247 protein-coding genes, 9 tRNA genes and 1 pseudogene (2 of these 257 cut by a window edge) are annotated in these 224,052 nt (G+C 52.7%); 179 read left to right on the top strand and 78 right to left on the bottom strand.

Annotation, left to right across the window (positions count from 1 at the left end; all coding sequences use genetic code 11):
* The 16 genes from eutP to eutR all read left to right on the top strand — a co-directional run.
* Nucleotides 1-66, top strand: the end of a protein-coding gene (eutP, locus tag J4650_RS09175; protein WP_000820751.1) for an ethanolamine utilization acetate kinase EutP. 414 nt of this gene lie to the left of the window's left edge; only the last 66 of its 480 coding nucleotides appear in the window; the start codon falls outside the window, past its left edge; its stop codon occupies nt 64-66.
* Entirely contained in the window at nt 44-733 is a 690-nt protein-coding gene (eutQ, locus tag J4650_RS09180) for an ethanolamine utilization acetate kinase EutQ (RefSeq protein WP_000733862.1), read from the top strand. Before eutP ends, eutQ begins: the two co-directional genes overlap by 23 nt.
* Nucleotides 730-1,533: an ethanolamine utilization cob(I)yrinic acid a,c-diamide adenosyltransferase EutT gene (gene eutT, locus J4650_RS09185; RefSeq protein ID WP_000997654.1), complete on the top strand. Its 804-nt coding sequence runs from the start codon at nt 730-732 to the stop codon at nt 1,531-1,533. Before eutQ ends, eutT begins: the two co-directional genes overlap by 4 nt.
* Nucleotides 1,530-2,546: a phosphate acetyltransferase gene (gene pta, locus J4650_RS09190; RefSeq protein ID WP_000582939.1), complete on the top strand. Its 1,017-nt coding sequence runs from the start codon at nt 1,530-1,532 to the stop codon at nt 2,544-2,546. The genes eutT and pta (J4650_RS09190) overlap by 4 nt, the downstream gene beginning before the upstream one ends.
* Nucleotides 2,547-2,586: 40 nt before the next feature.
* A complete protein-coding gene (eutM, locus tag J4650_RS09195; protein ID WP_000387716.1) occupies nt 2,587-2,877 on the top strand; it encodes an ethanolamine utilization microcompartment protein EutM in 291 nt (96 codons plus the stop codon).
* Nucleotides 2,878-2,989: 112 nt separating this feature from the next.
* Entirely contained in the window at nt 2,990-3,277 is a 288-nt protein-coding gene (eutN, locus tag J4650_RS09200) for an ethanolamine utilization microcompartment protein EutN (RefSeq protein WP_001522340.1), read from the top strand.
* Nucleotides 3,278-3,288: 11 nt separating this feature from the next.
* Entirely contained in the window at nt 3,289-4,692 is a 1,404-nt protein-coding gene (locus J4650_RS09205) for an aldehyde dehydrogenase family protein (protein WP_001075640.1), read from the top strand.
* Between the two features lie 10 nt (nt 4,693-4,702).
* Entirely contained in the window at nt 4,703-5,542 is an 840-nt protein-coding gene (eutJ, locus tag J4650_RS09210) for an ethanolamine utilization protein EutJ (protein ID WP_023993736.1), read from the top strand.
* Nucleotides 5,532-6,719, top strand: a complete 1,188-nt coding sequence (gene eutG / locus J4650_RS09215; RefSeq protein WP_001147505.1) for an ethanolamine utilization ethanol dehydrogenase EutG — start codon at nt 5,532-5,534, stop codon at nt 6,717-6,719. The genes eutJ and eutG overlap by 11 nt, the downstream gene beginning before the upstream one ends.
* Before the next feature lie 119 nt (nt 6,720-6,838).
* A complete protein-coding gene (eutH, locus tag J4650_RS09220; RefSeq protein ID WP_000512359.1) occupies nt 6,839-8,065 on the top strand; it encodes an ethanolamine utilization protein EutH in 1,227 nt (408 codons plus the stop codon).
* Nucleotides 8,062-9,465, top strand: a complete 1,404-nt coding sequence (gene eutA / locus J4650_RS09225; protein WP_023993741.1) for an ethanolamine ammonia-lyase reactivating factor EutA — start codon at nt 8,062-8,064, stop codon at nt 9,463-9,465. The genes eutH and eutA overlap by 4 nt, the downstream gene beginning before the upstream one ends.
* 11 nt (nt 9,466-9,476) lie before the next feature.
* A complete protein-coding gene (gene eutB / locus J4650_RS09230; protein WP_000769990.1) occupies nt 9,477-10,838 on the top strand; it encodes an ethanolamine ammonia-lyase subunit alpha in 1,362 nt (453 codons plus the stop codon).
* Nucleotides 10,839-10,857: 19 nt separating this feature from the next.
* Nucleotides 10,858-11,754 (top strand): ethanolamine ammonia-lyase subunit EutC, encoded by an 897-nt coding sequence (gene eutC / locus J4650_RS09235; protein WP_000372344.1) that lies wholly within the window; start codon nt 10,858-10,860, stop codon nt 11,752-11,754.
* 9 nt (nt 11,755-11,763) lie between these two features.
* Entirely contained in the window at nt 11,764-12,423 is a 660-nt protein-coding gene (gene eutL, locus J4650_RS09240; RefSeq protein ID WP_001111056.1) for an ethanolamine utilization microcompartment protein EutL, read from the top strand.
* A 12-nt stretch (nt 12,424-12,435) separates the two neighbouring features.
* Nucleotides 12,436-12,930: an ethanolamine utilization microcompartment protein EutK gene (gene eutK, locus J4650_RS09245; protein WP_000606266.1), complete on the top strand. Its 495-nt coding sequence runs from the start codon at nt 12,436-12,438 to the stop codon at nt 12,928-12,930.
* 47 nt (nt 12,931-12,977) lie between these two features.
* Complete coding sequence (gene eutR / locus J4650_RS09250; RefSeq protein WP_000753666.1) at nt 12,978-14,030, top strand: HTH-type transcriptional regulator EutR; 1,053 nt, start codon at nt 12,978-12,980, stop codon at nt 14,028-14,030.
* Nucleotides 14,031-14,196: 166 nt separating this feature from the next.
* Here eutR and J4650_RS09255 read toward each other — a convergent pair.
* The 4 genes and pseudogenes from J4650_RS09255 to amiA all read right to left on the bottom strand — a co-directional run.
* Nucleotides 14,197-14,415, bottom strand: a pseudogene (locus tag J4650_RS09255) (DUF1963 domain-containing protein); the annotation flags it as partial.
* A 54-nt stretch (nt 14,416-14,469) separates the two neighbouring features.
* Nucleotides 14,470-14,799 (bottom strand): hypothetical protein, encoded by a 330-nt coding sequence (locus J4650_RS09260; RefSeq protein WP_001194342.1) that lies wholly within the window; start codon nt 14,797-14,799, stop codon nt 14,470-14,472.
* A gap of 20 nt (nt 14,800-14,819) precedes the next feature.
* A complete protein-coding gene (hemF, locus tag J4650_RS09265) occupies nt 14,820-15,719 on the bottom strand; it encodes an oxygen-dependent coproporphyrinogen oxidase (protein ID WP_001619258.1) in 900 nt (299 codons plus the stop codon).
* Nucleotides 15,720-15,721: 2 nt separating this feature from the next.
* On the bottom strand, nt 15,722-16,591 hold the full coding sequence (amiA, locus tag J4650_RS09270; protein WP_000102880.1) for an N-acetylmuramoyl-L-alanine amidase AmiA: 870 nt from the start codon (nt 16,589-16,591) through the stop codon (nt 15,722-15,724).
* Nucleotides 16,592-16,803: 212 nt separating this feature from the next.
* Between amiA and J4650_RS09275 the strand changes: the two genes are divergently transcribed.
* The 11 genes from J4650_RS09275 to J4650_RS09325 all read left to right on the top strand — a co-directional run bounded on the left by J4650_RS09275 (nt 16,804) and on the right by J4650_RS09325 (nt 26,182).
* Nucleotides 16,804-17,229, top strand: a complete 426-nt coding sequence (locus J4650_RS09275) for a GNAT family acetyltransferase (RefSeq protein ID WP_000406008.1) — start codon at nt 16,804-16,806, stop codon at nt 17,227-17,229.
* On the top strand, nt 17,216-17,665 hold the full coding sequence (locus J4650_RS09280) for a DUF2919 domain-containing protein (protein ID WP_000842940.1): 450 nt from the start codon (nt 17,216-17,218) through the stop codon (nt 17,663-17,665). Before J4650_RS09275 ends, J4650_RS09280 begins: the two co-directional genes overlap by 14 nt.
* Before the next feature lie 61 nt (nt 17,666-17,726).
* Entirely contained in the window at nt 17,727-18,302 is a 576-nt protein-coding gene (locus tag J4650_RS09285) for an RpoE-regulated lipoprotein (RefSeq protein WP_000838968.1), read from the top strand.
* A gap of 94 nt (nt 18,303-18,396) precedes the next feature.
* Nucleotides 18,397-19,296, top strand: a complete 900-nt coding sequence (gene yfeX, locus J4650_RS09290; RefSeq protein WP_000084583.1) for a porphyrinogen peroxidase — start codon at nt 18,397-18,399, stop codon at nt 19,294-19,296.
* A gap of 237 nt (nt 19,297-19,533) precedes the next feature.
* Entirely contained in the window at nt 19,534-20,325 is a 792-nt protein-coding gene (gene ucpA / locus J4650_RS09295; protein ID WP_000517460.1) for an SDR family oxidoreductase UcpA, read from the top strand.
* 157 nt (nt 20,326-20,482) lie between these two features.
* Complete coding sequence (cysP, locus tag J4650_RS09300; protein WP_000290273.1) at nt 20,483-21,499, top strand: thiosulfate/sulfate ABC transporter substrate-binding protein CysP; 1,017 nt, start codon at nt 20,483-20,485, stop codon at nt 21,497-21,499.
* Complete coding sequence (gene cysT / locus J4650_RS09305) at nt 21,499-22,332, top strand: sulfate/thiosulfate ABC transporter permease CysT (protein ID WP_023993742.1); 834 nt, start codon at nt 21,499-21,501, stop codon at nt 22,330-22,332. Before cysP ends, cysT begins: the two co-directional genes overlap by 1 nt.
* Nucleotides 22,332-23,207, top strand: coding sequence for a sulfate/thiosulfate ABC transporter permease CysW (gene cysW / locus J4650_RS09310; protein WP_000852705.1), 876 nt, complete (start codon nt 22,332-22,334; stop codon nt 23,205-23,207). Before cysT ends, cysW begins: the two co-directional genes overlap by 1 nt.
* Nucleotides 23,197-24,291 carry a sulfate/thiosulfate ABC transporter ATP-binding protein CysA gene (gene cysA / locus J4650_RS09315; RefSeq protein WP_023993743.1) on the top strand — a complete coding sequence of 365 codons (1,095 nt, stop codon included), beginning with the start codon at nt 23,197-23,199 and terminating at the stop codon, nt 24,289-24,291. Before cysW ends, cysA begins: the two co-directional genes overlap by 11 nt.
* Before the next feature lie 119 nt (nt 24,292-24,410).
* Nucleotides 24,411-25,322, top strand: a complete 912-nt coding sequence (gene cysM, locus J4650_RS09320) for a cysteine synthase CysM (RefSeq protein ID WP_023993744.1) — start codon at nt 24,411-24,413, stop codon at nt 25,320-25,322.
* A gap of 251 nt (nt 25,323-25,573) precedes the next feature.
* Nucleotides 25,574-26,182 carry a tetratricopeptide repeat protein gene (locus tag J4650_RS09325; RefSeq protein ID WP_000666525.1) on the top strand — a complete coding sequence of 203 codons (609 nt, stop codon included), beginning with the start codon at nt 25,574-25,576 and terminating at the stop codon, nt 26,180-26,182.
* Between the two features lie 99 nt (nt 26,183-26,281).
* Here the strand turns inward: J4650_RS09325 and J4650_RS09330 are convergent, their stop codons facing one another.
* From J4650_RS09330 to ptsJ, 3 genes are read right to left on the bottom strand one after another with little or no spacing between them, the layout of a single operon-like run.
* Nucleotides 26,282-26,665 (bottom strand): YfeK family protein, encoded by a 384-nt coding sequence (locus J4650_RS09330; protein WP_000710732.1) that lies wholly within the window; start codon nt 26,663-26,665, stop codon nt 26,282-26,284.
* A gap of 58 nt (nt 26,666-26,723) precedes the next feature.
* Nucleotides 26,724-27,443 (bottom strand): GMP synthase, encoded by a 720-nt coding sequence (locus J4650_RS09335; protein ID WP_001263753.1) that lies wholly within the window; start codon nt 27,441-27,443, stop codon nt 26,724-26,726.
* Nucleotides 27,444-27,457: 14 nt separating this feature from the next.
* A complete protein-coding gene (gene ptsJ / locus J4650_RS09340) occupies nt 27,458-28,750 on the bottom strand; it encodes a transcriptional regulator PtsJ (protein WP_000565115.1) in 1,293 nt (430 codons plus the stop codon).
* 82 nt (nt 28,751-28,832) lie between these two features.
* On the opposite strand from ptsJ, the gene pdxK reads away from it, so the two are divergent.
* A complete protein-coding gene (gene pdxK / locus J4650_RS09345; RefSeq protein ID WP_000529613.1) occupies nt 28,833-29,699 on the top strand; it encodes a pyridoxine/pyridoxal/pyridoxamine kinase in 867 nt (288 codons plus the stop codon).
* A complete protein-coding gene (locus tag J4650_RS09350; protein ID WP_000844541.1) occupies nt 29,696-29,935 on the top strand; it encodes a hypothetical protein in 240 nt (79 codons plus the stop codon). The genes pdxK and J4650_RS09350 overlap by 4 nt, the downstream gene beginning before the upstream one ends.
* A gap of 149 nt (nt 29,936-30,084) precedes the next feature.
* On the opposite strand, the gene crr is transcribed toward J4650_RS09350, so the two are convergent.
* The 5 genes from crr to cysZ form a co-directional block, all read right to left on the bottom strand.
* The gene (crr, locus tag J4650_RS09355) at nt 30,085-30,594 is read right to left on the bottom strand and encodes a PTS glucose transporter subunit IIA (RefSeq protein ID WP_000522253.1); all 510 of its coding nucleotides are present in this window, start codon (nt 30,592-30,594) and stop codon (nt 30,085-30,087) included.
* A gap of 40 nt (nt 30,595-30,634) precedes the next feature.
* Nucleotides 30,635-32,362: a phosphoenolpyruvate-protein phosphotransferase PtsI gene (gene ptsI, locus J4650_RS09360; protein ID WP_000623118.1), complete on the bottom strand. Its 1,728-nt coding sequence runs from the start codon at nt 32,360-32,362 to the stop codon at nt 30,635-30,637.
* A gap of 48 nt (nt 32,363-32,410) precedes the next feature.
* Nucleotides 32,411-32,668, bottom strand: a complete 258-nt coding sequence (ptsH, locus tag J4650_RS09365; protein WP_000487600.1) for a phosphocarrier protein Hpr — start codon at nt 32,666-32,668, stop codon at nt 32,411-32,413.
* Nucleotides 32,669-33,051: 383 nt separating this feature from the next.
* Nucleotides 33,052-34,023: a cysteine synthase A gene (gene cysK / locus J4650_RS09370; protein ID WP_000036904.1), complete on the bottom strand. Its 972-nt coding sequence runs from the start codon at nt 34,021-34,023 to the stop codon at nt 33,052-33,054.
* A 163-nt stretch (nt 34,024-34,186) separates the two neighbouring features.
* Complete coding sequence (cysZ, locus tag J4650_RS09375; RefSeq protein WP_000255006.1) at nt 34,187-34,948, bottom strand: sulfate transporter CysZ; 762 nt, start codon at nt 34,946-34,948, stop codon at nt 34,187-34,189.
* Between the two features lie 231 nt (nt 34,949-35,179).
* On the opposite strand from cysZ, the gene zipA reads away from it, so the two are divergent.
* From zipA to J4650_RS09390, 3 genes are all read left to right on the top strand, one after another.
* Nucleotides 35,180-36,166, top strand: a complete 987-nt coding sequence (gene zipA, locus J4650_RS09380) for a cell division protein ZipA (protein ID WP_000983131.1) — start codon at nt 35,180-35,182, stop codon at nt 36,164-36,166.
* A 71-nt stretch (nt 36,167-36,237) separates the two neighbouring features.
* The gene (ligA, locus tag J4650_RS09385) at nt 36,238-38,253 is read left to right on the top strand and encodes an NAD-dependent DNA ligase LigA (RefSeq protein ID WP_000433285.1); all 2,016 of its coding nucleotides are present in this window, start codon (nt 36,238-36,240) and stop codon (nt 38,251-38,253) included.
* 1 nt (nt 38,254) lies between these two features.
* Nucleotides 38,255-38,473, top strand: a complete 219-nt coding sequence (locus tag J4650_RS09390; protein WP_001519708.1) for a DUF3820 family protein — start codon at nt 38,255-38,257, stop codon at nt 38,471-38,473.
* Here J4650_RS09390 and J4650_RS09395 read toward each other — a convergent pair.
* Complete coding sequence (locus tag J4650_RS09395) at nt 38,470-39,468, bottom strand: bile acid:sodium symporter family protein (protein ID WP_000765580.1); 999 nt, start codon at nt 39,466-39,468, stop codon at nt 38,470-38,472. The genes J4650_RS09390 and J4650_RS09395 overlap by 4 nt on opposite strands.
* Nucleotides 39,469-39,557: 89 nt before the next feature.
* Between J4650_RS09395 and J4650_RS09400 the strand changes: the two genes are divergently transcribed.
* On the top strand, nt 39,558-40,484 hold the full coding sequence (locus J4650_RS09400; protein WP_001109831.1) for a LysR family transcriptional regulator: 927 nt from the start codon (nt 39,558-39,560) through the stop codon (nt 40,482-40,484).
* Nucleotides 40,485-40,545: 61 nt separating this feature from the next.
* Here the strand turns inward: J4650_RS09400 and J4650_RS09405 are convergent, their stop codons facing one another.
* Nucleotides 40,546-41,307, bottom strand: a complete 762-nt coding sequence (locus J4650_RS09405) for an outer membrane protein (protein ID WP_000722926.1) — start codon at nt 41,305-41,307, stop codon at nt 40,546-40,548.
* A 255-nt stretch (nt 41,308-41,562) separates the two neighbouring features.
* Between J4650_RS09405 and xapA the strand changes: the two genes are divergently transcribed.
* Genes xapA through J4650_RS09425 form a run of 4 tightly spaced genes read left to right on the top strand, consistent with a single transcriptional unit; the run spans nt 41,563 to nt 44,860 of the window.
* Entirely contained in the window at nt 41,563-42,396 is an 834-nt protein-coding gene (gene xapA, locus J4650_RS09410; protein ID WP_001119760.1) for a xanthosine phosphorylase, read from the top strand.
* 54 nt (nt 42,397-42,450) lie between these two features.
* Nucleotides 42,451-43,707: a nucleoside permease gene (locus J4650_RS09415; protein ID WP_000513241.1), complete on the top strand. Its 1,257-nt coding sequence runs from the start codon at nt 42,451-42,453 to the stop codon at nt 43,705-43,707.
* 58 nt (nt 43,708-43,765) lie between these two features.
* Nucleotides 43,766-43,924 carry a DUF1427 family protein gene (locus tag J4650_RS09420; RefSeq protein WP_000658727.1) on the top strand — a complete coding sequence of 53 codons (159 nt, stop codon included), beginning with the start codon at nt 43,766-43,768 and terminating at the stop codon, nt 43,922-43,924.
* 51 nt (nt 43,925-43,975) lie between these two features.
* Nucleotides 43,976-44,860: a LysR family transcriptional regulator gene (locus J4650_RS09425; protein ID WP_000438890.1), complete on the top strand. Its 885-nt coding sequence runs from the start codon at nt 43,976-43,978 to the stop codon at nt 44,858-44,860.
* 163 nt (nt 44,861-45,023) lie between these two features.
* Here J4650_RS09425 and J4650_RS09430 read toward each other — a convergent pair.
* The 4 genes from J4650_RS09430 to J4650_RS09445 all read right to left on the bottom strand — a co-directional run bounded on the left by J4650_RS09430 (nt 45,024) and on the right by J4650_RS09445 (nt 45,419).
* Nucleotides 45,024-45,099, bottom strand: a tRNA-Lys gene (locus J4650_RS09430).
* Nucleotides 45,100-45,103: 4 nt separating this feature from the next.
* Nucleotides 45,104-45,179: transfer RNA gene (locus J4650_RS09435), tRNA-Val, on the bottom strand.
* 43 nt (nt 45,180-45,222) lie between these two features.
* Nucleotides 45,223-45,298: transfer RNA gene (locus J4650_RS09440), tRNA-Val, on the bottom strand.
* A 45-nt stretch (nt 45,299-45,343) separates the two neighbouring features.
* A tRNA-Val gene (locus J4650_RS09445) sits at nt 45,344-45,419 on the bottom strand.
* A 258-nt stretch (nt 45,420-45,677) separates the two neighbouring features.
* Between J4650_RS09445 and gltX the strand changes: the two genes are divergently transcribed.
* On the top strand, nt 45,678-47,093 hold the full coding sequence (gene gltX, locus J4650_RS09450; RefSeq protein ID WP_000695623.1) for a glutamate--tRNA ligase: 1,416 nt from the start codon (nt 45,678-45,680) through the stop codon (nt 47,091-47,093).
* A gap of 53 nt (nt 47,094-47,146) precedes the next feature.
* Here gltX and J4650_RS09455 read toward each other — a convergent pair whose 3' ends face one another.
* Together J4650_RS09455 and J4650_RS09460 are read right to left on the bottom strand one after the other, a co-directional pair.
* A complete protein-coding gene (locus J4650_RS09455) occupies nt 47,147-47,539 on the bottom strand; it encodes a YfeC-like transcriptional regulator (protein ID WP_000826514.1) in 393 nt (130 codons plus the stop codon).
* Nucleotide 47,540: 1 nt separating this feature from the next.
* Nucleotides 47,541-47,903, bottom strand: coding sequence for a YfeC-like transcriptional regulator (locus J4650_RS09460; protein ID WP_000472034.1), 363 nt, complete (start codon nt 47,901-47,903; stop codon nt 47,541-47,543).
* A gap of 221 nt (nt 47,904-48,124) precedes the next feature.
* Here J4650_RS09460 and J4650_RS09465 point away from each other — a divergent pair.
* From J4650_RS09465 to J4650_RS09475, 3 genes are all read left to right on the top strand, one after another.
* Nucleotides 48,125-48,200, top strand: a tRNA-Ala gene (locus tag J4650_RS09465).
* Between the two features lie 42 nt (nt 48,201-48,242).
* Nucleotides 48,243-48,318: transfer RNA gene (locus J4650_RS09470), tRNA-Ala, on the top strand.
* Nucleotides 48,319-48,508: 190 nt separating this feature from the next.
* The gene (locus tag J4650_RS09475; RefSeq protein WP_001112941.1) at nt 48,509-50,698 is read left to right on the top strand and encodes a sensor domain-containing phosphodiesterase; all 2,190 of its coding nucleotides are present in this window, start codon (nt 48,509-48,511) and stop codon (nt 50,696-50,698) included.
* Between the two features lie 52 nt (nt 50,699-50,750).
* Here the strand turns inward: J4650_RS09475 and nupC are convergent, their stop codons facing one another.
* On the bottom strand, nt 50,751-51,953 hold the full coding sequence (gene nupC, locus J4650_RS09480) for a nucleoside permease NupC (RefSeq protein ID WP_000376347.1): 1,203 nt from the start codon (nt 51,951-51,953) through the stop codon (nt 50,751-50,753).
* A gap of 342 nt (nt 51,954-52,295) precedes the next feature.
* Between nupC and J4650_RS09485 the strand changes: the two genes are divergently transcribed.
* On the top strand, nt 52,296-53,537 hold the full coding sequence (locus J4650_RS09485; RefSeq protein WP_000131734.1) for an Nramp family divalent metal transporter: 1,242 nt from the start codon (nt 52,296-52,298) through the stop codon (nt 53,535-53,537).
* A gap of 60 nt (nt 53,538-53,597) precedes the next feature.
* On the opposite strand, the gene ypeC is transcribed toward J4650_RS09485, so the two are convergent.
* Nucleotides 53,598-53,924: a DUF2502 domain-containing protein YpeC gene (gene ypeC / locus J4650_RS09490; RefSeq protein ID WP_000490091.1), complete on the bottom strand. Its 327-nt coding sequence runs from the start codon at nt 53,922-53,924 to the stop codon at nt 53,598-53,600.
* A 113-nt stretch (nt 53,925-54,037) separates the two neighbouring features.
* Nucleotides 54,038-55,036 (bottom strand): L-glyceraldehyde 3-phosphate reductase, encoded by a 999-nt coding sequence (gene mgrA, locus J4650_RS09495; protein ID WP_000640293.1) that lies wholly within the window; start codon nt 55,034-55,036, stop codon nt 54,038-54,040.
* 179 nt (nt 55,037-55,215) lie between these two features.
* On the opposite strand from mgrA, the gene J4650_RS09500 reads away from it, so the two are divergent.
* A complete protein-coding gene (locus J4650_RS09500; protein ID WP_001180860.1) occupies nt 55,216-56,868 on the top strand; it encodes an alpha-keto acid decarboxylase family protein in 1,653 nt (550 codons plus the stop codon).
* A 19-nt stretch (nt 56,869-56,887) separates the two neighbouring features.
* Here J4650_RS09500 and J4650_RS09505 read toward each other — a convergent pair whose 3' ends face one another.
* On the bottom strand, nt 56,888-58,123 hold the full coding sequence (locus J4650_RS09505) for an ion channel protein (RefSeq protein WP_000468920.1): 1,236 nt from the start codon (nt 58,121-58,123) through the stop codon (nt 56,888-56,890).
* Nucleotides 58,124-58,326: 203 nt separating this feature from the next.
* Between J4650_RS09505 and glk the strand changes: the two genes are divergently transcribed.
* Complete coding sequence (gene glk / locus J4650_RS09510; protein ID WP_000170376.1) at nt 58,327-59,292, top strand: glucokinase; 966 nt, start codon at nt 58,327-58,329, stop codon at nt 59,290-59,292.
* 721 nt (nt 59,293-60,013) lie between these two features.
* A complete protein-coding gene (gene alaC / locus J4650_RS09515; protein ID WP_000763118.1) occupies nt 60,014-61,252 on the top strand; it encodes an alanine transaminase in 1,239 nt (412 codons plus the stop codon).
* A gap of 49 nt (nt 61,253-61,301) precedes the next feature.
* Here alaC and ypdK read toward each other — a convergent pair whose 3' ends face one another.
* Both ypdK and lpxP read right to left on the bottom strand, forming a co-directional pair.
* On the bottom strand, nt 61,302-61,373 hold the full coding sequence (gene ypdK, locus J4650_RS09520; protein WP_010723117.1) for a membrane protein YpdK: 72 nt from the start codon (nt 61,371-61,373) through the stop codon (nt 61,302-61,304).
* Nucleotides 61,374-61,775: 402 nt separating this feature from the next.
* The gene (gene lpxP, locus J4650_RS09525) at nt 61,776-62,696 is read right to left on the bottom strand and encodes a kdo(2)-lipid IV(A) palmitoleoyltransferase (protein ID WP_000484431.1); all 921 of its coding nucleotides are present in this window, start codon (nt 62,694-62,696) and stop codon (nt 61,776-61,778) included.
* 521 nt (nt 62,697-63,217) lie between these two features.
* Between lpxP and J4650_RS09530 the strand changes: the two genes are divergently transcribed.
* The gene (locus J4650_RS09530) at nt 63,218-63,460 is read left to right on the top strand and encodes a YfdY family protein (RefSeq protein WP_000639889.1); all 243 of its coding nucleotides are present in this window, start codon (nt 63,218-63,220) and stop codon (nt 63,458-63,460) included.
* 274 nt (nt 63,461-63,734) lie between these two features.
* On the opposite strand, the gene pgtP is transcribed toward J4650_RS09530, so the two are convergent.
* Nucleotides 63,735-65,126 carry a phosphoglycerate transporter PgtP gene (gene pgtP, locus J4650_RS09535; protein WP_000955735.1) on the bottom strand — a complete coding sequence of 464 codons (1,392 nt, stop codon included), beginning with the start codon at nt 65,124-65,126 and terminating at the stop codon, nt 63,735-63,737.
* Nucleotides 65,127-65,561: 435 nt separating this feature from the next.
* Here pgtP and pgtC point away from each other — a divergent pair, with 435 nt between their 5' ends.
* From pgtC to pgtE, 4 genes are all read left to right on the top strand, one after another.
* Nucleotides 65,562-66,755 (top strand): phosphoglycerate transport regulator PgtC, encoded by a 1,194-nt coding sequence (gene pgtC, locus J4650_RS09540; RefSeq protein ID WP_000467983.1) that lies wholly within the window; start codon nt 65,562-65,564, stop codon nt 66,753-66,755.
* Nucleotides 66,752-68,758 carry a two-component system sensor histidine kinase PgtB gene (gene pgtB, locus J4650_RS09545; protein ID WP_023993448.1) on the top strand — a complete coding sequence of 669 codons (2,007 nt, stop codon included), beginning with the start codon at nt 66,752-66,754 and terminating at the stop codon, nt 68,756-68,758. Before pgtC ends, pgtB begins: the two co-directional genes overlap by 4 nt.
* Nucleotides 68,748-69,995: a two-component system response regulator PgtA gene (gene pgtA, locus J4650_RS09550; protein ID WP_000930842.1), complete on the top strand. Its 1,248-nt coding sequence runs from the start codon at nt 68,748-68,750 to the stop codon at nt 69,993-69,995. Before pgtB ends, pgtA begins: the two co-directional genes overlap by 11 nt.
* 267 nt (nt 69,996-70,262) lie before the next feature.
* The gene (gene pgtE, locus J4650_RS09555) at nt 70,263-71,201 is read left to right on the top strand and encodes an omptin family outer membrane protease PgtE (RefSeq protein WP_000716009.1); all 939 of its coding nucleotides are present in this window, start codon (nt 70,263-70,265) and stop codon (nt 71,199-71,201) included.
* A 261-nt stretch (nt 71,202-71,462) separates the two neighbouring features.
* Here the strand turns inward: pgtE and J4650_RS09560 are convergent, their stop codons facing one another.
* The 16 genes from J4650_RS09560 to J4650_RS09635 all read right to left on the bottom strand — a co-directional run bounded on the left by J4650_RS09560 (nt 71,463) and on the right by J4650_RS09635 (nt 78,384).
* Entirely contained in the window at nt 71,463-71,666 is a 204-nt protein-coding gene (locus J4650_RS09560; RefSeq protein WP_023993447.1) for a transcriptional regulator, read from the bottom strand.
* A gap of 158 nt (nt 71,667-71,824) precedes the next feature.
* Nucleotides 71,825-72,097 (bottom strand): hypothetical protein, encoded by a 273-nt coding sequence (locus tag J4650_RS09565; RefSeq protein ID WP_023993446.1) that lies wholly within the window; start codon nt 72,095-72,097, stop codon nt 71,825-71,827.
* Nucleotides 72,097-72,786: a DUF551 domain-containing protein gene (locus J4650_RS09570; protein ID WP_243763167.1), complete on the bottom strand. Its 690-nt coding sequence runs from the start codon at nt 72,784-72,786 to the stop codon at nt 72,097-72,099. The genes J4650_RS09565 and J4650_RS09570 overlap by 1 nt, the downstream gene beginning before the upstream one ends.
* Before the next feature lie 10 nt (nt 72,787-72,796).
* Complete coding sequence (locus J4650_RS09575; protein ID WP_000582224.1) at nt 72,797-73,552, bottom strand: hypothetical protein; 756 nt, start codon at nt 73,550-73,552, stop codon at nt 72,797-72,799.
* Complete coding sequence (locus tag J4650_RS22815) at nt 73,552-73,869, bottom strand: hypothetical protein (RefSeq protein ID WP_023993444.1); 318 nt, start codon at nt 73,867-73,869, stop codon at nt 73,552-73,554. Before J4650_RS22815 ends, J4650_RS09575 begins: the two co-directional genes overlap by 1 nt.
* Nucleotides 73,866-74,267 (bottom strand): ParB/RepB/Spo0J family partition protein, encoded by a 402-nt coding sequence (locus tag J4650_RS09585; protein WP_023993443.1) that lies wholly within the window; start codon nt 74,265-74,267, stop codon nt 73,866-73,868. The genes J4650_RS22815 and J4650_RS09585 overlap by 4 nt, the downstream gene beginning before the upstream one ends.
* Nucleotides 74,264-74,956: an HNH endonuclease gene (locus J4650_RS09590; RefSeq protein ID WP_023993442.1), complete on the bottom strand. Its 693-nt coding sequence runs from the start codon at nt 74,954-74,956 to the stop codon at nt 74,264-74,266. Before J4650_RS09590 ends, J4650_RS09585 begins: the two co-directional genes overlap by 4 nt.
* Entirely contained in the window at nt 74,944-75,114 is a 171-nt protein-coding gene (locus tag J4650_RS09595) for a DUF2737 family protein (RefSeq protein WP_023993441.1), read from the bottom strand. Before J4650_RS09595 ends, J4650_RS09590 begins: the two co-directional genes overlap by 13 nt.
* Nucleotides 75,115-75,124: 10 nt before the next feature.
* Nucleotides 75,125-75,418 carry a phage anti-RecBCD protein gene (locus J4650_RS09600; protein WP_023993440.1) on the bottom strand — a complete coding sequence of 98 codons (294 nt, stop codon included), beginning with the start codon at nt 75,416-75,418 and terminating at the stop codon, nt 75,125-75,127.
* Between the two features lie 46 nt (nt 75,419-75,464).
* Nucleotides 75,465-75,749, bottom strand: coding sequence for a hypothetical protein (locus J4650_RS09605; RefSeq protein ID WP_023993439.1), 285 nt, complete (start codon nt 75,747-75,749; stop codon nt 75,465-75,467).
* Nucleotides 75,749-76,456: a Rad52/Rad22 family DNA repair protein gene (locus J4650_RS09610; protein ID WP_023993438.1), complete on the bottom strand. Its 708-nt coding sequence runs from the start codon at nt 76,454-76,456 to the stop codon at nt 75,749-75,751. Before J4650_RS09610 ends, J4650_RS09605 begins: the two co-directional genes overlap by 1 nt.
* Nucleotides 76,453-76,596 (bottom strand): hypothetical protein, encoded by a 144-nt coding sequence (locus J4650_RS09615; RefSeq protein WP_000902089.1) that lies wholly within the window; start codon nt 76,594-76,596, stop codon nt 76,453-76,455. The genes J4650_RS09610 and J4650_RS09615 overlap by 4 nt, the downstream gene beginning before the upstream one ends.
* A complete protein-coding gene (locus J4650_RS09620; RefSeq protein WP_000156731.1) occupies nt 76,586-76,774 on the bottom strand; it encodes a DUF5444 family protein in 189 nt (62 codons plus the stop codon). Before J4650_RS09620 ends, J4650_RS09615 begins: the two co-directional genes overlap by 11 nt.
* Nucleotides 76,755-76,913 carry a protease FtsH-inhibitory lysogeny factor CIII gene (locus J4650_RS09625; RefSeq protein WP_000141641.1) on the bottom strand — a complete coding sequence of 53 codons (159 nt, stop codon included), beginning with the start codon at nt 76,911-76,913 and terminating at the stop codon, nt 76,755-76,757. The genes J4650_RS09620 and J4650_RS09625 overlap by 20 nt, the downstream gene beginning before the upstream one ends.
* A gap of 208 nt (nt 76,914-77,121) precedes the next feature.
* Entirely contained in the window at nt 77,122-77,943 is an 822-nt protein-coding gene (locus tag J4650_RS09630) for a hypothetical protein (RefSeq protein WP_124234966.1), read from the bottom strand.
* A 78-nt stretch (nt 77,944-78,021) separates the two neighbouring features.
* Nucleotides 78,022-78,384: an antitermination protein gene (locus J4650_RS09635; RefSeq protein WP_079796462.1), complete on the bottom strand. Its 363-nt coding sequence runs from the start codon at nt 78,382-78,384 to the stop codon at nt 78,022-78,024.
* Between the two features lie 554 nt (nt 78,385-78,938).
* On the opposite strand from J4650_RS09635, the gene fumD reads away from it, so the two are divergent.
* On the top strand, nt 78,939-79,148 hold the full coding sequence (gene fumD / locus J4650_RS09640) for a fumarate hydratase FumD (protein WP_079776789.1): 210 nt from the start codon (nt 78,939-78,941) through the stop codon (nt 79,146-79,148).
* Nucleotides 79,149-79,186: 38 nt separating this feature from the next.
* On the opposite strand, the gene J4650_RS09645 is transcribed toward fumD, so the two are convergent.
* Together J4650_RS09645 and J4650_RS09650 are read right to left on the bottom strand one after the other, a co-directional pair.
* Nucleotides 79,187-80,230: a P63C domain-containing protein gene (locus J4650_RS09645; protein WP_001280609.1), complete on the bottom strand. Its 1,044-nt coding sequence runs from the start codon at nt 80,228-80,230 to the stop codon at nt 79,187-79,189.
* A 197-nt stretch (nt 80,231-80,427) separates the two neighbouring features.
* Nucleotides 80,428-81,138 (bottom strand): helix-turn-helix transcriptional regulator, encoded by a 711-nt coding sequence (locus tag J4650_RS09650; protein WP_000250475.1) that lies wholly within the window; start codon nt 81,136-81,138, stop codon nt 80,428-80,430.
* A 77-nt stretch (nt 81,139-81,215) separates the two neighbouring features.
* On the opposite strand from J4650_RS09650, the gene J4650_RS09655 reads away from it, so the two are divergent.
* The 39 genes from J4650_RS09655 (at nt 81,216) to J4650_RS09840 (ending at nt 101,926) form a co-directional block, all read left to right on the top strand.
* Nucleotides 81,216-81,443 (top strand): helix-turn-helix domain-containing protein, encoded by a 228-nt coding sequence (locus J4650_RS09655; protein ID WP_001180316.1) that lies wholly within the window; start codon nt 81,216-81,218, stop codon nt 81,441-81,443.
* Between the two features lie 135 nt (nt 81,444-81,578).
* Complete coding sequence (locus J4650_RS09660; protein ID WP_000424167.1) at nt 81,579-81,857, top strand: lambda phage CII family protein; 279 nt, start codon at nt 81,579-81,581, stop codon at nt 81,855-81,857.
* A 34-nt stretch (nt 81,858-81,891) separates the two neighbouring features.
* The gene (locus J4650_RS09665; protein ID WP_001125981.1) at nt 81,892-82,038 is read left to right on the top strand and encodes a DUF2740 family protein; all 147 of its coding nucleotides are present in this window, start codon (nt 81,892-81,894) and stop codon (nt 82,036-82,038) included.
* The gene (locus J4650_RS09670) at nt 82,031-82,864 is read left to right on the top strand and encodes a replication protein (RefSeq protein WP_080069435.1); all 834 of its coding nucleotides are present in this window, start codon (nt 82,031-82,033) and stop codon (nt 82,862-82,864) included. The genes J4650_RS09665 and J4650_RS09670 overlap by 8 nt, the downstream gene beginning before the upstream one ends.
* A complete protein-coding gene (locus tag J4650_RS09675; protein WP_124234967.1) occupies nt 82,861-84,237 on the top strand; it encodes a replicative DNA helicase in 1,377 nt (458 codons plus the stop codon). The genes J4650_RS09670 and J4650_RS09675 overlap by 4 nt, the downstream gene beginning before the upstream one ends.
* Entirely contained in the window at nt 84,234-84,503 is a 270-nt protein-coding gene (locus tag J4650_RS09680; RefSeq protein ID WP_080069437.1) for a hypothetical protein, read from the top strand. The genes J4650_RS09675 and J4650_RS09680 overlap by 4 nt, the downstream gene beginning before the upstream one ends.
* Nucleotides 84,504-84,575: 72 nt before the next feature.
* Entirely contained in the window at nt 84,576-84,782 is a 207-nt protein-coding gene (locus J4650_RS09685; protein ID WP_023228648.1) for a hypothetical protein, read from the top strand.
* A gap of 11 nt (nt 84,783-84,793) precedes the next feature.
* A complete protein-coding gene (locus J4650_RS09690; protein WP_176204250.1) occupies nt 84,794-84,949 on the top strand; it encodes a hypothetical protein in 156 nt (51 codons plus the stop codon).
* A gap of 11 nt (nt 84,950-84,960) precedes the next feature.
* Nucleotides 84,961-85,224: a hypothetical protein gene (locus J4650_RS09695; RefSeq protein WP_080069438.1), complete on the top strand. Its 264-nt coding sequence runs from the start codon at nt 84,961-84,963 to the stop codon at nt 85,222-85,224.
* Between the two features lie 2 nt (nt 85,225-85,226).
* Complete coding sequence (locus J4650_RS09700) at nt 85,227-85,478, top strand: hypothetical protein (RefSeq protein WP_080069439.1); 252 nt, start codon at nt 85,227-85,229, stop codon at nt 85,476-85,478.
* Between the two features lies 1 nt (nt 85,479).
* On the top strand, nt 85,480-85,926 hold the full coding sequence (locus J4650_RS09705; RefSeq protein WP_079918899.1) for a recombination protein NinB: 447 nt from the start codon (nt 85,480-85,482) through the stop codon (nt 85,924-85,926).
* Nucleotides 85,923-86,096, top strand: a complete 174-nt coding sequence (ninD, locus tag J4650_RS09710; RefSeq protein ID WP_000679702.1) for a protein NinD — start codon at nt 85,923-85,925, stop codon at nt 86,094-86,096. The genes J4650_RS09705 and ninD overlap by 4 nt, the downstream gene beginning before the upstream one ends.
* On the top strand, nt 86,063-86,245 hold the full coding sequence (locus J4650_RS09715) for a NinE family protein (protein ID WP_000113771.1): 183 nt from the start codon (nt 86,063-86,065) through the stop codon (nt 86,243-86,245). Before ninD ends, J4650_RS09715 begins: the two co-directional genes overlap by 34 nt.
* The gene (locus J4650_RS09720; RefSeq protein WP_000566851.1) at nt 86,242-86,412 is read left to right on the top strand and encodes a protein NinF; all 171 of its coding nucleotides are present in this window, start codon (nt 86,242-86,244) and stop codon (nt 86,410-86,412) included. Before J4650_RS09715 ends, J4650_RS09720 begins: the two co-directional genes overlap by 4 nt.
* Nucleotides 86,405-86,641 (top strand): hypothetical protein, encoded by a 237-nt coding sequence (locus J4650_RS09725; protein WP_001749499.1) that lies wholly within the window; start codon nt 86,405-86,407, stop codon nt 86,639-86,641. Before J4650_RS09720 ends, J4650_RS09725 begins: the two co-directional genes overlap by 8 nt.
* Before the next feature lie 438 nt (nt 86,642-87,079).
* On the top strand, nt 87,080-87,262 hold the full coding sequence (locus J4650_RS09730) for a hypothetical protein (protein ID WP_020898880.1): 183 nt from the start codon (nt 87,080-87,082) through the stop codon (nt 87,260-87,262).
* Complete coding sequence (locus tag J4650_RS09735) at nt 87,259-87,747, top strand: antiterminator Q family protein (RefSeq protein WP_000027539.1); 489 nt, start codon at nt 87,259-87,261, stop codon at nt 87,745-87,747. The genes J4650_RS09730 and J4650_RS09735 overlap by 4 nt, the downstream gene beginning before the upstream one ends.
* 91 nt (nt 87,748-87,838) lie before the next feature.
* A tRNA-Asn gene (locus tag J4650_RS09740) sits at nt 87,839-87,913 on the top strand.
* A 5-nt stretch (nt 87,914-87,918) separates the two neighbouring features.
* Nucleotides 87,919-87,994, top strand: a tRNA-Thr gene (locus tag J4650_RS09745).
* A gap of 245 nt (nt 87,995-88,239) precedes the next feature.
* Nucleotides 88,240-88,443 carry a phage holin family protein gene (locus tag J4650_RS09750; RefSeq protein WP_000286100.1) on the top strand — a complete coding sequence of 68 codons (204 nt, stop codon included), beginning with the start codon at nt 88,240-88,242 and terminating at the stop codon, nt 88,441-88,443.
* Complete coding sequence (locus J4650_RS09755; protein ID WP_033903588.1) at nt 88,421-88,921, top strand: lysozyme; 501 nt, start codon at nt 88,421-88,423, stop codon at nt 88,919-88,921. Before J4650_RS09750 ends, J4650_RS09755 begins: the two co-directional genes overlap by 23 nt.
* A gap of 88 nt (nt 88,922-89,009) precedes the next feature.
* Nucleotides 89,010-89,447 (top strand): lysis protein, encoded by a 438-nt coding sequence (locus J4650_RS09760; protein WP_124234968.1) that lies wholly within the window; start codon nt 89,010-89,012, stop codon nt 89,445-89,447.
* Nucleotides 89,448-89,645: 198 nt separating this feature from the next.
* Nucleotides 89,646-90,188: a Rha family transcriptional regulator gene (locus tag J4650_RS09765; protein WP_023138247.1), complete on the top strand. Its 543-nt coding sequence runs from the start codon at nt 89,646-89,648 to the stop codon at nt 90,186-90,188.
* A 325-nt stretch (nt 90,189-90,513) separates the two neighbouring features.
* On the top strand, nt 90,514-90,945 hold the full coding sequence (locus J4650_RS09770) for a terminase small subunit (RefSeq protein WP_000147264.1): 432 nt from the start codon (nt 90,514-90,516) through the stop codon (nt 90,943-90,945).
* Nucleotides 90,929-92,248 (top strand): phage terminase large subunit, encoded by a 1,320-nt coding sequence (locus J4650_RS09775; RefSeq protein ID WP_052928622.1) that lies wholly within the window; start codon nt 90,929-90,931, stop codon nt 92,246-92,248. Before J4650_RS09770 ends, J4650_RS09775 begins: the two co-directional genes overlap by 17 nt.
* 132 nt (nt 92,249-92,380) lie before the next feature.
* Nucleotides 92,381-93,730, top strand: a complete 1,350-nt coding sequence (locus J4650_RS09780; protein ID WP_047596097.1) for a phage portal protein — start codon at nt 92,381-92,383, stop codon at nt 93,728-93,730.
* Nucleotides 93,690-94,616: a phage minor head protein gene (locus tag J4650_RS09785; protein ID WP_047596096.1), complete on the top strand. Its 927-nt coding sequence runs from the start codon at nt 93,690-93,692 to the stop codon at nt 94,614-94,616. Before J4650_RS09780 ends, J4650_RS09785 begins: the two co-directional genes overlap by 41 nt.
* Nucleotides 94,617-94,618: 2 nt before the next feature.
* Nucleotides 94,619-95,884 carry a hypothetical protein gene (locus tag J4650_RS09790; protein WP_047596095.1) on the top strand — a complete coding sequence of 422 codons (1,266 nt, stop codon included), beginning with the start codon at nt 94,619-94,621 and terminating at the stop codon, nt 95,882-95,884.
* A gap of 12 nt (nt 95,885-95,896) precedes the next feature.
* Entirely contained in the window at nt 95,897-96,346 is a 450-nt protein-coding gene (locus J4650_RS09795; protein ID WP_000092740.1) for a hypothetical protein, read from the top strand.
* Nucleotides 96,347-96,363: 17 nt separating this feature from the next.
* Nucleotides 96,364-97,440 (top strand): major capsid protein, encoded by a 1,077-nt coding sequence (locus J4650_RS09800; protein ID WP_001747836.1) that lies wholly within the window; start codon nt 96,364-96,366, stop codon nt 97,438-97,440.
* Between the two features lie 9 nt (nt 97,441-97,449).
* Nucleotides 97,450-97,629: a hypothetical protein gene (locus J4650_RS09805; RefSeq protein WP_001151798.1), complete on the top strand. Its 180-nt coding sequence runs from the start codon at nt 97,450-97,452 to the stop codon at nt 97,627-97,629.
* Between the two features lie 51 nt (nt 97,630-97,680).
* Nucleotides 97,681-98,082, top strand: a complete 402-nt coding sequence (locus J4650_RS09810; RefSeq protein WP_124234969.1) for a hypothetical protein — start codon at nt 97,681-97,683, stop codon at nt 98,080-98,082.
* Complete coding sequence (locus J4650_RS22820) at nt 98,082-98,270, top strand: hypothetical protein (protein ID WP_063266533.1); 189 nt, start codon at nt 98,082-98,084, stop codon at nt 98,268-98,270. Before J4650_RS09810 ends, J4650_RS22820 begins: the two co-directional genes overlap by 1 nt.
* A complete protein-coding gene (locus tag J4650_RS09815) occupies nt 98,254-98,616 on the top strand; it encodes a hypothetical protein (RefSeq protein WP_001276816.1) in 363 nt (120 codons plus the stop codon). The genes J4650_RS22820 and J4650_RS09815 overlap by 17 nt, the downstream gene beginning before the upstream one ends.
* 87 nt (nt 98,617-98,703) lie before the next feature.
* Entirely contained in the window at nt 98,704-99,141 is a 438-nt protein-coding gene (locus J4650_RS09820) for a hypothetical protein (RefSeq protein WP_001144358.1), read from the top strand.
* Nucleotides 99,138-99,524, top strand: coding sequence for a hypothetical protein (locus J4650_RS09825; protein ID WP_000198519.1), 387 nt, complete (start codon nt 99,138-99,140; stop codon nt 99,522-99,524). Before J4650_RS09820 ends, J4650_RS09825 begins: the two co-directional genes overlap by 4 nt.
* 15 nt (nt 99,525-99,539) lie before the next feature.
* Nucleotides 99,540-100,277, top strand: a complete 738-nt coding sequence (locus tag J4650_RS09830; RefSeq protein WP_103106763.1) for a phage tail tube protein — start codon at nt 99,540-99,542, stop codon at nt 100,275-100,277.
* A 45-nt stretch (nt 100,278-100,322) separates the two neighbouring features.
* Nucleotides 100,323-100,976 (top strand): DUF6246 family protein, encoded by a 654-nt coding sequence (locus J4650_RS09835; RefSeq protein ID WP_053530301.1) that lies wholly within the window; start codon nt 100,323-100,325, stop codon nt 100,974-100,976.
* Nucleotides 100,977-101,197: 221 nt separating this feature from the next.
* Nucleotides 101,198-101,926 (top strand): KilA-N domain-containing protein, encoded by a 729-nt coding sequence (locus J4650_RS09840; protein WP_052938575.1) that lies wholly within the window; start codon nt 101,198-101,200, stop codon nt 101,924-101,926.
* A gap of 21 nt (nt 101,927-101,947) precedes the next feature.
* Here J4650_RS09840 and J4650_RS09845 read toward each other — a convergent pair whose 3' ends face one another.
* Entirely contained in the window at nt 101,948-102,403 is a 456-nt protein-coding gene (locus J4650_RS09845; RefSeq protein WP_052938576.1) for an Arc family DNA-binding protein, read from the bottom strand.
* Between the two features lie 125 nt (nt 102,404-102,528).
* Between J4650_RS09845 and J4650_RS09850 the strand changes: the two genes are divergently transcribed.
* From J4650_RS09850 to J4650_RS09875, 6 genes are all read left to right on the top strand, one after another.
* Nucleotides 102,529-102,696 (top strand): hypothetical protein, encoded by a 168-nt coding sequence (locus J4650_RS09850; protein WP_064505239.1) that lies wholly within the window; start codon nt 102,529-102,531, stop codon nt 102,694-102,696.
* The gene (locus J4650_RS09855; RefSeq protein ID WP_053530300.1) at nt 102,683-103,552 is read left to right on the top strand and encodes a BRO family protein; all 870 of its coding nucleotides are present in this window, start codon (nt 102,683-102,685) and stop codon (nt 103,550-103,552) included. Before J4650_RS09850 ends, J4650_RS09855 begins: the two co-directional genes overlap by 14 nt.
* A 74-nt stretch (nt 103,553-103,626) precedes the next feature.
* The gene (locus J4650_RS09860; RefSeq protein WP_052938578.1) at nt 103,627-104,355 is read left to right on the top strand and encodes a hypothetical protein; all 729 of its coding nucleotides are present in this window, start codon (nt 103,627-103,629) and stop codon (nt 104,353-104,355) included.
* A gap of 132 nt (nt 104,356-104,487) precedes the next feature.
* Nucleotides 104,488-104,841 carry a hypothetical protein gene (locus J4650_RS09865; RefSeq protein ID WP_017384095.1) on the top strand — a complete coding sequence of 118 codons (354 nt, stop codon included), beginning with the start codon at nt 104,488-104,490 and terminating at the stop codon, nt 104,839-104,841.
* A 101-nt stretch (nt 104,842-104,942) separates the two neighbouring features.
* A complete protein-coding gene (locus tag J4650_RS09870) occupies nt 104,943-105,230 on the top strand; it encodes a hypothetical protein (protein WP_052928623.1) in 288 nt (95 codons plus the stop codon).
* A gap of 61 nt (nt 105,231-105,291) precedes the next feature.
* On the top strand, nt 105,292-107,547 hold the full coding sequence (locus tag J4650_RS09875; RefSeq protein ID WP_124234970.1) for a tape measure protein: 2,256 nt from the start codon (nt 105,292-105,294) through the stop codon (nt 107,545-107,547).
* Here J4650_RS09875 and J4650_RS09880 read toward each other — a convergent pair whose 3' ends face one another.
* A complete protein-coding gene (locus tag J4650_RS09880) occupies nt 107,548-107,946 on the bottom strand; it encodes a hypothetical protein (RefSeq protein ID WP_047596079.1) in 399 nt (132 codons plus the stop codon).
* Nucleotides 107,947-108,038: 92 nt separating this feature from the next.
* Between J4650_RS09880 and J4650_RS09885 the strand changes: the two genes are divergently transcribed.
* Both J4650_RS09885 and J4650_RS09890 read left to right on the top strand, forming a co-directional pair.
* Nucleotides 108,039-108,386 (top strand): phage tail protein, encoded by a 348-nt coding sequence (locus J4650_RS09885; RefSeq protein ID WP_047596078.1) that lies wholly within the window; start codon nt 108,039-108,041, stop codon nt 108,384-108,386.
* A 44-nt stretch (nt 108,387-108,430) separates the two neighbouring features.
* On the top strand, nt 108,431-108,658 hold the full coding sequence (locus J4650_RS09890) for a DUF1327 domain-containing protein (RefSeq protein ID WP_223195200.1): 228 nt from the start codon (nt 108,431-108,433) through the stop codon (nt 108,656-108,658).
* Between the two features lie 4 nt (nt 108,659-108,662).
* Here the strand turns inward: J4650_RS09890 and J4650_RS09895 are convergent, their stop codons facing one another.
* Nucleotides 108,663-108,950 carry a hypothetical protein gene (locus J4650_RS09895; RefSeq protein ID WP_000439677.1) on the bottom strand — a complete coding sequence of 96 codons (288 nt, stop codon included), beginning with the start codon at nt 108,948-108,950 and terminating at the stop codon, nt 108,663-108,665.
* A 164-nt stretch (nt 108,951-109,114) separates the two neighbouring features.
* On the opposite strand from J4650_RS09895, the gene J4650_RS09900 reads away from it, so the two are divergent.
* The 6 genes from J4650_RS09900 to J4650_RS09925 are packed head-to-tail and all read left to right on the top strand — an operon-like array spanning nt 109,115 to nt 116,465.
* Nucleotides 109,115-109,819 carry a phage minor tail protein L gene (locus tag J4650_RS09900; RefSeq protein ID WP_001204735.1) on the top strand — a complete coding sequence of 235 codons (705 nt, stop codon included), beginning with the start codon at nt 109,115-109,117 and terminating at the stop codon, nt 109,817-109,819.
* Nucleotides 109,819-110,538: a C40 family peptidase gene (locus J4650_RS09905; RefSeq protein WP_047596077.1), complete on the top strand. Its 720-nt coding sequence runs from the start codon at nt 109,819-109,821 to the stop codon at nt 110,536-110,538. Before J4650_RS09900 ends, J4650_RS09905 begins: the two co-directional genes overlap by 1 nt.
* Complete coding sequence (locus J4650_RS09910; protein WP_031623763.1) at nt 110,481-111,008, top strand: tail assembly protein; 528 nt, start codon at nt 110,481-110,483, stop codon at nt 111,006-111,008. Before J4650_RS09905 ends, J4650_RS09910 begins: the two co-directional genes overlap by 58 nt.
* Before the next feature lie 9 nt (nt 111,009-111,017).
* Nucleotides 111,018-114,188 carry a phage tail protein gene (locus tag J4650_RS09915; protein WP_124234971.1) on the top strand — a complete coding sequence of 1,057 codons (3,171 nt, stop codon included), beginning with the start codon at nt 111,018-111,020 and terminating at the stop codon, nt 114,186-114,188.
* A gap of 8 nt (nt 114,189-114,196) precedes the next feature.
* Nucleotides 114,197-115,156: a DUF6453 family protein gene (locus J4650_RS09920; protein WP_124234972.1), complete on the top strand. Its 960-nt coding sequence runs from the start codon at nt 114,197-114,199 to the stop codon at nt 115,154-115,156.
* Nucleotides 115,157-115,166: 10 nt separating this feature from the next.
* On the top strand, nt 115,167-116,465 hold the full coding sequence (locus tag J4650_RS09925; RefSeq protein ID WP_052928625.1) for a hypothetical protein: 1,299 nt from the start codon (nt 115,167-115,169) through the stop codon (nt 116,463-116,465).
* A gap of 71 nt (nt 116,466-116,536) precedes the next feature.
* On the opposite strand, the gene J4650_RS09930 is transcribed toward J4650_RS09925, so the two are convergent.
* From J4650_RS09930 to J4650_RS09940, 3 genes are all read right to left on the bottom strand, one after another.
* Entirely contained in the window at nt 116,537-117,706 is a 1,170-nt protein-coding gene (locus tag J4650_RS09930; protein WP_023994403.1) for a tyrosine-type recombinase/integrase, read from the bottom strand.
* Nucleotides 117,707-117,869: 163 nt separating this feature from the next.
* Nucleotides 117,870-117,944 (bottom strand) — tRNA-Arg (locus J4650_RS09935).
* 75 nt (nt 117,945-118,019) lie between these two features.
* Complete coding sequence (locus J4650_RS09940) at nt 118,020-118,961, bottom strand: formate/nitrite transporter family protein (protein WP_023993419.1); 942 nt, start codon at nt 118,959-118,961, stop codon at nt 118,020-118,022.
* Nucleotides 118,962-119,249: 288 nt separating this feature from the next.
* Between J4650_RS09940 and mlaA the strand changes: the two genes are divergently transcribed.
* Entirely contained in the window at nt 119,250-120,005 is a 756-nt protein-coding gene (mlaA, locus tag J4650_RS09945; RefSeq protein WP_000776787.1) for a phospholipid-binding lipoprotein MlaA, read from the top strand.
* Nucleotides 120,006-120,065: 60 nt separating this feature from the next.
* On the opposite strand, the gene fadL is transcribed toward mlaA, so the two are convergent.
* The gene (fadL, locus tag J4650_RS09950; protein ID WP_001533060.1) at nt 120,066-121,373 is read right to left on the bottom strand and encodes a long-chain fatty acid transporter FadL; all 1,308 of its coding nucleotides are present in this window, start codon (nt 121,371-121,373) and stop codon (nt 120,066-120,068) included.
* A 370-nt stretch (nt 121,374-121,743) separates the two neighbouring features.
* On the opposite strand from fadL, the gene J4650_RS09955 reads away from it, so the two are divergent.
* From J4650_RS09955 to sixA, 4 genes are all read left to right on the top strand, one after another.
* Nucleotides 121,744-122,028, top strand: coding sequence for a YfcZ/YiiS family protein (locus J4650_RS09955; RefSeq protein WP_000030904.1), 285 nt, complete (start codon nt 121,744-121,746; stop codon nt 122,026-122,028).
* A gap of 177 nt (nt 122,029-122,205) precedes the next feature.
* Nucleotides 122,206-123,516, top strand: a complete 1,311-nt coding sequence (gene fadI, locus J4650_RS09960) for an acetyl-CoA C-acyltransferase FadI (RefSeq protein ID WP_023993418.1) — start codon at nt 122,206-122,208, stop codon at nt 123,514-123,516.
* Nucleotides 123,516-125,654: a fatty acid oxidation complex subunit alpha FadJ gene (fadJ, locus tag J4650_RS09965; RefSeq protein WP_023993417.1), complete on the top strand. Its 2,139-nt coding sequence runs from the start codon at nt 123,516-123,518 to the stop codon at nt 125,652-125,654. The genes fadI and fadJ overlap by 1 nt, the downstream gene beginning before the upstream one ends.
* A gap of 217 nt (nt 125,655-125,871) precedes the next feature.
* Nucleotides 125,872-126,357, top strand: a complete 486-nt coding sequence (gene sixA / locus J4650_RS09970) for a phosphohistidine phosphatase SixA (RefSeq protein ID WP_001195808.1) — start codon at nt 125,872-125,874, stop codon at nt 126,355-126,357.
* Nucleotides 126,358-126,456: 99 nt separating this feature from the next.
* On the opposite strand, the gene smrB is transcribed toward sixA, so the two are convergent.
* Nucleotides 126,457-127,008 (bottom strand): endonuclease SmrB, encoded by a 552-nt coding sequence (gene smrB, locus J4650_RS09975; RefSeq protein WP_000730794.1) that lies wholly within the window; start codon nt 127,006-127,008, stop codon nt 126,457-126,459.
* 165 nt (nt 127,009-127,173) lie between these two features.
* Between smrB and prmB the strand changes: the two genes are divergently transcribed.
* The 6 genes from prmB to J4650_RS10005 are packed head-to-tail and all read left to right on the top strand — an operon-like array spanning nt 127,174 to nt 131,720.
* Nucleotides 127,174-128,106, top strand: coding sequence for a 50S ribosomal protein L3 N(5)-glutamine methyltransferase (gene prmB / locus J4650_RS09980; protein ID WP_001650203.1), 933 nt, complete (start codon nt 127,174-127,176; stop codon nt 128,104-128,106).
* A gap of 35 nt (nt 128,107-128,141) precedes the next feature.
* Nucleotides 128,142-129,227, top strand: a complete 1,086-nt coding sequence (aroC, locus tag J4650_RS09985) for a chorismate synthase (protein WP_000918457.1) — start codon at nt 128,142-128,144, stop codon at nt 129,225-129,227.
* A 3-nt stretch (nt 129,228-129,230) separates the two neighbouring features.
* Nucleotides 129,231-130,055: a penicillin-insensitive murein endopeptidase gene (mepA, locus tag J4650_RS09990; protein WP_000750429.1), complete on the top strand. Its 825-nt coding sequence runs from the start codon at nt 129,231-129,233 to the stop codon at nt 130,053-130,055.
* Nucleotides 130,055-130,864, top strand: coding sequence for a sulfite exporter TauE/SafE family protein (locus J4650_RS09995; RefSeq protein ID WP_023993416.1), 810 nt, complete (start codon nt 130,055-130,057; stop codon nt 130,862-130,864). The genes mepA and J4650_RS09995 overlap by 1 nt, the downstream gene beginning before the upstream one ends.
* Nucleotides 130,864-131,412 (top strand): elongation factor P hydroxylase, encoded by a 549-nt coding sequence (locus J4650_RS10000; RefSeq protein WP_001066345.1) that lies wholly within the window; start codon nt 130,864-130,866, stop codon nt 131,410-131,412. The genes J4650_RS09995 and J4650_RS10000 overlap by 1 nt, the downstream gene beginning before the upstream one ends.
* Nucleotides 131,413-131,444: 32 nt before the next feature.
* Nucleotides 131,445-131,720 carry a YfcL family protein gene (locus tag J4650_RS10005; protein ID WP_000559749.1) on the top strand — a complete coding sequence of 92 codons (276 nt, stop codon included), beginning with the start codon at nt 131,445-131,447 and terminating at the stop codon, nt 131,718-131,720.
* Nucleotides 131,721-131,771: 51 nt separating this feature from the next.
* Here J4650_RS10005 and mnmC read toward each other — a convergent pair whose 3' ends face one another.
* On the bottom strand, nt 131,772-133,772 hold the full coding sequence (gene mnmC / locus J4650_RS10010; protein ID WP_023993415.1) for a bifunctional tRNA (5-methylaminomethyl-2-thiouridine)(34)-methyltransferase MnmD/FAD-dependent 5-carboxymethylaminomethyl-2-thiouridine(34) oxidoreductase MnmC: 2,001 nt from the start codon (nt 133,770-133,772) through the stop codon (nt 131,772-131,774).
* Nucleotides 133,773-133,931: 159 nt separating this feature from the next.
* Here mnmC and fabB point away from each other — a divergent pair, with 159 nt between their 5' ends.
* Both fabB and J4650_RS10020 read left to right on the top strand, forming a co-directional pair.
* Entirely contained in the window at nt 133,932-135,146 is a 1,215-nt protein-coding gene (gene fabB, locus J4650_RS10015) for a beta-ketoacyl-ACP synthase I (protein WP_000817161.1), read from the top strand.
* Between the two features lie 97 nt (nt 135,147-135,243).
* Complete coding sequence (locus J4650_RS10020; RefSeq protein ID WP_001142900.1) at nt 135,244-135,900, top strand: type II CAAX endopeptidase family protein; 657 nt, start codon at nt 135,244-135,246, stop codon at nt 135,898-135,900.
* A 66-nt stretch (nt 135,901-135,966) separates the two neighbouring features.
* Here J4650_RS10020 and J4650_RS10025 read toward each other — a convergent pair whose 3' ends face one another.
* The 3 genes from J4650_RS10025 to J4650_RS10035 form a co-directional block, all read right to left on the bottom strand.
* Nucleotides 135,967-136,485: a YbjP/YqhG family protein gene (locus J4650_RS10025; RefSeq protein ID WP_000847535.1), complete on the bottom strand. Its 519-nt coding sequence runs from the start codon at nt 136,483-136,485 to the stop codon at nt 135,967-135,969.
* Nucleotides 136,485-136,853: an NlpC/P60 family protein gene (locus J4650_RS10030; RefSeq protein ID WP_000118256.1), complete on the bottom strand. Its 369-nt coding sequence runs from the start codon at nt 136,851-136,853 to the stop codon at nt 136,485-136,487. Before J4650_RS10030 ends, J4650_RS10025 begins: the two co-directional genes overlap by 1 nt.
* A 168-nt stretch (nt 136,854-137,021) precedes the next feature.
* Nucleotides 137,022-137,270, bottom strand: coding sequence for a transcriptional regulator (locus tag J4650_RS10035; RefSeq protein WP_000433425.1), 249 nt, complete (start codon nt 137,268-137,270; stop codon nt 137,022-137,024).
* Nucleotides 137,271-137,442: 172 nt separating this feature from the next.
* On the opposite strand from J4650_RS10035, the gene J4650_RS10040 reads away from it, so the two are divergent.
* Both J4650_RS10040 and J4650_RS10045 read left to right on the top strand, forming a co-directional pair.
* Nucleotides 137,443-137,817, top strand: coding sequence for a hypothetical protein (locus tag J4650_RS10040; RefSeq protein ID WP_001051261.1), 375 nt, complete (start codon nt 137,443-137,445; stop codon nt 137,815-137,817).
* Nucleotides 137,818-137,996: 179 nt separating this feature from the next.
* The gene (locus J4650_RS10045) at nt 137,997-139,175 is read left to right on the top strand and encodes an MFS transporter (protein ID WP_000127721.1); all 1,179 of its coding nucleotides are present in this window, start codon (nt 137,997-137,999) and stop codon (nt 139,173-139,175) included.
* On the opposite strand, the gene flk is transcribed toward J4650_RS10045, so the two are convergent.
* Nucleotides 139,172-140,173 carry a flagella biosynthesis regulator Flk gene (gene flk / locus J4650_RS10050; protein WP_000553395.1) on the bottom strand — a complete coding sequence of 334 codons (1,002 nt, stop codon included), beginning with the start codon at nt 140,171-140,173 and terminating at the stop codon, nt 139,172-139,174. The two genes, J4650_RS10045 and flk, sit on opposite strands and share 4 nt — an antisense overlap.
* A 103-nt stretch (nt 140,174-140,276) precedes the next feature.
* On the opposite strand from flk, the gene pdxB reads away from it, so the two are divergent.
* The 9 genes from pdxB (at nt 140,277) to purF (ending at nt 149,433) form a co-directional block, all read left to right on the top strand.
* Nucleotides 140,277-141,413 carry a 4-phosphoerythronate dehydrogenase PdxB gene (pdxB, locus tag J4650_RS10055; protein ID WP_000699176.1) on the top strand — a complete coding sequence of 379 codons (1,137 nt, stop codon included), beginning with the start codon at nt 140,277-140,279 and terminating at the stop codon, nt 141,411-141,413.
* Between the two features lie 67 nt (nt 141,414-141,480).
* Complete coding sequence (locus J4650_RS10060) at nt 141,481-142,494, top strand: aspartate-semialdehyde dehydrogenase (RefSeq protein WP_001289141.1); 1,014 nt, start codon at nt 141,481-141,483, stop codon at nt 142,492-142,494.
* Entirely contained in the window at nt 142,494-143,306 is an 813-nt protein-coding gene (gene truA / locus J4650_RS10065) for a tRNA pseudouridine(38-40) synthase TruA (RefSeq protein WP_000016631.1), read from the top strand. Before J4650_RS10060 ends, truA begins: the two co-directional genes overlap by 1 nt.
* Before the next feature lie 48 nt (nt 143,307-143,354).
* Nucleotides 143,355-144,014 (top strand): DedA family protein, encoded by a 660-nt coding sequence (locus J4650_RS10070; RefSeq protein ID WP_000364318.1) that lies wholly within the window; start codon nt 143,355-143,357, stop codon nt 144,012-144,014.
* Nucleotides 144,015-144,163: 149 nt separating this feature from the next.
* Nucleotides 144,164-145,078 carry an acetyl-CoA carboxylase, carboxyltransferase subunit beta gene (gene accD / locus J4650_RS10075; protein WP_000118383.1) on the top strand — a complete coding sequence of 305 codons (915 nt, stop codon included), beginning with the start codon at nt 144,164-144,166 and terminating at the stop codon, nt 145,076-145,078.
* A gap of 67 nt (nt 145,079-145,145) precedes the next feature.
* Nucleotides 145,146-146,414: a bifunctional tetrahydrofolate synthase/dihydrofolate synthase gene (folC, locus tag J4650_RS10080; RefSeq protein ID WP_000792278.1), complete on the top strand. Its 1,269-nt coding sequence runs from the start codon at nt 145,146-145,148 to the stop codon at nt 146,412-146,414.
* Nucleotides 146,404-147,078: a cell division protein DedD gene (gene dedD / locus J4650_RS10085; RefSeq protein WP_000157037.1), complete on the top strand. Its 675-nt coding sequence runs from the start codon at nt 146,404-146,406 to the stop codon at nt 147,076-147,078. Before folC ends, dedD begins: the two co-directional genes overlap by 11 nt.
* Nucleotides 147,079-147,389: 311 nt before the next feature.
* Nucleotides 147,390-147,878: a colicin V production protein gene (cvpA, locus tag J4650_RS10090; RefSeq protein ID WP_000262102.1), complete on the top strand. Its 489-nt coding sequence runs from the start codon at nt 147,390-147,392 to the stop codon at nt 147,876-147,878.
* Nucleotides 147,879-147,915: 37 nt separating this feature from the next.
* Nucleotides 147,916-149,433 carry an amidophosphoribosyltransferase gene (gene purF / locus J4650_RS10095; RefSeq protein WP_000334205.1) on the top strand — a complete coding sequence of 506 codons (1,518 nt, stop codon included), beginning with the start codon at nt 147,916-147,918 and terminating at the stop codon, nt 149,431-149,433.
* 35 nt (nt 149,434-149,468) lie between these two features.
* Here purF and J4650_RS10100 read toward each other — a convergent pair whose 3' ends face one another.
* Complete coding sequence (locus J4650_RS10100; protein WP_000168928.1) at nt 149,469-150,896, bottom strand: sigma-54-dependent Fis family transcriptional regulator; 1,428 nt, start codon at nt 150,894-150,896, stop codon at nt 149,469-149,471.
* 210 nt (nt 150,897-151,106) lie between these two features.
* On the opposite strand from J4650_RS10100, the gene J4650_RS10105 reads away from it, so the two are divergent.
* From J4650_RS10105 to hisP, 10 genes are all read left to right on the top strand, one after another.
* A complete protein-coding gene (locus tag J4650_RS10105; RefSeq protein WP_023218364.1) occupies nt 151,107-152,504 on the top strand; it encodes an alanine racemase in 1,398 nt (465 codons plus the stop codon).
* Nucleotides 152,505-152,594: 90 nt separating this feature from the next.
* Nucleotides 152,595-154,016, top strand: coding sequence for an APC family permease (locus J4650_RS10110; RefSeq protein ID WP_000072512.1), 1,422 nt, complete (start codon nt 152,595-152,597; stop codon nt 154,014-154,016).
* A 1-nt stretch (nt 154,017) separates the two neighbouring features.
* Nucleotides 154,018-155,121 carry an alanine/ornithine racemase family PLP-dependent enzyme gene (locus J4650_RS10115; protein ID WP_021000559.1) on the top strand — a complete coding sequence of 368 codons (1,104 nt, stop codon included), beginning with the start codon at nt 154,018-154,020 and terminating at the stop codon, nt 155,119-155,121.
* 63 nt (nt 155,122-155,184) lie between these two features.
* Nucleotides 155,185-156,591, top strand: a complete 1,407-nt coding sequence (locus J4650_RS10120; protein WP_023993414.1) for an amino acid permease — start codon at nt 155,185-155,187, stop codon at nt 156,589-156,591.
* Nucleotides 156,592-156,617: 26 nt separating this feature from the next.
* On the top strand, nt 156,618-157,187 hold the full coding sequence (locus J4650_RS10125; RefSeq protein WP_000825682.1) for a UbiX family flavin prenyltransferase: 570 nt from the start codon (nt 156,618-156,620) through the stop codon (nt 157,185-157,187).
* 288 nt (nt 157,188-157,475) lie between these two features.
* Nucleotides 157,476-158,258: a lysine/arginine/ornithine ABC transporter substrate-binding protein ArgT gene (gene argT, locus J4650_RS10130; protein ID WP_000754422.1), complete on the top strand. Its 783-nt coding sequence runs from the start codon at nt 157,476-157,478 to the stop codon at nt 158,256-158,258.
* A gap of 237 nt (nt 158,259-158,495) precedes the next feature.
* On the top strand, nt 158,496-159,278 hold the full coding sequence (gene hisJ / locus J4650_RS10135; RefSeq protein WP_000731868.1) for a histidine ABC transporter substrate-binding protein HisJ: 783 nt from the start codon (nt 158,496-158,498) through the stop codon (nt 159,276-159,278).
* A gap of 180 nt (nt 159,279-159,458) precedes the next feature.
* Nucleotides 159,459-160,145 carry a histidine ABC transporter permease HisQ gene (locus J4650_RS10140; RefSeq protein ID WP_000965498.1) on the top strand — a complete coding sequence of 229 codons (687 nt, stop codon included), beginning with the start codon at nt 159,459-159,461 and terminating at the stop codon, nt 160,143-160,145.
* Nucleotides 160,142-160,849, top strand: coding sequence for a histidine ABC transporter permease HisM (gene hisM, locus J4650_RS10145; protein WP_000569771.1), 708 nt, complete (start codon nt 160,142-160,144; stop codon nt 160,847-160,849). The genes J4650_RS10140 and hisM overlap by 4 nt, the downstream gene beginning before the upstream one ends.
* 13 nt (nt 160,850-160,862) lie before the next feature.
* Nucleotides 160,863-161,636, top strand: coding sequence for a histidine ABC transporter ATP-binding protein HisP (gene hisP / locus J4650_RS10150; RefSeq protein ID WP_001293591.1), 774 nt, complete (start codon nt 160,863-160,865; stop codon nt 161,634-161,636).
* Nucleotides 161,637-161,687: 51 nt separating this feature from the next.
* Here the strand turns inward: hisP and J4650_RS10155 are convergent, their stop codons facing one another.
* Complete coding sequence (locus tag J4650_RS10155; protein ID WP_001166274.1) at nt 161,688-162,581, bottom strand: TIGR01777 family oxidoreductase; 894 nt, start codon at nt 162,579-162,581, stop codon at nt 161,688-161,690.
* A gap of 125 nt (nt 162,582-162,706) precedes the next feature.
* Nucleotides 162,707-163,354: a GSH-dependent disulfide bond oxidoreductase gene (gene yfcG / locus J4650_RS10160; RefSeq protein WP_000566561.1), complete on the bottom strand. Its 648-nt coding sequence runs from the start codon at nt 163,352-163,354 to the stop codon at nt 162,707-162,709.
* A gap of 142 nt (nt 163,355-163,496) precedes the next feature.
* On the opposite strand from yfcG, the gene yfcF reads away from it, so the two are divergent.
* Genes yfcF through yfcD form a run of 3 tightly spaced genes read left to right on the top strand, consistent with a single transcriptional unit; the run spans nt 163,497 to nt 165,359 of the window.
* Nucleotides 163,497-164,141 (top strand): glutathione transferase, encoded by a 645-nt coding sequence (gene yfcF / locus J4650_RS10165; protein WP_000043010.1) that lies wholly within the window; start codon nt 163,497-163,499, stop codon nt 164,139-164,141.
* A 55-nt stretch (nt 164,142-164,196) separates the two neighbouring features.
* Complete coding sequence (yfcE, locus tag J4650_RS10170; protein WP_000772458.1) at nt 164,197-164,748, top strand: phosphodiesterase; 552 nt, start codon at nt 164,197-164,199, stop codon at nt 164,746-164,748.
* A 56-nt stretch (nt 164,749-164,804) separates the two neighbouring features.
* Nucleotides 164,805-165,359: an NUDIX hydrolase YfcD gene (yfcD, locus tag J4650_RS10175; protein WP_023994401.1), complete on the top strand. Its 555-nt coding sequence runs from the start codon at nt 164,805-164,807 to the stop codon at nt 165,357-165,359.
* 5 nt (nt 165,360-165,364) lie between these two features.
* Here the strand turns inward: yfcD and J4650_RS10180 are convergent, their stop codons facing one another.
* Nucleotides 165,365-166,384, bottom strand: a complete 1,020-nt coding sequence (locus tag J4650_RS10180; RefSeq protein WP_000026949.1) for a LacI family DNA-binding transcriptional regulator — start codon at nt 166,382-166,384, stop codon at nt 165,365-165,367.
* A gap of 252 nt (nt 166,385-166,636) precedes the next feature.
* Here J4650_RS10180 and J4650_RS10185 point away from each other — a divergent pair, with 252 nt between their 5' ends.
* The 5 genes from J4650_RS10185 to J4650_RS10205 all read left to right on the top strand — a co-directional run bounded on the left by J4650_RS10185 (nt 166,637) and on the right by J4650_RS10205 (nt 170,618).
* A complete protein-coding gene (locus J4650_RS10185; protein ID WP_000901809.1) occupies nt 166,637-167,080 on the top strand; it encodes a PTS sugar transporter subunit IIA in 444 nt (147 codons plus the stop codon).
* Between the two features lie 80 nt (nt 167,081-167,160).
* Entirely contained in the window at nt 167,161-167,433 is a 273-nt protein-coding gene (locus tag J4650_RS10190; protein ID WP_000699818.1) for a PTS sugar transporter subunit IIB, read from the top strand.
* A 20-nt stretch (nt 167,434-167,453) separates the two neighbouring features.
* Complete coding sequence (locus J4650_RS10195) at nt 167,454-168,845, top strand: PTS ascorbate transporter subunit IIC (protein ID WP_001522266.1); 1,392 nt, start codon at nt 167,454-167,456, stop codon at nt 168,843-168,845.
* Nucleotides 168,842-169,672 (top strand): transketolase, encoded by an 831-nt coding sequence (locus J4650_RS10200; protein ID WP_001103265.1) that lies wholly within the window; start codon nt 168,842-168,844, stop codon nt 169,670-169,672. The genes J4650_RS10195 and J4650_RS10200 overlap by 4 nt, the downstream gene beginning before the upstream one ends.
* Entirely contained in the window at nt 169,665-170,618 is a 954-nt protein-coding gene (locus J4650_RS10205; RefSeq protein WP_000593024.1) for a transketolase family protein, read from the top strand. The genes J4650_RS10200 and J4650_RS10205 overlap by 8 nt, the downstream gene beginning before the upstream one ends.
* Before the next feature lie 48 nt (nt 170,619-170,666).
* On the opposite strand, the gene yfcC is transcribed toward J4650_RS10205, so the two are convergent.
* The 3 genes from yfcC to ackA all read right to left on the bottom strand — a co-directional run bounded on the left by yfcC (nt 170,667) and on the right by ackA (nt 175,828).
* Entirely contained in the window at nt 170,667-172,187 is a 1,521-nt protein-coding gene (gene yfcC, locus J4650_RS10210; protein ID WP_000117931.1) for a putative basic amino acid antiporter YfcC, read from the bottom strand.
* 217 nt (nt 172,188-172,404) lie between these two features.
* Entirely contained in the window at nt 172,405-174,549 is a 2,145-nt protein-coding gene (gene pta, locus J4650_RS10215; protein WP_000086692.1) for a phosphate acetyltransferase, read from the bottom strand.
* Between the two features lie 76 nt (nt 174,550-174,625).
* A complete protein-coding gene (gene ackA, locus J4650_RS10220) occupies nt 174,626-175,828 on the bottom strand; it encodes an acetate kinase (protein ID WP_000095689.1) in 1,203 nt (400 codons plus the stop codon).
* Nucleotides 175,829-176,167: 339 nt separating this feature from the next.
* On the opposite strand from ackA, the gene yfbV reads away from it, so the two are divergent.
* The 4 genes from yfbV to J4650_RS10240 all read left to right on the top strand — a co-directional run bounded on the left by yfbV (nt 176,168) and on the right by J4650_RS10240 (nt 179,773).
* Nucleotides 176,168-176,623 carry a terminus macrodomain insulation protein YfbV gene (gene yfbV / locus J4650_RS10225; protein ID WP_000106617.1) on the top strand — a complete coding sequence of 152 codons (456 nt, stop codon included), beginning with the start codon at nt 176,168-176,170 and terminating at the stop codon, nt 176,621-176,623.
* A gap of 82 nt (nt 176,624-176,705) precedes the next feature.
* Complete coding sequence (locus J4650_RS10230; protein WP_000426135.1) at nt 176,706-177,200, top strand: YfbU family protein; 495 nt, start codon at nt 176,706-176,708, stop codon at nt 177,198-177,200.
* A complete protein-coding gene (locus J4650_RS10235) occupies nt 177,193-177,870 on the top strand; it encodes a sugar phosphatase (RefSeq protein WP_014343872.1) in 678 nt (225 codons plus the stop codon). Before J4650_RS10230 ends, J4650_RS10235 begins: the two co-directional genes overlap by 8 nt.
* A gap of 76 nt (nt 177,871-177,946) precedes the next feature.
* On the top strand, nt 177,947-179,773 hold the full coding sequence (locus J4650_RS10240) for an SLC13 family permease (RefSeq protein ID WP_001012856.1): 1,827 nt from the start codon (nt 177,947-177,949) through the stop codon (nt 179,771-179,773).
* A gap of 90 nt (nt 179,774-179,863) precedes the next feature.
* Here the strand turns inward: J4650_RS10240 and yfbR are convergent, their stop codons facing one another.
* Both yfbR and alaA read right to left on the bottom strand, forming a co-directional pair.
* A complete protein-coding gene (yfbR, locus tag J4650_RS10245) occupies nt 179,864-180,463 on the bottom strand; it encodes a 5'-deoxynucleotidase (protein WP_000813882.1) in 600 nt (199 codons plus the stop codon).
* 93 nt (nt 180,464-180,556) lie between these two features.
* Entirely contained in the window at nt 180,557-181,771 is a 1,215-nt protein-coding gene (gene alaA / locus J4650_RS10250) for an alanine transaminase AlaA (RefSeq protein WP_000074540.1), read from the bottom strand.
* Nucleotides 181,772-182,702: 931 nt separating this feature from the next.
* Between alaA and lrhA the strand changes: the two genes are divergently transcribed.
* The 15 genes from lrhA (at nt 182,703) to nuoN (ending at nt 199,175) form a co-directional block, all read left to right on the top strand.
* A complete protein-coding gene (gene lrhA / locus J4650_RS10255; RefSeq protein WP_000606288.1) occupies nt 182,703-183,641 on the top strand; it encodes a transcriptional regulator LrhA in 939 nt (312 codons plus the stop codon).
* 79 nt (nt 183,642-183,720) lie between these two features.
* A complete protein-coding gene (locus J4650_RS10260) occupies nt 183,721-183,873 on the top strand; it encodes a hypothetical protein (RefSeq protein WP_001522276.1) in 153 nt (50 codons plus the stop codon).
* A gap of 394 nt (nt 183,874-184,267) precedes the next feature.
* The gene (gene nuoA, locus J4650_RS10265) at nt 184,268-184,711 is read left to right on the top strand and encodes an NADH-quinone oxidoreductase subunit NuoA (protein WP_000062993.1); all 444 of its coding nucleotides are present in this window, start codon (nt 184,268-184,270) and stop codon (nt 184,709-184,711) included.
* Between the two features lie 15 nt (nt 184,712-184,726).
* Nucleotides 184,727-185,389, top strand: a complete 663-nt coding sequence (gene nuoB / locus J4650_RS10270) for an NADH-quinone oxidoreductase subunit NuoB (RefSeq protein ID WP_000386728.1) — start codon at nt 184,727-184,729, stop codon at nt 185,387-185,389.
* 86 nt (nt 185,390-185,475) lie between these two features.
* Nucleotides 185,476-187,278, top strand: a complete 1,803-nt coding sequence (gene nuoC, locus J4650_RS10275; protein ID WP_000247855.1) for an NADH-quinone oxidoreductase subunit C/D — start codon at nt 185,476-185,478, stop codon at nt 187,276-187,278.
* A 2-nt stretch (nt 187,279-187,280) separates the two neighbouring features.
* A complete protein-coding gene (nuoE, locus tag J4650_RS10280; protein ID WP_000545038.1) occupies nt 187,281-187,781 on the top strand; it encodes an NADH-quinone oxidoreductase subunit NuoE in 501 nt (166 codons plus the stop codon).
* On the top strand, nt 187,778-189,115 hold the full coding sequence (gene nuoF, locus J4650_RS10285; RefSeq protein WP_000800048.1) for an NADH-quinone oxidoreductase subunit NuoF: 1,338 nt from the start codon (nt 187,778-187,780) through the stop codon (nt 189,113-189,115). The genes nuoE and nuoF overlap by 4 nt, the downstream gene beginning before the upstream one ends.
* Before the next feature lie 30 nt (nt 189,116-189,145).
* Entirely contained in the window at nt 189,146-191,872 is a 2,727-nt protein-coding gene (nuoG, locus tag J4650_RS10290) for an NADH-quinone oxidoreductase subunit NuoG (RefSeq protein ID WP_001518099.1), read from the top strand.
* Nucleotides 191,869-192,846: an NADH-quinone oxidoreductase subunit NuoH gene (gene nuoH / locus J4650_RS10295; protein WP_000118515.1), complete on the top strand. Its 978-nt coding sequence runs from the start codon at nt 191,869-191,871 to the stop codon at nt 192,844-192,846. Before nuoG ends, nuoH begins: the two co-directional genes overlap by 4 nt.
* A gap of 14 nt (nt 192,847-192,860) precedes the next feature.
* A complete protein-coding gene (gene nuoI, locus J4650_RS10300) occupies nt 192,861-193,403 on the top strand; it encodes an NADH-quinone oxidoreductase subunit NuoI (RefSeq protein WP_000172747.1) in 543 nt (180 codons plus the stop codon).
* A 10-nt stretch (nt 193,404-193,413) separates the two neighbouring features.
* Entirely contained in the window at nt 193,414-193,968 is a 555-nt protein-coding gene (gene nuoJ / locus J4650_RS10305; RefSeq protein ID WP_000393524.1) for an NADH-quinone oxidoreductase subunit J, read from the top strand.
* A complete protein-coding gene (nuoK, locus tag J4650_RS10310; RefSeq protein WP_000612687.1) occupies nt 193,965-194,267 on the top strand; it encodes an NADH-quinone oxidoreductase subunit NuoK in 303 nt (100 codons plus the stop codon). Before nuoJ ends, nuoK begins: the two co-directional genes overlap by 4 nt.
* Nucleotides 194,264-196,105, top strand: coding sequence for an NADH-quinone oxidoreductase subunit L (nuoL, locus tag J4650_RS10315; RefSeq protein ID WP_023993413.1), 1,842 nt, complete (start codon nt 194,264-194,266; stop codon nt 196,103-196,105). Before nuoK ends, nuoL begins: the two co-directional genes overlap by 4 nt.
* Nucleotides 196,106-196,181: 76 nt before the next feature.
* A complete protein-coding gene (nuoM, locus tag J4650_RS10320; RefSeq protein ID WP_000926428.1) occupies nt 196,182-197,711 on the top strand; it encodes an NADH-quinone oxidoreductase subunit M in 1,530 nt (509 codons plus the stop codon).
* Nucleotides 197,712-197,717: 6 nt separating this feature from the next.
* Nucleotides 197,718-199,175, top strand: a complete 1,458-nt coding sequence (nuoN, locus tag J4650_RS10325) for an NADH-quinone oxidoreductase subunit NuoN (RefSeq protein ID WP_000156667.1) — start codon at nt 197,718-197,720, stop codon at nt 199,173-199,175.
* A 377-nt stretch (nt 199,176-199,552) separates the two neighbouring features.
* Here nuoN and J4650_RS10330 read toward each other — a convergent pair whose 3' ends face one another.
* Nucleotides 199,553-199,720, bottom strand: a complete 168-nt coding sequence (locus J4650_RS10330; RefSeq protein WP_223149278.1) for a DUF1877 family protein — start codon at nt 199,718-199,720, stop codon at nt 199,553-199,555.
* Nucleotides 199,721-200,179: 459 nt separating this feature from the next.
* On the opposite strand from J4650_RS10330, the gene J4650_RS10335 reads away from it, so the two are divergent.
* Nucleotides 200,180-201,961: a VWA domain-containing protein gene (locus J4650_RS10335; RefSeq protein ID WP_023993412.1), complete on the top strand. Its 1,782-nt coding sequence runs from the start codon at nt 200,180-200,182 to the stop codon at nt 201,959-201,961.
* Between the two features lie 40 nt (nt 201,962-202,001).
* Here the strand turns inward: J4650_RS10335 and J4650_RS10340 are convergent, their stop codons facing one another.
* Both J4650_RS10340 and rbn read right to left on the bottom strand, forming a co-directional pair.
* Complete coding sequence (locus tag J4650_RS10340; RefSeq protein ID WP_000368560.1) at nt 202,002-203,003, bottom strand: chemotaxis protein; 1,002 nt, start codon at nt 203,001-203,003, stop codon at nt 202,002-202,004.
* 65 nt (nt 203,004-203,068) lie between these two features.
* Nucleotides 203,069-203,986 (bottom strand): ribonuclease BN, encoded by a 918-nt coding sequence (gene rbn, locus J4650_RS10345; protein ID WP_000419093.1) that lies wholly within the window; start codon nt 203,984-203,986, stop codon nt 203,069-203,071.
* Nucleotides 203,987-204,046: 60 nt separating this feature from the next.
* Between rbn and J4650_RS10350 the strand changes: the two genes are divergently transcribed.
* The 9 genes from J4650_RS10350 (at nt 204,047) to pmrD (ending at nt 212,328) form a co-directional block, all read left to right on the top strand.
* On the top strand, nt 204,047-204,508 hold the full coding sequence (locus J4650_RS10350; RefSeq protein WP_023993411.1) for a GNAT family N-acetyltransferase: 462 nt from the start codon (nt 204,047-204,049) through the stop codon (nt 204,506-204,508).
* Between the two features lie 54 nt (nt 204,509-204,562).
* Nucleotides 204,563-204,868: a stress response protein ElaB gene (elaB, locus tag J4650_RS10355; protein WP_001519663.1), complete on the top strand. Its 306-nt coding sequence runs from the start codon at nt 204,563-204,565 to the stop codon at nt 204,866-204,868.
* Nucleotides 204,869-204,968: 100 nt separating this feature from the next.
* Nucleotides 204,969-206,264 (top strand): isochorismate synthase MenF, encoded by a 1,296-nt coding sequence (gene menF, locus J4650_RS10360; RefSeq protein ID WP_000555674.1) that lies wholly within the window; start codon nt 204,969-204,971, stop codon nt 206,262-206,264.
* Nucleotides 206,265-206,349: 85 nt separating this feature from the next.
* Nucleotides 206,350-208,020: a 2-succinyl-5-enolpyruvyl-6-hydroxy-3-cyclohexene-1-carboxylic-acid synthase gene (gene menD, locus J4650_RS10365; RefSeq protein WP_023993410.1), complete on the top strand. Its 1,671-nt coding sequence runs from the start codon at nt 206,350-206,352 to the stop codon at nt 208,018-208,020.
* The gene (gene menH, locus J4650_RS10370; protein ID WP_021294160.1) at nt 208,017-208,775 is read left to right on the top strand and encodes a 2-succinyl-6-hydroxy-2,4-cyclohexadiene-1-carboxylate synthase; all 759 of its coding nucleotides are present in this window, start codon (nt 208,017-208,019) and stop codon (nt 208,773-208,775) included. The genes menD and menH overlap by 4 nt, the downstream gene beginning before the upstream one ends.
* 14 nt (nt 208,776-208,789) lie before the next feature.
* Nucleotides 208,790-209,647: a 1,4-dihydroxy-2-naphthoyl-CoA synthase gene (gene menB / locus J4650_RS10375; protein WP_000640013.1), complete on the top strand. Its 858-nt coding sequence runs from the start codon at nt 208,790-208,792 to the stop codon at nt 209,645-209,647.
* Nucleotides 209,647-210,609 (top strand): o-succinylbenzoate synthase, encoded by a 963-nt coding sequence (gene menC, locus J4650_RS10380; protein WP_001255557.1) that lies wholly within the window; start codon nt 209,647-209,649, stop codon nt 210,607-210,609. Before menB ends, menC begins: the two co-directional genes overlap by 1 nt.
* Nucleotides 210,606-211,973 carry an o-succinylbenzoate--CoA ligase gene (menE, locus tag J4650_RS10385; protein WP_000144658.1) on the top strand — a complete coding sequence of 456 codons (1,368 nt, stop codon included), beginning with the start codon at nt 210,606-210,608 and terminating at the stop codon, nt 211,971-211,973. The genes menC and menE overlap by 4 nt, the downstream gene beginning before the upstream one ends.
* Nucleotides 211,974-212,070: 97 nt before the next feature.
* Complete coding sequence (pmrD, locus tag J4650_RS10390) at nt 212,071-212,328, top strand: signal transduction protein PmrD (RefSeq protein ID WP_000455132.1); 258 nt, start codon at nt 212,071-212,073, stop codon at nt 212,326-212,328.
* Here pmrD and arnF read toward each other — a convergent pair.
* The 7 genes from arnF to arnB are packed head-to-tail and all read right to left on the bottom strand — an operon-like array spanning nt 212,323 to nt 219,675.
* The gene (gene arnF, locus J4650_RS10395; protein WP_000538692.1) at nt 212,323-212,700 is read right to left on the bottom strand and encodes a 4-amino-4-deoxy-L-arabinose-phosphoundecaprenol flippase subunit ArnF; all 378 of its coding nucleotides are present in this window, start codon (nt 212,698-212,700) and stop codon (nt 212,323-212,325) included. The genes pmrD and arnF overlap by 6 nt on opposite strands.
* Nucleotides 212,700-213,035, bottom strand: a complete 336-nt coding sequence (gene arnE / locus J4650_RS10400; protein ID WP_000580688.1) for a 4-amino-4-deoxy-L-arabinose-phosphoundecaprenol flippase subunit ArnE — start codon at nt 213,033-213,035, stop codon at nt 212,700-212,702. Before arnE ends, arnF begins: the two co-directional genes overlap by 1 nt.
* Nucleotides 213,032-214,678, bottom strand: a complete 1,647-nt coding sequence (gene arnT / locus J4650_RS10405) for a lipid IV(A) 4-amino-4-deoxy-L-arabinosyltransferase (RefSeq protein ID WP_031619438.1) — start codon at nt 214,676-214,678, stop codon at nt 213,032-213,034. The genes arnE and arnT overlap by 4 nt, the downstream gene beginning before the upstream one ends.
* Nucleotides 214,675-215,574: a 4-deoxy-4-formamido-L-arabinose-phosphoundecaprenol deformylase gene (gene arnD / locus J4650_RS10410; RefSeq protein WP_023993408.1), complete on the bottom strand. Its 900-nt coding sequence runs from the start codon at nt 215,572-215,574 to the stop codon at nt 214,675-214,677. The genes arnT and arnD overlap by 4 nt, the downstream gene beginning before the upstream one ends.
* Nucleotides 215,571-217,553, bottom strand: coding sequence for a bifunctional UDP-4-amino-4-deoxy-L-arabinose formyltransferase/UDP-glucuronic acid oxidase ArnA (arnA, locus tag J4650_RS10415; RefSeq protein WP_023993407.1), 1,983 nt, complete (start codon nt 217,551-217,553; stop codon nt 215,571-215,573). Before arnA ends, arnD begins: the two co-directional genes overlap by 4 nt.
* Nucleotides 217,550-218,533 carry an undecaprenyl-phosphate 4-deoxy-4-formamido-L-arabinose transferase gene (arnC, locus tag J4650_RS10420; RefSeq protein ID WP_000458894.1) on the bottom strand — a complete coding sequence of 328 codons (984 nt, stop codon included), beginning with the start codon at nt 218,531-218,533 and terminating at the stop codon, nt 217,550-217,552. Before arnC ends, arnA begins: the two co-directional genes overlap by 4 nt.
* A gap of 2 nt (nt 218,534-218,535) precedes the next feature.
* Nucleotides 218,536-219,675, bottom strand: coding sequence for a UDP-4-amino-4-deoxy-L-arabinose aminotransferase (gene arnB / locus J4650_RS10425; protein ID WP_023993406.1), 1,140 nt, complete (start codon nt 219,673-219,675; stop codon nt 218,536-218,538).
* Nucleotides 219,676-219,973: 298 nt separating this feature from the next.
* Here arnB and pmrG point away from each other — a divergent pair, with 298 nt between their 5' ends.
* The gene (pmrG, locus tag J4650_RS10430; protein WP_000879246.1) at nt 219,974-220,579 is read left to right on the top strand and encodes a lipopolysaccharide core heptose(II)-phosphate phosphatase PmrG; all 606 of its coding nucleotides are present in this window, start codon (nt 219,974-219,976) and stop codon (nt 220,577-220,579) included.
* Nucleotides 220,580-220,623: 44 nt separating this feature from the next.
* Here the strand turns inward: pmrG and nudI are convergent, their stop codons facing one another.
* A complete protein-coding gene (gene nudI, locus J4650_RS10435; RefSeq protein WP_001249900.1) occupies nt 220,624-221,049 on the bottom strand; it encodes a nucleoside triphosphatase NudI in 426 nt (141 codons plus the stop codon).
* Nucleotides 221,050-221,327: 278 nt separating this feature from the next.
* Here nudI and J4650_RS10440 point away from each other — a divergent pair, with 278 nt between their 5' ends.
* The 3 genes from J4650_RS10440 to J4650_RS10450 all read left to right on the top strand — a co-directional run.
* Nucleotides 221,328-221,870: a YfaZ family protein gene (locus J4650_RS10440; RefSeq protein ID WP_001670658.1), complete on the top strand. Its 543-nt coding sequence runs from the start codon at nt 221,328-221,330 to the stop codon at nt 221,868-221,870.
* Between the two features lie 114 nt (nt 221,871-221,984).
* Complete coding sequence (locus J4650_RS10445) at nt 221,985-223,181, top strand: nicotinamide mononucleotide deamidase-related protein YfaY (protein ID WP_023993405.1); 1,197 nt, start codon at nt 221,985-221,987, stop codon at nt 223,179-223,181.
* A 249-nt stretch (nt 223,182-223,430) separates the two neighbouring features.
* Nucleotides 223,431-224,052: the 5' portion of an IclR family transcriptional regulator gene (locus J4650_RS10450; RefSeq protein ID WP_000894170.1), read on the top strand. The gene runs 161 nt beyond the window's last position; 622 of the gene's 783 nt are visible here — the first part of the coding sequence; the start codon lies at nt 223,431-223,433; the stop codon falls past the right edge of the window.

The following is a 224,052-nucleotide window of genomic DNA, read 5'->3' on the forward strand; positions in this document are numbered from 1 at the left end:
GTGGATTATCTGGCGGCTCTCAGTGAACAGGAGGAAGAGGCAGGTGAAAAAACTTATCACAGCTAACGATATTCGTGCGGCCCACGCCCGCGGCGAACAGGCGATGTCGGTAGTGCTGCGCGCCAGCATTATTACCCCGGAGGCTCGCGAAGTGGCGGAACTACTGGGCTTCACGATTACCGAATGCGACGAGCCCGTCCCTGCATCCACATCGGCGCAGTCGTGTAAAAGCGAAAGCCAGCGCATTCGGGAAGCCATCATCGCGCAGCTCCCGGAAGGGCAGTTTACTGAAAGCCTGGTGGCGCAGTTGATGGAAAAAGTGCTGAAGGAAAAGCAGTCGCTGGAACTGGGGACGATGCAGCCGAGCTTTACCTCCGTCACGGGTAAAGGCGGCGTGAAAGTCATTGACGGCAGCAGCGTGAAATTTGGCCGCTTCGACGGCGCCGAACCGCACTGCGTCGGCTTAACCGATCTGGTTACAGAGCAGGATGGCAGCAGCATGGCCGCCGGGTTTATGCAGTGGGACAACGCCTTTTTCCCGTGGACGCTGAACTACGACGAAATCGACATGGTGCTTGAGGGCGAATTGCACGTACGCCATGAAGGCGAAACCATGATTGCCAAAGCCGGAGATGTCATGTTCATCCCTAAAGGCTCCAGCATTGAATTTGGCACGCCAACGTCCGTGCGCTTTCTGTACGTCGCCTGGCCTGCAAACTGGCAATCCGTATGAACGATTTCATCACCGAAACGTGGCTCAGAGCGAATCATACGCTCAGCGAAGGATCGGAGATCCATCTGCCCGCTGATGCACGACTGACGCCCTCGGCCCGGGAACTGCTGGAAAGCCGCCGCCTGCGCATTAAGTTTCTGGATCCGCAAGGCCGGCTGTTTGTCGATGATGACGAACAGCAGCCGCAGCCGGTACATGGCTTAACCAGTAGCGATACGCACCCACAGGCCTGCTGTGAACTGTGCCGCCAGCCGGTGGTGAAAAAGCCCGATACGCTGACCCATCTGACGGCGGACAAAATGGTCGCCAAAAGCGACCCGCGCCTCGGCTTTCGCGCCGCGCTCGACAGCGCCATCGCGCTGACCGTGTGGCTACAAATCGAACTGGCGGAACCCTGGCAGCCGTGGCTTTTCGATATCCGCTCGCGGCTGGGCAACATTATGCGCGCCGACGCTATAGATGAACCGCTGGCGGCGCAGGCGATCGTCGGGCTGAACGAGGATGAGCTGCATCGGCTTTCCCACCAGCCGCTGCGCTATCTCGACCACGATCACCTGGTGCCGGAGGCCAGCCACGGTCGCGATGCGGCGCTGCTTAATCTCCTGCGAACCAAAGTCCGTGAAACAGAAACCCTCGCCGCACAAGTGTTTATTACCCGTAGTTTTGAGGTCTTGCGCCCGGACATTTTACAGGCGCTGAACCGTCTCTCCAGCACGGTTTACGTGATGATGATTTTGAGCGTGGCGAAACATCCGCTGACGGTCGCCCAAATTCAACAACGGTTGGGAGAGAAGCCATGATCATTGAACGCGCCCGCGAACTGGCGGTACGCGCCCCCGCCAGAGTCGTCTTTCCTGATGCGCTGGACGAACGCGTGCTGAAAGCGGCGCATTACCTGCAACAGTACGGTCTGGCTCGCCCCGTTCTGGTCGCCAGCCCGTTTGCGCTGCGTCAGTTTGCCCTGAGTCATCGTATGCCGATGGATGGCATTCAGGTCATCGACCCACACAGCAACCTGAGTATGCGCCAGCGTTTTGCGCAACGCTGGCTTGCCCGCGCCGGAGAAAAAACGCCGCCGGACGCAGTGGAAAAGCTTAGCGACCCGCTGATGTTCGCTGCCGCCATGGTGAGCGCCGGTGAGGCTGATGTGTGTATCGCAGGCAACCTGTCGTCAACGGCGAATGTGCTGCGCGCAGGGCTGCGGGTGATTGGCCTGCAACCTGGGTGCAAAACATTGTCGTCTATTTTCCTGATGCTGCCGCAGTATGCCGGTCCGGCATTAGGGTTCGCCGATTGCAGCGTAGTACCGCAGCCGACGGCGGCGCAGCTGGCGGATATCGCTATCGCCAGCGCCGACACCTGGCGGGCCATTACCGGCGAAGAGCCGCGCGTGGCGATGCTGTCATTTTCAAGCAACGGCAGCGCCCGTCACCCCAATGTCGCCAACGTGCAGCAGGCGACAGAGCTCGTTCGCGAACGTGCGCCGCAACTGCTTGTGGACGGTGAATTGCAGTTTGACGCCGCTTTCGTCCCGGAGGTCGCCGCGCAAAAAGCGCCTGACAGCCCGCTGCAAGGCCGCGCCAACGTGATGATTTTCCCGTCGCTGGAGGCGGGCAATATTGGCTACAAAATCGCTCAGCGTCTGGGAGGCTATCGCGCTGTTGGGCCGCTAATTCAGGGGCTTGCCGCGCCGCTTCACGACCTCTCCCGAGGCTGTAGCGTGCAGGAAATTATCGAACTGGCGTTGGTGGCAGCCGTGCCGCGCCAGGCTGACGTGAGCCGCGAACGCAGCTTACACACACTGGTTGAATGAACGGTCCCGTTCTGGACCCCTTTAATGAGAGGAAAACACGATGGAAGCATTAGGAATGATTGAAACCCGGGGCCTGGTTGCGCTGATTGAGGCCTCCGATGCGATGGTAAAAGCCGCGCGCGTGAAGCTGGTCGGCGTGAAGCAGATTGGCGGTGGCCTGTGTACGGCCATGGTGCGTGGCGACGTGGCGGCGTGCAAAGCCGCAACCGATGCTGGCGCCGCTGCGGCGCAGCGCATTGGCGAGCTGGTCTCTGTACACGTGATTCCACGCCCGCACGGCGATCTGGAAGAAGTGTTCCCGATCAGCTTCAAAGGCGACAGCAACATTTGATGGTAGGCCGGATAAGACGCGCAGCGTCGCCATCCGGCATGAATGCGCGCCATTGCCTGATGGTGCGCAGATTCAAGGCCTACGACCCAACGGGCAATCCATGGAGGCGGATATGAAACTGGCAGTCGTCACAGGACAAATCGTATGTACCGTCCGCCATCAGGGACTGGCGCATGACAAATTGCTGATGGTGGAAATGATCGATGCCCAGGGCAACCCCGACGGGCAGTGTGCCGTCGCCATCGACAGTATCGGGGCGGGAACCGGAGAGTGGGTACTGCTGGTCAGCGGCAGTTCCGCACGCCAGGCGCATCGCAGCGAATTATCACCGGTCGATCTGTGCGTCATTGGCATCGTCGATGAAGTGGTGGCTGGCGGGAAAGTGGTTTTCCATAAATAGGACTGAACATCATGAATCAACAGGATATTGAACAGGTGGTGAAAGCGGTACTGCTGAAAATGAAAGACAGCAGCCAGCCGGCCAGCACTGTTCATGAGATGGGCGTTTTTGCCTCCCTGGATGACGCAGTGGCGGCAGCAAAACGGGCCCAGCAGGGGCTGAAGAGCGTGGCGATGCGCCAGCTTGCCATTCATGCCATTCGCGAAGCGGGCGAAAAACACGCCCGAGAATTAGCGGAACTTGCCGTCAGCGAAACCGGCATGGGACGCGTTGACGATAAATTTGCTAAAAACGTGGCGCAGGCGCGCGGCACGCCGGGCGTCGAGTGTTTATCTCCGCAGGTGCTGACCGGCGATAACGGCCTGACGCTGATTGAAAATGCGCCGTGGGGTGTGGTGGCCTCGGTCACGCCGTCCACCAATCCGGCGGCGACGGTGATTAATAACGCCATCAGCCTGATTGCCGCAGGCAACAGCGTCGTGTTTGCCCCGCATCCGGCGGCGAAAAAGGTCTCTCAGCGGGCAATCACCCTCCTCAATCAGGCGGTGGTCGCCGCCGGTGGCCCGGAAAATTTGCTGGTCACCGTGGCGAACCCGGATATCGAAACCGCCCAGCGGTTGTTCAAATATCCCGGTATTGGCCTGCTGGTGGTGACTGGCGGCGAAGCGGTGGTGGACGCGGCGCGCAAACATACTAATAAACGCCTGATTGCCGCCGGTGCCGGCAATCCCCCGGTGGTGGTGGATGAGACCGCCGACCTGCCGCGCGCCGCACAATCCATCGTCAAAGGCGCATCGTTTGATAACAACATCATCTGCGCCGACGAAAAAGTGCTGATTGTGGTGGATAGTGTCGCTGACGAGCTGATGCGTCTGATGGAAGGTCAGCACGCGGTGAAACTGACCGCCGCTCAGGCCGAACAGCTCCAGCCGGTGCTGCTGAAGAATATCGATGAACGTGGTAAAGGTACCGTCAGCCGTGACTGGGTCGGTCGTGACGCGGGCAAGATTGCCGCAGCCATCGGCCTGAACGTCCCGGATCAAACGCGCCTGCTGTTTGTGGAAACGCCAGCTAACCATCCGTTTGCCGTCACTGAAATGATGATGCCGGTACTGCCGGTGGTGCGGGTCGCCAACGTCGAAGAAGCCATCGCCCTGGCGGTTCAGCTTGAAGGCGGTTGCCACCATACGGCGGCGATGCACTCGCGCAATATCGACAACATGAACCAGATGGCGAACGCCATCGACACCAGCATTTTCGTCAAAAACGGGCCGTGCATTGCCGGGCTTGGATTGGGCGGAGAAGGCTGGACCACCATGACTATCACTACGCCAACCGGCGAAGGCGTGACCAGCGCACGTACCTTTGTGCGGCTGCGTCGATGCGTGCTGGTGGATGCGTTTCGCATTGTATAAGGGATGACTCATGGCGCACGACGAACAACTCTGGCTCACTCCAAGACTGCAAAAAGCGGCGGCCCTGTGTAACCAGACGCCCGCCGCCAGCGACACACCACTGTGGCTGGGCGTCGATTTGGGCACCTGCAACGTGGTGTCGATGGTGGTCGACGGCAACGCCCAGCCGGTGGCGGTGTGCCTTGACTGGGCCGACGTTGTGCGTGACGGCATCGTCTGGGATTTCTTCGGCGCCGTCACCCTCGTGTGCCGTCATCTCGACACCCTTGAACAGCAGCTTGGCTGCCGCTTTACCCACGCGGCGACCTCGTTCCCGCCGGGCACCGACCCGCGTATTTCGATCAACGTGCTGGAGTCTGCTGGGTTAGAAGTCAGCCACGTACTGGATGAACCGACGGCGGTAGCGGATCTGCTGGCGCTTGATAATGCAGGCGTGGTGGATATTGGCGGCGGCACTACCGGCATTGCCATCGTCAAACAGGGCAAGGTGACTTACTCCGCCGATGAAGCCACTGGCGGGCACCATATCTCCCTGACGCTGGCGGGCAACCGCCGTATTCCCCTGGAAGAGGCGGAACAGTACAAGCGCAGCAATGAGCAGGAGATTTGGCCGGTAGTGAAGCCGGTGTACGAAAAGATGGCGGAGATCGTTGCTCGCCACATTGAAGGGCAAGGAATTGCTGATTTATGGCTGGCGGGCGGTTCCTGTATGCAGCCGGGCGTGGAGGCGTTATTTCGCCAGCGTTTCCCGGAGTTACAGGTGCATTTGCCGCAGCACAGCCTGTTTATGACCCCGCTGGCGATAGCCAACAGCGGGAGAGCGAAAGCGGAGGGACTCTATGCAAGCTGAACTACAGACGGCGCTATTTCAGGCATTCGACACCCTGAATCTGCAACGGGTGAAAACGTTCAGCGTACCGCCGGTCACGCTGTGCGGACTTGGGGCGCTCGGCGCCTGCGGCCAGGAAGCGCAAGCGCGAGGCGTAAGCCATCTGTTTGTGATGGTCGACAGCTTCCTGCATCAGGCGGGAATGACCGCGCCGCTGGCACGCAGCCTGGCGATGAAAGGCGTGGCGATGACGGTCTGGCCGTGTCCGCCAGGCGAGCCGTGCATCACCGATGTCTGCGCGGCGGTGGCGCAACTGCGTGAGGCGGCGTGCGACGGCGTAGTGGCCTTTGGCGGCGGTTCGGTGCTGGACGCGGCGAAAGCGGTCGCCCTGCTGGTGACTAACCCTGACCAGACGCTGAGCGCCATGACCGAGCGCAGTACATTACGCCCGCGTCTGCCGCTGATTGCGGTGCCGACCACCGCCGGAACCGGTTCTGAAACCACCAACGTAACGGTGATTATCGACGCGGTCAGCGGGCGCAAGCAGGTACTGGCACACGCGTCACTAATGCCGGACGTGGCGATTCTTGATGCTGCCGTGACCGAAGGCGTTCCGCCAAACGTGACGGCGATGACCGGTATCGATGCGTTGACGCATGCGATTGAGGCCTACAGCGCGCTCAACGCCACGCCGTTTACCGACAGCCTGGCGATTGGCGCGATAGCGATGATTGGCAAATCGCTGCCGAAAGCCGTGGGTTACGGCCACGATCTGGCGGCGCGTGAAAATATGTTACTGGCCTCCTGTATGGCGGGAATGGCTTTTTCCAGCGCCGGTCTGGGGCTGTGTCATGCGATGGCGCACCAGCCAGGAGCGGCGCTGCATATTCCGCACGGCCAGGCCAACGCCATGCTGCTGCCAACAGTCATGGGCTTTAACCGGATGGTTTGCCGCGAGCGCTTCAGTCAAATCGGTCGGGCGTTAACCAATAAGAAATCGGACGATCGCGATGCGATTGCGGCGGTGAGCGAGCTGATTGCCGAAGTGGGCCAGAGCAAACGGCTGGCTGACGCTGGCGCCAAACCCGAACACTACAGCGCATGGGCGCAAGCCGCGCTGGAGGATATTTGTCTGCGCAGTAACCCACGCACCGCCACACAGGCACAGATTATCGACCTGTACGCGGCTGCCGGGTAATGCCTGTAGGCCGGATAAGGTGCTCGCACCGCCATCCGGCAATAACACGGCGTTAATGCCGGAGGCGACGTAAACGTCTTATCCGGCCTACAAATCATAAATGGCAGGGAGTAAGGGCTATGGGAATTAACGAAATCATCATGTACATCATGATGTTCTTTATGCTGATTGCCGCCGTGGACAGGATCCTGTCGCAGTTCGGCGGGTCGGCGCGCTTCCTCGGTAAATTCGGCAAGAGTATCGAGGGGTCTGGCGGCCAGTTTGAAGAGGGCTTTATGGCGATGGGCGCGCTGGGACTGGCGATGGTCGGTATGACCGCGCTGGCGCCGGTGCTGGCGCATGTACTGGGGCCGGTTATTATCCCGGTATACGAAATGCTGGGCGCGAACCCATCCATGTTTGCGGGTACGCTATTGGCCTGTGATATGGGCGGATTCTTCCTCGCCAAAGAGCTGGCCGGCGGTGATGTCGCGGCGTGGCTATACTCAGGGTTAATCCTTGGATCGATGATGGGGCCGACCATTGTGTTCTCCATTCCGGTGGCGCTCGGCATTATCGAACCGTCTGACCGCCGCTACCTGGCGCTTGGCGTACTGGCGGGTATCGTCACCATTCCCATTGGCTGCATTGCGGGGGGATTGATCGCCATGTACTCAGGCGTGCAGATCAATGGTCAGCCAGTGGAGTTTACCTTCGCGCTGATCCTGATGAACATGATCCCGGTATTGATCGTCGCGGTGCTGGTAGCGCTGGGGCTGAAGTTCATCCCGGAAAAAATGATCAACGGTTTCCAGATTTTCGCCAAATTTCTGGTGGCGCTGATCACCATCGGTCTGGCGGCTGCGGTGGTTAAATTCCTGTTGGGTTGGGAGTTGATTCCGGGACTCGACCCGATCTTTATGGCGCCAGGCGACAAACCCGGCGAAGTGATGCGCGCCATTGAAGTGATCGGCTCTATCTCCTGCGTGCTGCTTGGCGCGTATCCGATGGTGCTGTTACTGACCCGCTGGTTTGAAAAACCGTTGATGAATGTCGGTAAACTGCTGAACGTAAATAATATTGCGGCGGCAGGCATGGTGGCGACCCTGGCGAACAATATCCCCATGTTCGGCATGATGAAGCAGATGGATACCCGCGGCAAAGTGATTAACTGCGCATTTGCCGTCTCTGCGGCGTTCGCGCTGGGCGACCATTTAGGCTTCGCCGCCGCGAATATGAACGCCATGATCTTCCCGATGATTGTCGGCAAGCTGATCGGCGGCGTGACGGCGATTGGCGTGGCGATGATGCTGGTGCCGAAAGATGACGCCGCCCAGGTGAAAACCGAAGCGGAGGCGCAATCGTGAACACTCGCCAGCTACTGAGCGTCGGTATCGATATCGGCACCACCACCACGCAGGTGATCTTCTCGCGCCTGGAGTTGGTTAACCGTGCGGCGGTGTCGCAGGTGCCGCGCTACGAATTCATCAAACGCGACATTAGCTGGCAAAGCCCGGTCTTCTTTACGCCCGTGGATAAGCAGGGCGGTCTGAAAGAGGCCGAACTTAAAGCGCTGATTCTGGCCCAGTATCAGGCCGCAGGCATCGCGCCTGAATCGGTGGACTCAGGGGCTATCATTATCACCGGCGAAAGCGCCAAAACCCGCAACGCCCGTCCGGCGGTCATGGCGCTCTCGCAGTCGCTGGGCGACTTTGTGGTCGCCAGCGCCGGGCCGCATCTGGAATCGGTCATTGCCGGTTACGGCGCCGGAGCGCAAAGCTTGTCTGAGCAGCGGATGTGCCGGGTGCTGAATATTGATATCGGCGGCGGCACGTCTAACTACGCGCTGTTTGACGCGGGAAAAGTCAGCGGCACCGCTTGTCTTAACGTCGGTGGTCGCCTGCTGGAAACCGACGCTCAGGGGCGCGTGGTTTATGCCCATCAGCCGGGGCAGATGATTATCGATGAGGTGTTCGGTTCGGGTACTGATGCTCGCGCCTTAGCTGCCGCACAGTTGGGGCAGGTGGCGCGGCGGATGGCGGATCTCATCGTCGAGGTTATCACTGGCGCGCTCTCGCCGCTGGCGGAATCGCTGATGCAAACCGGGCTGCTGCCCGCCGATATTACGCCGGAGGTGATCACCCTTTCCGGTGGGGTAGGTGAATGCTACCGCAACCAACCTGCCGATCCGTTCTGCTTTTCTGATATCGGGCCGCTGCTGGCGACCGCGCTGCATGAGCACCCGCGTCTGCGCGAGATGAACGTGCAGTTTCCGGCGCAAACCGTACGCGCCACGGTCATCGGTGCGGGGGCCCATACGCTGTCGCTTTCCGGCAGTACTATCTGGCTGGAAGACGTCCAACTGCCGCTGCGCAACCTGCCGGTGGCGATCCCGCAGGATGACGCCGATCTGGTGAACGCCTGGCGGCAGGCGCTTCTCCAGCTTGATCTCGACCCGCAAACCGACGCTTACGTGCTGGCGCTTCCCGCCACGCTCCCGGTGCGTTACGCCGCATTACTCACGGTCATCAACGCGCTGACGGCTTTTGTCGCGCGTTATCCCAATCCACATCCCCTGCTGGTGGTGGCCGAGCAGGATTTTGGTAAAGCGCTGGGCATGTTATTGCGCCCACAGTTACCGCAACTTCCGCTGGCGGTCATCGATGAGGTGGTCGTGCGGGCGGGAGACTATATCGACATTGGTACGCCTCTTTTTGGCGGATCGGTTGTGCCGGTGACGGTGAAATCACTCGCATTTCCTTCCTGAGGGAACGACTTATGAAACTAAAGACCACATTGTTCGGCAATGTTTATCAGTTTAAGGATGTAAAAGAGGTACTGGCTAAAGCCAACGAACTGCGTTCGGGGGATGTGCTGGCCGGGGTTGCCGCGGCAAGTTCGCAGGAGCGCGTAGCGGCAAAACAGGTACTGTCGGAAATGACGGTGGCGGATATCCGCAACAATCCGGTGATTGCCTATGAAGAGGACTGCGTGACGCGCCTGATTCAGGATGACGTCAACGAAACGGCCTATAACCGGATTAAAAACTGGAGCATCAGCGAACTGCGCGAATACGTACTGAGCGATGAAACCTCCGTGGACGACATCGCGTTTACCCGCAAAGGGCTGACCTCCGAAGTGGTGGCGGCAGTAGCGAAAATCTGCTCCAACGCTGACCTGATCTACGGCGGCAAGAAAATGCCGGTGATCAAAAAAGCCAATACCACCATCGGTATTCCGGGCACCTTTAGCTGCCGTTTGCAGCCGAACGATACCCGTGACGATGTACAGAGTATCGCCGCGCAAATCTACGAAGGGCTTTCTTTCGGCGCAGGCGATGCGGTGATCGGCGTTAACCCGGTGACCGATGACGTGGAGAACCTGACCCGCGTGCTCGACACCGTTTACGGCGTTATCGATAAATTCAATATTCCGACCCAGGGCTGCGTGCTGGCGCATGTCACCACCCAGATTGAAGCGATTCGCCGCGGCGCGCCGGGCGGACTGATTTTCCAGAGCATTTGCGGCAGCGAGAAGGGCTTAAAAGAGTTCGGCGTCGAGCTGGCTATGCTCGATGAAGCGCGGGCTGTGGGGGCGGAGTTCAACCGCATCGCCGGGGAAAACTGCCTGTACTTTGAAACCGGGCAAGGGTCTGCGCTGTCGGCTGGTGCGAACTTTGGTGCCGACCAGGTGACGATGGAAGCGCGTAACTACGGGCTGGCTCGCCACTACGATCCGTTCCTGGTGAACACCGTGGTGGGCTTTATCGGGCCGGAGTATCTCTACAACGACAGGCAGATTATCCGCGCCGGTCTCGAAGATCACTTTATGGGCAAGCTGAGCGGCATCTCCATGGGCTGCGACTGCTGCTATACCAACCATGCCGACGCCGACCAGAACCTTAACGAAAACCTGATGATTCTGCTCGCCACTGCCGGCTGTAACTACATCATGGGGATGCCGCTCGGCGACGACATCATGCTCAACTACCAGACCACCGCTTTCCACGATACCGCCACCGTCCGTCAGTTGCTGAATTTACGGCCATCGCCGGAGTTTGAACGCTGGCTGGAAACGATGGGCATTATGGCAAACGGTCGTCTGACCAAACGGGCGGGCGATCCGTCACTGTTCTTCTGATGACGCGGGGGATAACACCATGGATCAAAAACAGATTGAAGAAATTGTACGTAGCGTGATGGCGTCAATGGGACAGGACGTACCGCAGCCCGTCGCGCCGTCAACGCAGGCAGGCGCAAAGCCGCAGTGCGCCGCGCCGACGGTGACCGAAAGCTGCGCGCTGGATTTAGGTTCCGCAGAGGCAAAAGCCTGGATTGGCGTCGAGAACCCGCATCGTGCGGACGTGCTGACCGAACTGCGTCGCAGTACCGCTGCTCGTGTATGTACCGGGCGCGCTGGCCCACGTCCACGTACCCAGGCGCTGTTGCGCTTCCTGGCGGATCACTCCCGTTCGAAAGACACCGTGCTCAAAGAAGTGCCGGAAGAGTGGGTCAAAGCGCAAGGGCTGCTGGAAGTACGTTCGGAGATCAGCGACAAAAACCTGTACCTGACGCGCCCGGATATGGGGCGTCGCCTGAGCCCGGAAGCCATTGATGCGCTGAAGTCGCAGTGCGTGATGAACCCGGATGTGCAGGTAGTGGTCTCCGATGGCCTCTCTACGGATGCGATCACCGCCAACTATGAAGAGATTCTGCCGCCGCTGCTTGCCGGTCTGAAGCAGGCCGGGCTGAACGTCGGCACGCCGTTCTTTGTGCGCTATGGCCGCGTGAAGATTGAAGATCAGATTGGCGAAATTCTCGGCGCGAAGGTCGTCATCCTGCTGGTGGGCGAACGTCCGGGGCTGGGGCAGTCGGAAAGCCTTTCCTGCTACGCCGTCTATTCCCCGCGCGTGGCGACCACCGTCGAGGCCGACAGAACCTGTATTTCAAACATTCATCAGGGGGGGACGCCGCCAGTAGAAGCTGCCGCCGTGATTGTGGATTTGGCCAAACGGATGCTGGAGCAGAAAGCGTCCGGCATCAACATGACCCGTTAAGGAGACATCATGCCTGCATTAGATTTGATTCGACCTTCAGTGACTGCCATGCGCGTGATTGCCTCCGTGAATGACGGCTTTGCGCGGGAACTTAAATTACCGCCACATATACGTAGCCTCGGACTCATCACGGCAGATTCTGATGATGTGACCTATATTGCCGCTGATGAAGCGACAAAACAGGCGATGGTGGAAGTGGTCTATGGCCGCTCCCTCTATGCCGGGGCGGCTCACGGGCCGTCGCCTACCGCTGGTGAGGTGTTGATTATGCTGGGCGGACCGAACCCGGCGGAAGTGCGCGCCGGTCTGGATGCAATGGTCGCCAGCATTGAAAACGGCGCGGCGTTCCAGTGGGCGAACGATGCGGAAAATACCGCATTCCTGGCGCATGTGGTTTCGCGTACCGGCTCGTACCTCTCGTCTACCGCAGGTATCGCGCTGGGCGATCCAATGGCCTACCTGGTGGCGCCGCCGCTGGAAGCGACATTCGGCATTGACGCGGCGATGAAATCCGCTGACGTTCAGCTGGTGACTTACGTGCCGCCGCCGTCGGAAACCAACTATTCGGCCGCGTTCTTAACGGGAAGCCAGGCCGCGTGTAAAGCCGCCTGCAACGCCTTTACCGACGCCGTGCTGGATATCGCCCGTAACCCTGTCCAGCGTGCGTAACGGAGGCTGCCAATGATCAATGCCCTGGGATTACTGGAAGTGGACGGAATGGTCGCCGCCGTCGATGCGGCGGATGCCATGCTGAAAGCGGCCAACGTGCGTTTGCTCAGTCATCAAGTGCTCGACCCTGGCAGGCTCACGCTGGTGGTGGAGGGCGATCTGGCGGCGTGTCGTGCGGCGCTGGATGCCGGAAGCGCCGCCGCGCAGCGCACAGGCCGTGTGATTAGTCGCAAAGAAATTGGTCGTCCGGAAGAGGACACCCAGTGGCTGATTGGCGGGTTTGCGCGTGCGACAACGCCGACTGAGAAAGCGCCCCAGGTACCCGCAACGCCTGAGTTCGCTGAAGCGTTACTGGCGCTGCTGGCATCAGTACGCCAGGGAATGACGGCGGGAGAGGTGGCCGCGCATTTTGGCTGGCCGCTGGAGCAGGCCAGAAACGTGCTGGAACAACTCTTTTCTGACGGAGCGTTGCGTAAACGCAGTAGTCGCTATCGCATCAAAAATTAATCTGTCGGAGGGCCGGGCGTCCTGGCGGGCGTCCGGCATAGAAGATCATGAAAAAGACCCGTACAGCGAATTTGCACCATCTTTATCATGAAGCGTTACCCGAAGACGTTAAACTTACGCCCAGAGTCGAGGTGGACAATGTTCATCAGCGACGGACGACGGATGTCTATGAACATGCTCTGACTATCACCGCCTGGCAGCAGATCTACGATCAGTTACACCCGGGTAAATTTCATGGCGAGTTCACGGAAATCCTGCTTGATGAGATTCAGGTGTTCCGTGAATACACCGGCCTGGCGCTGCGTCAGTCGTGTCTGGTTTGGCCAAACTCTTTCTGGTTTGGTATTCCGGCGACGCGCGGCGAACAGGGATTTATCGGCGCGCAGGGGCTCGGCAGCGCCGAGATTGCCACCCGACCGGGAGGCACCGAGTTTGAACTGAGCACGCCGGATGATTACACCATTCTGGGCGTCGTTATCTCGGAAGATGTTATTTCCCGTCAGGCCACGTTTTTGCATAACCCGGAAAGGGTGCTGCATATGCTACGTAACCAGTTAGCGCTGGAGGTAAAAGAGCAGCATAAAGCGGCGCTGTGGGGCTTTGTGCAGCAGGCGCTGGCCACCTTCAGCGAGAGTCCTGAAACCCTGCATCAACCTGCGGTGCGTAAGGTCTTGAGTGATAATTTGTTGCTGGCGATGGGCACGATGCTGGAAGAGGCGAAGCCGATTCATAGCGCCGAGAGCATCAGCCATCAGGGATATCGTAGGCTACTGTCGCGGGCGCGGGAATATGTGCTGGAAAATATGTCGGAGCCGCTGACGGTGCTCGACTTATGTAACCAGCTACACGTAAGCCGTCGCACGCTGCAAAATGCGTTTCACGCCATTTTGGGCATTGGCCCCAATGCGTGGCTGAAACGTATTCGCCTCAATGCAGTGCGCCGGGAGTTGATTAGCCCGTGGTCGCAGAGCACCACGGTCAAAGATGCCGCGATGCAGTGGGGATTCTGGCATCTGGGGCAATTTGCCACCGATTATCAGCAATTATTTGCCGAAAAACCGTCGTTGACGCTGCATCAACGGATGCGGCAATGGGCTTGATATTGATGGGTAGGCTCTCCGGTTGCTGATAACGTGCGCGTGTCGGGAATTGCCCGGTGGCGGCTGGCGCCTTACCGGGCCTACGGATTCGCTGCTGTCTGTGGTTGGTAGCCCGGACAAGGCACGCCAGCGCCGCCTCCGGGGAAGCGCGCGCAATTTTGTCTCCGCAGATAAACCCGTAAAGCATCCCATCGGCATATTTCTCAATATCTTCATAGCTTATTTGTGCGAGGAACATTATCGTTTGCGCGCACGTTGGATATTCCGCATCCTGAACCCAGGCCGGGTGGCCGCCGAGCTGTGAGAAGGTCGTGGGTGAATTAGGAACGGCCGTGGCGAAAACGGTGTTATATGCCGTACAACACTACCAGGTCAGAATGCGAATTACCGAGTTCTTTATCTACAATGAACTCGTTTATTTCTACGAGCCTGCTTTTACTCAACGACCAACCGGATAGGCGATAAACAAACCGGCTATCGTCAGAATACATGCCAGTATGCATAGCAAGATACAGTTAACGCTTTTACGCGGAATATGAATAATAAAGCAGAGTAATGCTATCAGGGCCATGACCACAGGGATGGTCACCATATTGATAACCAGAAGCACGATCAGACCGAAGCTCACCCCTCCGCTATGAGGGATGAATATTCTTTCTTCAAAATATATTTCTAGCGTAATGGCAAGCAGGCAGCCAATAAAACTTATACCCAGATGGGGATGCCATTTGGCGTCACTGGTTACTACTTTCCGTGTATTTGTTTGCATTGTTTTACTTTATAAATAAGCTAAATCCAGTCGCGTACCTGAATAAACTCGCTCAGCGCCGCTTCCGGGCTACCCGCTTCTGGCTGCCAGTCGTACTCCCAGCGCACCAGCGGCGGCATCGACATCAGGATAGATTCAGTGCGCCCGCCGGTTTGCAGACCAAACAGGGTGCCTCTGTCCCACACCAGATTGAACTCCACGTAGCGCCCGCGGCGATAAAGTTGAAAATTACGCTCCCGCTCTCCCCAGACCATCGCTTTGCGTCGTTCGACAATCGGTAAATACGCCTCGGTGTAGCCGTTGCCGACCGCCTGCATAAAGGCGAAGCAGTAGTCGAAATCCGGCGTATTCAAATCGTCAAAAAACAGGCCGCCGATACCGCGCTGCTCGTTGCGGTGTTTGAGAAAAAAGTAGTCGTCGCACCACTTTTTATAACGCGGATACACATCGTCACCAAACGGCTGGCACAGGTCGCGGGCGGTGCGGTGCCAGTGAACGGCATCCTCTTCAAAGCCGTAGTAGGGCGTTAAATCGAACCCGCCGCCAAACCACCACACCGGATCGGCGCCCGGTTTTTCGGCAATAAAAAAGCGCACGTTAGCATGGCTGGTGGGAATATACGGATTGTGCGGATGCACCACCAGCGATACGCCCATCGCTTCAAAGCTACGCCCGGCGAGTTCTGGCCGATGCGCGGTGGCGGACGCGGGCATTGCATCGCCGTGAACGTGAGAGAAATTAACGCCCGCCTGTTCGAAAATCCCGCCGTTGCGTAATACCCGGCTGCGTCCGCCGCCGCCCGCTTCGCGTCGCCAGCTATCTTCGACAAAGTTTGCGCCATCCACAGCGGATAACGTTTGGCAAATATCATCCTGCAGGCGTAGCAGAAACTGTTTTACGTGATGTGCATCGGGTTTCATGATTACCGTTTCTTCGTGTGTGCTTTCTGATTATCAAACCAGTGAAAATAACTGATGATGCCGTTGGCGATCGCCGTAGCGATTTTCTGGCGAAACGCCGTCGTGCCCAGCAGGCGTTCTTCTTCCGGATTGGTAATAAACGAGGTTTCGACCAGTACCGACGGAATTGACGGTGATTTTAGCACCACGAAAGCCGCTTGTTCGGTAGTGCGGCTGTGTAATTTATGTATCGGTTTGATTTTCTTGAGAATATGCGAACCCAGCGTCAGACTGTTTTTAATCGTATCGGTTTGCACCAGATCAAACAAAACTTGTTGTAATAGATGATCCCGGTCAGTGGCTTTTTTACCCGCCACTTCGTCCGCGCGGTTTTCACGCTCGGAGAGATACTTCGCCATGGCGCTACTGGCCCCGCGGTTGGAAAGCGCAAAAACGGAAGCCCCCGCCGCTTTCGGATTGGTAAAACCATCGGCATGAATAGACATAAACAGATCCGCGCCGTGCTTATGGGCGATTTCCACCCGATCGTACAGCGGAATAAAGGTATCCCCTGTCCGGGTTAAACGCGCATCGATTCCGTGATTTCGCAAAATAGCGCGTACGTTTTTGGCAATTGCCAGTACGACGTGTTTTTCCTGAGAACCGTTGCGGCCAATCGCGCCGGTATCGATGCCGCCGTGTCCGGGGTCGAGCATCACCAACCGTTTACTGCCGGTTTTTTTGGTTTTGGGTTTGCTGTGACCATTACTGGTTTTTAGCGTTTCTTCTTTGGCTATTGCGTGCGACATACCTGACAGCGTCAGGGCCGCCAGACCTGTTTTGAGTACCTGGCGGCGCGATGTGAGAGTTTTTAGGAGTTTAAAAGTGCTCATACGGCCTGAGTTGTGAAAATTAAGTTCAAGATGTTATATCGTATCGCGTAATCCGTTACGACGGTTGGTGATGAGAATTGTTTTACTTTTCATTTCAATACGTGACACATCGCCATTATGCCATTTTTTCCGCTACATCGCGTCAGATATTGGCTGAATCAGATGTTTGCGCCATAATCTTGGTTTTTCCACCCGAAAAGGCAACGAATACCATGGAAATACGCGTTTTTCGCCAGGAAGATTTCGAAGAGGTGATTACCCTCTGGGAGCGTTGCGACCTGCTGCGTCCATGGAACGATCCTGAAATGGATATTGAACGCAAGGTGAATCACGATGTCAGCTTGTTCCTCGTTGCGGAAGTTAGCGGCGAAGTCGTCGGTACGGTAATGGGCGGTTATGACGGGCATCGCGGCTCGGCGTATTACCTGGGCGTTCACCCGGAGTTCCGCGGGCGCGGCATTGCGAATGCGTTGCTTAACCGGCTGGAAAAAAAACTCATCGCTCGCGGGTGTCCGAAAATCCAAATTATGGTGCGCGATGATAACGACGTTGTGCTGGGCATGTATGAACGTCTGGGGTATGAGCATTCTGACGCCCTAAGTTTGGGTAAACGCCTGATTGAAGATGAAGAGTACTGAGTTTCATCCAGCCGATTATGATGTACACGGACGTTTACGCCTGCCGTTTCTGTTCTGGTGCGTACTGCTACTTCAGGCGCGCGCCTGGGTACTCTTTGTCATTGCCGGTTCATCCCGTGGACAGGGTAATACTTTGTTAAACTTTTTTTATCCCGACCATGACAATTTTTGGCTGGGGCTGTTGCCCGGCGTTCCGGCGGTAGTGGCATTTTTACTCAGCGGGCGGCGTGAAGCGGTTCCTGGTGTGTGGCGCTGGCTGCGCGGACTCCTGATCCTTGCTCAACTGGTGTCGTTGTGCTGGCTGCCGGTGATGTGGCTGGGTGGCGACCCGGTCAACGGCGTCGGGCTGGCGCTGCTGCTGGCGGACATCGTCGCGCTGATCTGGCTGTTAACCAATCAACGTTTGCGTGCCTGTTTTTCCCTTGAGAAAGAATAACGGCACTTTTTGGCGAACCCGCACTCCAACCAACGTTAATTAATAAAAGAAAGGAAGTGAGATGAAATCGCTGCGTTTGACTTTACTCGCACTGCCGCTGGCGCTGACCGGCTGCTCGACGCTCTCCTCGGTCAACTGGTCTGCCGCAAATCCATGGAACTGGTTTGGTTCCTCGACAGAAGTCACTGAGCAAGGCGTGGGAGCGCTGACCGCCGCCACGCCGCTGGAAGAGCCGGCTATTGCAGAGGCATTAGATGGCGATTATCGCCTGCGTAGCGGTATGAAAACCGATAACGGCAACGTGGTGCGCTTTTTCGAAGCGATGAAGGGCGACAATGTCGCGATGGTGATCAACGGCGAGCAGGGAACCGTGAGCCGTATTGATGTGCTGGACAGCGATATCCCAACTGCCGCGGGGGGCAAAATCGGTACGCCGTTTAGCGACCTTTACAGCAAAGCGTTTGGTCACTGCGAGCCGGTTTCCAGCGATAGCCATACCAGCGTCGAATGTAAAGCCGAGGGAAGTCAGCATATTAGCTATGTTTTCTCCGGCGAGTGGAGCGGACCGGAAGGCTTAATGCCTCCTGATGACGTCTTAAAAAACTGGGACGTGCGCAAAATTATCTGGCGTCGTTAATTTGCGCCTGAACAAACCGCTTCGCTTAAAAACAAGGTAAAATAGCCTCCATTAATGCCACGACTGCGTGGCATTCTCATTTTCAGGAGGAATCATGTCTCAGGTTCAAAGTGGCATTTTGCCGGAACATTGCCGTGCGGCAATTTGGATTGAAGCCAATGTGAAAGGCGACCTGGACGCCCTGCGCGCGGCCAGCAGAACATTTGCCGATAAACTGGCGACCTTCGAAGTCAAATTTCCGGACGCCCATCTTGGGGCCGTTGTGGCGTTTGGCAACAACACCTGGCGCGCTCTGAGCGGCGGCGTCGGGGCGGAAGAACTGAAAGATTTTATTCCTTATGGTAAAGGGCTGGCGCCGGCCACGCAGTATGACGTGCTGATCCATATCCTTTCCCTGCGCCACGATGTGAATTTTTCTGTTGCCCAGGCGGCGATGGAAGCCTTCGGCGACTGTATCGACGTGAAAGAAGAAGTTCACGGTTTCCGTTGGGTGGAAGAACGTGATCTGAGCGGCTTTGTCGACGGGACAGAGAACCCGGCGGGCGAAGAGACGCGCCGTGAAGTGGCGGTGATCAAAGATGGCGTGGATGCCGGCGGCAGTTATGTGTTCGTGCAGCGTTGGGAACACAATCTCAAGCAACTTAACCGGATGAGTATTCACGATCAGGAGATGATGATCGGGCGTACCAAAGAAGCCAATGAAGAGATTGACGGCGATGCGCGTCCGGCAACGTCTCACCTGAGCCGCGTCGATCTCAAAGAAGATGGCAAAGGGCTGAAGATTGTACGCCAGAGCCTGCCATACGGCACCGCCAGCGGTACTCATGGTCTCTATTTCTGCGCTTACTGCGCACGTCTGCACAATATCGAACAGCAGCTTTTGAGTATGTTCGGCGATACCGACGGTAAACGCGACGCAATGCTGCGCTTCACCAAACCGGTGACTGGCGGCTACTATTTTGCGCCGTCGCTGGATCGCCTGTTAGCGCTATAAGGTAAAACCCTGTCGGATGGCAGCGCAAACGCTTTATTCGACCTACGATTGGTAGGCCTGATAAGCGCAGCGTCATCAGGCAGAACAGCATAAAAATGCCCATCCCCGCCTCCGCGGGGATTTTTTTACCTAATATTTACCTGAATTAGTGAGCTATTCCTCAGCACTTATTTGTTATTACTGTATTTTCAGTGTTAATGGAGTGTAAGACTCCATATTCAAAAGGAGACATTGAAAATGGGTAAACTCACGGGCAAGACAGCATTGATTACGGGCGCATCGCAGGGCATTGGCGAAGGGATCGCTCGCGTATTCGCACGCCACGGCGCGAACTTAATCTTGCTGGATATCTCCGATGAGATTGAAAAGCTGGCGGATGAGCTGGGCGGGCGCGGGCATCGCTGCACTGCCGTTAAGGCTGACGTCAGAGATTTTGCTTCGGTGCAGGCGGCGGTTGCGCGCGCCAAAGAGACTGAAGGTAGAATTGATATTTTGGTGAATAACGCTGGCGTGTGCCGTCTGGGCAACTTCCTCGATATGAGTGAAGAAGATCGCGATTTCCACATTGATATTAATATTAAAGGTGTCTGGAACGTCACCAAAGCCGTCCTGCCGGAGATGATTAAACGTAAAGATGGCCGCATTGTGATGATGTCTTCCGTCACGGGAGATATGGTGGCGGACCCGGGTGAAACGGCCTATGCGCTGTCAAAAGCCGCCATTGTCGGTTTAACCAAATCGCTGGCGGTAGAGTATGCGCAGTCCGGTATTCGTGTGAATGCCATTTGCCCCGGTTATGTAAGAACGCCGATGGCGGAAAGCATTGCCCGTCAGTCTAATCCTGACGATCCGGAGTCGGTATTAACGGAAATGGCAAAAGCTATTCCGCTACGCCGTCTTGCCGATCCGCTGGAAGTAGGGGAACTGGCGGCATTTCTGGCTTCCGATGAGTCCAGCTATCTTACCGGAACGCAAAACGTCATTGATGGCGGCAGTACCCTGCCTGAAAGCGTAAGCGTAGGCGTCTGATTGATGCCGGTCTCCTCCCCGCGCCGCGTGGGGAGGGATTCTCTTATTCCCTTTTCAACTTTCAAATCATCAAACGGTATATAAAACCGTTACTCCTTTAGCGCTGGTTATAAATATGATGACCATAAGAAAGTCATTAAATTTATAAGGGTGCGCAATGGCCGTTAACTTACTGAAAAAGAGACCCCTGACGCTGGCAGCAATGCTGTTACTGGCAGGGCAGGCGCAGGCAACGGAGCTGCTGAACAGCTCATACGATGTCTCCCGCGAGCTGTTTGCCGCCCTTAACCCGCCGTTTGAGCAACAATGGGCGAAGGATAACGGCGGCGATAAGCTGACGATTAAGCAGTCTCATGCCGGGTCATCAAAACAGGCGCTGGCGATTTTGCAGGGACTGAAGGCAGACGTCGTGACCTACAATCAGGTGACCGACGTACAGATTCTTCATGATAAAGGCAAACTGATCCCTGCCGACTGGCAAAGCCGTCTGCCGAACAACAGTTCGCCATTCTATTCCACGATGGGCTTCCTGGTGCGCAAGGGGAACCCGAAAAATATTCACGACTGGAGCGATCTTGTACGTTCCGACGTGAAGCTGATTTTCCCTAACCCGAAAACCTCCGGCAACGCCCGTTACACGTATCTGGCGGCATGGGGCGCGGCGGATAACGCGGACGGCGGCGATAAAGCCAAAACCGAACAGTTTATGACCCAGTTCCTGAAAAACGTCGAAGTGTTTGATACCGGCGGCCGCGGCGCTACGACTACCTTTGCCGAGCGTGGTCTGGGCGATGTGCTGATTAGTTTTGAGTCGGAAGTGAACAATATCCGCAAACAATATGAAGCCCAGGGATTTGAAGTGGTGATCCCGAAAACGAACATTCTTGCTGAATTCCCGGTTGCCTGGGTGGATAAAAACGTGCAGGCCAACGGCACAGAAAAAGCCGCCAAAGCTTACCTGAACTGGCTGTATAGCCCGCAGGCGCAGACCATCATCACCCATTACTACTACCGCGTGAATAACCCGGAAATCATGGGCAAGCAAGCAGATAAATTCCCGCAGACCGAACTGTTCCGCGTGGAAGACAAGTTTGGTTCCTGGCCGGAAGTGATGAAAACGCACTTTGCCAGCGGCGGCGAGCTGGACAAACTGTTGGCGGCGGGGCGTAAGTAATGCTTGCCGTTTCTTCCCGACGCGTGCTGCCCGGCTTTACGTTAAGCCTCGGCACCAGTTTGCTGTTTGTCTGCCTGATCCTGCTGTTGCCGTTGAGCGCGCTGGTGATGCAGCTCTCACAGATGAGCTGGTCGCAATACTGGGATGTCGTGACCAACCCTCAGGTGGTGGCTGCCTATAAAGTGACGCTACTGGCGGCATTTGTGGCATCGATTTTTAACGGCGTGTTTGGCCTGTTGATGGCGTGGATTTTAACCCGCTACCGTTTTCCAGGGCGCACGTTGCTGGATGCGCTGATGGATCTGCCGTTTGCGCTGCCGACAGCGGTGGCGGGTCTGACGCTGGCTTCGCTGTTCTCAGTGAACGGTTTCTACGGTCAGTTTCTCGCGCAGTTTGATATCAAAGTGACCTATACCTGGCTCGGTATTGCGGTGGCGATGGCCTTTACCAGTATTCCATTTGTGGTGCGCACCGTCCAGCCGGTACTGGAAGAGCTGGGGCCGGAATATGAAGAAGCGGCGCAAACGCTGGGGGCCACCCGGCTGCAAAGTTTTCGCAAAGTCGTGCTGCCTGAGCTGTCGCCTGCGCTGATTGCCGGCGTGGCGCTCTCTTTTACCCGTAGCCTGGGCGAGTTTGGCGCGGTGATTTTTATCGCCGGAAATATCGCCTGGAAAACAGAAGTGGCCTCGCTGATGATTTTTGTGCGTTTGCAGGAGTTTGATTACCCCGCCGCCAGCGCCATTGCCTCGGTGATCCTTGCGGCATCCTTGCTGCTGCTGTTCTCTATCAATACCTTGCAAAGTCGCTTTGGTCGACGTGTGGTAGGTCACTAATGGCGGAAGTGACTCAATTGAAGCGATACGACGTCCCCCGCATTAACTGGGGAAAATGGTTTTTGATTGGCGTCGGGATGCTGGTTTCGGCGTTTATCCTGCTGGTGCCGATGATTTACATCTTCGTGCAGGCGTTCAGCAAAGGGTTAATGCCGGTACTGCAAAATCTGGCCGATCCGGACATGCTGCACGCCATCTGGCTGACGGTGTTGATTGCCTTGATCGCAGTGCCGGTGAATCTGGTGTTCGGCATTCTGCTGGCGTGGCTGGTGACGCGCTTTAACTTCCCCGGACGTCAGCTATTGCTGACCCTGCTGGATATTCCCTTTGCCGTCTCACCGGTGGTGGCCGGTCTGGTTTATCTGCTGTTTTATGGCTCCAACGGCCCGTTGGGCGGCTGGCTGGATGAGCATAATTTGCAAATGATGTTCTCCTGGCCGGGGATGGTACTGGTCACTATTTTTGTCACCTGCCCGTTTGTGGTGCGCGAACTGGTGCCAGTGATGCTCAGTCAGGGCAGTCAGGAAGATGAGGCGGCGATTTTACTGGGCGCATCCGGCTGGCAAATGTTTCGCCGCGTGACGTTGCCGAATATTCGCTGGGCGCTACTCTACGGCGTGGTGTTAACCAACGCCCGCGCGATTGGCGAGTTTGGCGCGGTGTCGGTGGTGTCCGGCTCGATTCGCGGCGAAACGTTATCGCTACCGTTACAGATTGAATTACTGGAGCAGGACTACAACACCGTCGGCTCCTTTACCGCCGCCGCATTGTTGACGCTAATGGCGATTATTACCCTGTTTTTGAAGAGCATGTTGCAATGGCGTCTGGAGAATCAGGAAAAACGCGCGCAACAGGAGGAAAATCATGAGCATTGAGATCGCCAGAATTAAGAAATCGTTTGGTCGCACTCAGGTACTGAATGATATCTCGCTGGATATTCCTTCCGGCCAGATGGTTGCCTTGTTGGGGCCGTCAGGTTCCGGTAAAACGACGCTGCTGCGCATTATTGCCGGGCTGGAACATCAGTCCAGCGGCCATATTCGTTTCCACGGTACGGACGTTAGCCGCCTGCACGCGCGTGAGCGTAAAGTCGGTTTTGTGTTTCAGCACTATGCGCTGTTTCGCCATATGACGGTGTTTGACAACATCGCTTTTGGCCTGACGGTGCTGCCGCGACGCGACCGCCCAACTGCGGCGGCGATTAAAACGAAAGTGACGCAATTGCTGGAGATGGTGCAACTGGCGCACCTCGCGGATCGCTTCCCCGCCCAGCTTTCCGGCGGACAAAAACAGCGCGTGGCGCTGGCGCGCGCGCTTGCCGTAGAACCGCAAATTCTACTGCTGGATGAACCCTTTGGCGCGCTGGATGCCCAGGTACGTAAAGAGTTACGTCGCTGGTTGCGCCAGCTACATGAAGAACTGAAATTCACCAGCGTCTTTGTCACCCACGATCAGGAAGAAGCGACGGAAGTGGCGGATCGGGTGGTGGTGATGAGTCAGGGCAATATCGAACAGGCTGATGCGCCGGATCGGGTGTGGCGTGAACCGGCAACCCGCTTCGTACTGGAGTTTATGGGCGAGGTGAACCGCCTGACAGGCACCGTCCGCGGCGGGCAGTTTTACGTTGGCGCGCATCGCTGGCCGCTGGGTTATACGCCCGCGTACCAGGGGCCGGTCGATCTGTTCCTGCGTCCGTGGGAGGTGGATATTAGCCGCCGCACCAGCCTGGATTCTCCGCTACCAGTACAGGTCATTGAGGCCAGCCCGAAAGGTCACTATACACAGTTAGTGGTACAGCCGCTGGGGTGGTATCACGATCCGCTGACGGTGGTGATGGCGGGTGACGACGTCCCGCAGCGCGGCGAGCGTTTGTTTGTCGGCTTACAGAACGCACGTCTCTATCATGGCGACCAGCGTATTGAGCCCCATGAGGCGCTTGCTCTTGCGGAGTCTGCCTGATAGGTTAATTTGCAGGTTTATCGCCCGGTGGCGCTTCGCTTACCGGGCCTACAGCGTATATCGTGATTTTGTAGGCCGGGTAAGCGAAGCGCCACCCGGCTTTTTCTTGGGCAGAAAACGTGAATACATTAGAACAAACCATCGGCAATACGCCGCTGGTCAAATTACAACGTCTGGCGCCGGATAACGGCAGTGAAATCTGGGTCAAGCTGGAAGGCAATAATCCGGCAGGATCGGTGAAAGATCGCGCGGCGCTATCGATGATTGTCGAGGCGGAAAAGCGCGGGGAAATTAAACCGGGCGATGTCCTGATTGAAGCGACCAGCGGCAACACTGGCATTGCGCTGGCGATGATCGCCGCGCTGAAAGGTTATCGCATGAAGCTGTTGATGCCAGACAACATGAGTCAGGAGCGTCGGGCGGCAATGCGGGCCTATGGCGCAGAGCTGATTCTGGTCACTAAAGAGCAGGGAATGGAAGGGGCGCGCGATTTAGCGCTCGCTATGTCTGAACGTGGAGAAGGTAAACTGCTCGATCAGTTTAATAACCCCGATAACCCATATGCGCACTACACCACCACCGGCCCGGAAATCTGGCGGCAAACGCAGGGGCGGGTAACGCATTTTGTTTCCAGCATGGGCACGACCGGCACCATTACCGGCGTGTCGCGTTTTCTGCGCGAGCAGGAAAAACCGGTCACTATCGTTGGCCTACAGCCGGAAGAGGGCAGCAGTATTCCGGGAATTCGCCGCTGGCCAGCGGAATATATGCCGGGCATTTTTAACGCCTCGCTGGTAGATGAGGTGCTGGATATTCATCAGAATGATGCCGAAAACACCATGCGTGAACTGGCGGTTCGTGAAGGCATTTTCTGCGGCGTCAGCTCTGGCGGCGCGGTAGCGGGTGCGTTACGCGTTGCACGTGCCACGCCCGGCGCGGTAGTGGTGGCGATCATCTGCGATCGCGGCGACCGTTACTTGTCTACCGGCGTGTTTGGTGAAGAGCATTTCAGCCAGGGGGCAGGGATTTAGATATGATCGCCAATGCTATGAAATTGACCAGGAATAGCGCAGTTTTTCCTGCTAGTTGCACCATGTCTCCTCTGTTCAAACTGAAACTCATTGGATAAGTGACTGCAAAAGGGATATGACCGCACAATTTCAACTGGGCCGGAAATATCACATTGTCGATGGTGCGGAATCAGACACACAGAAAGCTATCTTTAGGTATAAAAACACGTCAAAAAGGATGATGACGCTACGTAATTAAAGGAATTAATTTCATGAAATTTGCTTTCCGGACACTGATTTTTGTCGGTTTGTTTTACGCCATTGCCCCTCTTGCCTATGCAGAAACCTCGTTGGATGAGTTACAGCAACAGGCAGATCGAGGGGATATGAATGCGCAGTTTCAACTGGGCCGTAAATATCATATTGGCGATGGTGTGGAGCGTGATGTGGAGAAAGCCGTTTTTTGGTATCAAAAAGCTGCAGCTCAAGGGAGCGCAAAAGCGACAAATAATCTGGGCGTGTTATATGAGCATGGACATGTTGCCCCCGAGGATGAGCACCGTTCAGTAGAGTGGATAATGGAAAAATCATTTGCCTATTTTACGGATGCCGCTAAAAAGGGTCAGTGTACCGCCCAGCAAAATATTGGTGCGACTTATGCTTATCGACACGAATATGTTCAGGCGTGGGCATGGCTCACGGTAGCAGCGACGCGAGGTTCTAAATGGGGATTGATAGACAGGGGACGTTTTGAGAACAGTATGAGTTCCGATGAACGAAAACAGGCGGAGAAACTGGCGAAGGAATACCTGCAAAAATACGACACGAAAGAAGGGCGGTGTAACGAGCAGACAATTGATTTGAGTACTTATAAGCGTTAATCCTGCTCTACTTTTTAAGCAACAGATCTGCCTGGCAGGTCTGTTGCATGAGAATAACCCATTGCGCACCGCCAGCTTCATTGCTGCGGTTTACTTCCCTTACGGCGCAACCGTTTTATCCGTTTCCGCAATAAGCGCATGTAAATAAGGCTGCGCGTTTTCATCGCTTTTACCGGGAATTTTAACGATATAGGGCTTTCCGGTGATGGACGACGACGACGCGACTTTATCGATAAACTGTTCGGCGGTGTCGATACGATTGCGCGTGTTACCCAGTTTTAAGCGCAGGTGCGATACGGCTTCCTCGCAGTTATGCGCATCACCGTTACGAACGAATGTCAGATCCTTTTTCTGCGCCAGCGCATTCAGCATGGCGTTAATGCGCGCTTCTTCGTGGGCGTTTAGCTTCGCCCAGGCGGGTAGGGTCAGCAGGAGCGCAACGACGGCGCAGACAATTTTCTTCATGGTAAAATCCTTTTTCATGCGATAATCACTGCACCTCAGACCGTTAGCCGGGTAATAAGTTGCACTCCTGGTGGGGTTATTTCTGTGAGTGCGCCAGCGTGAGTTCATCCAGAAAACGCCACAGCTTTTCATTCATTTGCTGGTAATTCCATGCGCGCATTTCGGCAACCGAGCGGATAAAACGCTTCCCTTGCGCGTCGGCCAGCTCCTGCTGCGAATGTTGGATTAATCCTTCAACCGCCTCGACGGTAAATTCCATATGACACTGGAAGCCGTAGACAAAATTGCCGTACTGCACTATCTGACGTGGACAGCCTTCGCTTTCGGCCAGCACGGTCGCCTGATCGGTGAGTCCTGGCATATCGTTGTGCCAGTGGCCGACGGTTAACGGGGAGCCAAAGTGGGCGATAAGCGGATGCCGCAGACCGGCTTCAGTGAGCGTAATAGGGTAGTGACCAATCTCTTTTTCCGGACTTTGGCACACAGCGGCGCCCAGCGCCTCGCCAATGAGCTGCGAACCAAGACAAATGCCGATAACCATTCGCCGGGCCGTAATCGCCTGATTAATTAAGTGCTGTTCGGCGCGAGAGTCAAAGTATGGGCACTCTTCGCGGGTGGTGCGCGGCGACTGAGGACCGCCAAATACCACGAGCATATCGAACTCATCGGCATTGGGCGGTAGCGCTTCTCCGGCATAGACGCGCGACCATGAAATGGTATAACCGCGATCTTCAGCCCATTTCAGATAAGCGCCAGCGGATTCAAACGACTCATGGACAACAAAATGAACTCGCACGTTATTTTCTCCTGTTAGCGATTTAGCGCCTGATGGACATCAGCCGCCAGCGTGTTGATCTCGCTGTCATTTAATGTCGACAGCGTGATACGTAGACCGTGAGACGGCGCGCTTACGCCAAAGGCTTCTCCCTCACGTACCAGCCAGCCGGATTTTGCCAGCGTAAACGCGGTAGCCTGGCTATGGGTGTCCAGCGGGAGCCAGGCATTCACGCCGTCGCCGGGAGAAATGGCGATGCCATATTGCTGTAGGGCGCAGGCCAGTTTTTGTTGCCGGGTGGCGCAAAACAGCCGCGTTTGCGCCAGCCTGTGCTGATACTCAGGGTCGGTCAGGCAGGCGTAGACCAGATCCTGTAACAGATGGCTGACCCACTGACTACCGGCATTTAGCCGCAGCCGAAGTTTTGCCGAGGTCGCGCTGTCGCTGGCGACAACAGCAAGACGTAAATCAGGGCCGAGGGTTTTGGAAACGGAGCGTATCACCGCCCAGTGTTGCGTTGTCTGCGCAATAACCGGCTGCCAGGGCGACGAAGAAAGCAGGGCGAAGTGATCGTCGATAATGACCACTACCTGAGGGTAACGCGCCAGTATATTTTGCAGCGCAGCGGCACGGCGAGCGCTCAGGCTACAGCCGGTAGGGTTGTGTGCGCGCGGCGTTAAGATCACTGCCCGCGCGCCCTGGTTTAGCGCCTGTTCCAGCTTTTCAGGCTGCATTCCTTCGCTATCCACACTGACCGGGCTGGCGCTAAAACCGGCATAGCGCAGCATATTGATACTGCTTAAAAAACAGGGATCTTCCACCGCGACGCTGTCGCCCGGCAGCAGATGCGCGCAAAGCAGTCTTTCAATGGCGTCGATAGCTCCGCTGGTGATATCAATTTCGCCTGCGACGGGTGTGGCATCCCGTAGCCAGCGCGCCGCCCAGGCGTGTAGTTCAGGGGAAACGGGCGCATCGCCGTAGAGATGCGGCGTGCGGCTGAGACGGGCAAAATAACGGCTAAGGTCAGGCAGACGCTGCGGATCGGGATTGCCGCCGGAAAGGTCGTGCAGAGGCGTATGCGGATCGCCGCCTTCCAGCGCTACGGGAGACGGACTGCCTTTAATCACCGTCCCATTGCGGCCTAAACTTTGCGCCAGTCCCGCCGTTATCAGCCGTTTATACGCCGCTGCGACGGTATTGCGGTTCACCTTTAATTCGCTTGCCAGCTCCCGTACCGGCGGGAGCGAATCCTCCGCCCGTAACGTGCCGGCGATAATGTGTTGACGGATACTGTCAAAAATTTCGTTAGCGGTTTTTCCGTCGATCATTATTGACCTATGACAAAATGAATTTTAGCATATGACAATGATAATGAGGCGGTAGCCTGCTGTCCAGCGAGAGGAAAATTTTATGGGACAAGAGAGTGATATTCAGTCAGTGCTCTTCGACGACAACCATCGGGCATTACAGACCGATATCGTCGCCGTCCAGTCACAGGTCGTGTACGGCAGCGTAGGCAACAGTATCGCTGTTCCGGCCATTAAAGCGCAGGGATTACGCGTGACGGCGGTCCCGACGGTGCTGTTCAGCAATACGCCGCACTATAAAACGTTTTATGGCGGCATTATTCCCGCCGAGTGGTTTGCAGGCTACCTTACGGCGTTGAATGAGCGCGATGCGCTACGTGAATTAAAAGCGATTACCACCGGTTACATGGGCAGCGCAGACCAAATTGTCTTGCTTTCGAAGTGGCTAATGGCGATCCGGGCTTCGCATCCGGAGGTGTGTATTCTTGTTGATCCGGTCATTGGCGATACCGACAGTGGAATGTATGTGCAGGCGGAAATTCCGCAGGCTTATCGCACACATTTGTTGCCGCAGGCGCAGGGGCTAACGCCGAACGTATTTGAGCTGGAGATGCTGAGTGGTAAACCGTGTCGCACGCTGGAAGAGGCGGTGGCGGCGGCGCAATCTCTGCTTTCCGATACGCTGAAATGGGTGGTTATCACCAGCGCGCCGGGCGAATCTCTGGAGACCATAACGGTTGCCGTCGTTACCGCGCAGGTCGTGGAAGTCTTTGCCCATCCGCGGGTGGCGACGGAGTTAAAAGGGACGGGAGATCTCTTCTGCGCCGAGCTGGTCAGCGGTATTGTGCAGGGAAAAAAACTGACGACCGCGGCAAAAGATGCGGCGCAGCGCGTGCTGGAGGTGATGACCTGGACACAGCAGTGTGGCTGTGATGAGTTAATTCTGCCGCCGGCAGGGGAGGCGCGATGAAGAGTTATCGGCTGGTCGTTCGCCAGCAGGGACGTATCGTGGGGCATTTTGAAACGAGCGGGCTGGACGCGCTGGAAGATATTTGCGTAGCGCGGGCGATGTTTGGCATCACTGGCGGCTATCAGTGCGAGCTGCAAGTGTCCGATTCCGAACGCAGGATGCTGGAGAGTGGCCCGGATGGGATGAAGATCCTGATGCGCGAGAAGTGCTTTCGCCCGGTGACCTCGCAGTTGTAACCCGTGGATTGGCGCTGAAATGTTCGCAACCTTGTAGGCCTGATAAGCGTAGCGCCATCAGGCAGTGCACTGCACCATCGCCGGATGGCGGCGCAAGTACAGGCAAAAAAAATGGCGCCCAAAGGCGCCATTCTTCACTGCGGCAAGAATTACTTCTTAATGCGGATAACCGGAGTTTCACCCACGGTCACGCTACCGGACAGTTTGATCAGTTCTTTGATTTCATCCATGTTGGAGATAACAACCGGAGTCAGGGTAGACTTGGCTTTTTCTTCCAGCAACGGCAGATCGAACTCGATGACCGGATCGCCAACTTTCACGCGCTGACCTTCTTCAGCAATACGCTTGAAGCCTTCGCCTTTCAGCTCAACGGTGTCGATACCGAAGTGAACGAACAGCTCAATGCCGCTATCGGATTCGATAGAGAACGCATGGTTGGTTTCAAAGATTTTGCCGATGGTACCGTCAACAGGGGCGACCATTTTGTTACCGGTTGGTTTGATAGCAATGCCATCACCAACGATTTTTTCAGCAAAAACTACATCCGGCACGTCTTCGATGTTGACGATCTCGCCAGAGAGCGGGGCAACAATCTCAATAGTTCCGGTGTCTTTCTTATCATCAGAAACCAGAGATTTTAGTTTATCGAACAAACCCATGATCTTCTCCTAAGCAGTAAATTGGGCCGCATCTCGTGGATTAGCAGATTGTTTTTTCTTCAATGAACTTGTTAACCAGCGTCATTAACTCGTCCGTTGTCGGTTGAGCAAGAGCCTGCTCTGCTAACACCTTCGCATCTTCGAAGTTCGTGTTACGGATAATCTTCTTAATGCGCGGGATAGAAATGGCGCTCATAGAGAATTCGTCCAGACCCATCCCCAGCAACAGAAGTGTAGCACGTTCGTCGCCTGCAAGCTCACCACACATGCCAGTCCATTTACCTTCTGCATGAGAAGCATCAATAACTTGCTTGATCAAGTTCAGTACGGACGGTGACATTGGCTGGTAAAGGTGTGAAATCATATCATTACCACGGTCAACTGCCAGGGTGTACTGCGTTAAATCATTGGTGCCGATACTAAAGAAATCAACTTCTTTGGCTAAATGACGCGCAATTGTCGCCGCAGCCGGTGTTTCCACCATCACGCCAATCTCAATGCTTTCGTCAAATGCTTTACCTTCGTCACGCAGTTCCTGTTTGTAGATTTCAATCTCTTTGCGCAGCGCGCGAACTTCTTCAACAGAGATGATCATCGGGAACATAATGCGCAATTTACCGAAAGCGGAGGCACGCAGAATCGCGCGAACCTGGTCACGCAGGATCTCTTTGCGATCCATGGCGATACGCACGGCGCGCCAGCCCAGGAACGGGTTCTCTTCTTTCGGGAAGTTCATGTACGGCAGCTCTTTGTCGCCGCCAATGTCCATGGTACGGACGATAACCGCCTGCGAGCCGCACGCTTCAGCGACCGCTTTATAGGCGGCAAACTGCTCTTCTTCCGTCGGCAGCGCGTCGCGATCCATGAACAGGAATTCAGTACGATACAGACCAACGCCTTCCGCGCCGTTACGCTCAGCGCCTTCAACGTCGCGAACGGTACCGATGTTGGCGCAAACTTCAACCTGATGTCCATCCAGCGTGATTGCCGGCAGATCTTTCAGTTTTGCAAGTTCCGCTTTCTCGGTCGCAACCTGCTCCTGGACGGCGCGCAGTTGCTCAATAACATCGTTGGTCGGGTTGACGTAAACCTGGTTGTTTACGGCATCCAGAATCAGATAGTCGCCGTTTTTCACCTGAGAGGTGACGCTACCGGTACCTACGATCGCTGGCAGTTCCAGAGAACGCGCCATGATGGAGGTATGAGACGTGCGTCCGCCCGCGTCGGTGATGAAGCCCAGCACTTTCTGCAGGTTCAGCTGTGCAGTTTCTGACGGCGTCAGGTCAGCGGCAACCAGGATAACTTCTTCCTGAATCGCGCTCAGATCGATAATGGCCAGACCCAGGATATTGCGCAGCAGGCGCTTACCAATATCACGTACGTCAGCCGCACGCTCTTTCAGGTATTCGTCATCCAGTTCTTCCAGGGCAGTGGCCTGACCTTCGATAACTTCATGTGCGGCTGCGTCAGCCGTCATGTGCTTATCTTTAATCAGGGCTATGATTTCCTGCTCCAGCTCCTCATCTTCGAGCAGCATAATATGCCCTTCAAAGATGGCTTCTTTTTCTTCACCGAACGTTTCACCAGCTTTTGTCTTGATCGCTTCCAGTTGCGCAGATGCCTTGGCACGACCGCTCAGAAAACGTTCAACTTCCTGATCAACCTTGTCGGCAGAAATTTTTTTCCGGTCAATGACGATTTCGTCTTCTTTCAGCAGCAGTGCTTTGCCGAAAGCGATACCCGGGGATGCTAAAATGCCTGAAATCATAACCCTACCTTACTTGTGACTGATTTTTAAAAGAACCCGGAAAAAAACTTACTCGAGTTCCGCCATCAGTTTGACCAGATGTTCAACCGCTTTCTGCTCATCTTCACCTTCTGCGGAGATGGTGACGACGGTGCCTTGAGTCAGGCCCAGAGTCTGCAGTTTAAACAGGCTTTTCGCGCTGGCGCTTTTGCCGTTGGAAGTCACAGTAATCTCAGAAGTGAAGCCTTTTGCTTCTTTAACAAACTGAGCAGCAGGGCGGGTGTGCAGACCGTTCGGAGCGGTAATGGTAACTTCTTGCTGGAACATTGTATTTCCCCAACTTATAGGTTTAGTGTTGTGGAACTAAAGTCTAGCCTGGCGGCTCAACTTTAGCCTGTATTGTTAGCGCCGGCGTAAACGGGACGCGACACAAAAGGTGTTCTACGCAATCCGTTGCTGGCAACTTATGGCCGCTGACGTTTCGCTCGTCATTAAACATTATGCCGCGAAAGGAAGATTTGAACCAAATCATAAAATCGATTCAGCTAACGCTTTTCCTGTAACGATTAATTTCGCGCATCAAAATAATTAGTCTGGTTAAATACCAGTTCCGGCAGGGTGAATCAATGCCAGGTGAGGTGAAAGTTTGAAGCAGGCCACAAAAAAGCACCCAAAAAGGTGCTTTTTTACGCGTTTTTAACATGCTGGCATCACTGTTGCAGTTCTTTCTCAGTAAAGAGATCGGCGAACAACGCGGTGCTCAGATAACGCTCACCTGATGAAGGTAGGATAACCACAATATTCTTATTGGTAAAGCTTTCATCTTCCTGCAGCTTAAGCGCTGCAGCAACCGCGGCACCGGAAGAAATTCCTGCCAGAATACCTTCCTCTTCCATCAGACGGCGCGCGGTAGAAATGGCTTCTTCATTGGTGATGCCAACCACTTTATCAATCAGTTTCAGATCCAGGTTGCCCGGGATGAAGCCTGCGCCGATGCCCTGAATTTTATGCGGGCCTGGTTTGATCTCTTCACCAGCCAGCGCCTGGGCAATAACCGGGGAGTCAGTGGGTTCTACCGCAACGGTGATAAGATCGGTTTTACCCTTCGTCCCTTTGATATAACGCGTGACGCCGGTTAACGTACCGCCAGTGCCGACGCCGGAGATAAACACATCCACCTGACCATCGGTGTCTTCCCAGATTTCCGGGCCGGTGGTTTTTTCATGGATTTCCGGGTTGGCAGGGTTGCTGAACTGCTGGAGCAGGAGATATTTTTGCGGATCGCTGGCGACAATTTCTTCGGCTTTCTGAATAGCGCCTTTCATCCCTTTCGCCCCTTCGGTCAGCACCAGATTCGCGCCTAATGCTTTGAGTAGCTTGCGGCGTTCAATGCTCATGGTTTCCGGCATGGTCAGGGTGAGTTTGTAACCGCGCGCGGCGGCGACATACGCCAGCGCAATACCGGTGTTGCCGCTGGTCGGCTCCACCAGTTCCACGCCAGGTTTCAGTACGCCACGCTTTTCGGCATCCCAAATCATATTGGCGCCGATACGGCACTTGACGCTGAAGCTCGGGTTGCGCGACTCCACCTTCGCCAGAATGCGTCCATTACCGATACGGTTCAGTCGAACCAGCGGCGTATGACCGATAGTCAGCGAGTTATCTTCATAAATCTTACTCATGGCCTGTCCTTAACTGTATGAAATTGGGATACCTTCCCAGCATACCTTCCAGCCAGATATGGGGAAGTAAGGATTTCGCATATCTATATGCTGATGGGAAATAATGGTTATCAGTATGGAATAAGAGACAGCATAAGCCATCTCTTATTTATACATTTTTACGTTATTTCCATAACGCGTGCTTAGCACGCCAGCAATCAACCCACATTGCCGTCGCGCCACAGACGGCGACAGGCATAATGAACAGGTTAAGCACCGGAATCATCGTAAAGAGGCTGGTGAGCGCGCCAAATTGCATATTCGCCACCTTCTGCGTGCGCAACGCGGCGCGCATCGTTTTAAACGGCACTTTGTGGTTATCAAACGGGTAGTCGCAATACTGGATCGCCAGCATCCAGGCGCTGAACAAAAACCACAGCACCGGCGCGATGGTTTGGCCAATGCCAGGAATAAAATAGAGAATCAGCAGCACAATAGCACGCGGCAGATACCACGCCAGCTTTTGCCATTCACGTTTCATAATGCGCGGTACATCTTTCATGATGCCGAGTATGCCGGTATCTGGCGGCGTGGCGCCGGTTAACCGCGCCTCAAGCTGTTCGGCTAAAAGGCCGTTAAACGGTGCGGCGATCCAGTTGGCGAGGGTAGAGAAAAAATAGCCAAAGACCAACAGAACAGAGATAACTGCAATCGGCCACAGCAGATAGCTCAGCCATTGCAGCCAGTCCGGCACATGACTCATCAACGAAGGTATCCAGGCGTCAAGCTGGGTAAACAGCCACCAAAATGCGCCGCCCATCAGCACAATGTTGACCAGCAAAGGTAAAATAACAAAGCGGCGGATTCCCGGTAGGGTGACTAACTTCCATCCTTGCGAGAAATAATAGACGCCGCTACGTGGTACGGTTGTGGATGATGAAACCATATTCAGGACATACTCCTTTTTCTTAAAGCCCTGGGTAAACGTGGGATATCTTACCCGGTTATCAGACGGTGGATAGTTCGGAAATGTTCGAAAAAACAGCAAAAAGCACATTTTCCTTCATCTTTATGCTGCGAAAGCCAACAGTACACTTGCACTTGACGTAATCGGCAAATACTCTTAGTGAGTAAATGTTTGCCGTGGTGGCAAGGTGTTAGAACAACAGAGAATATAATGATGCAGGATTTGCGTCTGATATTAATCATTGTTGGCGCGATCGCCATAATCGCTTTACTGGTACATGGTTTCTGGACCAGCCGTAAAGAACGATCTTCTATGTTCCGCGATCGTCCACTAAAACGCATGAAATCGAAACGCGACGACGACTCGTATGACGACGATGTCGAAGAAGACGAAGGCGTGGGTGAAGTTCGTGTTCACCGCGTAAATCATGCCCCCGGCCAGTCGCAGGAGCATGATGCCCCTCGTCAGTCGCCGCAACACCAGTACCAGCCGCCTTATGCGTCTGCGCAACCGCGTCCAGCGGCGCCGCCGCAGCCGCAAGCGCCGATGCAACAGCCGGTTCAGCAACCGGTCCAACCTGCGCCGCAGCCTCAGCAGGTTCAGCCATCTGCGCCGCCGGTACAGCCGCCGCAACAGCAGTCTGCACCGCCGTCGCAAGCGCCGCAGCCTGTTGCGCAGCCCGCGCCGCCGCCATCAGCGCAAACCTTCCAGCCTGCGGAACCTGTGGTTGAGGCGGAACCGGTAGTGGAAGAAGCGCCGGTTGTGGAAAAACCGCAGCGTAAAGAGGCGGTCATCATTATGAACGTCGCGGCCCATCATGGCAGCGAGCTTAATGGTGAAGTGTTACTGAACAGTATTCAGCAGTCAGGCTTTAAATTTGGCGATATGAATATTTTCCATCGTCATTTGAGCCCGGACGGCAGCGGCCCGGCCTTGTTCAGTCTCGCGAATATGGTCAATCCGGGAACGTTCGATCCTGAAATGACGGACTTCACTACGCCTGGCGTCACTATCTTTATGCAGGTACCGTCTTACGGCGATGCGCTGCAGAACTTCAAGCTGATGCTGCAATCCGCGCAGCATATCGCTGATGAGGTCGGTGGCGTCGTGCTGGATGACCAGCGTCGGATGATGACGCCGCAGAAACTGCGCGAATATCAGGACCGCATCCGCGAGGTGATGGACGCTAACGCCTGAGGTTAACGCAGGTGTGACATTTTTAACGTAACCCCCGCCTGTCGGGGGTTTTTTATCATTGATGGTGTGATATGGAACCAATCGAACAACAACTGACAGAACTGCGAACCACGCTTCGCCATCATGAATATCTGTATCATGTGATGGATGCGCCAGAGATTCCCGACGCCGAATATGACCGCCTGATGCGGGAACTGCGAGAGCTGGAGGCGCAACGTCCGGACCTTATCACGCCGGATTCGCCCACGCAGCGCGTTGGCGCGGCGCCGCTGACGGCATTCAACCAGATTCGCCATGAAGTACCGATGCTGTCGCTCGATAACGTATTTGATGAAGAAAGCTTCCTGGCGTTTAACAAGCGAGTGCAGGATCGTCTAAAAAGCACGGAAAATGTCATCTGGTGCTGCGAGCTAAAACTGGATGGCCTGGCGGTCAGCATTCTGTATGAAAACGGCGTGCTGGTGAGCGCTGCGACGCGTGGCGACGGCACCACCGGTGAAGATATCACTTCAAACGTGCGCACGATTCGCGCCATTCCGTTAAAGCTGCACGGCGATAATATTCCGGCGCGTCTTGAAGTTCGCGGAGAGGTATTTTTACCGCAGGCCGGGTTCGAAAAGATCAATGAAGACGCGCGCCGTACTGGCGGCAAAGTGTTTGCTAATCCGCGTAACGCGGCGGCGGGCTCGTTGCGTCAGCTCGATCCGCGTATTACGGCGAAGCGACCGCTAACATTTTTCTGCTACGGCGTCGGTATTCTGGAAGGCGGCGAGTTGCCGGATACGCATCTGGGACGTTTGCTGCAATTTAAAGCGTGGGGGTTACCGGTCAGCGATCGCGTGACGCTGTGCGATTCTCCCCAGGCGGTACTGGATTTTTATCGCAACGTCGAAAAAGATCGCCCCACGCTCGGTTTTGATATCGACGGCGTGGTGATTAAGGTCAACTCGCTGGCTTTGCAGGAACAGCTGGGCTTTGTGGCCCGCGCGCCGCGCTGGGCGGTGGCGTTTAAATTTCCTGCTCAGGAGCAGATGACTTTTGTGCGCGATGTTGAGTTTCAGGTCGGGCGCACTGGGGCGATTACGCCGGTGGCGCGTCTGGAACCGGTTCAGGTGGCTGGTGTGCTGGTCAGCAATGCCACGTTGCATAATGCCGATGAAATTGAGCGACTTGGCTTGCGCATTGGCGATAAGGTGGTTATCCGTCGGGCAGGCGATGTGATCCCTCAGGTGGTCAACGTGGTTCTGTCCGAACGCCCTGAAGAGACGCGTCCGATTGTGTTTCCAACGCACTGTCCGGTGTGCGGATCGGACGTAGAGCGCGTTGAAGGCGAAGCCGTTACCCGTTGTACCGGCGGGCTGATTTGCGGCGCGCAGCGTAAAGAGTCGCTGAAACATTTTGTGTCGCGCCGGGCGATGGATGTAGACGGGATGGGCGATAAGATCATCGACCAACTGGTGGAAAGGGAGTATGTCCATACGCCAGCGGATCTGTTCCGTCTGACGGCGGGTAAACTGACCGGCCTGGACCGAATGGGGCCAAAGTCCGCGCAAAATGTTGTAAACGCGCTGGAAAAAGCCAAAGCGACGACTTTTGCGCGTTTTCTCTATGCGCTGGGCATCCGTGAAGTGGGTGAAGCGACGGCGGCGGGGCTGGCGGCTTATTTCGGCACGCTGGAGGCGCTGCAGACCGCTACCATTGACGAGTTGCAGAAAGTACCCGACGTGGGGATTGTGGTCGCTACGCACGTCTTTAACTTTTTTGCCGAAGAGAGCAATCGTGACGTGATTGGGCAGCTACTGGCGGAAGGGGTTCACTGGCCCGCGCCGGTAGTCATTAATGTGCAAGAGATCGATAGCCCGTTTGCCGGTAAAACCGTGGTACTAACCGGTAGCCTGAGCCAGATGTCCCGCGATGACGCTAAAGCGCGTTTAGCGGCGCTGGGCGCGAAAGTGGCAGGCAGCGTATCGAAGAAAACCGATCTGGTGATTGCCGGTGAAGCGGCGGGCTCCAAACTGGCCAAAGCGCAGGAACTGGGTATTACCGTGATTGATGAAGCGGAAATGATCCGCTTACTGGGTGCCTGAGATGGAAAAAGAGCAGCTGGTTGAAATCGCCAACACCGTGATGCCCTTTGGCAAATATCAGGGACGTCGATTGATCGACCTTCCGGAAGAGTATTTGCTGTGGTTTGCCCGTAAAGATCAATTTCCGGCGGGTAAACTGGGGGAGTTGATGCAAATCACGCTGCTGATTAAAACCGAGGGGCTGACGCAACTGGTACAGCCCCTGAAACGCCCGCTTTAAGCTTTCGCGGCGCGGCTTTCCTGCTGCGCCTGTAACTTCTCGGTCTGGCGTTTGTAGCGCCGCGCCAGCCCTGCGCAGACCATCAGTTGGATCTGGTGGAAGATCATCAGCGGTAATACCATCATACCCAGCACTGACGTCGGAAACAGAATATTGGCCATCGGGATCCCGTTGGCCAGGCTTTTTTTCGAACCGCAGAAAACAATAGTGATTTCGTCGGCTTTATTGAAGCCGCATTTACGGGCGACAAAGACGTTAATGGCGATGACGATCGCCAACAGTATGAGGCTGACCACGACGATAAACAGCAACGATCCCCAGCCGACTTTGTGCCAGATGCCGTTGACCACCGCTTCGCTGAACGCCGAGTAGACCACCAGCAAAATAGAGGTCTGATCCGTTTTCGCGATCCACTTTTTGTTGCGCGCGACCCAGTTGCCGATCCACGGGCGAGACAGGTGTCCCAGCACAAAAGGCAGCAGCAGTTGCAGCATAATTTTGCCCACCTCTTCCAGACTGCCCTGCGCGCCATGAATATTCATTACCAGACCGACCAGCAGCGGCGACAGGAAAATGCCCAGCAGACTGGACGCAGACGCTGAGCACACCGCGGCCGCGACGTTACCGCCCGCGAGTGAAGTAAACGCAATCGCCGACTGCACGGTGGCGGGCAAAATGCACAGATACAGAAAGCCGCTGTAGAGCATAGGGTCGACATTGACAGGCGCCCACCAGGCAAACAGTACGCCGAGGACAGGAAAGAGCACAAAAGTGCTGCACATGACCCACAGATGCAACCGCCAGTGGCTGCCGCCAGCGATGATCGCTTCACGCGAAAGCTTCGCGCCATGCATAAAAAACAGCAGAGCGATGGCCGCTGTCGTAATGCCTTCAACGACAGGCACAAAGCTGCCTTCCGCCGGGAAAAAAGAGGCCAGTAGTACCACGGTGATAAGTGTCAGCGTGAAAGGGTCAAGGATACGAAAAAGTTTCATAAAAACTCCTGAAAGTCGGTGCAGCTATTTTGCGTTTTTCGCTTTGAGAAATAAAATTGATTTATTGCATCTATATATGAATCTAGTCGATGAACTATTCACTGCGTCAACTGCGTATTTTTATTACCGTCGCCCAGGCCAAAAGTTTCAGTCGGGCAGGGGACAGGATTGGACTGAGCCAGTCTGCGGTCAGTCATAGCGTAAAAGAGCTGGAGCGGCAAACCGGCGTCAGACTGCTGGATCGCACTACGCGTGAGGTGGTGCTGACCGAGGCGGGGCAACAACTGGCGACGCGTCTGGAGCGGGTGCTTGATGAACTGAACAGCATACTGCGCGATGCAGGCAGAGTAGGGACACAATTAACCGGCACCGTGCGCGTTGCCGCGAGCCAAACCATTTCTGCGCATCTTATTCCGCAATGCATTGCCCAAAGTAATTCACTTTATCCCGCTATTGATTTTGTATTGCACGATCGTCCGCAGCAGTGGGTGCTGGAGAGCATCCGCCAGGGTGAAGTGGATTTTGGCATCGTTATCGATCCCGGCGCAGCGGTGGATTTACAGTGTGAAGCCATCTTATCAGAGCCTTTTTTACTGTTGTGTCGCCAGGATCATCCGCTGGCGCATCAGGAATGGGTGAGCTGGCAGGATCTTAAACAGGCGTCGCTGGTCTTACAGGATTATGCTTCCGGCAGTCGACCGCTGATTGATGCGGCGCTGGCCCATTTTGCTATTGAGGCGGATATCGTGCAGGAGATTGGTCACCCGGCCACGCTTTTTCCAATGGTGGAAGCGGGAATCGGCATCAGCGTGCTGCCCGCGCTGGCGTTACCGCTCCCGCAGGGCAGCCACTTACAGGTTAAACGGCTGACGCCCGTAGTTGAAAGGCAGCTCATGCTGGCGCGGCGAAAAAACCGATCGCTCTCCACGGCGGCGCAGGCGTTGTGGGACGTGGTGCGTACTCAGGCCAGCGAATTAACCGCCGCGAGGGCGAAAGATCCGCTGTATCAGCTATAAATATCTATCTGTCCGTGTGTGAGGTGCGGTCTTGCCCTGCCATTTTTGACAGGGCAGTGTGTTAAAACAGGTATTTGATGGAATAAATAATGCCATCCTGCAGGAAGGATTCTCCTAACTTATTATCAGCGTAACGATATTGTACTCCTGCGGTCAGGTGAGGAGTCGCATTCCACCACAGCGCTACTGCGCCATTAATGCCATCTTTCCCGCCATTGCCCGCAGCGTAGGACGCATCGCGGTCAAACTCATACTCATTCCAGTTCGTTACGCTGAATTTCTCACTACCCAACGAGAAGCTATAGCCGGCCACCCAACCTAATACATAACCATTATCGCCTGTGTAGTAGGTCTGATCGGTATAACGTTTGGCAAAGAAGGGTTTAAACCAGTAACCGTTACCTGTGAAGTTATAGCCTAAACCATAGAGAAACATGTCATCATGGAAATTAGCGCGATGAGGTGAACCGTACGTCCCGTAGGCATGGAGATAGAGGTTTAATCCTGTATCGCCCAGATAAATACGGTTGGTATTTTTAAAGGTGTAACGCTGTTCGCTGCCTGGTTTAGCGTGGCGGCCATTGTAAAAATTTTCCCAGTCGAAGAACCCGTACATTTCTCCCCAGCTAAAATTCGCTCCGCCTTCCAGTTCCAGGTACCCAAAATCATCTTTATGGGATTTTTTACTGGTTTTTTCCGTGGTGTCTGATGTCCAGTCGAGGTAATGGAGGCCGATATCGGCGAACCCGCCTTTAAATTCCGCATGGGTGAGTGCGGGAATAATGAGTAAAGAAGAAAGCGTCAGAGTAAGAATTTTTTTCATAGCATATTTCCCTATGCCGATAATTATTAATGGGTTAATTAAAAAGAGGCAATTTATAAATATGAAAGCGGCATATTGTTAATATGAATTGCAAGCAAAAACCAATACTGTTTTCCCTCTGTATTAATACAGAAGCGATCTAAATCTATCGATATTAAATGGCTATTGATGACACGTGAAAAGTGTATTGGTCAGCAAGGGGCGATGGTCGTTATAAAAAGGAGTCAAATTAAATCCGATAGAACAAGGAAACTTATGCCTCACGCTCTTTTTTCTCATAATCCTGAGTATTGTGTTGATATTGTTCATGCACATAAACCGGCATTTACCCCGCGAGTTGCGTTTATTTTAGGCTCCGGGTTGGGTGCTCTGGCGGACCAAATCGAAGATGCGGTAGCCATTTCTTACGAGAAATTGCCGGGATTTCCCGTCAGCACCGTACACGGCCATGCTGGTGAACTGGTGCTCGGCCATCTGGCGGGGGTTCCGGTGGCCTGTATGAAAGGCCGCGGACATTTTTATGAAGGGCGTGGAATGGCGGTGATGACCGATGCCATTCGCACGTTGAAATTACTGGGCTGTGAAGTGTTGTTCTGCACCAATGCGGCAGGATCTCTGCGCCCGGAAGTGGGGCCTGGTAGCCTGGTTGCGCTTAGCGATCACATTAATACGATGCCCGGTACGCCGATGGTGGGGCCAAACGATGATCGTTATGGCGATCGCTTCTTCTCGCTGGCTAATGCTTATGACGCAGATTATCGCGCCATGCTTCAGTCCGTTGCGGCAGAGGAGGGATTCCCCCTCACTGAAGGCGTATTTGTTTCTTATCCGGGTCCGAACTTCGAAACGGCGGCAGAAATCCGCATGATGCAGATTATTGGCGGCGATGTGGTCGGAATGTCCGTTGTCCCTGAGGTGATTAGCGCACGTCATTGTGGCCTCAAAGTTGTTGCCGTCTCAGCGATCACCAATCTGGCGGAAGGGCTGGGCGATGTAAAACTCTCCCATGCGCAAACGCTGGCGGCGGCTGAACTTTCCCGGCAGAACTTTATAAATCTGATTTGCGGCTTTTTACGTAAGCTGGCCTAAACACAATGACTACGGCCCCGTATTGGGGCTTTATCTCACGGCAAGGAATAAAAAATGGGTATTACGTCCCGCTTAAAAGTCATGTCGTTCTTGCAATATTTTATCTGGGGGAGCTGGCTGGTTACCCTAGGCTCTTACATGATCAACACTCTGGATTTTACCGGCGCGAATGTCGGTATGGTCTACAGCTCAAAAGGACTGGCAGCGATTATCATGCCGGGCATTATGGGGATCATTGCTGATAAATGGCTGCGCGCTGAGCGAGCCTACATGCTTTGCCATCTGGTTTGCGCGGGGGCGTTATTGTACGCCACCACCGTTACCGATCCCCAGACGATGTTCTGGGTGATGTTGGTTAATGCGATGGCGTATATGCCAACGATTGCATTATCCAATAGCGTTTCGTACTCCTGTCTGGCGAAAGCAGGTCAGGATCCGGTAACGTCATTTCCGCCTGTGCGCGTTTTCGGCACAATAGGTTTTATTGTTGCGATGTGGACGGTGAGCCTGATGGGGCTGGAACTGAGCAGTGCGCAATTATACATCGCTTCTGGCGCATCGTTATTGCTGGCCCTGTATGCGCTGACGTTACCGAAAATTCCGGTAGCCGAGAAGAAGGCGAACACCACGCTTGCCAGTAAGCTCGGACTGGATGCTTTTGTTCTGTTTAAAAATCCACGCATGGCAATCTTCTTTTTGTTTGCGATGATGTTGGGGGCGGTGCTGCAAATTACCAATGTCTTCGGTAATCCGTTCCTGCATGATTTTGCCCGTAATCCTGAGTTTGCCGACAGCTTTGTGGTGAAGTATCCCTCTATCTTGCTTTCAGTTTCGCAGATGGCGGAAGTGGGCTTTATCCTCACCATTCCGTTCTTCCTTAAACGCTTTGGTATTAAAACGGTAATGCTGATGAGTATGCTGGCGTGGACGCTGCGTTTCGGCTTCTTTGCCTTTGGCGATCCATCCCCGTTTGGCTTTGTGCTACTGCTGCTGTCGATGATTGTTTATGGCTGCGCATTTGATTTCTTCAACATCTCAGGGTCAGTATTTGTAGAGCAGGAGGTGGACTCAAGTATTCGCGCCAGCGCGCAGGGGTTGTTTATGACCATGGTTAACGGCGTGGGGGCGTGGATTGGGTCTCTTTTAAGCGGTATGGCCGTGGATTATTTTTCTATTGATGGCGTAAAAGATTGGCAAACCATCTGGCTGGTCTTTGCCGCCTACGCTCTGGCATTGGCCGTTATTTTTGCATTGTTCTTTAAATATCAGCACCATCCAGAAAAACTGTCGACCAAATCATTAGCACATTAATTTTATTTGACTGGCGAGAGGATGTTCGCCAGTCCATTTTTATGAACAAGGACACAGCATGAAAGAAATTATTCTCTCCTCCGGTATTGGATTTGGTATTGGCGCATTTTTTACTTTATGCCGTATACCTATTCCCGCACCAAATGTTTTACCCGGGGTATTATCTATTGTATTTATGTATATTGGGTATCTTGTCGTTAAATCTATTTTTTACTAGGTAATATGGTAAATTCCAGACGTTATCCCTTATTCCTGGAGTGCGATAGTGATGGAACGAGCCCATCGTATTGATCTAAAGCTATTACGTTATTTCCTCGCTGTTGCAGAAGAATTGCATTTTGGCCGGGCTGCTGCCCGGTTAAATATGTCACAACCTCCCTTGAGTATCCATATCAAAGAACTTGAACAGCAACTGGGTACATTGCTGTTTATTCGTCATTCCCGCAGCGTTGCATTAACCCATGCCGGGAAAGTTTTAATGGAGGAGTCACGTCGCTTGTTAGCCAGTGCAAATCAGGCGCTGGCGCGAGTGGAGCAGATTGGTCGCGGTGAAGCGGGGCGCATTGAACTGGGTGTGGTTGGTACGGCGCTGTGGGGAAGAATGCGTCCTGCGATGCGTCACTTTTTGAAAGCAAATCCCAATGTTGAAGTACTTTTTCGCGAAAAGTCTCCCGGTATGCAAATGGCGTTGTTAGAGCGTCGGGAACTTGATGCAGGGATCTGGCGTATGGCTATCGAACCAGCAGTCGGTTTTACCAGCATACGTTTGCATGAATCTGCATTCATGGTTGCAGTTCCGGAAGATCACGATCTGGCATCCAGAGATTCTGTGCCGTTGGCGGCGTTGCGCAATGAATATTTTGTTACGTTGCCTTCCGTACATTCTGATTGGGGATTTTTACAACGTGTATGCCAACAGGCAGGCTTTTCGCCAATGATTATTCGGGAAGTGGTTGAGCCGCAAACGGTGTTGGCGATGATCAGTATGGGGATCGGGATTACGTTGATGGCTGATGGCTATGCGCAAATGAGCTGGCCGGGTGTGGTGTTCCGTCCGTTAGAGGAACGTATTCCGGCGGATTTGTATATTGTGTATGACCAGCAGCAGGCAACGCCAGCACTGGAGAAACTGGTGGCGGCGTTGACGGTATAATGTCTGTGCCGGATGGCGACTAACGTCTTATCCGGCCTACGTGTGCGGTGTCGTCTGTAGGCCTGATAAGCGCAGCGCATCAGGCAAGACCCGAACCTGCGACAGGTTCGAATCTTCCATATCGCAGATAGCAAAAAAGCGCCTTTAGGGCGCTTTTTTACATTGGTGGGTCGTGCAGGATTCGAACCTGCGACCAATTGATTAAAAGTCAACTGCTCTACCAACTGAGCTAACGACCCGAAGTGGTGGGTGATGACGGGATCGAACCGCCGACCCCCTCCTTGTAAGGGAGGTGCTCTCCCAGCTGAGCTAATCACCCACTTCGGTACTTCACACAATAAGAAATTTAGCTGGCGAGAAAGTGGTGGGTGATGACGGGATCGAACCGCCGACCCCCTCCTTGTAAGGGAGGTGCTCTCCCAGCTGAGCTAATCACCCACTTCTCAATTTCTTATCTACACGGCGGAGACTACATAAAGTAGTTGGTGGGTGATGACGGGATCGAACCGCCGACCCCCTCCTTGTAAGGGAGGTGCTCTCCCAGCTGAGCTAATCACCCCCGCTGTGTGGAGTCGCATTATAGGGAGAGTTGAAAATGAGTCAACGCATTTTCTAAAGTTTTTGTTTGTTCGTCGTAAAATTAAACAAAACGATCGTGAATTACCCCGCGCTGCATGATTTCTATACGGAAATAGCAAAGCGCAGCGTTCTGACCTGATCAACATTGAGGAATCAAGCCACAGTGATAGAATACAAGGCTATTCATCTTTCCAGGATTTGCCGGTTGTCGGCATCTTTATAAACGTAAGGCCATTTCATGAAAATCAAAACTCGCTTCGCGCCTAGCCCGACAGGTTATCTGCACGTCGGCGGCGCGCGTACTGCTCTTTATTCCTGGCTTTTCGCACGTCACCACGGCGGTGAGTTCGTGCTGCGTATTGAAGACACCGATCTTGAGCGTTCCACGCCGGAAGCCATTGAAGCCATCATGGATGGTATGAACTGGCTGAACCTGGAATGGGACGAAGGCCCATATTTCCAGACCAAACGTTTTGATCGCTATAACGCGGTGATTGACGAGATGCTGGAGGCGGGAACAGCCTATAAATGCTACTGCTCTAAAGAGCGTCTGGAGCAACTGCGTGAAGATCAGATGGCGAAAGGCGAGAAGCCGCGTTATGACGGGCGTTGCCGTCACAGTCACGAACATCATGCCGACGATGAGCCATGTGTGGTGCGCTTTGCCAACCCGCAGGACGGTTCCGTTATTTTTGATGATCAGATCCGTGGGCCGATCGAATTCAGCAATCAGGAGCTGGACGATCTGATCATTCGTCGTACCGACGGTTCCCCAACCTACAACTTCTGTGTGGTGGTGGACGACTGGGATATGGAAATTACCCATGTGATTCGTGGCGAAGACCATATCAACAATACTCCGCGCCAGATTAACATTCTGAAAGCGTTAAACGCGCCGGTGCCGATGTACGCGCATGTGTCGATGATTAACGGCGACGACGGTAAAAAGCTGTCTAAACGCCACGGTGCGGTGAGCGTGATGCAGTATCGCGATGACGGTTATCTGCCGGAAGCGTTGCTGAACTATCTGGTGCGTCTGGGCTGGTCCAGCGGCGATCAGGAAATCTTCACCCGCGAAGAGATGATCAAGCTGTTCTCCCTCGGTGCGGTGAGCAAGTCTGCGAGCGCGTTCAACACCGATAAACTGCTGTGGCTGAACCACCACTATATCAATACGCTGGCGCCGGAATATGTGGCGACGCATTTGCAGTGGCATATCGAGCAGGAAAATATCGACACCCGTAACGGCCCGCAGCTTGCTGAACTGGTGAAGTTGCTGGGTGAGCGCTGCAAAACTCTGAAAGAGATGGCGCAGAGCTGCCGCTACTTCTATGAAGACTTCAGTGAGTTTGACGCCGATGCGGCGAAAAAACACCTCCGCCCGGTGGCGCGTCAGCCGCTGGAAGTGGTGCGCGACAAGCTGTCGGCGATTACGGACTGGTCAGCAGAAAACGTCCACCACGCGATTCAGGCAACGGCGGATGAGCTGGAAGTGGGGATGGGTAAAGTAGGGATGCCGCTGCGTGTGGCTGTGACCGGTGCCGGGCAGTCGCCTGCGCTGGATGTCACCGTACATGCGATTGGTAAAACCCGCAGCATTGAGCGTATCAACAAAGCGCTGGGCTTTATCGCCGAGCGTGAAAGTCAGCAGTAACGCCAGCTGAAACAGAATAAACGGCAGGGCAGACGCCTGCCGTTTATTCTTTGTTAGTCCGCCTCATTGATACCTAAACGCGTCAGAAATCCGCGAATACCTTCCCGCGATAAAAACAGCGCCAGTTTTTCCTGTTCCTGAGCAGACATATTTTCAACGGCATCAATAATTTGTCGATAAGCGTGACTGTGCGCCGCGTTCGCATATTCTGCGAAAGCCTCTTCCGCCTGATAAAACGCAGGCAGTTTGCGAAAAGCCGGAATATTGAGAATAAACTCCCGCACGCTGGCATCAATATGGATGAGTCTTGCGCGTCCGCCTTTGACGCCGGGAAATTTTTCGGTTTTCCAGTGTTGTTCTCTGATCCAGCGATTGACGGTTTGTCTGGCCACGCCGAGGCATTCAGCCAGCTCTTCAGTGGTCATTTTACTGCGTAATCTTTTCATATTATTTGCTATCGCGTATCCCTAAGCGTTGTAACAAACCGGTAATCCCTTCACGCACGAGGAGAGAGGTAAACTGTTTCTGCTCGGATGAGGTCATCTCTTTGGCGAGCGTCATGAGCAGCGCTTCAAGCGATGCGTTGCTGGCAGGCGTGAATGTGTCTGCGTGATGGTCAACTGAACGTTCAGCGCTGCGGATATATTCACGAACCTGTTCGTTTACATGAACCAGACGGGCTTTACCGCCCTGGACGCCAGGTTTGGGCGATGTTGCCCAGCCTTCTTTCCGTACCCATTTATTGATGGTTTGTCGGCTGTAACCGGTGAGATTAGCGAGTTCTTCTGGCGTCATCCGTTCCTTGAACATAACGATTCCCTGAATAGTCGTGGGGTTAATTAGTGGTTCATTTTATAGCACCATTTTAGTCGAAACCGTGACGTGTTTAACTACTGAATGCGAGTTGTGCCGCAATGTCCTTTATTTGAATGCTTTTTCAGCGATTGAATTCGGCAAGTTCATTTTGCCGTTGACACATGCCGAGGGAATTCATATGATGCCGCCCGTCAACTCGACAAGCTTTACGTAGTGGGGCTATAGCTCAGCTGGGAGAGCGCTTGCATGGCATGCAAGAGGTCAGCGGTTCGATCCCGCTTAGCTCCACCAAATTTACTCCCGATAAATTTGGCGTATACGTAAAAGCACTATGGGGCTATAGCTCAGCTGGGAGAGCGCTTGCATGGCATGCAAGAGGTCAGCGGTTCGATCCCGCTTAGCTCCACCAATATTCGAACCCTCGCTGAAAAGCGGGGGTTTTTGCTTTTTGTCACAAAATTTATGGCCTCTGATCTGCTCTTCAGGTGCGTTTGTTTGCCGCTGCTTTTGCGGTCAATATGAGCTTTTGTTAGATTGCTTCATAATGCGAATATACTTATTATTCATGCGCCTTATATAATGATGTGAGCATTAAAGCAATGCCGGATAAGTGTAACGTATTAAAAAATATAAAAATATTCTTACTGGCCTTCTGCCTGACCGTTCCGGCTATTCTGCTATCTCGTCTCATTTCTCCCCGCGCCACAATTGATTCCAGCTACATCTTTCTGGCCTGGCTACCGCTCTGCGTCATGTTTTCCGTGCTGTTTTTATTTGGCCGCCGTGGCGTCGCGCCGATGGTAGGCGGAATGATGTTGACTAATGAATGGAATTTTCATTTACCTCTGCCACAGGCGATGGTGCTGCTATTTTGCCAGACGTTTCCCGTGTTGCTGGTTTGCGCTATCGTACGCTGGCAGCTGGGCGCGCGCTGGCGCTACGGAATACCCAACCAAGGCATCTGGCTACGCGTTTTCTGGTTAGGGTTAATGACGCCGTTTGGCATAAAAATCAGTATGCATCTGGCGGGGCACTACCTGGCTTTCCCGGTGACCATCTCTACCTTCTTTGGCACCGGCACCGCTATTTTCTCGATTGTTGATTTATTGAGTCTGATTTCTGCCGCGCTTATTTTTACCCTCTTTTTCTATTATCCGCTGCGGATGATAGTCAGCCCGCACTATATTCGTATTTTCTGGCGGAGGGATGTCGCTCCTTATCTCGCCAAAGAAAAACGCCTGTTTACGCTTCTCTGGTTTGCCACTCTGGCGACGCTATTAGCGGTGCTGTGTACGCCTTTCGAGACAAAGTATATTGCTGGCTATCTGGTGCCAGTCCTGTTCATTGGATTTACCATTGGCGTGGGGAAAATCAGTTATCCGCTATTGAATTTTAGTTGGGCTCTCACTGCGCTATTTCTGCTTAGCTATAACCGCAATTTTCTGCAGGGCGTGGGCTCAGAATATTCGCTGGCATTTATCCTTTCAGTTCTCATTTCTTTTAGTATTTGTTTGTTGTACATGGCGCGGATTAATCAGCGTAGCGAATGGTTGAATCGACAGTGGCACTCGCAGGCATTGACCGATCCGTTGACGCAACTGCCTAACCTGCGTGCGCTGGAGCAGTTTCTTTTACAGGATGCCGGGCAAAGCGTGTGTTATTTACGCATGGAAAACCTGGAATTTCTGAGCCGTCATTACGGTATGCAGATGCGCGTGCATTGCGAACGCGAGGTGTTTCGCGTGTTGCAGCCGCTGCTGCTGGAAAAGGAGAAAATTTTCCATCTGCCGGGCAGTGAATTATTGCTGGTATTGACGGGACCGGAGACGGAAGCCCGCCTGCAATATATGCTCAATGTGCTTAATAACCGCAAAATTTACTGGAACAATACCGGTCTGGACATGGAATACGGCGCATCGTGGGGAACATTCGATGGTCGCCAGGAAACCTTGCAACCGCTGTTGGGGCAATTAAGCTGGCTGGCGGAGCAATCCTGCTCGCATCGTCGGGTGCTTGCACTGACCCAGAGTATTGAAGCCGCTTCCGGGCAGACGACGGAACGGGTGCTGCGGTTGCAGAAAATCCGTCAGGCGCTGGAGCGCGGCGCGCTGGTTTTGTATGCGCAACCCATTCGCGACGCGCAGGGAAAAGGGTATGACGAGATTCTGACGCGGCTTCGGTGCGACGACGGTATCATGATGCCGAATCAGTTCATTCCGCTTATCGCCCAGTTTAACCTGAGCGTACGGTTTGATATGCAGGTGATGGAAGCGCTCCTGCAATGGTTGTCCGCGCATCCTTCGGCGGAGCAGGGGGCGCGTTTCTCGGTTAATTTGATGCCGCTGACGCTGCTGCAAAAAGAGACGGCGTCGCGCATTATGCAGCTTTTTAAACGCTATGGCGTCCCGCCTGCTTCGGTCATCATCGAAATTACTGAAGAACAGGCCTTCTCTCATTCCGAAATCAGTATGCACAATATCAACCAGCTGCGTAAGTTTGGCCTAAAAATCGCCATTGATGATTTCGGCACCGGCTATGCAAACTATGAACGGCTAAAACGCCTCAAGGCGGACATCATTAAAATCGACGGTTGTTTCGTAAAAGATATTCTGACGGACTCCCTGGATGCGATGATCGTGAAATCCATCACTGATTTAGCGAAAGCGAAATCGTTGAGCGTCGTGGCTGAGTTTGTTGAAACGCCTGCGCAGCGCGATCTGCTATTGCAGCTTGGCGTACACAGTTTGCAGGGATATCTGATTGGCCGCCCGCGCCCGTTAGGCAAATAAGCGGCATAAAAAAACCGGGGATAGCTCCCCGGTTTCTACATTAAACGCAGACTTACAGTACCAGCGCCGCGATAGAGGCGGACAGTACGCTCACCAGCGTAGAACCGTAAACCAGTTTCAGACCAAAACGGGAAACCACGTTGCCTTGCTCTTCGTTCAGGCCTTTAATCGCGCCCGCAATAATACCGATGGAAGAGAAGTTCGCGAAGGACACCAGGAAGACGGAGATAATGCCTTCAGCGCGTGGAGAGAGGGTAGAGGCGATTTTCTGCAGATCCATCATCGCCACGAATTCGTTGGAAACCAGTTTGGTCGCCATGATACTTCCTACCTGCAGCGCTTCACTGGACGGTACGCCCATTACCCATGCGACCGGGTAGAAGATGTAACCCAGAATGCCCTGGAAGGAGATGCTGTAGCCGAACCAACCGGTAACCGTTGCGAACAGCGCGTTCAGCGCCGCGATCAGCGCGATGAAGCCGATCAGCATCGCCGCGACGATAATCGCCACTTTAAAACCTGCCAGAATGTACTCGCCCAGCATTTCGAAGAAACTTTGGCCTTCATGCAGGTTCGACATCTGAATATTTTCTTCGCTGGCATCAACGACATAGGGGTTGATCAGCGACAGAACGATAAAGGTGCTGAACATGTTCAGAACCAGCGCTGCGACCACATATTTAGGGTCCAGCATGGTCATATACGCGCCCACGATAGACATGGAAACGGTAGACATTGCGGTCGCCGCCATGGTGTACATGCGGTTACGGGACATTTTGCCGAGGATATCTTTATAAGCGATAAAGTTCTCAGACTGGCCGAGGATCAGCGAGCTGACGGCGTTAAAAGACTCCAGTTTGCCCATACCGTTTACTTTGGACAACAGGAAACCAATAGCGCGGATGACCACTGGCAGAACGCGGATATGCTGAAGAATACCGATCAACGCGGAAATAAAGACGATCGGGCACAATACTTTCAGGAAGAAGAACGCCAAACCTTGATCGTTCATACTGCCAAAGACGAAGTTTGTCCCTTCGTTGGCAAATCCGAGCAGTTTTTCAAACATCTCGGAGAAACCTTTTACGAAGCCAAGGCCAACATCCGAGTTCAGGAAGAACCAGGCCAGTAATACTTCGATAACAAGTAACTGAATGACGTAACGAATGCGAATTTTTTTACGGTCGCTGCTAACCAGCAGTGCGAGTACCGCAACAACGGCAAGCGCCAGGACAAAATGAAGGACGCGGTCCATATTTGCTCCAAATATGAGGCAGGTTTAATTTTCGTGCACATTCTATGCAACAGCCGTAAAGAAAACGAGATCCAACACACACTATAATAAGGACCTGTGACGAGATTCAAAATTAGTGATCTGTAATACACTTTTACTGTACTGAATATGAAAATGAAAAGTTATATCAGTGTGCTAATCTTGTAATGTTAAGCCAAACTGTTCTGATACAGGTCGTCATCGTATCGGTCTATCGTTTCACACTATCAAAGTAATCACCCGTACCCATTGAAATGCACTTGATAATCATTATCAATAAACATAGCATGAAACATAGCAAAGGCTATGTTTTTGAGGCAAAAGATGACTGACAATCGCGTAGAGAATAGCAGCGGACGGGCGGCGCGCAAGCTAAGGCTCGCATTAATGGGACCTGCGTTCATTGCCGCGATTGGTTATATCGATCCCGGTAACTTCGCGACCAATATTCAGGCCGGCGCCAGCTTTGGCTACCAGCTACTCTGGGTGGTGGTCTGGGCGAACCTGATGGCGATGCTGATTCAAATCCTCTCGGCAAAACTCGGAATCGCCACGGGCAAGAACCTGGCGGAGCAAATTCGCGACCATTATCCGCGCCCGGTAGTCTGGTTTTACTGGGTACAGGCGGAAATCATCGCGATGGCCACCGATTTAGCTGAATTTATCGGCGCGGCAATAGGTTTTAAGCTGATCCTGGGCGTCTCTTTATTACAGGGCGCGGTATTGACCGGTATCGCGACGTTTCTGATTTTAATGTTACAACGCCGCGGTCAAAAACCGCTTGAAAAAGTCATCGGCGGTTTACTGCTTTTTGTCGCCGCCGCTTACATTGTGGAACTGTTTTTCTCTCAGCCTGATATGGCGCAGCTCGGCAAAGGAATGGTTATCCCGGCGCTGCCGAACCCGGAAGCCGTATTCTTAGCCGCCGGCGTGCTTGGCGCGACGATTATGCCGCACGTGATTTATCTGCACTCGTCATTAACACAGCATCTGCACGGCGGAACGCGGCAACAACGGTACTCAGCAACGAAATGGGATGTCGCTATTGCTATGACGATTGCCGGTTTTGTCAATCTTGCAATGATGGCGACCGCCGCGGCGGCGTTTCATTTTAGCGGCCACACCGGCATCGCCGACCTCGATCAGGCATACCTGACGCTGGAACCGTTACTAAGCCATGCGGCGGCAACGGTGTTTGGTCTTAGTCTGGTAGCTGCAGGGCTTTCCTCCACTGTGGTAGGGACTCTGGCGGGGCAGGTGGTGATGCAAGGGTTTGTCCGTTTTCACATTCCGCTGTGGGTACGGCGCACCATTACCATGCTGCCCTCATTTATTGTGATTTTGATGGGGCTGGACCCTACCCGAATTCTGGTGATGAGTCAGGTGCTGCTGAGTTTTGGTATTGCGCTGGCGCTGGTGCCGCTCCTGATTTTCACCAGTAACGCTACGCTAATGGGCGAGCTGGTGAACACGCGGCGAGTAAAACAGATTGGCTGGATAATTGTCGTGCTGGTCGTCGCCCTGAATATTTGGTTGCTGGTTGGAACGGTGATGGGGTTGTCATAAAGACAGAAAGATAGCAGGCCCGATGCGTGAACGTCATCGGGCTGTTATTCAGCAGGAGGCTTAGTGATGATGTTTGTGACCCCGGCCTCGCCCGCGATGATCGTCGCGATCGCGCCAGCCTTCCCGATAACCGCGTTCATACGCTTTACGCTTATCCCAGCCGCGATGATAGCCGTTGTCATGGCGCCACCAGCGATTTTTACGCCATTCATAATGATTGTGCCAGTAATCACGGTCGCGCCAGCGACCACCGTCCCAGTAGTTACCGTAATCATCGCGATCGCCAATCTGTAATTTTATTGAGGGCAACAGGGTGATTTCGCCCGCATTCGCGGCAAGCGGTGTAAAAGCCAGCAAGGCTGCCGCCAGAATCAGTGACCTGAACATACTTTCTCTCCTTCACGATCGAGCCGTCGCCGGCCTGTTAATGCAATATTACAAAGCAGTAAAGATTTGTTTCATCGCCTTAACTCTTAAATCATGAAGGAGAGCATTTTTTGCTAAAACCGGCCCTCCAGAATAGCGTCAATTTCTGCACATTCCGCCGCTGAAAAACGGCGATTGGCCAGCATTCCCACGGCGTCTTCGATTTGCGACGGTTTGCTGGCGCCAATCAGTACCGAGGTAACGTTATCGTTACGCAGCACCCAGGCGAGCGCCATCTGAGACAATTTTTGGCCCCGTCGCGCGGCCAGTTCATTCAACCGGCGAACTTTTTCCAGTTTGTCGGCGGTAATCTGTTCTGGTTTAAGGAAACGGCTTCCGCTCGCCGCGCGGGAATCTTCCGGAATGCCATTCAGATAACGGTCAGTGAGCTGCCCGCCCGCCAGCGGCGAGAAGGCAATACTGCCGACGCCTTTTTCCTGCAACAGCGCCAGCAGCCCGTCCTCTACCCAACGCTCAAAAAGCGAATATTTAGGCTGATGAATCAGGCAAGGCGTGCCGAGATCCTCCAGAATATCGATAGCTTGTCTGGCCAGATCGGCAGGATAGTTAGAGATCCCCACGTACAACGCTTTGCCGTGGCGCACAAGGTGATCTAACGCTTTCATCGTCTCTTTAAGCGGCGTTTCGGGATCGGGACGATGGTGATAAAAGATATCGACATACTCCAGCCCCATACGTTTCAGGCTTTGATCGAGGCTGGCGATAAGGTATTTCCGTGAACCCCAGTCGCCATAAGGGCCATCCCACATGGTGTAGCCCGCTTTGGTGGAGATGATCAATTCATCACGCCACGGTAAAAAATCTTCCTGCAGAATGCGGCCAAAATTGCATTCTGCGGAGCCCGGCGGCGGCCCATAATTATTGGCGAGATCAAAGTGGGTAATGCCCAGATCGAACGCGCGTTGCAGCAGCGCCCGGCTATTTTCTACCCGTGTCGTATCGCCGAAGTTGTGCCATAACCCCAGCGAAATAGCGGGAAGTTTGACGCCGCTGCGTCCGCAGCGACGATACTCCATTGTGTGATAACGATTCTCATCGGGCTGATAAATCATGACCTTTCCCCCTGTGGCGTGAATAAATAGTGTATACGGTTACACTTGCCAGGCGGTATCCGGCTTTTACTGTTTGCCGCTGTAAACATTGTTTTCCAGGCTTTCATCCCCGTCGTGCTGGACAGCCATCGCCATTCCTTAATACTCAACATAATGTCAACGTCAGAAGGAAAGCTGTCATGCAAAACCCCTATACCGTGGCCGACTATTTGCTGGACAGACTGGCAGGATGCGGCATTGGCCATCTTTTTGGCGTACCGGGCGATTATAACTTGCAGTTTCTTGACCATGTGATTGACCACCCGACCCTACGTTGGGTGGGATGCGCCAATGAGCTGAACGCCGCTTATGCCGCGGACGGCTATGCGCGCATGTCGGGCGCTGGAGCGCTACTCACTACCTTTGGCGTGGGAGAACTTAGCGCTATTAACGGTATCGCGGGCAGTTACGCGGAATATGTCCCGGTCTTGCATATCGTCGGCGCGCCCTGTAGCGCTGCGCAGCAGCGAGGCGAATTGATGCACCACACCCTCGGTGACGGCGATTTTCGTCATTTTTATCGCATGAGCCAGGCGATATCCGCTGCCAGCGCAATATTAGATGAACAGAACGCCTGTTTCGAGATTGACCGCGTGTTGGGTGAAATGCTTGCCGCACGCAGGCCAGGATACATCATGTTGCCCGCCGATGTGGCGAAAAAAACGGCCATCCCGCCTACGCAGGCGCTGGCGTTGCCCGTGCATGAAGCGCAAAGCGGCGTGGAGACGGCTTTTCGTTACCACGCCCGTCAGTGCCTGATGAACAGTCGGCGCATTGCGCTATTGGCCGACTTTCTTGCCGGGCGTTTTGGTTTACGACCACTGTTGCAGCGCTGGATGGCGGAAACGCCCATCGCTCATGCGACACTACTGATGGGGAAGGGGCTTTTTGATGAACAGCACCCGAACTTCGTTGGCACCTATAGCGCAGGCGCCAGCAGCAAAGAAGTGCGTCAGGCCATAGAGGACGCCGATAGGGTTATCTGCGTCGGCACCCGTTTTGTCGATACCCTTACGGCCGGATTTACCCAACAATTACCGACGGAACGCACGCTGGAGATTCAGCCTTACGCGTCGCGCATCGGCGAAACCTGGTTCAACCTCCCGATGGCGCAGGCGGTGTCTACGCTGCGCGAACTGTGCCTGGAATGCGCTTTTGCGCCGCCGCCGACGCGTTCCGCCGGACAGCCAGTGCGGATTGATAAGGGAGAACTGACCCAGGAAAGCTTCTGGCAAACCTTACAGCAGTATCTCAAACCCGGCGATATTATCCTTGTCGACCAGGGGACCGCCGCCTTTGGCGCTGCCGCGCTGTCGCTTCCTGACGGCGCGGAAGTTGTGGTACAGCCGCTGTGGGGGTCTATCGGCTATTCCTTGCCCGCCGCGTTTGGCGCGCAAACCGCCTGTCCCGATCGGCGGGTGATTCTGATTATCGGCGATGGCGCGGCGCAGCTCACGATTCAGGAGATGGGCTCGATGTTACGCGACGGGCAGGCGCCGGTCATCCTGCTGCTCAACAATGACGGCTATACCGTAGAGCGCGCCATTCACGGCGCGGCCCAGCGGTATAACGACATCGCGAGCTGGAACTGGACGCAGATACCACCGGCGCTAAACGCGGCGCAACAGGCGGAGTGCTGGCGGGTGACGCAGGCTATCCAACTGGCAGAGGTCCTCGAACGTCTGGCGCGCCCACAACGTCTGTCATTTATTGAAGTGATGTTGCCAAAAGCCGATCTGCCGGAATTACTGCGTACCGTGACCCGGGCGCTGGAAGCCCGCAACGGGGGATAATGGCCCCCGCTGCGCCGGATTAGGGTTCGTGACGGTTGGCGGCCAGCAACGGTTTTCCCGCCAGCAATAGCCAGGCGGGGAGCATCACAATGCAGAGCAGCGGCAGCAGATTGGTATCCGGTACGACGACTGCCGCCATAAACAGACTGAGCCAGCCGTCGCGCGTCACTACCAGCACTAAGCCAAGAATCGCGCAGGAGACGGTAATCGCCGCGGGTACGGCCTCAACATGGGCATGGAGCATGAGCCCCAGCGCCGCGCCGATAAACACAGCCGGAAAAATGCGCCCGCCGCGAAAGCCGCTCGCCGCCGCGATGACCAGCGCGGCGAGTTTGACGACGGCTAAGGTAAAATAATCTCCCGCGCCCAACGTCTGGCTAAACGCCATTTGTTGCATTTCGTCCAGTCCTTTAAACAGGGTAAGCGGCCCGCCAATGACGCCCAGAATACCCAGTATAAAACCGCCAATGCCGAGAATCAGAACCGGATTTTTCAGTCGGTGCAGCAACTCGTGCAGACGCGGAAGGCACCAGACGGCGACCATCCCGGCGGCAATGGCGATCGCCGCGACGATCGCTCCGCTGGCAATGTCCACCAGCCGCATCTGCGTGTAATGGGCGATGGGTAACGAAAAATGCGGATGAAAGAACAGGCTGGTGGTGAGTGACCCCGCCGCTGCCGCCATTAACGGCGCAAACAGGCGATCCCACATGGGAATATCGTTAGAGCCGCTAAGGGTTTGCGAAAAAATCAGCGCTGCGGCGACGGGCGTGCCGAACAGCGCGCCGATGGTGCCCGCTGAGGCCAGAATCGTCCAGTCTAACGCCGTGATACGCGGAAACAGGCGGGAGCCGAAAGCCGCCGCCAGCGCGATATTTATTGTCATTATCGGATGCTCTGGCCCCAAACTTACCCCACCAGCAAGGCCGATGATTAAGGCGAGAAGCAGCCCGGGTAGCGCAGATGGCGAGACCGGCATACTGATTAACGGTTCGATGGCCGGATCGGGGCCAGCGTGTCCGGGACTGTAACGGATAATCAAACCCACCACGATCCCGGTTAGCGTGAGCATACCCACTATCCAGAACGGCGAATCATAAGCGATGCCGATGCTGGTGGGCAGTCGTTGCCAAAGAAATTGCTGAAAAACCGACGCGACTTTCATCGCCGCGATTAAAACCAGGCTTGACGCTACGCCAATAATCAGCGCGGGGAGCGACAGCAGCAGCATCGTTCGGGCACGCGGGTGGAACATAATCTCTTCCTTACACGGGGTCGTATACCTATTTTGCACAGCCTGCCCGACGGCATTGCTGCAATTGGTGCTGAAACAAGAAAGTAATTCTGTGATGAAGATCTATATTTATAGGCAGTCAGCCTGATGGCCGTTGTTGTTATGCCCCCATGAATTTACAGTGTGACAAAGACTTATTTTGACTTTAGCGGAGCAGTAGAAGAATGACAAAGTATGCTTTAGTAGGAGATGTAGGCGGCACGAATGCGCGTCTTGCCCTGTGTGATATCGCCAGTGGAGAAATCTCGCAGGCCAAAACGTATTCCGGCCTGGATTATCCCAGTCTTGAGGCCGTGGTGCGCGTTTATCTCGATGAGCATAGCGTCAGCGTGGAAGATGGTTGTATCGCCATAGCCTGCCCGATTACCGGTGACTGGGTAGCGATGACTAACCATACCTGGGCTTTTTCTATTGCGGAAATGAAAAAAAATCTCGGCTTTAGCCATCTGGAAATCATCAACGATTTCACCGCCGTGTCGATGGCGATCCCGATGCTGAAAAAAGAGCATTTAATTCAGTTCGGCGGCGGCGAACCGGTAGACGGCAAACCTATTGCGGTGTATGGCGCGGGAACCGGCTTGGGCGTGGCGCATCTGGTGCATGTGGATAAGCGTTGGATTAGCCTTCCGGGCGAAGGCGGGCATGTCGATTTTGCGCCTAATAGCGAAGAAGAAGCTATGATTCTGGAAATATTGCGCGCCGAAATTGGCCACGTTTCCGCCGAGCGCGTGCTGTCTGGCCCGGGGCTGGTGAATCTTTATCGGGCGATTGTTAAGTCCGACAACCGTCTGCCGGAAAATCTGCGCCCGAAAGATATTACCGAACGCGCCCTGGCGGATAACTGTATCGATTGTCGCCGCGCGTTGTCGCTCTTTTGCGTCATCATGGGGCGATTTGGCGGCGATCTGGCGTTAACCATGGGGACATTTGGCGGCGTTTATATCGCTGGCGGTATTGTCCCGCGCTTCCTGGAATTTTTTAAAGCGTCTGGCTTCCGTGGTGGCTTTGAAGATAAAGGCCGCTTTAAAGATTATGTACACGGTATTCCGGTCTATCTGATTGTCCATGATAACCCTGGCTTGTTAGGCTCCGGCGCGCATCTGCGCCAGACATTAGGCCATATTCTATAAGTCAGATGGCGGCATAAACGCCTTATCCGGCCTACAATAGTGTGTCATCTGTAGGCCTGATAAGCGCAGCGTCATCAGGCAATTAAACATTCTCTTGTCAGTCTCAAACCGCGTGCCTCACGCGTTTTTTTCATTGCCTTTCCTGTGCATGAATGCTTCAACTGACTGAATTATTTCACTTTACTTTTGCTGAGCGAAAGGTCAAACACCAGCGCGTTGAGTCATCATGTCATGGCGGTTAGTCAGGCGAAAACAGGGATTTATTTTACTATACGTATCCGGTTCGCTGCCTTATTTACGGTTTCATCGCGGCATCTTGCTGGAAAGGATCCTCATTTTCGGGGAAATGTCCCTGAAAAACACAGCAATATAACATGATCGAATACCATTATCATTAGTAAGGATTTTGGTTAAAGAGGAAAAACCACAAAATCAAAAGGGGATTATTTGAGATAAGGTTTATTGACAGGAAATTATCGTCGGCTGCACCACATTAGGTAAATTCAATGATATCAAGTTGTTAATAATATGATTTGTTTGATGCTATAACTGACATGCTTAAAAGGTAAATTTTTACGCTTGTTCCTCTTTTTTCGTCGCTAAAAAATATTTTCATTAGCCTCTCGACAGGAAGAAAATTTTCAGGCTATTTTCTAAAGGAGCCACCATCGTGGCAGCGTCGCTCGGACGGTCCGGGCGCTAACGTTAATCTGAGGATATTATGGCTGACTTCCGCCCTGAACGTCGCTTTACGCGTATCGATCGCCTTCCGCCCTATGTTTTTAACATCACCGCTGAACTCAAAATGGCTGCGCGTCGGCGCGGTGAAGATATTATTGATTTCAGTATGGGTAATCCTGATGGCGCAACCCCTCCCCACATTGTCGAAAAACTTTGCACCGTCGCGCAGCGTCCGGATACGCACGGTTATTCCACGTCTCGCGGCATACCGCGTTTACGCCGCGCGATTTCTCACTGGTATCAGGAACGTTATGATGTCGATATCGATCCGGAAACCGAAGCGATTGTGACCATCGGTTCCAAAGAGGGACTGGCGCATTTAATGCTGGCGACGCTGGATCATGGCGATACGGTTCTGGTGCCGAACCCCAGTTACCCGATTCATATCTATGGCGCAGTTATCGCCGGGGCGCAGGTGCGTTCGGTTCCATTGGTAGAGGGGGTGGATTTCTTCAACGAGCTGGAGCGCGCTATTCGCGAAAGTTATCCGAAACCGAAAATGATGATTTTGGGTTTTCCATCTAACCCTACGGCCCAGTGCGTCGAACTGGAATTTTTTGAAAAAGTGGTTGCTCTGGCTAAACGTTATGATGTGCTGGTGGTGCACGATCTGGCGTATGCCGATATCGTGTACGACGGCTGGAAAGCGCCATCCATTATGCAGGTGCCTGGCGCGCGCGACGTGGCGGTCGAATTTTTCACACTGTCGAAAAGCTATAATATGGCGGGCTGGCGTATTGGGTTTATGGTGGGCAATAAAACCCTGGTCAGCGCGCTGGCGCGCATTAAAAGTTATCACGATTATGGCACCTTTACCCCGCTTCAGGTGGCGGCTATCGCCGCTCTGGAAGGCGATCAGCAGTGCGTGCGCGATATCGCCGAGCAGTATAAACGTCGTCGCGATGTGCTGGTGAAGGGGCTGCATGAGGCGGGCTGGATGGTTGAAATGCCGAAAGCCTCAATGTACGTCTGGGCGAAAATCCCGGAGCAATATGCGGCGATGGGATCGCTTGAGTTTGCCAAGAAGCTGCTGAATGAGGCGAAGGTTTGCGTTTCTCCAGGGATAGGCTTTGGTGATTATGGCGACACCCATGTACGCTTTGCATTAATAGAGAATCGCGACCGCATTCGCCAGGCCGTCAGAGGGATTAAAGCGATGTTCCGCGCCGATGGCGTGCTGCCGTCACATCCAAAACCCGTTGAGGCGAGCACGGAGTAGAAAAGCAAACAGGAGCCCTATGGCTCCTGTTTTTCTTTGCATTGTACTTTTAAATCATCAGGGCGAAAGTACCGGCCCAAACGATGACCATAAATGAAATGCCCATAAAGAAATATTTCACGTTTCATCTCTCCGCGTACCTGTCGTACGCCTAAATGAACTTACACTTACCTGATTATAGAGAGTTGATGCCGGACAATACGAAATTGAGAATTATTCGTGTTTCGACCGCCTGCATCACCTCAGAATTCTGCGCGTCATCGCTCCAGACGGCGCTAATGTACGCCTAAAAATGAGGTGAAACAAGAGGCATTTTCTTATTTACTTTTAGTAACTTACAAGTGTCGGGAATCGGCGACAGTTTAATTTCTGACAGTGATGAATCGCTATTGAGCGACGCCGCCGACACAGTAAAAAATCGCCTGTAAACAGGAGACTTATCGCTAAAAGCAGGAATGAGTAATTTACGATATGAATATTATGACAATGCGAAATGCCAAAATAAAAGGCCTTGCGGCCTTTTTCAGATGTAGAGTGACGCTTCCCCCAACGGGCGAGTCTTGAAACGGCGATGGATCCAGAGATATTGCTCCGGGGCGCGCATGATCTCTTTCTCAATAATTTTATTCATATAGGCAGCGGCTTGATTTTCATCTGCCGGGTAACCTTCCATTTCAGGGGTAATATACAGACGATAACCCGAGTTATCGGATTTCCTTACCATTGTAACGGTCAACATGGCGGCGCCAGACAGCCTGGACAGTACATAGGTGCCGTTGGTGGTGGCGACGTTTTCAACCGCGAAAAATGGCGCAAAGGAGCTGCCTTTAGGGCCGTAGTCCTGGTCGGGAGCAAACCAAACGGCTTCCCCTTTTTTTAGCGCGCCCACAATGCCGCGCAGATTGTTTCTGCCGATCATCGCTTTATTTGAGCGCATACGACCGCGCGTCTGCACCCACTCCATGAGCGGATTGTTATGCGGACGATAGGTCGCCATCATCGGCTGGCAGAGACCCATTACCCGGCCTCCCAATTCCAGCGACATAAAATGCACGCCAACGACCATTACGCCGCGATTTTGCGCCTGCGCACGGGTAAGGTTGTCCAGCCCGTCCACATCAAACCATTTGCGAACCCGGCTATCAGGCCAGAACCAGGCCATGCCCGTTTCAAGCAGCGCCATGCCAAGAGAGTGGAAATTCTCGGCGATCAGTTTTTCCCTTTCTTCCCGGGAGAGGGTCGGAAAACAGAGTTCAATATTTTTCTGGGCGATCGACTCACGTCGCTTCAGGAAGGGGCGCGCCAGCTTACCGGTGCGGGTGCCCAGAAAACGCAAAACCGGGTAGGGAAGCTGCACCAGTAACCAGAGGACGCCAACGCCAAACCACGTCAGCCAGTAGCGCGGGTGCAAAAACGCGCGTGAAAATTTGCTTTGAGGAAACATAAAATACCTTCTGTAGATACGAAAATAATGTATCGCAGAAGAGTCATTATCCGCAGCGGTACACTCTGAAATACGCATCATCCTTCAAGTTGCGTTCGCTTATCCGAAGCACTTACTTGAGTAAGCTCATCAGGGTAACTTGAATGATTTACGTATAGTTAGGCCATCATGTACGACAATGGTTCCCGTAAGGAGTGTAAAACTAAGTCAGTACTAAACCACGAGGGCATGAACGCCAGGCAGGCTAATGTACCACCAGTTATTTACTCGCGCCCAGAAATTCTTTATCAAGAAGCGTAAATATTTCTCCCGTAGCAAAAATAAGCTAATCATTATTTTTAATGCATTGTTTTTACAGTGATAATTTTATTTCAGACGAAGGTCATTGAAAAATGATTAAAAAAATAAAATGTGAGATAAATGTTATGGAAATGACGGGCTGATAAGGTTTATCTTAAAGGAGAAGTGAGAGGGATCGTAAGGCTATATGGAAGCCTTGCCATAGACAGGAGGTATTATAGATGATCTATTTATGGACATTTCTTGCAATAAGTATACTTGCCGTGAGTGGCTATATCGGTCAGGTGATGGGGGCTTTTTCTGCGGTTTCTTCTTTTACGGGAATGGTTATCCTTGCCGCGCTGATTTATTTACTCAATGTATGGTTGCAGGATGGCGATGACATCGTTAGCGGATTATTGCTTTTTCTCGCACCGGCATGTGGGTTAATTATTCGCTTTATGGTGGGATACGGTAAGCGTTAGTCAGTACATACCCTTCATACTTCAAGTTGCTGATGTGTTGGCTACGGATTACTCGGCCCATCGATGGGCCTCGCCCTGACGGCCGTCGCACGCGACGTTCAAATCTGTTCCCGGCAGATTTGTCGTTCACCCCAGTCACATCGTTATCTATGCTCCTGGGGACTCACTCCCTTGCCGCTTTTAAGCAACTCGAATTATTTTGGGTATACACGATGTCAGCGAATAGATAGCGCCGACAATGTCGGCGCTTCTGTTCCCCGGGAAGGCTAATCGTTTATTGCGCGTCCGCAAGCTGCAGTGAGTCCTGATTATGTAACGCATTCTGGCGCTGGCGTTCCAGTTCCAGCGCGCCGCGATGGGAGAGGTAACAGAATAGAATGCAGCACACGATGCCGCCCATCAGAAGATAAAATCCGCCGTACCAGCCCAGTTTATCCACCATTACACCAAACAGGCTGGTGCCCAACGAGGCGCCGAAAATATAGCTCATGAACCCACGTAAACCGACGGCGGAACCTACGGCAAAGCTGGGGACTATCTCCATTGTCTGTACGGACGCGAGGAACTGCGGGACGTAAATCAGACAACCTACAATGGCGGCGAAAATCGTTACCATCAGCAAAGATTCACTTTTCCAGTATCCGATCAGACAGACAAAAATCAGCGCCATGCAAATCATGGCTAACGGCATTCTGCGGCCCTTAAACAGTTTATCTGACAGCCAGCCTGCCAGTAGCGTAGAGGGAATTGCCGCCCACTCGAAAAAGAGAAACGCGACGCTCATCTGTTCTTTTGAAAAGTGTTTTACTGTCAACAGATAGATAGGCAACCAGCTAATCATGCCAAACCGCACCATATAGACGAAGACATCCACCAGCGAAATATACCAGGCATTTTTATTGCGCAGCACATAAGTACAGAAGATTTGCCATGCGCTCATATTTTCCGGCGCTTTTGCCGTATTCTTCGTTTTCAGTACGACTTTTTCTTCCGGCATCATCTGTTCCAGGGAGGGAAGACCTTCTTCGCGCGGCGAACCTTTTCCCAAGACCAGAACAATTAAGGCAAAAATGACGGCGACGCAGGCCGGAACGATATAACTGGCGCTTTGCCAGTGTTCGCTGCCCAATATCGCAAAAGCCGCACCGACGATAGGCGCGACGATCCCGCCGCCAACGTTATGCGAGATATTCCAGAAGGCGCCTACGCGTCCGCGTTCCCGACGAGGGAACCAGTTTGCAATGGTAATAAACGAGGGGCCGACGCCCATGCCCTGAAAAAGGCCATTGAAGACCACCAGAGCGGCAAATATCCAGAATGCGCTACTGAATCCCAGCCCAACGTTAACAATCGCGCAGAGTACCAGACCGCACGCCATGAAGACTTTTGGGCTGGCTTTATCCGCCAGACTGCTCATTACGCCTTTACTGATTCCGTAAGCAATAAGCATACAGCTACTCAGCAGGCCGATTTGCGTAGCGCTGAGATCCAATTGCTCTTTTAAATAAGGCGTCGATAATGTGAAGTTGTTTCTGACTATATAGTAAGCGAGATATCCCAGAAATACGCTTAACAATGCCTGTATACGATATCGACCATACGTAGCCTGGACTTTTTCCGGTGGGACTTTATGCGCCGATTTCCCTGTTTTTAATATTGTTAACATGGAGTCACCTGTATTTTATAGTGAGATGAACATCAGGAGGTTTTGTCGGTAGAGTGAAAGGAGTGACAATAAAAATCAAGTCGAAGAAATGTGTCAAAATTGACTCAATTGGGTGAATTTAAAGGTTATTTTTGACCCATCCTGAAGGGGGTGTTGAAACTTTAATTATTGACATGACCGTTTTATCGTTAGCATGTGCGGATATTAACAAAATTGCTGCCAGTGATCTGATACGCTTTATTGATGTTTTCGAGCAACGGACCGGTTATTATTCAAATAACGCTGTTCTGGATGCCAACAGAAATAAAAGGGTAAGTTTTGTCTCAATATTTTCTTTATGTGATATCGATATTTATGAACGGGATCACAAATCGACTTTTCTCATGCTGTAGTCGTTTCGCCAGAGTGGGCGCTTTTACGCTATGGCTGGCGGCGATGTTCGGTTCTTGCCAGGCGTACAGCCGCGAGCTGGTGATGGCAACGACCTTTTCACCCAGCGCGACCGCCTGGATTATCCAGCGCTGGCAGACGGAGCCGGGTTCCGTCATGATTCGTACGCTCAACCGTACCAGCGGTTCTTTAGAGCAATTACTTGATACGGCGAATGCGGAAAATGTCGATCTGATCCTGACGTCATCCCCCATGCTGTTGCAACACCTTCAGGAGCACCAAAAGCTGGCGCTATTGGATAGCGCGCCTGCCGCCAGCCAGAAGCTGGTGCCGCGTTCTATCCGCTCAACTTCAGTGGCGGTAGCGGTATCCGGATTTGGGCTATTGATCAATCGTTCAGCGCTCGCTGCGCGCCATCTTCCGCCGCCTGCCGACTGGCAGGATATGGGCCTGCCCAGTTACCAGGGCGCTCTATTAATGAGCAGTCCGTCACGCTCAGACACGAATCATTTGATGGTGGAGTCGCTGTTGCAGCAAAAAGGCTGGACGGCAGGATGGGCAACGCTGCTGGCAATCTCGGGTAATCTGGTCACGATTTCCTCTCGCAGTTTCGGCGTAGCGGATAAAATTAAAAGCGGGCTTGGCGTTGCCGGGCCGGTCATTGATAACTATGCTAATTTGCTACTTAACGATCCTAATCTTGCTTTTACCTATTTCCCATATTCTGCGGTGTCGCCCACTTACGTCGCGGTGTTGAAAAACAGCCGTCATGCAGACGAAGCGCGTGCTTTTATTCATTACTTATTAAGTCCGAAAGGGCAAAGGATACTGGCTGACGCGAATACCGGTAAGTATCCCGTCGCACCGCTTAGCGCCGATAATCCTCGCGCCGCGCAACAACAGCGTTTGATGGCCCAGCCGCCGTTGAACTATCGTCTGATCCTGAAGCGTCAGCAACTGGTACAACGCATGTTTGATACCGCGATCAGTTTTCGTCTCGCGCAGCTTAAAGATGCATGGCGAGCGTTGCACAGCGCAGAAACGCGGCTTAAACGCCCCTTACCTGAAATCAGAGCTTTATTGACCAGCGTCCCGGTGGATGCGGCAAGCAGTGAGGATGAAACCTGGCTGGCGCAGTTTGATAATAAAAGCTTTGCCGAACAAAAAATGATGGAGTGGCAGATCTGGTTTCTGAACAATCAGCGGCTGGCGATTCACAAACTGGAAGAGCTGAAATGAAGGGGAGATTATTGCAACGGCTTCGTCAGCTCAGTATCAGCAACAGTTTACGGGGCGCATTTTTAACGGGCGCATTACTGACGCTGATTGTCAGTATGGTCAGCCTTTATTCCTGGCATGAGCAAAGTTCGCAGGTTCGCTATTCGCTTGATGAATATTTTCCTCGCATCCACTCCGCTTTTTTAATTGAGGGGAACCTGAATCTGGCCGTGGATCAACTCAATGAATTTTTGCTGGCGCCGAACACGACGGTACGTTTGCAGTTACGTACGCAGATTATTCAGCATCTGGATAAGATTGAGCATCTCAGTCAGGGGCTTCAGCTTGCTGAGCGCCGGCAACTGGCCGTCATTTTACAGGATAGCCGGACCTTGCTGGCGGAACTGGACAACGCCCTCTACAACATGTTTTTGGTGCGGGAGAAAGTTAGCGAGCTTTCCGCTCGCATTGACTGGCTCCATGATGATTTCACCACGGAGCTAAATTCGCTGGTACAGGATTTTACCTGGCAGCAGGGGACGCTACTCGATCAAATTGAGGCGAATCAGGGCGACGCGGCGCAGTACTTGCAACGTTCGCGCGAGGTGCAGAACGAGCAGCAGCAGGTATATACCCTGGCGCGAATTGAAAATCAGATTGTTGATGACCTGCGCGACAGATTGAATGAGCTCAAGTCCGGCAATAATGACGGGATGCTGGTGGAGACCCATATTCGCTATCTGGAAAACCTAAAAAAAACGGCGGATGAGAATATTCGTGCGCTGGATGACTGGCCCAGTACGATCACGCTGCGGCAAACCATAGACGAACTATTGGAAATCGGGATGGTAAAAAATAAGATGCCCGATACCATGCGCGATTATGTTGCGGCGCAAAAAGCCTTACTGGACGCCAGCCGCGCCAGAGAGGCTACGCTAGGGCGCTTTCGCACGCTGCTTGAGGCGCAGTTAGGTAGTAGTCACCAGCAAATGCAGACGTTCAATCAACGCCTGGAACAGATTGTTCGCGTTAGCGGCGGGCTTATTTTAGTGGCGACGCTCCTGGCGTTGCTGCTGGCCTGGGGACTCAACCACTATTTTATCCGTTCCCGGCTGGTGAAGCGTTTTACCGCGCTTAATCAGGCTGTGGTACAGATAGGGCTGGGGAGAACCGACTCGACTATCCCGGTTTACGGGCGCGATGAGCTAGGACGGATAGCCCGTTTGCTACGTCATACGCTGGGCCAGCTCAATATGCAACGCAGGCAGCTTGAACAAGAGGTCGCCGAGCGCAAAGAGATAGAAGCCGACCTGCGCGCCATGCAGGATGAGTTGATTCAGACGGCGAAACTGGCGGTAGTCGGCCAGACCATGACCACGCTGGCGCATGAAATTAACCAGCCGCTGAATGCGCTTTCAATGTATTTATTTACGGCGGGACGCGCGATTGAACAAGGTCAGAGCGGACAGGCGAGAAATACGCTCACCAAAGCGGAAGGGCTCATTAACCGGATTGACGCCATCATCCGTTCGCTGCGGCAGTTTACCCGCCGGGCGGAGCTGGAAACGCCATTGTATCCCGTTGATCTGCGCCAAACTTTCGTGGCGGCATGGGAGTTATTAGCCATGCGCCACCAATCCCGGCAGGGAGCGCTTTCACTGCCAACCGACACCGTATGGGTTAGCGGCGATGAAGTGCGTATTCAGCAGGTTCTGGTGAATGTGCTGGCGAATGCGCTTGACGCCTGTTCGCATGATGCGGCGATCGCGGTGACGTGGCAGACTCAGGGAGAGGCGCTGGAGGTTTATATTGCAGATAACGGCCCTGGCTGGCCTGTGGCGCTGTTGCCCTCTTTACTCAAGCCGTTTACCACCAGTAAAGCTGTCGGGTTGGGTATTGGGCTGTCGATTAGCGTGTCGCTGATGGCGCAAATGAAGGGCGACCTGCGTCTGGCGTCGACGCTGACGCGTAACGCTTGCGTGGTGCTGCAATTCTCGGTAACGGATGTCGATGATGTTGAATGATGAATGTTCTATTTTGCTGATTGATGATGACGTTGATGTACTTGACGCCTATACCCAAATGCTTGAGCAGGCAGGCTACCGCGTGCGTGGCTTTACCCATCCTTTCGAGGCCAAAGAGTGGGTAAAAGCGGATTGGGAGGGGATCGTTTTGAGCGATGTGTGTATGCCGGGGTGTTCCGGTATCGATCTTATGACGCTGTTTCATCAGGATGACGATCAACTGCCAATCTTATTGATTACCGGACATGGCGATGTACCGATGGCGGTTGATGCGGTGAAAAAGGGCGCCTGGGATTTTCTGCAAAAACCCGTCGATCCGGGCAAGCTGTTGATATTAATTGAAGACGCGCTACGCCAGCGCCGGTCGGTCATTGCACGGCGGCAATATTGCCAGCAGACGTTACAGGTTGAACTGATTGGGCGCAGCGAGTGGATGAATCAGTTTCGACAACGGTTACAACAACTGGCGGAAACGGACATTGCCGTATGGTTTTACGGTGAGCATGGCACTGGACGTATGACTGGCGCCCGTTATCTCCATCAACTGGGGCGTAACGCGAAAGGGCCGTTTGTACGCTATGAACTTACGCCGGAGAATGCCGGGCAGTTGGAGACATTCATCGACCAGGCGCAAGGAGGCACGCTGGTGTTGAGTCATCCCGAATATCTGACACGCGAACAGCAGCACCATCTGGCGCGTTTACAAAGCCTGGAGCATCGGCCTTTTCGTTTGGTGGGCGTTGGCAGCGCTTCGCTGGTGGAGCAGGCGGCAGCTAACCAGATTGCGGCCGAGCTTTACTACTGTTTCGCCATGACCCAAATCGCCTGCCAGTCTCTTTCTCAGCGACCGGATGATATCGAGCCGTTATTTCGCCATTATCTTCGAAAAGCCTGCCTGCGACTCAATCATCCAGTGCCGGAAATAGCGGGGGAATTACTGAAAGGAATAATGCGACGCGCCTGGCCAAGCAATGTGCGCGAACTGGCTAATGCGGCAGAGCTTTTTGCTGTTGGCGTGCTGCCGCTGGCGGAAACGGTCAACCCGCAGTTGCTTCTTCAGGAGCCGAGCCCGCTTGACCGGCGCGTTGAAGAGTATGAGCGACAAATTATTACCGAAGCATTAAATATTCATCAGGGACGAATTAATGAAGTGGCGGAGTACTTGCAAATTCCCCGTAAAAAACTTTATCTGCGCATGAAAAAATATGGTCTAAGTAAAGAGCATTATAAATTCTGATATTACAGTTACTTTCAATCTGGCTGACAACAACAGCAACGATGTCGTTAGCCAGATAACGTCGCATCACCGTAATGGTAAATCATTCCATTATGATTATAGATTGCTTATTATTCACCTGAGCATCAAATTCTATTTCTTAACTTCAATATAAGGTAAAAATGCGTCAAGTTCTCTGGCGTAATAAATGTACTCTTGTCCGACGATTTGACAAGATGAAAACTTCATCACCTCTCCAGATTACATCTGAATATGAGGACAAGAGAAATGAAAAAACATGCTATTGCAGTAATGATGATCGCCGTATTTTCTGAGTCGGTTTATGCGGAGTCTACCTTATTTATTCCGGACGTCTCTCCTGATAGCGTCACGACATCCCTTTCCGTGGGAGTGTTAAATGGTAAATCCAGGGAGCTGGTTTATGATACCGACACCGGGCGGAAGATTAGTCAACTGGACTGGAAAATAAAAAATGTCGCCACGTTGCAGGGGGATTTATCATGGGAACCCTATTCGTTCATGACGCTGGACGCCCGCGGCTGGACGTCTTTGGCATCGGGATCGGGTCATATGGTTGACCATGACTGGATGAGCAGTGAGCAGCCAGGCTGGACCGATCGTTCAATTCATCCGGACACCAGCGCCAACTATGCTAATGAATACGATTTGAATGTGAAAGGTTGGTTATTGCAGGGCGATAACTACAAGGCGGGCGTGACAGCGGGCTATCAGGAAACCCGTTTTAGCTGGACGGCAAGAGGCGGGTCTTATATTTATGATAATGGTCGGTATATTGGTAATTTTCCTCATGGCGTGCGCGGCATAGGTTATAGCCAGCGTTTCGAAATGCCCTATATCGGGCTGGCGGGTGATTATCGTATTAATGACTTTGAGTGTAATGTACTGTTTAAATACAGCGACTGGGTAAATGCGCATGATAATGACGAACACTACATGCGCAAACTTACCTTCCGTGAAAAAACGGAAAATTCACGATATTATGGCGCTTCTATTGACGCCGGATATTATATTACCAGTAATGCAAAAATCTTTGCTGAGTTCGCTTACAGTAAATATGAAGAAGGTAAGGGCGGTACGCAAATCATAGATAAAACCAGCGGTGATACGGCGTATTTTGGTGGCGATGCCGCAGGTATAGCTAATAATAACTATACGGTTACCGCGGGGTTGCAGTACCGCTTCTAGACCACATCAGGATGTCATCGGTCATAACCGGCCGATGACGACTTTTTGCTGAACGTATGGCATGTCCGGTGATATTGCATAGGGGCAATAAAAGCAACATGAAAGGGGAACCGCTCGAAAGGTTATGCAGCAAGAAGAGAATGTCCTGGGTATCAATGGTGTCCCCTGCAGACACCTAATGAATGTCGTAAGTACAGGGGATTTATGATGAATTACAGAAGTGAAGAATTTTATGCCCGCATTTATGCCCGCAAAGGCAATTCATGAGACATTTTGAATGGGTGAGAAGTGGCTGCGTTTCCAGTTTTGATAGTCGGCATAAACCCATCTGGATGCGCTACCGATTTTGTGAGGGACAGGCAACCGGCCTTTCTTAATTTCTGAGTAAATGAAGGTCTTGCCCATGCCAGAATCCTTCATCATGAACTTTAAGTCAACAAGTGAGTCGTCGCGTAATTCGCGCATAGGTTTTATCTCCGGTTTGGGGATCTAACTTGGATGGAAGGGATATCTTGAGAAATGAACAGGCCTCATCGAGTGTGAGGCTGTGTGATTCCATGGTTACTCCGGATAAAAGAAAACCTCGACTGTGCGAGGTTTGTTAGTTGCGCTCTGCTGGGGATTTAGCCATTACTCATCTTCCGCTTTAGCTTGATAATCTGACCTTCAAGTTTCTTCCGCTTCTCCCGCTCAACTATCAGACGCTTTTTGTAATTACCAAGCCTGCGCTGGTACAACTCCTTGGCATTAACCGCATTGGTGATTTCAGACTTCTGAGCTTTAACAAGTCGTTCGAGTCGGGATATCTCCTGACGCATTGAGTCTCGTAACTCAACGCCTTTTTCGATGGTGGACTCAAGCTGCTCTGTGTATGTTCGAATTACTGAGGTATTCACTACTTCACCTCCTGCTGCGGCGGTTCTGGTAGCAGCATCCAGTGGGTTACTTTCGATGCCGGTTCTTCCACATCGTCAGTAACTGCCCACCATTTGTTTCTCGACCAATCGTAATACCCTTCGAAGGTATCGCACTCAGTCCAGCCGTAAGACTTCCCCCAACACCAAACATAGTCTTTATCGTTCGGCATTCGCTCACTACAGCTTATCCAGCCATCCGGAGTTACCGGAGAGTTGCCAGTTAGAGGCATATATTTCACTCCCCACGTTTCAGACGGGTTATTATTGCCCAACATAAATAGCGGAGCGTCAGGATCGCGTTTGTCGTCGCTGTTGTAGTCACTACGCAACCAGCCGATTACCTGCAACTCATCACGATTACTTACAGGTTGGCTACCCTGAAGCATGGCAGCACGACAGGCGTTCCATCCCATTTTGTACGCCTGGCCAATAGTCGTTACACAATCTGCGCTCTCAAGAGCAGAAATGGCCTGCCGAACACTGATGGACTCTGGCACAACCGGCTCCGGCGCAGCCTCCAGCGCTGCCAGCGCGATACGCGCCAGCTCTAATTCATCGTTCAGACCATCACGAATAGATGTAAATGCACTCTGCGTAATGGCAAATTCCAATTCTTTCACTTTCCGGCGTGCGCGTTCGTGTAGCTGTTCTCTGGTAATAGTGGTCATGGGTTAGTCCTTAAACTGCCAATTGCAGTTGCATATTGAACCGGTCACGCTTTTCGCAATACGCGAGAGAACCGGGGCTGTTATACGATTCAATGCGCTCAACCATTAATGCGGCGCGGGTTTCCTTTGAAGCTGGCGCGTAAGCACCAGACCATGCTTTGTCTATTCCGATGTTACGGGCGACGTTCGTGCTGTCCGCGCTGGCTAATGGTAGCTTTGTGAAAATTAGCGGGTTCAACATCCTCAATCCATGCAACTTCGTGACCGGCATTCCATGAACGTCAATAATGTGGCGAATCAGGTCTTTCATTCTGGCAACAGCAAGGTTTGGGCGCTTAACGTCATAGTCTCCACAACTTCCTATCGCTACACGCGGATATTCGTTACACAACCTGATAAACCGCTCGTCACTCTCGTTCATATGCCATACTGGGACACCAAAAAATTCCCCGTGCGGCCATTCATCCAGAAGGGCTTCATTCTCATCCTCTCCGCCGTCGATGACGTCCGGGATGATGGCAAAATCGAATCCAGGGTGATTTTTCCAGCGCGCCACAAATTCGTAATAATCGCTCCAGTCGATTTTGTTTTTACCGGCTGCTTTCCATGCAGTGAATGCGCCGTTGTCCAGCGCGAATGACTGGCAGTATTCAGCCGCGAGGTTAATTTGTCCGGAATGCGCGAAACTGATAAACGCATGGCGTCCTTTCCATGCCTTCATAGCACACGTATCAGGGGTAATAGGTCCGCCATGATAGTGAATCATCACGACTCCTTAACCTTGATGCCAGCGGCGCGTATTTCGTGTATCGCATTGTCATTACCAGCACACCAACCCTCGGCGTAATCCCGGCTGAATCCGCTCAGGTGCATGACCTCACCAACGCTGCGTTTTGGTAAGTTGACAGCCCGCGCCTCCAGTTCACGAACCTTGCATTGGAGATCAAAGGATTTTTCGCTGTAAACATGGCGTAACTGTTCTTTGTCCCACAGGTCAGACTCAAGTTTTTTGACCTTCTCACGCAGCAGCTCGTTGAGTTCTTCAAGCTCACTAATACGCAGCGCCTGTTTGTCGATTGTCATGCTGTACCCCCAAAAATCCATTGGTTACCTGCGTGCGCCTGGAATTTGCAGGACGTGTCAGGCATAACCAACTCATGAACCACTTCGCCTGTTTCAACAAAGTAGTAGTTGCTGTCTGTAACGTTGTTGATGAAGAATGCCTCGCGCTCGCGCCATGACATCTCACCGAGAATACGCTGCACCTTTTTGGTGACTGGTCGGTAATCAGGTTCTATGCCAGCCAGTTTTGCCGCCGCGTAGTTGTGGTGGCCATCCATCAGGATGGTGTATTGCTGCCCACGCAGAACTATCGGGTAAACAGATACGATAAAACGCTTAAATCTTGCCGCTCTGTCGTTTACCTTTGCCTTGTCGAGGTAGCGCTGACTGCTGATAAGCTGACCTTTAATAATGCTCATGCTGCACCGCCTTTGCGAAGTTGGCCTGTGTTATTGATGCGGCTAAAATAGAATCCGAATAATTTCTTCCATGGCTTAACTACAGCGTCCCTGATTGAATTTGGGTTAAAGCCAGCCTCAATAGCCTGTTTGCTATCAAAGAACACATACCCAAAACCTTCCTCATTCTCTGCACAAACTGGGCCTTTATACGAACCGTGCTTTCTTCCTCCGGCTAACCCAGTTCTATATGCGTGCTGAGTGTTACCCGCTATCGTTGTCCACTCAAGGTTTGATGCATCATTGTTTTGTTTGTTGCCGTCTTTATGGTTAATTACGTGCTCATCAGATGGCTTAGGCCCGATGAAGTTTTCAGCAACTAATCGGTGGATGTTCACGCCTTTCAGTTCCCCTTCAAGCTCCAGCCTAACGAACAAATACTGATTTCTGTTCTTGCCGCGCATAGAAGGGTTTAACTGTCTTAGCTTGCCAGAAGCCATTGAGAAAATTAGCCCCTTTGAGGAAATGAAATAGCGATACTTAAAACCAAAAATCTCTTTCACATCACCAAATAAATCAGCCAGCGCCGCGTATTTAGCCTCAAGCTCCGCATAATCAGACGCCAGAACCATGTCAACGCAGAACGATTCAGACTGTACCGGTGGAGATAAATCAGATGGGGACGCGGTGTAAATTTTTACCTCTTGCATTTATCTTTCCTCAGTATCGCATTCAAATATTTATTCTCGTTAATAGAAGGGAATGAATTGCGCTGCAATAATTCTTCGCGTGTAGGCATTGGTTTAATTTTGTGCCTAATAATAAGTTCGGCTGGTAGAATGTCGGGATTGTATGCAAGTCCTCTCATCGTAAATTCCTCAGTCATTACTTATTGCGCCATAACGTGAGCGGTAATTACGCAGGCGCGGGTCGATTTCAATGAATTTTGTATATGTTGCTTTGCGGAATGGTCGGATGGATGTCTGGTAAATTCGCTCGCGTTCTTCTTTTTCTGCAAGCCATATACAGTGACGAAATTCCTTTTCCTCTTTCGTTTCCTGCGGTAGTGACATTATCAGGTCGTAGTTTCTTCTGAATTTATCCAGCACCTCTGAGACGGATTTGCCGGAACAGCGACGCGGGTCGTCCGCACCATATAGAGGCGCTGGCATAATTTACTCCATGGTAGGTTATCCGAATAATGTGGTAGGTATAGGGTTATTTCTTTCGTAAACGTGATAGCCTGCTTTTTACCGACTCTTCACTTCGCCCGATAATTTTTGCTACATTTCTTTGTGTATAGCCTGATGAGATAAGCGCCTGCATTCTTTTGTCTTCGTCTTCGCTCCATCTTGGCTTAACGAATGCCGTTTTTAATGACAGTTTTTTTGCTATGTAATAAAACTGATTTATGTTTAGGCCCAGATGTTCTGCTGCACGGCAAGCTACCATGCGACCGCAAACTGACTCCATCTCCGCTGGAGTTATGTTTAATCTTCTCATTAAGCCACCTGTTTAAGCTCATTTATTCTGATATTCATTACCTGAACGCATTTAGCCTGCGCCTCCTCGTTACCATCCATTAATTGCCAGTCGTGCTGGTATCTCTCAATTAGCTTTTTCTTGTCAGTTTCTGTTGCTGCATATTCACTGAAGTCTTTCAGGATTTGCTCGCAGTCAACCGATGGTGATTTCTGGTTGGTATTTTCTGGTAATGGTTGATTGCCTGATGCTGGCATGGCCCATCCCGGCAGCGATGGAGGGAGCCAGTAAAATCCTGTTCCATCCTTCAGTTTGGCCCTGTGCCATCCTTGTTTCTTATCACTGGATATCTGCGCAAAACCTTCCTCAAGGTTATACAGATACCGACCAATTCCCCACTGAACGGCAGCACGCTTCATTGCGCCGGAGCGGCCACCTTTGACGGCTTCTACCTGTGTGTTTTCAGCAGCATCCCATTTAGTTACCCATTCGGAATCAATCTTGATTGATATGCCGCATTCAACGCCACCGTTGTTGGGAATATCGCGGTATTCATTGCGCCATCCTGCTTTGCCGCAAACATCGTCCAGGCGTTTCATGATTGCCCTGTTTGTGACATAAGCCAGCACCAAAGCCCACACTTTGCCATCGCGTGTTTTACCGCTTTGCTGTATTCGCCACTCAATATCTTCAGCTGCGAACGGTTCATCTAACTGATCCAGATTCATGAGTAATACCCCGCAAATTCATCCCAGCTAATAACCGGATTCTGCCGTTCTGCGGCTAAGTTAATTTGCTGCTCCACTTCCTCATCAATTTCAGGAGAAATGAGAGCAATAAATTCTTCATCATCAAAATCATGCAACATGACGCGCCTCCCATTCTTCGTCCTGCCACTTATCCCAACCAAGAGCTATTCCGGCAGCCCATGTATACGCATCAGACATTCCCTGTTTTGTATCCGGAAATACTTTCTCATATAGCTTGTTGAACTCCCTGTTTCCTTGCTGAACAAGAATTGTTCCATTAACAGGCGTAATGGTCATGGCGTGGCACTCCTGGCTGATTAAGAATTTCACCGAGACGTTTCCATCCGGCCCGTAATTTTCTGGTTATACGCTCTAAAAGTGATTCATTAAGTTGGGCGATACCCATGACGGCACCGCCCGCGATAGCAAATGTCATCGTGGGATTCTCCATTTTTATTTATTGGCATAGCGAAAACGCCTCGATATGAAGCGCTGTGGATATGCGATAAAAAAGCCGCCCTGACTACGAGCGGCAAATAACATCAAGGGATGATTTTTCGATTAACCAGAACGAGTCGTCGTCCTCGTTTGGTTACGAGCGATATTGCTCGCAATGCGGAATCACAGAATCCGCATTAAGTGCATCACTCACACTCTACAAACTCACCATCTTCATCCAGTTGATACCAGGTATCCGGCATAATACCGTTCTCGCCAACCTTGCTGGCGCGGATATGAATTAACTCGCCATCTTCATCGCGATAGCAAAGTACAATTGCTCCGCCTTCAGATGCCCTGGCTTTTCCTTCTATTCCGAGTGATGCCGCTACGGATTGCGATCCAGACACTTCTGCTGCTGACCGGTTGCCAGTGTTGGTTGCTGCTGACCGTTTGCCAGTGTTGGTTGCTGCTGACCAGTCGCCAGTGTTGGTTGCTGCTGACTGGTAGCCAGTGTTGGTTGCTGCTGATCGGTTACCAGTGTTGGTTGCTGCTGACCGGTTACCAGTGTTGGTTGCTGCTGACCAGTCGCCAGTGTTGGTTGCTGCTGACCGGTTGCCAGTGTTGGTTGCTGCTGACTGGTTGCCAGTGTTAGTTGCCGCTGACCAGCTGCCACACATGATCTGCTGCTCAAGAGACTTATCTATCTTGCTCCAAATCCATTCGATACCACGTTGAATGAACTGAGGAAGCGTTAACTCATCCTTAATCGTTATGCTGGCGCTGGCGATTTTGGTGTCACCATCTTCTTCGCGGTTAGTAATACCGAAGGAGATGGTTTCTGCAAAGCGGCTGTCTGCAGGAGAGTAATAACTGAAAACATCGAAAGGACATTCACAGGCGTGGAATCCAGAAACGCAAGCCTCCACTTTTCCATCGTGATGGAAGGTCTTGCCAATTTCAAACTGAAAGTCACGGCACTTTAGGTCTTTGTTAAATCCCTTGAATGTCACAATTTCTTTGGTCATGTTGTTATTCCTTAAATTTTGGCAATAAAAAAGGCCGCATTGCGACCTGATTAGATGAGATGATTGCTGCCTGAATAATTATCTAGCGGTAATTTGCCCACACTTACGATGACCAGCCGCGTAAAGTGCTACGTCTGGCAAACATACACCGGTTTCTGGTGGCTTATGTCCAAACTCATTTGCGTACACAATGGCAGCCCGCTCCAGATTGCGTCTGTATTCTTCCAGTTGCCAGAATGCATCTTTCGCCATGAACTGAAGTGATTTTGCGTCTTCAATACGCTTGGGCGTTTCATGTTTTCCTTTGGCCTGAATCTGCGCACGGCTAAGAGTAGGACGATGCAGCACTTCTGAACTGGCTGTAGTCTCATTCTGAAGCGCTGCACGGCGCTCGCGACGACGACCTGCTGCTGAGCCATTGAAAGTTGTTCTGCGTGTCATATAGACCTCCTGATGAACTTTGGTGGTGAATACAGCCGGGCGACTAACTCCGGTCGCGTACTCATTGCCAAGCGCCTCCGCCGAGAAGGTTAGCTTCTGCATTCACCCCAAAGCTCACTTTGGTTATCAGGCTTTTCAGCCTCGTAGATTCATCACTGAATCGTTGTAAGTGCCACACTCTCGCAGTGGCTGCGCTCATGCCCTTGAGTTCGTAGTCAGGGGTATCTCATGAATCCCTCACCTCTAACCGGTGAACGCCTGGCAATCGTTCTGGGGTACCGGCACACCTTCTTCTTCTTTCACCCTCACCAGCGTGTGTTGCAGTTTGTACCTGCATCTGGCTCTCATTGAGACTCGGGTCACCGTCCTGGTGAGTAGTGCGTCCTGCTGATGTTTTTATATTGAACCAATAGTACATAATATGCAAGAACTATTGGTACATTTTTATTGTAAGTGCTTTGTTCTTTTAGTACGTTTTTGAAAAATAAATAAATTTATTTTTATAAATCCTCTATGTCATACTGTTCTGAACAAAAAACGAGCGAGGAATCTGTGTGAAAAACGAGGAACTGGCGCAGTTGCGCTATCAGGAAATGTGCAGGATTGTCGGTGATGTCGTTTTTGCTATGGTTGCTGAGGGTCATGAGACTAAGCGAGTGGCTATAGCTGACGTGATACGAACTGAGTTAGCGAAGGGGCTGGATAAGTGGGGTGGTGACCAGTTGCAGTGCATGAAACTTGCCGTGAAGCTACTGGAAGAGTAGGGCAAAGAAAACCCGGCGCGGTGGCCGGGCGTGATCGCTTACTCATCTTCATCTAGCAACTCAAATTGAGTCCCGGGCGATGGAAAGGCTCTTTTGAATGCTCTGTCAAACTCAGCTTTATTTCTTGAGCTTGAAAGGATGCCAACTACCTGCCAAAGGTGCGCCCTAAACATCGGAACTCCGATGCTATCGGTTAGGAACTGAAACATCTTATATCTTCTACCGCCATTCGCATAAACGACAGGGTTTTTTTCATCTAGCATCTCAAGGATGGCGCCTTTACTTGATGCTAATGGTTCGTAGATATACTTCCTCGTAAACTTACCGAAAAACTGAGGGTGCCGACCTGCTTTTTTCTGCGTAAGTCCGTAAAGTCGATAAAGGCCATCCGTGAACTGCTTCGGAAATTCCTTCTCATATTCTCTGACCTGCTCTTTGATGAACTCTTGAAAGAGAATTCGATATTCATCTTGTCTCTTTTCATCGATATGCCCAGTAGCTTCGTCTACCAGCGCTACAATACCAACCTCTGCAAGACCGCGCATGATAATGTCTGCCTGAACAGAAATAGGTATCTGAGATGACTGAAGGGCATCACCCTGATCTCTCATCTTCAAATAAACATTGCATATCTTTGGGAGCAAAGATGCTTCAATGCCGTAAGCTGGCGCCGCTCCTTTATTTATTTTGAAAAGACGGCGCCGGGATAGGCCTTCTGATAATTCATTATTAATGAATGGCTTAATGTTTTTAGCTGACAAGAAAACAGGAAGATAGGCGCCATCTGGATTCTCTTTCATTCTCTTCCAGTGGGAGCCTCCACGCTTCCCGCCGAAGGCTTTAGTGATAGCTCTCTCTGACAGAACCCTCGTCCCATCCTCAAGCACGGCACATTGTATCTTTAAGTCTCCAATGACAATGTCGCCAGATCTTTTGGCAATTTCCACCTCACCATCGCCACCCCACCTAGCTGCTGCGGCTTTTCTTGCAATAGCCGACCTTTCTTCTGCAGAAAGAGCATTAGCCCTTGCCACACCACCTTTGGACTTTCCCGTTGGTTCTTTGCTTTCTTTATCAGACATTATGCAAGCACTCTTTGTTGTGAAATGTGCTTGCATAATATCAAGTATATAAATTAATAAGCAAGCATATATTCTATCTTGAGTGCTTGCATTTTTTTGTAAAAAGGCCGCATTTCTGCGACCTGTTTCACACAATCACTATCACCCAAACATCCCTTCGGTCCATCATCACCCGAATATCTCATCAGGCCATTGGCTTAATTATTACGCAACCATTCCCTTGCTTCTATGTCATCAATGTGTCGTGATTGCTTTAAAATTCCAGCCACATATTCCACTTTGGATACTTCATAATATGGCAATGTAATTGGACGGTGATCTTGATTGATGCTTGTAAACTGATACTCTCCGTCTCGATCGTAACCAAGTACCTTAATCATGTTATGACCTTCGATAGTTCTTACGAAAACCTCATCACCAGGACATACTTTCGTGTTTGGCTCTATAAGAACGTATTCACCAGATTTGATGCGTGGCCACATGCTGTCGCCTTTTACACGCAAACCAAAGGCTTCTGGGTCATCACTATATATTTTTAACCATCCATCACGTTCTTCAGTCATTTCTATAGCGCCATCAACGCCAAGAATAGCTTCTCCAACCACTCGAACAAGTCCCTTTCTCAACTGACCAACAAAAGTTAAAGATTGTGGATCTGTAGTTGTATTTTGCCTTACAGAACCATGCTGAAGCCAAACAACATCAACTTTTAAAAAATTTGCCAGAGCGTTCATTTTTTCCTGGCGCGGCAAAGACTCAGCATTAAACCATTTGCTGACACCTTTTGACGATACATCAAGGGCTCTAGCAATGGCTATTCCCCTACCATGTTCGTCTAACCCAGCTTCTTTACAGGCCTGCGCTAGCCGCTGGGCAAATTCCTGACGCACTTTTTCATTTTGAACCATGAGTTCGATAGTAAAGTAGTTGCAAAAACTTTCAGTTCAATCATAATGTGTACTGAAAGTACAAAAAGGAGTAGCCAATGCAAAATCTTGATGAGCCGATTAAAGGTATCGGCATCCCGGAAGTTGCTAGGGCTTGCGGAGTTAGCGAGAGAGCAGTTTATAAATGGCTCAAAAATGGCTTCCTCCCTAAGACTGAATTTTTTGGGAAAACAAGATACGCCTCAAAAATTGAAGAAATTTCTGGGGGGAAGTTTCAGGCAGTTGATTTGCTTGAAATAAGTAAAAAAAATCTTTTATCAGCATAAGCTTTAATACCTCTTTTCACAACGGACATTCGTCCTACGTCGCTGAAAAGCGAACTCCAGATAACAAATCAACCACAGGTTTATGCGCCAGTGCGCATAGCCACAACTAACTATTAACTACAGGAATGTTCACATATGGAACTCACAAGCACTCGCAAGAAAGCCAACGCAATTACCAGCAGCATCCTTAACCGGATAGCTATTCGTGGTCAGCGGAAAGTCGCTGATGCGTTAGGCATTAACGAATCTCAAATTTCACGATGGAAAGGCGATTTCATTCCAAAGATGGGGATGTTATTGGCGGTTCTGGAGTGGGGTGTTGAGGATGAAGAGTTGGCAGAATTGGCAAAGAAAGTTGCGCATCTGCTGACAAAAGAAAAGCCCCAAGACTGCGGGAACAGTTTTGAGGCCTGATGTAGAAAGACTGGATCAATCCACAGGAGTAATTATGCCAAAACAACTCAGTCCTGACCAGGACAAATTACACAAAAACATACTACGTGATCGGTTCTTATCCAGCTTCAAACAGCCTGGTCGATTTCGGGCTGAGTTGGAGAAAGTGAAGCTAATACTGAAGAGGAAAGGTCATGAGTAATCTTGCAACAGTTACACCGATAAAACCTCATCTGGAGGTTGTGGAGCATCGCGTGGCAGAACTCGACGATGGCTACACCCGGACTGCAAATACACTGCTGGAAGCTGTCATGCTTTCTGGGCTTACTCAACATCAGCTACTGATTGTTATGGCTGTGTGGCGCAAGACATACGGTTATAACAAAAAAATAGATTGGATCGGAAATGAACAGTTCGCTGAACTCACTGGCATGGCGCCAACCAAATGTTCTACCGCCAAAAACGAGCTTATCAGAATGGGGGTTCTCACTCAGGTGGGGCGTCAGGTTGGTATGAATAAAAATATTTCCGAGTGGAAGACGAAGGTTAACGGATTCGGTAAAACATTTACCAGATCGGTAAAACTAACCTTCACCAAATCGGTAAAAACCAATTTACCGAATCAGTCAAACACAAAAGACAATATACAAAAGACAATAAATACAAATACCCCCTTACCCCCTAACGGGGGCGGCAATGGGCAGGTTAAACCTGAACGTCGCAAGGCAGAACGAATCGACTACGAATCCTTCCTGAACGCCTACAACACCGAAGTCGGTGACAGACTGCCACACGCTGTTGCGGTCAACGAGAAACGCAAACGCCGCCTGAAGAAAATCATCCCGCAACTGAAAACGCCAAACGTGGACGGTTTCAGGGCGTATGTCAGGGCGTTTGTGCATCAGGCCAAGCCGTTTTACTTCGGAGACAACGACACGGGCTGGACGGCTGATTTTGATTACCTGCTGAGGGAAGATTCGTTAACGGGAGTTCGGGAAGGGAAGTTTGCAGACAGGGGGATTGCATGAGACAGGATATCGAAGCGAGCGTTATCGGTGGCCTGCTGATTGGTGGATTAACACCAACCGCCAGTGACGTTCTGGCAACGCTGGAGCCTGAAGCATTCTCAATTCCGCTTTACCGGAAAGCTTTTGAAGTTATTCGAAAGCAGGCCAGAAACAGGAACCTGATTGATGGACTGATGGTGGCCGAGGAGTGCGGGGATGAATACGCAACGGCGGTGATGATGACTGCGCGGTCATGTCCCAGCGCTGCAAACCTGAAAGGTTATGCCGGAATGGTTGTAGACAGTTATCAACGGCGTCAGGTTTTACAGCTACTGGATGAGATGCGAGAGCCAATCAGTAACGGCACGCTGGATGCTTCAGGTAGAGCGATGGACGATCTTGTTAAGCGTCTTTCAGCCATCAGGAAGCCACGCAACGAGGTTAAACCTGTGCGACTGGGGGAAATTATCAATGATTACACTGACACGCTTGACAGGCGTCTGAGGAACGGAGAAGAGTCGGATACCCTGAAGACCGGAATCGAAGAGCTTGACGCTATCACCGGAGGAATGAACGCAGAAGACCTTGTGATTATTGCTGCTCGTCCTGGTATGGGTAAAACCGAACTGGCGCTGAAGATAGCCGAAGGCGTGGCAAGTCGTGTTATTCCTGGTTCTGGCGTCCGGCGCGGTGTGTTGATTTTCTCGATGGAAATGAGCGCATTGCAGATTGCTGAGCGAAGCATTGCCAACGCCGGGAGGATGTCGGTTAGCGTGCTGCGAAATCCTGCATCGATGGATGACGAAGGCTGGGCGCGCGTTGCTAACGGCATGAGTCAGCTTGCAGACTTGGATGTATGGGTAGTCGATGCCTCGCGGTTATCGGTCGAAGAAATACGCTCAATCGCAGAACGGCACAAACAGGAAAACCCAAACCTGTCACTCATCATGGCGGATTATCTTGGCCTGATTGAGAAGCCGAAGGCAGATCGCAACGACCTCGCAATTGCTCACATCTCCGGAAGCCTGAAGGCGATGGCGAAAGACCTGAAAACGCCTGTTATCTCCCTAAGTCAGCTCTCCCGCGATGTTGAGAAGCGGCCAAACAAACGCCCGACAAACGCAGATTTGCGCGATTCAGGAAGCATTGAACAGGATGCAGACTCAATCATCATGCTCTATCGGGAAGCGGTATATGACGAGAACAGTAGCACCGCGCCATTTGCTGAAATCATCGTGACGAAAAACCGTTTTGGCTCGCTTGGTACGGTTTACCAGCGGTTCTGCAACGGACACTTTGTTGCATGTGACCAGGACGAAGCCAGACAGATTTGCACGGCATCAAATGCACCTGCTGGACGCAGAAAGCGATATACACAAGGGGCTGACGTATGAATAAAAAACAATTAGCCATTCTCGAAAAGGCATGGGATGCACAAATATCATGCGCTTTGAAAGAACAGGCACTTCCAATAATCCAGACCAAATCGAAAATAGCCAGGCAGTTATGCGATGACGGATTCCTAAACGAAGTTGAGATTACGCACCAGATGGCAACGTTCAAAGGGTATGAGATAAATCATCATGGTATAGCAGCGTATTGCTCCCATCTTCCTGATGACGCTGACATTGATGAAATGGAAAGGGAGATGAAGCAATGACCATCTACATCACTGAGCTAATAACAGGCCTGCTGGTAATCGCAGGCCTTTTTATTTGGGGAAGAGGGAAGCATGGTTAATTGGATGCTAGCCGCCATCAAATGCATTGGCGTTGGATGGATTCTTCTGACGTTTTTTATTGTTCTGCGTAGCTACATTAGCCTTGTTAATGGCGGTAAAGACCCATTCTCTACGTTGTTTGGTGCTGCGTTTGTCTGGGTACTTATCGGAATTGTACCTGTAGCGATAGCAAAAATGGCGTGGCGTTTTATCAACTAAAAGTGAGAGTAATGATGAAAATATCCGAGATTAACTATTCAGTGATTTTTGAAGCGCTTAAAGCGTATTACGAAGTGGAAGAAGATGACTCAGTATGGGAAATATTTAATCAGGCAGATGACCAGATTGAAGAAATCGCTAATGCACTGAAAGTGTTAGGCGAGTGATGGAGAGGAATATGGACGAATCAAGAAAGCAGTTTTTGGAATGGTGGAGACACCCTGAGCAAGAAGAGCTTCGGAAAAGTTGCGCTGAGGGATGGGGAGAGAAAATCTGGTCTGCTTCACGTTCTGCTATTGCGATTGAGTTGCCAGCAAAAAATGATATTTCCAGCGATGACTACTCCATTCCTGACCTGGTTGATTGGGGTGATGGAAGAAACGCTGGTATTCAGGAATGCGCAGAAGCCATCCGCGCCGCTGGAATCAAAGTGAAGGAGTGAGTATGAGCAAAGTATCACGAGGAATGAAAATATCGCTTATTTTCATCCTTAATCCGCATCGTATCTTTTTGGCTTCAGCAGTATGGCTGTCAGATTTTGTTTATTGGTTAGCAGATAAATTGGATGATTTTGCGAGATGGCTTGAGAATTTTGCGAATGCGAGGTTTGAGTCATGGCCGCTTATCGGAGAGAGGATGTCTGACGAATTAAACCGGTATTACGCGGATAAGCGCAAGGAGAAGAGCAGGAGGTAAAGTGAAGCAATTATTCCTGCTTCGCAATGAAGCAATCAGAAATAACGCCATAGACGCCATTCTCTCACTACCCATCGACGACAAGTCACCCCACGAAGTCCACGTCAAGGAACCTAAGCGAACCAAAGCGCAGAACGACCGTATGTGGCCGATGCTTCAGGACGTCTCCCGTCAGGTGCTTTGGCATGGTCAACGACTGTCTCCGGAAGACTGGAAAGACATCTTCACCGCGCTGTGGCTCAAGACTAAAAAGCTGGAGCAAAGAAGCGTACCAGGTATTGATGGCGGTGTTGTTCTTCTTGGGGTACGTACCAGCAAGATGAGGAAGGCGAGCATGACAGAGCTTATCGAAATTATGTTCTGGTTCGGCTCAGAACGTAACGTGAGATGGAGTGATGATTCCAGGCGAGAGTACGAGTGGTCAAAACGAACAGGGAGAGTTGCATGAAACACTGCTACCGCTGCGGAGAAAGCAAAGACGATTATCGATTCCGGCCAAATCAACCTTATTGGCACCAATGGTGTATCAGATGTGAGCGGTCGCCAGTAGGTAATTTCCCGCTGCCAGAGACGAAGGAGGACGTATGGCACGACAGCGACGAAGTATCACCGACATAATCTGCGAAAACTGCAAATACCTTCCAACGAAACGCTCCAGAAATAAACGCAAGCCAATCCCAAAAGAATCTGACGTAAAAACCTTCAACTACACGGCTCACCTGTGGGATATCCGGTGGCTTAGAGAACGCGCGAGGAAAACAAGGTGATTGACCCAAATCGAAGTTACGAACAGGAAAGTATAGCGAGAGCCTTATGCGCAGGATGTAACAAGCAACTGGCACCTGATGAAATTTACGCCTGTGCAGAATGCGTTAACGAATGGCTGGTATATCGCGATCCACATTCAGATATGACAGGAGATAAGGATGGCTAACACAAATATGTATTCACCAAACGAGCAGGATTATATCCGCAGGGTTGCCGGAAAAGTCCCTGCTGACGTTATGGCATCCACCATAGGAAGAACCAGAAACAGCCTGGTTAACTGGGCTAATCGACATGGAATAAGCCTGAGAGTTCCTTACGGAATACTTAAAAAGCACTGGCCTGAATATGCTGAAAAAATGACAAAAGGTGGAAGAAATGGCGCTAAAGAGAGATAAGTTTGATGACGTTTTCTCCCAACTGGTGAGGGAGCGAACGGACTGGACATGCGATTACTGCGGACGATCATTCCACCTCGAAAGACAAAAACTCCACTGCTCCCACTTCAAATCCCGACGACACAAAGCCACCAGATACCATCCCTATAACGCCTTCGCCCACTGCGTTGGCTGTCACCGAAAACTTGAAGAAGACCCATACGAATTCACCGCGCATGCGGAGATTGTCTATGGGGAGATGACAATAGAGCGTGTAGCGCGTCTGGCGTGCGTTCCTGTGCGCTTAAAGACATGGCAGATGGATGAGCTATACCAGCACATGAAGAGCGAACTGAAGCGGTTACAGGAGCTAAGGGCGCAGGGTGTTACAGGGCACATCGATTTCACATTGCCAGACTGGTATCAGGACGGAATTCAACTCCGCATGGGGGAATCTCAATGTGCAGCATAACCAGCATTAACCAGGCGAAACAGCAGCGTGAACGTGACGAGGCTGAATTGCGCAGCGTCAGAGAGATGACTGAGCAACACCAGAAGGCAATGGATTATCTGCATGAGCGAGAGCGTGAACTGGTGAACCGGCTTGGATTGAACAAGACATCGGGAGGCGATGCTGCATGAGTATACGAGAATTTAACCTCACTAAAGAGCAGCATGACTGGCTTAATGGGTGGCTTGAGCTATGGGGGGCATGGGTTTATTCAGGAAGACTCGAAAAACGCATGAGCAGCGTTATAGCGCAGTTTATGGAGAGGGTAGAACCATCAAGAGTGATGACAAGGCCAATGTGCAATGATGATGACGGAATGTTGATTTCTCAGGTCGTAGATTCCGTTATGCGCATCGACACAAAGGCCTTTGGCATTCTGCTTAGCTATTACGCACATGGTTCCTCTAAGTACGCCATATCATCCTACTATCACAAGACTGCAAGCCCCCGCAAAATGTCAGGCCGCGGCGGAGAAAGGATGCGCAAGCCATCTCTTATTACCTGTCGGAGAGAAGTAGATGACGTACTCAAGGCATCCCTGTTCATGCTTTATCAACCGATGCTAAATGCCTTCAATAGTCGTAAACGTGTGGATAAAATTAAACATGTTGCATAGATTGTGTTGACATCTATGAGCAAATGAGCAATCATAAGTGAATAAGCTGCCGTTAGTGACTCTTAAGTTGCAACGGTGGCTTTTTTTATTTGGGTCAGTCGTATAAAGGTCATTACGGAAGGCTGTTAACCTTCTTATCGTGGTTCGAGTCCACGCTGTCCCGCCAAACATGCTGGTTTAGCTCCAATGGTAGAGCAGTCGCCTTGTAAGCGAATGGGTAGCGGTTCAAGTCCGTTAACCAGCACCATAACTGAGCCGTAGCCACTGGCTATCCTGAATTCGTCAGTGATAGTTATGCTGCGGCCTTCTACACATGACCTTCGTGAAAGCGGGTGGCAGGAGGTTACGCTAACAACCTCCTGCCGTTTTGCCCGTGCATATCGGTCACGAACAAATCTGATTACTAAACACAGTAGCCTGGATTTGTTCTATCAGTAATCGACCTTATTCCTAATTAAATAGAGCAAATCCCCTCAATAAAAGGGGTAGAGCATGTACCGTATGGACAAAATCAGAGAATGGTTCAGTTACAGCTTCGGAGGACTGACTGCGATGGGTGGCATTCTCTCCCTGAATGACTGGGCTGTAATCATTGGTATTCTTTGTACTGTCGGCACATTTGGCATCAACTGGTACTACAAACGCAAAGAGCGTGAGGACAGATTGAATGGCAATGTCACCGGCACTACGAAATAGCGTAATAGCGGCGATAAGTGGCGGGGCTATTGCTATAGCATCTGTGTTGATCACAGGTCCGAGTGGTAACGATGGTCTGGAAGGTGTCAGATACAAACCATATAAGGACGTAGTAGGTGTATTAACTGTGTGTTATGGCCACACTGGAAAAGACATTATACCCGGTAAAACGTATACCGAGGCAGAATGCAAAGACCTCCTGAATAAAGACCTCGCTACTGTCGCCAGACAAATTAACCCGTACATCAAAGTCGATATACCGGAAACAACGCGCGGCGCCCTTTACTCGTTCGTCTACAACGTGGGAGCTGGCAATTTCAGAACATCGACGCTTCTTCGCAAAATAAACCAGGGCGATATCAAAGGTGCATGTGATCAGCTACGTCGATGGACATACGCTGGCGGTAAGCAATGGAAAGGCCTGATGACTCGTCGTGAGATTGAGCGTGAAGTCTGTTTGTGGTGGGGGCAGCAATGAGCATGATTTGCTTTTTCATGGCAGCGTTGCTCGCATTCAATGGCAACGATGCGTGGCCGTGGTTTCTTGCCGTTGGGGTGTTGATGTCATGAGCCGGTTAACCGCAATCATCTGTGCTGTGGTTATTTGTCTGCTGGTTTCAATGGGGTGGGCTGTTAACCATTACCGTGATAACGCCATCTCCTACAAAGACCAGCGCGACAAAGCCACATCCACAATCGCTGATTTGCAGAAGCGCCAGCGTGACGTTGCAGAACTTGACGCCAGATACACAAAGGAGCTTGCTGATGCTAACGCGACTATCGAAAGTCTCCGTGCTGATGTTTCTGCTGGTCGTAAGCGCCTGCAAGTCGCCTCCACCTGTGCAAAGTCAACGACCGGAGCCGGCGGCATGGGCGATGGAGAAAGCCCAAGACTTACAGCAGATGCTGAACTCAATTATTACCGTCTCCGAAGTGGAATCGACAGGATAACCGCGCAGGTTAACTACCTGCAGGAGTATGTCAGGGCTCAGTGCCTGAAGTGATTCGTCACCCAATAAACAGAACAGCCTGACTTCGGCCGGGCTTTTTTATACCAAAATTTCACCGCGCACCGCAGCGCATCCAACCACGTCGAACCCAAACCTTTGGAATGAGCCTTTGAGGAGTCAGTTAGTGCTGGCGAGCCTCGACGGGCTGATCTCCTATGCGGCAAAGGTTCATCTCAAAGTAAGGTACACGCTATGAACTACCCAACAGTCGTTAACGGCATTGATTTTCGCGATCTGATTTTTGTAGCAGACAACGATCCGGTTACCGATTCTTTTATGGTGGCAAAAGCATTCGGCAAATTATCGAAAAACGTAGTCCGCGACATTGAAAGGACTATTGATGCTTGCCCTCCAGAGTTTGATACAAAGCTCAATTTTGAGCTTTGCTATAAAAACAATGAGTTACAGAATGGCAAGCCGCAGAAGTTTTACCGACTCCGCAAGGACGGCTTGATGCTTCTTGTCATGTCTTATACCAAGAAAGAAGCTATGCGAATCAAAATCGCATATATCAACGCTTTCAACTGGATGTACGCCATGCTTCAGGTTGGTAATCGTCAATTTGAAGAAGAGCGAAATGCCGTAATGCTGGAGTACATGAAAGAGAAGGATGTCGCCAGCATGTCAGGTCGCCTGCTAAATCGCTGGGGAAAAATTAAGAAACCACAGCTACTGGCGAGAATTGAACGCCTTGAACAGCACGGGCAAACCGTAATCCCCGGACTCACCAATTAACGGCAGTACCACGAAACAACCCAAGCCAGTAAGTGGGGAAATAACAGCGTTGTATCGTCGCAGTATCACCGCATTAACAATGACCGCAGCCCTTAATGGGAGCTCCTTCTGCGTGAGTGTGCAATGATAATCAATAACGATGCATACCGGGGTTTGCAGCTTTTACGATGGCTGGTCTATCCCTCATTGCTCGCCATCTCGATGCGGGGGTAGAAGAAATCGAGAGTGTTTTACAGTTCTTTCCACCACGAGGGCTCTATAAAGCAGAAGTTGTTTTATGTGCGCCTCCGGGTGATATACCAACTAAGTAGAGGAATATTCCAATATGACAGGTCTGACAATTAAGCAAGAAGCTTTCTGTCAGGCATACATCGAAACGGGTAATGCTTCTGAGGCTTATCGGACGGCGTATGCTGCTGACAAGATGAAGCCGGAGGCAGTACATGTTCAAGCATGTAAGTTGCAGGATAACCCTAAGATAGCCCTAAGGATAAAAGAATTGAGGGGCGAGATTAAGCAACGCCATAACGTCACCGTCGATTCTCTCCTCGCTGAACTGGAAGAGGCCAGACAAAAAGCCTTAAGCGCCGAGACGCCACAATCATCTGCAGCTGTAGCGGCGACAATGGGCAAGGCTAAGCTGGTCGGCCTTGATAAGCAGATTATCGATCACACCTCATCTGATGGAACTATGGCAACGAAGCCAACCACTATTCGCCTGGTAGGAGTTGACCCAGCAAATGGAAAGCCAAGTTGACCTCCAGATACCTGCCAAGTTAGTTCCTGTATTCGCGACAGAAGGAATCCGTTATCGTGGCGCTCACGGCGGACGTGGATCTGCTAAGACGCGTACTTTTGCACTAATGACTGCCGTCAAAGCGTACCAAGCGGCAGAAGCCAATATCAGTGGAGTTATCCTGTGCGCTCGAGAATACATGAACTCGCTGGAAGAATCCTCCATGGAGGAGGTAAAGCAGGCAATTCGCTCCGTGGCGTGGCTTGATGATTACTTTGACATTGGAGATAAATACATCAGGACAAAGAACCGCAAGGTCAGCTATGTATTCTGCGGTCTTCGCCATAACCTAGACAGCATCAAATCAAAAGCGCGAATTCTTGTAGCCTGGGTTGACGAGGCCGAGTCTGTTTCTTCGACTGCGTGGAAAAAGCTTCGCCCGACCGTTCGTGAAGAAGGCTCAGAAATCTGGGTTACGTGGAACCCGGAGAAGGACGGCAGCGCCACCGACAAACTTTTCAGAAAGAATCCCCCAAAAAGCTCAATTATTGTCGAGATGAACTATGTCGACAATCCATGGTTCCCTGCTGTGCTTGAGGAAGAGCGACAGGAAGACTTGGCAAACCTTGATTACGCAGATTACGCGTGGATATGGGAGGGGGCTTACCTCGAAAACTCAGATAAGCAGGTGCTGGCTAACAAATACATCGTGCAGAGCTTCGAAGACAATCTATGGAGGAAATCAGAGCGCTTGCTGTTCGGTGCTGACTTCGGATTCGCGAAAGACCCCAGCACGCTTATTCGCATGTTCATTCTGGATAACAACCTCTACATCGAATACGAGGCCTACGGCAATGGCGTAGAGCTCGACGATATGTGGAAGTTTTATGCAGGCAAAACCGATGCCACGCCGAAACAGCTTGAGGACTGGGAGGTCACTGACGATGCGAAATTCCCCGGTATCCCTGAAGCGCGTAAATGGCCCATCAAAGCCGACAACTCTAGGCCAGAAACTATCAGCCATATCAAAGGGCAGGGATTCAATATCTCAGCTGCTCAGAAATGGCAGGGTAGCGTAGAGGACGGCATCACCTTCCTACGTGGATTTAAGAAGATCATCATCCATCCTCGCTGTAAAGAAACGGCGAAAGAGGCGCGGCTTTACTCGTACAAAACAGACCGTATCACTGGCGAAGTCTTGCCGATTATCGAGGATAAGAACAACCACTGCTGGGATGGAATCCGGTACGGTCTGGACGGGTATATCAAACGCAAACCTAAATCGATGGGGATGATGATTCCTAAGCGCCTTAGGGGGCAATAATCATGAAAAACAAATGCAAATGCCCTGGCTGCAAACGCAAAAGAAAAGGCTGGCCGGGTTATCAGCCATGCGCCACCAAATATCCTGCTGGGGGAATTGCTCCACCACCTAAACGACCATAACGGACAATCCATGACTGACAAATTAACACTAGCCGTCAATCACGCGCTGAATGACGTCAGGCTTGCTCGCGCCCGTATGGGGTTGATGGTGCCGACGATGGGGTTGGATAATAAGCGCCATTCCGCATGGTGCGAATACGGCTTCCCTGAGCTGGTCACCTACGAAAACCTCTACTCCCTGTACCGGCGCGGTGGTATTGCCCACGGTGCTGTAGAGAAGCTTGTTGGCAAGTGCTGGCAGACCAACCCGGAAATCATTGAGGGTGACGATGCCGACGATAGCGAAGACGAAACCGCCTGGGAGAAAAAGTCCAAACAGGTATTCACCAACCGATTATGGCGCTCATTCGCTGAGGCGGATCGCCGTCGTCTTGTCGGGCGATATGCCGGAATCCTGCTGCACATCCGAGATGGAAAAGACTGGAATCTGCCTGCCACTAAAGGTCGTGGGCTACAGAAGGTTTCCGTGTCATGGGCTGGGTCGTTGAAGGTTGGCGAGTGGGACACTGGCATTAACTCGAAGACATACGGCCAGCCGAAGATGTGGAAGTACACCGAACGGTTGCCGAATGGTTCAAGCCGCCGTGTGGATATTCACCCTGACCGAGTATTCATCCTGGGGGATTACTCAGAAGATGCAATCGGATTCCTTGAACCAGCATATAACGCCTTTGTCAGCCTGGAGAAGGTGGAAGGTGGTTCAGGTGAGTCGTTCCTGAAGAACGCTGCACGCCAGCTTAATGTCAACTTCGAAAAGGAAATAGACTTCACAAATCTGGCGTCGCTGTATGGCGTGAGTATCGATGAACTACAGGATAAGTTTAACGAAGTTGCCGGGGAAATTAACCGTGGTAACGACGTGCTAATGACCACACAGGGGGCGACAGTTACACCCCTCGTTACATCAGTTGCGGACCCTACAGCAACATACAACGTGAACCTCCAGACAGCAGCCGCAGGGGTAGATATTCCTACGCGAATTCTGATTGGTAATCAGCAGGCAGAACGTTCAAGTACTGAAGACCAAAAATATTTCAACGCCCGATGTCAGTCTCGCCGCGTAGACCTGTCATTCGAGATAGAGGACTTCTGCGACAAGCTCATTGAGCTGCAGATTATCGACTCCGTCAGCCAGAAAGCGGTGATATGGGATGACCTGAACGAACAGACCGGTACTGAAAAGCTCACCAACGCCAAGACCATGGGCGAGATTAACCAGACCATGCTGGGCAGCGGTGACAACCCGGCGTTTAGCCGTGAGGAAATTCGCACAGCTGCGGGCTATGACAATGATGACGAAGAGCCGTTAGGAGAAGAGGATGGCGACGAAGAGGACAAGGCCACCGATTCTGCCGCGTAACTATCAGGATCCGACCGGAGCCGATGCGCTGGAACGCCGGGCAATGAAAGACTTCTCCAGGCGGATGAATAAGATTGGCAAAGCGTACAAATCAGCACTCGACAAAATACCTTCCTCCCTCGCAGTAAACGCCAGATATGAATACCAGCTAAACCCAACGCTGCTCTCCATCATCCTGAACGATGCCAGTTACCTGGTAGACCAGGTGCTGCTTGATGGTGACGAATACGACCTGTGGTTTTACGAGTACATCGACCTGGCTGCTGAGAAAGGGACAGGCCAAGCCTTCTACAACCTCAGCAAGCAATCACCTGTGTATGCAGCAGGACGCGAGTCACTGGCGGCAATCCTCGCGAGTGACCCGTATCAGCAACGTATGGCGCTGGTACATGCGCGTGTGTTTGAGGAAATGAAAGGGCTGAGTGCTGATGTTAAGCGCGACATGGCACGAGTGCTGACTGATGGCGTGGGGCGAGGTCTTAATCCCCGTGACATTGCTCGTAACCTGACTGCACAGGCTGGCATAGAGAAGCGCCGGGCGAACAGGATAGCGCGCACTGAAGTGACTACCGCGCTGCGTCGAGCCAAGTGGGATGAAGACCAGGAGGCGAATGACCTCTTCGGCCTGAAAACGCTTCTGGTTCACATCTCGGCGCTGTCACCGACAACGCGACACACCCACGCCGTGCGCCATGCTCACCTCTACACAAATGAAGAGGTTCGTGAATGGTATGCAAAGGATGCGAACAGTATCAACTGCAAATGCAGCCAACAGTCAGTTCTGGTTGACGGCGATGGAAGGCCTCAGTTCCCAGACGCCATTACCAAACTCAAACAGGAATATAAATCGATGCAGGCGCGTGGTTACGCCTGGGCGGAGAAATAACTATGCCAATTCAGATTCACGTCAACACAAAGGTAAACAGCCAGACCATCCGCCGTGAGATTTATAACGGGCGAGAGCATGTCGTTATTCCAAGTTACACGCTTCCTGCCAACGTGATTATGAACAGAGAGTTCTATCCAGAGGCAGAGATAACCGCGAACTATCAAAGCATGGAAGGGACAATAGCACCGCTAGGTCATCCAACAGTTGATGGGAGGAATGTTTCTGCATTCTCACCAGAAGGGTTATGCACCAATTTCATCGGAGCGTGGAATCGCAATGTGAGCCTGAAAGGGAATCGCGTTTATTCAGAAAAGTGGGTAGACGTTGAGAGAGCGATGCAATCTCCAGGCGGTCAGCGTCTGATGGAGCGTATTTCGTCTTTGGAAAGCGGTGATTCATCGGAGCCTATCTGGTCAAGCGTTGCAGTGTACCGAGAGCAGATTCCTGCACCAGAAGAACTGAAAAAGCAGGGTGCTGATTGGGTAGTAAAGATTCATTCAATTGATCATGACGCAATTCTTCTCGACGAACCACCGGCAGCCGGACCAGAAAAGGGCGTCGGCCTAATGGTGAACGCAGACCAGGCAATATCGCTACAGCCTAATAGTGGGGCGTTGATTGGCGAGTCCTACCGGGAGCGTGAACAACGCCTTGACCGTGCAGCCAAAGCAAAGTTCGCACCAGGTGAAAACGAATACGCCTGGGTAGCTGATTTCACTGACTCGCAGGCGGTAATCGTCAGAAACGGCGGAGGCGCTGAGGTATTTGGCTACAAATCCGATGGCGGCGTAATCACATTCGACGATACCGGAACGGCAGTCGCACGACAGGAATCATGGGTGGCTATCGTCGCCAACAAATTCAAATCTCTTTTCACACCGCAGGAGCAGCCTGCAACAAACCACAAAACGGAGGGCGACATGCCTTTAACCAAAGAAGAACTGGAACAACTCGGCAGCATGGTTAGCGAGGCCGTTGCCACCAATACCGAAAAAGCGATCAAGCCTCTCGCAGAAAAGGTAGATGCGTTGCAGGCCAACCAGCAGCAATTGGCTGAAACTCTGACTGCCAACTCCCGCGCAGAAGAGAAAGCCAAGCGTGAAGCGGTGGCGAAAGTTCACGGCGAGATCGTGGCTAACGCTCTTTCAGGCGAAGCACTGGATGCGATGTTTAAAACAATCGGTGAATCCGCGCCGCTGGGTACCAACTCTGCGCAACAGCAGAAAGAAACCGGTGCACCTGCCGCATCTGAATACTTCAAATAAGGAGCCTGGATAATGTCACGTTATCGTCGCGTTAATATCGACGGGAAATCGCTCTACAAGACCGAAACCCGTCTCACCGCCGCAGAACTACTGCCAGGCACCGCCGTCACTATTAACGGTGATGGTAAGTTCGCACAAGCCACTGCATTAACTGGCCGCATGTACATTATCGATTGTGCTTATCATCAGGGGCTTGGCATTCGTGATGCCGTTCCTGCTGGCGATTCTGCTGTTGGCAACTATGTCGAAGAAGGTCGTGAACTTGCGCTTCTGTGTGTACCTGGTGCGTACAAGAAGGACAGCCCGATTAAGCTTGGCGCGGCTGGTCAATTCACACTGGCAACTGGCGACACCGATTCAGTAATCGGCTACAGCCAGGACGAGTTCACCATCGCAGCCAGCACCACCGACTTCATTCGCGTTCGTATGCGCGTTGGCACTGCTGCCGCTGCAGGCGCGTAACAAAAGGATAAACATATATGTATTTCTCTAAAGAGACACTGGCGACTAACTCGCGCCTTGGTGGTCACTGGAATGAGCTTTGGGCAAACCGCAACATGTGGAACGCACAGCATGATGCCATGATTGCGGCAAATCGTTCTAATATGACTCCTGAATGGCTGGCGGTTAATGCTGTAGGCGGTTTTACGCGTGATTTCTGGGCCGAGATTGACCGTCAGGTGCTGCAACTGCGTGATCAGGAGGTTGGCATGGAAATCGTCAACGACCTGATTGGTGTGCAGACTGTTCTTTCTGTTGGCAAAACTGCAAAGCTCTACAACGTTATTGGTGATATCGCTGATGATGTGTCTGTGAGCATTGACGGTCAGGCTCCATTCTCATTTGACCATACCGAATATGCGAGTGATGGCGACCCGATTCCGGTATTCACCGCAGGTTACGGCGTGAACTGGCGTCATGCTGCTGGTCTTAACTCTGTAGGTATTGACCTTGTGCTGGATTCGCAGATGGCTAAAATGCGCAAGTTTAACCAGAAGCGTGTCAACTACTATCTGAACGGCGACCCGAATATTCAGGTGCAGTCCTACCCGGCACAGGGTATCAAAAACCACCGTAACACCAAGAAGATCAACCTGGGTTCTGGTTCGGGTGGCGCAAATATAGACCTGACCACTGCCGATATGACAGCACTGTTTGCTTTCTTCGGGAAAGGCGCATTTGGTACGCTGGCGCGCGCCAACAAAGTCGCTCAGTATGATGTGATGTGGGTGTCACCTGAAATCTGGGCTAACCTGGCTCAACCGTATGTAGTAAACGGCGTAGTTAGCGGCAACGTACTGAATGCTGTGCTGCCATTTGCGCCTGTTCGTGAAATTCGCCCGACCTTTGCGCTGAGTGGCAACGAGTTCATTGCCTATGTTCGCCGTCAGGACATCATTTCTCCGCTGGTTGGTATGGCTGTTGGCGTCGTGCCGCTGCCGCGTCCGTTACCTAACGTTAACTACAACTTCCAGATCATGTCTGCTGAAGGTTTGCAAATCACCGCAGACGACCAAGGCCTGTCCGGAGTTGTCTATGGCGCTAACCTTGTGTAAGGAAATGGTATGGCTAAATACGAAGTTGTACGACCATGGTTCGGCGTAAAGGTTGGCGATGTGGTGGATATAAAAGAACTGCATCCAGCCCTGAAGTCGAACGTTCGTCTGATGCGTGGAGAGGCGGGTAGTGACCTAACACCGGCAACTCCAGAAGCGAAATCAGGCCGACCCCGTAAAAACGAATAGCCGCGAAAGCGGTTTTTTTATGCCCTCTTCGGAGGGCTATAAGAGGCTCGCATGATTACCACAGAACAGGCCAAGGAATATCTGGAGTCAGTGGGTATCACGCTGCCAGATTTCATTCTGCAGGCTATCGTAGAGCAGGCTAACAGCATTCAGGAGTGCCTCGATGCACATTACCCGCCCGCAACGGCGCTGCTAATTCAGTCTTACCTGTTGGGCTTAATGGCGCTGGGGCAGGGAGACAAATACATCAGCTCTCAGACAGCGCCTAACGGCGCATCGCGGTCATTCCGTTATCAGTCTTTTGCTGACCGATGGAAGGCCTCTCTGGGGCTTCTAAGGGGACTGGATAAGTATGGTTGCGCTACCAGTCTGATTCCTCCAGACCCGACAAACACCGCTTTTGCAGGCATCTGGATTGGCCGGGGCGGTTGCATGTGCAACGGGAGTAGATGATGGCGTTGATATCGGTCAAGCAGAGGCTTCCTGAGCCCTTCGTAAAAGTCTGGGTTATCACTGACGGCGGACGGCGGGTTACAGGCTACGTTAAAAGTAACGGTGAATGGTACTTGCTGTGCCGGAAGGTAGCCGCTGAGTACCCGGAGGTTATCCGGTGGGAGGATGATAGTGTCAGCCACGGCTAACTGGTCTTACACCAACGTCGCAACTGTCTACCCTCGCGTCTATGACGACTGGAATAACACCTGGACAAACGGAACTCCATACCTGATTGACTGCACCTGGACGGCGAACAATGAAGTTGCTGTAGATTCCAGCGGGAAAGAGTTCACCACGAACCTGATTTTCTTCACTGAACTGAAGCGTAACGGCGTCGATGCGACCATGCCGAAGCGCGACTGGTACATCGCAAGAGGTGACACAACATCTCAGTTTGATCCGCTGAAGGCTGGCGCCAATGTTATCAAAGCGGTGACCGAATGGGATATGAGTTTCTTCGAAGAAGAGCCGGATTATAAGGTTATGACGTGAGGTGATTTATGTTTTCGCTTGGATTAGCTTGCTTTGCTCTAGGTTTCGCTTGCCACGCTGCGTTTATTCAAATAATCAGGTGGTGGTATGCCCGTTAAAGGTATCAAGCGTGTTCAGATGAACACCCGCAAGGTGCTGACAGAAATTGCCGGGCCACGCACAGAAAGAGTGCTGACTGAGGTCATGATTGTCGGCTCGTCTCACGCAGCGTTACTCACCCCCATTGATACCTCCACACTCATCAACAGCCAGTACAGAAAACTTGAGCCAATGCCAGGAGGAATGCAGGGAAAGGTCGGGTACACGGCTGCATACGCTGCCGCCGTTCATGGAATGTCCGGGAAGCTAAAAGGCCAGCCGCGTGAACACTTCGGCAGAACTCGCGCTGGAAAAGAATTCGGAGGCGGCACAGGAAAAGGTAACTATTGGGACCCGGATGCTGAACCAGAATTTCTGACTAAAGGCTTTGAGCGCGACGGCCTCAGCGAGATTAAGGCCATCATCAAGCAAGGATACAAAGTATGACGCGTAGCGAGGTGTATGACGCTCTGAGAGCCTGGTTGCAGTCTCACGGGTTTGATGTCGGTTACCGCGTCCAGAAACGCTTCTGGAACGAACTGGAAGGTACGGAAGGGGAAAGATACCTTGTTATCCAGCAAAACGGCGGTGGTAAGCCCGAGGAAGCCATAACGCGAGATTTTTTTCGCATCCTTGTTCTGTCAGGACAGAACGACAGTGATATTAACGAAGTTGAAGACCGCGCTGATGCAATCCGCCAGGCGATGATCGACGACTACCAGACTGAGTGCATCATCTCGATGCAGCCAATCGGCGGAATTACCGCCATCCAGACCGAAGAGGGTCGTTACCTCTTCGATATTTCCTTTCAAACCATCATTTCCCGATAATACGGAGATAAAGACATGGCATGTGAAGCAGGTGCTTTCACAGGGCGTGATGTCGTCGTTTATTACGCGATTGGCTGCCCGGAAGTACAACCTACCGCCAGCGCTTACCAGCGACTCGGCATGATGCGCGGTAAAACAGTTAATGCAGAGTGGGAAACCGCAGATGCAACTGCCGATATGAGCGCCGCGTTTACGCAGGAAAATCTTGTTACCTATAAGAACATTTCGTTCTCTGGTGACGGCGTTACCCGCAAAGAGGATGTATACGCGCAAAACGCGCTGAAGCGTCACGTTTATAACCCGCCAGAGGAGACCAGCAACCAGCCGTATGTGTGGTTCAAAATCATCTCTCCAAACGATATCACCGAAGGGCCATTCATGGTTACTTCATGGGGTGATGAAGCTCCACACGATGATGTGGCAACGTGGTCCATTGAGGCATCAAGTGCAGGTCAGGTTGATGTGCGTGATGTCGGGGCAGTTATTACCATTACCACCCAGCCGCAGGGTAAAACACTGACTGCTGGCGACACCCTGACTCTGACAGTTGCAGCTACTGTTTCAGATAGCTCGTCATTGACTTATCAATGGAAAAAAGACGGAACCAATGTGAGCTCCGGTGGTACGACAGCTACATATACTAAGCCCAGTGCGACAACAGGCGATTCTGGTTCATATACTTGTCAGATTAGTTCCAGCACCGCAGCCAGTGTAACCACCAATCCGGCCACGGTGACTGTCAACGCATCGTAATTTCTTACTCAGGAGGCTCCGTCCTCCTTTTTCTTATGGGAATTCATGAAAGCAATTACCGATATCGGCCAGGTTGTCATTCGCGCCGGCGACAAAGAGATATTTCTCAACCCTTCATTTCTGGCTATGTCCCGAATCGGAACGCCTGAACAAATCGTTGATGTTTTCGTAAAAGTTCATGCGGGCCATTACCCAAAGCACAGAATTGCTGACCCCCAGATACTAAAAGCGGCTAATGCCCGCTGCTTTGCTGAAATGGCGGTAGCTGCAGCCAACGTAGTCAAGTGCTGTTCTGAAGGTTACGTTGCTGAAGTTATCGGTTCCTACTCGGTGACTGGTGCGGGGCGACTTCTGTTCAAGCCGGGAGCCATCCCGATCGAGGATGTTATCCAGATTGCCCGCCATCTGATTCTTCATGGTGTAATGGGCGACCAGCCACCGGAAGAATTCGAAGGAAAGAAAGGTGAATACAGCGACAAATTCGATGTTCGGTCATTCGTCTACACCGCTGTTGCTCACCTCGGCATGAGTGAGTCAGACGCCTGGAATATGACAATGACCAGCTTCCGCGCCGCCATGAACGCCAAGTTCCCGCAGAAAGAGAAAGCCAAAGTACCCACTCAGGAGAAGTACGACGAAGTCATGGACTGGGCAGAACAAATGCTGGCGATGGATGCGCAGAGGCATGGGCCGCACTAAAAAATCTCTCGTCTTAAGAAATTCGACAAGTGACTTTTAAGACAATGCCTCGCATCCGCGGGGCTTTTTTGTATCCGCAGTAAATGCGCATTCCCCGCGCAAATAAAACCAGGAGCCCTTTTCGGGATATGAGACAGAGATAGGACGGTGGCTTCCATCGTGCCGCTCTTGGGCTGTCCATATCTGGGGAACTGGCTCATATCACCAAAAAGGAAGGAGCGATGTCTAACATTATCCCAGTTGATTTCGAAGGCCACTCGATGCGCTTCTATGAGGATGGCTGGATTGATGCAACAACAGCAGCGGAAAAATTCGATAAAGTGCCAAATGAATTCCTCCGTCTGCCGGAAACTGAATCATATATTCAAGGGCTTGAGCGTAGATACGGGAAAATCCCGTATGTAAAAACCAGTCGGGCGCGTAAAGATCGTGGCGGCGGAACATGGCTGCACCCAAAACTGGCTGTTCGCTTTGCGCGCTGGCTTTCTGTCGATTTTGAAATCTGGTGTGACGAACAAATAGACGCCATTATTCGCGGCCATACAGCACCTGTTGATGATGAGCGCATTAAGGCAATCTTTCTGCTTAGCGATCCGTCTTCGTGGGAAAAGCGTTTTAATGACCCGCTGTATGATGCACTATTCAGAATGACCGGGCTTCCACGCCATAGAAATGACCGAAAACCAATGTTATTCAGCCTTATTAGCGCTAAGTGGATTTACGGGCCGGTCCTGCCTGCTGAAGTCTACGCGGATGTAAAAGCACGACTGGCGGTCGGTGAGAAAATCCACCAACACCTAAAACCAGACGCACTTAAACTGGTTGAGAATCAGATTATTGCTGTGACCAGCATTGCTAATGGTTGTTCCGATTATCGAGACTTCGAAGCCCGCTGCATGGCCGCATTTCCTGTTAAAGGGCAGATGAAGCTTCTGTATGCGGCGGCGTGATGAAAGATGCGGACAGCCCACTCAGGTGGGCTTTTTGTTTTCATTGGTTGTTGGAATCTCTACCATAAACCCATCGCAATCACGCATTGTTTCGGGTACCACATATCCTAAAGAGGATAGCTTGCTAAATGTAGGGGTGAAGACGGCGGGATAATCATTGTCACTTAAACCATCAAGTTCTAGGTCTGTAAGGTCAATACTAAACAAAGTATGACCAAGCCTGATCTTCTTGTTAATCTCAGAAAATGTCCTTTCGAAAATAACCTTAGATAGCTCATCTTTTGCTGCTTTGACCACTTGCAAGGCTTGATCGGCTGGTATTAGTTCTTCCAGCTGCATGCTTTCATAGAAGCTAGAATCCAACCGCTGAACAATCTCGGCGTTCATAGATCTCGAGTTGCTTTTTGCCGCGGATTCAATCTTCTCTTTTAATTCAATGGGAAGTCTTATCCGTAACTGAGGATCTTCTCTGCTCATTTTGTTCTTCTCACCGTCAAAAATTCACAATATGTAAATTATGCCCCACGGTGGGGTTGACAGCAATGACGCACGGTGTGACACTTAATAAGTGCCTCACGGTGGGGCATTAAAAGGAGTTGTAGATGGAAAAAGCAAAAGACATGTACCAGCGTAAGGTTCGCTTCCCTGAGGACGTGCGGAAAGCAATTGAGAAGAATGGCGAAGATGAGTGCCGCCATTTCAATACGGAGCTGATTTATCAGTTGAGAAAGGTATACGGGTTGACTGGTGAGAAAAATGCCCAAGCATAAAAACGACGAAGCCCCAACTACTCGCGATAGTCAGGGCCTCTTATCGAAGAAATCCAGTGCAGGAAATATCGACATGAAAAGTGTATCAAAATTATCGAAGAACGAAAATGCTGTTATTGCGCCGGTAACATTTAGCTTTCATGAAAGCCATGATGTACGCATTCAGGTAATTGACGGCGATCCGTGGTTCTGCCTGAAAGATGTTTGCGGTGTGCTGTGCATTGCTAACCCTCGCGATTTGATGGCGAAGCAGCTTGATAAAGAGGGGGTAGATAAAATCTACACCCTTACAGATGGCGGCAAACAGCAGTTAGTTTATGTCAACGAACCAAATCTCTACCGCGTCATTTTCCGCAGTAACAAACAGGAAGCCAAACAATTTCAGGATTGGGTATTCAATGACGTTCTTCCTACGATCCGCAAATCAGGGCGTTATGAGCGTCAGCCAGCGGCAGAGCCTTTGACACCTAATGATATGAACAATCTCAAACGCCTTATTTGGCTTATGACAGACAGCATGAGATTAAAGCAGTCATGGAGCAATGGTGTCTGGTATGCATTACGCGCAGCTACCGGCAGACCATCGCCGCAGCCATTTACTGTGGACGATTTACCTGTTTTGGGTGAGGAGTGCCGCCGCATCATGAAAATCACATCGGCATTTAATAGCGCTGTATATGCGTTCGAGAAAGACGTTATTCGCCGTGTCGTTCGCCGCCGCAGTGATTTTGAGCCGCTTATTGCAGAAATGGATCGCGTATTGCTTGAGTTAAAGGCGCAAGAACAGGAAGGCGTGCTGATGCTGAGTCAGTTTGAGGAATATAACCTTAACGAGTTAATAACCAGGAAGCACTAATTAACCAAAGAAAAACCGCCAGTGTGCTGCTGGCGGTCTATTTCACACCCTTACTACCACATAAGGAATGCCTAATGACTTCTAAGAATGTAGCAAACATCGGATCTGTTGTCACGGACAAAACCATTGATAGCCAGTCCCTGCTGGCAATGGTCAATGAGGCGCGCAAACAGTGCGGTGAGCCGGAAGTTCGCAATAACAAATTCATCGAGAAAGTTGAAGATGAACTGGATGGCGAGCACTACACAAAAAGTGTAGTGCAAAAAGCGAACAAAACCTCGATGATCATCATTGATATGTCCATCAAGCAAGCGCTCCGCGTGGCCGCCAGAGAATCAAAAGCGGTCCGCCGCTCACTGGTAGACAAACTGGAGAGTATGCAGGAAGCGCACATTAAAAGCGGTAAGTCAGCGAGTGGCCTTGTTGAGTATCGTCAGGCCCGCACACTGAAAATGACGGTTGAAGCAGTTACCAACCTGTTCGATCTGATGCCTAACCTTGCACCTGAGGCAAAGCAGACGGCGGCCGCCAGTATCATCAATCCAATTGTAGGCTTCAATGCCATCCCGCTACCGGCTATTGAGGAGCATTACTACTCGGCAAGAGAGATTGCAGAGCAACTTGGTGTAACGGCGAATAAAATTGGACGCATCGCCAATGCTAATAACCTCAAGACCGAGAAATACGGCAAGTTCTTCCTGGACAAATCCGCTCACTCCAGCAAACAGGTAGAGGCGTTCCGTTACAACTCAAACGGGATTGAAGCGCTGCGCCATCTGATCCACGGCGCTGATGTAGCGTAAGTTAACTATCACTGAAATCGTGATGGTCCAGATTTGGACCATCCTTGCCAACCCGCTTAACTGCGGGTTTTTATTTGATCATACAATTCATGATGTTAAGATGTTTCCGATTGCAATCAAAGGAAACATAAAATGAAGAAGGTAGTTGCTTTAGCTCTCGGGGCTTTAATGCTGTCTGGCTGTACTGTCCGTGTTGCTGATATGACTGTAGGCAGTACCAAAAACTATAACCTGAACGCAGCTAAGTTTGAAAAAGGTCAGCGCGTAACTGGTGAAGACAAAGCTCCGATTGTCATTTTCCCACTGGGCATTCCTAGCGTCAAAACAGCAATGGATCGCGCCATCGAAAAAGATAAGTGCTCTGTAGGTTTGAGCGATGTTGTTATCTATCAGCTTAACCATGCGTTCCTGTTCGGCACGTATGGTTTCCGTGTTGAAGGTACTCAAATCATCGATAAATCTCAGCTTGGTTGCGAAAACCGCTAATCTGCTGGGTATACTGACAAGCCACCTCCGGGTGGCTTTTCTTTTTCGAGCGGGAGATCCCTGCTAGGATTTCCTCATCTTTTACCAAAGGGGATAGGGATATGTATAAAGCAATAGGTGGTTTGTTAGTTGTAACAGGAATTTGCTGGGTAGGGTATGCCTTCAGCATGGATGTGGCTGTCGGATATTCGGAGAAAGTTTATAACACAGGGCTCTTAGCTACTAGGCAGCTGCATGCTATGTGCGGTTCAGCTGTTGCAATCATTGGCTCAATAACGCTTATAGCAGGCATTGTTGTTGAGAAAATCGAAGAGATCTCCAAACGAAAACAAGATGTCTTGGTAAGCATCAATAATGGTATGGCAGATTACTTTGATAGTAAAAAGTAAAATTTAAAATTATCAATGAACCTCGCTTAGGCGGGGTTTTTTATTGCCTGGAGAAAGTGAAATGCCTGAGAACGTCGGTGATATTGAATATGTAATTAAGGCTGATACTGCTCAACTGCTGCGCGCAGATAAGCAGGTTACATCTGTAACCAATAACATGGATACTGGGTTTAAGAAGGCTGATAATTCTGCGTCAAAGCTGTCTACGACAATAAGCAAGCTGTCTGCCGCCATTTCTGTTGCGTTAATTGTTGAGTGGGGGAAGAAGTTCCTTGAGCTTGCGGACAACATGACACAACTCCAGGCAAGGATAGCAAGGCTTTCAACGGATGCCTCCACAGCAAAAGAAACGTTTCAGTCGTTGACGCAAATATCGTCAAAAACAGGCGCCAGTCTGTCGGATACAACCAAACTGTGGGAAACATTGACATCGTCTCTTAAAGAAGCTGGCGCATCGAATGCTCAGGTATTAAATCTTACCGATACGCTGCAAAAAATTGGTCGCATAGGCGGAAACTCGACAGAAGAAATGTCGAATGCTCTTCGCCAGTTTGGACAGTCAATTGCGTCAGGCACTGTCAGAGCAGAAGAATTTAACTCAATCCTCGAACAGATGCCTGAGTTAGCAAGACAGATTGCTGCTGGCATGGGTATTAGCATGGGTGAGTTGCGTCAGCGAATGCTCAATGGAAAGTTGACAGCGCAAGATGCTCTTAATGCTATACAGGACAGAACGACAGTTGTTAACGAGGAATTTAATAAGCTTCCACGTTCATTATCACAAGCTACCGGCTCTCTCGAAACATCATTTGCAAAACTTGTCTCCTCAATAAATGACGCAACTGGAGCATCAAGTGCAGCAGTTACTGTCATTGATGGATTGGCAAAATACATCGAGTTACTCGGAGACTCGTCAACATCAACTGCAGATAAACTATGGTCTCTCGCTGGTGCTATTTCAAAACTTAATCCTGGATATATTGGAAAACTTTTAGCTGACGGGCTTATAGGAGATGAACCTCCAAAACAAGTCGATGTATTAAGCGAGAAAATTGCCAATCTTACCGGGGATTTAAAAGGGCTTTATGGGCAGGCTGAAAAAACAGCGCATGTGGAGATACCTCAGACCGATAACAATAAGGGAGGAAAAGGAGGTGGTGGGAAGTCCACTAAGAAACAGGCTGATGAAGCAACAGAGTCTCTCGCCAGACAGCAAGCCGCACTCGATCGCCTGAACACTGGTTACGCCGATGGCTCGCTCGAATTAGCGAAATACGATGCTGTTGTTGCGCTTGGTAACAAAGCATCAGCAGAGCAGATTGCCAAAGCTGAACAGCAAGCGGAATCCATATGGAAAATACAGCAGGCAACAAAAGCTGCGGCGGAAGAAGAGCGTAAACGCAAACAGTCACAGCAAAACTTCACAAATCTACAGGGACAGGCTTCACCAGTCGCTGCGGTTGATAATGCTTTTGCTCAGCAGAAGGCACAGCTTGATGAGTACGCGCGCCTTTACCCACAAAGGATTGCTGAGGCTGAAGCTGTTCGGGCCGGAATTGAAGAACAATACCGTCAGAAACGCATGGCGGCAATGTGGGAGGAATGGCAGCAGCAAAGCGAGATTAATAGCATGCTTGGCGCGGCTGTTGATTCCCTTCAAGGTGGCGCGACTAATGCCCTTACCGGTCTCATTGGTGGCACCCAGAGTCTTCAGGAAGCATTCGCTAACATCGGCACGACAATCCTCAACAGCGTGGTTGGTGGTCTGGTGCAGATGGGGATCGAGTGGGTCAAGAGTCAGTTAATGGGTCAGGCCGCTGCTGCTGCATCACTGGCATCGACGATAGCTCAGGCTACCGCTGCTGCATCTGCATGGGCTCCGGCCGCAATGAGCGCTTCAATCGCAACCATGGGTAGCGCTGCTGCTGTTGGCCAGACTGCATATGCCGGTTCATTGCTGGCTGCAAAAGGAATGGCGGTGGCAGGTGCTCGCTACAACGGAGGGCCTGTAGATGCAGGTTCTATGTATCGGGTAGGCGAGCACGGAAAGCCTGAAATATTTCAGGCCAGCAATGGTAGTCAGTACATGATACCGGGTGATAACGGGCGGGTGATTAGCAACCGAGATATGCATGGAAGTGGTAGTGGTGGCAGCAGCGTAGTTCAGCACATCAATTTCGAAATCCACACTACTGGCGGCATAGACGATGCAACAAAGGCGTGGATTGTTAAATCTATGAAGCAGGTAGCACTTTACCAGATTAATGACCAGGCCAATCGGCCAAATGGTATGATACAGCCGAGGACAAAACGGTAATCACCGTTTCCCGGCAAGATCGGCGACCTTCCTGGCGGCGTCAACGAAATGGTCATAACCAGTAAATTCAGGGTTGGACTGATATTCATCACCAGCCTGAGACTCAACATCTTTGTACTCTCGCCATGCATTGCGGATTTTTTCTGCATCAGCAGTTGATGAATGCCAGCAGAGGATATCAATCTGCTTTTGGGTGACGGGTATTCTGACGTTTATCCGCTGTGAAATTTTCTCAATATGCGACAAGACGCTGATATGTACTGGTTCGGCGGCTTTGTTGCGCTCGTTTCGGTAGGCGTCACGTTTACCGAGCTTTCTGCCAATAAAGAAAGTCACAATCCCCACCACCGGGGACAGTAAACCAAACAGAGGTGAAAGATGACTTATTTTGTCGAGCATTATTCCTGGCTCCTGTGGATTCTTTTTCCCGTGTTTACGCTCCTTGTAGGATACATGAGCGGTCGCGGCTGGTTAAGTTAACGGGGGAAATAATGCCAGAAACATTCACATGGACACCGCAGAAAGCCTACTCCGTTGAGCGAACGCCGAACGTAGCCGTCATTAAACTCGGTGACGGTTACGAGCAGCGCCAGACCAAGGGTATCAATCCGCTCATGGATAAATACTCTCTCACCTTTCGCGGCGTCAGCGGAGCGTGCCGTAGCAACCCCGCGAAGGATGCTGAGGCATTTCTCAGGGCTCGAATGGCGGTAGAAGCGTTTTACTGGACGCCATCTGATACCGGAGTTCAGGCGCTGTTTGTCTGCCGCTCCTGGAGTTTAACGAAGACGGGGCCGCTATTTGAATTGACGGCAACGTTTGAACAAGTACCACGATAAGGGGAGATGTTATGAATTTAGACCTGAGAAGCGAGGAGCACAAAATGAACAAATACATCCTAAAAGTTAAGTCACTTTATTTAGTTAACGAAACTGTATCGGTGGGATTAGGTGTATATTCTTCACAAATGCCATCGCTACTGTTATTCAGTATGGAGATTGAAATGGAACGAAAAGGCGATGCGAGCCTTTCTGCTTATGAGATGGAGGCGATTGAAAAGGCCGCCTCACTAATCTGTGATATTGCTGACAAATTGGAGGCGGCGGCTTAAGTGTTTATTTCAAGAACGGTTCTGGCTGATTATTACCAAACATAGCTCTCACCGGTGGTTGCATAAGTTCATTGATTGCATGCTTTGGCACTGATGTGCCTCCCATAGTAATTTTACTCAGTTCGTCATTAAGCTTTGCTTTTAGTGAATCGCTAAATTTCTCATCACCGCCTCGCTCGTCTAGTGCTGAAACAATGCTGTAAAGTAAGAAATTTGAGGCCACTTTGATTTTCTGATTTTCTTTCTTTAGGTCGTTAACCTGATGGATCAGATCGTTAATTATTCTTTCCATTTTGTCTCCTAAATGAGGTAATCAGCCATCCCTCCTTCATTAAGTGCGCCAGCGTCCCACCACTGACGGGCTGAACGCATACATTAACCAGGGTTATTGATGAGCAACACCCTGATATTCAGACAGTAGCCACCTCCGGGTGGTTTTTTTTATGGGAGATTGCTGTGCGCGACATACCAGCCAGTATGATTATAGATAGCGTCGATGCCGGAGTCGGCGCTTTCATTGACCTTTTCGAAGCAGACCTGCAACCATATGGCGGTGACCTTATCCGCTTCCATTCCGGTACAAATGGCTATTACGGTAATGTTATCTGGAAGGGCAACCAGTACCAGGCTTACCCGATAGCAGTGGAAGGATTCGAGTCAAAGAACGAAGGGACCTATGCCAGGCCAACAATGGTTGTGGCGAACGTGACCGGCCTGATTACCGGGATTAACCACGATTTTGATGACATGCTTGGCGTGGTAATCACCAGGCGTCAGGTGCCGGTAAAATATCTTGATGCGGTTAACTTTCCGAACGGTAATCCTGATGCAGACCCGACACAGGAGGCCGTTTCCCGCTACGTTGTCGAGGAGATGACGGAAGAGACGTTTGAACAGGTGACCTACACGCTGGCGACACCGATTGACTGCGATAACGCCATTATCCCGGCTCGCACTATTCTGGCTGACGTGTGCCAGTGGCAGTATCGCGGCGTTGGGTGTGGATATGACGGGCCGCCAGTTGCAGATGAGCGCGACAATCCAACCACGGACCCGGCGAAAGACAAGTGCTCTCACCGTCGTAGCGGATGCCGCTTCCGTTATCCACGGCCTGAACCAATGCCAATCAGCAGTTTTCCCGGCTCTCAGAAGGTTTCCTGATGCAAGAATTACTTGATTATGCGGAATCGTCGCAGGATGAAGTATGTGGACTGATTATTGATGGCGAACGACTATACCGCTGCCGGAATATACACCCTGACCCGGGAAAACACTTCCGTATCAGCGATGATGAATGGCTGGCAGCAGAGGACGAGGGAGAGGTGACTGCAGTATTTCACTCGCATCCTGGAGTAGAGCCTTTTCTGTCAGGAGCAGACCGCAATGCACAGATATCCAGTGGGCTTCCGTGGTGGCTGGCTTGCGATGGTGTGATTATGAAATTCAGGCCCGTCCCATTCCTGCTGGGCCGCAGGTTCGAACATGGCATCATGGACTGCTATACCCTTTTCAGGGACGCGTATCATCTTTGCGGAATCGACTTGCCTGACTTCGAACGCACTAATGGGTGGTGGTTGCGTGGTGAAAATCTTTATCTGAACAACATGCCTCTCAACGGCTTCCGCCAGGTATCGACTGGCGAAGCGCAACCAGGTGACGTCATCATCAGGCAGCCATTCCCTGGCTCTGACCCTTGCCACGCAATGATTCTCCTCGAAGAAAACATGGTACTTCACCACGACCACGCCGGACACCTGAGCCGGAGAGAGCCAATGCGTCCGGCATATGTTAAGCAGATGCATTCCATATGGAGACATGAACAGTGCTCATCTTTAAATTTGCGGGCAATTTACGCCGATTTTACCGCCAAATATCTCTGAACGTAGACACGCCAGCGCAGGGACTGCGTCTGCTTCTTGCCCAGAATCACGAATTCAAAAAAGCATTCCTCAATACAAAACTTCGGCTCCGAATAGCGGGCGAGGATGTTGAGGCATCGGCTATGCAATGGCATCTGGATCGCCACCTGAAAGATGGTTCTGTAGTCCTGTTTGTGCCGGTAGTCGAAGGCGCTCTCACTGCCGCTGCTGCGGCATGGATTGCGGTTGCTGTCAGCGTGGCTTCAATTGCGTACTCGGTATACATGTCCCGCAACATGAAAACTAAAACGTCAGCGGAAGCGGCTGAGACAAACACGCTAACGAATAACTCATTTACCAGTGCGGAAAACCGTGTCGGGCAAGGTCGCCCGGTGCCAATCCTCCTCGGGGAAATGGAGGTCGGCTCAAATGTTATTTCTCTAGGTATCGACACAAGCAACATCCAGGACTGGACGGAATCTATTAGCTAAGGTGGCATTATGTCTTCAGGCGGCGGCAAAGCATCAACCCCCAAACTCCTCGACGATAATCTCAAATCAAAGCAATTTTACCGGGTACTGGATCTAATTTCGGAAGGTCCAATTTTCGGGCCCGTTGACCAGGAACACCTTTCTTCATTCAAACTGAACAAGACGCCTGTTACCGATGCAAACGGAAATGTCAGTGTGAATGGCGTCAGTGTGGCATGGCGGCCTGGCTCAGATAGTCAGTTACCAATTAACGGTTTCTCAGCAATCGAAGCAACAACCATCGTTAATACGGAAGTCACATACGATACACCTTTGGTACGAACTATAACCGATCAGGACGTTACCCGGGTGCGGTTCAACGTTGGTGTGACCGGTCTGGTTGAGCGGGACACTAAAGGCAATCAGAATAACACTTCCGTCACTATGGTGCTGGAGAGTAGAACTGGTGCTTCAGGCTGGGTTATTGAAAAGACCGTGACTATCACCGGAAAGATATCAGGCGAGTATCTTGAGGCCCATCTGATTGATGCTCCGGATATCAAGCCGTTTGATATTCGCGTTCGCCGCATTACACCCGACAGCAGCAGCGATTTGCTGTCCAACGGCACTATCTGGAATAGCTACAGTGAAATCACCGACGACAACCTTAGCTATCCGTTCTCCGCCATTGCGGGTGCAGTTATTGATCGTGACCAGTACACCGACACCCCTAGTCGCACATACCATCTTCGCGGCCTGATTGTGGACGTTCCTGACAACTACGATCCAATTGCCAGAATTTACTCAGGGCTATGGACTGGCGGATTCAAAAAAGCGTGGACTAACAACCCGGCGTGGCTGTTCCGTGAACTGGCGAGGAATACCCGTTTTGGCCTGGCGAAACGTGCCGGTTATATCGATATAGATGACGGTGCGCTGTACGTCCTCTCACAGTATTGCGATCAGCTTGTTAACGATGGCTACGGCGGGCAGGAACCAAGGATGACGCTGAATGCCTATATTACCGAGCAGGTGAGTGCGCGTGACATTCTCGACAAGATAGCGAGCATGTTTCGCGGTATAGCACTGTGGGACGGGATGCGACTGTCTGTCATGCTGGATGCGCCACAGGACCCGATTGCGACAATCACGAATGCTAACGTGGTTGATGGCGAGTTCAAGCGTAGCTCCGTGAAGCGATCAGAGAAATACAATGCCGTTGTTGTGTCATGGACTGATCCGGATAACGGTTGGGAGCAGGTAAAAGAATACGTTTCCGACGATGAGATGATCGCTCGCGGAAACTACAACGAAACAACAATTGAAGCATTCGGTTGCACGTCTCGCGGTCAGGCATGGCGCGCTGGGAAATGGCTTCTTGAAACGGCGAAACGGGAAAGCAGCAGACTGTCTTTCCAGATGGCGCGCGATGCTATCCACTTCACGCCGGGTGATATCGTTGAAATCATGGATAACAACTATGCTGGTGCGCGTCTTGGTGGCCGCATTATGTCGCATGCAGGTAACAGAATTACCGTGGATGCGGTTGATTCATCCCTGATATCAGACGGCGACACCATGTCAATCATGGGTAGCAACGGGAAGTTCGTTAAATACGAGATTGGCAGCATTTCCGGCAACGTGGTGACGCTGAAAACGACTCCAGCATGGGTTCGTGACGGTACTGTATTTGCCATATCTACCAGTAACGTTTCTACCAGACTATTCCGCATCCTTAGCATTGCAGAGACCGATAACAACTCGGTCTACAGCATCACTGCTTCACAACATGACCCGAACAAACAGGCCATTGTTGATGAAGGTGCCGTGTTTGAAGTTCCCAACGATACAATGAACGGGTATCGAGTGCCGAACGTAGAGAACCTGCGCATCATCAACACCAACTCTGAGACTGTTCAGGTTACTGCTACATGGGAGACAGCGACCACCACCAAAAAACTGATGTTCGAACTGTACGTGTACAACGATGAAGGCAAGGTTGTTGCTCAGCATGAAACAGACCAGTTCCGCTACGATTTCTACGGGCTGGAAGCAGGGAGTTACACTCTCGGCGTGCGCGGTCGCAACGAAAACGGAATGAAAGGGGCGGAGACGCAGGTAAACATGGTTATTGGTGCGCCGCCAGCGCCCTCCGGCGTTGTCTGGACTCCCGGCCTGTTCTCTGCTGACCTTGTGCCTGTCATGCGCATTACGGCAACGACAGACACATCGTTTGAGTTCTGGTACTCCGGGCAGAACCAGATTGTCAATCCTGACGATATTGAAGGCCAGACTCAGTTCCTTGGGCGCTCTAACCAGTGGACGCTTCATGGTCTACAGGCTGATAAGACGTATTACGTTTATGTCCGCACCAAAAATGCTTTCGGGGTATCGGAGTTCGTTGAGGCATCAGGTCAGGCGTCATCAGACATTCCTGGAATGATAGAACTCATTGATGAGCAGATCCGCGAATCAGATGCGTTTAAAAATGTTCAGCAGGGTGTCAACACCAACCTGGACGGTATCATGTCGAACGCGCTGGCGAACCACGGCACTGTTGAGCACCAGTATCAGCAGTACGGTGAGGTACGTGCCGATATCCTGGTCGTGAAAACCACGGTGGCGACTGCCGAAAAGGGGCTTGCTGACCTGTCCACATATGTTCAGGCGCAGATTGGCCCTGAAGGTAGCCTTACATCAGCCGTTAACCAGAAGATGACAGCTGAGGTAAATAGTGATGGGACTGCAAAAGCCTCTTACACACTTAATATGGGGATTGTCAGGAACGGTGTGAAATATAACACCGGATTCGGCATGTCTATCGAGCCATCGGGGAATAGCTATAAATCTACAGTTGTATTTGCCGCAGATCAGTTCGGCATTTATTCCGGAAGTGATCCTGGAAACTATACCGCTGCGTTTTTCGTCTATAACGGACAGGTATTTATCCGTGATGCGTTAATTCAGGATGGCAGCATTAGCAATGCCAAAATTGGTAATTACATCCAGTCGAATAACTTCGTTGCGGGTTCAACTGGCTGGCGCATTGATAAAAATGGAAATGCTGAATTGCATGGCAAACTTTACGCTGACAGTGGCCAGTTTGCCTTTAACGGTGAAAACAACACGGTTGTTATAAATGGCAATGGCGTCACGGTAAATCTACCGGGTGGCGGGCGCGTTGTCGTTGGGCGATGGTAGGACAAAATATGCCGGAAGGAATACTGATAGATTATAATGATAGCCGTCCTGCGATGGCGATTACCGCGGGGCTCCGTGCCCCGTCATTCTGCACAAGTTTTGCTGGTTACGGTACGGGGGCAAACCAGTTTCAGGTTAATACTCCATTAACGTCAGGCTCCACAGTTTTTGTTTTACCGACACGTCCGGTTGACGTTCAGGAGTTCGCAGACAATCAGACATGGATAGTTTTACCGATATATATGACATCCGTTACGAGAAACGGAGACAACGGTGTGACTGTTAACGGTACAAACAGGGGAAACTACCAGCGAATACCAAACTGGGCAGGAATTGTATTTGAAATTCTCCCTGCTGCTACTTACAACGAAGGACTTCTCGTTTCCAACTCTACTGATTTCACTGCAATTTCGAATCAGGCAAGATTAATGACATGTGCTTATGTTGGCACGGTGACAGTCAACGGCTCGATGGCGCTTCCCGTATCAGGAATACCATTCGGGAAGTGGGATAACAATAATGTGTCTGTAGGATTTGACGGAGCAAATATTATTGTAAGAGACATCAATTACTCAGGACGGGATGATGTTTCCGCATCTGTAACAATGGAACTGGTAATTTTCAATAATACCGCGCCTGTAGCCGGTGATGGCATTACCATGACTAATTCGGCTGGGCAGGTGACATTTTCAACAGTGAAGCGCCCATTTGTATATGACCAGCAGCTAACGGTAACAGACAATAATCAATACATAGGTGATAAATATTGCCAGATAGTATTTACAGGTGCGCAGTCAAGACGAGTGGATGGATATTTTAATATAAGGAAAAAGGGCGTGGTAATGTCAGGTGGAAGCATCCGGTCAGCGTATAATCAGGTTGTTGGTAATTACAATGACAACAGATTTGATATGACATTTAATCAAAATATCAATATGCCAATTCTTGTCCTTCCGGATATGTATTGAGGAAATATTCATGTCAGCAGGAACCTTAACTCTTACCAATGACACAGATGCTGTTACTGGCAGCGGCACAGCGTTTACAGCAGAACTTGCTGCTGGCGATTTTATTGTCGTAACTGTCGGCGGCATCCCTTATACACTTCCGGTTAAAACAGTAAATAACAATACATCACTGACGCTGGTTAGTGTTTACACAGGCCCGACACAATCCGGCGCTGCGTGGTCTGCCGTGCCTCGTGTTGCTTTGAACATGGTCACGGCTGCCTTGGTGGCTCAAAGCGCTGAGGCATTGCGAGGACTGAATTACGATAAGCAGAACTGGCAAAGAATTTTTAGTGGAACCGGCAACATAACAGTCAAGTTACCTGATGGTTCTGCGTGGAACGGCCCTGCGTGGAATGGCATTACGACAGAACTAAATAAAAAGGCCAACGCCAGTGATCTCGGTTCTGCTGCTTCGAAAAACACTGGGTTAAATTCCGGTGACATAATGACGGTTGGGTCTTTTGGTATTGGTGCCAAAGATGGTGCCTATGCATTTGAAGTCAATGACTTTGGTGCAGTTCAGGTCGCAATGTCAGGTAGCGGACTCAGGACATATCGAAATAATGGTTTTCTTGGCGACGGTGATCAAAGTATTGCGCAATACAGCCCGACCATATGGGTTGGGACCGGGGATACCTGGGCATCATTATCGTTGCCGTATAGCCCTGCGGGGAAAATTGCGGTGGCATCAGGTAGTGAGTCTGCGGGCCGTATGGTAGTGAGGTTGCTATGGGATAATAGCAACACTGTCGTTGATGGTAATGGATTTATTAAACAGGCATCGCCGGTTGTCAGAATTTTCTCTGATGGAGGTTATGAAACGAATGATGAATCAGAAGGTGTGGTCGTAACCAGGATACAGACTGGCGAGTACCTTATCGAGGGGTGCACTGGCCTTAATGCAGATGCAGCATGGGGAGGGATTGACGGTGGATTTGAGATCCCCGTAGACCGAAATAAACTTGCTCGCATCTGGATCGATTATGAGGTCAATGCTGACGGTTCGGTACTGGTCAGAACGTATCACCGGGTTCATCCCTCAGCACCTCCGTTTGCTCAGAACAGAATAGGTAATACTGATATTAGCGGCATGTTTACTGAAACTGTTGCTGATGGTGAACCAGTCGACATTCCTGCAGATTCTTTTGTGTCTGTACGTGTGGAAATGCCGGAAAACAGCATCTGGAATAAGAAACAAGAGGCTACTCGTATCGCTATGGAGGAAGCCAGGATGAAAGAATGGCGGACAGATGGTAATAATGTGTAGCGATTATTTATGATGTGGGGCTGTCGACGCTGTACAGAAAGTTCCCTGCTTCATAATTTGCTTTGGTGGTATTACGTCACCTTCTCATCAAGCCAGTCCGCCCAAAATTGCATCATTTCTCTGCGGGTAGCCAGATATGCAGCATGGTTGTAAACTGAGCGCGTCCCGCCGCTTACGTGTGCCAGCTGCATCTCTATTGCGTCGCTGTTCCAGTGCTTCTCGTTGAGTACCGTGCTGAATTGATGTCTGAAACCGTGTCCGCATGTCTGCCCTTCATATCCTATGCCGCGGATTACACCAAGGACGGCATTTTCGCTGATTGGCTTCTTCCTGTCATTCCTTCCCGGGAAGCAAAGTTCGTACTGTCCGGTGATTTGTTGCAGGAATTTGAAAAGCGCTGTAACTTGCTCTGACATTGGAACGACATGCAGTTTTCTTCCTTTCATGACTTCAGGGTCAACGGTGATCAGCCTGTTTTCAAAGTCAATTCCTGACCATACCAACGAACGTAACTCCACTGTTCGCATTGCTGTATAGTGAAGAACTTGAGCAGCAATCTTACCTATAACCCAGCCTCCATACCCATTCAGCGCCCTCTGGAATTCGTGAATGCGATGCATAGGTAGGAAAGGGTAGTTGTTTTTTCTGTAACCCTTCATTGCCCCAACAAGGTCTGGAGCCGGATTATATTTAGCTCTTCCGGTTACTATTGCGTAGCTGAAAACCTCGCCACACCTGCGACGAGCCTTATCAGCCCGTTCCATCGCCCCTCTGTCCTCAAATAGCCTGATCACCTTCAGTAGCATCATCGGCTCCACCTCTTCCATTCTCAGATGTCCGATGAGCGGCAATATATCGTCAGTGAACATGTTCATCATTTCGTCAGCATATCCTTTCGACCATACCTTCGATTTATGAGCATGCCACTCCCTGAAGATATCACCGAACGAATCAGATACTTCTTCCTTTTCCTTCTTCTTTATAGCCTGTTTCTGTTCTGATGGGTCCACGCCAGCAAGCAGCTTCATTTTCGCGTCAGACTGTTTTGCCCTGGCTTCGGTAAGAGAGATTTGCGGATAGGGACCGATGACCAGCGTCTTTTCCTTTCCTTCGAACCGGTAGCGCATTCGCCACACCTTTTTGCCTGATGGAGGTACGAACAGGAACAGGCCTCCAGAATCAGCAAGGCGATATGATTTTTCTGCAGGTTTTGCTGCGTCAATTTGCTTTACTGTGAGCATGTGGGCATAAATCCGTGGTCATTTTAACATGTGCCCACAATATGCCCGCATTATTGTGCGGTAGTCAACGATCTGCTACGAACGCCTAAGAACTAATATTGAGTGGAGATGCTGATTATAAAAGGGATTCGAGAACTGTTACGGACGAGGGAGAACGGAAAAGTGGTGTCCCCTGCAGGAATCGAACCTGCAACTAGCCCTTAGGAGGGGCTCGTTATATCCATTTAACTAAGGGGACAACGCGGCGCCAGTATAGCGTTTTTTATTCGCCGGAGTAAGTGTAGCGCCGCCTGACTGGTTAAACCGTCGCCACTCAGCGCTGTTTTTCCGCTTTTTTCCGCTCCCGTTCCAGGCGCTCGCCGCGTAGCCTCGCTTCTTCCTTACGTTTATTGCTCATATCGTTGCGGATCTGCGCGTGGCTCATTAATGCGAAAATAAAGGTGCCGCCGCAGATATTTCCGGCAAGTGTGGGAAGGGCGAAGGGCCAGAAAAAGTCGCTCCAGGGCAGCGTGCCGTTGAAAACCAAATACAAAATTTCAACGGAACCGACGACAATATGGGTGGTATCGCCCAGCGCGATAAGCCAGGTCATCAAAATAATGACCACAATTTTTGCCCCGCCTGCAGCAGGAAACATCCATACCATTGTGGCGATGATCCAGCCAGAGATAATCGCGTTGGCAAACATCTCCGTTGGGCTATTTTTCATGACCTCCATACCAATTTTGACAAAGGCGTCGCGGGTCTCTTCATCAAATATAGGCATATATTCAAATGCCAACGCAGCAACCCCGGTGCCAATAAGGTTGCCCAATAAGACTACGCCCCATAAGCGCATCAGCAGGCCAACGTTACTCAGAGTGGGATTTTGCATTACCGGCAATACGGCGGTAACGGTATTTTCAGTAAATAATTGCTGGCGGGCCATGATGACAATGATAAAACCAAAGGTATAGCCGAGATTTTCCAGTAAAAAGCCGCCGGGAACGCCTTCAAGCTGCACGTGAAAAATCCCTTTCGCCAGGAGTGATGCCCCCATAGAAAGTCCTGCGGCAATAGCTGACCAGAGCAAAGCCATCGCATCGCGTTCCATCTCTTTTTCACCATCCTGGCGAATATGTTCATGAATCGCCATGGCGCGGGAAGGAAGACGATCTTCATCCACTTCAATCTCTTTACCGCTTTGTTTTTCTTCGCTTTCAACTTCCAGGTCACTGCTGTGCCGGTTAATTTTATCGTCGTTAAGGCTATCCATGATGATCTCTGCTGATTAACACATATTAATAAAGCGTAGCGGTTTTTCATTTACCCAGGCCGGGGCATTCTCCGAAAAAATAAAAATGATCACGCTCGTTTTTATCTGTTTCGTTAGAATAGGGCCGTCACGTTGTTGCGTTACCAGGCTATGCTCAAAGCAATGAGATCGCGCATATAGACATCGTTTGACGTGCTGTTAAAATCGCTCACACCTAAACAGGCGGATACGGTAGCGTTCCGTCATGGATGGCAATCAGCGATAGCCATAATTCACAGGGAGACATCTATGAAGCTTCGCCTGTCGGCGCTGGCGCTGGGAACCACACTGCTGGTCGGGTGTGCGAGTTCCGGTACAGAACAGCAGGGGCGTTCAGACCCATTTGAAGGGTTTAACCGCACCATGTACAACTTCAACTTTAATGTGCTGGACCCGTATGTTGTTCGGCCGGTCGCGGTCGCCTGGCGTGATTATGTTCCACAGCCTGCGCGTAACGGTTTAAGTAATTTCACCGGCAACCTCGAAGAACCGGCGATCATGGTGAACTATTTCCTGCAGGGCGATCCTTATCAGGGTATGGTGCATTTCACCCGTTTCTTCCTGAATACCTTATTAGGGATGGGCGGCTTTATTGACGTCGCGGGAATGGCGAATCCTAAGCTGCAGCGCGTTGAACCGCATCGCTTTGGCAGTACGCTGGGCCATTATGGCGTGGGGTATGGGCCTTATATGCAACTTCCGTTCTACGGCAGCTTCACGCTGCGTGAAGATGGCGGGGATATGGCGGATACCTTGTATCCGGTGCTCTCGTGGTTGACCTGGCCAATGTCCATAGGAAAATGGACTATCGAAGGGATAGAAACCCGCGCGCAGTTGCTGGACTCCGATGGTTTGCTGCGCCAGTCTTCCGATCCTTATATTATGGTGCGCGAGGCGTACTTCCAGCGTCATGACTTTATCGCCAATGGCGGAAAACTCAAGCCGCAGGAAAACCCGAACGCGCAGGCGATTCAGGACGAACTCAAAGAGATCGACTCGGAATAAACGGCAGTAAATAAAAAGGTGAGCGCAATGCTCACCTTTTTGATCCGTTTCAGAAAGAGATTAGAACGCGTAGTTAAAGTTAGTACCGAACAGCCAGGCTTTCCCTTCAGATTCAAACTGATAAGGGCCTTCATTAATTTTCACGCTCTGACCATGCATATAAGAGACGCCAACGTCGACAGACGCATCTTTATTAAAGGCGTAAGTCGTACCGGCGCTCAGCCAGAAACGGTCCTGGTCCGGAATAGAGATAGAACGGTTTTGCGCTGGTACCGGGCTGTCATCGAAGGCGATACCGGTACGGAACGTCCAGTTGTCATCGTAGTAATAGGTGGTACCCAACGCAATGCGATAAGCGTCTTTAAAGCCTTCATGCTTCTCAAAGAGCGTATCACCGGCGGTCGATTTTGCCTTCAATTCCTGGAACTGACTCCAGCTGGTATAGGCCAGGCTATAGTGGATGGCCCACTGTGGCGCCACACGGTTATAACCGGACACTTCCCACATTTCCGGCAGATTCAGCGTCAGGTAGCCTGACCGTGTCGCGCCGCCGGTTGCCGTTGGGATAGGCAGGTTAAATCGGTTTATAGCGATGGGAAGATCGCTACTGTAGTTGCCTTTAAAGTCAATTTTGACTTCCGAGCGGTAGGTCAGCGCGTAGCGGTTATTTTTATCCAGTTCATAAAGGATACCGGCATTCCAGCCAAAGCCCCACTGATTACCGTTCAGGTGGGCAATCTTGGTGTCGCTGGGAATCTGACCCGCGACCGGCGCCAGCGCCGGATTCTGTGCCGCGACCAACTGGCCTAAATCGCCCGCAAAACGTTCGATTTTCGCACGTGCGTATACCGCATCAAAGCCGAGGCCGAAGCTCCAGGCCTCATTTAAGCGATAAGCGCCGCTTAAATTCAGGTTCATGGTTTCAAGATCGGTCGTACCGCCAACCGAGCCGCCGGCGTATGTGTCGTTAAACTCTGTCGCCAGACCATAGTTAGAGGTAATAGAAGCCCCCCAGCCAAACTGGTCGTTAATCGGGGCGACAAAATGGACGTTCGGCACCCAGGCCGTCGGCGCGATGTTATCCGCATCTAACGTCCGACGAGATGGCGATGTCCCGCTAATATTAACATCAGGATCAATATAAACCGCGCCCGCTGAAAACGTCGGGCGGTCAAACATGGTAATTAACGCCGGGTTGCGGCTAACGTTACCCGCATCATCTGCGATTGCGCCTTCACCCGAATAGGCCCGGCCAAGGCCAGAGGAAGAAAATTCGTTTAACTGAAAGCCTGCAGACCAGGCCTGGGTGGAGATGATTGCCACTGCGACTGCGAGAGCAGACTTTGTAAACAGGGTTTTCTGGCTCATGACCATAACCTCATTGATTATTTTTATACAAACTATGTTACATGCTGTAACAGGAGCGCGAAGTGTAGGGTCTGCGGTACGACTTAGAAATCAGACCAGTGGCGAGAGTATAGGTCTGACCAGCTAGAATGTTGCAAGTATGTTTATAAGTTTTTTCAATTGTGATCTTAGAAACGAGATCTGGCTGGCAAAATCGGCGGGCTTAACGGTCACCCGATCGCGCGATTTTTGTTTTAGATCATTTTTAAGTGTGATTTCGGTCACTTAACGCGTTTCCCACCATTAACGACTGGAGAGGCGAATGCCGGGAGCGTAAAATATCCCCATCGTTTATCTGGCACCCTGGGTGCAAATACAGAGGAAATCTACAATGAGTAAATGCAGTGCTGATGAAACCCCGGTTTGCTGCTGTATGGACGTTGGAACCATCATGGACAACTCCGATTGCACCGCGTCATACAGCCGCGTATTCGCTACCCGCGCAGAGGCTGAAGAGACGCTGGCGGCGTTAACCGAAAAAGCGCGTAGCGTGGAGTCTGAACCTTGCCAAATTACGCCAACCTTTACCGAGGAATCCGAAGGCGTTCGTCTGGATATTGATTTTGTTTTCGCCTGCGAAGCAGAAACGCTGATCTTCCAGCTCGGCCTGCGTTAATCCGTTCATTCACGACGCCTCCGTCATCATCTGGCGGAGGCGTTTTCTTTTTTTGTCGCTTCCCTTCACTGTGCCTTAGCTCCCACTTTCTTTTCTCTCTGCTTGGCTAAATGTAAAAAATTGGTTAAGACTGTGATCAGGTCAGACCACTAATTTATTTTTTTACAGGGGAGTACTATGCGTCAGGCTTTACCGTTGGTCACCCGTCAGGGCGATCGCATTGCTATTGTCAGTGGGTTACGAACCCCCTTCGCTCGTCAGGCCACTGCATTTCATGGTATTCCCGCTGTTGATCTCGGCAAGATGGTGGTAGGCGAGCTGCTGGCGCGCAGTGAAATTCCAGCCGATGCCATTGAGCAACTGGTTTTTGGTCAGGTAGTACAAATGCCGGAAGCCCCCAATATTGCGCGCGAAATTGTGCTGGGTACGGGGATGAATGTTCATACCGATGCCTATAGCGTAAGCCGCGCCTGCGCCACCAGTTTTCAGGCGGTAGCGAATGTGGCGGAAAGCCTGATGGCCGGCACGATACGCGCCGGTATCGCTGGCGGCGCAGATTCGTCGTCGGTACTGCCAATAGGCGTGAGTAAAGCCTTGGCGCGGGTACTGGTTGATGTCAATAAAGCCAGGACGACCCGCCAACGGCTGACGCTTTTTTCTCGTCTGCGCTTACGCGACCTGCTGCCCGTTCCTCCCGCCGTTGCTGAGTATTCCACCGGTCTGCGCATGGGCGATACCGCCGAACAGATGGCGAAAACGTATGGTATTACACGTGAACAGCAGGACGCGCTGGCGCATCGTTCACATCAGCGCGCCGCGCAGGCATGGGCGGAGGGCAAATTGGCGGAAGAAGTGATGACGACCTATGTGCCGCCGTATAAAAACCCCTTTGCAGAAGACAACAACATTCGCGGCACCTCCACGCTGGCGGACTACGCCAAACTGCGTCCCGCTTTTGACCGAAAACATGGCTCTGTGACCGCCGCCAATAGTACACCGCTGACCGACGGCGCTGCCGCCGTTATTATGATGACCGAATCCCGCGCTAAAGAGCTGGGGCTGCACCCGCTTGGTTATCTGCGCAGCTACGCCTTTACCGCTATTGATGTCTGGCAGGACATGCTATTGGGGCCGGCCTGGTCAACGCCGCTGGCGCTGGAGCGGGCCGGGTTGACGATGGCAGATCTGACGCTTTTTGACATGCATGAAGCGTTTGCCGCTCAGACTCTGGCGAACTTACAACTGCTGGGCAGCGAACGATTTGCCCGTGAGGTGCTTGGTCGTACGCAGGCGACAGGGGAGGTGGATGACGCTAAATTCAACGTGCTCGGCGGCTCAATCGCCTACGGGCATCCTTTTGCCGCAACGGGCGCACGGATGATAACCCAAACGTTGCATGAGTTACGGCGTCGGGGCGGAGGTTTTGGCCTGGTCACAGCCTGCGCGGCTGGCGGTCTTGGCGCGGCGATGGTTCTGGAGGCGGAATAATGACTACCACATCAGCTTTTATGCTTAACGTGCGTCTGGATAATGTCGCGGTTGTCGCTATTGATGTCCCTGGAGAAAAGGTGAACACCCTGAAAGCGGAGTTTGCCGCGCAGGTACGCGCCATCCTGAAGCAGATCCGGGAAAATAAAGCGTTGCAGGGCGTTGTTTTTATCTCAGCCAAAGCAGATAACTTTATTGCTGGCGCTGATATCAACATGATAGGTCACTGCCAAAACGCGCAGGAAGCGGAAACGCTGGCGCGTCAGGGGCAACAACTGATGGCGGAGATCCAGGCGTTGCCTGTTCCGGTTATCGCTGCCATTCACGGCGCCTGCCTGGGGGGCGGTCTTGAAATGGCGCTGGCCTGCCATCGGCGTATCTGTACCGACGACGTTAAAACCGTTCTCGGACTGCCGGAGGTACAGTTAGGGCTTTTACCGGGATCGGGCGGAACGCAGCGACTTCCACGGCTGGTGGGGGTCAGTACCGCGCTGGATATGATCCTGACAGGTAAACAGCTTCGCGCCAGACAGGCGCTTAAAGCCGGGCTGGTTGATGATGTGGTGCCGCAAACTATTTTACTGGAAGCGGCTGTCGAGCTGGCTAAAAAAGAACGCCTGGCGCAGCGGACATTACCGGTCCGTGAACGTATCCTGGCGGGGCCGCTGGGGCGCGCGCTGTTATTTCGCCTGGTGCGTAAAAAGACGGCGCAAAAAACGCAGGGTAATTATCCGGCGGCGGAGCGGATCATTGATGTGATTGAAACCGGACTGGCGCAGGGCAGCAGTAGCGGCTATGACGCGGAAGCGCGCGCTTTCGGCGAGCTGGCGATGACGCCTCAATCGCAGGCGCTGCGCGCTGTTTTCTTTGCCAGTACCGAGGTGAAAAAAGATCCCGGTAGCGATGCGCCGCCCGGCCCGCTGAACAGCGTGGGCATCTTAGGCGGCGGGTTAATGGGCGGCGGTATCGCCTGGGTTACGGCCTGTAAAGGCGGCTTGCCAGTACGAATTAAGGATATAAATACTCAGGGGATCAATCATGCTCTGAAGTACAGCTGGGATCTGCTTGAAACAAAAGTACGCCGCCGCCATATCAAAGCCAGCGAACGCGATAAACAGTTGGCGTTGATATCAGGTTCGACCGATTACCGTGGTTTCAGTCATCGTGATCTGGTCATTGAAGCGGTGTTTGAAGATCTGCCGTTAAAACAACAGATGGTGGCGGAAGTGGAGCAAAATTGCGCTACTCACACCATTTTTGCCTCCAATACTTCTTCCCTGCCGATTGGCGATATTGCGGCGAATGCGGCCAGACCGGAACAGGTGATTGGATTGCACTTTTTTAGCCCGGTCGAAAAAATGCCGCTGGTTGAGGTTATTCCTCACGCGTCTACTTCCGCGCAGACCATCGCCACGACCGTTAAGCTGGCGAAAAAACAGGGTAAAACCCCGATAGTCGTCAGTGATAAAGCCGGGTTTTATGTTAACCGAATTCTTGCGCCATATATCAATGAGGCGATTCGGATGCTGACTGAAGGCGAACGCGTCGAACATATTGACGCCGCCCTGGTAAAATTTGGTTTTCCGGTGGGGCCAATCCAACTTTTGGATGAGGTAGGAATCGACACGGGCACTAAAATTATTCCTGTGCTTGAGGCGGCGTATGGAGAACGTTTTAGCGCGCCTGCAAATGTTGTCGCTTCAATTTTGAATGACGATCGCAAAGGTAGAAAAAATGGTCGCGGTTTCTATCTTTATGGCGAAAAAGGGCGTAAAAGCAAAAAACAGGTTGACCCTGCTATTTATAAGCTTATTGGCGTGCAAGGGCAGAGTCGACTGTCTGCGCAGCAGGTGGCAGAGCGCTGTGTCATGTTAATGCTTAACGAAGCGGCGCGCTGTTTCGACGAAAAAGTGATTCGCAGCGCGCGCGATGGCGATATTGGCGCCGTGTTTGGTATCGGTTTTCCGCCGTTTCTCGGTGGCCCGTTCCGCTATATGGATGCTCTCGGGCCGGGTGAAATGGTGGCGACATTACAGCGCCTGGCCGCACTTTACGGTCCTCGTTACGCGCCTTGTGAACAATTAGTGCGCATGGCGGAGCGCAGGGAGCATTTCTGGACGAATGGGGAAACTGACTAGGGAAATTGAGGTCAAAGAGAATATGAATCCGCACTGAATGCCTCCTTAGTGGCGAAATAATAATCAAGGATTGACTATACTTACGCCATTGAGGTAAAAAACAGCGTTTCATTCGGTGAATGGATAAGGCACAATGCCGGCCACCGCATTTTTGCCGCAGCCAATAGGGGCATGTGGTAAGCGTGTTGGTGAAACTGGTTAACAAAAGCGGTGCAATATGCAAGTTTTTATCATGCGTCACGGCGACGCAGCCCTCGATGCCGCCAGTGATTCGGTTCGTCCCTTGACCTCTTGTGGGTGTGACGAGTCTCGCCTGATGGCGAACTGGCTGAAAGGTCAAAAAGTGGATATCGAACGTGTTCTGGTGAGTCCGTTTCTTCGGGCCGAACAGACGTTAGATGTGGTCGGCGATTGTATGAATCTGCCGACTCAGGTGGATGTCCTGCCGGAGCTAACGCCCTGTGGCGATGTCGGTCTGGTCAGCGCCTACCTTCAGGCGCTGGCCAATGAAGAGATCGGATCGGTGCTGGTGATCTCTCACTTACCTCTGGTCGGATACCTGGTATCTGAGCTTTGTCCGGGCGAAACGCCGCCGATGTTCACGACGTCCGCAATTGCCAACGTTACGCTTGATGAAAGCGGCAAGGGGACATTCAACTGGCAAATGAGTCCCTGCAATCTGAAAATGGCGAAAGCGATTTAATCTTTGCTGCCTGATGGCGCTTCGCTTATCAGGCCTACGACAGCGCTGGCTGTTCGTAGGCTGGATAAGGCGCTTGCGCCGCCATCCGGCAATTCCGCATCAGGGTAATTCGGGCGGTTGCCACTCTTCCACTTCAATCAACACCAGCAGCGCGGCGTCGCCGCCGTACTCTTTCGGCGCCTGGTGAAAGGCCATCACATGCGGATGCTGCGCCAGCCATAACGGCGTTTGCTGTTTCAGAATATGTTTACCGTGTCCATGCATGACGCAGGCGCAAAAAATATGTTCCCGACGGCAGGCGGCAATCAGCGCTCCCAGTTCCTGCTTGGCCTGAAGCTGCGTTAAGCCGTGTAAATCCAGAAACAGTTCCGGCGAATAGTCGCCGCGGCGCATTTTTTTTAGCTCGAAATGGCTGACATCTTCACGGACATACTTTACCGGCCCTTCCGTATTGAGCAGCGGCTGGAACTCATCAGAAAAATAGTGGCTGGCGTCCGCCTGTTCCTGAATTAACCTTCGGGTAGGGACTTCCGTGATTTTCTTGCGCAGCGGCCGATGGACGATAGTATCCTGTTTAATCTTTCGGGTGCCGACCATCAGCTGACGGAACAGCGCCTGGTCCTCCTCGCTGAGCGATGTTTTCTTTTTCATTCGTGGGTCTCGTCTGATCTTTTGCCTTAGTTTACCCGACCCGGAGGATATCCGAACGGTCAAAACGGATTTTTCGTATTCTCCCGCCGCGTCAATGCTGATTTATCCCTGTCTTCGTGGCAAACTAGCCGCCGAATTTAATGCGAGCATGCCCTGGAGGAATACGTGGATAAAATTTTCGTCGATGAAGCAGTAAGTGAACTGCATACCATTCAGGACATGTTGCGCTGGGCGGTAAGCCGCTTTAGCGCGGCGAATATCTGGTATGGACACGGTACCGATAACCCGTGGGATGAAGCGGTACAACTGGTGTTGCCGTCTCTTTATCTGCCGCTGGATATTCCGGAAGATATGCGGACCGCGCGGCTGACGTCCAGCGAAAAACACCGCATTGTTGAGCGAGTGATTCGTCGCATTAACGAGCGTATCCCGGTCGCCTACCTGACCAATAAAGCCTGGTTCTGCGGCCACGAATTTTATGTCGATGAGCGCGTGCTGGTGCCGCGTTCGCCCATTGGCGAGCTGATTAATAACCACTTCGCCGGCCTTATTAGCCAACAGCCGAAATATATTCTGGATATGTGTACCGGCAGCGGCTGCATCGCCATCGCCTGTGCTTATGCTTTCCCGGACGCAGAGGTTGATGCGGTCGATATTTCGCCGGATGCGCTGGCTGTCGCCGAGCATAACATTGAAGAACACGGTCTTATCCATCACGTGACGCCAATCCGTTCCGATCTGTTCCGCGATCTGCCGAAAGTTCAGTACGATCTGATTGTCACTAACCCGCCTTATGTCGATGCGGAGGATATGTCCGATCTGCCGAACGAATATCGCCACGAACCTGAGCTGGGGCTGGCGTCCGGCACTGACGGCCTCAAATTGACCCGTCGTATCCTGGGAAATGCGCCGGATTATCTGTCCGATGACGGCGTTCTGATTTGTGAAGTCGGAAACAGCATGGTACATCTGATGGAGCAGTATCCAAATGTGCCGTTCACCTGGCTGGAGTTTGACAACGGTGGCGATGGCGTCTTTATGTTGACCAAAGCGCAGTTGCTCGCGGCCCGTGAACATTTCAATATTTATAAAGATTAAAATACGCAAACGACAACAACGATAACGGAGCCGTGATGGCAGGAAACACAATTGGACAACTCTTTCGCGTAACCACTTTCGGCGAATCACACGGGCTGGCGCTTGGGTGTATCGTCGATGGCGTGCCGCCCGGCATCCCGTTGACGGAGGCCGATCTGCAGCACGATCTCGACAGACGCCGCCCCGGCACCTCGCGCTATACTACCCAGCGCCGCGAACCGGACCAGGTAAAAATTCTCTCCGGCGTGTTTGATGGCGTGACGACCGGCACCAGCATTGGCCTGCTGATTGAAAACACCGATCAGCGCTCGCAGGACTACAGCGCGATTAAAGATGTTTTTCGTCCGGGACACGCGGATTACACCTATGAGCAGAAATACGGCCTGCGCGATTACCGTGGCGGTGGACGTTCTTCCGCGCGTGAAACCGCGATGCGCGTAGCGGCAGGGGCGATTGCCAAGAAATACCTGGCGGAAAAGTTCGGCATCGAAATCCGCGGCTGCCTGACCCAGATGGGCGACATTCCGCTGGAGATTAAAGACTGGCGTCAGGTTGAGCTTAATCCGTTCTTTTGCCCCGATGCAGACAAACTTGACGCGCTGGACGAACTGATGCGCGCGCTGAAAAAAGAGGGTGACTCCATCGGCGCGAAAGTGACGGTGATGGCGAGCGGCGTGCCGGCAGGGCTTGGCGAACCGGTATTTGACCGACTGGATGCGGACATCGCCCATGCGCTGATGAGCATTAATGCGGTGAAAGGCGTGGAGATCGGCGAAGGATTTAACGTGGTGGCGCTGCGCGGCAGCCAGAATCGCGATGAAATCACGGCGCAGGGTTTTCAGAGCAACCACGCTGGCGGCATCCTCGGTGGCATCAGTAGCGGGCAACACATTGTGGCGCATATGGCGCTGAAACCTACCTCCAGCATTACCGTGCCGGGACGTACGATCAACCGGATGGGTGAAGAAGTCGAAATGATCACCAAAGGGCGCCACGATCCGTGTGTGGGGATTCGCGCAGTGCCGATCGCAGAAGCCATGCTGGCGATCGTGCTGATGGATCACCTGCTGCGCCATCGGGCACAGAATGCGGATGTAAAGACAGAGATTCCACGCTGGTAAGAAATGAAAAAAACCGCGATTGCGCTGCTGGCATGGTTTGTCAGTAGCGCCAGCCTGGCGGCGACGCCGTGGCAGAAAATAACTCATCCTGTCCCCGGCGCCGCACAGTCTATCGGTAGCTTTGCCAACGGATGCATCATTGGCGCCGACACGTTGCCGGTACAGTCCGATAATTATCAGGTGATGCGCACCGATCAGCGCCGTTATTTCGGCCACCCGGATCTGGTCATGTTTATCCAGCGGTTGAGTCATCAGGCGCAGCAACGGGGGCTCGGAACCGTCCTGATAGGCGACATGGGGATGCCTGCCGGAGGCCGCTTTAATGGCGGACACGCCAGTCATCAGACCGGGCTTGATGTGGATATTTTCTTGCAGTTGCCGAAAACGCGCTGGAGCCAGGCGCAGCTATTGCGCCCGCAGGCGTTAGATCTGGTGTCCCGCGACGGTAAACATGTCGTGCCGTCGCGCTGGTCGTCGGATATCGCCAGTCTGATCAAACTGGCAGCACAAGACAATGACGTCACCCGTATTTTCGTCAATCCGGCTATTAAACAACAGCTTTGCCTCGATGCCGGAAGCGATCGTGACTGGCTACGTAAAGTACGCCCCTGGTTCCAGCATCGCGCGCATATGCACGTGCGTTTACGCTGCCCTGCCGACAGCCTGGAGTGCGAAGATCAACCTTTACCCCCGCCGGGCGATGGATGCGGCGCTGAACTGCAAAGCTGGTTCGAACCGCCAAAACCTGGCACCACAAAGCCTGAGAAGAAGACACCGCCGCCGCTGCCGCCTTCCTGCCAGGCGCTACTGGATGAGCATGTACTCTGATGGACAATTTTTATGATCTGTTTATGGTCTCCCCGCTGCTGCTGGTGGTGCTGTTTTTTGTCGCCGTACTGGCAGGATTTATCGATTCTATCGCCGGGGGCGGAGGGCTGCTCACTATCCCTGCGCTGATGGCCGCCGGGATGTCGCCGGCAAACGCGCTGGCGACCAATAAATTACAGGCGTGCGGCGGCTCCCTCTCGTCTTCGCTCTATTTTATTCGCCGTAAAGTGGTAAACCTGGCCGAGCAAAAGCTCAATATTCTGATGACGTTCATTGGCTCGATGAGCGGCGCGCTGCTGGTGCAGCACGTGCAGGCGGATATTTTGCGCCAGATCTTGCCTATCCTGGTGATTTTCATCGGCCTCTATTTTTTATTGATGCCGAAGCTGGGCGAGGAAGATCGCCAGCGCCGCCTGTATGGATTACCGTTCGCGCTGATAGCCGGGGGATGCGTCGGGTTTTACGACGGCTTTTTCGGGCCTGCCGCCGGGTCGTTTTACGCTCTGGCGTTTATCACCTTATGTGGCTATAACCTGGCGAAATCCACGGCACATGCCAAAGTGCTTAACGCTACCTCCAACGTTGGCGGCCTGCTGTTATTTATCATCGGCGGCAAAGTGATCTGGGCGACGGGCTTCGTGATGCTGGTTGGTCAGTTTTTAGGGGCGCGAATGGGGTCGCGTCTGGTATTGAGCAAAGGCCAAAAGCTTATCAGACCGATGATCGTTATTGTCTCGGCGGTAATGAGCGCCAGGTTACTTTATGATAGCCACGGACAGGAGATCCTCCACTGGTTGGGGATGAATTAATGAACAATACGCACCATTACGAACAGTTAATTGAGATTTTTAACGGCTGCTTTGCCGAAGAATTTAATACCCGTCTGATTAAAGGCGACGACGAACCGATCTATCTTCCTGCTGACGCGCAGGTACCGTACCACCGCATCGTCTTTGCGCATGGGTTTTACGCCAGCGCGCTGCATGAGATTTCTCACTGGTGTATCGCCGGTAAGGCGCGCCGCGAACTGGTTGACTTTGGTTACTGGTACTGCCCGGATGGACGCGACGCGCAGACCCAAAGTCAATTTGAAGACGTCGAGGTGAAGCCACAGGCTTTCGACTGGTTGTTTTGCGTGGCGGCGGGGTATCCCTTTAACGTCAGTTGCGACAATCTGGAAGGCGATATTGAGCCGGATCGCGTGGCGTTTCAGCGCCGGGTTCATGCGCAGGTAATGGCGTATCTGGAGCAGGGCATTCCTGAACGTCCGGCCCGCTTCATCAAAGCGCTACAGAATTACTATCACACGCCCGAACTTAAGGCGGAACAGTTCCCGTGGCCGGAAGCGCTTAATTAAAGCCAGCGCCACGTTTACAATGAGGAAAGAAGATGATCGCGGAGTTTGAATCACGCATTCTGGCATTAATTGACGATATGGTAGAGCACGCCAGCGACGATGAGCTTTTTGCCAGTGGATACCTGCGTGGCCACCTGACGTTAGCCATTGCCGAGCTGGAGAGCGGTGATGACCACTCCGTTGAGGCGGTCTATGCCAACGTTAGCCAAAGTCTGGAGAAAGCGATCGGCGCCGGCGAACTGTCGCCGCGCGATCAGGCGTTAGTCAAAGCGATGTGGGACAATTTGTTCGACAAGGCAAAACAATAACGCCGTGGGCCGGAAGGCGACGCTTGCCGCCTTCCGCTATTGACTGACCCATTACTTCACCGCTTTTCCCTTCAATAACTTTCTCACCCACAACCGATTTGGATTTAACGCCGCCAGCGTACCGGCATCCAGTGGAATCGGCTCGTTACTCATCTGCGCCGCCAGAATTTCTGCGCATAATGGCGCTGAGCACAAACCGCGCGATCCCAGCGCGCCGAGCATAAATAAACCCGGATACACAGGCGCAGGCGCCGCCGACGTTTTGTTATCGGCTAAATCGGCGTAATGCGTCAGCGTGGCATGGTAATCCGGAACATTGCCCACCATCGGCAGATGGTCGCGGGTTGCGCAACGCACGCCGCAACGGGCGCTGTTGCCGCTAACGTCAACCTCTGTGGCCCAGTTCGCATCCGGAAAACAGTCAAGCAGACGCTGTCGGTTCTGACGCTGATCTTCTTCGCGCCAGACGGTGCTTTCGTCACCCCGGTGATAGCTGGCGCCAATACAGTGCTGCTGATTATGCGGATTTTGCGGCGTCAGATAGCCGTCGTAGCATAACACCTGACGCAACGCCGAGAGGGCGGGGGTGGTGGGAATATGACTGACCTGCCCCCCGACGGCATACACCGGCAGCGGCTGGGTCTGATCAAAACGGTTAATCTGATGGCCGTTCGCCAGAACGACGGTCTCATGGCTGGCGGTTTCACCTGACGTAAAGCGCAGTTGCCAGCGCGACTCCTGCGCAACGAGCGACGTGAGCGTATGGCGAAAGCGCGTTTGTAAACCCTGTTCGGTCGCCAGTGCGATGACTGCGCGAGTTAATTGTTCCGGGCACAGCCAGCCGCCTGCCGGATAGGTAATTCCTCCGCAGCGTGTCGTCACGCCAACCGCCTGTTCCGCCTCTTCGGCATTGAGCGCCGAGGCCAGTCCGGCGGGCAGCGCCAGGGACAGCATCTGGGCAATTTTCTGCTGGCTTTTCTCATCCCATCCGAGCTGCGTTACGCCGCACCAGTCATGATCAAAAGAGACGGGCAGGGCATCATACAGGCGACGGGCAAAGGTGAATGCGGTCGGGAAAAAGCGATTAATGGCGGCGTCATGTTTGCTAAGGAGCGGATAAAGCGCGCCCTGTCGATTACCGGAAGCGCCCTGGGCGGGCTGATCATCTGCGCAATAGAGCGTCACCTGCCAGCCGCGACGCAGTAACGCCAGTGATAACAGCGCGCTGGCAATGCCGCCGCCAATGATCGCCGTTTCACGTTTTTCGCTTCCACTGCGGTAAAACCAGGGCGCGGAAAGGGTCGGCATGAGGTGTTGTTCCATCACTCCACAAAGCATCTCGCGTTTACGCCCGAAGCCTTTGCGTTTTTGCATGGTAAAACCGGCTTCCTGCAATCCCCGACGGACGAAACCCGCCGAGGTAAACGTCGCCAGCGTTGCGCCGGGCCGCGCCAGCCGCGCCATCGCGTTAAACAGGTTTGGCGTCCACATATCCGGATTTTTCGCCGGGGCAAAACCGTCGAGGAACCAGGCGTCGACTGTTTGATTCAGCGTGGCGTCCAGTTGGTCGGTCAATTCATTAATATCGCCAAACCACAAATCCAGTGTCACCCGGCCCCGATCCAGCAATAGGCGGTGGCACCCCGGGAGCGGCAGCGGCCATTGCGCCTGCAGCTGCTCTGCCCAGGGCGCGAGCTCCGGCCAGTGTTGGTGCGCCAGCGCCAGATCGTCGCGCGTTAACGGGAATTTCTCAAAACTGATGAAATGTAACCTTTGCAGCGTCGCCTGTGGGTGCGCAGAACGAAAGCTGTCAAACGCCTGCCACAGCGTCAGGAAGTTGAGTCCGGTGCCAAAACCGCTTTCCGCGACTATAAATAATGGATGTGAATGTACGGGAAATCGCTCCGCAAGACGATTGCCGCCAAGAAAAACGTAGCGTGTCTCTTCGAGTCCATTGTCATTAGAAAAATAGACATCATCAAAATCTCGGGAAACAGGTGTACCCTCAGCGTTAAATTCGAGTGTGGCGGGTTGTATGGCGTATTGTTTCACGTAAGTTACTCGTCTGACGGGCGGTATCGCGATCTTAACGATGTGTGCCTGATGGCGCAAATTTCCGTACTAAATGGCTGATCGGACTTGTTCGGCGTACAAGTGTACGCTATTGTGCCAATCGAAACTTAAAAATAGTGCGAATTACAGAGGTATTGAATGAAACGTGCAGTGATTACTGGCCTGGGCATCGTTTCCAGCATCGGTAATAACCAGCAGGAAGTCCTGGCATCTCTGCGTGAAGGACGTTCAGGGATCACTTTCTCTCAGGAGCTGAAGGACGCCGGCATGCGTAGCCAGGTATGGGGCAACGTAAAACTGGATACCACTGGCCTCATTGACCGCAAAGTCGTGCGCTTTATGAGCGACGCCTCCATCTATGCTTATCTGTCTATGGAGCAGGCAGTGGCCGACGCCGGTCTGGCGCCGGAAGTCTATCAGAATAACCCGCGTGTCGGCCTGATTGCAGGTTCCGGCGGCGGCTCCCCGAAATTCCAGGTCTTTGGCGCAGACGCCATGCGTAGCCCGCGTGGTCTGAAAGCCGTGGGCCCGTATGTGGTGACGAAAGCAATGGCATCCGGCGTTTCCGCCTGCCTCGCTACGCCGTTTAAAATTTATGGCGTGAACTACTCCATTAGCTCCGCTTGCGCGACCTCCGCACACTGTATCGGCAATGCGGTTGAACAGATCCAACTGGGCAAACAGGACATCGTTTTTGCTGGCGGCGGCGAAGAGCTGTGCTGGGAAATGGCCTGTGAGTTCGATGCGATGGGCGCACTGTCCACCAAATATAACGATACGCCTGAAAAAGCGTCCCGTACCTATGATGCGCACCGTGATGGGTTTGTCATCGCGGGCGGTGGCGGTATGGTTGTTGTCGAAGAGCTGGAACACGCTCTGGCGCGCGGCGCGCATATCTATGCGGAAATCGTCGGTTACGGCGCAACATCCGATGGCGCAGACATGGTTGCTCCGTCTGGTGAAGGCGCAGTACGTTGCATGCAGATGGCGATGCACGGCGTAGACACGCCGATCGACTACCTGAACTCTCACGGTACCTCTACTCCGGTAGGCGACGTGAAAGAACTCGGTGCAATCCGTGAAGTGTTTGGCGATAACAGCCCGGCTATCTCCGCGACCAAAGCGATGACCGGCCACTCGCTGGGTGCGGCTGGCGTGCAGGAAGCCATCTACTCTCTGCTGATGCTGGAGCACGGTTTTATCGCGCCGAGTATCAACATCGAAGAGCTGGATGAGCAGGCTGCGGGTCTGAACATCGTGACCGAAACGACCGAGCGTGAACTGACTACCGTAATGTCTAACAGCTTCGGTTTTGGCGGCACCAACGCCACGCTGGTGATGCGTAAGTTGTAAGCCTGACTATTACGTTGTAGTATCAATAATGAAACAGGTCGCTAATGCGACCTGTTTTTTCATTCAGGGAACAACAAATTATATGGATATTATATAAATGCCAACTAATACATTAGATAAAATTAGGCATAGTTTGAGTTGTGTGGCTGTTTTATTTGGTTTGTTCGGCATTTTTGTTTTTGCCTCATTTTCGCCTTCCTATGCCTGGCTTTATTTGGGAGGTCTGGCTGCGCCTTTTATATATAGTATTGTTTTTGTCTATGCGATTGCCGCCTGGAGTATTTATTCAAAGTATTACCCGTTTTTATCATTGGGTCGCTTATCATTCGTGGAATGTTTTGTTCCGGCGCTGGCCCTGGTGTGCCTTACCGTTCTCTACAATGCTTTTAGTGGCCCGGAACCCTGGATGGCCGAGTTATCAAGGCAATTTTTTCTTCATAAATTTCTTAACACGCTGGCGATGTGCTTTCTGGCTCCTGTGGCGGAGGAAATTATATTCAGAGGGTTTTTATTAAACAGCAGTATCGGTTGGGGTCGGTACTCAAGAGCTTCCGGTATTATTATTACTTCACTCGCTTTTGCATTTATGCATACACAATATCTCTTTGCGGTGACTTTTGTTTATCTGTTTGTTTTTTCATCGATATTATGCGTTGTTCGAATGAGAAGCCGTGGGCTAATGATACCGATAACACTTCATATTTTAAATAATGCCTGGGTTGTTTTCGGCTTACTGTTTTCAGCGACGGAATAAGAGCCTGATGAAATAGGCGCTTTAACCTCTCCGGTACGAACAAGAGACCGATGGCGATTCCCTTTTTTAATGCTTCTTATATTCCGGCGCGACTTTTGCTGACCAGGCCTCAGCCTGGGTGATGGCGCCTGCGTCATAAATCGGCTGTTCATAACCCCTGTCAGCATCCCGAACGCGGTAAATTTTCCAGCGTCCCTCTTCCCAACGGGTATAAACTTCCAGGTGGATGGGCGTTGACTCTGTGCCCAACAGAACATCCACTTTTTCTCCGCCGAGGAAAGGGTGTGCCTTCCCAACCCGTAACTGTGGAATCCACTCTGGCGCATAGTCCTGCGCATACATAAAATAATCTGCCCCCACAATCTCCTGTTCATAAAGGGACTGTATTAGCGCCAGGCGAAGAATAACCTCTTTAGCAACGTAACGTTGCATTAAGGCGGTGGTGTCGTCAGGGGGATTCACATCGTTCGTGAACGTCGTCATCCATGAGGTATAGAACTGCTTCACGGCCTGCGTACTGTCGTGATGAGGCGCAGAGCAACTACAAAGCAACAGGATAAGCGCGACAAGGGAGAACGTTTTCATTAATTCTTCCTGTAGATGGTATATGAGGGCCTGGCTGCCCGGTAGCCCGGGCCGGCCCACATATCGCGTTGTTTAAAATCTGAATACCACTCTGTGCCATCGTATATCGCCATGTGACCGCTCGGGTTTCCGCCAGCGTAAGGTTGAATAATGATGACGTCACCCTCGCGCGGCATTTCATAGGTACCAATAGCGGTGAATCCGGCGCTTCTTAACATTGGGCCATAATCTTTCGCATGATACGTATGCCCCAGCGTGATACCGCCCGCCTGAATTGCCTTTCGGGTAAATTCCGCACACCGGCCTTGAGAATGAGAACCTGCATGCGTTTTGGCATAATTAACCGCCATTCTTTTATCCCAACTCATAATGATTCCTGTTAATAAAATACGTAATAGCAATGACGTAATGCTTTAACAGTATTTGATTCGGGAAGCATGACAGATAGTGCTATTACTATTTTCAATAGAATAAGTTTAAATATTTATTAATTGTTGAGATTGATAAGTTAGGGCTAATTTATTCAGCATTAACTATTATTCTGCGATATCGGCATCATTTTTTATTTGCATATCATCATAGCGCGACGGCCAGATCTCCTGCGGCGTGATGCCCAGCGCGTCCGCAATAATTCGTTCAGCTCTCGGCCAGGAACGGGTAAAGACATTGCGCAGTGAATCAGGTGATAAACCGGCCTGACGAGAAAGATCTCTGAGCGTAATACCTCTTTTTTCCAGTGCACTTTTAATATCTGCACGATGCCAGTCTTGGCTTTTTGGTTCCATTCTGTAATCCTAAGAAGATGTGTTATCGGCGCCGATATTTTTTAGATGAAAATTAGCGCATGGAAAAGGAAGTTACTTTCTTTTTCACGCTAAGAATAGTGCCAGAAAGAAAGCAAAATTTCGCGTAAAAGAAGAAATATTTTTATTTCATCAGGGGAAAGGAAAGAAACCGATGGCAAAGGAATGGTTCACGGTTAAGGAATGTCTTGGCTTACCGGGGTTTCCGGGAAGCGAGCCTGCGGTTCGCGAACGTTTATATAAGTACAGTGAAGGGAAAGCGGGGGTCAGGCGTAAGCGTGTTAAATCAAAGGCCGAGGAGTTTCATATATCTGTTTTCCCTCTCTATGTTCATCGTTATCTGGACGACAGCGGAGAGGAACCGACGCCAGAACCCATTTCCTTACAGGAAGCGGAGCCTGAAGATATCTGGGAGATGATGTTCAGGTTACTGACGCCAGAACAGCGCAAGCAGGTGACCGGACGGTTTAAGGTGAGAGGGATGAAAGCGGTCTTTCCCTTTCTGTTTGATGACACGCCGCCACGTTGATACCCTGGCTGCAATTTCAAGGTTGACAAGTTTCGCGTCTCACAGGCAGACTTCACTTTCTACATTATCCTTCCGATAATGCGTAAGCGTTTAACGTTATCCAACGCACCTTAATCCTGACGTTCAGGTAGAGGGGGGCGTGGCATTCCCCCGCCTTACTCTGCATTCTGGAGTAATGCATGACAGCAGTTAGCCAAAAAACAACGACCCCGTCTGCGAATTTTTCGCTGTTCCGCATCGCCTTTGCGGTTTTCCTGACCTATATGACGGTCGGCCTGCCGTTACCGGTCATTCCGCTTTTTGTCCATCACGAACTGGGCTATAGCAATACGATGGTTGGGATCGCCGTGGGCATTCAGTTTTTTGCGACGGTACTGACGCGCGGCTATGCCGGACGGCTGGCGGATCAATATGGCGCTAAACGATCGGCGTTACAGGGGATGTTTGCCTGCGGGCTGGCGGGCGCCGCCTGGCTCCTGGCCGCGCTGTTGCCGGTTTCCGCGCCGATAAAATTCGCGCTGCTTATTGTCGGGCGTTTGATCCTCGGATTTGGCGAAAGCCAGCTGCTGACCGGAACCCTGACCTGGGGACTGGGGCTGGTTGGCCCAACGCGTTCCGGTAAGGTGATGTCGTGGAACGGGATGGCGATTTACGGCGCGCTGGCGGCCGGTGCGCCGTTGGGCTTGCTGATCCATAGCCACTTTGGCTTCGCGGCGCTGGCGGGGACGACGATGGTTTTACCGCTGCTGGCCTGGGCATTCAACGGCACCGTGCGTAAAGTGCCTGCGTATACGGGGGAGCGACCTTCACTGTGGAGCGTGGTCGGGCTTATCTGGAAACCGGGCCTGGGCCTGGCATTGCAGGGCGTGGGCTTTGCCGTCATCGGTACGTTTATTTCACTTTATTTTGTCAGCAATGGCTGGACGATGGCGGGATTCACCCTGACCGCGTTTGGCGGTGCGTTTGTACTGATGCGCATATTGTTCGGTTGGATGCCGGACCGCTTTGGCGGCGTGAAGGTCGCCGTTGTCTCATTGCTGGTTGAGACGGCAGGGTTGCTGCTCTTGTGGCTGGCGCCGACGGCCTGGATAGCGCTGGTAGGCGCGGCGCTCACCGGGGCAGGGTGTTCACTGATTTTCCCGGCGCTGGGCGTGGAGGTTGTGAAACGCGTACCTGCACAGGTACGCGGTACGGCGCTCGGCGGCTACGCCGCGTTTCAGGATATCTCCTACGGCGTTACCGGCCCGCTGGCGGGCATGCTGGCCACGTCATACGGCTATCCTTCCGTATTCCTCGCGGGAGCGATCTCCGCGGTGGTTGGCATCCTGGTGACGATATTATCGTTCCGGCGCGGTTAAGAAACCAGCCAGAAAAGCGCCAGTACAATTATTAGCGCGATAAACAACAGGCCTGGTCGCGCAGACAGATTTTTCACGGTTTCAATCATCGGCGCAAACGGGCGGTAGATGGGTTGAATAGAGAGCGGTTCGAGCTCATCCGCCTCCCGCTCTACGCGACGCAGGAAAATATGGTTAAGTAAATCCTGCACCTGGGCGGTGGTCAGCACCGTTTGCGGCTGAATTTGATAAGTGTGTTGGGCATACTCTTTGATCGCTGTGAGTTCGTCCGGTTCCAGCGGTTGTTTTAACGCAGCCTGCAGCGTATGTAGCGTAGGCGCGTGTTGTAGTGACAGCGTCTGCCGCGCCTGTAGCCATGTCGCCAGATGGGTAAACTGTTTTGCCGGAATGAGCTCGCCGCTTTTCACGCCGGAGAGTTCCAGCATTGATTGCCAGATAAGTTTGTTTGACTCGCCGGTCGCGGCCGCCAGCTTCGTCACCAACTGATTCAACGTATTATGTTCAGCAGGCAATAATGGCCGATCCGTTGCCGGACGTTGCTGCGGCTGCGGAATGGAAAGCTGCCCTTGTTGCAGAAGCGTCAGCACGTTTTTGAGTTGATCGGGCGTAAGCTGGCTAAGCGCGGTTTGACCGTATTGCTGACGGATAAAATCGCTGACGGCCTGACGATTATTTCCGACGCCAAGCAGCTCTGTTAGCTGTGAAAGCACCTGACGATTGGCGTGATTTTGCTGCGCTACGCCCAGACGCTGGGTAAGATTCTGTTCAGCGGCGGGGAAGTGGCGCGACAGTAGCGGCGCGTCATTTTTTATCCCCAGATCGTGTTTCATTCCGGCCCATACTTCCGCGCTTTGCTGCTGGGTCAGTGAAATCAGGCGCGTGATCAGCCTTTCCAGTACCGTACGCTGTTGCATGGAAAGCGGCTGCTCGCTCGCAGCGGAAAGAGGATTACGCCCTTCGCCTGGAGGCTGTGCAGGGGCGCCGGAGATGGGATGCATAATTAATTATCCTTTAACCATAAATCTAAGCAATATATGCCTGGCGGCCAGATTATGGCACACTTGTCCGGTTAACTCTCGTTCTCAAACAGGTACGACAGTCGTGAAAATTCTCGTTGATGAAAATATGCCTTACGCCCGCGAATTATTTAGCCGCCTGGGTGAGGTAAAGGCAGTGCCGGGTCGCCCGATCCCCGTTGAAGAATTGAACCATGCCGATGCGTTAATGGTGCGTTCGGTCACGAAAGTGAATGAATCGCTGCTGAGCGGCACGCCGATTAACTTCGTTGGTACTGCTACGGCAGGCACCGATCATGTGGATGAGGCATGGCTGAAGCAGGCGGGCATCGGTTTTTCAGCCGCGCCCGGCTGTAATGCTATCGCCGTGGTGGAGTATGTGTTTTCCGCGCTGTTGATGCTGGCCGAACGTGACGGCTTTTCGTTACGCGATCGCACTATAGGGATTGTCGGCGTGGGTAACGTCGGAAGCCGGCTACAGACCAGGCTTGAAGCGTTGGGTATCCGCACGTTGCTGTGCGATCCGCCACGCGCCGCACGCGGGGACGAGGGTGATTTTCGTACGCTGGATGAGCTGGTGCAGGAAGCGGATGTCCTGACTTTCCATACGCCGCTCTATAAAGACGGACCGTACAAGACGTTGCATCTGGCCGATGAGACGCTGATCCGTCGACTGAAACCCGGCGCCATTCTCATTAACGCCTGCCGCGGCCCGGTGGTGGATAACGCCGCGTTGTTGGCGCGACTTAATGCCGGGCAGCCGCTGAGCGTGGTGCTTGATGTGTGGGAGGGCGAACCGGATCTTAACGTCGCGCTACTGGAGGCCGTGGATATCGGCACATCGCATATCGCCGGTTATACGCTGGAAGGCAAAGCGCGCGGCACCACCCAGGTCTTTGAGGCGTATAGCGCGTTTATCGGTCGCGAGCAGCATGTCGCGCTGGAGACATTACTGCCTGCGCCTGAGTTTGGTCGTATTACGCTTCATGGCCCGCTGGATCAACCGACGCTGAAAAGACTGGCGCATTTGGTGTATGATGTGCGCCGCGACGATGCGCCGCTGCGTAAAGTCGCTGGAATTCCGGGTGAATTTGATAAATTGCGTAAAAATTATCTTGAGCGCCGTGAATGGTCGTCTTTATACGTGATGTGTGACGACGAAACGGCAGCCGCCTTGCTGTGTAAGCTAGGTTTTAACGCTGTTCATCACCCGGCACATTAATGTCTTCTTAATGCTCCCTGTCGAATAATGCGACAGGGACGCTTATGTATTTCTGGAGTAAATCACCATGTCTGAAGGCTGGAACATTGCCATTCTGGGCGCAACGGGCGCCGTAGGCGAAGCCCTGCTTGAAACACTGGCTGAACGCCAGTTCCCGGTCGGTGAAATTTATGCGTTGGCGCGTCATGAAAGCGCGGGCGAGCACCTCCGTTTTGGTGGCAAGTCGGTCATTGTCCAGGATGCGGCGGACTTTGACTGGACGCAGGCGCAGTTGGCGTTTTTCGTTGCCGGCGCAGAGGCATCGGCTGCCTGGATAGACGACGCGACCAATGCAGGTTGCCTGGTGATAGATTCCAGCGGTCTGTTCGCGCTGGAGCCTGATGTGCCGCTGGTCGTGCCGGAAGTTAACCCGTATGTACTGGCGGATTACCGTAACCGTAACGTGATTGCGGTCGCCGATAGTCTGACCAGTCAACTGCTGGCGGCGCTCAAGCCGTTAATCGATCAGGGGGGACTGTCGCGCATCGCCGTCACCAGTATGTTATCAGCGTCCGCGCAGGGGAAAAAAGCGGTCGATGCGCTGGCCGGACAAAGTGCGAAGCTGCTTAACGGCATACCGATTGATGAAGATGATTTCTTTGGCCGCCAGTTGGCGTTCAATATGCTGCCGCTGCTGCCGGATCGGGAAGGCAGCGTGCGCCAGGAACGTCGTATCGTCGATGAAGTGCGTAAAATTTTGCAGGATGATGGCGTGATGATCTCCGCCAGTGTCGTGCAGTCGCCGGTGTTCTATGGCCATGCGCAGATGGTGAGCTTTGAAGCGCTCCGTCCGCTGGCGGCGGAAGAGGCGCGCGAGGCGTTTTCCCGCGGTGAAGATATCGTACTGTCAGAAGAGACGGATTACCCGACGCAGGTGGGCGACGCTTCCGGCAATCCACAGCTCTCTATTGGCTGTGTGCATAATGATTACGGTATGCCGGAACAAATTCAGTTCTGGTCAGTGGCGGACAACGTGCGTTTCGGCGGCGCGCTGATGGCCGTTAAAATTGCGGAGAAGCTGGTGCAGGAGTATCTGTACTGATGTCCGGACAGCAATCATCGCCGGTCTATAAAATTGCGCTGGGTATTGAGTACGACGGCAGCAAGTATTATGGCTGGCAGCGTCAGAATGAAGTGCGCAGCGTGCAGGAAAAGCTGGAAAAAGCGCTCTCGCAGGTGGCAAATGAACCTATTAACGTGTTCTGCGCCGGGCGTACCGATGCCGGCGTTCACGGCACCGGGCAGGTTGTCCATTTCGAAACGACCGCATTGCGCAAAGATGCGGCATGGACGCTGGGGGTAAATGCGAATTTGCCTGGTGACATTGCCGTGCGCTGGGTGAAAACTGTACCGGATGATTTTCACGCGCGATTTAGCGCTACGGCTCGCCGTTATCGCTATATCATCTACAATCATCGACTGCGTCCTGCGGTATTAGCAAAAGGCGTGACGCATTACTATGAGCCGCTGGATGCAGAGCGGATGCATCGCGCGGCGCAGTGTCTGCTTGGCGAAAATGATTTTACCTCGTTTCGCGCGGTGCAGTGCCAGTCGCGCACGCCGTGGCGTAATGTGATGCACATCAACGTTACCCGCCACGGCCCTTATGTGGTGGTCGATATCAAAGCGAATGCCTTTGTTCATCATATGGTCAGGAATATTGTCGGCAGCCTGCTGGAAGTAGGCGCTCACAACCAGCCGGAGAGCTGGATCGCAGAGCTGTTAGCGGCCAGGGACAGAACGCTGGCGGCGGCAACGGCGAAGGCGGAGGGGCTATATTTGGTTGCGGTGGATTACCCTGACCGGTTTGACCTTCCAAAACCGCCAATGGGCCCGCTATTTCTGGCGGACTAATCCGAATCGTACACCCGAAACGTGTCGGGTAGAAAGGCAAAGACAAATATGGACCTGATCTACTTTATTATTGATTTTATTCTGCACATCGATGTGCATCTGGCGGAGCTGGTCGCGGAGTACGGCGTCTGGGTGTACGCTATTTTGTTTTTGATTCTGTTTTGTGAAACCGGCCTGGTCGTCACGCCGTTCCTGCCGGGCGACTCGCTGCTGTTTGTCGCCGGGGCGCTGGCTTCGCTGGAAACCAACGATCTCAATGTGCATGTCATGGTGGCGTTAATGCTGATCGCCGCAATTGTCGGCGATGCGGTAAATTACACGATTGGTCGACTGTTCGGCGAAAAACTGTTCAGTAATCCGAATTCGAAAATTTTCCGCCGCAGTTATCTGGATAAAACCCACCAGTTTTATGAAAAACACGGCGGTAAAACTATCATTCTCGCTCGCTTCGTGCCGATCGTCAGAACCTTTGCGCCGTTTGTGGCAGGGATGGGGCACATGTCCTATCGGCATTTTGCCGCCTATAACGTCATCGGCGCGCTGCTGTGGGTGCTGCTCTTTACCTACGCCGGTTATTTCTTCGGTACGATACCGTTGATTCAGGATAACCTTAAGCTGCTGATTGTAGGGATTATCGTGGTTTCGATATTACCTGGCGTCATTGAGATTGTCCGGCATAAGCGCGCTGCGTCGCGTGCCGCAAAATAGAAAGTAACTCAGCGGTTCGACCACTTTTTTATCCAAAGTTTCGGGCTGTTATGTTTTAATGTGCAACATTCATGGTCTGTTGGGGGCAAAAATGGCATTATGCGCCCCTTATAATAAAGCTGACTAAGGTTCAGGCAGAAAGGTCACCAATGAGCTGGATTGAACGAATTAAAAGCAACATTACTCCCACCCGCAAGGCAAGCATTCCTGAAGGGGTGTGGACCAAGTGTGATAGCTGCGGTCAGGTTTTATACCGCGCTGAGCTGGAACGTAATCTTGAGGTCTGTCCTAAGTGTGACCATCATATGCGCATGTCGGCGCGCAATCGCCTGCATAGCCTGTTAGATGAAGGTTCCCTTGTGGAGTTGGGTAGCGAGCTGGAGCCAAAAGACGTGCTCAAGTTCCGCGACTCCAAAAAATATAAAGACAGACTGGCGTCCGCGCAGAAAGAAACCGGCGAGAAAGACGCGCTGGTGGTCATGAAAGGGACGCTTCACGGTATGCCGGTTGTCGCCGCCGCGTTTGAATTCGCGTTCATGGGCGGCTCAATGGGGTCTGTCGTTGGCGCACGCTTCGTTCGCGCCGTTGAACAGGCGCTGGAAGACAACTGTCCGTTAGTGTGTTTCTCTGCTTCCGGCGGCGCGCGTATGCAAGAAGCGCTGATGTCGCTGATGCAGATGGCGAAAACCTCGGCGGCGCTGGCTAAAATGCAGGAACGTGGTCTGCCCTACATCTCGGTATTGACCGATCCGACAATGGGCGGCGTTTCCGCCAGTTTTGCGATGCTGGGCGATCTCAACATCGCCGAGCCAAAAGCCCTCATTGGCTTCGCTGGCCCGCGCGTTATCGAACAAACCGTTCGTGAGAAGCTCCCGCCGGGATTCCAGCGCAGTGAGTTCCTGATCGAAAAAGGCGCTATTGATATGATAGTTCGCCGCCCGGAAATGCGCCTGAAGCTGGCGAGCATTCTGGCGAAGCTGATGAATCTGCCCGCGCCGAACCCGGACGCCCCGCGTGAAGGCGTGGTGGTGCCTCCGGCGCCGGATCAGGAGTCTGAGGCCTGATAACTGAAAAGGGCAGGGCCGCAGGCTCTGCCCTTTTGCTTTTCACCGTAAAGAAGCAGCGGAATCAATGAAAAACAAATCTATACCTCAAGCTGCGTCGCCCCTGGCCTCGTGGCTTTCTTATCTGGAAAACCTGCACAGCAAGAGTATCGATTTAGGCCTTGAGCGCGTAAGCCAGGTGGCAGCGCGTCTGGACATCCTCAAGCCTGCGCCGTTCGTTTTTACCGTTGCGGGAACCAACGGCAAAGGTACGACCTGTCGAACGCTGGAGTCGGTGTTAATCGCGGCGGGATACCGTGTGGGCGTCTATAGTTCGCCTCATCTGGTACGTTACACCGAGCGCGTGCGCGTGCAAGGGAAAGAATTAGCGGAATCCGCGCATACCGCGTCCTTTGCGGAAATAGAAGCGGCGCGCGGCGATATTTCATTGACCTATTTTGAATATGGCACGTTGTCGGCATTGTGGCTGTTTAAACAGGCTAACCTTGACGTGGTGATTCTGGAGGTCGGGTTGGGCGGGCGCCTGGACGCCACGAACATTGTGGATGCCGATGTAGCGGTAATTACCAGCATCGCGCTTGACCATACTGACTGGCTGGGGCCGGATCGCGAAAGTATCGGCCGCGAGAAAGCCGGGATTTTTCGTGCGGAAAAACCCGCTATCGTCGGCGAACCGGAAATGCCGGCAACCATCGCGGATGTCGCGCAGGAGACCGGCGCGCTGTTGCGGCGTCGCGGCGTTGACTGGCGTTATGAGGTGACAGCGACCCAGTGGGCGTTTACCGATGGCGACGGCACGCTTGCCGGACTGCCGTTGCCGCAGGTTCCCCAGCCGAATGCCGCCACCGCTCTGGCCGCGCTGCGCGCCAGCAGGTTGAATATTGACGAGCAGGCGATTCGCGACGGTATTGCGCAGGCTACCTTGCCGGGACGTTTTCAAATCGTGAGTGAGTCGCCGCGCGTTATCTTTGATGTCGCCCATAATCCCCACGCGGCGGAATACCTGACGGGTCGTCTGAAAATGTTGCCGAAACGCGGGCGCGTGCTTGCGGTGATTGGTATGCTGCATGATAAAGATATCGCCGGCACGTTAGCCTGGTTGAAAAGCGTGGTTGACGACTGGTATTGTGCTCCGTTAGAGGGGCCGCGCGGCGCGACGGCGGAACAACTTCTGGAACATCTGGGGAAAGGGAATGTCTATGATAGCGTCGCGCAGGCATGGCAGGCCGCTATCGACGCGGCGCAGCCAGAAGATACCGTGCTGGTGTGCGGATCGTTCCACACCGTCGCACATGTTATGGAAGTGATAGACGCGGGGAGAATCGGTGGCGAGTAAGTTTCAGAATCGTTTAGTCGGCACGATTGTGTTAGTCGCGCTGGGGGTTATTGTGCTTCCCGGTCTGCTGGACGGACAGAAAAAGCATTATCAGGATGAATTTGCTGCGATTCCACTGGTACCGAAGCCTGGCGACCGCGATGAGCCGGATATGATGCCTGCCGCAACGCAGGCGCTGCCGACACAGCCGCCGGAAGGGGCGGCTGAAGAGGTGCGGGCGGGAGATGCGGCAGCGCCATCGCTGGACCCGTCGCGCATGGCGTCTAACAATGTCGAGCTTGATCCGATACCGGTGGAGACGCCTAAACCGAAGCCGGTTGAAAAGCCGAAGCCGCAGCCTAAACCGCAACAGCCGGTTGTCGCCGCTTCCACGCCGACGCCCGCGCCGCAACCAGTCGCCGACGATAAACCTGCGCCGACCGGCAAAGCCTATGTCGTACAGTTGGGCGCGCTGAAAAATGCGGATAAAGTCAACGAGATAGTCGGCAAGCTTCGTTCCGCCGGGTTCCGGGTTTATACTTCCCCCTCAACGCCGGTACAGGGTAAAATAACCCGTATTCTCGTCGGGCCGGATGCGTCGAAAGATAAGATGAAAGGATCGCTTGGCGAGCTCAAGCAGATTTCCGGGTTAAGCGGCGTGGTGATGGGATATAGCCCGAACTAAGGCGCGTTTTGCCTGAGCGCGCAGCGTTAAGGCCTACGGTGTTCACCTGGTAAATAGCCGAAGTTCTGTAGGCAGGATAAGGCGTTTACGTCGCCATCCGGCAGAAGGAATAAACCTGGTATCCTGCGCTTATCAGGCCGATGGCAGCTCTTCTGGTCGTGCCCGAAGAGATAAAAAGTGTGATGGCGTTGAATATTTTTTCAGCGCCATTTTTATTTACGCGTGGGAAGGAAATCCCTACGCAAACGTTTTCTTTTTCTGTTAGAATGCGCCCCGAACAGGACGACAGGGCGTAAAATCGTGGGACATCTATGGTCTGGATTGATTACGCCATTATCGCGGTGATTGCTTTTTCCTGTCTGGTTAGCCTGATCCGCGGCTTTGTTCGTGAAGCGTTATCGCTGGTGACGTGGGGTTGTGCTTTCTTTGTCGCCAGTCACTACTACACTTACCTGTCTGTCTGGTTTACGGGCTTTGAAGACGAACTGGTTCGTAATGGGATTGCTATCGCGGTACTGTTTATCGCGACGCTTATCGTCGGCGCTATCGTGAATTTTGTGATAGGTCAGCTAGTAGAAAAGACCGGCCTGTCGGGAACTGACCGGGTGTTGGGGATCTGTTTCGGCGCACTGCGAGGCGCGCTGATTGTCGCCGCCATTCTGTTCTTCCTTGATACCTTTACCGGCTTGTCGAAAAGCGAAGACTGGAGCAAATCGCAGCTCATCCCGCAGTTCAGCTTCATCATCAGATGGTTCTTTGACTATCTGCAAAGCTCGTCGAGTTTCTTGCCCAGGACGTAACAGGTTCTGAGATGTGGCTTAACGAGGAAAATGACGTATGTGCGGTATTGTCGGTATCGCCGGTGTTATGCCGGTCAACCAGTCGATTTATGACGCGTTAACAGTGCTCCAGCATCGTGGTCAGGATGCTGCCGGTATCATCACCATTGATGCGAATAACTGCTTCCGCTTGCGTAAGGCAAACGGGCTGGTGAACGATATTTTTGAAGCTCGCCACATGCAGCGTTTGCAGGGCAACATGGGGATCGGCCATGTACGCTACCCTACCGCAGGCAGCTCCAGCGCTTCCGAAGCGCAACCTTTTTACGTTAACTCGCCGTATGGCATCACGTTGGCCCATAATGGCAACCTGACTAATGCGCACGAGCTACGTAAAAAGCTGTTTGAAGAAAAGCGCCGTCATATCAACACCACCTCCGATTCCGAAATCCTGCTCAATATTTTCGCCAGCGAGCTCGACAACTTCCGTCACTATCCGCTGGAAGCCGACAATATTTTTGCCGCGATTGCCGCGACTAACCGTCAAATCCGCGGCGCCTATGCCTGCGTGGCGATGATTATCGGCCACGGCATGGTGGCTTTTCGCGATCCGCACGGCATTCGCCCGTTAGTGCTGGGCAAGCGTGACGTTGGCGATGGTCGTACGGAGTATATGGTCGCTTCTGAAAGCGTGGCGCTGGATACGCTGGGCTTTGAGTTTCTGCGCGATGTCGCGCCGGGCGAAGCTATCTATATTACCGAAAAGGGGCAACTGTTCACGCGCCAGTGCGCGGATAATCCGGTCAGTAATCCCTGTCTGTTCGAGTACGTTTACTTTGCTCGCCCGGACTCCTTTATCGACAAAATCTCCGTCTACAGCGCTCGTGTGAATATGGGCACCAAACTTGGCGAAAAAATCGCTCGTGAATGGGAAGATCTGGACATCGACGTCGTGATCCCTATCCCGGAAACCTCCTGCGATATCGCACTGGAAATTGCCCGTATTCTCGGCAAGCCGTACCGCCAGGGATTTGTCAAAAATCGTTACGTGGGACGTACCTTTATCATGCCGGGCCAACAGCTACGCCGTAAATCCGTGCGCCGTAAGCTCAATGCTAATCGCGCGGAATTCCGCGATAAGAACGTCCTGCTGGTGGATGATTCCATCGTGCGTGGCACCACATCAGAGCAGATCATCGAGATGGCCCGGGAAGCCGGCGCGAAGAAGGTTTATCTGGCGTCCGCCGCGCCGGAAATTCGTTTCCCCAACGTCTATGGCATTGATATGCCGACCGCCAATGAGCTGATCGCGCATGGTCGCGAGGTGGATGAGATTCGGCAGATTATCGGCGCAGACGGGCTTATCTTCCAGGATCTGAATGATCTGATCGAAGCCGTACGCGCGGAAAACCCGGATATCCAGCAGTTTGAATGTTCGGTATTTAACGGGGTATATGTCACCAAAGACGTAGACCAGCAATACCTCGACTTCCTGGATTCATTACGTAATGACGACGCCAAAGCGGTGCTGTTCCAGAACGAAATGGAAAACCTGGAAATGCATAACGAAGGCTAATGGCTTTGCCAGCGGCGCAATGCCGCTGGCCGATGTCAATTACGCACCACGCCGAAGCGAATAGCGTATTTTTGTACTTTGTACTGTAACGTGGTGCGGGATACGTTAAGGCTACGGGCCGCGGCGGCAATATTCCCCTGATGCGTATCCAGCGCGGTTTCTATTAAATGCCTTTCGTAGTTGGCAACCCGTGCCTCCAGCGACCCTTCATACTGCGGATCGGGTGACGAGGGAAGGGGATTTTCCGGCGCGGTTTCCGGTACGCCTAAATTTAACTCGTCCTGTTCAAAAATGATGTGTTTCAGCAGCCCGTCTTTTTCCTGCATGATCATGCTGCGTACAATCGCGTTTTCCAGCATCCTGACATTACCCGGCCAGGCGTGATTGAGCAGATCAGCACGCGCCGTCTCGCTTAGTCCGTGAATGTCCTGCGGCACATCATTACGGTATTTATCAATAAAATAATTTGCCAGTAAGGGAATATCTTCCGGGCGGGCGCGCAGCGGCGGTAACGTCAACATTCCGACGCTCAACCGATAAAAAAGATCCGCCCGCAGGCGTTCTTGTTGAATTAATTTGACGGGCGCTTCGTTCATGGCGGCAACGATCCTGACATCAGAGTGGAGTTGCTGTTGTCCGCCGAGCCGCCAGAAGGTTTTATCCTGCAAGAATCGCAGCAGCTTACTTTGCATTTCTATCGGCATGGCGTTCAGCTCATCAAGAAAGAGCGTTCCCCCGTTTGCCAACTCCAGATAGCCCTGGCTATTTTCCGCGCCGGTATAGGCGCCGCGCACGGTGCCGAAAAGCGTACTTTCGATAAGCGTAGGCGGTAGAGCGCCGCAGTTCAGGGCGATAAATGGCTTATTCGCCCGCTTGCTGCATTGATGTATCAGGCGGGAAAATAGCTCCTTACCCGTACCCGTCTCCCCGACAATCGTCACCGGAATATTACTGGCGGCCAGCCGTTTGGCTTTGGCGATATTACTGAGCATTTCCGGGTTTTCGGTAATAATGGCATGGTGCTTCTCATGGCGATCGGCATACAGCAGTTGGTTCAGTTCTACCACCTGCTCCTGGAGCCGCCTGACGCCGGACATATTCCTGCCGATTTCGATAACGCCGACCATGCCGCCATCGCTTGCATAGAGCGGTGCGGTGGTGTGCTGATAGTCAACGGCCTGGCCTCGCGCATTGTAATAAATTTGATAATGGCCAATGTATTCCACGCCTTTTTTTAACGATGAAAGCATCGTACTTTGCGTCTCTTTCATGCCCGGATAGACATCCAGCATATGTTTTCCCATTGCCCGTTCAATGCTGTAGCCGTCCAGATCCGCGCTTTCCTGATTGTAGTAAACGTATTCACCACGCTCATTAATGACGGCCAACGGCTGATGAATCAAATCGAAAAAGCGGGAAAACATCCTGAGCGCCGAGGCCAGTTCCTGATTGGTGGATGCCATACATGCATTCCTCATATCTATTGTTCATGTTGCCATTATAAAAGTGACGAATTTTCGTCGTTGTGATGAATAACAAACTCAATGACGAAAATGAGAAAAAGCTTATTTTTATAAGTAATTGATTATGATGATAAAAAATAGTGGCATGCCTTTTGCTTTATCCCTGTAAAGAATGCGGATTTTTACCATAAACATTAAGCAGAGGGCGTTATGACTGACTCGATTATGCAGAATTACAACCAGCTACGTGAGCAGGTAATCAACGGCGATCGCCGTTTCCAGCACAAAGACGGTCATTTGTGTTTTGAAGGGGTCGATCTGGACGCTCTGGCGCGCCAGTACCCCACGCCGTTCTATGTGTTTTCTGAGCCGGAGATTATTCGTAACATTCATGAAATCCAGCAGGCATTTGCGGCGCATAAAAATACCAAAACCTTCTTTGCGTCAAAAACCTGCTCGGTCATGGGGGTATTGAAAGCCATTCGTGACGCCGGAATTTGCGCGGAGGCAAACTCACAATATGAGGTTCGCAAGTGTCTGGAGATAGGCTTTCGCGGCGATCAGATCGTCTTCAACGGCGTGGTGAAAAAGCCTGCCGATCTGGAATATGCCATCGCCAACGATCTGTATCTTATTAATGTTGATAGCCTGTATGAGCTGGAACATATTGATGCCATCTCTCGCAAGCTGAAGAAAGTCGCCAATGTTTGCGTCCGTGTAGAGCCGAATGTTCCCTCGGCGACGCATGCGGAACTGGTTACCGCTTTCCATGCGAAGTCAGGTCTCGACCTGGAACAGGCGGAAGAAACCTGCCGCCGCATTCTGGCGATGCCTTATGTGCATTTGCGCGGCTTGCATATGCATGTGGGCGATCAGGTGCCGGAGTCAGAGCCTTTCGCAAAAGCGACTAAAGTGCTGGTGGATGAATCCCGTCGCCTGGAAGAGGTGCTCGGTATTAAATTTGATTTGATCAACGTGGGCGGCGGAATTCCGGTTCCCTATAAATATGACGATGAGAATGGCGACCCGTTAAAAGATAATATGTATGCCGGTATTACCGCCCAGGATTTTGCCGATGCGGTCATTCGCGAAGTGCATAAATGGCGTACCGATGTGGAAATATGTATTGAACCTGGACGTAAAGTGACCGGGTCGGCGGCGGTGTTACTGACGGAAGTCTCCTGCGAAAAACGTAAAACAAATTACGATCTTAACGGCAATGTGGAATGCCACGTTGAATGGAAATTTGTCGACGCCGGTTACAGCGTACTCTCTGACAGCCAGCATTTTGACTGGTTCTTTTATGTCTATAACGCCTCTCGCATGACGGCAGCGCACGACGCCTGGATAAAATTAGCCGGGCCGCTGTGTGATGGCGGAGATTATTTCCACATGGGAGTGAAAGGCGAAGAGTTTTTACTGCCGAAGGAGACTCATGTTGGCGATATTGTCGCATTTCTTGATGCCGGGGCATACACCATTGAAAGTCAAACCGTTTATAACAACCGTCCGCGCACGAGCGTGGTGATGATCGATAAAAATGGTGACACGCGTCTGATTCGTCGGGAAGACAGTTACGAAGATATGGTCAAGTACGACATTTATTAATACTGTTTTGGGCTTCAGTTTCATGCTGAAGCCCGTCGTCAGATGATAAGAAGAGGGCAGTGATGCCTGAATGCATAACAGGAGATGGCCATGAGTAACACGAATTCTGGCTTACTTGGCATCAAAGACATTGTCTTTATGAATGTCATCGCTATTCTGAGTTTGCGGCAAATCCCTAACGTGGCGCCTTACGGGGCATCGGCCATGTTGTTATGGGTGATCGCCGCATTCTGTTTGTTTTTTCCTTTAGCGATGGTATGCGGCGAGCTGTCAACCGGCTGGCCGAAAGATGGCGGGATATTTGTCTGGATTAAAGAGGCATTTGGTAAACGTATTGCATGGATTGTCGTGGTTTGTTTTCTCTTTTCCTGCGTACTGTTTTTCCCATTAATGCTGCAATTCGGCTTTACCGCGTTGGGCTATATGATCGGCGGCGGCCTGGCGGAAAATAAAGCATTTATCGGTATTGGTTCCGCGGTAATTTTCTGGCTATTAACGCTGATGAATATCCGCGGGATGGAATGGACAAAAATTATTAATAGCATCAGCGCCTGGTGCGGCGTATTTATTCCCTCCGCCATCCTCATTTTACTGGCGGTGGTATGGCTATGTACCGGACACCAGATGCAGACGGACTACACTACAGCGAAAAACTGGATTCCGGATCTCGGACACTGGGATACGATCGTTTTCTTATCCAGCATGATGTTTGCGTTTGCCGGACTGGAGGTCGCCCCGATGATTGCCGGGCGTACCCGTAATCCACAGCGTGATTTTCCGCGAGCGATGGCCGTCTCCGCTGCCGTTATCGTTGGGATCTATATGGTCGGCACCTGGGCGCTAAACACGCTTTTACCCGCCGGGAAAACCGACATTGTGGCAGGCGTCATGCAGGCTATGCATGCTGCTGCGGACACGCTGCATATGCCGTGGTTAATTCCTGTTATGGCCATCTGTATGTTTTTTGGCGCTCTCGGGCAGATTAACTCCTGGCTGGTGGGGCCGATTTATATGCTCCAGGAAGCCTCGCGTGAAGATAATCTGCTGGGGGACCGAATCGGCAAATTACATCCGGTGTGGAAAACGCCCGCCTTTGCCTTGACTGTACAGGCGATTATTGTCACGGTCCTGTGTTTTTCGACTTTTATTTCGCCAAGCGTTGCGGCGGCTTACTGGATGTTAACGGCGCTAACGACCATCACCTATTTTATTCCTTATCTGGTGATGTTCCCGGCGTTCTGGCGTTTACGTAAGACCCAGCCGGATACGCCAAGAAGTTTTAAAATTCCGGGCAAGGTTTTACCGGCTATTTTACCCGCGCTGGGCTTTCTTTCTATCGCCTTTGCCGTTGCGCTGTTATTTATTCCGCCTTCTCAAATTGATATGGGCGGATATTTCCAGTACGCCGGGAAAATTATTGGCGGAGCCGTGCTGGCGGTTGTCGTCGCGGAGTACATTTACCATCGGGCGCAGAAACGTAATGCCCGTTTAAGCATGGCGGGAGGAAAATAAAATGTATATGCCAGTTCTGGAAATAAATCTACGCAAGCTGGAAGAAAACGCCCGCACGGAAAAAGCTCTGCTGGCAAGTAGCGGTATTGACGTGATGGCTGTCAATAAAGTTTTTGACGGCTGCGTGGAAACCGCGCAGGCGGTGTTCAACGGCGGAATTACCGTTATCGCTGAATCACGAACCTATAATTTGAAAAAAATACGCGAGACAGGATGTACGACCTGCCTGTTACGCAGTCCGTGTCTGAGTGAAATCGAAGATGTGGTGCGCTACGCGGATATTAGTTTAAATAGCGAGCCGGTGGTATTACGGGCATTATCGCAAGAAGCCCAACGCCAGGGGAAAACGCATCAGGTATTACTGATGGTGGATATGGGCGATTTACGCGAGGGTATCTGGTTTAGTGAATATCAACGCATTCTTGAGACCGTGACTCTGATTACTGGTCTGCCCGGTCTGGAATTATATGGACTGGGCACCAACTTTAATTGTTACGGCACCGTGTTGCCAACGGTAAAAAATGGCGAGGATTTTCTGGCGCTGGCCGCCCGGCTGGAAGCTGACAGCGGTATTCCTGTCCGGCGGCTTTCTGCGGGAAACTGCACCAGCTATCACCTGCTGGATAAAGGTATCTGGCCGCAGGGACTGAATCATCTGCGTATCGGCGGACTGCATGAATTCGGCATTGAATATGTGGACATGAAATACCTGAATGAATTTCACCACTCCGCAAAACCGGTCGATAAAGCCTGTTCCGATATGTATATCCTGGAAGCGGAAATCATCGAACTGAACAGTAAACCGACCGTCCCGGTCGGGGAGCTGGGCGTCGATGCCTTTTTGCAAAGTAAAACCTTTGTCGATCGTGGCATACGCCGACGCGCATTGCTGGCGTTTGGTCGCCAGGATGTGCCGTCGGATAACTGTGTACCATGCGACGACGCTATCACTATCTTAGGACAAACCAGCGATCATACGCTGGTGGATATTGAAGATTGTCGTCAGTCGCTAAAAGTAGGCGATGTGGTTCGCTTTGAGCTGGATTATACGGGCCTGTTAATGGCCTGCCAGACCAAAGGCGTCGCCTGGAGGTTTACGCGTTAACGCATAACCGCCGCGGCTATGTCGCGGCGGCATCTTTGACCTCACGAAAGACAGGGAGTAACGATGGATACCCTGCAACAATCACCGCCAGCAGAGCCTGAAGGCGGTCTGCGGCGTAACCTGAAGAAACGGCATCTGCTGATGATGTCGCTGGGCGGCACGATTGGCACCGGCTTATTTATCGGCATTGCCGAACCGTTAAGCAGCGTCGGGCCGGCGGGAACCTTACTGGCCTATCTGTTTGCCGGAACCATTATGCTGGCGACGATGATGTGTCTTGGCGAATTATCATGCGCCTTTCCTCACTCCGGTTCATTTCAACATTACGCGCTGATGTTTATGCCGTCACCTTGCTGGAGCTATACCATTGGCTGGCTTTACTGGTTTAGCTGGGTCTTTTCCCTGGCGGCCGACCTCACTGCCGCAGGGTTTATTGCTCACCAGTTTTTCCCCGCGGTTCCGGTATATATGTTCTGCCTGGCGATTCTGCTCATCCTGACGGCCATCAATCTTACCTCCGCAAAAAGTTTTGGCGAATGCGAATACTGGCTTTCGGCCATTAAGGTCTTCGCGATCGTGCTGTTTATCTGCGCGGGCGGGGTCATGATCTACTCGCTAATGGGCCATAGTGACTGGCACCCGACGTTAAAAACAGACGGAATGTGGTTTCCCCACGGTTGGGAGCAAATTGTGGTCTGTATGACGATCGTGATTTACTCCTTCCAGGGGGGGGAACTGGTCGGAAATGCGGCAGGGGAGACTGAATCGCCGCACATTATTTTACCGAAGGTGATCCTGGGGATCGGTCTCAGAATCATTTTGTTTTACGGCCTGGCGATTGCGGTGCTGGCGCTGGTCTATCCGCATGAACTGACGCCAAATGGACAAAGTCCCTTTGTATGGGTATTCTCCCACGCGGGCATTCCGGGGGCGGATACGCTGATGACGCTGGTGATCTTTTCCGCCGCGGTTTCTGCCGCTAATTCGGCCATTTACGCCAGTTCGCGTATGCTGTGGTCTATGGCGGGCGATTGCTTTGCGCCAGCCTGCTTTGGTAAAACGAACGGCGGCGGCGTGCCGGTGTATGCTATTTTAATCACGGCCTTGCTGGCGTTGGTGTCGTTGCTGACCCGCTATATTCCCGCGCAGCAATTTTATTTATATCTGATCGCCAGTACCGGGCAGGTGGGTTGCCTGGCATGGATAACCATTGGATGGTGCCAGTATCGCTTCCGGCAATCGGTGCGTAATGGCACGTACGCCAGCGATTTGCTACGCTATCGATCGCCGCTTTTCCCCTGGACGGCCCGATTTGTCATTATCACCAATTTTGCCATTATGGTCGGCACCTGGTTTAGTGAGCAGGGGGTAGTGATAATGTTGGTTGAGCTGGCTTTTATGATAGGGATTCTTTTGTCATGGTATCTCTTCAGACCCACTTTGAGCCGGTTACGTAACACAGTGGGATGAACGGCGCTCGTAAACGGTAAGAGAACATGAAACGACTCATTGTAGGTATTAGCGGCGCCAGCGGAGCGATTTATGGCGTGCGCTTATTACAAATTTTGCGCGATGTCGATAGCGTGGAAACGCATCTGGTGATGAGCCAGGCGGCCCGGCAAACGCTGGCGCTGGAGACCCATTTTTCGCTGCGCGAGGTGCAGGCGCTGGCCGATGTGACGCACGATGCGCGCGACATTGCCGCCAGCATTTCCTCCGGCTCTTACCCGACGGCGGGAATGGTTATCTTGCCCTGTTCGATTAAAACGCTGTCGGGGATTGTCCACAGTTATACTGACGGACTGCTTACCCGCGCGGCGGATGTGATATTAAAAGAGCGGCGACCTCTGGTGCTGTGTGTGCGCGAAACGCCGCTGCATATCGGGCATTTGCGTTTAATGACCCAGGCCGCTGAGATAGGCGCGGTGATTATGCCGCCGGTTCCGGCTTTTTATCACCTTCCTCAGACGTTAGATGATGTTATAAATCAAACGGTTAACCGAGTGTTGGATCAATTTGACATCCCCCTTCCGCACGACCTTTTTGTTCGCTGGCAGGGCGCATAGCGTTGTCTGTTTAGCGTGCATTATTGTCCCTGTTGCCCTGTTTCAGGGCAATTTTGTAACCGCGATCATATCCTCAACATTTAATTCGTTAAAAGCCGCCGAAACGCTGCGGTTCAACCGTCATACCTGCTATCTTCAACATCAGGACAATATTGCAACGTTTTATTAACAAATTTAACGTCGAATCGTTTTGCTGACGTGAAAATGGCATAAGACCTGCATGAAAAAGTCTGCAAACACACAACACCACGTAAAACATAAGAAAATGACGCCACTTGAGGGGTATGTATGAAGAAGACCGTTCTCGCTTTGTCTTTGCTGATAGGTCTGGGCGCGACGGCGGCCAGTTACGCCGCGCTCCCGCAAACGGTTCGTATTGGAACAGATACCACCTACGCGCCTTTCTCATCAAAAGATGCCAAAGGCGAGTTTATTGGCTTTGATATCGATCTCGGTAATGAAATGTGTAAGCGTATGCAGGTGAAATGTACCTGGGTCGCCAGCGACTTTGATGCGCTTATTCCCTCACTAAAAGCGAAAAAAATTGATGCCATTATTTCATCGCTCTCTATCACCGATAAACGCCAGCAAGAAATTGCGTTTTCCGACAAACTTTACGCGGCGGATTCACGTCTGATTGCGGCAAAAGGGTCTCCCATTCAGCCGACGCTGGAATCGCTGAAAGGCAAGCATGTCGGCGTGCTGCAAGGGTCCACGCAAGAGGCTTACGCCAATGATAACTGGCGCACTAAAGGTGTGGATGTGGTGGCTTATGCCAACCAGGATCTTATCTATTCCGATTTAACCGCCGGTCGCCTGGATGCTGCATTGCAGGATGAAGTCGCCGCCAGCGAAGGTTTCCTGAAGCAGCCAGCGGGCAAGGAGTATGCGTTTGCCGGTCCTTCCGTGAAGGATAAAAAATATTTTGGCGACGGGACGGGGGTTGGGCTGCGCAAAGACGATACCGAGCTAAAAGCCGCGTTTGATAAAGCGCTGATCGAACTGCGCCAGGACGGAACTTACGACAAAATGGCCAAAAAGTACTTCGATTTTAATGTCTACGGCGATTGAGGGAAGGGGATAACGCGCCGCGCTGGGGAACTATCACGGTGCAAAATAGATGTTTTGCACCTTTTTGGTGCATAAGCCGTTGCGGAACAGGCGCATAAATGCATACTTAATCGATTTTTATGCAAAATAAACCGGCTGACAAGGTAGAATGCTTTGCCTTGTCGGCCTGATTAATGGCACGATAGTCGCATCGGATCTGTAAAGATCTCCTGGAAAGACAGTCTGTTGAGGATAGTTATGAAAAAACTGGCGTTATCCCTTTCTCTGGTGCTGGCATTTTCCAGCGCTACCGCAGCATTTGCCGCTATTCCACAAAAGATTCGTATCGGTACCGATCCTACATACGCACCGTTTGAATCCAAAAATGCACAAGGTGAATTGGTCGGCTTTGATATCGATCTGGCCAAAGAGCTGTGCAAACGTATCAACACACAGTGTACGTTCGTGGAAAACCCGCTGGATGCGCTGATTCCGTCTTTAAAAGCGAAGAAAATTGATGCCATCATGTCCTCGCTGTCCATCACTGAAAAGCGCCAGCAGGAAATTGCGTTTACCGACAAGCTTTACGCCGCTGATTCCCGTCTGGTGGTGGCGAAGAACTCTGATATTCAGCCGACCGTCGCGTCGCTGAAAGGCAAGCGCGTCGGCGTGCTACAGGGGACGACGCAGGAGACCTTCGGCAATGAGCACTGGGCGCCGAAAGGGATTGAGATCGTCTCTTACCAGGGGCAGGACAACATTTATTCCGATCTGACGGCTGGCCGTATTGATGCAGCGTTCCAGGACGAGGTCGCGGCCAGCGAAGGTTTCCTTAAACAGCCCGTCGGAAAAGACTATAAATTCGGCGGCCCGGCGGTGAAAGATGAGAAGTTATTCGGCGTAGGAACCGGTATGGGGCTGCGCAAAGAGGATAACGAGCTGCGCGAAGCGCTGAACAAAGCCTTTGCTGAAATGCGTGCTGACGGTACTTACGAAAAGCTGGCGAAAAAGTACTTTGATTTTGATGTTTATGGCGGTTAATCACCGTCGGTGCAGATAAAGCCCAAAGAATGTTGACTGTCTGCATTGCCTGATGGCGCTGTGCATGTCAGGCCTACGGAGCATCGTAGGCCGGGCAAGGCACAGCCGCCATCCGGCGTGATGTGAGGCAAAAATGCAAAAGAGGCTTCTTACTTCACCACACACAACAGGACAGGCTGCATGTTGTACGGGTTTTCAGGCGTAATTTTACAGGGCGCGATCGTCACGCTGGAACTGGCGCTCAGTTCCGTGGTGCTGGCCGTGCTTATCGGTCTCGTCGGCGCGGGGGCGAAGCTTTCGCAAAACCGGGTAACGGGGCTTATTTTTGAAGGGTACACCACCCTGATTCGCGGGGTGCCGGATCTGGTCTTAATGCTGCTGATATTTTACGGATTGCAAATCGCGCTTAACGTGGTGACCGATTCGCTGGGTATCGACCAGATAGATATTGATCCGATGGTGGCCGGTATTATCACCCTTGGTTTCATCTACGGCGCCTATTTTACCGAAACCTTTCGCGGCGCGTTTATGGCGGTGCCGAAAGGCCATATCGAGGCGGCGACGGCCTTTGGTTTTACCCACGGGCAAACCTTCCGGCGGATTATGTTCCCGGCGATGATGCGTTACGCCCTGCCGGGGATCGGCAATAACTGGCAGGTGATACTCAAAGCGACGGCGCTGGTGTCGCTGCTGGGCCTGGAAGATGTCGTCAAAGCCACGCAGCTTGCCGGTAAAAGCACCTGGGAGCCTTTCTATTTTGCCGTGGTCTGTGGACTTATCTACCTGGTATTTACCACCGTTTCCAATGGTGTGCTGCTCTTACTTGAGCGTCGCTATTCCGTGGGCGTGAAGAGGGCCGATTTGTGATTGAGATCATTCAGGAGTACTGGAAATCCCTGCTGTGGACGGATGGCTATCGTTTTACCGGCGTGGCGATTACGCTGTGGTTGTTAATTTCGTCGGTGGTGATGGGCGGTCTTCTGGCAGTGATTCTGGCGGTGGGTCGCGTTTCCAGTAATAAATTCATCCGTTTTCCCATCTGGCTGTTTACGTATATTTTTCGCGGCACGCCGCTGTACGTACAGCTACTGGTGTTCTATTCGGGGATGTATACGCTGGAGATAGTCAAAGGCACCGATCTTCTTAACGCGTTTTTCCGCAGCGGACTGAACTGTACCGTACTGGCGCTGACGCTGAATACCTGCGCGTACACCACGGAAATTTTCGCGGGGGCGATTCGTTCGGTGCCGCACGGTGAAATTGAAGCGGCACGGGCCTATGGCTTCTCGTCATTTAAAATGTATCGCTGCATTATTTTGCCGTCGGCATTACGCATCGCCTTGCCTGCCTACAGCAACGAAGTGATTTTAATGCTGCACTCTACGGCGCTGGCGTTTACCGCGACGGTGCCGGATTTGTTGAAAATCGCCCGCGATATTAACTCAGCGACTTACCAGCCGTTTACCGCGTTTGGCATTGCCGCCGTGTTGTATTTACTCATTTCGTATGTCCTGATAAGCCTGTTCCGTCGGGCGGAAAGACGCTGGTTGCAGCACGTGTCCTCTAAATAATTCGAGTAACATGATGTCAGAAAATAAATTACACGTTATCGATTTGCACAAACGCTACGGCGGTCATGAAGTGCTGAAAGGGGTATCGCTGCAGGCCCGCGCCGGAGATGTGATTAGCATCATCGGCTCGTCCGGCTCCGGTAAAAGCACTTTTTTGCGCTGTATTAACTTCCTCGAAAAACCGAGCGAAGGCGCGATTATCGTGAACGGTCAGAACATTAATCTGGTGCGCGACAAAGACGGGCAGCTCAAAGTGGCGGATAAAAATCAGCTACGCTTGTTGCGTACCCGCCTGACGATGGTGTTTCAGCACTTTAACCTCTGGAGCCACATGACGGTGCTGGAAAATGTGATGGAAGCGCCGATTCAGGTACTGGGATTAAGCAAGCACGACGCGCGCGAGCGGGCGTTGAAATATCTGGCGAAGGTGGGGATTGATGAGCGCGCTCAGGGCAAATATCCCGTCCATCTCTCCGGCGGCCAACAGCAGCGCGTTTCTATTGCGCGCGCGCTGGCGATGGAACCTGACGTTTTACTGTTCGATGAACCCACATCGGCGCTCGATCCTGAACTGGTCGGCGAAGTGTTGCGCATCATGCAACAACTGGCGGAAGAAGGCAAAACGATGGTGGTGGTCACGCATGAAATGGGCTTCGCCCGCCATGTCTCTTCGCACGTTATTTTTCTGCATCAGGGGAAAATTGAAGAAGAGGGCGATCCGGAGCAGGTGTTCGGCAATCCGCAAAGCCCGCGTTTACAGCAATTCCTGAAAGGCTCGCTGAAATAAAAGAAGCCCGGCGGCGCATTGCGTACCGGGCAGGATACGGCGCTTTAGGAACTAGCGAATCACATCCGCCAGCGCCTCTTCTAAATCATACCAGCGAAATGCGAATCCGGCGGCTTCAAGCCGTTTTGGCAGCGCCCGCTGTCCGCCCAGCACCAGCACTGACGACTCTCCCATCAATAAGCGAATTGCCGTCGCCGGAATGCGAATAATCGCCGGACGGCGCAGCGCGCGACCCAGCGCATGAGCAAAATGCTCATTATGGACGGGATACGGCGAGACCATATTGAAGGGACCGCGAAGATCGTTATCCAGCAGCCACAGGATGCCGTTGACCATATCGTCGATGTGAATCCAGGCCAGATATTGTCGACCATTACCCACCGGACCGCCGAGTCCGAGGCGAAACGGCGGAACCATTTTCCCCAGAATCCCGCCTTGCGGCGCCAGGACAACGCCGGTACGCAGCAGGCAGACGCGGGTCTGGTCGCTCTGCGCACGACAGGCAATCTGTTCCCAGCGGGCGCAAAGTTTATGCGTAAATTCGTTGTGCGGCGGCTCATCTTCAGTGACGACAACGTCGCCCAGATCGCCGTAATAGCCCGTGGCGGAGCCGGATATCAACACCGAGGGCGGCGTAGCGCTGGCATGAATTAAATCCACCAACTTTTGCGTGATAGCCCAGCGGCTTTGGCACAACCGTTCTTTTTGTTGTGACGTCCAGCGCTTGTCGGCAATCGGTTCGCCCGCCAGATTGATGATGGCATCAATCTCATTGAGGTGCTCACGTTCCGCCAGCCCTTTCCATAATGTCACTCTGGAATCGAGAATCTGACGCGCGTTATCGGGATTGCGCGTAACGACCGTCACCTGGTGCCCCAGTGTTAACAGCCGGGGAATGAGATGACGCCCTATCAGGCCCGTACCGCCGGTAATCAGAATCTGCATATGACCTCCAGAGTAGGGAGGATTTCCTCTTCCCTAATGTCGGGTTTTTAATACGAATAAGGGTGCCGGACGCAGGTTTTTTCCGTGTATACACCTCTACATCATACATGATGTATGCTACCGCGTTACGCTTTCGTACTGTTACAGTGCAGTTGCGCTTGTAACAGTGCGCGCGCTGTCGCAGGACGCGTGCGAATGCGTTCAAACCAGTTATACACCGCCGGGTAGCTATCAAGATCGATTCGCTGACGCTGATGTGCGTTAACCCACGGCCAACTGGCGATATCCGCAATACTGTAGTGGTCGCCGCCCAGCCACGGGGAGGTTTCCAGGCGTTTATTCAGGACGTTGTATAAGCGTTGCGTTTCAACCTGATAGCGTTCAATTGCATAGGGGATGGCCTGCGGCGCAAAGTGGTTAAAGTGATGATTCTGGCCCAGCATCGGCCCTAACCCGCCGACCTGCCAGAACAGCCATTGCAGCGTGGTATGGCGTTCACGCAGCTCCCCGCTAAGCAGTTTGCCGCTTTTTTCCGCCAGGTAGAGAAGAATTTCGCCGGATTCAAAAAGACTAAGCGGTTGACCGCCGTCTGCCGGGGCGTGATCGACGATGGCAGGAATTTTATTATTGGGAGAGATAGCCAAAAAATCAGGGCGAAACTGATTGCCCTTGCTGATATCTACTTTTAGCAAACGATACGCCAGCTCCGCCTCTTCCAGAAACAGCGTTATTTTATGCCCGTTGGGCGTGGGGGCGTAGTAAAGGTCAATCATTTTGGCTCCTGCATGTGCGTAAAGAGTCTGGGCTGAATTAAGTATAGAAAGCCTCCTGATGTGTGTGAGTTTTCATCAGGTGACAGCAGGCGAAAGACGCTATATTTTGGGAAGAAACCTAATACGCCCTCAAGAGGACATTATGAGTAAGCCTGTTATTGTGCTGTGGTCGGATGCGAACTTTTTCTCTCCCTACGTCTTGTCCGCCTGGGTGGCATTACAAGAAAAAGGGCTTTCCTTTACTCTGAAAACTCGCGATCTGGACCAGGGAGAACATCTGCAACCTGGCTGGCGAGGATATGCGCTGACGCAGCGCGTACCGGTGCTTGAGGCCGACAATTTTGAGTTGAGCGAGTCGTCCGCTATTGCGGAATACCTGGAGGAGCGTTTCGCGCCGCCGCAGTGGGAGCGTATCTACCCGCACGATTTACAAAAACGCGCCCGCGCGCGACAGATTCAGGCGTGGCTACGCAGCGATTTACTGCCGCTTCGCGAAGAACGGCCTACCGACGTGGTGTTTGCCGGGGCGAAAAAAGCGCCGTTAAGCGAGGCTGGAAAAGCCAGCGCGGCAAAACTGTTTGCGACGGCTGAAGCGCTATTGGGGCAGGGGACGCAAAATTTATTTGGTGAATGGTGCATTGCCGATACCGATCTGGCATTGATGATCAATCGTCTGGCGCTGCATGGCGATGACGTGCCGGCATCGCTGGCGGCATATGCGACATTCCAGTGGCAGCGTGCTTCCGTACAGCGTTTTATTGCGCTTTCCTCGAAGCGTTCAGGCTGAAAATCTATTCATATTCCAGTATCATAACGCCGTTTTTCACAACGAGGAGTGAGCGATGAAACTGATGTTCGCATCGGACATTCATGGTTCTTTACCCGCCACGGAACGCGTGCTTGAGCGGTTCGCGCAAAGCGGCGCGCGTTGGCTGGTGATATTAGGCGATGTCCTTAACCACGGGCCGCGAAATGCGCTGCCTGAAGGCTATGCGCCCGCCCAGGTAGCCGAACGCCTGAACGCGGTGGCGACGCAAATCATTGCCGTGCGCGGCAACTGCGATAGCGAAGTGGATCAGATGCTGCTGCATTTCCCGATCACTGCGCCGTGGCAGCAAATATTGACGCAAGAGAGGCGGCTATTTTTAACGCATGGGCACCTCTTCGGGCCGACGAATCTGCCCGCTCTGCATACTGGCGATGTGTTGGTCTATGGTCATACGCATCTGCCGGTGGCGCAACAGCAGGAAGGACTGTATCACTTTAATCCTGGGTCAGTGAGCATCCCGAAAGGCGGGTATGCGGCAAGCTACGGTATTCTGGATGATAATGTGTTGAGCGTAATCGCACTCAATGATCAAAGTATCATTGCGCAGGTTGCAATTAACTCGTAATTTACCTCACAAACGTAAATGCGCCGTAAGAGCGCCAGAAATAAGAAGGTTTCCTGATGGTGGAACAGCGTCGTTTGGCAAGTACGGAATGGGTGGATATTGTGAATGAAGACAATGAAGTCATTGCACAGTCCAGCCGGGAACAGATGCGTGCGCAACGCTTACGGCATCGTGCGACGTATATCGTCGTTCATGATGGTATGGGTAAAATTCTGGTGCAGCGTCGTACCGAAACAAAAGATTTTTTGCCCGGTATGTTAGATGCTACCGCAGGCGGCGTGGTCCAGGCTGATGAGCAGCTACTGGAATCTGCCCGCCGCGAAGCGGAAGAAGAGTTGGGTATTGCAGGCGTGCCGTTTGCCGAACACGGTCTGTTTTACTTTGAAGACCAACATTGCCGGGTTTGGGGCGCGCTGTTTAGCTGCGTTTCCCACGGGCCTTTCGCGCTTCAGGAAGATGAAGTCAGCGAAGTGTGTTGGCTGACTCCGGAGGAGATCACCGCGCGCTGTGATGAGTTTACGCCGGACTCGCTCAAAGCGCTGGCGCTGTGGATGACCCGCAACGCCAAAAACGAAGCCGCGCCTCAGGAGAAACCGGAAGAGACGGAATAAGCGTTTTAGCAGCTTTCCCGCATACATAAACTGGAGGCGATGGATTTCCGATCGCTCCAGTTTCCCTGATTTAACCTTTCCAACAGCGCCCGTCCGGCTTCACTGCCAATCTTACGGTGCGGTACGGCCATGGTGGTTAACGGCGGCTGGCAGACCCGGCTGACATCGCTATCGCCAAACCCGACCACCGCTAAATCGTCCGGAACTTTGATCCGCCGTCGTTGGCACTCGTATAACGCGCCGCAGGCCAGCTCATCCGATACGCATACCAGCGCGTCCAGCTCCGGCCACGCCAGTAAAAACTCCGGCAGTTGCGACGCGCCGGTAGAAAAATTGGGTGGCAAAGCGGCATTAATCACCCGGTTTGGCGACATATGGTGGCGAAGCATCGCTTTGTACCAGCCGTGCAGATGTTGCTGAAAAATCCACTGCTCCTGATTGGCGCATAGCAGCCCGATATTCTGATAACCGCGCTGAATCAGCATTTCCGTCAGCTCATACATTGCCGCAACGTTATCAATACCGATATTCATATCAATAGGATCGCTGCGAATCGCGCCCATCTCCATCACCGGGATAGAGGCATTTTTCAGCCACTGGCGCACGGTAGTGCTATGTTCGACGCTAAGCAGAATCGCCGCGGCAATGTTGGAGGCCAGCAGCGTTTCGAGCAGCTTCTCCTCTTGTTCCACGCGATGTTGCGATTCCGCCAGCATAATCTGGTAGCCAGCGGGCTGTAAAATTTGTTGCAGCCCGGCGAACATTTCAGAACACCCCGCTTCCGCAAGGTTCGGTACGACCATCGCGATGGTGTGCGAGGAGGCAGACGCCAGCGCGCTGGCGGCGAGATTAGGCATATAGCCCAGCTCATGCACTGCCGCTTCGATTTTCTCCCGGAGTTTATCAGAGACCTGTTCCGGCGTGCGTAAGGCTCGTGATACGGTCATCGTGCCTACACCGGCAAGTTGGGCTACATCGGCGATAGTCACTTTACCGGTACTGCGCCGTTTACGGGGTATCGACATACAAATTCCTGCGTCATTACAACATGTTGAGATGCTTTTTTATTGTCGTTCTTTGCTTCGCATGACTGGCAGTATACGCCTTAAATCCGCTTTTTTGCTGTGATTTCACACCATGATTTTAATTTGATAGCGCTATCACAATTCTGAGTAATAGTCGCTGGTAGCGCTATCTTTGTGATAACGATCGCAGCTAATATCGAATGGCTTGAATAAAGTTTGTTCATAATTTCATACACCGTGGGGGCGAATAACATGCTGGGAACCTGGTTATCTGACGCAACCATCACGCTACAGGAGAGCGTGGAAACGTGGCCGCAGGCGCTGGAAATTTGCGGCAAACCCCTGCTGGACGCAGGTGTTATCGCACCGGAATACATTACGGCGATTGTTCAGCAGCACCAAAAGCTTGGGCCGTATTATGTATTAGCGCCAGGGTTAGCGATGCCGCATGCGAGGCCGGAAGAGGGGGCGAAAGGGTTAGGTTTATCGTTACTGAAACTACAGCGCGGCGTTTCATTTGGCGCAGACGAATTCGATCCGGTTGACATCATTATTATGCTGGCGGCGCCTGATAAGCACAGTCATATCGAAATGATATCGGCGCTGGCGGAATTATTTTCCAGTGATGTAGATATGGAAAAATTACATCAGGCAAAAAACCTGGAGGACATTAAAAAGATTATTGACCGTTTCTGATTTTATTCCATTTTCTTGCGGTAAATAACATTACGCCTGTGCGTGATGCAGACCAACTCTACTTTTAAAAGGTGACAATAATGAAAATCATGGCAATTTGCGGTTCCGGCCTGGGTAGTAGTTTTATGGTAGAAATGAACATTAAAAAAGTATTAAAGAAACTCAATATTGACGCTGAAGTGGAACACTCCGATCTCTCATCGGCCACGCCCGGGGCTGCCGATCTTTTTGTAATGGCCAAAGATATCGCGGCCAGCGCCAGCGTACCGGAAAGCCAACTGGTGGTGATCAATAACATCATCGACATCAACGAACTGGAAACGCAGCTGCGCGCATGGTTCGCTAAACAATAATTATTGCTGGCGAGGTGGATATGTTTATCCTTGAAACGCTGAATTTTGTTGTTGATATTTTAAAAGTGCCCTCGGTGCTTGTAGGGTTAATTGCGCTGATTGGTCTGGTGGCGCAGAAAAAAGCGTTTTCCGATGTGGTAAAAGGCACGATTAAAACCATTTTAGGTTTTATTGTGCTTGGCGGCGGCGCAACCGTACTGGTGGGTTCATTAAATCCGCTAGGGGGTATGTTTGAACACGCTTTTAATATTCAGGGCATTATTCCTAATAATGAAGCGATAGTCTCAATCGCGCTGGAAAAATATGGCGCGTCCACGGCGTTAATTATGGCATTTGGTATGGTGGCCAATATTGTCGTGGCGCGCTTTACGCGTCTTAAATATATCTTTTTGACCGGGCATCACACCTTTTACATGGCCTGTATGATTGGCGTAATCCTGACCGTGGCGGGGTTTGAGGGCGTAGGGCTGGTCTTCACCGGATCGCTGATCCTGGGGCTGGTGATGGCTTTCTTCCCGGCGTTGGCCCAACGTTATATGAGGCGGATTACCGGTACCGATGACATTGCGTTTGGTCACTTCGGTACCCTGGGATATGTGCTTTCCGGCTGGATTGGCAGCCTGTGTGGTAAAGGCTCCCGCTCCACGGAAGAGATGAACCTGCCGAAAAACCTCAGTTTTTTACGCGACAGTTCTATCTCGATTTCGCTGACCATGATGATTATCTATCTGATCATGGCAGTCAGCGCAGGGCGTGAGTATGTCGAAGCGACGTTTAGCGGCGGGCAAAACTATCTGGTGTACGCCATCATCATGGCAATCACCTTCGCCGCCGGCGTATTCATCATTCTGCAAGGCGTCCGTCTGATTCTGGCGGAAATTGTTCCGGCCTTTACCGGCTTTTCAGAAAAACTGGTGCCAAACGCGCGTCCGGCGCTGGACTGCCCGGTGGTGTATCCCTATGCCCCTAACGCGGTACTGATTGGCTTCCTGTTCAGTTTTCTCGGTGGGCTGGTGGGCCTGTTCCTGCTTGGACAGATGAAGCTTGTGTTGATCCTGCCAGGCGTTGTGCCGCACTTCTTTACCGGCGCGACCGCAGGCGTCTTTGGCAATGCCACCGGCGGTCGCCGCGGGGCGATGATCGGCGCATTTGCTAATGGTCTATTAATCACTTTCCTGCCAGTGCTGTTACTGCCGGTTCTCGGCGCGATCGGCTTCGCCAATACCACGTTCTCGGATGCTGACTTTGGCGTAATCGGTATTTTGCTGGGCAACCTGGCGCGTTATCTGTCGCCGATGGCTATCACGGGGCTGGTGGTGGCGCTATTCGCGCTACTGGTGGCGTACAACGTGTTGGCCAAAAACAAAAAAGCGACTGCCGAAGTGCAGGAAAATAGCGGAGCGAAAGAATGAACGTAACCGAAATCACCCAACTGGCGCGCGACATTCGCGTCGCCACGCTCAAATCCTTAAACCATCTTGGCTTTGGTCACTATGGCGGCAGCATGTCGGTAGTGGAAACTCTGGCGGTTCTGTACGGCGCGGTGATGAAAATCGACCCTGCCGACCCGGACTGGCCGGAACGCGATTACTTCGTACTGTCGAAAGGCCATGCGGGCCCCGCGTTGTACAGTACCCTGGCGATTAAAGGCTATTTCCCGCGCGAAGAGCTGAATACGCTTAACCAGAACGGCACCCGTCTTCCCAGCCATCCGGATCGGCTAAAAACGCGCGGCGTGGACGCCACGACCGGCTCACTGGGACAGGGCATCTCTATTGCGGGCGGTATGGCGTTGTCGCATAAACTGGCGCGGCGACCCAATCGGGTATTTTGCATTGTCGGCGATGGCGAGCTGAATGAAGGGCAGTGCTGGGAGGCGTTTCAGTTTATTGCCCACCACCGCCTGAATAATCTGACCGTTTTCATTGACTGGAACAAACAGCAGCTTGACGGTGAGCTGGAGGAGATTATCAATCCGTTCGATCTGGAAGGGAAATTCCGCGCGTTTGGTTTCGATGTCGTCACCGTCAAAGGCGATGATATCGCCGGACTACTGGCGGTGGTTCAGCCTGTGCCGCCCGCCGATGCCCAGCCACGGGTAGTGATCCTTGACAGCATTAAAGGGCAGGGGGTGCCATGCCTGGAGCAGTTAACGAATTCTCACCACTTACGCCTGACGGATGGCATGAAGCAGACGCTCAATGAGGCCATTCATCAACTGGAGGTCATGCATGATTAAGCTTGCGCCCGCAGGGCTTAAAGACGATATCGAAATGCGCAAAGTTTACGCCGGTTTTGTCGCCGGGCAGATTGAGGCCGGAAGCCCAATTATTGCGCTTGAGGCTGATTTAATGAGCTCAATGGCGATGGACAGCGTGGCGCGTGACTACCCGCAGCATGTCATTAACTGCGGTATTATGGAGGCGAATGTGATTGGCACGGCGGCGGGGCTGGCGCTGACCGGTCGTAAACCGTTTGTGCATACCTTTACCGCTTTTGCCAGCCGTCGCTGTTTTGATCAGCTCTTCATGGCGCTGGATTATCAGCGTAACAACGTCAAAGTGATCGCCTCCGATGCCGGAGTGACAGCGTGCCATAACGGCGGCACCCATATGTCTTTTGAAGATATGGGGATTGTTCGCGGGCTGGCGCACTCCGTAGTACTGGAGGTGACGGATGCGGTGATGTTCGCGGATATTTTACGCCAGCTAATGGACCTGGACGGTTTTTACTGGCTGCGTACCATCCGTAAGCAGGCGCGGAGTATCTATGCGCCAGGCTCTACCTTTACCATTGGCAAGGGCAACGTACTGCGCGAGGGCGATGATATTACGCTTATCGCCAACGGCATTATGGTGGCGGAGGCGCTGGAGGCGGCGCGCCAACTGGAGCAGGAAGGTGTGAGCGCCGCGGTCATTGATATGTTCACCTTAAAGCCTATCGATCGCATGTTGGTGAAAAACTACGCGGAAAAAACGCGGCGTATCGTCACGTGTGAAAACCACAGCATCCATAATGGACTGGGGTCAGCGGTGGCGGAAGTGCTGGTGGAAAACTGTCCGGTGCCGATGCGCCGTGTTGGCGTCAAAGAGCGTTATGGGCAGGTAGGAACGCAGGATTTCTTACAAAAAGAGTACGGACTCACCGCCGAAGCGATTGTAGAAGCCGCGAAATCACTGCTTTAATCATGGAGATATTGCCGGATGGCGCTGATGCTCATCCGGCATTTTGGATCAATGATATCCCATCATCTGCGCGCCAATGACGACCACGCTGGACATAATAAACAGTAGTCCCAGCAGCGACGCCCCCACTTTCAGCCAGTTGCGAAAATCGACCCGGCACACACCCAGCGTGGCCATCAGCGAGGCCGATGTCGGATAGATAATATGGCTGAAGCCATCGCCAAACTGGAAGGCCAGAACAGTCACCTGACGGTTAACGCCGACCAGATCGCCGAGCGGCGCCAGTAATGGCATGGTTAACGCCGCCTGACCCGAACCGGACGTGACAAAGAAATTAAATACCGCCTGGAAGAGCAGCATAAACCAGGCGGCGATAGCATTATTAAGCCCGCTGATGCCATGCGCGATACTGTTAAGCAGCGTATTGAGCACGCTGGGTTCCCCGGCTTCGCCGTTGCCGACCAGCAGCAGAATGCCTTTGGCAAAACCCACCAGCAAGGCGGGCGCGATCATCATCCTCGCCCCTTCGGTGAATGAGGACGCCATCACGTTGATCGTCATACCGTTGAGGCGGAAGATAACGCCAATGAGGCCGATCACCACGCCCATGGTGAAAAACTGGCTGGCGATCTCCGGAATAAACCAGGCGTGGACAATCACGCCCCAGACGACCCAAATCATTACGCCGGTCAGGACCAGCAGTACCAGCCAGTCACCGAAGGTGAAAGGGCGCTGGACGACTTCATCCTGCTGTTCGCGGAAATAGCGATCGGATTCGTGGACGCGGGACAGCAGCGGATTCTTTTTCACGCGTGAGGCGTAGACCAGCGTAAAAACCAGCCCAATCAGCGTGGCGACAATCCAGACCACAATACGCAGCCCGGAGCCGGAAAGTACCGGCACGCCGGCAATCCCCTGGGCGACGACTACGCAGAAAGGGTTCATCCACGAACTGGCAAAGCCAATTTGGGTGGCGATATAGGTCACCAGGACGGTGGTAATGCTGTCATAGCCCAGCCTGACCATCAGCGGGGCTATGATAATTGCAAAGGCGACCGCCTCTTCGCCCATGCCAAATACGGCGCCCCCTAACGAAAAGAGGACAAATAGCACCGGAATAAACAGGACTTCGTTGCCCCGCGTGTGGCGAATAAGCGCCAGAATGCCGTTATCCACGGTGCCGGTACGCATCACGATGCCGAATGCGCCGCCAATCACCAACATAAACATAATGATGCCGACGGCAGTGCCGAATTTCGATCCGGATGTTAACCCTTCAAACGGAAAATTCATCAGCCCTGGTCTTTCATCGCCGGTAGTGAAAAATTGTACGCGATGATACTGCGCTTCCCCGGCCTCGTTGGTCACAATGCGAAAAGAGTGCGGGTCGACGACTTTGCGGGTTTTTGTCTGACCATCGACCTGATACTGCACTTCCTGGCTATCAAACATCCCAACGGGTACGACCCAGGTGGCGATACTGGTTAAAATGGCGACAAAAAAGATGATGACCAGCGTATCGGGCATTGCCCATTTTCTGGCTGTTTTTGATTCTGTAACGACAGACATGACAGACTATCCCTGTTGCAAAGCAAAGAGGCTAAGTATGAGAAGAAGGGAATAGTTATTCATTGATGCAGCGCAGTTAAGCAAAAAATTCCGCTTTGCAGGGTAAATAGCAGAATGCCGGATGGCGATGCTAACGCGTCTTATCCGGCCTACAACGGTATCTCACCTGTAGGCCGGACAAGGCGTTCACGCCGCCATCCGGCATTAGCTTTTACTGTTACTGCTGCTGCTGAGAAGCCTGGATTGCCGTCAGGGCGATGGTGTAGACGATATCGTCAACCAGCGCGCCACGGGACAGGTCGTTCACCGGCTTGCGCATACCCTGCAGCATCGGCCCGATGGAGATCAGGTCGGCAGAACGCTGTACCGCTTTGTAGGTGGTGTTACCGGTGTTCAGATCCGGGAAAATGAACACGGTAGCGCGACCCGCAACCGGCGAGTTCGGCGCTTTGGATTTCGCTACGTCAGCCATGACCGCGGCGTCGTACTGCAACGGACCGTCGATCATCAGGTCAGGACGTTTTTCCTGCGCCAGACGCGTCGCTTCACGTACTTTCTCTACGTCGCTGCCCGCGCCAGAGGTGCCGGTGGAGTAGGAGAGCATTGCCACACGCGGTTCGATGCCGAAGGCAATGGCGGAATCCGCAGACTGAATCGCGATTTCTGCCAGCTGCTCTGCAGTCGGGTCTGGGTTGATTGCGCAGTCGCCGTAAACGTAAACCTGTTCCGGCAGTAGCATAAAGAACACAGAAGAGACCAGGGAGCTACCCGGCGCCGTTTTAATAAGCTGCAGCGGCGGACGGATGGTGTTGGCGGTGGTATGAACCGCGCCGGAAACCAGGCCGTCGACTTCGTCTTGCTCCAGCATCAGCGTGCCGAGCACCACGTTGTCTTCCAGCTGCTCGCGGGCAACCGGTTCGGTCATGCCTTTGCTCTTACGCAGCTCAACCAGGCGAGCGACATAGCTTTCACGCACCACTTCCGGATCGACGATTTCAATACCTGCGCCCAGCTCAACGCCCTGAGATGCCGCGACGCGGTTGATTTCATCCGGGTTGCCCAGCAGAACGCAAGTGGCGATGCCGCGTTCAGCGCAGATTGCCGCCGCTTTGACGGTACGCGGTTCGTCGCCTTCCGGCAGCACTACGCGTTTACCGGCTTTACGCGCCAGCTCAGTCAGTTGGTAGCGGAACGCCGGCGGAGAGAGACGACGGCTACGCTCGGAAGTGGCGGTCAGCGACTCGATCCACTCAGCGTTAACGTAGTTCGCGACGTATTCCTGAACTTTCTCGATGCGCTCATGGTCATCAACCGGGACTTCCAGATTGAAGCTTTGCAGGCTCAGCGAAGTCTGCCAGGTGTTGGTGTTCACCATAAAGACCGGCAGACCGGTGGCGAATGCGCGTTCGCACAGTTTAGAAATGCGCGCGTCCATTTCATAGCCGCCGGTCAGCAGCAGGGCGCCGATTTCTACGCCGTTCATCGCGGCCAGGCAAGCTGCGACCAGTACGTCCGGACGGTCAGCGGAGGTCACTAACAACGAGCCTGCGCGGAAATGTTCCAGCATATGCGGAATACTACGCGCGCAGAACGTAACGGATTTAACGCGGCGGGTTTTGATATCGCCTTCGTTAATGATGGTGGCGTTCAGGTGACGCGCCATATCGATAGCGCGGGTCGCAATCAGATCGAAGCTCCACGGCACCGCGCCCAGAACCGGCAGCGGGCTGGATTCCTGCAGTTTAGCAGGATCGATTTTGATCACCTGCGCTTTGGAAGAGTCGTCAAAGATCTCCGACAGATCCGGGCGAGTACGACCTTGTTCATCAACCGGCGCATTCAGTTTGTTGATGATAACGCCGGTGATGTTGGTGTTTTTCGCGCCGCCGAAGCTGCTGCGCGTCAGTTCGATACGCTCGTTCAGCTGTTCTGGCGTGTCGGTACCCTGAGACATGACAAAAACGATTTCCGCATTCAGCGTTTTCGCGATTTCATAGTTCAGAGACTGAGCGAACTGATGTTTACGGGTCGGAACCAGACCTTCAACCAGCACCACTTCCGCGTCTTTGGTATTCGCATGGTAGTTCGCGATGATCTCTTCCATCAGCACGTCTTTCTGGTTGCTGGAGAGCAGAGATTCAACGTGGCTCATCTTCAGCGGTTCAGCCGCCGGCAGGGTAGAGTTCGCGCGAACGATAGTAGTGGTCTGGTCAGGCGCATCGCCGCCAGCGCGAGGCTGGGCGATAGGCTTAAAGACGCTCAGACGAACGCCTTTGCGTTCCATAGCACGGATGACGCCGAGGCTGACGCTGGTCAGGCCGACGCTGGTTCCGGTAGGGATCAGCATAATAATACGGGACACGGTTTATCCTCTTTCGTTACCGTCTTTTGGGGACGGGTTACAAAACAGCACCGCCAGCGAGGCTGGCGGTGTGAAATCAGGCAGTCAGACGGCTCGCGTCCTGCGCGATAACCAGTTCTTCGTTGGTTGGGATCACCACCGCCGGACGGGTACCTTCTTTGTTGATGAAACCAGATTTGCCGAAGCGGGCCGCCAGGTTACGTTCGTGGTCGACTTCAAAGCCCAGCACGCCCAGTTTACCCAGAGACAGTTCGCGAACCATCGCGGCGTTTTCACCGATACCGCCGGTGAACACGACTGCATCCAGACGACCGTCCATCAGAGCGGTGTAAGAACCGATGTACTTCGCCAGGCGGTGGCAGTAAACGTCCATCGCACGTTTTGCGTCTTCTTTGGTGGCGTAGTTGTCTTCAACATAACGGCAGTCGCTGGTCACTTCAGTCAGACCCAGCAGACCGGACTCTTTGGTCAGCATTTTGTTGATCTGGTCCACGCTCATGCCCAGAGTGTCGTGCAGGTGGAAGATAATCGCAGGGTCGATATCGCCGGAACGGGTACCCATGACCAGGCCTTCCAGCGGGGTCAGACCCATAGAGGTATCCACGCATTTACCGTTACGGATAGCGGAAACAGAACCGCCGTTGCCCAGGTGGCAGGTGATAATGTTCAGTTCTTCTACCGGCTTGTTCAGCATTTTTGCCGCTTCCTGAGTTACATAGAAGTGGCTGGTGCCGTGTGCGCCATAGCGACGAACGCCGTGTTCTTTATACAGGCTGTACGGCAGGGCATACAGGTAAGATTCTTCCGGCATGGTCTGATGGAACGCGGTGTCGAACACTGCAACGTTTTTATCTTTCAGCTGCGGGAAAGATTTCAGCGCTTCGGCGATACCAATCAGGTGAGCCGGGTTATGCAGCGGTGCGAAAGAGGCGGAATCTTTGATGCCCTGAATGACGGACTCATCAATGACTACGGAGCTGGTATACTTCTCGCCGCCGTGTACGATACGGTGACCAATTGCAGTTAACTGCGCAGACAGTTCTGGTTTTTGTGCCAGAATAGTGTTAACGATAAAGTTCAGCGCTTCACTGTGAGCGGCGCCTGCACCTAAAGCCGCTTCTTGTTTACTGCCGTCCATTTTCCATTTGATGCGTGCTTCTGGCAGATGGAAACATTCGGCTAAACCAGAAAGGTATTCATCACCATTAACTGCATCAATAATTGCAAATTTCAGTGAAGAACTACCGCAGTTCAGAACCAGTACTAACTTACTCGACATGGAAGTACCTATTTATGATACGTGGCTAAAAAAACGTCAGTGAGCCATAGAGCGTAGCGCATGATAGCCCTGACATTTATGATTAACATCATGCGCAGGAGTTTTTTTGGGCATGATGGAAGAAATACCTTTGAGTCTATGCCATTTTGCGTATTTTTCAGCCAATGGCATACTATGTGTAATATTGACGACTCAATGATTTTAAACTACCGGCCTTTGACAGGCCGACACAGGATACCTGATAGTGGGTATCGAAGACAAAATGTTTTGAACGTTGTCCCTCGCAGTTGTTGTTTTGTACAAATTTTTTAAATTTTATATGTGAAGTTGAGGTAGGCCATGTCGACACCGGATAATCGCTCCGTAAATTTTTTTAGCTTATTTCGCCGGGGGCAGCACTACGCGAAGACGTGGCCGATGGAAAAACGGCTGGCGCCCGTTTTCGTCGAAAACCGCGTCATTCGTATGACGCGCTATGCCATACGATTTATGCCGCCTGTCGCCGTCTTTACATTATGCTGGCAGATAGCGCTGGGCGGTCAGTTAGGTCCGGCCGTGGCGACCGCCCTGTTCGCCCTGAGCTTGCCTATGCAGGGATTATGGTGGTTAGGGAAACGTTCCGTGACGCCATTGCCGCCTTCAATCCTTAACTGGTTTTACGAAGTTCGCGGTAAATTGCAGGAGGCTGGACAAGCGCTGGCGCCGGTAGAAGGAAAGCCGGATTACCAGGCATTAGCTGACACGCTTAAGCGCGCCTTCAAACAACTGGATAAAACTTTCCTGGATGATTTGTAATTGACCCCGGATTACGCATATAAAAGAAGGCATACCAATGCCTTCTTTTTTTCATCGCTATAGCGTGATACAGGAGTTCAAAATGGAAATGACCAACGCGCAACGTCTGATTTTGTCTAACCAGTACAAAATGATGACGATGCTCGATCCCACCAACGCCGAGCGTTACCGTCGCTTACAAACAATTATTGAACGCGGCTACGGCCTGCAGATGCGCGAGCTGGATCGCGAGTTTGGCGAGCTGACGGAAGAGACCTGTCGTACCATCATCGATATTATGGAGATGTACCATGCCCTGCACGTCTCCTGGACCAACCTCAAAGATACGCAAGCCATCGACGAACGTCGCGTCACCTTCCTGGGGTTTGACGCCGCGACAGAAGCGCGCTACCTCGGCTATGTCCGTTTTATGGTGAATATAGAAGGACGCTACACTCACTTTGACGCCGGGACACACGGCTTTAATGCCCAGACGCCGATGTGGGAAAAATACCAGCGGATGTTGAATGTCTGGCATGCCTGCCCGCGTCAGTACCACCTGAGCGCGAATGAAATCAATCAAATCATTAATGCCTGAGGAGGCTCGCGTGCAGTGTAAAGGTTTTCTGTTTGATCTGGATGGAACGTTGGTTGACTCATTACCTGCCGTTGAACGCGCGTGGTGTAGCTGGGCCGATCGTTTTAACCTTGCTCATGATGAGGTGCTGGGCTTTATTCATGGCAAACAGGCGATCACCTCGTTGCGGCATTTTATGGCGGGTAAATCGGAGGCGGAAATTGCCGCTGAGTTTACGCGCCTGGAGCAAATAGAAGCCACTGAAACCGCAGGGATCACCGCGCTGCCGGGGGCAGTCGATTTACTCAATCACCTGAATAAAGTGGGCATTCCGTGGGCTATCGTCACCTCCGGTTCAATGCCGGTCGCGCGTGCGCGCCATCAGGTCGCGGGCCTTCCAGCGCCAGAGGTGTTTGTCACCGCCGAACGAGTCAAACGCGGCAAACCGGAGCCGGATGCGTATTTGCTGGGCGCACAACTGCTTGGCCTGGCCCCTCAGGAGTGCGTCGTAGTAGAAGATGCCCCGGCTGGCGTGCTGTCCGGGCTGGCTGCGGGCTGCCACGTCATTGCGGTCAATGCGCCGGCCGACACGCCGCGTCTGGCGGATGTTGATTTTGCGTTGGATAGCCTGACGCAATTATCGGTCGCTAAACAACCAAACGGCGATGTGGTGGTGTTAAGAAAGACCTGATCATGATATCGCCCCGCTTTGGCGGGGCATATTTATGGCAGAATCGCGTTATCTTCTCATCTGACAAGGATATGTTGTGAACGGTGAATTGATTTGGGTTCTCTCTTTACTGGCGATTGCCGTCGTGTTGTTTGCGACGGGCAAAGTACGTATGGATGCGGTGGCTTTATTCGTCATTGTTGCTTTTGTCCTTAGCGGTACCTTGACCCTTCCGGAAGCCTTCTCCGGCTTTAGCGATCCGAATGTCATTCTTATCGCCGCCTTATTTATTATTGGCGACGGCCTCGTGCGCACCGGCGTTGCGACGGTGGTCGGTACCTGGCTGGTTAAAATGGCGGGCAGCAGTGAAATCAAAATGCTGGTTTTACTGATGATCACCGTCGCCGGACTTGGCGCTTTCATGAGTTCAACCGGCGTGGTGGCGATTTTTATCCCCGTTGTTCTTAGCGTTTCTATGCATATGCAGACCTCGCCTTCGCGCCTGATGATGCCGCTGAGTTTTGCCGGGCTTATCAGCGGAATGATGACGCTGGTGGCGACGCCGCCGAACCTGGTGGTTAACAGTGAACTGCTGCGTGAAGGCCTGCACGGGTTCAACTTTTTTAGCGTGACGCCGCTGGGGATAGTGGTGTTGGCGCTCGGCATTGTTTATATGCTGGTGATGCGCTTCATGCTAAAAGGCGATGCGCCCGGACAACAGGCCGGTAAGCGTCGCACTTTCCGCGATCTTATCCGCGAGTACCGTCTGACGGGGCGCGCTCGGCGTCTGGCGATTCGCCCCGGTTCGCCGATGGTGGGACAGCGGCTGGACGACCTTAAACTGCGCGAACGTTACGGCGCCAATGTCATCGGCGTTGAACGCTGGCGGCGCTTTCGGCGGGTTATCGTCAATGTGAACGGCGTATCGGAGTTTCGCGCTCGCGACGTTCTGCTGATTGATATGTCGGCGGCGGAGGTTGACCTCAGAGAGTTCTGCGCCGAGCAACTGCTGGAACCGATGGTATTGCGTGGAGAATATTTTTCCGATCAGGCGTTGGATGTTGGCATGGCGGAAATTTCGCTTATTCCGGAGTCTGAACTGATAGGCAAGTCGGTGCGTGAAATCGCCTTCCGTACACGTTACGGGCTGAATGTGGTCGGCCTGAAACGCGACGGCGTCGCGCTGGAAGGATCGCTGGCCGATGAACCGTTATTGATGGGCGATATCATTCTGGTTGTGGGGAACTGGAAGTTAATCAGCCTGCTGGGGCAAAAAGGCCGCGACTTTGTGGTGCTGAATATGCCGGTCGAGGTCAGCGAAGCCTCTCCTGCGCACAGCCAGGCGCCGCACGCCATTTTCTGCCTGGTACTGATGGTGGCGCTGATGTTGACCGATGAAATTCCCAACCCGATCGCGGCGATTATCGCCTGCCTGCTGATGGGAAAATTTCGCTGTATTGATGCTGAAAGCGCGTATAAAGCGATCCACTGGCCGAGTATTATCTTGATTGTGGGTATGATGCCGTTTGCGCTGGCGTTGCAAAAAACCGGCGGCGTCTCTCTGGTCGTGCAAGGGTTAATGGATATCGGCGGCGGCTATGGGCCGTATATGATGCTGGGATGCCTGTTCGTGCTGTGCGCCGTCATAGGACTGTTCATTTCTAACACGGCAACGGCGGTGCTGATGGCGCCGATTGCGCTGGCGGCGGCGAAATCGATGGGTGTGTCGCCCTATCCGTTTGCGATGGCGGTAGCGATGGCGGCATCCGCCGCCTTTATGACGCCGGTTTCATCGCCGGTCAATACTCTGGTTCTGGGGCCGGGAAACTATAGCTTTAGCGATTTTGTGAAGCTTGGCGTGCCGTTCACGCTTATTGTGATGGCGGTTTGTATTGTGATGATTCCAATGTTGTTTCCGTTTTAACCCAGGCTGGAAAAGGCCTGATGGCGCTACGCTTATCAGGCCTACGGGAAGAACGGTAGGCCGGATAAGTCGTTAGCCGCCATCCGGCAACTAAAGCGGTGAATCCTGGCTTATCTCGTCAAGAGAGAGATGGAAGCTTGGTACGAACACCGCCATAAAATAGTCCATCTCCTGGCTGCGACGTAATTCCAGCGTTTTTTCCAGCCGCGTTTTTGCCAGTCCAAACTCATTGTTTCCCGCTGAGAGCTCCTCCAGGCATTTCAGGTAGGCGCAAAGCGCATCGGCCTGTTTTACTATTGCCTGTTCTTCTTCGCTCCAGGCATTCTCATCAATAAGCGGTGCGAAAATATCGCGTAATTCATCCGGCGCCATATCAACCAGCTTTTGCTGGGCGATTTTTTCGATCGCTTTATATTCCTGGGCTATCTGGGAATTAAAATATTTTACCGGCGTCGGCAGATCGCCGGTCAGTACTTCCGAGGCATCATGATACATCGCCAGAAGCGCGATGCGTTCAGCATTGAGCTGACCGCCAAATTTACGGTTTTTTATCGCCGCCAACGCATGGGCGACCATCGCCACCTGCAGACTATGTTCGGAGACGTTTTCCGTACGCACGTTACGCATCAGCGGCCAGCGGTTAATCAACTTCATGCGGGAGAGATGGGCGAAAAAATGGCTCTGCTTCATAGATTACCTTTTGTTTTCACTGCGGCAGACTTCATTGTGCGGGGAGGGGGATGAAGATGCAATTCAGGCTACCGAAGTAGCCTGAATTTAAGATTATTGATGGTAACCTGAGAGGAAACGCCCAAAACGGTTGATGGCCATCTCCAGGTCATCTTCACGCGGTAGCGTCACAATGCGGAAGTGATCCGGCCACGGCCAGTTAAAGGCGGTACCTTGCACCAGCAGCACCTTTTCCTGTAGCAGGAAGTCCAGCACCATCTTCTGGTCGTCGTGAATATTAAAACGTTTAGCGTCGATCCTGGGGAACATGTACAACGCGCCGCGCGGTTTTACGCAGGAAACGCCGGGGATATCGTTAATCAACTCCCAGGCGCGGTTACGCTGTTCATACAGTCGACCGCCCGGCAGAATAAATTCGCTAATGCTTTGATAGCCGCCGAGCGCGGTCTGAATAGCATGTTGCGCCGGGACGTTGGCGCACAGGCGCATTGAGGCTAACATCTCCAGTCCTTCAATATAGCCCTTCGCATGTTTTTTCGGCCCGTTCAGCACCATCCAGCCCTGGCGGAAGCCGGCGACGCGATAGGTTTTAGACAACCCATTAAAGGTGATGGTCAGCAGATCAGGCGCCAGTGCGGCGATAGAGTGATGCTCGGCATCGTCATAGAGAATCTTGTCATAAATTTCATCGGCGAAGATGATGAGATTATGCTCGCGCGCAATGTTGACAATTTCCATCAACAATTCTTTAGAATAGACGGCGCCAGTAGGGTTGTTTGGATTAATAATGACAATACCACGCGTACGTGGGGTGATTTTGGCGCGGATATCGTCAAGGTCCGGGAACCAGTCGGAAGATTCATCGCAAAGATAATGTACCGCCTTGCCGCTGGAGAGCGATACCGCTGCTGTCCATAACGGATAATCGGGCGCGGGAACCAGCATTTCATCGCCACTGTTAAGCAACGCCTGCATCGCCTGAACGATCAGCTCGGAAACGCCGTTACCGATATAGATATCTTCCACGGTTACATCGCGCATTCCACGGGCCTGATAATGCTGCATAATCGCTTTACGGGCGGAATAAAGCCCTTTCGAGTCGCAATATCCTTGCGCCGTCGGCAAATTACGAATGACATCGACCAGAATTTCGTCCGGCGCTTCGAATCCGAAGGGGGCGGGGTTGCCGATATTCAGTTTAAGAACTTTATTACCTTCTTCCTCAAGGCGTTTCGCTTCTTTCAGAACGGGGCCACGAATGTCATAACAGACATTTTCGAGTTTGCTGGATTTTTCAATGGGGGACATGAATCTTGACCTTTTAGCTGTTATTGCCACTCCCTGCCGTGGAAGTCAGCACGAAACAATGTACTCCCACGACGGTGAGTTTTGAAGAGTGAACAGAAGAAGATTTTGTTTATTTTTAACGCGCTTTCGAACTGTTTAAAACTTCATAAAATCATTTAGTTAGATGTATTTTCTATTTTTGTCTGTATGTATGGTGTTTTGTTCTATATTATTGCGCGTAATGTGGTTTTTTATGTTGTCAGAAATTATCTGTTTTATGAGAGATAAGCATTCATCATTAGTGTCGCGTCGGCTATTTCGGAAATACTGAGTATTAAAGGTAAAATGAGAAGGTTAGACCTTTCCGGCGGCGGGGGGTGTGAAACTATTGTTAAGTATAATTAATGAATGGTAGAAATCTTAATTAATTATTATTTAATATTTAAAAAGCATTTACTAAAGTCGTAATAATATCTTTCTGGTCCGATTAGCATAACATATCCCAGGTTAAGATTATTCGTAATAATACTTATAAATATAGCGGTTTTAGGTTAAGATAATGATCCGAAACGGGGGCGTAGTCTGCGTTGTCTGCTAATTATCATGACGCGATTTTATACATAACCTATTGTTCAATATATTGTTTTTGTATCTGTGCGTCTCGGTAAACTATTTGACGCTGTTACAAGATTTACACGTCCATCATTAGCAGAAATCTGTAGACGCCTAAAGGTATGACACATTCTCTTTGATATATCCCGATCAGTTGCATTTGGTATTATATCAGTAAGTAAGAGAAGTGTTTTGGTCGTATTTTCAATTACATTCTAACATTTACCTGGGTAACCAGGCGGTACTGCGAAGGATGCACATTACAAATGGAATTGCTTGTTTCTGAATGCACAGCATTAACCAGGTCAGCCCGATATGACCCGCCAGTAAGTGAAAAATTATGATAAATGCAAATCGTCCGATAATTAACCTCGATCTCGATCTGCTGAGAACGTTCGTGGCCGTTGCCGATCTGAACACCTTCGCCGCGGCGGCGGCGGCGGTATGTCGTACTCAGTCTGCGGTCAGTCAGCAAATGCAGCGTCTTGAGCAACTCGTGGGAAAGGAATTGTTCGCCCGCCATGGCCGTAACAAACTTTTGACCGAACACGGTATCCAGCTTCTGGGGTACGCCAGAAAAATCCTGCGTTTTAATGATGAGGCGTGTTCATCATTAATGTTCAGTAATCTTCAGGGAGTGTTAACAATCGGCGCTTCTGATGAATCAGCTGATACTATCCTGCCTTTTTTGCTTAGCCGAATCAGCTCGGTTTATCCGAAACTCGCGCTTGATGTACGGGTAAAACGCAACGCCTATATGGTGGACATGGTTAAATCGCAGGAAGTAGATTTGGTGGTGACGACTAACCAACCTCATTCGCTGGACTGTCTGAATTTGCGGACCTCGCCCACCCATTGGTATTGTGCGGCTGAGTATGTTTTGCAAAGGGGAGAGCCCGTACCACTAGTCCTGCTGGACGATCCCAGTCCATTCCGCGATATGGTGCTGGAGACGCTAAATGCAGCGGGTATTCCCTGGCGGCTGGCCTATGTGGCGTCTACATTACCGGCGGTACGCGCGGCCGTTAAAGCCGGTCTTGGCGTAACGGCTCGACCTGTCGAAATGATGAGTCCCGACCTTCGCGTGCTGGGCGCCGCAGACGGATTACCGCCTTTGCCGGATACGGAATATCTGTTGTGCCGCGATCCCAATAGCCAGAACGAGCTGGCGATGGTGATTTTCCATGCGATGGAAAGCTATCAAAACCCATGGCATTACAACCAGTTTTCTGCAGAGGGCGGAGATGATCCGCTGATGGTGGAAGGGGGTTTTGAGTAGCTCGCAGGCAAAAGGCGCTAAGTCGTAAATGTAAAAAAGAGCCGCTGGCGATGAAAAAACGCTCAGTGGCTCTTTTTTTGTGCCCATCTGTACGCGCTTAACCGCACAAATTGTAAAAGTTGCGGTAAATCAGCCAGTAGCGATTCGCAGTTCAATGTGGGCAAAAAATAACCAGAACATCCATTTTATGAATTTGCATGTTAAAAAACTAGAGAAATTGTTGCTGTTTTAGGGGGTGAATTAACAAAAGCGTGTCACAGATCAAGAAAATACTCCCATTTAGGGGGAGGCATCTTCACAAATTCCTGTCAAAATAGGTGTGTGTTATTTCTTTTGCTTCACAACGGACACGATTCAACAACATAAAATCCCCCCTGGTCGAAGAGTCATTTTCTCCAGGATGGCACTTAATGTTAATGATGATGAATTGATGTAAATTAATGTGAAGGAACTTTTGTTAAAGTTGACAAAAGGTTATAGAAAGGAGTAAAAAACCACATCAATTAGCTGTTTTTATCATTTTCTACAGTAATTGTAGGGTTTTTTTTATTCCTCCCCATGAATCGATGTGGCGTCCATCTGCCGTAAAGAGCAGAGAAACTGGCGCTACTTTTGATGAGTAAGCAATGAGTATGTCAACATCCACTGAAGTCATCGCTCATCACTGGGCATTCGCTATCTTTCTTATCGTTGCCATTGGCCTGTGCTGCCTGATGCTGGTAGGCGGTTGGTTTTTGGGCGGTCGCGCACGCGCGAGGCACAAGAACGTTCCGTTTGAATCAGGTATCGACTCGGTCGGCACCGCCCGCTTACGCCTGTCTGCCAAGTTTTACCTGGTAGCCATGTTCTTCGTTATCTTCGACGTTGAAGCGCTGTATCTGTTCGCATGGTCAACTTCTATCCGCGAAAGCGGCTGGGTTGGCTTTGTGGAAGCTGCAATTTTTATTTTTGTGTTACTGGCTGGTCTGGTTTATCTGGCGCGTATTGGCGCGTTGGACTGGACGCCCGCGCGTTCACGCCGCGAGCGTATGAACCCGGAAACGAACAGTATCGCTAATCGTCAACGCTAACCGCGAGGCATTAAGATGGATTATACGCTCACCCGCATAGATCCTAACGGTGAGAATGACCGTTACCCCCTGCAAAAACAGGAGATCGTAACCGACCCCCTGGAGCAGGAAGTTAACAAAAACGTGTTCATGGGCAAACTGCATGACATGGTTAACTGGGGCCGTAAAAACTCAATTTGGCCCTACAACTTCGGCCTTTCTTGCTGCTATGTAGAGATGGTGACCTCTTTTACCGCAGTGCATGACGTTGCCCGTTTCGGCGCGGAAGTGCTGCGTGCGTCGCCACGTCAGGCTGACCTGATGGTGGTGGCCGGTACCTGCTTTACCAAAATGGCCCCGGTTATTCAGCGTCTGTATGACCAAATGCTGGAGCCAAAATGGGTCATTTCTATGGGCGCCTGCGCCAACTCCGGCGGCATGTACGATATTTATTCGGTAGTGCAGGGCGTTGATAAGTTCATCCCGGTGGATGTGTATATCCCTGGCTGTCCGCCGCGTCCGGAAGCGTATATGCAGGCGTTGATGCTGCTGCAAGAATCGATTGGCAAAGAGCGCCGTCCGCTCTCATGGGTGGTGGGCGATCAGGGCGTGTATCGCGCCAATATGCAGCCAGAACGCGAACGTAAACGCGGCGAGCGTATTGCCGTCACGAACCTGCGTACCCCGGACGAGATTTAATTTGCGCCTGTCGGCAGCAGCACTTCACTTCGCTAACCACTATTTTAATAGCGCGAAGCACTGCCGACCACCACGGACCATTTGCAATGGTGAACAATATGACCGACTTAACCGCGCAAGACGCTGCATGGAGTACCCGCGATCATCTTGATGATCCGGTTATCGGCGAACTGCGCAACCGTTTTGGGCCGGATGCCTTTACCGTTCAGGCGACCCGCACCGGTATCCCCGTTGTTTGGGTCAAGCGTGAACAACTACTGGAGGTTGGCGATTTCTTAAAGAAACTGCCGAAACCTTACGTCATGCTGTTTGACTTACACGGCATGGATGAACGCCTGCGTACGCACCGTGACGGGTTACCCGCCGCGGATTTTTCCGTTTTCTACCACCTGATTTCCATTGAGCGTAATCGCGATATCATGCTCAAGGTGGCGTTGTCTGAAAACGACCTGCGCGTGCCGACCTTCACTAAACTTTTCCCTAACGCCAACTGGTACGAGCGTGAGACCTGGGAGATGTTTGGTATTGATATCGAAGGCCACCCGCACCTGACGCGCATCATGATGCCGCAAACCTGGGAAGGCCATCCGCTGCGTAAAGATTATCCGGCGCGCGCGACCGAATTCGACCCGTTTGAGCTGACCAAAGCCAAGCAGGATCTGGAAATGGAAGCGCTGACCTTTAAGCCGGAAGACTGGGGGATGAAGCGCGGGACTGACAACGAGGACTTTATGTTCCTCAACCTCGGCCCGAACCACCCGTCTGCGCACGGTGCGTTTCGTATTATCCTGCAACTTGACGGTGAAGAAATCGTCGACTGCGTGCCGGATATCGGCTATCACCACCGCGGCGCCGAAAAAATGGGCGAGCGCCAGTCCTGGCATAGCTACATTCCCTATACCGACCGTATCGAATACCTCGGTGGTTGCGTCAATGAAATGCCGTACGTGCTGGCGGTAGAAAAGTTGGCAGGGATCACCGTCCCGGATCGTGTGAACGTCATCCGCGTGATGCTCTCCGAACTGTTCCGCATTAACAGTCATCTGCTGTACATCTCGACCTTTATTCAGGACGTCGGCGCGATGACGCCGGTCTTCTTTGCCTTTACCGACCGGCAGAAAATTTATGACCTGGTGGAAGCCATTACCGGTTTCCGTATGCACCCGGCCTGGTTCCGTATCGGCGGCGTCGCGCACGACTTGCCGCGCGGTTGGGATCGCCTGCTGCGAGAGTTCCTTGAGTGGATGCCGAAGCGTCTGGATTCTTACGAGAAAGCCGCGCTGCGTAACACTATTCTGAAAGGGCGTTCGCAGGGCGTTGCCGCTTACGGCGCGAAAGAGGCGCTGGAGTGGGGCACCACCGGCGCAGGGCTGCGCGCGACCGGGATCGACTTCGACGTACGTAAATGGCGTCCATACTCTGGCTACGAAAACTTTGACTTTGAAGTGCCGGTGGGCGGCGGCGTTTCCGACTGCTATACCCGCGTGATGCTGAAAGTGGAAGAGCTGCGCCAGAGTCTGCGCATTCTTCAGCAGTGCCTCGATAACATGCCGGAAGGGCCGTTCAAAGCGGATCACCCGCTGACCACGCCGCCGCCGAAAGAGCGCACGCTGCAACATATCGAAACCCTGATCACCCACTTCCTGCAGGTCTCCTGGGGCCCGGTGATGCCGGCGCAGGAGTCCTTCCAGATGGTGGAAGCGACGAAGGGGATTAACAGTTACTACCTGACCAGCGACGGCAGCACTATGAGCTACCGTACCCGCGTGCGCACGCCGAGCTTTGCGCACCTGCAGCAGATTCCCTCGGCGATCCGCGGTAGCCTGGTCTCCGACCTGATTGTCTATCTGGGTAGTATCGATTTTGTTATGTCAGATGTGGACCGCTAATTATGCACGAGAATCAACAACCACAAACCGAGGCTTTTGAGCTGAGTGCGGCAGAGCGTGAAGCGATAGAGCACGAGAAGCACCACTACGAAGACCCGCGTGCGGCGTCCATTGAAGCGCTGAAAATAGTTCAGAAGCAGCGTGGCTGGGTGCCGGACGGCGCGATCTACGCTATTGCCGATGTGTTGGGTATTCCGGCGAGCGACGTCGAAGGCGTCGCCACATTCTACAGCCAGATCTTCCGTCAGCCGGTCGGTCGCCACGTGATTCGCTACTGCGACAGCGTGGTGTGCCATATCACCGGCTATCAGGGGATTCAGGCCGCGCTGGAAAAAAATCTCAACATCAAACCGGGGCAGACGACCTTTGATGGTCGCTTTACGCTGCTGCCGACCTGCTGCCTGGGGAATTGCGATAAAGGGCCGAACATGATGATTGATGAGGATACTCACAGCCATCTGACCCCGGAAGCCATTCCTGAACTACTGGAGCGGTATAAATGAAAAACGTTATCCGTACTCCCGAAACCCATCCGCTGACCTGGCGTCTGCGCGATGACAAACAGCCGGTCTGGCTGGATGAATATCGTAGCAAAAACGGCTACGAAGGCGCGCGTAAGGCGCTGACCGGCCTGTCTCCGGATGAAATCGTCAGCCAGGTAAAAGACGCCGGTCTGAAAGGGCGCGGCGGCGCGGGCTTTTCCACCGGTCTGAAGTGGAGCCTGATGCCGAAAGATGAATCCATGAACATCCGTTACCTGCTGTGTAACGCCGATGAAATGGAACCGGGCACCTATAAAGACCGTCTGCTGATGGAACAGCTGCCGCACCTGCTGGTGGAAGGCATGCTGATCTCCGCGTTCGCGCTGAAAGCGTATCGCGGCTACATCTTCCTGCGCGGCGAATATATCGAAGCGGCTGTACATCTGCGCCGTGCGATTGCTGAAGCCACCGAGGCCGGGCTGCTTGGCAAAAATATCATGGGCACCGGGTTCGACTTTGAACTGTTTGTCCACACCGGGGCAGGGCGTTACATCTGTGGTGAAGAAACGGCGCTGATTAACTCCCTCGAAGGCCGCCGCGCGAACCCACGCTCCAAGCCGCCCTTCCCGGCGACCTCCGGCGTATGGGGCAAACCGACCTGTGTGAATAACGTCGAAACGTTGTGCAACGTCCCGGCAATCCTCGCCAACGGCGTGGAGTGGTACCAGAACATCTCGAAAAGCAAAGATGCGGGTACCAAGCTGATGGGCTTCTCGGGCCGCGTGAAGAATCCGGGCCTGTGGGAATTACCGTTCGGCACCACCGCGCGCGAGATCCTTGAAGACTACGCGGGCGGTATGCGCGATGGCCTGAAATTCAAAGCCTGGCAACCGGGCGGGGCGGGAACCGACTTCCTGACCGAGGCGCATCTTGACCTGCCGATGGAGTTCGAAAGTATCGGTAAAGCAGGCAGCCGTTTGGGCACTGCGCTGGCGATGGCGGTAGACCACGAAATCGGCATGGTATCGCTGGTGCGTAACCTGGAAGAGTTCTTTGCCCGCGAATCCTGCGGCTGGTGTACGCCATGCCGCGACGGGCTGCCGTGGAGCGTGAAAATTCTGCGCGCGCTGGAGCGTGGCGAAGGCCAGCCGGGGGATATCGAGACACTTGAGCAACTGTGTCGTTTCCTCGGACCGGGTAAAACCTTCTGCGCGCATGCGCCGGGCGCGGTTGAGCCACTGCAAAGCGCAATTAAGTATTTCCGCGAAGAATTCGAAGCTGGCATCAAGCAGCCGTTCAGCAATACCCATTTAATCAATGGTATTCAGCCGAACCTGCTCAAAGAGCGCTGGTGAGTTAACGATTTTTAATTTGGAAGCATGCTAATGGCTACGATTCATGTAGACGGCAAAGAATACGAGGTCAACGGCGCGGACAACCTGCTACAGGCATGTCTGTCCCTCGGCCTTGATATTCCGTATTTTTGCTGGCACCCGGCGCTGGGAAGCGTCGGTGCTTGCCGCCAGTGTGCGGTGAAGCAATACCAAAACGCGGAAGATACGCGTGGTCGCCTGGTGATGTCCTGTATGACGCCAGCCACCGACGGTACCTTTATCTCTATTGACGACGAAGAAGCGAAACAGTTCCGTGAAAGCGTGGTGGAGTGGCTGATGACTAACCACCCGCACGACTGTCCGGTTTGTGAAGAGGGCGGTAACTGCCATCTTCAGGATATGACCGTGATGACGGGTCACAGTTTCCGTCGTTACCGTTTCACCAAACGTACCCACCGCAACCAGGATCTGGGGCCGTTCATCTCGCACGAAATGAACCGCTGCATCGCCTGCTACCGCTGTGTGCGTTACTACAAAGATTATGCCGACGGCACCGATCTGGGCGTCTATGGCGCGCATGACAACGTCTACTTCGGGCGTCCGGAAGATGGTACGCTGGAAAGCGAATTCTCCGGTAACCTGGTCGAGATTTGCCCGACCGGCGTCTTCACCGATAAAACGCACTCCGAGCGTTACAACCGTAAATGGGACATGCAGTTTGCGCCGAGCATCTGCCAGCAGTGTTCCATCGGCTGTAACATCAGCCCGGGCGAGCGCTATGGCGAATTACGCCGTATCGAAAACCGTTACAACGGTACCGTTAACCACTACTTCCTCTGCGACCGCGGTCGTTTCGGCTATGGCTATGTGAACCTGAAAGACCGTCCGCGTCAGCCGGTTCAGCGCCGCGGCGATGACTTTATTACTCTCAACGCCGAGCAGGCGATGCAGGGCGCGGCGGATATTCTGCGCCAGTCGAAGAAAGTGATCGGTATCGGTTCGCCACGCGCCAGCATTGAGAGCAACTTTGCGCTGCGTGAGCTGGTTGGTGCGGAAAACTTCTACACCGGTATCGCGCGCGGCGAGCAGGAACGTCTGCAACTGGCGCTGAAAGTGCTGCGTGAAGGCGGCATTTACACCCCGGCGCTGCGGGAAATCGAATCTTATGACGCGGTACTGGTATTGGGCGAAGACGTTACCCAGACCGGCGCGCGCGTTGCGCTGGCGGTACGTCAGGCGGTGAAGGGTAAAGCGCGTGAAATGGCGGCGGCGCAGAAAGTGGCCGACTGGCAGATTGCGGCCATCCTTAACATCGGCCAGCGTGCCAAACATCCGCTGTTCGTGACCAACGTGGACGACACCCGTCTGGATGATATCGCCGCCTGGACCTATCGCGCGCCGGTGGAAGATCAGGCGCGCCTGGGCTTTGCGATTGCTCATGCGCTGGACAACACAGCGCCTGCGGTTGACGGTATCGACAGCGACTTACAAAACAAAATTGATGTCATTGTGCAGGCGTTGGCCGGCGCGAAAAAACCGCTGATTATCTCCGGCACTAACGCCGGTAGCAGTGAGGTGATTCAGGCGGCCGCCAACGTGGCGAAAGCGCTGAAAGGCCGTGGCGCCGACGTCGGTATTACTATGATTGCCCGCTCCGTGAACAGCATGGGGCTGGGTATGATGGGCGGCGGTTCGCTTGACGATGCGTTGGGCGAGCTGGAAACCGGCAGCGCGGACGCGGTGGTGGTGCTGGAAAACGATCTCCACCGTCATGCAAGCGCTACGCGCGTGAACGCCGCGCTCGCCAAAGCGCCGCTGGTGATGGTGGTTGACCATCAGCGCACGGCGATTATGGAAAACGCGCATCTGGTGCTTTCCGCGGCAAGCTTCGCCGAAAGCGATGGTACGGTCATCAACAACGAAGGCCGCGCGCAGCGCTTCTTCCAGGTTTATGATCCGGCCTACTACGATAACAAGACGATTATGCTGGAAAGCTGGCGCTGGCTGCATTCGCTGCACAGCACCGTCGAAAACCGCGAAGTGGACTGGACTCAGCTTGACCACGTGATCGACGCGGTCATTGCCGCCATGCCGCAATTTGCCGGCATTAAGGACGCCGCGCCGGATGCGACCTTCCGCATTCGTGGGCAGAAGCTGGCGCGCGAACCGCATCGTTACAGCGGTCGTACGGCGATGCGCGCCAATATCAGCGTGCATGAACCACGTCAGCCGCAGGATAAAGACACCATGTTCGCCTTCTCGATGGAAGGGAATAACCAACCGACTGCCCCGCGATCTGAAATTCCGTTCGCCTGGGCGCCGGGCTGGAACTCCCCGCAGGCGTGGAACAAATTCCAGGATGAAGTGGGCGGCAAACTGCGTCACGGCGATCCGGGCGTGCGTTTGATTGAAGCGACTGAGGGCGGTCTGGATTATTTCACTACCGTGCCGGCAAGCTTCCAGGCGCAGGACGGTCAGTGGCGTATTGCGCCGTATTACCACCTGTTTGGCAGCGACGAATTGTCTCAGCGTTCTCCGGTCTTCCAGAGCCGTATGCCGCAGCCGTATATCAAACTTAACCCGGCGGATGCCGCGAAGTTGGGCGTCAATGCCGGGACGCGCGTCTCCTTTAGCTACGATGGCAATACGGTGACGCTGCCGGTTGAAATCTCTGAAGGGTTAGCGGCAGGGCAGGTAGGGCTGCCGATGGGTATGCCTGGCATCGCGCCGGTTCTGGCTGGCGCGCGTCTTGAAGATCTGCGGGAGGCGCAACAATGAGTTGGATTACACCGGATCTGATTGAGATCCTGCTGAGCATTCTCAAAGCGGTGGTGATTCTGCTGGTGGTCGTCACCTGCGGGGCCTTCATGAGCTTTGGCGAACGTCGTCTGCTGGGTCTGTTCCAGAACCGTTATGGACCAAACCGCGTTGGCTGGGGCGGCTCGCTCCAGCTGGTCGCGGATATGATCAAGATGTTCTTTAAAGAAGACTGGATCCCGAAATTCTCGGATCGCGTCATCTTTACCCTGGCGCCGATGATCGCGTTTACTTCGCTGCTGCTCTCCTTCGCCATTGTGCCGGTTAGCCCTAATTGGGTGGTGGCCGATTTAAACATCGGGATTCTGTTCTTCCTGATGATGGCCGGTCTGGCGGTTTATGCGGTACTGTTCGCCGGGTGGTCGAGTAACAACAAATACTCGCTGCTCGGCGCGATGCGCGCGTCTGCCCAGACGGTGAGCTACGAAGTGTTTCTTGGTCTTTCCCTGATGGGCGTAGTGGCGCAGGCCGGTTCATTTAATATGACCGATATCGTCAATAACCAGGCGCATCTGTGGAACGTGATTCCGCAATTCTTTGGGTTTGTTACTTTCGCCATCGCGGGCGTAGCGGTCTGTCACCGTCACCCGTTTGACCAGCCGGAAGCCGAGCAGGAACTGGCGGACGGTTACCACATCGAATATTCCGGTATGAAATTCGGTCTGTTCTTCGTGGGGGAGTACATCGGTATCGTCACCGTTTCCGCGCTGATGGTAACGCTGTTCTTCGGTGGCTGGCATGGCCCGTTCTTACCGCCATTCGTCTGGTTCGCGCTGAAAACCGCGTTCTTCATGATGATGTTCATTTTGATTCGTGCGTCGTTACCGCGTCCGCGTTATGACCAGGTAATGTCCTTCGGCTGGAAAGTTTGCCTGCCGCTGACGCTCATCAACTTGCTGGTAACGGCGGCTGTCATTCTGTGGCAGGCGCAATAAGGGACACAAAGACCATGACCTTAAAAGAATTATTAGTAGGTTTCGGCACTCAGGTACGCAGTATCTGGATGATCGGCCTGCATGCGTTCGCCAAACGCGAAACGCGGATGTATCCGGAAGAGCCGGTCTATTTACCGCCCCGTTACCGTGGTCGTATCGTGCTCACGCGCGACCCGGACGGTGAAGAGCGCTGCGTTGCCTGTAACCTGTGCGCGGTAGCCTGTCCGGTAGGCTGTATCTCTCTGCAAAAAGCGGAGACCAAAGATGGCCGCTGGTATCCGGAATTTTTCCGCATTAACTTCTCACGCTGCATCTTCTGCGGCCTGTGCGAAGAAGCGTGCCCGACCACGGCGATTCAGTTGACCCCGGACTTCGAACTGGGCGAATACAAACGTCAGGATCTGGTGTACGAAAAAGAGGATCTGCTGATTTCCGGTCCGGGCAAATACCCGGAATATAACTTCTACCGGATGGCGGGTATGGCAATCGACGGCAAAGATAAAGGCGAAGCAGAGAACGAAGCCAAGCCTATCGACGTCAAGAGCCTGTTACCGTAAGGAGAGGGCAATGGAATTCGCTTTTTATATCTGTGGCCTGATAGCCATCCTCGCGACCCTGCGAGTGATCACCCATACCAATCCGGTACACGCGCTGTTGTATCTGGTGATATCGCTACTGGCGATTTCCGGGGTGTTCTTTTCGCTGGGCGCTTACTTTGCCGGTGCGCTGGAAATTATCGTCTACGCGGGTGCCATCATGGTGCTGTTTGTGTTCGTGGTGATGATGCTCAACCTCGGCGGCAGCGAAATCGAACAGGAACGCCAGTGGCTGAAGCCGCAGGTGTGGATTGGTCCGGCGGTTTTGTCGGCCATTATGCTGGCGGTCATTGTGTACGCCATTCTGGGCGTTAACGACCAGGGCATCGACGGCACGCCGATTAGCGCGAAAGCGGTGGGCATTACGCTGTTCGGGCCTTATGTTCTGGCGGTCGAACTGGCGTCTATGCTGCTGCTGGCAGGCCTGGTGGTGGCGTTCCACGTCGGTCGTGAAGAGCGTGCGGGCGAAGTGCTAAGCAACCGCACCGATGACCGCGCGAAAAGAAAAACGGAGGAGCGCGCATGATCCCCTTAACACATGGACTGATCCTCGCTGCGATTTTATTCGTCCTGGGTTTAACCGGTCTGGTTATCCGCCGCAATCTGCTGTTTATGCTGATCGGGCTGGAAATCATGATTAACGCCTCCGCGCTGGCCTTTGTGGTCGCCGGGAGCTACTGGGGCCAGACCGATGGTCAGGTGATGTACATTCTCGCCATCAGCCTTGCGGCTGCGGAAGCGAGTATTGGACTTGCACTGTTGCTGCAACTCCATCGCCGTCGCCAGAACCTGAACATCGATTCAGTAAGTGAGATGCGTGGATGAACATGCTTGCCTTAACCATTATTCTGCCATTGATTGGCTTTGTACTGCTGGCGTTCTCTCGCGGACGCTGGTCGGAAAATCTCTCCGCGACCATTGGCGTGGGCTCCGTTGGTCTGGCGGCGTTGGTGACAGCGTTTGTCGGGATGGATTTCTTCGCCAACGGCAAACAGGCGTTCAGCCAGCCGCTGTGGACGTGGATGTCGGTCGGTAACTTCAACATCGGTTTTAATTTGGTGCTGGACGGCCTGTCGCTGACCATGCTCTCTGTGGTCACCGGCGTCGGCTTCCTGATCCACATGTTCGCGTCCTGGTACATGCGTGGGGAAGAGGGCTACTCTCGCTTCTTCGCTTATACCAACCTGTTTATCGCCAGCATGGTTGTTCTGGTGCTGTCCGATAACCTGCTGTTGATGTACCTCGGCTGGGAAGGCGTGGGCCTGTGCTCTTATCTGTTGATCGGCTTCTATTACAGCGATCCGAAGAATGGCGCAGCGGCAATGAAAGCCTTCGTGGTGACCCGTGTCGGTGACGTGTTCCTCGCCTTCGCGCTGTTCATTCTCTACAACGAACTGGGCACGCTGAACTTCCGCGAAATGGTCGAGCTGGCGCCAGCGCACTTTGCTGACGGCAACAACATGCTGATGTGGGCGACGCTGATGCTGCTGGGCGGCGCGGTCGGTAAATCTGCGCAGCTACCGTTGCAGACCTGGCTTGCCGACGCGATGGCCGGTCCGACGCCGGTCTCCGCGCTGATCCACGCCGCCACCATGGTGACCGCCGGTGTCTACCTGATCGCTCGTACCCATGGTCTGTTCCTGATGACCCCGGAAATTCTGCATCTGGTGGGCATTATCGGGGCGATTACGCTGGTAATGGCAGGTTTCGCCGCGCTGGTGCAGACCGACATCAAACGCGTGCTGGCCTATTCCACCATGAGCCAGATTGGCTACATGTTCCTGGCGCTTGGCGTGCAGGCGTGGGATGCGGCGATTTTCCACCTGATGACGCACGCCTTCTTTAAAGCGCTGCTGTTCCTGGCCTCCGGCTCGGTAATTCTGGCCTGCCATCACGAACAGAACATCTTTAAGATGGGCGGTCTGCGTAAGTCCATTCCGCTGGTGTATGCCTGCTTCCTGGTGGGGGGCGCGGCGCTGTCGGCGCTGCCGCTGGTCACTGCGGGCTTCTTCAGTAAGGATGAGATTCTGGCCGGGGCGATGGCGAACGGTCATATCAATCTGATGGTGGCGGGTCTGGTCGGCGCGTTCATGACCTCGCTGTACACCTTCCGGATGATTTTCATCGTATTCCACGGTAAAGAACAAATTCATGCTCATGCAGGGAAGGGGATTACCCACCATCTGCCGCTGATTGTCCTGATGATTCTGTCTACCTTTGTTGGTGCGCTGATTGTGCCGCCATTGCAGGGGGTGCTGCCGCAGACAACTGAACTGGCGCATGGTCGTGTGTTGACCCTGGAAATTACCTCTGGCGTAGTGGCGATTGCCGGCATCCTGATTGCCGCATGGCTGTGGCTGGGTAAACGCACGCTGGTGACGTCGATCGCCAACAGCGCGCCGGGCCGTCTGCTGGGCACCTGGTGGTATAACGCCTGGGGCTTTGACTGGCTGTACGACAAAGTATTCGTCAAGCCATTCCTCGGTATCACCTGGCTGCTGAAGCGCGACCCGCTTAATGCGTTGATGAACATTCCGGCTATCCTTTCCCGTTTTGCAGGCAAAGGCCTGGTACTGAGCGAGAACGGTTATTTGCGCTGGTATGTGGCATCCATGAGCATCGGCGCGGTTGTGGTGCTGGCGCTGTTGATGGTACTGCGTTGATCGTAAAGTGAATTTTATCCAAATTCGTTGAAAATCAGGCCTCTGTCAGAGGCCTTAAAAAGGAATAAAAATCGCCATGTTACTACCCTGGCTAATATTGATTCCCTTTATCGGCGGCTTTCTGTGCTGGCAGACCGAACGCTTTGGCGTGAAGGTGCCGCGCTGGATAGCGCTGATTACCATGGGGCTGACGCTGGCGCTCGGTCTGCAATTGTGGTTGCAGGGCGGCTACTCACTGACGCAATCCGCCGGTATTCCTCAGTGGCAATCTGAATTTGTCCTGCCGTGGATCCCGCGTTTTGGCATCTCTATCCATCTGGCGCTCGACGGACTGTCGCTGCTAATGGTGGTGCTGACCGGCCTGCTCGGCGTTCTGGCGGTGCTTTGCTCCTGGCGAGAAATCGAAAAATATCAGGGCTTCTTCCACCTGAACCTGATGTGGATCTTAGGCGGCGTTATCGGCGTGTTCCTGGCCATCGACATGTTCCTGTTTTTCTTCTTCTGGGAAATGATGCTGGTGCCGATGTACTTCCTGATAGCGCTGTGGGGCCACAAAGCCTCTGACGGGAAAACGCGTATCACGGCGGCGACCAAGTTCTTCATCTACACCCAGGCGAGTGGTCTGGTGATGCTGATTGCCATCCTGGCGCTGGTCTTTGTGCACTACAACGCGACCGGCGTGTGGACCTTCAATTATGAAGAGCTGCTGAACACGCCGATGTCCCACGGTGTGGAATATCTGCTGATGCTGGGCTTCTTCATCGCCTTCGCGGTGAAAATGCCGGTGGTTCCGCTGCACGGCTGGCTGCCGGATGCGCACTCCCAGGCGCCGACCGCCGGCTCCGTCGACCTGGCCGGTATCTTGCTGAAAACCGCCGCTTACGGTCTGCTGCGTTTCTCCCTGCCATTGTTCCCGAACGCGTCGGCGGAGTTTGCGCCTATCGCCATGTGGCTTGGCGTTATCGGCATTTTCTACGGCGCGTGGATGGCCTTTACCCAATACGACATCAAGCGCCTGATTGCTTATACCTCCGTTTCCCACATGGGCTTCGTGCTGATCGCTATCTACACCGGCAGTCAGCTGGCGTACCAGGGCGCGGTGATTCAGATGATTGCGCACGGTTTGTCCGCAGCCGGTCTGTTCATTCTGTGTGGCCAGTTGTACGAACGTCTGCATACGCGTGACATGCGTATGATGGGCGGCCTGTGGGGCAAGATGAAGTGGTTGCCTGCGCTGTCCATGTTCTTTGCGGTGGCGACGCTCGGTATGCCGGGCACCGGTAACTTCGTTGGCGAATTTATGATTCTGTTCGGCAGCTACCAGGTGGTGCCGATGATTACCGTGATCTCCACCTTTGGGCTGGTATTCGCCTCTGTATACTCGCTGGCGATGCTGCATCGCGCTTACTTCGGTAAAGCGAAGAGCCAGATTGCCAGCCAGGAACTGCCAGGGATGTCGCTGCGCGAGCTGTTTATCATTCTGTTGCTGGTGGTGCTTCTGGTACTGCTTGGCTTCTATCCGCAGCCGATTCTGGATACCTCGCATTCTGCGATGAGCAACATCCAGCAGTGGTTTGTTAATTCCGTTACTACTACAAGGCCGTAAATCGCCATGACAATAACTCCACAACACCTGATTGCGCTGCTACCGCTGCTGATCGTCGGCTTGACGGTGGTGGTTGTGATGCTCTCCATTGCGTGGCGACGCAATCACTTCCTCAATGCCACGCTGTCGGTCATTGGGCTTAACGCTGCTCTGGTTTCGCTTTGGTTTGTCGGCCAGGCTGGGGCAATGGACGTCACGCCGCTAATGCGCGTTGACGGCTTTGCGATGCTCTACACCGGGCTGGTGCTGCTGGCGAGCCTCGCCACCTGTACCTTTGCCTACCCGTGGCTGGAAGGCTATAACGATAACCAGGAAGAGTTCTACCTGCTGGTGTTAATCGCCAGCCTGGGCGGAATTCTGCTGGCGAACGCTAACCATCTGGCGGCGCTGTTCCTTGGTATTGAACTGATCTCGCTGCCGCTGTTCGGCCTGATTGGTTATGCTTTCCGCCAGAAACGCTCGCTGGAAGCCAGTATCAAATACACCATCCTCTCCGCCGCCGCCTCGTCTTTCCTGCTGTTCGGGATGGCGCTGGTGTACGCGCAGTCCGGCAACCTGTCTTTCGAAGCGCTCGGTAAGAGCCTCGGCGATGGTATGCTGCACGAGCCGTTGCTGCTGGCGGGCTTTGGCCTGATGATTGTCGGTCTGGGCTTTAAACTCTCTCTGGTGCCGTTCCACCTGTGGACGCCAGACGTTTATCAGGGCGCGCCTGCGCCGGTTTCCACCTTCCTGGCGACGGCGAGCAAAATTGCTATCTTCGGCGTGGTGATGCGTCTGTTCCTCTATGCGCCGGTAGGCGATAGCGAAGCGGTACGCGTGGTGCTGGGCATTATCGCCTTTGCCTCTATCATCTTCGGTAACCTGATGGCGCTGAGCCAGACCAACATCAAACGTCTGCTCGGTTACTCTTCTATTTCTCACCTCGGCTATCTGCTGGTGGCGCTGATTGCCCTGCAGAGCGGCGAGATGTCGATGGAAGCGGTAGGCGTTTACCTGGCCGGTTATCTGTTCAGCAGCCTCGGCGCGTTTGGCGTGGTCAGCCTGATGTCCAGCCCGTTCCGCGGCCCGGATGCGGATTCTCTGTACTCTTACCGTGGTCTATTCTGGCACCGCCCGGTTCTTGCCGCGGTGATGACGGTGATGATGCTGTCGCTGGCAGGTATCCCGATGACGCTGGGCTTTATCGGCAAATTCTACGTGCTGGCGGTCGGCGTTCAGGCCAGCCTGTGGTGGCTGGTCGCCGCCGTGGTGGTGGGTTCCGCGATTGGTTTGTACTACTACCTGCGCGTTGCGGTGAGTCTCTACCTGCACGCGCCGCAGCAACCGGGACGCGACGCGCCGACAAACTGGCAGTACAGCGCAGGCGGTATCGTGGTGCTGATCTCCGCGTTGCTGGTGTTGGTACTGGGCGTCTGGCCGCAGCCGCTGATTAGCCTTGTGCAACTGGCGATGCCGCTGATGTAATGCCGCGTTGATGATGTCAATAACCGCCGATTTATCGGCGGTTGAGGCTGATGAGCAATACCTGAGCCTCTAAATGTTGGATTGCATCCAACTTATGAAAACCTGTGACGCATAGAGACCATAGACTCGTTGGGTGAGGCGTAGCCGAAACCCAACACTTTTTCAACGAACACAGAACCAGATGCCGGATAAGGCGTAGTCGCCATCCGGCATCAACGTTGTATTAGTGGCGTAGGTTGGGTGGAGCGAAGCTAACCCAAATTCATACCCAACACGTCCCGACGAACGAAGAGCCGGATGTTGGGCGGTTCCGTAAGCGCCAGCGGTTTCATATGGGTAATTCACAATAATTGTCGAAGTGTTAAACATATGGCCCATTACTCCGCTATAAAAATTATAACGTGACTGTCATTTCTCAGGCATCGCTGATAAAAACTCAGCAGTTTGTCCATTTCTTGCATCAGGCAGTGGAACAACTCTCCCAACTGTTTTCGTGACCCGTTTCCCGGATAAATGTCTATCTCATCGACTTCAATGGGAAAAATTTGATCTGAAGCGTATTTCTGTCAGCGTTTTTCAGGGCGTCCGATCGCGCTCACTTCATTATTTCATGTGACGGCGGCATATAATATCTTTCCATCAATAACGTGAGTGTCGGCACGGCTTAATGGATTGCTGTTTGGTAGGTTGTAAAAGGAAGTATCGGCGAGGGCACAGTGCAGATAGTCCCCCATCTTATATATTCACTTTTGGTAAATCGGTCACCTGTAAATAGTGTTCTTCACGCAGAATCTGTGGGTCGAACGCCAGCAACTGATTAAGCCGTTCATCTTAAACGTAAATATTATTTACCTCAAAAATATAATTATCTTTTTTATTATTGGTGGCTATTAACGCAGGTAAAATTATTTTCTACTTTCGTCATGCTGATAATAAAAGTAAAGCGGAATATAATGCAGGACATCTGCAGAGAATTACCCGAATATAATTGAAAAGGAATTTGTATGCTTAACGGAAAAACATTAATGCTGTTGTTGGGTGGGGTTATTCTCTCGGGCTGTGGGCCGGAGCCCTCCGACCCGCAGGGAAATAATCCGGCTGAGTTAAAACAGAAGCGGACTATCCAGAAAGAAAATAGCGCTCAGGCCGGGGATGACACTGTCCAGAAAAGACAAGCCGAGGCCGCCCAACAGGCTGCGAAAAAAGCAGCCGAATATGCTGAAGCCAAAGCCCTGGCAGATGCCAAAGCGGCATCTCTGGCAACAGCCGAAGCACCGCAATATGTAATGCAGACACGTGCCGCGGCACCAAAAGCGTTCGCTGCACAAGGCGGTAATGTAATGGGAACCGCGCGTTACGAACACTACGATGAAAATCCGATTAAACAGGTAAGTCAGGCGCCGCTCGCCACGTTTAGTCTGGATGTAGACACTGGCAGCTACGCTAACGTGCGGCGCTTTCTGAATCAGGGACAACTGCCGCCGCCGGAAGCCGTGCGGGTAGAAGAGATGCTCAACTACTTTCCCGCCCCTCAGCCCGTTGCGGATAAGCAGGATAACACTAAACCCATTGTGGCCTGTATACCGATGCCATTTGCGGTAAAATACGAACTGGCTCCCTCGCCGTGGAACGCGCAGCGTACGCTATTAAAAGTTGATGTTCAGGCCCGGGACATGCAGACCAGAGATCCACCACCTGCCAACCTGGTTTTTCTCATTGATACTTCCGGCTCTATGCAGCCAGCGGAACGCCTGCCGTTGATCCGGTCGGCGCTAAAACTGCTGGTGAACGATCTGCGTGCGCAGGATAACATCACGATTGTGACCTACGCGGGCGGCACTCACGTCGCGCTGGCGTCTACAGCGGGAAATAACACAACCGCGATTAAAGCGGCAATTGATAATCTGGATGCTTACGGGAGTACCGGTGGTGAAGCGGGATTACGACTAGCCTACGAGCAGGCCGAAAAAGGGTTTATCAAAGGCGGCGTTAACCGCATTTTGTTGACCACCGACGGTGATTTTAACCTCGGTATTACCGATCCCAAAGACATCGAAGCGCTGGTAAAAAAAGAGCGCGAGAAAGGTATTACCTTATCTACGCTGGGCGTCGGCGATGACAATTTCAACGAAGCCATGATGGTGAGAATTGCTGATGTGGGTAACGGCAATTACAGCTACATCGACTCCCTCTCCGAGGCGCAAAAAGTCCTCAAGGATGAGATGCATCAAACGCTGGTCACCGTTGCCAAAGATGTAAAATCGCAAATCGAATTTAATCCGCAGTGGGTGACTGAGTACCGGCAGATTGGTTATGAAAAACGCCAACTGCGCGACGAGGATTTCAATAACGATAAGGTTGATGCGGGTGATATCGGCGCGGGTAAACACGTCACGCTATTCTTTGAACTAACGCTTAACGGGCAGAAAGCCTCGGTGGATAAACTGCGCTACGCTCAGGACAAAGCCGCCTCAAAGCCAACAAAATCAAGCGAGCTGGCGTGGATCAAATTGCGCTGGAAAGCGCCGCAGGGCAGCGAAAGTACATTAGCCGAGTTCCCGGTCGTTATGGGAAAGATGCCGAGCTTTGCTGACGCCTCTGAAGATTTTCGTTTCCGCGCGGCGGTAGCGGCTTTCGGGCAAAAACTGCGTGGCTCAGAAACGCTGGCAGATACAACCTGGCCGCAAATTATTAAATGGGGTGAACAGGCGCGCGGGGAAGATAAACAAGGCTATCGCGCGGAGTTTATTAAACTGGTAAAACTGGCGGAAGGCTTGTCTCACTAAGCGTCAGGGGATGCCTGTACTGTAGGCATCCCCTGTTACGTCAGGCGCTTTTGCGGCTGATCAGTGGTCCCTGGCTGTTTGTTGCTGCGCGCTCCAGCACTTCCTGAATGACCGAAGAGAGTTCGTTAATCTCAAACTTGGCCACGTAGCCGTCGGCCTGCACTTTACGTATATGATCTTCATTGGCGCTGCCGGAAAGGGAAGAGTGGATAACGACCGGGATCTTTTTCAGCCGTTCATCGGTTTTAATTTTACGCGTTAACGTAAAGCCATCCATCTCCGGCATCTCAAGATCTGTCAGGACCAGCGCGATTTTCTCGCTAATTGGCTTACCTTCGGCCTCCGCTTCCTGCGCCAGTTGCTGGATTCTCTCCCAGGCATCCTTGCCGGTCACATGCATCTGGTGCGGAATTCCCATCGCGTTCAGCCCTTTTTCCAGCATCGCGCGGGCGACTTTGGAGTCTTCCGCCACAATGGCTACCGCGCCTGGGGTAATATAAAATTTATTGGTCTTCAGATTGGTGGCGCGCAGATCGTGGCTGGAGGGGACAATATCATAAAGGATCTGCTCAACGTCGAGCACCAGCGCCAGGTTGTTGGTTTCTTTGTTATCATCCAGGCAGGCAATACTGGTGATGTAGCGACCGTTGACGGCTTTCTCGGCGGTATGCACCTGTTGCCAGTCAAGACGCATAATATTTTCCACCGACTCGACGGCAAATGCCTGTACGCTGCGCGCATATTCGGTGATCAGCAAAATATTCAGCCCGGTTTCCGGCTTGCAGCCCGCTACCGCTGGCAAATCAATCACCGGAATGACCTGATCCCGAATATTGACCATGCCCAATAGTGGCGCTTTCATGCCTGCCGGGCGCGTAAAGGCGGGCATTGGTACGATTTCGCGCAGCTTAAATACATTGATGCCGAACAGCTCTGACTTCTGTTCATGCAGCGATGTACCAAGACGGAATAACAGCAGTTCAAAACGGTTGGACAGGGTTAAATTGGCCCTGTCATCAATATCTTTCTGAAAATTGTCCATCCTAACCTCATTATGAAAGCCTGCCTTTTTTAGTGTTATCGGCAATGAGGACAAAAAATGGAGCGCTAAACCGGGAAAACAGAAAAATCGTAAGCCAGCTCCGTCGCCGGGAAAATAGCACGGCATTCCGCCAGTAAGCGCTGACAGCCTTTATCGTCATAGCGTGAGCTAATATGGGTCATGATCAGCCGACCGACGGCAGCTTCCCGCGCCAGCGTCGCGGTTTGACGGGTGGAGCTGTGTCCGCGAGCGTTGGCTTTCTCCTCCATTGACGCATCCAGCGTGGTTTCATGGACCATCACATCCACGCCTTGCGCCAGCGCGAGGGCGGCCTCGCAGGGCGCGGTATCGCCGAAAATCGCCACTGATTTCCCGGCCACGGCGGGAGCAAGGTAGTCGGCGCCATTGATCTGCCTTCCATCGGCAAGCGTGACGGTTTTTCCTGCCTTCAACGCCTGAAACAGCGGGCCGGGCGTAACGCCTGCGGCTTTTAACGCCCTGGCATTCAGCGCGCCAGGCTTGTCATGTTCAACAACGCGATATCCGTAGCACTCCAGTGGATGCTCCAGCCTGAATGCGGTCACTTTACGCAGACCGTCGTCAAGAATATCGCCTGCGCTAATTTCTTCAATTTGCAACGGAAAATCGGTCCATGAACCGCTAAGGCGCAGTGTGGTTGCAATAAACTCACGCACGCCTTGAGGCCCGTATACGGTTAGCGGATGGGGGTTCCCCGCCATCGACCGGCTGCATAGCAGACCCGGCAGGCCAAACAGATGATCTCCGTGAAGATGGCTGATAAAAATGCGCTCAAGCTTACCGGGATGAAACGCGGTATTAAGCATTTGATGCTGTGTCCCTTCGCCGCAATCAAAAAGCCATACTCCCGGCTGCGTTGGATGTTGCAGATGTAATAAAATTGCCGTTACATTGCGTGAGCGCGTGGGAACGCCTGCGGACGTACCTAAAAAAATTAATTCCATCTTGTCCATACACGTTTGGTTATCGTTTAACCCAAGATTACCACAACACAGGAGCGCATCATGATTGACTGGCAGGATCTCCACCATAGCGAACTTACCGTTCCTCAACTTTACGCGTTACTCAAATTGCGCTGCGCGGTCTTTGTGGTAGAACAGCGCTGTCCTTACCTGGATGTGGATGGCGATGATTTAGTCGGCGACAATCGGCATATTCTGGGCTGGCACCAGGATGAGCTGGTGGCGTATGCGAGGATTCTGAAAAGCGATAACGAATCAGACCCGGTTGTCATTGGCCGGGTGATCGTCAGCGATGCCTGGCGAGGGGCGAAACTGGGCCAGCAATTAATGGCGAAAACGCTGGAATCTTGTGGGCGGCACTGGCCGGATAAGCCGCTATATCTGGGGGTGCAGGCGCATCTGCAACCTTTTTATGCGCGGTTTGGTTTTATTCCCGTCACCGATGTTTATGACGAAGATGGCATTCCGCACCGGGGAATGGCGCGGGAGGTTCATCAGGCATAAACCGAAACCGTTGACTATAGTTAGGAGCAGGTGTTAACACAACGGAGAATGAGAATGTCATATCAATTTGGTGAATCACGTGTTGATGATGATCTGACTTTGCTCAGCGAAACGCTGGAAGAGATTTTACGTTCCTCAGGCGATCCCGCCGATCAAAAATACATTGAGCTGAAAGCCCGCGCGGAACAAGCGCTGGAAGAGGTGAAAAACCGCGTAAGCCATGCGTCGGATAGCTATTATTACCGGGCAAAGCAGGCCGTTTATAAAGCGGATGACTACGTTCATGAAAAACCCTGGCAGGGTATTGGCGTAGGCGCGGCGGTAGGACTGGTACTTGGACTGCTGCTGGCGCGGCGCTAAATCCCCCTACTGAACAGAATTGCAACCCTCCCTAAATGAGGTACTGCTTTTTTAGGGCAGTACCCCGTATAATGTGGGGTTTTTAACAGGGAGGGTCCGCGTGCATTCTATTACTACTGCGCTGGAAAATCTGACGCGTCAGCTATCGCAAGAGATACCGGCGACGCCAGGGCTTTGCGTTTTCGATGCGCCTTTCCCTTTAAACGATGCCTTCGATGCATTGAGCTGGCTGGCCAGCCAGTCATCCTTCCCGCAATTCTACTGGCAACAGCGCAATGGCGACGAAGAAGCTGCCGTTCTCGGGGCAATCACCGTCTTTTCATCGCTCGATCTGGCGCAACGGTTTTTACGTCAGCACGCGCAGCCTGACCTGCGTATTTGGGGGCTGAATGCGTTCGAGCCGAAAGAGGGCTACTTATTGCTGCCGCGGCTGGAGTGGCGACGTAGCGGGGGTACGGCGACCTTACGCTTACATCTGCACAGTGACGTTTCGCTACGCGATGATGCGCGCCAGGCGAAAGCGTTTCTCGCTTCTCTGGTCGGTATTAAGCCTGTTCCGGCGCTGCGCCTTTCGCTCACGAGCGAACAACACTGGCCGGACAAAGACGGTTGGGTGAAGCTGATTCAGCAGGCCACCCACACCATTGCGCAAGAGGCGTTTGATAAAGTTGTGCTGGCGCGGGCCACCGACTTACAGTTCTCCCGTCCGGTCAATGCCGCCGCGATGATGGCGTCCAGTCGTCGTTTAAATCTCAACTGCTACCACTTTTTTATGGCCTTTTCCGCCGATACCGCCTTTCTGGGATCATCACCGGAGCGGCTCTGGCGGCGGCGTGAAACGGCGCTGCGTACCGAAGCGCTGGCCGGGACGGTGGCGAACCATCCGGATAACCATAAAGCCTGGCAGCTTGGCGAATGGTTAATGAAAGACGATAAAAACCAGCGAGAAAATATGCTGGTTGTCGAAGACATCTGCCAGCGACTGCAAAACTGCACCCACTCGCTGGATGTGCTGCCGCCGCAGGTGCTCAGACTGCGCAAGGTTCAGCATTTGCGCCGCTGTATCTGGACGGCGCTTAATCAGGCGGACGACACGCTCTGCCTGCATCAGTTACAGCCTACCGCAGCGGTCGCCGGGATCCCTCGTGAACCCGCGCGTTGTTTTATAGAACAACATGAGCCGTTCGAACGTGAATGGTATGCCGGGTCGGCAGGCTATCTCTCCACGCGGCAAAGTGAGTTTTGCGTGACGTTACGTTCAGCCAAAGTGACGGCCAATGTGGTGCGATTGTATGCCGGCGCGGGAATCGTCCGCGGCTCCGATCCGGAACAGGAATGGCAGGAAATAGATAATAAAGCGGCCGGGTTACGTACCTTATTGCAGATGGATGCGTAATGAGTCACATATTCCCGACCCATATCAATAATCCATTTTTGCAGCTCTTTATACTTAGTCCCAATGATTGATACCGGACAAACTCATGTCAGTAAGTGCATTTAACCGGCGCTGGGCGGCGGTCATCCTGGAAGCCTTAACCCGTCATGGCGTCAGGCATGTTTGTATCGCCCCTGGTTCCCGTTCCACGCCGCTCACGTTGGCGGCGGCAGAGAATCCTGCTTTTATTCACCATACGCACTTTGATGAGCGTGGGCTTGGTCATCTGGCGTTAGGGCTGGCGAAAGTCAGCCAGCAGCCGGTTGCCGTTATTGTCACTTCAGGTACCGCCGTGGCGAACCTCTATCCGGCGCTGATTGAGGCGGGTCTGACGGGCGAGAAGCTCATTTTACTTACCGCCGATCGCCCGCCGGAGCTGATTGACTGCGGCGCCAACCAGGCGATCCGTCAGGCGGGGATGTTTGCCTCTCACCCCTCCCAAACTCTGTCGTTGCCGCGTCCCACGCAGGATATTCCGGCGCGCTGGCTGGTGTCGACCATCGACAATGCGCTCGCTATGCTTCATGCGGGCGCGCTGCACATTAACTGTCCTTTTGCCGAACCGCTGTATGGCGATATGAATGACACCGGTCTGGTCTGGCAGCAGCGTCTCGGCGACTGGTGGCAGGATGAAAAACCCTGGCTGCGCGAAGCGCGTCGACTGGAAAGCGACAAACAGCGCGACTGGTTCTTCTGGCGACAAAAACGCGGCGTCGTTGTCGCCGGGCGTATGAGCGCGGAAGAAGGCAAAAAAGTGGCGCAGTGGGCGCAAACTCTGGGATGGCCATTAATTGGCGACGTATTGTCGCAAACCGGGCAGCCGCTGCCGTGCGCCGACCTGTGGCTCGGCAACGCCAAAGCGGTGACCGAACTGCAGCAGGCGCAGATTGTCGTCCAGCTTGGCGGTAGCCTTACCGGAAAACGCTTACTGCAATGGCAGGCAACCTGCGAGCCGGAAGAGTATTGGGTAATCGACAATATTGAAGGTCGTCTGGACCCGGCGCACCATCGTGGACGCAGACTGGTAGCGAAAATCGCCGACTGGCTGGAGATGCATCCGGCGGAAAAACGTAAACCGTGGTGTGTAGAGATCCCGCGTCTGGCAGAACTGGCGTGGCAACGGGTGGTCGCGCAGCGAGACACCTTTGGCGAAGCGCAGCTGGCGCACCGTATCCGCGACTATCTGCCGGAGCAGGGGCAATTGTTCGTGGGCAATAGTCTGGTGGTGCGTCTGATCGACGCGCTGTCACAGTTGCCGGCTGGCTATCCGGTATACAGCAATCGCGGGGCGAGCGGCATTGACGGCCTGCTTTCCACGGCGGCGGGCGTGCAGCGCGCCAGCGCTAAATCGACGCTGGCTATCGTCGGCGATTTATCCGCGCTGTACGATCTTAACGCGCTGGCGTTACTACGTCAGGTATCTGCGCCGTTTGTGTTGATTGTGGTCAACAATAACGGCGGGCAGATCTTTTCCCTGCTGCCGACGCCGCAAAGCAAACGCGAGCGCTTTTATTTGATGCCGCAAAACGTCCATTTTGACCATGCGGCCGCCATGTTTAACCTGCGCTATCATCGCCCGGAAAACTGGGAAGAGCTGGAGTCTGCGCTGGCTGGCGCGTGGCGAACCCCGGCGACAACGGTGATTGAGCTGGTGGTAAACGATACGGACGGCGCGCAGACGTTGCAGCAACTTTTGGCTCAGGTAAGCCATCTATGATGTTGCACGCGCAGCACATGCCCGGACAGCCTGGGGCGCCCTCACTGGTTTTCCTGCACGGTTTTTCTGGCGATTGCCGTGAATGGCAGCCGGTTGGCGAACAGTTTCACGGCTGTTCGCGGCTTTATATTGACTTACCGGGACATGGCGGATCTGCGGCTATTCCGGTCGGCGGCTTTGCCGATGTCATCAGATTACTGCGCGCTACGTTAATTAGTTACAACATACTAAAGTTTTGGTTGGTGGGATACTCCCTTGGCGGCCGGGTGGCGATGATGGCAGCCTGCCAGGGAATACCAGGCCTGTGCGGCCTGGTGGTTGAAGGCGGTCATCCGGGGCTGCAAAATGAACAGGCGCGCGCTGAAAGACGATTGTCCGACGGGCGCTGGGCAGAGCGTTTTCGTCGTGAACCCCTGACTGAGGTTTTTCACGACTGGTATCAGCAGCTGGTGTTCGCCTCGCTGACGGCGCAGCAAAGACAGGCGCTAACGGCGCTGCGTAGCCAGAATAACGGCGAAACGCTGGCTGCGATGCTGGAGGCGACATCGCTTGCCGTCCAGCCGGATTTACGCGAGGCGCTCAACGCGCTGGCATTTCCGTTTTATTATTTATGTGGCGAACGCGACAGCAAATTCCGCGCCCTGGCGCAGGAAGTGGCGGCGACATGCCATGTCATTCGTAACGCCGGACACAACGCGCATCGGGAAAACCCCGCTGGCGTGGTAGACAGTCTGGCTCAGATTCTGCGTCTCTGACTAAAGGACACACTATGATCTATCCTGATGAAACAATGCTTTACGCACCGGTAGAATGGCACGACTGCTCGGAGGGTTACACCGACATTCGTTATGAAAAATCCACCGACGGTATTGCAAAAATCACTATTAATCGTCCGCAGGTGCGCAATGCATTTCGTCCGTTGACCGTCAAAGAGATGATTCAGGCGCTGGCGGATGCCCGTTACGACGACAACGTGGGCGTGATTATTCTGACCGGCGAAGGCGATAAAGCGTTTTGCGCGGGCGGCGACCAGAAGGTGCGCGGCGATTACGGCGGTTATCAGGATGACTCCGGCGTGCATCACCTGAACGTGCTGGACTTCCAGCGCCAGATTCGCACCTGTCCAAAACCGGTTGTCGCGATGGTCGCGGGTTACTCCATCGGCGGTGGTCATGTGCTGCACATGATGTGCGACCTGACCATCGCGGCGGAAAACGCCATCTTCGGCCAGACCGGTCCGAAAGTCGGCTCCTTTGACGGCGGTTGGGGCGCTTCGTATATGGCGCGTATCGTTGGTCAGAAGAAAGCGCGTGAAATCTGGTTCCTGTGCCGCCAGTACGATGCGCAACAGGCGCTGGATATGGGGCTGGTTAACACCGTCGTTCCGCTGGCGGATCTGGAAAAAGAGACCGTGCGTTGGTGCCGCGAAATGTTGCAAAACAGTCCGATGGCGCTGCGTTGCCTGAAAGCGGCGCTGAATGCCGATTGTGACGGTCAGGCCGGGCTGCAGGAGCTGGCCGGCAACGCTACCATGCTGTTCTACATGACGGAAGAAGGGCAGGAAGGCCGTAACGCCTTTAACCAGAAGCGTCAGCCTGACTTCAGCAAATTCAAACGGAACCCATAATGCGTAGCGCGCAGGTATACCGCTGGCAGATCCCCATGGACGCGGGGGTGGTTCTGCGCGACAGGCGGTTAAAAACTCGCGACGGGCTGTATGTTTGTCTGCGTGACGGCGAGCGTGAAGGGTGGGGAGAGATCTCCCCGCTGCCGGGCTTCAGTCAGGAAACGTGGGAAGAGGCGCAGACGGCGCTCCTGACATGGGTGAATGACTGGCTTCAGGGGAGCGAGGGATTACCGGAGATGCCTTCGGTCGCGTTTGGCGCAAGCTGCGCGCTGGCGGAACTGACTGGCGTATTGCCGGAGGCGGCGGACTATCGCGCCGCGCCGTTATGCACTGGCGATCCTGACGATCTGGTGCTGCGGCTTGCCGATATGCCCGGCGAGAAAATCGCTAAGGTCAAAGTGGGTCTCTATGAAGCGGTACGCGACGGCATGGTGGTTAATTTGCTGCTGGAGGCTATCCCGGATCTGCATCTGCGTCTGGATGCGAATCGCGCCTGGACACCGCTAAAAGCCCAACAGTTCGCAAAGTATGTTAATCCGGACTACCGCGCTCGTATCGCCTTTCTCGAAGAACCGTGTAAGACGCGGGATGATTCCCGCGCCTTTGCCCGTGAAACCGGCATCGCGATTGCCTGGGACGAAAGTCTGCGCGAAGCGGATTTCACCTTTGAAGCCGAAGAGGGCGTCAAGGCTGTGGTTATCAAACCTACTCTGACCGGATCGCTTGATAAAGTGCGTGAGCAAGTCGCTGCCGCCCATGCGTTGGGACTGACGGTGGTTATCAGCTCTTCGATCGAGTCCAGCCTCGGCCTGACGCAACTGGCGCGGATTGCCGCCTGGTTGACGCCGGGAACGCTGCCCGGACTGGATACCTTGCATCTGATGCAGGCGCAACAGGTTCGCCCCTGGCCCGGTAGCGCGTTGCCTTGTCTGAAGCGTGATGAGCTGGAACGACTGTTATGACATTCACGGACTGGCCGTGGCGCCACTGGCGTCAGGTTCGCAGCCAGGCGCCCGCTCTGCGCCTGAACGATGAAGTGCTAAGCTGGCGCGCCCTCTGTGAGCGTATTGATGCGCTGGCGGGCGGGTTTGCCGCGCAGGGCGTACGCGAGGGCGACGGTGTCCTGCTGCGCGCCGGGAATCAGCCGCGCACTCTGTTGGCATGGCTTGCGCTGATGCAGTGCGGCGCGCGGGTTCTGCCCGTCAATCCGCAGTTGCCCCAGACGTTGCTGGAGGCGCTGGTGCCGAAGTTAACGCTGCGTTTTGCGCTGACACTGGAAGGCGAAAACGCGTTTTCCGGATTAACCGCGTTGCAGATACAAAAGAGCACAGCGGCGTATGCTGTGGCCTGGCAACCGCAGCGTCTGGTTTCCATGACGCTGACATCGGGTTCCACAGGATTGCCAAAAGCGGCCGTACATACGTGCCAGGCGCATCTTGCCAGCGCGCAGGGAGTGCTTTCGCTAATGCCGTTTGGCCCGCAGGATGACTGGCTGCTATCGCTGCCGCTGTTTCATGTATCCGGGCAGGGTATTATGTGGCGTTGGCTCTTCGCCGGGGCGCGCATGACGGTACGCGATAAGCAACCGCTGGAGCAGATGCTGGCAGGGTGTACTCATGCTTCGCTGGTGCCGACGCAGCTATGGCGGCTGCTGGCGAATCGGGCGGCGGTGACGCTGAAAGCCGTTTTGCTCGGCGGCGCGGTGATTCCGGTTGAACTCACCGACCAGGCCAGCAAACAAGGGATTCGCTGCTGGTGCGGGTATGGGCTCACGGAGTTCGCGTCTACGGTATGCGCCAAAGAGGCCGATGGTTCGGATGATGTTGGCGCGCCGCTTCCCGGCAGAGAGATCAGAATCGTCGATAATGAAGTCTGGCTGCGCGCCGCCAGTATGGCGGAAGGTTACTGGCGTGATGGCAAACTGATCCCGCTGGTTAATGACGAAGGCTGGTTTGCCACGCGCGATCGCGGCGAGCTGAACCACGGCAGGCTAACCATCGCCGGGCGGCTGGACAACCTGTTCTTTAGCGGCGGCGAAGGCATTCAGCCGGAGGAAGTTGAACGCGTTATTAACGCGCATCCGCTGGTGCAACAAGCCTTCGTCGTGCCGGTAGAAGATAAAGAGTTTGGTCATCGTCCCGTTGCGGTTGTGGAGTATGCATCGCAGGCCGGAGACGTGAACCTCGCTGAATGGGTTCGCGATAAGCTGGCGCGTTTTCAGCAGCCGGTTCGCTGGTTGACGCTGCCGTCAGAACTGAAAAACGGAGGGATTAAAATATCTCGCCGTGCGCTCCAGCAGTGGGTGTGTGAGAACTGCAAAAATTAATGTTAGGTTAATATACAACCATTCCATCGCTATTGCCGTTTTGTTTATCCGTTGATGTGTAACGTGTTATGAACAATCAGCGTGAAACGGGGGCGCTATGGAATGGTTGGTTAAGAAATCGCATTATGTCAAAAAGAGGGCGTGCCATGTTCTGGTGCTGTGCGATAGCGGCGGTTCGCTAAAAATGATCGCCGAGGCGAATTCCATGATATTACTGAGTCCCGGCGATATCCTGTCGCCTTTACAGGATGCGCAGTATTGTATTAATCGGGAAAAACACCAGACCTTAAAAATCGTTGATGCACGCTGTTATTCCTGCGACGAATGGCAGCGGTTGACGCGCAAGCCATCATGATCTGGCGGGCAGAAAAATCAGCATTACCCCCGCCATAATACACAATACGCCGAGCATCGCTTTTAGGCTGAAAGCGCCTTGCAAACCGGGTAACAGCATTGAGGCTACCCAGACAAGCACATAGCTGAGACTCAGTAGCGCATAGGCTTTGCTGAGCGCGAGCGTGTGTAATGTTTTATGCCAGCAGAAGACGGAAACCAGATACCCCGCTAAACCGGCAAATAGCGCCAGGGTCGCGGCATTAAATGCGCCCAGTCCGGAAATAAACGCCAGTGGATGCGCTATCGATGGCAGCCGCATCATGGCGAATCCTAAACTCAACTGGGCGAGGGAGGCAATCGCAACGCTTATCAGTCCCCACATTACGCCCATTATGCCGCACTCCCCAGAATGATAATGCCGCTGATAATCAATGCGACGCCCAACCAGTGGCGGGGCGGAACCTGTTCATGCCAGATTTTCCAGGCCGCCAGCGTGACCCAGACAAAATTCAGACTCAACATCGGGTAAGCAATTCCCACCGGCAGGGTTTGTAGCACCAGCAGCCACAGCACCATCGCTGCGCCCATGCATATTAGTGCCAGGCCCAGCCACAGCATCAGGTGACGGCGGCGTCCGCCCGTCGTCAATGGCCGTGTCGCTTGCTTCTGGCAGAGCTGACCGCCAACGCTGAGCAGACTGGCAAGCACCAGAACGACGCCGATCATTTAGGCCGATACTGAATTAACACCAGACGCCCCTGATAATCAATATTGTCCGCAGGGGGAAGGGAAAGAGCGCTGATGTCTTCATCTTTGGCTATTGAAAGTACTAGCGTAATAATGCCCTCCTGACGATGCTGGTTGAGCCAGGCGTTAAAATCGTCGGCTTTAACGAATTTATCCTGCACATCAGGATAGCTAAGACCATACCTGAGTTCGCCCGCGTGTCCGTAGAGCATAATATCGTCTCGTTTCAGACTCCAGGCCAGCCCGGCGGCGACGCCGACGTTGTCGGCAAGAATATAGCGGCTTGATGCCAAAGGCGCCTGGGTCATTTCGACAAAAAACTGTGGCTGTTTGGACTCCATCACCCTGTCGGGGATGGAAAAACCGAACAGCAGCGCCAGTCCCAGCGGACAAAACGCGGGTAATAGGTATTGTTGGCTATGACAGAGGCTATACCAGCCCATAAACGCCCAAACAGTAAAGACGCCCCAGACGCAAAAAACTTTATAGGTTTCGATATGTGTCCACACCGGCGATTTCAACGGGCCCCATGAGGAGACGACAAACGCCGCGACGATCCCGATTATCCCGAACACCAGGTTGATCCCGCCGTTGACACGTAGCGCGGCGACGCCTTCTTTTACGTTATGCAGGACGAAGCGCGCCATGAGTATCGCTATCGGTGCGAAACAGGAAAGAACATAGGTGGGCAGTTTCCCTTTCGCAATGCTGAAAAAGAGAAGCGGCATGATCGTCCATCCGAGCAAATAGAATGCGCCGTTTCGCTCGCGCCAGCCCAGTTTAAGCGCGCCAGGCAGTAACCCCAGCCACGGTAAACTTCCCGCGAGCAGTACCGGCAGATAGTACCAGAAAGGGGCTTTATGCTGGGCATCGCTCATGGCGAATCGCTGGATATGCTCCACCCAGAAAAAGTAATGCCAGAAATCGGCTTCGCGTCGCGCAATGGCGATCGCCCAGGGAAGGACAACCACAAAGCAGCTCAAGACCGCCAGCCAGCCGTATAGCAAAAAGTCCTTCCAGCGTTTCTGGACAATGACCCACGGCAGCACGCTCACTACCGGTACGGCCAGGGCGAGGAAGCCTTTAGTTAATACACCCAGACCGCAGGTTGCGCCCAGTAGCAAAAACATCCCAATCTTGCCCGTTCGGGTCGTGGCCTGCATCCCCTGCCAGAAACAACACATCCCGGCCGTAAGCCAAAGCGCGATCATCGGGTCGAGTACCGCATACGTCCCGATACTGTAAACGGCAAAGAGGGAGAGAAAGATAACGGAGGCGAGCAACGCGGTACGTTTATCCCGCCATAAGCGGAACGTCAGCCACGCCACCAGCGCTGCGGCCAGCAATGTCGTTAAAATAGCGCCAGCCCGCACGCCAAAATTGGTAGCGCCAAAAAGCCACTGACCCAGACTGTTTATCCAGTAACCGGCTATCGGTTTTTCAAAATAACGTAATCCCAGAAAATGCGGCACGATCCAGTCGCCAGACGCCAGTATCTCCCGACTTATTTCGGCATAGCGCGTTTCATCCGGCTGCCAGAGCAGGCGGCTATTGACAGGAATAACATAGTAGAGCGCGATAAATGCGGCGAAAGCCAGATAATAGCGTATCGATTTCATCATGAGGCGCTCGCTGCCTGTTGGCACCCCAGCCAACCTTCACGGCCAGGGATGTGTCCACGTACAATTTGCCCCAACGGCAGAGACTCAGGCGATGTCGGCAGCAGTTCGCCCAGAGGACAAAAGGTGATCCCCGCGTCACGTGCACGAACGAGCAAATCTTCAAACAGCGGCTGATGGACAATACCTTCGACTTCCGCATGGATGGTATATACCGGCGTGCCTTTGTCCTGCAGCATACGGGAGATAATCCAGGTATTGAACGACTGCGCCTGAACGGCGGGGCCGATAACCTCATCCCACGTGGGTAAGGTGACGGGGATTTGCGGCGTCCCTGTCTGGCCCGGCATCAGTAGCGGACGGAATAAGGTGGTTCCACGGCAATCGCTGTTATACCTCAGGTTGAACGGCTCTTTCGCACGAACAACGCGCCCATCCGCTCGCCAGCCGGCCGCGGCTGAGCAGGTGACGGGTTTTCCGATAATGGCCTCAAGCGCCGTTATGCCGCGCGCAATATCTTCTTCAAGCTGGCGGATACTCCAGTGGCCGCTGTGAGTCTGCCACGCATGGTGATCCCAGGCATGTAGTCCCGTCTCATGGTATGTTGCCGTTTCACGAATAATCCCGGCATTGGCGTTGCCGATATTTTTTCCCGGCCAGGCGGTGCCGGCCAGCAGGATATCCCAACCGTAGAGCGAGGCGGCGTTTGAACGTAGCATTTTCCATAAAAATCGCGGTTTTATCAGACGCCAAAGATGGCGTCCCATATTGTCCGGCCCGACGCTGAAGAAAAAGCTGGCCTGAACGCTGTGGCGATGCAATGTCGCCAGCAGCCGGGGAACACCTTCACGCGTTCCTCGCAAGGTATCAACGTCAATGCGTAAACCGACTTTCGTCATGATGCGCGTTCCGCGACATCTACGCTGCGCAGGAAGAAGTCCAGCGTTTCTTCAACCGTATCACGCATCGCAATAGACGGCTCCCAGTTCAGACAGCGCCTGGCATTGTCGATACTGGGTTTCCGGTGTGCGACATCCTGATAACCCTTGCCGTAATAACTACGGCTTTCGACGACCTGGAAACCGGCAAACGGTGGGAAATGGCAGCGCAGTGGATGCTTGTCAAAACTATCGAGCAACAGCGTCGCCAGTTCCTGAATACTGGCTTCGTTGTCAGGGTTGCCGATATTAATGATTTTGCCATCGCACCGATCGCCCTCATTCACAATAATGCGGAATAATGCTTCGATCCCGTCACGAATATCGGTGAAACAGCGCTTCTGCTGACCGCCGTCGATAAGCTTGATCGGCGTCCCTTCTACCAGGTTCAGAATCAACTGCGTTATCGCGCGTGAACTGCCGATACGCGCCGCGTTCAGGCTATCCAGCCGCGGCCCCATCCAGTTAAAGGGACGGAAAAGCGTGAAGCGCAATCCCTCTTTTTCGCCATAAGCCCAAATCACCCGGTCGAGAAGCTGTTTGGAAACGGAGTAAATCCAGCGCGGCTTATTCACCGGCCCGACGATCAGATTCGATTTGTCCTCGTCAAAAGAGGCGTCCGTACACATGCCGTACACTTCAGAGGTAGACGGAAAAACCACGCGTTTACGGTATTTTACGCAATAACGGATAATCCGCAGGTTTTCTTCAAAATCAAGTTCAAAGACGCGCAGCGGGTTGCGGGTGTATTCAATCGGGGTAGCAATCGCTACCAGCGGCAGTACGACATCGCATTTTTTGACATGATATTCGATCCATTCTGAGTGGATGCTGATATCTCCCTCCACGAAATGAAAGCGAGGGTGGAGCAGGAATCGGCTAATGGCGTTGCTGCCGATATCCATACCGTAGACCTCGTAATTCTCTTCATTCAGTAACCGTTCGGTCAAATGATTGCCGATAAAACCGTTGACGCCGAGGATGAGAACGCGAATGCGACGTTTACCGCTGGTCGCTGGTGGACGGTTCAAACGCGCGCCCGCCACCAGACCAAGCGTCTGTGCAAGCTGCGAGCCTTGTACAGTAATACCGTCTCCGGCCTGGCCGGTAATAATCTCCAGCGCGCCATCGGCGCAGGCGACCCGCAGCGGAGAGACCGAAATTACCGAGCCGGGAAGCGCGCCCTGCGCATCCGGACAAATTCGGGAAGACCAGATAGTGAATTTTTGCGAGCCGTTATAGCTGAACGCGCCGGGCCAGGGGGCGGCTACCGCCCGCACCAGGTTATGCACCGTGGAAACCGGTTTGTGCCAGTCGATAAGGCCATCTTCCGGCCTGCGGCGACCATAATACGTAGCGTCAGACTCACGCTGAGGAACAGAAGGTATATTGCCGCATTTCATGGTGGGCAGGATGCTATTAAGCAACTGGCGCGCGGCCTGACATAGCTTATGATGCAGGGTAAGCGCAACATCGTCCTGCGCAATAGCGACGCGTTGACTGGCGACAATCTCTCCGGCGTCGGCACGTTTGACCATACGATGCAGCGTTACGCCCGTTTCGCTTTCGCCGTTAACCAGAACCCAGTTTAGCGGCGCACGGCCACGATAGGCAGGCAATAGAGAACCATGCAGATTGAACGCGCCAGCCGGGGCGAGGTGCAGAATTTCTTCGCTTAACAGGTTGCGGTAATAGAACGAAAAAATAATATCCGGCGCAAGTTCAGCGATGCGGTCGACCCAGATAGGATGGTTTACGTTATCCGGCGCATAAACCGGAATCCCTAATCCTGCCGCCAGCCGGGAGACGGAGCCAAAAAAGGTGTTTTCCGCAGGATTGTCGGCATGAGTGAAAATCGCGGCAATCTCATATCCTGCATCCAGTACGGCCTGCACGCCCTGACATCCCATATCGTGATAGGCAAAAATAACGGCTTTCATTGGTGACTTTCCTCAGTAAACGACGTGCTTTCCGGGTAGATAACTTGTTGAACAAAATAGCGGGGGCGGGCGCGGACATCGTTATAAATGCGACCGATGTATTCGCCCAGCAGCCCCATACCGATGAATTGCGCGCCGATGAAGGTAAACAGAACGGCAAAGAGCATAAATACGCCTTCCGCCGCCCACTGCGGTCCCAGCGCCAGGCGAAGTACAATAAGCAATACCGACAGGCTAAACCCGCCGATGGCGATAACGCTGCCCAGCAGACTCAACAGGCGCAGCGGCGTCGTCGTCAGGCAGGTCACCAGGTCATACATCAGGTTAATGAGACGCATAAAACTGTATTTAGAGTCGCCAAATTCACGTTCAGCGTGATGCACCGGGATTTCGGTAGCCCGACGAGCGAAAATATTGGCCAGAATAGGGATAAAGGTGCTGCGTTCATGGCAGCGCAACATGGTATCGATAATAGGGCGGCGATAGGCGCGTAACATGCAGCCGTAATCGCCCATCGCTTTGCCCGTTGTGCGCTGGATCAGCAGATTAATGATTTTTGACGCCGATTTGCGAAACAGGCTGTCCTGTCGGTTCTGTCGCACGGTGCCTACCACATCGAACCCTTCATCGGCTTTCGCCACCAGGCGCGGGATCTCTTCCGGCGGGTTTTGCAGATCGGCATCCAGCGTAATGATGAGATCGCCGCTTACATGGCTAAACCCCGCCATAATCGCTGCATGTTGACCGTAGTTACGGTTGAGTAAAATAGAGATGATATGGCTATCGGCCTCCTGGGACGCCTTAACCATCAGCTCCGCCGAGCTATCGCTGCTACCATCATCTATCAATAAAATCTCCCACGCTTTGCCCAGACTCTCGCAGGCGGTGGTGGTGCGTCTTATCAATTCCGGCAGGCTTTCCTGTTCGTTATAGACAGGAATAACCACCGAGACTTTTTTTATGGGGGCGGCGTCAAACATGCTTATTGTCCTGCTATCTGATGAAGGGCGGTAATGACCCGATCAAAGTCATTCTCGGTCATGTCCGGGAAGAGCGGCAGTGAGCAGATCCGCTCGCTGTTCCACTCGGTGTCAGGCAGCGTGAGCGTTGGGAAACGTTCGCGATAATATTTTTGCGTATGCGCGGCGCGGAAATGCAGCCCTGTGCCGATGCCTTTCGTTTTCAGCGATGCCATCAGAGCATCCCGGGTAATACCGCAACGGGCTTCATCGACCCGGATAATGAATAAATGCCAGGCGTGAATATGTTCCCACGACGGAAGGCTCAGAGGCTGAAAAGGCAGGTTTGCCATTGCCTGGTGGTACTGCGCTGCGATGGCGGCGCGGCGAGCGTTAAGCGCATCCAGTTTCTGTAACTGGGCAAGCGCGATAGCGGCGTTGAGGTCGGGCAAATTATATTTGTAGCCCGGCGCCAGGACTTCCGCTTGTGGCGCGCGTCCTCCGCTCTGTCGATCCCAGGCATCAACGCCAAGCCCGTGAAACTTGAGACTGCGCAGTTTATCGGCGAATTGCGGGTTATCCGTGACGACGATACCGCCTTCAGCGCAGGTAATGTTCTTAATGGCGTGGAAGGAGAAAATCGCGGTGCCCCGGGCGCCAATGTGGCGACCTTTGTAGCTGGTTCCTGTCGCGTGCGCCGCGTCTTCAATCACTGGAATGCCATAACGCTCGCCAAGAGCGTAAATAGCGTCCAGATCGGCGGGCGCGCCAGCGTAGTGGACGGGGATAATTGCTTTGGTTTGTGGCGTAATCGCGGCTTCGATATGTTCAGGCGTGACCATCAGCGTATCGCGATCGACATCGACCATGACGGGGTTCGCGCCGAGTAAAACGATCATATTTAGCGTAGAAACCCACGTCATTGACGGTGTAATGACCTCGTCGCCTTCACCAATGCCCAGCGCCATCAACGCGATGTGCATACCGGCAGTGGCTGAACTGACGGCAACGGCATATTGATTGCCAGTTAGCCGACAAAACGCCGCTTCCAGTTCCTGATTTTTCGGGCCGGTTGTTATCCAACCTGAGTCCAGTACGGTCTTAACGGCAGCGAGCTCTTCCGCGCCCATCGCCGGACGGGAGAAAGGCAAAAAGTCCGACATCATTTTTCCTTCAGCCATTGAAAGCCGCTTTTCAAATATTTCGGCAATAGAAAAGGGCTTATTTTTTAACGCATTTAGCTGAACCCTACTGGATGAATATTAAATTAACATTAAGAAATTAAGGTGAAGTAAAAAGATAATTTTTAACGGAATTATGCTTTGCTTTCGCCGAAAGTTTAAGGCATTTTATGCATGCCCAAAAGCTGTTTTTATGTTTCTGGCCTGGTCTTCCGTTGCGGAATTTCATTTTAATCGTATTGCTATTAAGTTAGCTGCACTGTCTGCCTGAGAGGTTAATGTGCTGGCATTTACCCTACGCTTTATTAAAAACAAACGCTATTTCGCGATTCTGGCGGGGGCGTTGGTTATTATCGCTGGGTTGGCCTCACAACATGCCTGGAGCGGTAACGGTCTACCGCAGATTAACGGTAAAGCGCTGGCGGCGCTGGCGAAGCAGCATCCGGTAGTCGTGTTATTCCGCCATGCCGAGCGGTGCGATCGTTCCGATAATACCTGCCTGTCAGACAGCACGGGGATTACGGTCAACGGTGCGCAAGATGCCAGAGCGCTGGGTAAAGCCTTCAGTGCCGATATACAAAATTACAATCTCTATTCCAGTAATACGGTGCGCACCATCCAGTCGGCAACCTGGTTTTCTGCGGGCAGGTCGCTTACGGTGGATAAAAAAATGATGGATTGCGGCAGCGGTATTTATGCTTCAATCAATACGTTACTGAAAAAGTCGCAGAATAAAAATATAGTCATTTTTACCCATAATCATTGTTTGACGTATATTGCAAAAAATAAGCGCGGCGTAAAGTTTGATCCGGACTATCTTAATGCGCTCGTTATGCATGCGGAAAACGGAAAACTCTTTTTAGATGGTGAATTTGTTCCCGGCTAGCCGCATGTTAAAAGCGTAAAGACAGCCTGAAGCGGCTGTCGTCATTATAATAACCCTTTCAATGCTAATGTGTGGCGTGTCGCTACATTCAAATCATACAGCGCCAGTTCTTCTGGCTTGACCCAGGCGTAGTCCTGAAATTCGTCGTTAATACATATATCGCGGTTAGCGGAAACACAGTCGAAGATGAGATAAATCATATAAATCTCTTCTTGTCTGCCATCAGCGTAGGTTTTAATACGGATATCGTCGCGGAAGGTCCACGGCGTAATATCGCTCAGAATCAGTTGTTCGCCGAGTTCCTCCCGAATCTCCCGACGCAGCGCCTCTTCAATGCGTTCGCCTGGCTCGACCCCGCCGCCCGACAGCGCCCACTGACCGGGAAAGACGCCGCGGTTGTCGGCCATTTTGCACAGCAGATAACAGCCATCATTTTGAATTAATGGGCAAACTATAGTTCGTTGACGCATAAGTCGCTTCCTTAAACCACCAGGCCATCAGCTTAACAAATCATTCTGCGAAATTCTTTGTGAAAAATGGAAGCGATAACGCAGACTGCGTTTTTTGTTAATTTTGTTGATGCAGGCGTCGCCATGTGATGGCGCAATGATGCGTCATGGCGAAAGTAGTATTTCGTTACAATATGTTTTTGGAATGGTTTCTTAGTGCATTGATTCCTCAGCGTCTGGCAGTACAATTCTGCCGTTTTGGGGAGTTTTTCTTTATGTGCTTGCTGGAAAGGGTAAAAATGAAAAAAAGCATATTATTAGGTTTTGCCGGAATGCTGTTCGTTTCTGCATCGGCGCAGGCCATCAGTATTAGCGGCCAGGCGGGCGAAGATTACACCAACATTGGCGTGGGTTTTGGTACGGAATCGACGGGACTGGCGCTAAGCGGCAACTGGATGCACAACGATGATGATGGCGACGCTGCGGGCGTGGGTCTGGGGCTGAACATTCCGGTGGGACCGCTGCTGGCGACGGTCGGCGGTAAAGGTATTTATACCAATCCGAAAGACAGCGATGAAGGCTATGCGGCGGCTGTCGGCGGTGGGCTACAATGGAAAATCGGCAACAGCTTCCGTCTGTTCGGCGAGTATTATTATTCACCAGATTCGCTGTCCAGCGGTATCGACAGTTATGAAGAAGCGAATGCAGGCGCGCGTTTCACCATTATGCGCCCGCTGAGCATTGAAGCCGGTTATCGTTACCTGAACCTGGCGGGTAAAGACGGCAACCGCGATAATGCGATTGCTGACGGCCCTTATGTTGGCGTAAACGCCAGCTTTTGATGCTAACGGCGCGGCAATCGTCGCGCCATATTCCTCCTTTTCCCGTCATTCTTCTTTCCACGTCCTATTCCTCTTTGCGTTATAGTGTTTTCATCATAAGAGCAGGAGAACACAATGCTAAATGTGGAAATGCTATCCACCGGGGATGAGGTGTTGCACGGACAAATCGTTGACACCAATGCCGCCTGGTTGGCTGATTTTTTCTTTCATCAGGGCGTTCCGTTATCACGGCGAAATACGGTAGGCGATAATCTGGACAGTCTGGTCGCTATCTTGCGTGAACGCAGTCAACATGCTGATGTTTTGATTGTTAATGGCGGGTTAGGGCCGACCAGCGATGATTTAAGCGCGCTCGCCGCGGCAACGGCAAAAGGCGAAGGATTAGTACTGCACCAGGCGTGGCTGACCGAAATGGAACGTTACTTTCAGCAGCGTGGTCGCGTGATGGCGCCGAGCAACCGTAAACAGGCGGAACTGCCTGCCAGCGCGGAGTTTATTAATAATCCGGTCGGCACTGCCTGTGGATTTGCGCTACAGCTCAACCGCTGCCTGATGTTTTTCACCCCCGGCGTACCGTCGGAATTTAAGGTTATGGTGGAGAAGGAAATCTTACCGCGGTTACGCGCGCGTTTTTCGCTGCCGGAGCCGCCGCTTTGCCTGCGGTTAACGACTTTTGGACGTTCAGAAAGCGACCTCGCGCAGCGTCTCGATTCACTGCAGTTGCCGCCCGGCGTGACGATGGGGTATCGCTCATCAATGCCGATCATTGAACTGAAGTTGACCGGCCCGGCGACGCAACGGGAGGCGATGCTGGCGTTATGGACAGAGGTCAAACGGGTCGCCGGACAGAACCTGATTTTTGAAGGTACGGAAAATCTGCCGGCGCAAATAGCCCGCCGCCTGCAGGAAAGGCAGTTGAGTCTGACGTTGAGCGAGCAATACACCAGCGGCTTACTGGCGCTACAGCTTTCCCGCGCCGGGGCGCCTGTTCTTGCCAGCGAAGTCGTTCCTTCTCAGGAAGAGACGCTGGCGCAAACGGCGCACTGGACGACAGAACGACGCAGCAATCATTATGCCGGTCTGGCGCTGGCCGTGTCGGGGCTGGAAAACGAACATCTTAATTTCGCGCTGGCGACGCCGGATGGCACGTATGCCTTACGCGTGCGTTTTAGCGCCAATCGGTATAGTCTGGCAATACGTCAGGAGGTCTGCGCGATGATGGCGCTAAATATGCTGCGCCGCTGGCTTAATGGCGAGGACATTATCAGCGAGCATGGCTGGATAGACGTGGTTGAATCATTGACATCATAATCCCTTTCTCTTATCTGCGATGGGAACGACATCGTGAGCCGGATAAGGCCGCTATGCCATTATCCGGCAATATTATCTGCTTTTTTGTCCAGCCAATTGTACTGAATACAAAGTAATACGTGCGTTAATTCACATTTATATGGTTAACCCTTCCACTCCGTTGGAAGGCGGATAAGCTTTGACGCGCTTCACAATTTTTGCCCTACTGACCTTTCACACTGATTCCAGTGTCTCAGACTGGAGTCCAATATGTTGGAATCAAGTAAAGTCCCGGCTCTTACTCGCGCAATCGACATCCTCAATTTGATCGCGCGTATTGGCCCATGCAGCGCGGCAATCATTATTGAAACGCTGCGTATTCCAAAAAGCACCGCGTACCTGCTGTTGAATGAATTAAAACGTCAGCGATTTATTAGCCTCGATCATCAGGATAACTACTGCCTGTGGACTAAGCTCGTTGAATTGTCGGGTCATGCGCTCAGCAAGATGGATCTGCGGGAGCTGGCGCGTCCTCGTCTAACACAACTGATGGATGAAACCGGGCTGCTGTGTCACTTGGGGATCATCGACCACGAAAATGCGTATTACATACTGAAAGTGGAATCCTCATCCACTATCAGCGTGCGCTCGCATGAGGGGAAAAGCCTCTCTCTTTATCGTTCCGGCATCGGCAAATGCCTGCTGGCATGGCAGCCGGCCGCCGTACGCAAAGCCATTATTGAACAACTGGTATGGGAGCGAGCCACGCTGACCACCATCACCGAGCCGCAACAATTGAATGATGAGCTGGAACGCATTCGCCAGCGTGGATGGAGCTTTGATAACGGGGAGGATTATCCGGATGTCCGCTGCGTTGCCGCACCGGTATTTA

The organism is Salmonella sp. 32120201201600049SM (assembly GCF_017572835.1).
GTDB classification, from domain to species: domain Bacteria; phylum Pseudomonadota; class Gammaproteobacteria; order Enterobacterales; family Enterobacteriaceae; genus Salmonella; species Salmonella enterica.

Bases quoted from the DNA above. Each gene is read 5' to 3' on its own strand.
- nuoN (WP_000156667.1), top strand. From the start codon at position 197,718: ATGACAATAACTCCACAACACCTGATTGCGCTGCTACCGCTGCTGATC.
- J4650_RS09845 (WP_052938576.1), bottom strand. From the start codon at position 102,403: ATGAGCAGAGAAGATCCTCAGTTACGGATAAGACTTCCCATTGAATTA.
- J4650_RS09390 (WP_001519708.1), top strand. From the start codon at position 38,255: ATGGAAAAAGAGCAGCTGGTTGAAATCGCCAACACCGTGATGCCCTTT.
- yfcD (WP_023994401.1), top strand. From the start codon at position 164,805: ATGGTGGAACAGCGTCGTTTGGCAAGTACGGAATGGGTGGATATTGTG.
- menD (WP_023993410.1), top strand. From the start codon at position 206,350: ATGTCAGTAAGTGCATTTAACCGGCGCTGGGCGGCGGTCATCCTGGAA.
- elaB (WP_001519663.1), top strand. From the start codon at position 204,563: ATGTCATATCAATTTGGTGAATCACGTGTTGATGATGATCTGACTTTG.
- J4650_RS10235 (WP_014343872.1), top strand. From the start codon at position 177,193: ATGCCTGAGGAGGCTCGCGTGCAGTGTAAAGGTTTTCTGTTTGATCTG.
- arnC (WP_000458894.1), bottom strand. From the start codon at position 218,533: ATGTTTGACGCCGCCCCCATAAAAAAAGTCTCGGTGGTTATTCCTGTC.
- flk (WP_000553395.1), bottom strand. From the start codon at position 140,173: ATGCATCCCATCTCCGGCGCCCCTGCACAGCCTCCAGGCGAAGGGCGT.
- nuoA (WP_000062993.1), top strand. From the start codon at position 184,268: ATGAGTATGTCAACATCCACTGAAGTCATCGCTCATCACTGGGCATTC.
- xapA (WP_001119760.1), top strand. From the start codon at position 41,563: ATGCCTCACGCTCTTTTTTCTCATAATCCTGAGTATTGTGTTGATATT.
- arnE (WP_000580688.1), bottom strand. From the start codon at position 213,035: ATGATCGGCGTCGTTCTGGTGCTTGCCAGTCTGCTCAGCGTTGGCGGT.
- nuoK (WP_000612687.1), top strand. From the start codon at position 193,965: ATGATCCCCTTAACACATGGACTGATCCTCGCTGCGATTTTATTCGTC.
- J4650_RS09840 (WP_052938575.1), top strand. From the start codon at position 101,198: ATGTCTAACATTATCCCAGTTGATTTCGAAGGCCACTCGATGCGCTTC.
- nuoG (WP_001518099.1), top strand. From the start codon at position 189,146: ATGGCTACGATTCATGTAGACGGCAAAGAATACGAGGTCAACGGCGCG.
- J4650_RS10070 (WP_000364318.1), top strand. From the start codon at position 143,355: ATGGACCTGATCTACTTTATTATTGATTTTATTCTGCACATCGATGTG.
- J4650_RS09620 (WP_000156731.1), bottom strand. From the start codon at position 76,774: ATGACCATTACGCCTGTTAATGGAACAATTCTTGTTCAGCAAGGAAAC.
- J4650_RS10005 (WP_000559749.1), top strand. From the start codon at position 131,445: ATGATCGCGGAGTTTGAATCACGCATTCTGGCATTAATTGACGATATG.
- J4650_RS09940 (WP_023993419.1), bottom strand. From the start codon at position 118,961: ATGGATAGCCTTAACGACGATAAAATTAACCGGCACAGCAGTGACCTG.
- J4650_RS09875 (WP_124234970.1), top strand. From the start codon at position 105,292: ATGCCTGAGAACGTCGGTGATATTGAATATGTAATTAAGGCTGATACT.
- pgtC (WP_000467983.1), top strand. From the start codon at position 65,562: ATGTTCGGTTCTTGCCAGGCGTACAGCCGCGAGCTGGTGATGGCAACG.
- hisJ (WP_000731868.1), top strand. From the start codon at position 158,496: ATGAAAAAACTGGCGTTATCCCTTTCTCTGGTGCTGGCATTTTCCAGC.
- glk (WP_000170376.1), top strand. From the start codon at position 58,327: ATGACAAAGTATGCTTTAGTAGGAGATGTAGGCGGCACGAATGCGCGT.
- accD (WP_000118383.1), top strand. From the start codon at position 144,164: ATGAGCTGGATTGAACGAATTAAAAGCAACATTACTCCCACCCGCAAG.
- J4650_RS10180 (WP_000026949.1), bottom strand. From the start codon at position 166,384: ATGTCGATACCCCGTAAACGGCGCAGTACCGGTAAAGTGACTATCGCC.
- arnT (WP_031619438.1), bottom strand. From the start codon at position 214,678: ATGATGAAATCGATACGCTATTATCTGGCTTTCGCCGCATTTATCGCG.
- J4650_RS09275 (WP_000406008.1), top strand. From the start codon at position 16,804: ATGGAAATACGCGTTTTTCGCCAGGAAGATTTCGAAGAGGTGATTACC.
- eutN (WP_001522340.1), top strand. From the start codon at position 2,990: ATGAAACTGGCAGTCGTCACAGGACAAATCGTATGTACCGTCCGCCAT.
- J4650_RS09905 (WP_047596077.1), top strand. From the start codon at position 109,819: ATGCAAGAATTACTTGATTATGCGGAATCGTCGCAGGATGAAGTATGT.
- J4650_RS10230 (WP_000426135.1), top strand. From the start codon at position 176,706: ATGGAAATGACCAACGCGCAACGTCTGATTTTGTCTAACCAGTACAAA.
- J4650_RS09670 (WP_080069435.1), top strand. From the start codon at position 82,031: ATGAGTAATCTTGCAACAGTTACACCGATAAAACCTCATCTGGAGGTT.
- J4650_RS10140 (WP_000965498.1), top strand. From the start codon at position 159,459: ATGTTGTACGGGTTTTCAGGCGTAATTTTACAGGGCGCGATCGTCACG.
- cysZ (WP_000255006.1), bottom strand. From the start codon at position 34,948: ATGGTTTCATCATCCACAACCGTACCACGTAGCGGCGTCTATTATTTC.
- yfcF (WP_000043010.1), top strand. From the start codon at position 163,497: ATGAGTAAGCCTGTTATTGTGCTGTGGTCGGATGCGAACTTTTTCTCT.
- nuoC (WP_000247855.1), top strand. From the start codon at position 185,476: ATGGTGAACAATATGACCGACTTAACCGCGCAAGACGCTGCATGGAGT.
- J4650_RS10440 (WP_001670658.1), top strand. From the start codon at position 221,328: ATGAAAAAAAGCATATTATTAGGTTTTGCCGGAATGCTGTTCGTTTCT.
- J4650_RS09855 (WP_053530300.1), top strand. From the start codon at position 102,683: ATGCCCAAGCATAAAAACGACGAAGCCCCAACTACTCGCGATAGTCAG.
- eutR (WP_000753666.1), top strand. From the start codon at position 12,978: ATGAAAAAGACCCGTACAGCGAATTTGCACCATCTTTATCATGAAGCG.
- J4650_RS09575 (WP_000582224.1), bottom strand. From the start codon at position 73,552: ATGATTCACTATCATGGCGGACCTATTACCCCTGATACGTGTGCTATG.
- J4650_RS09890 (WP_223195200.1), top strand. From the start codon at position 108,431: ATGAACAAATACATCCTAAAAGTTAAGTCACTTTATTTAGTTAACGAA.
- J4650_RS09800 (WP_001747836.1), top strand. From the start codon at position 96,364: ATGTATTTCTCTAAAGAGACACTGGCGACTAACTCGCGCCTTGGTGGT.
- nuoI (WP_000172747.1), top strand. From the start codon at position 192,861: ATGACCTTAAAAGAATTATTAGTAGGTTTCGGCACTCAGGTACGCAGT.
- zipA (WP_000983131.1), top strand. From the start codon at position 35,180: ATGATGCAGGATTTGCGTCTGATATTAATCATTGTTGGCGCGATCGCC.
- J4650_RS09915 (WP_124234971.1), top strand. From the start codon at position 111,018: ATGTCTTCAGGCGGCGGCAAAGCATCAACCCCCAAACTCCTCGACGAT.
- J4650_RS10185 (WP_000901809.1), top strand. From the start codon at position 166,637: ATGCTGGGAACCTGGTTATCTGACGCAACCATCACGCTACAGGAGAGC.
- J4650_RS09880 (WP_047596079.1), bottom strand. From the start codon at position 107,946: ATGCTCGACAAAATAAGTCATCTTTCACCTCTGTTTGGTTTACTGTCC.
- nupC (WP_000376347.1), bottom strand. From the start codon at position 51,953: ATGGACCGCGTCCTTCATTTTGTCCTGGCGCTTGCCGTTGTTGCGGTA.
- ptsH (WP_000487600.1), bottom strand. From the start codon at position 32,668: ATGTTCCAGCAAGAAGTTACCATTACCGCTCCGAACGGTCTGCACACC.
- rbn (WP_000419093.1), bottom strand. From the start codon at position 203,986: ATGGAATTAATTTTTTTAGGTACGTCCGCAGGCGTTCCCACGCGCTCA.
- J4650_RS22815 (WP_023993444.1), bottom strand. From the start codon at position 73,869: ATGACAATCGACAAACAGGCGCTGCGTATTAGTGAGCTTGAAGAACTC.
- ligA (WP_000433285.1), top strand. From the start codon at position 36,238: ATGGAACCAATCGAACAACAACTGACAGAACTGCGAACCACGCTTCGC.
- pmrD (WP_000455132.1), top strand. From the start codon at position 212,071: ATGGAATGGTTGGTTAAGAAATCGCATTATGTCAAAAAGAGGGCGTGC.
- eutG (WP_001147505.1), top strand. From the start codon at position 5,532: ATGCAAGCTGAACTACAGACGGCGCTATTTCAGGCATTCGACACCCTG.
- J4650_RS09675 (WP_124234967.1), top strand. From the start codon at position 82,861: ATGAGACAGGATATCGAAGCGAGCGTTATCGGTGGCCTGCTGATTGGT.
- J4650_RS09870 (WP_052928623.1), top strand. From the start codon at position 104,943: ATGTATAAAGCAATAGGTGGTTTGTTAGTTGTAACAGGAATTTGCTGG.
- J4650_RS10020 (WP_001142900.1), top strand. From the start codon at position 135,244: ATGCCAACTAATACATTAGATAAAATTAGGCATAGTTTGAGTTGTGTG.
- menH (WP_021294160.1), top strand. From the start codon at position 208,017: ATGATGTTGCACGCGCAGCACATGCCCGGACAGCCTGGGGCGCCCTCA.
- menE (WP_000144658.1), top strand. From the start codon at position 210,606: ATGACATTCACGGACTGGCCGTGGCGCCACTGGCGTCAGGTTCGCAGC.
- J4650_RS09790 (WP_047596095.1), top strand. From the start codon at position 94,619: ATGCCAATTCAGATTCACGTCAACACAAAGGTAAACAGCCAGACCATC.
- J4650_RS09685 (WP_023228648.1), top strand. From the start codon at position 84,576: ATGGTTAATTGGATGCTAGCCGCCATCAAATGCATTGGCGTTGGATGG.
- J4650_RS09895 (WP_000439677.1), bottom strand. From the start codon at position 108,950: ATGGAAAGAATAATTAACGATCTGATCCATCAGGTTAACGACCTAAAG.
- mepA (WP_000750429.1), top strand. From the start codon at position 129,231: ATGAAAAAAACCGCGATTGCGCTGCTGGCATGGTTTGTCAGTAGCGCC.
- arnF (WP_000538692.1), bottom strand. From the start codon at position 212,700: ATGGGCGTAATGTGGGGACTGATAAGCGTTGCGATTGCCTCCCTCGCC.
- J4650_RS09835 (WP_053530301.1), top strand. From the start codon at position 100,323: ATGAAAGCAATTACCGATATCGGCCAGGTTGTCATTCGCGCCGGCGAC.
- J4650_RS09570 (WP_243763167.1), bottom strand. From the start codon at position 72,786: ATGACCACTATTACCAGAGAACAGCTACACGAACGCGCACGCCGGAAA.
- yfbV (WP_000106617.1), top strand. From the start codon at position 176,168: ATGTCGACACCGGATAATCGCTCCGTAAATTTTTTTAGCTTATTTCGC.
- J4650_RS09725 (WP_001749499.1), top strand. From the start codon at position 86,405: ATGGCTAACACAAATATGTATTCACCAAACGAGCAGGATTATATCCGC.
- J4650_RS09885 (WP_047596078.1), top strand. From the start codon at position 108,039: ATGCCAGAAACATTCACATGGACACCGCAGAAAGCCTACTCCGTTGAG.
- yfeX (WP_000084583.1), top strand. From the start codon at position 18,397: ATGTCTCAGGTTCAAAGTGGCATTTTGCCGGAACATTGCCGTGCGGCA.
- pdxK (WP_000529613.1), top strand. From the start codon at position 28,833: ATGGGACAAGAGAGTGATATTCAGTCAGTGCTCTTCGACGACAACCAT.
- pgtB (WP_023993448.1), top strand. From the start codon at position 66,752: ATGAAGGGGAGATTATTGCAACGGCTTCGTCAGCTCAGTATCAGCAAC.
- J4650_RS09500 (WP_001180860.1), top strand. From the start codon at position 55,216: ATGCAAAACCCCTATACCGTGGCCGACTATTTGCTGGACAGACTGGCA.
- mlaA (WP_000776787.1), top strand. From the start codon at position 119,250: ATGAAGCTTCGCCTGTCGGCGCTGGCGCTGGGAACCACACTGCTGGTC.
- J4650_RS09325 (WP_000666525.1), top strand. From the start codon at position 25,574: ATGAAATTTGCTTTCCGGACACTGATTTTTGTCGGTTTGTTTTACGCC.
- J4650_RS09695 (WP_080069438.1), top strand. From the start codon at position 84,961: ATGGACGAATCAAGAAAGCAGTTTTTGGAATGGTGGAGACACCCTGAG.
- J4650_RS09700 (WP_080069439.1), top strand. From the start codon at position 85,227: ATGAGCAAAGTATCACGAGGAATGAAAATATCGCTTATTTTCATCCTT.
- J4650_RS09715 (WP_000113771.1), top strand. From the start codon at position 86,063: ATGGCACGACAGCGACGAAGTATCACCGACATAATCTGCGAAAACTGC.
- J4650_RS09795 (WP_000092740.1), top strand. From the start codon at position 95,897: ATGTCACGTTATCGTCGCGTTAATATCGACGGGAAATCGCTCTACAAG.
- J4650_RS10115 (WP_021000559.1), top strand. From the start codon at position 154,018: ATGTATATGCCAGTTCTGGAAATAAATCTACGCAAGCTGGAAGAAAAC.
- J4650_RS09600 (WP_023993440.1), bottom strand. From the start codon at position 75,418: ATGCCAGCGCCTCTATATGGTGCGGACGACCCGCGTCGCTGTTCCGGC.
- pgtA (WP_000930842.1), top strand. From the start codon at position 68,748: ATGTTGAATGATGAATGTTCTATTTTGCTGATTGATGATGACGTTGAT.
- J4650_RS09560 (WP_023993447.1), bottom strand. From the start codon at position 71,666: ATGCGCGAATTACGCGACGACTCACTTGTTGACTTAAAGTTCATGATG.
- J4650_RS10100 (WP_000168928.1), bottom strand. From the start codon at position 150,896: ATGGCATCCACCAATCAGGAACTGGCCTCGGCGCTCAGGATGTTTTCC.
- J4650_RS10445 (WP_023993405.1), top strand. From the start codon at position 221,985: ATGCTAAATGTGGAAATGCTATCCACCGGGGATGAGGTGTTGCACGGA.
- pta (WP_000582939.1), top strand. From the start codon at position 1,530: ATGATCATTGAACGCGCCCGCGAACTGGCGGTACGCGCCCCCGCCAGA.
- J4650_RS10200 (WP_001103265.1), top strand. From the start codon at position 168,842: ATGAACGTAACCGAAATCACCCAACTGGCGCGCGACATTCGCGTCGCC.
- J4650_RS10340 (WP_000368560.1), bottom strand. From the start codon at position 203,003: ATGGACAATTTTCAGAAAGATATTGATGACAGGGCCAATTTAACCCTG.
- J4650_RS09780 (WP_047596097.1), top strand. From the start codon at position 92,381: ATGACTGACAAATTAACACTAGCCGTCAATCACGCGCTGAATGACGTC.
- J4650_RS09925 (WP_052928625.1), top strand. From the start codon at position 115,167: ATGTCAGCAGGAACCTTAACTCTTACCAATGACACAGATGCTGTTACT.
- cysK (WP_000036904.1), bottom strand. From the start codon at position 34,023: ATGAGTAAGATTTATGAAGATAACTCGCTGACTATCGGTCATACGCCG.
- yfbR (WP_000813882.1), bottom strand. From the start codon at position 180,463: ATGAAGCAGAGCCATTTTTTCGCCCATCTCTCCCGCATGAAGTTGATT.
- J4650_RS09615 (WP_000902089.1), bottom strand. From the start codon at position 76,596: ATGTTGCATGATTTTGATGATGAAGAATTTATTGCTCTCATTTCTCCT.
- eutM (WP_000387716.1), top strand. From the start codon at position 2,587: ATGGAAGCATTAGGAATGATTGAAACCCGGGGCCTGGTTGCGCTGATT.
- J4650_RS09920 (WP_124234972.1), top strand. From the start codon at position 114,197: ATGCCGGAAGGAATACTGATAGATTATAATGATAGCCGTCCTGCGATG.
- ptsJ (WP_000565115.1), bottom strand. From the start codon at position 28,750: ATGATCGACGGAAAAACCGCTAACGAAATTTTTGACAGTATCCGTCAA.
- J4650_RS09415 (WP_000513241.1), top strand. From the start codon at position 42,451: ATGGGTATTACGTCCCGCTTAAAAGTCATGTCGTTCTTGCAATATTTT.
- J4650_RS09930 (WP_023994403.1), bottom strand. From the start codon at position 117,706: ATGCTCACAGTAAAGCAAATTGACGCAGCAAAACCTGCAGAAAAATCA.
- J4650_RS09995 (WP_023993416.1), top strand. From the start codon at position 130,055: ATGGACAATTTTTATGATCTGTTTATGGTCTCCCCGCTGCTGCTGGTG.
- eutL (WP_001111056.1), top strand. From the start codon at position 11,764: ATGCCTGCATTAGATTTGATTCGACCTTCAGTGACTGCCATGCGCGTG.
- J4650_RS09280 (WP_000842940.1), top strand. From the start codon at position 17,216: ATGAAGAGTACTGAGTTTCATCCAGCCGATTATGATGTACACGGACGT.
- J4650_RS09660 (WP_000424167.1), top strand. From the start codon at position 81,579: ATGGAACTCACAAGCACTCGCAAGAAAGCCAACGCAATTACCAGCAGC.
- nuoF (WP_000800048.1), top strand. From the start codon at position 187,778: ATGAAAAACGTTATCCGTACTCCCGAAACCCATCCGCTGACCTGGCGT.
- J4650_RS09755 (WP_033903588.1), top strand. From the start codon at position 88,421: ATGTCACCGGCACTACGAAATAGCGTAATAGCGGCGATAAGTGGCGGG.
- nuoH (WP_000118515.1), top strand. From the start codon at position 191,869: ATGAGTTGGATTACACCGGATCTGATTGAGATCCTGCTGAGCATTCTC.
- amiA (WP_000102880.1), bottom strand. From the start codon at position 16,591: ATGAGCACTTTTAAACTCCTAAAAACTCTCACATCGCGCCGCCAGGTA.
- pgtP (WP_000955735.1), bottom strand. From the start codon at position 65,126: ATGTTAACAATATTAAAAACAGGGAAATCGGCGCATAAAGTCCCACCG.
- nuoJ (WP_000393524.1), top strand. From the start codon at position 193,414: ATGGAATTCGCTTTTTATATCTGTGGCCTGATAGCCATCCTCGCGACC.
- J4650_RS09395 (WP_000765580.1), bottom strand. From the start codon at position 39,468: ATGAAACTTTTTCGTATCCTTGACCCTTTCACGCTGACACTTATCACC.
- J4650_RS10350 (WP_023993411.1), top strand. From the start codon at position 204,047: ATGATTGACTGGCAGGATCTCCACCATAGCGAACTTACCGTTCCTCAA.
- J4650_RS09425 (WP_000438890.1), top strand. From the start codon at position 43,976: ATGGAACGAGCCCATCGTATTGATCTAAAGCTATTACGTTATTTCCTC.
- nuoM (WP_000926428.1), top strand. From the start codon at position 196,182: ATGTTACTACCCTGGCTAATATTGATTCCCTTTATCGGCGGCTTTCTG.
- truA (WP_000016631.1), top strand. From the start codon at position 142,494: ATGTCCGGACAGCAATCATCGCCGGTCTATAAAATTGCGCTGGGTATT.
- arnB (WP_023993406.1), bottom strand. From the start codon at position 219,675: ATGTCGGACTTTTTGCCTTTCTCCCGTCCGGCGATGGGCGCGGAAGAG.
- ypeC (WP_000490091.1), bottom strand. From the start codon at position 53,924: ATGTTCAGGTCACTGATTCTGGCGGCAGCCTTGCTGGCTTTTACACCG.
- hemF (WP_001619258.1), bottom strand. From the start codon at position 15,719: ATGAAACCCGATGCACATCACGTAAAACAGTTTCTGCTACGCCTGCAG.
- J4650_RS09805 (WP_001151798.1), top strand. From the start codon at position 97,450: ATGGCTAAATACGAAGTTGTACGACCATGGTTCGGCGTAAAGGTTGGC.
- J4650_RS09850 (WP_064505239.1), top strand. From the start codon at position 102,529: ATGGAAAAAGCAAAAGACATGTACCAGCGTAAGGTTCGCTTCCCTGAG.
- J4650_RS09680 (WP_080069437.1), top strand. From the start codon at position 84,234: ATGAATAAAAAACAATTAGCCATTCTCGAAAAGGCATGGGATGCACAA.
- J4650_RS09400 (WP_001109831.1), top strand. From the start codon at position 39,558: ATGAACTATTCACTGCGTCAACTGCGTATTTTTATTACCGTCGCCCAG.
- J4650_RS10105 (WP_023218364.1), top strand. From the start codon at position 151,107: ATGACTGACTCGATTATGCAGAATTACAACCAGCTACGTGAGCAGGTA.
- J4650_RS10190 (WP_000699818.1), top strand. From the start codon at position 167,161: ATGAAAATCATGGCAATTTGCGGTTCCGGCCTGGGTAGTAGTTTTATG.
- J4650_RS09690 (WP_176204250.1), top strand. From the start codon at position 84,794: ATGATGAAAATATCCGAGATTAACTATTCAGTGATTTTTGAAGCGCTT.
- folC (WP_000792278.1), top strand. From the start codon at position 145,146: ATGAAAAACAAATCTATACCTCAAGCTGCGTCGCCCCTGGCCTCGTGG.
- J4650_RS10120 (WP_023993414.1), top strand. From the start codon at position 155,185: ATGGATACCCTGCAACAATCACCGCCAGCAGAGCCTGAAGGCGGTCTG.
- eutK (WP_000606266.1), top strand. From the start codon at position 12,436: ATGATCAATGCCCTGGGATTACTGGAAGTGGACGGAATGGTCGCCGCC.
- J4650_RS09665 (WP_001125981.1), top strand. From the start codon at position 81,892: ATGCCAAAACAACTCAGTCCTGACCAGGACAAATTACACAAAAACATA.
- argT (WP_000754422.1), top strand. From the start codon at position 157,476: ATGAAGAAGACCGTTCTCGCTTTGTCTTTGCTGATAGGTCTGGGCGCG.
- J4650_RS09205 (WP_001075640.1), top strand. From the start codon at position 3,289: ATGAATCAACAGGATATTGAACAGGTGGTGAAAGCGGTACTGCTGAAA.
- yfcG (WP_000566561.1), bottom strand. From the start codon at position 163,354: ATGATTGACCTTTACTACGCCCCCACGCCCAACGGGCATAAAATAACG.
- J4650_RS09590 (WP_023993442.1), bottom strand. From the start codon at position 74,956: ATGCAAGAGGTAAAAATTTACACCGCGTCCCCATCTGATTTATCTCCA.
- J4650_RS09505 (WP_000468920.1), bottom strand. From the start codon at position 58,123: ATGTTCCACCCGCGTGCCCGAACGATGCTGCTGCTGTCGCTCCCCGCG.
- J4650_RS10030 (WP_000118256.1), bottom strand. From the start codon at position 136,853: ATGAGTTGGGATAAAAGAATGGCGGTTAATTATGCCAAAACGCATGCA.
- eutC (WP_000372344.1), top strand. From the start codon at position 10,858: ATGGATCAAAAACAGATTGAAGAAATTGTACGTAGCGTGATGGCGTCA.
- J4650_RS09655 (WP_001180316.1), top strand. From the start codon at position 81,216: ATGCAAAATCTTGATGAGCCGATTAAAGGTATCGGCATCCCGGAAGTT.
- J4650_RS09330 (WP_000710732.1), bottom strand. From the start codon at position 26,665: ATGAAAAAGGATTTTACCATGAAGAAAATTGTCTGCGCCGTCGTTGCG.
- fadL (WP_001533060.1), bottom strand. From the start codon at position 121,373: ATGAGCCAGAAAACCCTGTTTACAAAGTCTGCTCTCGCAGTCGCAGTG.
- J4650_RS10025 (WP_000847535.1), bottom strand. From the start codon at position 136,485: ATGAAAACGTTCTCCCTTGTCGCGCTTATCCTGTTGCTTTGTAGTTGC.
- aroC (WP_000918457.1), top strand. From the start codon at position 128,142: ATGGCAGGAAACACAATTGGACAACTCTTTCGCGTAACCACTTTCGGC.
- eutT (WP_000997654.1), top strand. From the start codon at position 730: ATGAACGATTTCATCACCGAAACGTGGCTCAGAGCGAATCATACGCTC.
- J4650_RS09285 (WP_000838968.1), top strand. From the start codon at position 17,727: ATGAAATCGCTGCGTTTGACTTTACTCGCACTGCCGCTGGCGCTGACC.
- J4650_RS09765 (WP_023138247.1), top strand. From the start codon at position 89,646: ATGAACTACCCAACAGTCGTTAACGGCATTGATTTTCGCGATCTGATT.
- J4650_RS10060 (WP_001289141.1), top strand. From the start codon at position 141,481: ATGTCTGAAGGCTGGAACATTGCCATTCTGGGCGCAACGGGCGCCGTA.
- J4650_RS09810 (WP_124234969.1), top strand. From the start codon at position 97,681: ATGATTACCACAGAACAGGCCAAGGAATATCTGGAGTCAGTGGGTATC.
- J4650_RS09750 (WP_000286100.1), top strand. From the start codon at position 88,240: ATGTACCGTATGGACAAAATCAGAGAATGGTTCAGTTACAGCTTCGGA.
- cysT (WP_023993742.1), top strand. From the start codon at position 21,499: ATGCTTGCCGTTTCTTCCCGACGCGTGCTGCCCGGCTTTACGTTAAGC.
- J4650_RS09830 (WP_103106763.1), top strand. From the start codon at position 99,540: ATGGCATGTGAAGCAGGTGCTTTCACAGGGCGTGATGTCGTCGTTTAT.
- eutB (WP_000769990.1), top strand. From the start codon at position 9,477: ATGAAACTAAAGACCACATTGTTCGGCAATGTTTATCAGTTTAAGGAT.
- J4650_RS09460 (WP_000472034.1), bottom strand. From the start codon at position 47,903: ATGTTCAAGGAACGGATGACGCCAGAAGAACTCGCTAATCTCACCGGT.
- nuoB (WP_000386728.1), top strand. From the start codon at position 184,727: ATGGATTATACGCTCACCCGCATAGATCCTAACGGTGAGAATGACCGT.
- lrhA (WP_000606288.1), top strand. From the start codon at position 182,703: ATGATAAATGCAAATCGTCCGATAATTAACCTCGATCTCGATCTGCTG.
- J4650_RS09735 (WP_000027539.1), top strand. From the start codon at position 87,259: ATGAGTATACGAGAATTTAACCTCACTAAAGAGCAGCATGACTGGCTT.
- J4650_RS09770 (WP_000147264.1), top strand. From the start codon at position 90,514: ATGACAGGTCTGACAATTAAGCAAGAAGCTTTCTGTCAGGCATACATC.
- J4650_RS09585 (WP_023993443.1), bottom strand. From the start codon at position 74,267: ATGAGCATTATTAAAGGTCAGCTTATCAGCAGTCAGCGCTACCTCGAC.
- J4650_RS09350 (WP_000844541.1), top strand. From the start codon at position 29,696: ATGAAGAGTTATCGGCTGGTCGTTCGCCAGCAGGGACGTATCGTGGGG.
- J4650_RS10000 (WP_001066345.1), top strand. From the start codon at position 130,864: ATGAACAATACGCACCATTACGAACAGTTAATTGAGATTTTTAACGGC.
- nuoE (WP_000545038.1), top strand. From the start codon at position 187,281: ATGCACGAGAATCAACAACCACAAACCGAGGCTTTTGAGCTGAGTGCG.
- J4650_RS09485 (WP_000131734.1), top strand. From the start codon at position 52,296: ATGACTGACAATCGCGTAGAGAATAGCAGCGGACGGGCGGCGCGCAAG.
- J4650_RS09455 (WP_000826514.1), bottom strand. From the start codon at position 47,539: ATGAAAAGATTACGCAGTAAAATGACCACTGAAGAGCTGGCTGAATGC.
- pgtE (WP_000716009.1), top strand. From the start codon at position 70,263: ATGAAAAAACATGCTATTGCAGTAATGATGATCGCCGTATTTTCTGAG.
- J4650_RS10335 (WP_023993412.1), top strand. From the start codon at position 200,180: ATGCTTAACGGAAAAACATTAATGCTGTTGTTGGGTGGGGTTATTCTC.
- hisP (WP_001293591.1), top strand. From the start codon at position 160,863: ATGTCAGAAAATAAATTACACGTTATCGATTTGCACAAACGCTACGGC.
- cvpA (WP_000262102.1), top strand. From the start codon at position 147,390: ATGGTCTGGATTGATTACGCCATTATCGCGGTGATTGCTTTTTCCTGT.
- J4650_RS10035 (WP_000433425.1), bottom strand. From the start codon at position 137,270: ATGGAACCAAAAAGCCAAGACTGGCATCGTGCAGATATTAAAAGTGCA.
- J4650_RS09635 (WP_079796462.1), bottom strand. From the start codon at position 78,384: ATGACACGCAGAACAACTTTCAATGGCTCAGCAGCAGGTCGTCGTCGC.
- yfcC (WP_000117931.1), bottom strand. From the start codon at position 172,187: ATGTCTGTCGTTACAGAATCAAAAACAGCCAGAAAATGGGCAATGCCC.
- J4650_RS09530 (WP_000639889.1), top strand. From the start codon at position 63,218: ATGATCTATTTATGGACATTTCTTGCAATAAGTATACTTGCCGTGAGT.
- smrB (WP_000730794.1), bottom strand. From the start codon at position 127,008: ATGAAAAAGAAAACATCGCTCAGCGAGGAGGACCAGGCGCTGTTCCGT.
- fadJ (WP_023993417.1), top strand. From the start codon at position 123,516: ATGACTACCACATCAGCTTTTATGCTTAACGTGCGTCTGGATAATGTC.
- ptsI (WP_000623118.1), bottom strand. From the start codon at position 32,362: ATGATTTCAGGCATTTTAGCATCCCCGGGTATCGCTTTCGGCAAAGCA.
- J4650_RS10155 (WP_001166274.1), bottom strand. From the start codon at position 162,581: ATGCAGATTCTGATTACCGGCGGTACGGGCCTGATAGGGCGTCATCTC.
- ackA (WP_000095689.1), bottom strand. From the start codon at position 175,828: ATGTCGAGTAAGTTAGTACTGGTTCTGAACTGCGGTAGTTCTTCACTG.
- J4650_RS10205 (WP_000593024.1), top strand. From the start codon at position 169,665: ATGATTAAGCTTGCGCCCGCAGGGCTTAAAGACGATATCGAAATGCGC.
- gltX (WP_000695623.1), top strand. From the start codon at position 45,678: ATGAAAATCAAAACTCGCTTCGCGCCTAGCCCGACAGGTTATCTGCAC.
- J4650_RS09730 (WP_020898880.1), top strand. From the start codon at position 87,080: ATGTGCAGCATAACCAGCATTAACCAGGCGAAACAGCAGCGTGAACGT.
- eutH (WP_000512359.1), top strand. From the start codon at position 6,839: ATGGGAATTAACGAAATCATCATGTACATCATGATGTTCTTTATGCTG.
- J4650_RS22820 (WP_063266533.1), top strand. From the start codon at position 98,082: ATGGCGTTGATATCGGTCAAGCAGAGGCTTCCTGAGCCCTTCGTAAAA.
- menC (WP_001255557.1), top strand. From the start codon at position 209,647: ATGCGTAGCGCGCAGGTATACCGCTGGCAGATCCCCATGGACGCGGGG.
- alaA (WP_000074540.1), bottom strand. From the start codon at position 181,771: ATGTCCCCCATTGAAAAATCCAGCAAACTCGAAAATGTCTGTTATGAC.
- menB (WP_000640013.1), top strand. From the start codon at position 208,790: ATGATCTATCCTGATGAAACAATGCTTTACGCACCGGTAGAATGGCAC.
- J4650_RS09625 (WP_000141641.1), bottom strand. From the start codon at position 76,913: ATGACATTTGCTATCGCGGGCGGTGCCGTCATGGGTATCGCCCAACTT.
- J4650_RS09645 (WP_001280609.1), bottom strand. From the start codon at position 80,230: ATGTCTGATAAAGAAAGCAAAGAACCAACGGGAAAGTCCAAAGGTGGT.
- lpxP (WP_000484431.1), bottom strand. From the start codon at position 62,696: ATGTTTCCTCAAAGCAAATTTTCACGCGCGTTTTTGCACCCGCGCTAC.
- yfcE (WP_000772458.1), top strand. From the start codon at position 164,197: ATGAAACTGATGTTCGCATCGGACATTCATGGTTCTTTACCCGCCACG.
- J4650_RS09405 (WP_000722926.1), bottom strand. From the start codon at position 41,307: ATGAAAAAAATTCTTACTCTGACGCTTTCTTCTTTACTCATTATTCCC.
- J4650_RS09775 (WP_052928622.1), top strand. From the start codon at position 90,929: ATGGAAAGCCAAGTTGACCTCCAGATACCTGCCAAGTTAGTTCCTGTA.
- ninD (WP_000679702.1), top strand. From the start codon at position 85,923: ATGAAACACTGCTACCGCTGCGGAGAAAGCAAAGACGATTATCGATTC.
- alaC (WP_000763118.1), top strand. From the start codon at position 60,014: ATGGCTGACTTCCGCCCTGAACGTCGCTTTACGCGTATCGATCGCCTT.
- J4650_RS09865 (WP_017384095.1), top strand. From the start codon at position 104,488: ATGAAGAAGGTAGTTGCTTTAGCTCTCGGGGCTTTAATGCTGTCTGGC.
- cysW (WP_000852705.1), top strand. From the start codon at position 22,332: ATGGCGGAAGTGACTCAATTGAAGCGATACGACGTCCCCCGCATTAAC.
- ucpA (WP_000517460.1), top strand. From the start codon at position 19,534: ATGGGTAAACTCACGGGCAAGACAGCATTGATTACGGGCGCATCGCAG.
- mgrA (WP_000640293.1), bottom strand. From the start codon at position 55,036: ATGATTTATCAGCCCGATGAGAATCGTTATCACACAATGGAGTATCGT.
- nuoL (WP_023993413.1), top strand. From the start codon at position 194,264: ATGAACATGCTTGCCTTAACCATTATTCTGCCATTGATTGGCTTTGTA.
- nudI (WP_001249900.1), bottom strand. From the start codon at position 221,049: ATGCGTCAACGAACTATAGTTTGCCCATTAATTCAAAATGATGGCTGT.
- J4650_RS09825 (WP_000198519.1), top strand. From the start codon at position 99,138: ATGACGCGTAGCGAGGTGTATGACGCTCTGAGAGCCTGGTTGCAGTCT.
- J4650_RS10040 (WP_001051261.1), top strand. From the start codon at position 137,443: ATGGCAAAGGAATGGTTCACGGTTAAGGAATGTCTTGGCTTACCGGGG.
- crr (WP_000522253.1), bottom strand. From the start codon at position 30,594: ATGGGTTTGTTCGATAAACTAAAATCTCTGGTTTCTGATGATAAGAAA.
- cysP (WP_000290273.1), top strand. From the start codon at position 20,483: ATGGCCGTTAACTTACTGAAAAAGAGACCCCTGACGCTGGCAGCAATG.
- fabB (WP_000817161.1), top strand. From the start codon at position 133,932: ATGAAACGTGCAGTGATTACTGGCCTGGGCATCGTTTCCAGCATCGGT.
- cysA (WP_023993743.1), top strand. From the start codon at position 23,197: ATGAGCATTGAGATCGCCAGAATTAAGAAATCGTTTGGTCGCACTCAG.
- J4650_RS10045 (WP_000127721.1), top strand. From the start codon at position 137,997: ATGACAGCAGTTAGCCAAAAAACAACGACCCCGTCTGCGAATTTTTCG.
- eutJ (WP_023993736.1), top strand. From the start codon at position 4,703: ATGGCGCACGACGAACAACTCTGGCTCACTCCAAGACTGCAAAAAGCG.
- J4650_RS10110 (WP_000072512.1), top strand. From the start codon at position 152,595: ATGAGTAACACGAATTCTGGCTTACTTGGCATCAAAGACATTGTCTTT.
- fadI (WP_023993418.1), top strand. From the start codon at position 122,206: ATGCGTCAGGCTTTACCGTTGGTCACCCGTCAGGGCGATCGCATTGCT.
- purF (WP_000334205.1), top strand. From the start codon at position 147,916: ATGTGCGGTATTGTCGGTATCGCCGGTGTTATGCCGGTCAACCAGTCG.
- J4650_RS10125 (WP_000825682.1), top strand. From the start codon at position 156,618: ATGAAACGACTCATTGTAGGTATTAGCGGCGCCAGCGGAGCGATTTAT.
- J4650_RS09260 (WP_001194342.1), bottom strand. From the start codon at position 14,799: ATGCAAACAAATACACGGAAAGTAGTAACCAGTGACGCCAAATGGCAT.
- J4650_RS09605 (WP_023993439.1), bottom strand. From the start codon at position 75,749: ATGAGAAGATTAAACATAACTCCAGCGGAGATGGAGTCAGTTTGCGGT.
- J4650_RS09785 (WP_047596096.1), top strand. From the start codon at position 93,690: ATGGCGACGAAGAGGACAAGGCCACCGATTCTGCCGCGTAACTATCAG.
- J4650_RS09955 (WP_000030904.1), top strand. From the start codon at position 121,744: ATGAGTAAATGCAGTGCTGATGAAACCCCGGTTTGCTGCTGTATGGAC.
- arnD (WP_023993408.1), bottom strand. From the start codon at position 215,574: ATGACGAAAGTCGGTTTACGCATTGACGTTGATACCTTGCGAGGAACG.
- J4650_RS09420 (WP_000658727.1), top strand. From the start codon at position 43,766: ATGAAAGAAATTATTCTCTCCTCCGGTATTGGATTTGGTATTGGCGCA.
- J4650_RS09475 (WP_001112941.1), top strand. From the start codon at position 48,509: ATGCCGGATAAGTGTAACGTATTAAAAAATATAAAAATATTCTTACTG.
- J4650_RS09760 (WP_124234968.1), top strand. From the start codon at position 89,010: ATGAGCCGGTTAACCGCAATCATCTGTGCTGTGGTTATTTGTCTGCTG.
- sixA (WP_001195808.1), top strand. From the start codon at position 125,872: ATGCAAGTTTTTATCATGCGTCACGGCGACGCAGCCCTCGATGCCGCC.
- arnA (WP_023993407.1), bottom strand. From the start codon at position 217,553: ATGAAAGCCGTTATTTTTGCCTATCACGATATGGGATGTCAGGGCGTG.
- J4650_RS09820 (WP_001144358.1), top strand. From the start codon at position 98,704: ATGCCCGTTAAAGGTATCAAGCGTGTTCAGATGAACACCCGCAAGGTG.
- J4650_RS09630 (WP_124234966.1), bottom strand. From the start codon at position 77,943: ATGACCAAAGAAATTGTGACATTCAAGGGATTTAACAAAGACCTAAAG.
- J4650_RS09610 (WP_023993438.1), bottom strand. From the start codon at position 76,456: ATGAATCTGGATCAGTTAGATGAACCGTTCGCAGCTGAAGATATTGAG.
- J4650_RS09860 (WP_052938578.1), top strand. From the start codon at position 103,627: ATGACTTCTAAGAATGTAGCAAACATCGGATCTGTTGTCACGGACAAA.
- J4650_RS09595 (WP_023993441.1), bottom strand. From the start codon at position 75,114: ATGAGAGGACTTGCATACAATCCCGACATTCTACCAGCCGAACTTATT.
- J4650_RS10195 (WP_001522266.1), top strand. From the start codon at position 167,454: ATGTTTATCCTTGAAACGCTGAATTTTGTTGTTGATATTTTAAAAGTG.
- J4650_RS09650 (WP_000250475.1), bottom strand. From the start codon at position 81,138: ATGGTTCAAAATGAAAAAGTGCGTCAGGAATTTGCCCAGCGGCTAGCG.